General features: G+C 56.0%; 220 protein-coding genes, 3 tRNA genes, 1 other RNA gene, 2 pseudogenes and 1 riboswitch (2 of these 227 cut by a window edge). Of the genes and pseudogenes, 108 read left to right on the plus strand and 118 right to left on the minus strand.

What is annotated here, in order from left to right; all coding sequences use genetic code 11:
- The 3 genes in view from ACTJJA_RS15590 to ACTJJA_RS15600 are tightly spaced (at most 11 nt apart) and all read right to left on the minus strand, a layout consistent with a single transcriptional unit that may run on beyond the window.
- A protein-coding gene (locus ACTJJA_RS15590; RefSeq protein ID WP_126815930.1) for a 2-oxo-tetronate isomerase crosses the window boundary here: on the minus strand, positions 1-474 show its 5' portion. Its footprint begins 39 nt before the window's first position; only the first 474 of its 513 coding nucleotides appear in the window; its start codon is at positions 472-474; its stop codon lies off the left edge, out of view.
- Positions 475-485: 11 nt separating this feature from the next.
- The gene (locus ACTJJA_RS15595) at positions 486-932 is read right to left on the minus strand and encodes a DUF421 domain-containing protein (RefSeq protein WP_010435249.1); all 447 of its coding nucleotides are present in this window, start codon (positions 930-932) and stop codon (positions 486-488) included.
- 9 nt (positions 933-941) lie between these two features.
- Positions 942-1,445 (minus strand): hypothetical protein, encoded by a 504-nt coding sequence (locus tag ACTJJA_RS15600; RefSeq protein WP_440668780.1) that lies wholly within the window; start codon positions 1,443-1,445, stop codon positions 942-944.
- 139 nt (positions 1,446-1,584) lie between these two features.
- Between ACTJJA_RS15600 and ACTJJA_RS15605 the strand changes: the two genes are divergently transcribed.
- Together ACTJJA_RS15605 and ACTJJA_RS15610 are read left to right on the plus strand one after the other, a co-directional pair.
- On the plus strand, positions 1,585-1,974 hold the full coding sequence (locus ACTJJA_RS15605; protein ID WP_089600334.1) for a YdeI family stress tolerance OB fold protein: 390 nt from the start codon (positions 1,585-1,587) through the stop codon (positions 1,972-1,974).
- 67 nt (positions 1,975-2,041) lie between these two features.
- On the plus strand, positions 2,042-2,926 hold the full coding sequence (locus tag ACTJJA_RS15610) for an SDR family oxidoreductase (protein WP_237844787.1): 885 nt from the start codon (positions 2,042-2,044) through the stop codon (positions 2,924-2,926).
- 35 nt (positions 2,927-2,961) lie between these two features.
- Here the strand turns inward: ACTJJA_RS15610 and ACTJJA_RS15615 are convergent, their stop codons facing one another.
- Positions 2,962-4,944: an alkyl/aryl-sulfatase gene (locus ACTJJA_RS15615; protein ID WP_440668606.1), complete on the minus strand. Its 1,983-nt coding sequence runs from the start codon at positions 4,942-4,944 to the stop codon at positions 2,962-2,964.
- 171 nt (positions 4,945-5,115) lie between these two features.
- On the opposite strand from ACTJJA_RS15615, the gene ACTJJA_RS15620 reads away from it, so the two are divergent.
- Positions 5,116-5,514 (plus strand): hypothetical protein, encoded by a 399-nt coding sequence (locus ACTJJA_RS15620; protein ID WP_440668607.1) that lies wholly within the window; start codon positions 5,116-5,118, stop codon positions 5,512-5,514.
- A 61-nt stretch (positions 5,515-5,575) separates the two neighbouring features.
- On the opposite strand, the gene ACTJJA_RS15625 is transcribed toward ACTJJA_RS15620, so the two are convergent.
- Together ACTJJA_RS15625 and ACTJJA_RS15630 are read right to left on the minus strand one after the other, a co-directional pair.
- Positions 5,576-6,190 (minus strand): outer membrane beta-barrel protein, encoded by a 615-nt coding sequence (locus tag ACTJJA_RS15625; RefSeq protein WP_440668608.1) that lies wholly within the window; start codon positions 6,188-6,190, stop codon positions 5,576-5,578.
- 100 nt (positions 6,191-6,290) lie between these two features.
- Entirely contained in the window at positions 6,291-6,920 is a 630-nt protein-coding gene (locus ACTJJA_RS15630; protein WP_431139051.1) for a helix-turn-helix domain-containing protein, read from the minus strand.
- 496 nt (positions 6,921-7,416) lie between these two features.
- On the opposite strand from ACTJJA_RS15630, the gene ACTJJA_RS15635 reads away from it, so the two are divergent.
- From ACTJJA_RS15635 to ACTJJA_RS15670, 8 genes are all read left to right on the plus strand, one after another.
- Complete coding sequence (locus ACTJJA_RS15635) at positions 7,417-7,977, plus strand: fimbrial protein (protein WP_029485186.1); 561 nt, start codon at positions 7,417-7,419, stop codon at positions 7,975-7,977.
- A 38-nt stretch (positions 7,978-8,015) separates the two neighbouring features.
- Entirely contained in the window at positions 8,016-8,723 is a 708-nt protein-coding gene (locus tag ACTJJA_RS15640; protein WP_440668609.1) for a fimbrial biogenesis chaperone, read from the plus strand.
- A 32-nt stretch (positions 8,724-8,755) separates the two neighbouring features.
- Positions 8,756-11,260, plus strand: coding sequence for a fimbria/pilus outer membrane usher protein (locus tag ACTJJA_RS15645; RefSeq protein WP_440668610.1), 2,505 nt, complete (start codon positions 8,756-8,758; stop codon positions 11,258-11,260).
- A gap of 24 nt (positions 11,261-11,284) precedes the next feature.
- Entirely contained in the window at positions 11,285-12,457 is a 1,173-nt protein-coding gene (locus ACTJJA_RS15650) for a fimbrial protein (protein ID WP_440668611.1), read from the plus strand.
- A 53-nt stretch (positions 12,458-12,510) separates the two neighbouring features.
- The gene (locus tag ACTJJA_RS15655) at positions 12,511-13,698 is read left to right on the plus strand and encodes an HD domain-containing phosphohydrolase (protein WP_440668612.1); all 1,188 of its coding nucleotides are present in this window, start codon (positions 12,511-12,513) and stop codon (positions 13,696-13,698) included.
- 17 nt (positions 13,699-13,715) lie between these two features.
- On the plus strand, positions 13,716-14,495 hold the full coding sequence (locus tag ACTJJA_RS15660; RefSeq protein ID WP_440668613.1) for a winged helix-turn-helix domain-containing protein: 780 nt from the start codon (positions 13,716-13,718) through the stop codon (positions 14,493-14,495).
- The gene (locus ACTJJA_RS15665; RefSeq protein WP_108416308.1) at positions 14,492-14,971 is read left to right on the plus strand and encodes a hypothetical protein; all 480 of its coding nucleotides are present in this window, start codon (positions 14,492-14,494) and stop codon (positions 14,969-14,971) included. Before ACTJJA_RS15660 ends, ACTJJA_RS15665 begins: the two co-directional genes overlap by 4 nt.
- Positions 14,972-15,078: 107 nt before the next feature.
- Positions 15,079-15,708, plus strand: a complete 630-nt coding sequence (locus ACTJJA_RS15670; RefSeq protein ID WP_440668614.1) for a Crp/Fnr family transcriptional regulator — start codon at positions 15,079-15,081, stop codon at positions 15,706-15,708.
- On the opposite strand, the gene ACTJJA_RS15675 is transcribed toward ACTJJA_RS15670, so the two are convergent.
- A tRNA-Gly gene (locus tag ACTJJA_RS15675) sits at positions 15,675-15,748 on the minus strand. The genes ACTJJA_RS15670 and ACTJJA_RS15675 overlap by 34 nt on opposite strands.
- 80 nt (positions 15,749-15,828) lie before the next feature.
- A complete protein-coding gene (actS, locus tag ACTJJA_RS15680) occupies positions 15,829-16,572 on the minus strand; it encodes an amidase activator ActS (RefSeq protein ID WP_440668615.1) in 744 nt (247 codons plus the stop codon).
- A gap of 163 nt (positions 16,573-16,735) precedes the next feature.
- Between actS and idi the strand changes: the two genes are divergently transcribed.
- Complete coding sequence (gene idi, locus ACTJJA_RS15685) at positions 16,736-17,278, plus strand: isopentenyl-diphosphate Delta-isomerase (protein ID WP_348553392.1); 543 nt, start codon at positions 16,736-16,738, stop codon at positions 17,276-17,278.
- Between the two features lie 38 nt (positions 17,279-17,316).
- Here idi and lysS read toward each other — a convergent pair whose 3' ends face one another.
- The 5 genes from lysS to xerD form a co-directional block, all read right to left on the minus strand.
- Positions 17,317-18,834, minus strand: coding sequence for a lysine--tRNA ligase (gene lysS / locus ACTJJA_RS15690; protein WP_010435299.1), 1,518 nt, complete (start codon positions 18,832-18,834; stop codon positions 17,317-17,319).
- A gap of 9 nt (positions 18,835-18,843) precedes the next feature.
- A protein-coding gene (gene prfB, locus ACTJJA_RS15695) for a peptide chain release factor 2 (RefSeq protein ID WP_108416304.1) occupies positions 18,844-19,942 on the minus strand; the annotation gives its coding sequence in 2 pieces (ribosomal slippage) (positions 18,844-19,866 and positions 19,868-19,942; 1,098 coding nt in all).
- Between the two features lie 89 nt (positions 19,943-20,031).
- Positions 20,032-21,765 (minus strand): single-stranded-DNA-specific exonuclease RecJ, encoded by a 1,734-nt coding sequence (gene recJ / locus ACTJJA_RS15700; RefSeq protein WP_238458910.1) that lies wholly within the window; start codon positions 21,763-21,765, stop codon positions 20,032-20,034.
- A 5-nt stretch (positions 21,766-21,770) separates the two neighbouring features.
- The gene (dsbC, locus tag ACTJJA_RS15705) at positions 21,771-22,484 is read right to left on the minus strand and encodes a bifunctional protein-disulfide isomerase/oxidoreductase DsbC (protein WP_440668616.1); all 714 of its coding nucleotides are present in this window, start codon (positions 22,482-22,484) and stop codon (positions 21,771-21,773) included.
- Positions 22,485-22,512: 28 nt separating this feature from the next.
- On the minus strand, positions 22,513-23,409 hold the full coding sequence (gene xerD, locus ACTJJA_RS15710) for a site-specific tyrosine recombinase XerD (RefSeq protein WP_440668617.1): 897 nt from the start codon (positions 23,407-23,409) through the stop codon (positions 22,513-22,515).
- A gap of 101 nt (positions 23,410-23,510) precedes the next feature.
- Here xerD and fldB point away from each other — a divergent pair, with 101 nt between their 5' ends.
- On the plus strand, positions 23,511-24,032 hold the full coding sequence (gene fldB, locus ACTJJA_RS15715) for a flavodoxin FldB (protein WP_010435318.1): 522 nt from the start codon (positions 23,511-23,513) through the stop codon (positions 24,030-24,032).
- 7 nt (positions 24,033-24,039) lie between these two features.
- On the opposite strand, the gene ACTJJA_RS15720 is transcribed toward fldB, so the two are convergent.
- Both ACTJJA_RS15720 and sdhE read right to left on the minus strand, forming a co-directional pair.
- On the minus strand, positions 24,040-24,450 hold the full coding sequence (locus ACTJJA_RS15720; RefSeq protein ID WP_010435320.1) for a protein YgfX: 411 nt from the start codon (positions 24,448-24,450) through the stop codon (positions 24,040-24,042).
- The gene (gene sdhE, locus ACTJJA_RS15725) at positions 24,431-24,697 is read right to left on the minus strand and encodes an FAD assembly factor SdhE (RefSeq protein WP_010435322.1); all 267 of its coding nucleotides are present in this window, start codon (positions 24,695-24,697) and stop codon (positions 24,431-24,433) included. The genes ACTJJA_RS15720 and sdhE overlap by 20 nt, the downstream gene beginning before the upstream one ends.
- 294 nt (positions 24,698-24,991) lie before the next feature.
- Between sdhE and ygfZ the strand changes: the two genes are divergently transcribed.
- Positions 24,992-25,972: a tRNA-modifying protein YgfZ gene (ygfZ, locus tag ACTJJA_RS15730; protein ID WP_440668618.1), complete on the plus strand. Its 981-nt coding sequence runs from the start codon at positions 24,992-24,994 to the stop codon at positions 25,970-25,972.
- Positions 25,973-26,056: 84 nt separating this feature from the next.
- Here ygfZ and trhA read toward each other — a convergent pair whose 3' ends face one another.
- Positions 26,057-26,716, minus strand: a complete 660-nt coding sequence (gene trhA / locus ACTJJA_RS15735; RefSeq protein WP_440668619.1) for a PAQR family membrane homeostasis protein TrhA — start codon at positions 26,714-26,716, stop codon at positions 26,057-26,059.
- Positions 26,717-26,882: 166 nt separating this feature from the next.
- Positions 26,883-27,194 (minus strand): N(4)-acetylcytidine aminohydrolase, encoded by a 312-nt coding sequence (gene yqfB, locus ACTJJA_RS15740; protein WP_440668620.1) that lies wholly within the window; start codon positions 27,192-27,194, stop codon positions 26,883-26,885.
- Positions 27,195-27,244: 50 nt separating this feature from the next.
- Here yqfB and ACTJJA_RS15745 point away from each other — a divergent pair, with 50 nt between their 5' ends.
- From ACTJJA_RS15745 to ACTJJA_RS15770, 6 genes are all read left to right on the plus strand, one after another.
- Entirely contained in the window at positions 27,245-27,976 is a 732-nt protein-coding gene (locus tag ACTJJA_RS15745) for a MurR/RpiR family transcriptional regulator (protein ID WP_042719286.1), read from the plus strand.
- 117 nt (positions 27,977-28,093) lie between these two features.
- Positions 28,094-29,527, plus strand: a complete 1,434-nt coding sequence (gene bglA / locus ACTJJA_RS15750; protein ID WP_440668621.1) for a 6-phospho-beta-glucosidase BglA — start codon at positions 28,094-28,096, stop codon at positions 29,525-29,527.
- A 125-nt stretch (positions 29,528-29,652) separates the two neighbouring features.
- Positions 29,653-30,012: a hypothetical protein gene (locus ACTJJA_RS15755; RefSeq protein ID WP_010435334.1), complete on the plus strand. Its 360-nt coding sequence runs from the start codon at positions 29,653-29,655 to the stop codon at positions 30,010-30,012.
- A gap of 48 nt (positions 30,013-30,060) precedes the next feature.
- Positions 30,061-32,094 (plus strand): protein-disulfide reductase DsbD family protein, encoded by a 2,034-nt coding sequence (locus ACTJJA_RS15760; protein ID WP_440668622.1) that lies wholly within the window; start codon positions 30,061-30,063, stop codon positions 32,092-32,094.
- A gap of 1 nt (position 32,095) precedes the next feature.
- Positions 32,096-32,698 carry a DsbA family protein gene (locus ACTJJA_RS15765; protein WP_440668623.1) on the plus strand — a complete coding sequence of 201 codons (603 nt, stop codon included), beginning with the start codon at positions 32,096-32,098 and terminating at the stop codon, positions 32,696-32,698.
- Entirely contained in the window at positions 32,688-33,188 is a 501-nt protein-coding gene (locus ACTJJA_RS15770; RefSeq protein WP_440668624.1) for a protein disulfide oxidoreductase, read from the plus strand. Before ACTJJA_RS15765 ends, ACTJJA_RS15770 begins: the two co-directional genes overlap by 11 nt.
- Positions 33,189-33,191: 3 nt before the next feature.
- Here ACTJJA_RS15770 and ACTJJA_RS15775 read toward each other — a convergent pair whose 3' ends face one another.
- From ACTJJA_RS15775 to ACTJJA_RS15810, 8 genes are all read right to left on the minus strand, one after another.
- On the minus strand, positions 33,192-33,935 hold the full coding sequence (locus tag ACTJJA_RS15775; RefSeq protein WP_440668625.1) for an SDR family oxidoreductase: 744 nt from the start codon (positions 33,933-33,935) through the stop codon (positions 33,192-33,194).
- A 70-nt stretch (positions 33,936-34,005) separates the two neighbouring features.
- Positions 34,006-36,879, minus strand: a complete 2,874-nt coding sequence (gcvP, locus tag ACTJJA_RS15780) for an aminomethyl-transferring glycine dehydrogenase (protein WP_440668626.1) — start codon at positions 36,877-36,879, stop codon at positions 34,006-34,008.
- 126 nt (positions 36,880-37,005) lie between these two features.
- On the minus strand, positions 37,006-37,395 hold the full coding sequence (gene gcvH / locus ACTJJA_RS15785) for a glycine cleavage system protein GcvH (RefSeq protein WP_008499718.1): 390 nt from the start codon (positions 37,393-37,395) through the stop codon (positions 37,006-37,008).
- A gap of 23 nt (positions 37,396-37,418) precedes the next feature.
- On the minus strand, positions 37,419-38,513 hold the full coding sequence (gene gcvT / locus ACTJJA_RS15790) for a glycine cleavage system aminomethyltransferase GcvT (protein WP_440668627.1): 1,095 nt from the start codon (positions 38,511-38,513) through the stop codon (positions 37,419-37,421).
- 397 nt (positions 38,514-38,910) lie between these two features.
- Positions 38,911-40,113 carry an FAD-dependent 2-octaprenylphenol hydroxylase gene (ubiI, locus tag ACTJJA_RS15795; protein WP_440668628.1) on the minus strand — a complete coding sequence of 401 codons (1,203 nt, stop codon included), beginning with the start codon at positions 40,111-40,113 and terminating at the stop codon, positions 38,911-38,913.
- A gap of 12 nt (positions 40,114-40,125) precedes the next feature.
- A complete protein-coding gene (gene ubiH, locus ACTJJA_RS15800) occupies positions 40,126-41,304 on the minus strand; it encodes a 2-octaprenyl-6-methoxyphenyl hydroxylase (protein ID WP_440668629.1) in 1,179 nt (392 codons plus the stop codon).
- Positions 41,301-42,614 carry a Xaa-Pro aminopeptidase gene (gene pepP / locus ACTJJA_RS15805; RefSeq protein ID WP_029485191.1) on the minus strand — a complete coding sequence of 438 codons (1,314 nt, stop codon included), beginning with the start codon at positions 42,612-42,614 and terminating at the stop codon, positions 41,301-41,303. The genes ubiH and pepP overlap by 4 nt, the downstream gene beginning before the upstream one ends.
- A gap of 31 nt (positions 42,615-42,645) precedes the next feature.
- Positions 42,646-43,224, minus strand: coding sequence for a YecA/YgfB family protein (locus ACTJJA_RS15810; protein ID WP_125914856.1), 579 nt, complete (start codon positions 43,222-43,224; stop codon positions 42,646-42,648).
- Between the two features lie 166 nt (positions 43,225-43,390).
- On the opposite strand from ACTJJA_RS15810, the gene zapA reads away from it, so the two are divergent.
- The 3 genes from zapA (at position 43,391) to ACTJJA_RS15825 (ending at position 44,566) form a co-directional block, all read left to right on the plus strand.
- Positions 43,391-43,720: a cell division protein ZapA gene (zapA, locus tag ACTJJA_RS15815; protein WP_014071673.1), complete on the plus strand. Its 330-nt coding sequence runs from the start codon at positions 43,391-43,393 to the stop codon at positions 43,718-43,720.
- A 41-nt stretch (positions 43,721-43,761) separates the two neighbouring features.
- A non-coding RNA gene (ssrS, locus tag ACTJJA_RS15820) (6S RNA) lies at positions 43,762-43,945 on the plus strand.
- Between the two features lie 24 nt (positions 43,946-43,969).
- The gene (locus ACTJJA_RS15825; protein WP_440668630.1) at positions 43,970-44,566 is read left to right on the plus strand and encodes a 5-formyltetrahydrofolate cyclo-ligase; all 597 of its coding nucleotides are present in this window, start codon (positions 43,970-43,972) and stop codon (positions 44,564-44,566) included.
- Between the two features lie 95 nt (positions 44,567-44,661).
- On the opposite strand, the gene serA is transcribed toward ACTJJA_RS15825, so the two are convergent.
- Complete coding sequence (gene serA / locus ACTJJA_RS15830) at positions 44,662-45,894, minus strand: phosphoglycerate dehydrogenase (protein ID WP_089600009.1); 1,233 nt, start codon at positions 45,892-45,894, stop codon at positions 44,662-44,664.
- Between the two features lie 266 nt (positions 45,895-46,160).
- The gene (gene rpiA / locus ACTJJA_RS15835; protein ID WP_010435366.1) at positions 46,161-46,820 is read right to left on the minus strand and encodes a ribose-5-phosphate isomerase RpiA; all 660 of its coding nucleotides are present in this window, start codon (positions 46,818-46,820) and stop codon (positions 46,161-46,163) included.
- A 126-nt stretch (positions 46,821-46,946) separates the two neighbouring features.
- Between rpiA and argP the strand changes: the two genes are divergently transcribed.
- Positions 46,947-47,840: a DNA-binding transcriptional regulator ArgP gene (gene argP / locus ACTJJA_RS15840; protein ID WP_006178395.1), complete on the plus strand. Its 894-nt coding sequence runs from the start codon at positions 46,947-46,949 to the stop codon at positions 47,838-47,840.
- 48 nt (positions 47,841-47,888) lie between these two features.
- On the opposite strand, the gene ACTJJA_RS15845 is transcribed toward argP, so the two are convergent.
- The 7 genes from ACTJJA_RS15845 to tkt all read right to left on the minus strand — a co-directional run bounded on the left by ACTJJA_RS15845 (position 47,889) and on the right by tkt (position 56,266).
- A complete protein-coding gene (locus ACTJJA_RS15845; RefSeq protein ID WP_440668631.1) occupies positions 47,889-48,629 on the minus strand; it encodes an oxidative stress defense protein in 741 nt (246 codons plus the stop codon).
- A gap of 93 nt (positions 48,630-48,722) precedes the next feature.
- Complete coding sequence (argO, locus tag ACTJJA_RS15850; RefSeq protein WP_003860085.1) at positions 48,723-49,358, minus strand: arginine exporter ArgO; 636 nt, start codon at positions 49,356-49,358, stop codon at positions 48,723-48,725.
- A gap of 145 nt (positions 49,359-49,503) precedes the next feature.
- Complete coding sequence (locus ACTJJA_RS15855) at positions 49,504-50,358, minus strand: small-conductance mechanosensitive channel MscS (RefSeq protein WP_010435377.1); 855 nt, start codon at positions 50,356-50,358, stop codon at positions 49,504-49,506.
- Between the two features lie 186 nt (positions 50,359-50,544).
- On the minus strand, positions 50,545-51,624 hold the full coding sequence (gene fbaA, locus ACTJJA_RS15860; protein WP_010435379.1) for a class II fructose-bisphosphate aldolase: 1,080 nt from the start codon (positions 51,622-51,624) through the stop codon (positions 50,545-50,547).
- Between the two features lie 92 nt (positions 51,625-51,716).
- The gene (gene pgk / locus ACTJJA_RS15865) at positions 51,717-52,880 is read right to left on the minus strand and encodes a phosphoglycerate kinase (protein WP_010435381.1); all 1,164 of its coding nucleotides are present in this window, start codon (positions 52,878-52,880) and stop codon (positions 51,717-51,719) included.
- 49 nt (positions 52,881-52,929) lie between these two features.
- Positions 52,930-53,949 carry an erythrose-4-phosphate dehydrogenase gene (gene epd / locus ACTJJA_RS15870; RefSeq protein ID WP_420984318.1) on the minus strand — a complete coding sequence of 340 codons (1,020 nt, stop codon included), beginning with the start codon at positions 53,947-53,949 and terminating at the stop codon, positions 52,930-52,932.
- Between the two features lie 325 nt (positions 53,950-54,274).
- Positions 54,275-56,266: a transketolase gene (gene tkt, locus ACTJJA_RS15875; RefSeq protein ID WP_440668632.1), complete on the minus strand. Its 1,992-nt coding sequence runs from the start codon at positions 56,264-56,266 to the stop codon at positions 54,275-54,277.
- A 272-nt stretch (positions 56,267-56,538) separates the two neighbouring features.
- Here tkt and ACTJJA_RS15880 point away from each other — a divergent pair, with 272 nt between their 5' ends.
- The gene (locus tag ACTJJA_RS15880) at positions 56,539-57,297 is read left to right on the plus strand and encodes a M48 family metallopeptidase (RefSeq protein ID WP_010435388.1); all 759 of its coding nucleotides are present in this window, start codon (positions 56,539-56,541) and stop codon (positions 57,295-57,297) included.
- Between the two features lie 210 nt (positions 57,298-57,507).
- Positions 57,508-58,776, plus strand: a complete 1,269-nt coding sequence (locus ACTJJA_RS15885) for an OprD family outer membrane porin (protein WP_440668633.1) — start codon at positions 57,508-57,510, stop codon at positions 58,774-58,776.
- An 88-nt stretch (positions 58,777-58,864) separates the two neighbouring features.
- On the opposite strand, the gene ACTJJA_RS15890 is transcribed toward ACTJJA_RS15885, so the two are convergent.
- From ACTJJA_RS15890 to ACTJJA_RS15955, 14 genes are all read right to left on the minus strand, one after another.
- The gene (locus ACTJJA_RS15890; RefSeq protein WP_440668634.1) at positions 58,865-60,505 is read right to left on the minus strand and encodes a thiamine pyrophosphate-binding protein; all 1,641 of its coding nucleotides are present in this window, start codon (positions 60,503-60,505) and stop codon (positions 58,865-58,867) included.
- A gap of 14 nt (positions 60,506-60,519) precedes the next feature.
- Positions 60,520-61,989: an aldehyde dehydrogenase gene (locus ACTJJA_RS15895; RefSeq protein WP_440668635.1), complete on the minus strand. Its 1,470-nt coding sequence runs from the start codon at positions 61,987-61,989 to the stop codon at positions 60,520-60,522.
- Between the two features lie 9 nt (positions 61,990-61,998).
- Positions 61,999-62,769, minus strand: coding sequence for an aspartate dehydrogenase (locus ACTJJA_RS15900; protein ID WP_440668636.1), 771 nt, complete (start codon positions 62,767-62,769; stop codon positions 61,999-62,001).
- A 9-nt stretch (positions 62,770-62,778) separates the two neighbouring features.
- The gene (locus tag ACTJJA_RS15905) at positions 62,779-63,573 is read right to left on the minus strand and encodes an SDR family oxidoreductase (RefSeq protein ID WP_440668637.1); all 795 of its coding nucleotides are present in this window, start codon (positions 63,571-63,573) and stop codon (positions 62,779-62,781) included.
- Positions 63,557-64,327 carry an alpha/beta fold hydrolase gene (locus ACTJJA_RS15910; protein WP_440668638.1) on the minus strand — a complete coding sequence of 257 codons (771 nt, stop codon included), beginning with the start codon at positions 64,325-64,327 and terminating at the stop codon, positions 63,557-63,559. The genes ACTJJA_RS15905 and ACTJJA_RS15910 overlap by 17 nt, the downstream gene beginning before the upstream one ends.
- Positions 64,328-64,336: 9 nt before the next feature.
- Positions 64,337-64,867 (minus strand): cupin domain-containing protein, encoded by a 531-nt coding sequence (locus tag ACTJJA_RS15915; protein ID WP_010435408.1) that lies wholly within the window; start codon positions 64,865-64,867, stop codon positions 64,337-64,339.
- Positions 64,868-64,877: 10 nt separating this feature from the next.
- A complete protein-coding gene (locus ACTJJA_RS15920) occupies positions 64,878-66,134 on the minus strand; it encodes an MFS transporter (protein WP_440668639.1) in 1,257 nt (418 codons plus the stop codon).
- Positions 66,135-66,159: 25 nt separating this feature from the next.
- A complete protein-coding gene (locus ACTJJA_RS15925; protein WP_440668640.1) occupies positions 66,160-67,347 on the minus strand; it encodes an NAD(P)/FAD-dependent oxidoreductase in 1,188 nt (395 codons plus the stop codon).
- Positions 67,344-68,270 (minus strand): VOC family protein, encoded by a 927-nt coding sequence (locus ACTJJA_RS15930; protein ID WP_100166378.1) that lies wholly within the window; start codon positions 68,268-68,270, stop codon positions 67,344-67,346. The genes ACTJJA_RS15925 and ACTJJA_RS15930 overlap by 4 nt, the downstream gene beginning before the upstream one ends.
- 78 nt (positions 68,271-68,348) lie before the next feature.
- A complete protein-coding gene (locus ACTJJA_RS15935; protein ID WP_440668781.1) occupies positions 68,349-69,137 on the minus strand; it encodes an IclR family transcriptional regulator in 789 nt (262 codons plus the stop codon).
- A gap of 12 nt (positions 69,138-69,149) precedes the next feature.
- Positions 69,150-69,899 (minus strand): SDR family oxidoreductase, encoded by a 750-nt coding sequence (locus ACTJJA_RS15940; protein ID WP_440668641.1) that lies wholly within the window; start codon positions 69,897-69,899, stop codon positions 69,150-69,152.
- The gene (locus ACTJJA_RS15945) at positions 69,899-70,921 is read right to left on the minus strand and encodes an aromatic ring-hydroxylating oxygenase subunit alpha (protein WP_032640649.1); all 1,023 of its coding nucleotides are present in this window, start codon (positions 70,919-70,921) and stop codon (positions 69,899-69,901) included. Before ACTJJA_RS15945 ends, ACTJJA_RS15940 begins: the two co-directional genes overlap by 1 nt.
- 10 nt (positions 70,922-70,931) lie before the next feature.
- Entirely contained in the window at positions 70,932-71,240 is a 309-nt protein-coding gene (locus ACTJJA_RS15950; protein WP_010435424.1) for a recombinase-like helix-turn-helix domain-containing protein, read from the minus strand.
- Positions 71,237-71,560, minus strand: a complete 324-nt coding sequence (locus ACTJJA_RS15955) for a Rieske (2Fe-2S) protein (protein ID WP_003860044.1) — start codon at positions 71,558-71,560, stop codon at positions 71,237-71,239. The genes ACTJJA_RS15950 and ACTJJA_RS15955 overlap by 4 nt, the downstream gene beginning before the upstream one ends.
- A gap of 414 nt (positions 71,561-71,974) precedes the next feature.
- Here ACTJJA_RS15955 and ACTJJA_RS15960 point away from each other — a divergent pair, with 414 nt between their 5' ends.
- Entirely contained in the window at positions 71,975-73,186 is a 1,212-nt protein-coding gene (locus ACTJJA_RS15960; protein WP_440668782.1) for an MFS transporter, read from the plus strand.
- Between the two features lie 3 nt (positions 73,187-73,189).
- On the opposite strand, the gene speB is transcribed toward ACTJJA_RS15960, so the two are convergent.
- From speB to ACTJJA_RS15980, 4 genes are all read right to left on the minus strand, one after another.
- Entirely contained in the window at positions 73,190-74,110 is a 921-nt protein-coding gene (gene speB, locus ACTJJA_RS15965; RefSeq protein WP_008499737.1) for an agmatinase, read from the minus strand.
- A gap of 286 nt (positions 74,111-74,396) precedes the next feature.
- Entirely contained in the window at positions 74,397-76,373 is a 1,977-nt protein-coding gene (gene speA / locus ACTJJA_RS15970; RefSeq protein ID WP_042717829.1) for a biosynthetic arginine decarboxylase, read from the minus strand.
- Positions 76,374-76,381: 8 nt separating this feature from the next.
- The gene (gene yqgB, locus ACTJJA_RS15975) at positions 76,382-76,513 is read right to left on the minus strand and encodes an acid stress response protein YqgB (protein WP_127312443.1); all 132 of its coding nucleotides are present in this window, start codon (positions 76,511-76,513) and stop codon (positions 76,382-76,384) included.
- A 94-nt stretch (positions 76,514-76,607) separates the two neighbouring features.
- On the minus strand, positions 76,608-76,751 hold the full coding sequence (locus ACTJJA_RS15980; protein WP_419716700.1) for a hypothetical protein: 144 nt from the start codon (positions 76,749-76,751) through the stop codon (positions 76,608-76,610).
- Positions 76,752-77,175: 424 nt separating this feature from the next.
- On the opposite strand from ACTJJA_RS15980, the gene metK reads away from it, so the two are divergent.
- From metK to ruvX, 8 genes are all read left to right on the plus strand, one after another.
- Positions 77,176-78,330, plus strand: coding sequence for a methionine adenosyltransferase (metK, locus tag ACTJJA_RS15985; RefSeq protein ID WP_010435443.1), 1,155 nt, complete (start codon positions 77,176-77,178; stop codon positions 78,328-78,330).
- Between the two features lie 444 nt (positions 78,331-78,774).
- Positions 78,775-80,172 (plus strand): galactose/proton symporter, encoded by a 1,398-nt coding sequence (gene galP / locus ACTJJA_RS15990; RefSeq protein WP_089599979.1) that lies wholly within the window; start codon positions 78,775-78,777, stop codon positions 80,170-80,172.
- A 58-nt stretch (positions 80,173-80,230) separates the two neighbouring features.
- Positions 80,231-80,728 (plus strand): SprT family zinc-dependent metalloprotease, encoded by a 498-nt coding sequence (locus ACTJJA_RS15995; RefSeq protein WP_061097110.1) that lies wholly within the window; start codon positions 80,231-80,233, stop codon positions 80,726-80,728.
- 94 nt (positions 80,729-80,822) lie between these two features.
- Positions 80,823-81,530, plus strand: coding sequence for a deoxyribonuclease I (gene endA / locus ACTJJA_RS16000; RefSeq protein WP_238458881.1), 708 nt, complete (start codon positions 80,823-80,825; stop codon positions 81,528-81,530).
- A gap of 51 nt (positions 81,531-81,581) precedes the next feature.
- Positions 81,582-82,313 carry a 16S rRNA (uracil(1498)-N(3))-methyltransferase gene (gene rsmE, locus ACTJJA_RS16005; protein WP_010435451.1) on the plus strand — a complete coding sequence of 244 codons (732 nt, stop codon included), beginning with the start codon at positions 81,582-81,584 and terminating at the stop codon, positions 82,311-82,313.
- A gap of 19 nt (positions 82,314-82,332) precedes the next feature.
- On the plus strand, positions 82,333-83,280 hold the full coding sequence (gene gshB / locus ACTJJA_RS16010; RefSeq protein WP_440668642.1) for a glutathione synthase: 948 nt from the start codon (positions 82,333-82,335) through the stop codon (positions 83,278-83,280).
- A gap of 74 nt (positions 83,281-83,354) precedes the next feature.
- Entirely contained in the window at positions 83,355-83,915 is a 561-nt protein-coding gene (locus tag ACTJJA_RS16015; protein WP_010435456.1) for a YqgE/AlgH family protein, read from the plus strand.
- Positions 83,915-84,331, plus strand: a complete 417-nt coding sequence (gene ruvX, locus ACTJJA_RS16020; RefSeq protein WP_006811925.1) for a Holliday junction resolvase RuvX — start codon at positions 83,915-83,917, stop codon at positions 84,329-84,331. Before ACTJJA_RS16015 ends, ruvX begins: the two co-directional genes overlap by 1 nt.
- 10 nt (positions 84,332-84,341) lie before the next feature.
- Here ruvX and ACTJJA_RS16025 read toward each other — a convergent pair whose 3' ends face one another.
- Entirely contained in the window at positions 84,342-85,322 is a 981-nt protein-coding gene (locus tag ACTJJA_RS16025) for a type IV pilus twitching motility protein PilT (RefSeq protein WP_440668643.1), read from the minus strand.
- Positions 85,323-85,339: 17 nt separating this feature from the next.
- On the opposite strand from ACTJJA_RS16025, the gene ACTJJA_RS16030 reads away from it, so the two are divergent.
- From ACTJJA_RS16030 to ACTJJA_RS16055, 6 genes are all read left to right on the plus strand, one after another.
- Positions 85,340-86,041 carry a YggS family pyridoxal phosphate-dependent enzyme gene (locus ACTJJA_RS16030; RefSeq protein WP_182401476.1) on the plus strand — a complete coding sequence of 234 codons (702 nt, stop codon included), beginning with the start codon at positions 85,340-85,342 and terminating at the stop codon, positions 86,039-86,041.
- Positions 86,042-86,062: 21 nt separating this feature from the next.
- Entirely contained in the window at positions 86,063-86,629 is a 567-nt protein-coding gene (locus ACTJJA_RS16035) for a YggT family protein (protein WP_010435467.1), read from the plus strand.
- The gene (gene yggU / locus ACTJJA_RS16040) at positions 86,626-86,922 is read left to right on the plus strand and encodes a DUF167 family protein YggU (RefSeq protein ID WP_120158660.1); all 297 of its coding nucleotides are present in this window, start codon (positions 86,626-86,628) and stop codon (positions 86,920-86,922) included. The genes ACTJJA_RS16035 and yggU overlap by 4 nt, the downstream gene beginning before the upstream one ends.
- A gap of 3 nt (positions 86,923-86,925) precedes the next feature.
- Positions 86,926-87,519 carry an XTP/dITP diphosphatase gene (locus ACTJJA_RS16045; protein WP_233002830.1) on the plus strand — a complete coding sequence of 198 codons (594 nt, stop codon included), beginning with the start codon at positions 86,926-86,928 and terminating at the stop codon, positions 87,517-87,519.
- Positions 87,512-88,654 carry a radical SAM family heme chaperone HemW gene (gene hemW / locus ACTJJA_RS16050; protein WP_440668644.1) on the plus strand — a complete coding sequence of 381 codons (1,143 nt, stop codon included), beginning with the start codon at positions 87,512-87,514 and terminating at the stop codon, positions 88,652-88,654. The genes ACTJJA_RS16045 and hemW overlap by 8 nt, the downstream gene beginning before the upstream one ends.
- Positions 88,655-88,717: 63 nt before the next feature.
- Positions 88,718-89,080: an endonuclease domain-containing protein gene (locus tag ACTJJA_RS16055; protein ID WP_089599967.1), complete on the plus strand. Its 363-nt coding sequence runs from the start codon at positions 88,718-88,720 to the stop codon at positions 89,078-89,080.
- Between the two features lie 61 nt (positions 89,081-89,141).
- On the opposite strand, the gene ACTJJA_RS16060 is transcribed toward ACTJJA_RS16055, so the two are convergent.
- Genes ACTJJA_RS16060 through trmB form a run of 3 tightly spaced genes read right to left on the minus strand, consistent with a single transcriptional unit; the run spans position 89,142 to position 90,961 of the window.
- Positions 89,142-89,858, minus strand: coding sequence for a DUF2884 domain-containing protein (locus tag ACTJJA_RS16060; protein ID WP_440668645.1), 717 nt, complete (start codon positions 89,856-89,858; stop codon positions 89,142-89,144).
- A gap of 57 nt (positions 89,859-89,915) precedes the next feature.
- Positions 89,916-90,242, minus strand: a complete 327-nt coding sequence (locus tag ACTJJA_RS16065; protein WP_010435485.1) for a YggL family protein — start codon at positions 90,240-90,242, stop codon at positions 89,916-89,918.
- On the minus strand, positions 90,242-90,961 hold the full coding sequence (trmB, locus tag ACTJJA_RS16070) for a tRNA (guanosine(46)-N7)-methyltransferase TrmB (protein ID WP_089599965.1): 720 nt from the start codon (positions 90,959-90,961) through the stop codon (positions 90,242-90,244). Before trmB ends, ACTJJA_RS16065 begins: the two co-directional genes overlap by 1 nt.
- Before the next feature lie 144 nt (positions 90,962-91,105).
- On the opposite strand from trmB, the gene mutY reads away from it, so the two are divergent.
- The 4 genes from mutY to ACTJJA_RS16090 all read left to right on the plus strand — a co-directional run bounded on the left by mutY (position 91,106) and on the right by ACTJJA_RS16090 (position 95,195).
- Positions 91,106-92,158, plus strand: coding sequence for an A/G-specific adenine glycosylase (mutY, locus tag ACTJJA_RS16075; RefSeq protein WP_440668646.1), 1,053 nt, complete (start codon positions 91,106-91,108; stop codon positions 92,156-92,158).
- 26 nt (positions 92,159-92,184) lie between these two features.
- Positions 92,185-92,457: an oxidative damage protection protein gene (locus tag ACTJJA_RS16080; protein WP_023309138.1), complete on the plus strand. Its 273-nt coding sequence runs from the start codon at positions 92,185-92,187 to the stop codon at positions 92,455-92,457.
- A 124-nt stretch (positions 92,458-92,581) separates the two neighbouring features.
- Positions 92,582-93,658 carry a membrane-bound lytic murein transglycosylase MltC gene (gene mltC / locus ACTJJA_RS16085; RefSeq protein ID WP_348579436.1) on the plus strand — a complete coding sequence of 359 codons (1,077 nt, stop codon included), beginning with the start codon at positions 92,582-92,584 and terminating at the stop codon, positions 93,656-93,658.
- Positions 93,659-93,938: 280 nt separating this feature from the next.
- Complete coding sequence (locus ACTJJA_RS16090) at positions 93,939-95,195, plus strand: nucleoside permease (RefSeq protein WP_089599962.1); 1,257 nt, start codon at positions 93,939-93,941, stop codon at positions 95,193-95,195.
- 90 nt (positions 95,196-95,285) lie between these two features.
- Here the strand turns inward: ACTJJA_RS16090 and citG are convergent, their stop codons facing one another.
- The 8 genes from citG to ACTJJA_RS16130 are packed head-to-tail and all read right to left on the minus strand — an operon-like array spanning position 95,286 to position 102,594.
- A complete protein-coding gene (gene citG / locus ACTJJA_RS16095) occupies positions 95,286-96,089 on the minus strand; it encodes a triphosphoribosyl-dephospho-CoA synthase CitG (protein WP_440668647.1) in 804 nt (267 codons plus the stop codon).
- Complete coding sequence (citX, locus tag ACTJJA_RS16100) at positions 96,067-96,606, minus strand: citrate lyase holo-[acyl-carrier protein] synthase (protein ID WP_440668648.1); 540 nt, start codon at positions 96,604-96,606, stop codon at positions 96,067-96,069. The genes citG and citX overlap by 23 nt, the downstream gene beginning before the upstream one ends.
- A complete protein-coding gene (citF, locus tag ACTJJA_RS16105) occupies positions 96,603-98,126 on the minus strand; it encodes a citrate lyase subunit alpha (protein WP_440668649.1) in 1,524 nt (507 codons plus the stop codon). Before citF ends, citX begins: the two co-directional genes overlap by 4 nt.
- A 10-nt stretch (positions 98,127-98,136) precedes the next feature.
- On the minus strand, positions 98,137-99,012 hold the full coding sequence (gene citE, locus ACTJJA_RS16110) for a citrate (pro-3S)-lyase subunit beta (protein ID WP_032660024.1): 876 nt from the start codon (positions 99,010-99,012) through the stop codon (positions 98,137-98,139).
- Positions 99,009-99,302, minus strand: coding sequence for a citrate lyase acyl carrier protein (gene citD / locus ACTJJA_RS16115; protein ID WP_440668650.1), 294 nt, complete (start codon positions 99,300-99,302; stop codon positions 99,009-99,011). The genes citE and citD overlap by 4 nt, the downstream gene beginning before the upstream one ends.
- Positions 99,303-99,318: 16 nt before the next feature.
- Positions 99,319-100,341: a [citrate (pro-3S)-lyase] ligase gene (citC, locus tag ACTJJA_RS16120; protein WP_440668651.1), complete on the minus strand. Its 1,023-nt coding sequence runs from the start codon at positions 100,339-100,341 to the stop codon at positions 99,319-99,321.
- 10 nt (positions 100,342-100,351) lie between these two features.
- On the minus strand, positions 100,352-101,215 hold the full coding sequence (locus ACTJJA_RS16125; RefSeq protein WP_059312234.1) for a fumarylacetoacetate hydrolase family protein: 864 nt from the start codon (positions 101,213-101,215) through the stop codon (positions 100,352-100,354).
- A gap of 17 nt (positions 101,216-101,232) precedes the next feature.
- A complete protein-coding gene (locus ACTJJA_RS16130) occupies positions 101,233-102,594 on the minus strand; it encodes a 2-hydroxycarboxylate transporter family protein (protein ID WP_023333366.1) in 1,362 nt (453 codons plus the stop codon).
- Positions 102,595-102,939: 345 nt separating this feature from the next.
- On the opposite strand from ACTJJA_RS16130, the gene ACTJJA_RS16135 reads away from it, so the two are divergent.
- Positions 102,940-104,577: an ATP-binding protein gene (locus tag ACTJJA_RS16135; protein ID WP_440668652.1), complete on the plus strand. Its 1,638-nt coding sequence runs from the start codon at positions 102,940-102,942 to the stop codon at positions 104,575-104,577.
- On the plus strand, positions 104,567-105,259 hold the full coding sequence (locus ACTJJA_RS16140; protein ID WP_218308481.1) for a response regulator: 693 nt from the start codon (positions 104,567-104,569) through the stop codon (positions 105,257-105,259). The genes ACTJJA_RS16135 and ACTJJA_RS16140 overlap by 11 nt, the downstream gene beginning before the upstream one ends.
- Before the next feature lie 115 nt (positions 105,260-105,374).
- Here the strand turns inward: ACTJJA_RS16140 and ACTJJA_RS16145 are convergent, their stop codons facing one another.
- Positions 105,375-107,510, minus strand: coding sequence for an ornithine decarboxylase (locus tag ACTJJA_RS16145; protein WP_440668653.1), 2,136 nt, complete (start codon positions 107,508-107,510; stop codon positions 105,375-105,377).
- A 181-nt stretch (positions 107,511-107,691) separates the two neighbouring features.
- Here ACTJJA_RS16145 and ACTJJA_RS16150 point away from each other — a divergent pair, with 181 nt between their 5' ends.
- Entirely contained in the window at positions 107,692-108,405 is a 714-nt protein-coding gene (locus ACTJJA_RS16150; RefSeq protein ID WP_440668654.1) for a DUF554 domain-containing protein, read from the plus strand.
- A 95-nt stretch (positions 108,406-108,500) separates the two neighbouring features.
- Positions 108,501-108,576, plus strand: a tRNA-Phe gene (locus ACTJJA_RS16155).
- A gap of 78 nt (positions 108,577-108,654) precedes the next feature.
- On the opposite strand, the gene ACTJJA_RS16160 is transcribed toward ACTJJA_RS16155, so the two are convergent.
- Positions 108,655-110,442: an ATP-binding protein gene (locus tag ACTJJA_RS16160; protein ID WP_440668655.1), complete on the minus strand. Its 1,788-nt coding sequence runs from the start codon at positions 110,440-110,442 to the stop codon at positions 108,655-108,657.
- Complete coding sequence (locus ACTJJA_RS16165) at positions 110,439-111,071, minus strand: LuxR C-terminal-related transcriptional regulator (protein WP_440668656.1); 633 nt, start codon at positions 111,069-111,071, stop codon at positions 110,439-110,441. The genes ACTJJA_RS16160 and ACTJJA_RS16165 overlap by 4 nt, the downstream gene beginning before the upstream one ends.
- Positions 111,072-111,246: 175 nt before the next feature.
- Between ACTJJA_RS16165 and ACTJJA_RS16170 the strand changes: the two genes are divergently transcribed.
- Together ACTJJA_RS16170 and ACTJJA_RS16175 are read left to right on the plus strand one after the other, a co-directional pair.
- Positions 111,247-111,561 carry a lipoprotein gene (locus ACTJJA_RS16170; protein ID WP_010435531.1) on the plus strand — a complete coding sequence of 105 codons (315 nt, stop codon included), beginning with the start codon at positions 111,247-111,249 and terminating at the stop codon, positions 111,559-111,561.
- Between the two features lie 114 nt (positions 111,562-111,675).
- Complete coding sequence (locus ACTJJA_RS16175; RefSeq protein ID WP_440668657.1) at positions 111,676-114,708, plus strand: autotransporter outer membrane beta-barrel domain-containing protein; 3,033 nt, start codon at positions 111,676-111,678, stop codon at positions 114,706-114,708.
- Between the two features lie 61 nt (positions 114,709-114,769).
- Here ACTJJA_RS16175 and ACTJJA_RS16180 read toward each other — a convergent pair whose 3' ends face one another.
- Positions 114,770-115,297, minus strand: coding sequence for a helix-turn-helix domain-containing protein (locus tag ACTJJA_RS16180; RefSeq protein WP_010435537.1), 528 nt, complete (start codon positions 115,295-115,297; stop codon positions 114,770-114,772).
- Between the two features lie 672 nt (positions 115,298-115,969).
- Here ACTJJA_RS16180 and pgaA point away from each other — a divergent pair.
- From pgaA to pgaD, 4 genes are read left to right on the plus strand one after another with little or no spacing between them, the layout of a single operon-like run.
- On the plus strand, positions 115,970-118,408 hold the full coding sequence (pgaA, locus tag ACTJJA_RS16185; RefSeq protein ID WP_440668658.1) for a poly-beta-1,6 N-acetyl-D-glucosamine export porin PgaA: 2,439 nt from the start codon (positions 115,970-115,972) through the stop codon (positions 118,406-118,408).
- 8 nt (positions 118,409-118,416) lie between these two features.
- Complete coding sequence (gene pgaB, locus ACTJJA_RS16190; protein WP_440668659.1) at positions 118,417-120,354, plus strand: poly-beta-1,6-N-acetyl-D-glucosamine N-deacetylase PgaB; 1,938 nt, start codon at positions 118,417-118,419, stop codon at positions 120,352-120,354.
- Entirely contained in the window at positions 120,347-121,678 is a 1,332-nt protein-coding gene (gene pgaC / locus ACTJJA_RS16195; protein ID WP_440668660.1) for a poly-beta-1,6-N-acetyl-D-glucosamine synthase, read from the plus strand. The genes pgaB and pgaC overlap by 8 nt, the downstream gene beginning before the upstream one ends.
- Positions 121,675-122,109 carry a poly-beta-1,6-N-acetyl-D-glucosamine biosynthesis protein PgaD gene (pgaD, locus tag ACTJJA_RS16200; protein ID WP_440668661.1) on the plus strand — a complete coding sequence of 145 codons (435 nt, stop codon included), beginning with the start codon at positions 121,675-121,677 and terminating at the stop codon, positions 122,107-122,109. The genes pgaC and pgaD overlap by 4 nt, the downstream gene beginning before the upstream one ends.
- Before the next feature lie 52 nt (positions 122,110-122,161).
- On the opposite strand, the gene gss is transcribed toward pgaD, so the two are convergent.
- From gss to ACTJJA_RS16230, 6 genes are all read right to left on the minus strand, one after another.
- The gene (gss, locus tag ACTJJA_RS16205) at positions 122,162-124,024 is read right to left on the minus strand and encodes a bifunctional glutathionylspermidine amidase/synthase (RefSeq protein ID WP_440668662.1); all 1,863 of its coding nucleotides are present in this window, start codon (positions 124,022-124,024) and stop codon (positions 122,162-122,164) included.
- A 185-nt stretch (positions 124,025-124,209) separates the two neighbouring features.
- A complete protein-coding gene (locus ACTJJA_RS16210; protein ID WP_440668663.1) occupies positions 124,210-125,187 on the minus strand; it encodes an ABC transporter ATP-binding protein in 978 nt (325 codons plus the stop codon).
- Positions 125,184-126,161: an ABC transporter ATP-binding protein gene (locus tag ACTJJA_RS16215; protein WP_440668664.1), complete on the minus strand. Its 978-nt coding sequence runs from the start codon at positions 126,159-126,161 to the stop codon at positions 125,184-125,186. The genes ACTJJA_RS16210 and ACTJJA_RS16215 overlap by 4 nt, the downstream gene beginning before the upstream one ends.
- Positions 126,154-126,999 carry an ABC transporter permease gene (locus ACTJJA_RS16220; protein ID WP_028014404.1) on the minus strand — a complete coding sequence of 282 codons (846 nt, stop codon included), beginning with the start codon at positions 126,997-126,999 and terminating at the stop codon, positions 126,154-126,156. The genes ACTJJA_RS16215 and ACTJJA_RS16220 overlap by 8 nt, the downstream gene beginning before the upstream one ends.
- A 4-nt stretch (positions 127,000-127,003) precedes the next feature.
- Complete coding sequence (locus ACTJJA_RS16225; protein ID WP_039262994.1) at positions 127,004-127,957, minus strand: ABC transporter permease; 954 nt, start codon at positions 127,955-127,957, stop codon at positions 127,004-127,006.
- Positions 127,958-128,001: 44 nt separating this feature from the next.
- Positions 128,002-129,591 (minus strand): ABC transporter substrate-binding protein, encoded by a 1,590-nt coding sequence (locus ACTJJA_RS16230; RefSeq protein ID WP_440668665.1) that lies wholly within the window; start codon positions 129,589-129,591, stop codon positions 128,002-128,004.
- A gap of 245 nt (positions 129,592-129,836) precedes the next feature.
- Here ACTJJA_RS16230 and yghU point away from each other — a divergent pair, with 245 nt between their 5' ends.
- Together yghU and ACTJJA_RS16240 are read left to right on the plus strand one after the other, a co-directional pair.
- Positions 129,837-130,703 carry a glutathione-dependent disulfide-bond oxidoreductase gene (gene yghU / locus ACTJJA_RS16235; protein WP_010435563.1) on the plus strand — a complete coding sequence of 289 codons (867 nt, stop codon included), beginning with the start codon at positions 129,837-129,839 and terminating at the stop codon, positions 130,701-130,703.
- Between the two features lie 160 nt (positions 130,704-130,863).
- The gene (locus ACTJJA_RS16240; RefSeq protein ID WP_238458853.1) at positions 130,864-131,196 is read left to right on the plus strand and encodes a glycine zipper domain-containing protein; all 333 of its coding nucleotides are present in this window, start codon (positions 130,864-130,866) and stop codon (positions 131,194-131,196) included.
- Between the two features lie 72 nt (positions 131,197-131,268).
- Here the strand turns inward: ACTJJA_RS16240 and ACTJJA_RS16245 are convergent, their stop codons facing one another.
- From ACTJJA_RS16245 to ACTJJA_RS16255, 3 genes are read right to left on the minus strand one after another with little or no spacing between them, the layout of a single operon-like run.
- Complete coding sequence (locus ACTJJA_RS16245) at positions 131,269-132,171, minus strand: alpha/beta hydrolase (protein WP_440668666.1); 903 nt, start codon at positions 132,169-132,171, stop codon at positions 131,269-131,271.
- Positions 132,161-133,057 carry an alpha/beta fold hydrolase gene (locus ACTJJA_RS16250; RefSeq protein WP_440668667.1) on the minus strand — a complete coding sequence of 299 codons (897 nt, stop codon included), beginning with the start codon at positions 133,055-133,057 and terminating at the stop codon, positions 132,161-132,163. The genes ACTJJA_RS16245 and ACTJJA_RS16250 overlap by 11 nt, the downstream gene beginning before the upstream one ends.
- A gap of 24 nt (positions 133,058-133,081) precedes the next feature.
- Entirely contained in the window at positions 133,082-134,137 is a 1,056-nt protein-coding gene (locus tag ACTJJA_RS16255; protein ID WP_440668668.1) for a sugar phosphate isomerase/epimerase family protein, read from the minus strand.
- A 141-nt stretch (positions 134,138-134,278) separates the two neighbouring features.
- Here ACTJJA_RS16255 and ACTJJA_RS16260 point away from each other — a divergent pair, with 141 nt between their 5' ends.
- Together ACTJJA_RS16260 and fucR are read left to right on the plus strand one after the other, a co-directional pair.
- Positions 134,279-134,872 carry a TetR/AcrR family transcriptional regulator gene (locus tag ACTJJA_RS16260; RefSeq protein WP_440668669.1) on the plus strand — a complete coding sequence of 198 codons (594 nt, stop codon included), beginning with the start codon at positions 134,279-134,281 and terminating at the stop codon, positions 134,870-134,872.
- Positions 134,862-135,578 (plus strand): L-fucose operon activator, encoded by a 717-nt coding sequence (fucR, locus tag ACTJJA_RS16265; RefSeq protein ID WP_440668670.1) that lies wholly within the window; start codon positions 134,862-134,864, stop codon positions 135,576-135,578. Before ACTJJA_RS16260 ends, fucR begins: the two co-directional genes overlap by 11 nt.
- A 37-nt stretch (positions 135,579-135,615) precedes the next feature.
- Here the strand turns inward: fucR and ACTJJA_RS16270 are convergent, their stop codons facing one another.
- Positions 135,616-137,160 (minus strand): methyl-accepting chemotaxis protein, encoded by a 1,545-nt coding sequence (locus tag ACTJJA_RS16270; RefSeq protein WP_440668671.1) that lies wholly within the window; start codon positions 137,158-137,160, stop codon positions 135,616-135,618.
- Positions 137,161-137,390: 230 nt separating this feature from the next.
- Here ACTJJA_RS16270 and ACTJJA_RS16275 point away from each other — a divergent pair, with 230 nt between their 5' ends.
- Positions 137,391-138,431 (plus strand): aldo/keto reductase, encoded by a 1,041-nt coding sequence (locus tag ACTJJA_RS16275; protein WP_440668672.1) that lies wholly within the window; start codon positions 137,391-137,393, stop codon positions 138,429-138,431.
- Between the two features lie 94 nt (positions 138,432-138,525).
- On the opposite strand, the gene ACTJJA_RS16280 is transcribed toward ACTJJA_RS16275, so the two are convergent.
- Complete coding sequence (locus ACTJJA_RS16280) at positions 138,526-139,014, minus strand: TIGR00645 family protein (protein ID WP_010435582.1); 489 nt, start codon at positions 139,012-139,014, stop codon at positions 138,526-138,528.
- 81 nt (positions 139,015-139,095) lie between these two features.
- A complete protein-coding gene (locus tag ACTJJA_RS16285; protein ID WP_042717810.1) occupies positions 139,096-139,599 on the minus strand; it encodes an ESA_00282 family adhesion-associated protein in 504 nt (167 codons plus the stop codon).
- A gap of 104 nt (positions 139,600-139,703) precedes the next feature.
- Here ACTJJA_RS16285 and ACTJJA_RS16290 point away from each other — a divergent pair, with 104 nt between their 5' ends.
- The 4 genes from ACTJJA_RS16290 (at position 139,704) to ACTJJA_RS16305 (ending at position 141,499) form a co-directional block, all read left to right on the plus strand.
- Positions 139,704-140,108, plus strand: a complete 405-nt coding sequence (locus tag ACTJJA_RS16290; RefSeq protein WP_348553269.1) for a hypothetical protein — start codon at positions 139,704-139,706, stop codon at positions 140,106-140,108.
- Positions 140,089-140,547, plus strand: a complete 459-nt coding sequence (locus ACTJJA_RS16295; RefSeq protein WP_440668673.1) for a cytoplasmic protein — start codon at positions 140,089-140,091, stop codon at positions 140,545-140,547. The genes ACTJJA_RS16290 and ACTJJA_RS16295 overlap by 20 nt, the downstream gene beginning before the upstream one ends.
- 120 nt (positions 140,548-140,667) lie before the next feature.
- Positions 140,668-141,102, plus strand: a complete 435-nt coding sequence (locus ACTJJA_RS16300; protein WP_440668674.1) for a polymorphic toxin type 44 domain-containing protein — start codon at positions 140,668-140,670, stop codon at positions 141,100-141,102.
- Positions 141,080-141,499, plus strand: coding sequence for a hypothetical protein (locus ACTJJA_RS16305; RefSeq protein ID WP_028014415.1), 420 nt, complete (start codon positions 141,080-141,082; stop codon positions 141,497-141,499). Before ACTJJA_RS16300 ends, ACTJJA_RS16305 begins: the two co-directional genes overlap by 23 nt.
- Positions 141,500-141,585: 86 nt before the next feature.
- Here the strand turns inward: ACTJJA_RS16305 and exbD are convergent, their stop codons facing one another.
- Together exbD and exbB are read right to left on the minus strand one after the other, a co-directional pair.
- Positions 141,586-142,011: a TonB system transport protein ExbD gene (gene exbD, locus ACTJJA_RS16310; protein ID WP_010435590.1), complete on the minus strand. Its 426-nt coding sequence runs from the start codon at positions 142,009-142,011 to the stop codon at positions 141,586-141,588.
- A 4-nt stretch (positions 142,012-142,015) separates the two neighbouring features.
- A complete protein-coding gene (exbB, locus tag ACTJJA_RS16315; RefSeq protein ID WP_100166417.1) occupies positions 142,016-142,747 on the minus strand; it encodes a tol-pal system-associated acyl-CoA thioesterase in 732 nt (243 codons plus the stop codon).
- A gap of 253 nt (positions 142,748-143,000) precedes the next feature.
- On the opposite strand from exbB, the gene metC reads away from it, so the two are divergent.
- Together metC and yghB are read left to right on the plus strand one after the other, a co-directional pair.
- Positions 143,001-144,188 (plus strand): cystathionine beta-lyase, encoded by a 1,188-nt coding sequence (gene metC, locus ACTJJA_RS16320; protein ID WP_440668675.1) that lies wholly within the window; start codon positions 143,001-143,003, stop codon positions 144,186-144,188.
- A gap of 142 nt (positions 144,189-144,330) precedes the next feature.
- Positions 144,331-144,990 carry a DedA family general envelope maintenance protein YghB gene (yghB, locus tag ACTJJA_RS16325; RefSeq protein ID WP_089599576.1) on the plus strand — a complete coding sequence of 220 codons (660 nt, stop codon included), beginning with the start codon at positions 144,331-144,333 and terminating at the stop codon, positions 144,988-144,990.
- Positions 144,991-145,035: 45 nt separating this feature from the next.
- On the opposite strand, the gene ACTJJA_RS16330 is transcribed toward yghB, so the two are convergent.
- Entirely contained in the window at positions 145,036-145,935 is a 900-nt protein-coding gene (locus ACTJJA_RS16330) for an AraC family transcriptional regulator (RefSeq protein WP_010435596.1), read from the minus strand.
- Positions 145,936-146,130: 195 nt separating this feature from the next.
- Between ACTJJA_RS16330 and yqhD the strand changes: the two genes are divergently transcribed.
- Positions 146,131-147,294 (plus strand): alcohol dehydrogenase, encoded by a 1,164-nt coding sequence (yqhD, locus tag ACTJJA_RS16335; protein ID WP_440668676.1) that lies wholly within the window; start codon positions 146,131-146,133, stop codon positions 147,292-147,294.
- Between the two features lie 105 nt (positions 147,295-147,399).
- On the plus strand, positions 147,400-148,227 hold the full coding sequence (gene dkgA, locus ACTJJA_RS16340) for a 2,5-didehydrogluconate reductase DkgA (protein WP_440668677.1): 828 nt from the start codon (positions 147,400-147,402) through the stop codon (positions 148,225-148,227).
- Between the two features lie 97 nt (positions 148,228-148,324).
- On the opposite strand, the gene ACTJJA_RS16345 is transcribed toward dkgA, so the two are convergent.
- The 5 genes from ACTJJA_RS16345 to ACTJJA_RS16365 all read right to left on the minus strand — a co-directional run bounded on the left by ACTJJA_RS16345 (position 148,325) and on the right by ACTJJA_RS16365 (position 155,804).
- Positions 148,325-150,499 (minus strand): YgiQ family radical SAM protein, encoded by a 2,175-nt coding sequence (locus ACTJJA_RS16345; protein ID WP_440668678.1) that lies wholly within the window; start codon positions 150,497-150,499, stop codon positions 148,325-148,327.
- A gap of 151 nt (positions 150,500-150,650) precedes the next feature.
- Positions 150,651-152,063 (minus strand): cell division protein FtsP, encoded by a 1,413-nt coding sequence (ftsP, locus tag ACTJJA_RS16350; protein ID WP_440668679.1) that lies wholly within the window; start codon positions 152,061-152,063, stop codon positions 150,651-150,653.
- 59 nt (positions 152,064-152,122) lie between these two features.
- Positions 152,123-152,860 carry a 1-acylglycerol-3-phosphate O-acyltransferase gene (plsC, locus tag ACTJJA_RS16355; RefSeq protein ID WP_440668680.1) on the minus strand — a complete coding sequence of 246 codons (738 nt, stop codon included), beginning with the start codon at positions 152,858-152,860 and terminating at the stop codon, positions 152,123-152,125.
- A gap of 165 nt (positions 152,861-153,025) precedes the next feature.
- Positions 153,026-155,284 (minus strand): DNA topoisomerase IV subunit A, encoded by a 2,259-nt coding sequence (parC, locus tag ACTJJA_RS16360; protein WP_440668681.1) that lies wholly within the window; start codon positions 155,282-155,284, stop codon positions 153,026-153,028.
- Between the two features lie 118 nt (positions 155,285-155,402).
- A complete protein-coding gene (locus ACTJJA_RS16365) occupies positions 155,403-155,804 on the minus strand; it encodes a YgiW/YdeI family stress tolerance OB fold protein (RefSeq protein ID WP_029485199.1) in 402 nt (133 codons plus the stop codon).
- 139 nt (positions 155,805-155,943) lie between these two features.
- Here ACTJJA_RS16365 and qseB point away from each other — a divergent pair, with 139 nt between their 5' ends.
- From qseB to lysM, 5 genes are all read left to right on the plus strand, one after another.
- Positions 155,944-156,603 carry a quorum sensing response regulator transcription factor QseB gene (qseB, locus tag ACTJJA_RS16370; protein ID WP_440668682.1) on the plus strand — a complete coding sequence of 220 codons (660 nt, stop codon included), beginning with the start codon at positions 155,944-155,946 and terminating at the stop codon, positions 156,601-156,603.
- Complete coding sequence (gene qseC, locus ACTJJA_RS16375; RefSeq protein WP_440668683.1) at positions 156,600-157,937, plus strand: quorum sensing histidine kinase QseC; 1,338 nt, start codon at positions 156,600-156,602, stop codon at positions 157,935-157,937. The genes qseB and qseC overlap by 4 nt, the downstream gene beginning before the upstream one ends.
- Positions 157,938-158,041: 104 nt before the next feature.
- Complete coding sequence (locus ACTJJA_RS16380) at positions 158,042-158,623, plus strand: NAD(P)H-dependent oxidoreductase (protein WP_047347835.1); 582 nt, start codon at positions 158,042-158,044, stop codon at positions 158,621-158,623.
- A gap of 30 nt (positions 158,624-158,653) precedes the next feature.
- Entirely contained in the window at positions 158,654-158,968 is a 315-nt protein-coding gene (locus ACTJJA_RS16385; protein WP_010435613.1) for a putative quinol monooxygenase, read from the plus strand.
- Between the two features lie 153 nt (positions 158,969-159,121).
- The gene (lysM, locus tag ACTJJA_RS16390) at positions 159,122-159,562 is read left to right on the plus strand and encodes a peptidoglycan-binding protein LysM (RefSeq protein WP_010435614.1); all 441 of its coding nucleotides are present in this window, start codon (positions 159,122-159,124) and stop codon (positions 159,560-159,562) included.
- Positions 159,563-159,594: 32 nt separating this feature from the next.
- On the opposite strand, the gene ACTJJA_RS16395 is transcribed toward lysM, so the two are convergent.
- Genes ACTJJA_RS16395 through ACTJJA_RS16405 form a run of 3 tightly spaced genes read right to left on the minus strand, consistent with a single transcriptional unit; the run spans position 159,595 to position 163,922 of the window.
- Entirely contained in the window at positions 159,595-160,782 is a 1,188-nt protein-coding gene (locus ACTJJA_RS16395; RefSeq protein WP_440668684.1) for a glycoside hydrolase family 88 protein, read from the minus strand.
- Positions 160,783-160,809: 27 nt separating this feature from the next.
- Positions 160,810-162,075, minus strand: coding sequence for an oligosaccharide MFS transporter (locus tag ACTJJA_RS16400; protein WP_440668685.1), 1,266 nt, complete (start codon positions 162,073-162,075; stop codon positions 160,810-160,812).
- Positions 162,076-162,107: 32 nt separating this feature from the next.
- Entirely contained in the window at positions 162,108-163,922 is a 1,815-nt protein-coding gene (locus ACTJJA_RS16405; RefSeq protein ID WP_440668686.1) for a DUF2264 domain-containing protein, read from the minus strand.
- Between the two features lie 166 nt (positions 163,923-164,088).
- Here ACTJJA_RS16405 and ACTJJA_RS16410 point away from each other — a divergent pair, with 166 nt between their 5' ends.
- Positions 164,089-164,928, plus strand: a complete 840-nt coding sequence (locus ACTJJA_RS16410) for an AraC family transcriptional regulator (RefSeq protein WP_440668687.1) — start codon at positions 164,089-164,091, stop codon at positions 164,926-164,928.
- A gap of 29 nt (positions 164,929-164,957) precedes the next feature.
- On the opposite strand, the gene ACTJJA_RS16415 is transcribed toward ACTJJA_RS16410, so the two are convergent.
- The 5 genes from ACTJJA_RS16415 to ACTJJA_RS16435 are packed head-to-tail and all read right to left on the minus strand — an operon-like array spanning position 164,958 to position 169,620.
- Complete coding sequence (locus ACTJJA_RS16415) at positions 164,958-165,833, minus strand: MurR/RpiR family transcriptional regulator (RefSeq protein ID WP_410975369.1); 876 nt, start codon at positions 165,831-165,833, stop codon at positions 164,958-164,960.
- Entirely contained in the window at positions 165,830-166,780 is a 951-nt protein-coding gene (locus ACTJJA_RS16420) for an iron-siderophore ABC transporter substrate-binding protein (protein WP_440668688.1), read from the minus strand. The genes ACTJJA_RS16415 and ACTJJA_RS16420 overlap by 4 nt, the downstream gene beginning before the upstream one ends.
- A gap of 10 nt (positions 166,781-166,790) precedes the next feature.
- Entirely contained in the window at positions 166,791-167,831 is a 1,041-nt protein-coding gene (locus ACTJJA_RS16425; protein ID WP_440668689.1) for a FecCD family ABC transporter permease, read from the minus strand.
- On the minus strand, positions 167,828-168,811 hold the full coding sequence (locus tag ACTJJA_RS16430) for a FecCD family ABC transporter permease (protein ID WP_440668690.1): 984 nt from the start codon (positions 168,809-168,811) through the stop codon (positions 167,828-167,830). Before ACTJJA_RS16430 ends, ACTJJA_RS16425 begins: the two co-directional genes overlap by 4 nt.
- The gene (locus ACTJJA_RS16435) at positions 168,808-169,620 is read right to left on the minus strand and encodes an ABC transporter ATP-binding protein (RefSeq protein ID WP_440668691.1); all 813 of its coding nucleotides are present in this window, start codon (positions 169,618-169,620) and stop codon (positions 168,808-168,810) included. The genes ACTJJA_RS16430 and ACTJJA_RS16435 overlap by 4 nt, the downstream gene beginning before the upstream one ends.
- A 384-nt stretch (positions 169,621-170,004) precedes the next feature.
- Between ACTJJA_RS16435 and ACTJJA_RS16440 the strand changes: the two genes are divergently transcribed.
- Positions 170,005-172,134, plus strand: coding sequence for a TonB-dependent siderophore receptor (locus ACTJJA_RS16440; protein ID WP_440668692.1), 2,130 nt, complete (start codon positions 170,005-170,007; stop codon positions 172,132-172,134).
- 126 nt (positions 172,135-172,260) lie between these two features.
- Here the strand turns inward: ACTJJA_RS16440 and parE are convergent, their stop codons facing one another.
- From parE to nudF, 5 genes are read right to left on the minus strand one after another with little or no spacing between them, the layout of a single operon-like run.
- On the minus strand, positions 172,261-174,153 hold the full coding sequence (gene parE / locus ACTJJA_RS16445; protein ID WP_029740698.1) for a DNA topoisomerase IV subunit B: 1,893 nt from the start codon (positions 174,151-174,153) through the stop codon (positions 172,261-172,263).
- A 28-nt stretch (positions 174,154-174,181) separates the two neighbouring features.
- The gene (yqiA, locus tag ACTJJA_RS16450) at positions 174,182-174,763 is read right to left on the minus strand and encodes an esterase YqiA (RefSeq protein WP_042714984.1); all 582 of its coding nucleotides are present in this window, start codon (positions 174,761-174,763) and stop codon (positions 174,182-174,184) included.
- Entirely contained in the window at positions 174,763-175,590 is an 828-nt protein-coding gene (cpdA, locus tag ACTJJA_RS16455; RefSeq protein ID WP_089599602.1) for a 3',5'-cyclic-AMP phosphodiesterase, read from the minus strand. The genes yqiA and cpdA overlap by 1 nt, the downstream gene beginning before the upstream one ends.
- A gap of 27 nt (positions 175,591-175,617) precedes the next feature.
- Positions 175,618-176,040, minus strand: coding sequence for a DUF1249 family protein (locus ACTJJA_RS16460; protein WP_003862516.1), 423 nt, complete (start codon positions 176,038-176,040; stop codon positions 175,618-175,620).
- Positions 176,037-176,669, minus strand: coding sequence for an ADP-ribose diphosphatase (gene nudF, locus ACTJJA_RS16465; protein ID WP_089599604.1), 633 nt, complete (start codon positions 176,667-176,669; stop codon positions 176,037-176,039). The genes ACTJJA_RS16460 and nudF overlap by 4 nt, the downstream gene beginning before the upstream one ends.
- A gap of 203 nt (positions 176,670-176,872) precedes the next feature.
- Between nudF and tolC the strand changes: the two genes are divergently transcribed.
- From tolC to ACTJJA_RS16480, 3 genes are all read left to right on the plus strand, one after another.
- The gene (gene tolC / locus ACTJJA_RS16470) at positions 176,873-178,339 is read left to right on the plus strand and encodes an outer membrane channel protein TolC (protein WP_192872891.1); all 1,467 of its coding nucleotides are present in this window, start codon (positions 176,873-176,875) and stop codon (positions 178,337-178,339) included.
- Between the two features lie 190 nt (positions 178,340-178,529).
- Positions 178,530-179,195, plus strand: a complete 666-nt coding sequence (locus ACTJJA_RS16475) for a DUF1190 family protein (protein ID WP_010435649.1) — start codon at positions 178,530-178,532, stop codon at positions 179,193-179,195.
- A 2-nt stretch (positions 179,196-179,197) separates the two neighbouring features.
- A complete protein-coding gene (locus tag ACTJJA_RS16480) occupies positions 179,198-180,358 on the plus strand; it encodes a glutathionylspermidine synthase family protein (protein WP_325827771.1) in 1,161 nt (386 codons plus the stop codon).
- A gap of 82 nt (positions 180,359-180,440) precedes the next feature.
- Here the strand turns inward: ACTJJA_RS16480 and ygiD are convergent, their stop codons facing one another.
- On the minus strand, positions 180,441-181,229 hold the full coding sequence (gene ygiD / locus ACTJJA_RS16485; protein WP_440668693.1) for a 4,5-DOPA dioxygenase extradiol: 789 nt from the start codon (positions 181,227-181,229) through the stop codon (positions 180,441-180,443).
- A 131-nt stretch (positions 181,230-181,360) separates the two neighbouring features.
- Here ygiD and zupT point away from each other — a divergent pair, with 131 nt between their 5' ends.
- The 9 genes from zupT to ACTJJA_RS16530 all read left to right on the plus strand — a co-directional run bounded on the left by zupT (position 181,361) and on the right by ACTJJA_RS16530 (position 192,644).
- Positions 181,361-182,134 (plus strand): zinc transporter ZupT, encoded by a 774-nt coding sequence (gene zupT, locus ACTJJA_RS16490; protein WP_010435656.1) that lies wholly within the window; start codon positions 181,361-181,363, stop codon positions 182,132-182,134.
- 425 nt (positions 182,135-182,559) lie between these two features.
- Positions 182,560-183,135: a fimbrial-like protein gene (locus tag ACTJJA_RS16495; protein WP_440668694.1), complete on the plus strand. Its 576-nt coding sequence runs from the start codon at positions 182,560-182,562 to the stop codon at positions 183,133-183,135.
- 81 nt (positions 183,136-183,216) lie between these two features.
- Positions 183,217-185,739, plus strand: coding sequence for a fimbria/pilus outer membrane usher protein (locus ACTJJA_RS16500; protein ID WP_440668695.1), 2,523 nt, complete (start codon positions 183,217-183,219; stop codon positions 185,737-185,739).
- 15 nt (positions 185,740-185,754) lie between these two features.
- Entirely contained in the window at positions 185,755-186,489 is a 735-nt protein-coding gene (locus tag ACTJJA_RS16505) for a fimbrial biogenesis chaperone (protein ID WP_440668696.1), read from the plus strand.
- A gap of 2 nt (positions 186,490-186,491) precedes the next feature.
- A complete protein-coding gene (locus tag ACTJJA_RS16510) occupies positions 186,492-187,556 on the plus strand; it encodes a pilus assembly protein (RefSeq protein WP_440668697.1) in 1,065 nt (354 codons plus the stop codon).
- Between the two features lie 211 nt (positions 187,557-187,767).
- Complete coding sequence (locus ACTJJA_RS16515) at positions 187,768-188,325, plus strand: fimbrial protein (protein WP_440668698.1); 558 nt, start codon at positions 187,768-187,770, stop codon at positions 188,323-188,325.
- Between the two features lie 73 nt (positions 188,326-188,398).
- Positions 188,399-190,837: a fimbria/pilus outer membrane usher protein gene (locus ACTJJA_RS16520; RefSeq protein ID WP_440668699.1), complete on the plus strand. Its 2,439-nt coding sequence runs from the start codon at positions 188,399-188,401 to the stop codon at positions 190,835-190,837.
- 6 nt (positions 190,838-190,843) lie between these two features.
- Positions 190,844-191,584 (plus strand): fimbrial biogenesis chaperone, encoded by a 741-nt coding sequence (locus ACTJJA_RS16525; protein ID WP_440668700.1) that lies wholly within the window; start codon positions 190,844-190,846, stop codon positions 191,582-191,584.
- 1 nt (position 191,585) lies between these two features.
- Positions 191,586-192,644: a type 1 fimbrial protein gene (locus ACTJJA_RS16530; RefSeq protein WP_440668701.1), complete on the plus strand. Its 1,059-nt coding sequence runs from the start codon at positions 191,586-191,588 to the stop codon at positions 192,642-192,644.
- A 44-nt stretch (positions 192,645-192,688) separates the two neighbouring features.
- On the opposite strand, the gene ribB is transcribed toward ACTJJA_RS16530, so the two are convergent.
- The gene (gene ribB, locus ACTJJA_RS16535; RefSeq protein WP_023309208.1) at positions 192,689-193,342 is read right to left on the minus strand and encodes a 3,4-dihydroxy-2-butanone-4-phosphate synthase; all 654 of its coding nucleotides are present in this window, start codon (positions 193,340-193,342) and stop codon (positions 192,689-192,691) included.
- A gap of 106 nt (positions 193,343-193,448) precedes the next feature.
- Positions 193,449-193,599, minus strand: a riboswitch (FMN riboswitch).
- Between the two features lie 119 nt (positions 193,600-193,718).
- Between ribB and ubiK the strand changes: the two genes are divergently transcribed.
- A complete protein-coding gene (ubiK, locus tag ACTJJA_RS16540; protein WP_020689465.1) occupies positions 193,719-194,015 on the plus strand; it encodes a ubiquinone biosynthesis accessory factor UbiK in 297 nt (98 codons plus the stop codon).
- Between the two features lie 115 nt (positions 194,016-194,130).
- Here the strand turns inward: ubiK and hldE are convergent, their stop codons facing one another.
- From hldE to ACTJJA_RS16555, 3 genes are read right to left on the minus strand one after another with little or no spacing between them, the layout of a single operon-like run.
- Positions 194,131-195,561 carry a bifunctional D-glycero-beta-D-manno-heptose-7-phosphate kinase/D-glycero-beta-D-manno-heptose 1-phosphate adenylyltransferase HldE gene (hldE, locus tag ACTJJA_RS16545; protein WP_010435676.1) on the minus strand — a complete coding sequence of 477 codons (1,431 nt, stop codon included), beginning with the start codon at positions 195,559-195,561 and terminating at the stop codon, positions 194,131-194,133.
- Positions 195,562-195,601: 40 nt separating this feature from the next.
- Positions 195,602-198,460, minus strand: a complete 2,859-nt coding sequence (glnE, locus tag ACTJJA_RS16550; RefSeq protein ID WP_440668783.1) for a bifunctional [glutamate--ammonia ligase]-adenylyl-L-tyrosine phosphorylase/[glutamate--ammonia-ligase] adenylyltransferase — start codon at positions 198,458-198,460, stop codon at positions 195,602-195,604.
- Positions 198,461-198,478: 18 nt separating this feature from the next.
- A complete protein-coding gene (locus ACTJJA_RS16555; RefSeq protein ID WP_440668702.1) occupies positions 198,479-199,780 on the minus strand; it encodes a CYTH domain-containing protein in 1,302 nt (433 codons plus the stop codon).
- Between the two features lie 237 nt (positions 199,781-200,017).
- On the opposite strand from ACTJJA_RS16555, the gene ACTJJA_RS16560 reads away from it, so the two are divergent.
- Positions 200,018-200,638: a TIGR04211 family SH3 domain-containing protein gene (locus ACTJJA_RS16560; RefSeq protein WP_010435686.1), complete on the plus strand. Its 621-nt coding sequence runs from the start codon at positions 200,018-200,020 to the stop codon at positions 200,636-200,638.
- Positions 200,639-200,698: 60 nt separating this feature from the next.
- Positions 200,699-201,940, plus strand: a complete 1,242-nt coding sequence (locus tag ACTJJA_RS16565; protein ID WP_440668703.1) for a multifunctional CCA addition/repair protein — start codon at positions 200,699-200,701, stop codon at positions 201,938-201,940.
- Positions 201,941-201,953: 13 nt separating this feature from the next.
- Here the strand turns inward: ACTJJA_RS16565 and bacA are convergent, their stop codons facing one another.
- Together bacA and folB are read right to left on the minus strand one after the other, a co-directional pair.
- Positions 201,954-202,775 carry an undecaprenyl-diphosphate phosphatase gene (gene bacA, locus ACTJJA_RS16570; protein ID WP_010435693.1) on the minus strand — a complete coding sequence of 274 codons (822 nt, stop codon included), beginning with the start codon at positions 202,773-202,775 and terminating at the stop codon, positions 201,954-201,956.
- 106 nt (positions 202,776-202,881) lie between these two features.
- Positions 202,882-203,250, minus strand: coding sequence for a bifunctional dihydroneopterin aldolase/7,8-dihydroneopterin epimerase (gene folB, locus ACTJJA_RS16575; RefSeq protein ID WP_211446419.1), 369 nt, complete (start codon positions 203,248-203,250; stop codon positions 202,882-202,884).
- Positions 203,251-203,357: 107 nt separating this feature from the next.
- Between folB and plsY the strand changes: the two genes are divergently transcribed.
- Positions 203,358-203,972: a glycerol-3-phosphate 1-O-acyltransferase PlsY gene (gene plsY / locus ACTJJA_RS16580; protein ID WP_010435699.1), complete on the plus strand. Its 615-nt coding sequence runs from the start codon at positions 203,358-203,360 to the stop codon at positions 203,970-203,972.
- Positions 203,973-204,065: 93 nt separating this feature from the next.
- A complete protein-coding gene (locus ACTJJA_RS16585) occupies positions 204,066-205,532 on the plus strand; it encodes an MFS transporter (RefSeq protein WP_440668704.1) in 1,467 nt (488 codons plus the stop codon).
- A gap of 40 nt (positions 205,533-205,572) precedes the next feature.
- Here ACTJJA_RS16585 and ACTJJA_RS16590 read toward each other — a convergent pair whose 3' ends face one another.
- Entirely contained in the window at positions 205,573-205,995 is a 423-nt protein-coding gene (locus tag ACTJJA_RS16590; protein ID WP_440668705.1) for a MarR family winged helix-turn-helix transcriptional regulator, read from the minus strand.
- A 148-nt stretch (positions 205,996-206,143) separates the two neighbouring features.
- Between ACTJJA_RS16590 and ACTJJA_RS16595 the strand changes: the two genes are divergently transcribed.
- From ACTJJA_RS16595 to ureG, 9 genes are all read left to right on the plus strand, one after another.
- Positions 206,144-207,157, plus strand: coding sequence for an alpha/beta hydrolase (locus ACTJJA_RS16595; protein ID WP_420984244.1), 1,014 nt, complete (start codon positions 206,144-206,146; stop codon positions 207,155-207,157).
- Between the two features lie 148 nt (positions 207,158-207,305).
- Entirely contained in the window at positions 207,306-208,133 is an 828-nt protein-coding gene (locus ACTJJA_RS16600; RefSeq protein ID WP_440668706.1) for an urease accessory protein UreD, read from the plus strand.
- 10 nt (positions 208,134-208,143) lie between these two features.
- Positions 208,144-208,446, plus strand: a complete 303-nt coding sequence (locus ACTJJA_RS16605) for an urease subunit gamma (protein ID WP_006811999.1) — start codon at positions 208,144-208,146, stop codon at positions 208,444-208,446.
- Between the two features lie 10 nt (positions 208,447-208,456).
- Positions 208,457-208,771, plus strand: coding sequence for an urease subunit beta (locus tag ACTJJA_RS16610; protein ID WP_440668707.1), 315 nt, complete (start codon positions 208,457-208,459; stop codon positions 208,769-208,771).
- Complete coding sequence (gene ureC, locus ACTJJA_RS16615) at positions 208,764-210,467, plus strand: urease subunit alpha (protein WP_440668708.1); 1,704 nt, start codon at positions 208,764-208,766, stop codon at positions 210,465-210,467. Before ACTJJA_RS16610 ends, ureC begins: the two co-directional genes overlap by 8 nt.
- Before the next feature lie 9 nt (positions 210,468-210,476).
- On the plus strand, positions 210,477-210,935 hold the full coding sequence (gene ureE, locus ACTJJA_RS16620; protein WP_440668709.1) for an urease accessory protein UreE: 459 nt from the start codon (positions 210,477-210,479) through the stop codon (positions 210,933-210,935).
- Between the two features lie 9 nt (positions 210,936-210,944).
- The gene (locus ACTJJA_RS16625) at positions 210,945-211,484 is read left to right on the plus strand and encodes a HupE/UreJ family protein (RefSeq protein WP_029741751.1); all 540 of its coding nucleotides are present in this window, start codon (positions 210,945-210,947) and stop codon (positions 211,482-211,484) included.
- A complete protein-coding gene (locus ACTJJA_RS16630; protein WP_440668710.1) occupies positions 211,484-212,158 on the plus strand; it encodes an urease accessory protein UreF in 675 nt (224 codons plus the stop codon). Before ACTJJA_RS16625 ends, ACTJJA_RS16630 begins: the two co-directional genes overlap by 1 nt.
- Positions 212,159-212,167: 9 nt before the next feature.
- Positions 212,168-212,785, plus strand: coding sequence for an urease accessory protein UreG (gene ureG / locus ACTJJA_RS16635; RefSeq protein WP_014071813.1), 618 nt, complete (start codon positions 212,168-212,170; stop codon positions 212,783-212,785).
- A 62-nt stretch (positions 212,786-212,847) separates the two neighbouring features.
- Here the strand turns inward: ureG and tsaD are convergent, their stop codons facing one another.
- Entirely contained in the window at positions 212,848-213,861 is a 1,014-nt protein-coding gene (gene tsaD, locus ACTJJA_RS16640; protein WP_010435734.1) for a tRNA (adenosine(37)-N6)-threonylcarbamoyltransferase complex transferase subunit TsaD, read from the minus strand.
- Positions 213,862-214,097: 236 nt separating this feature from the next.
- Between tsaD and rpsU the strand changes: the two genes are divergently transcribed.
- From rpsU to ACTJJA_RS16665, 5 genes are all read left to right on the plus strand, one after another.
- Positions 214,098-214,313, plus strand: a complete 216-nt coding sequence (gene rpsU / locus ACTJJA_RS16645; protein ID WP_001144069.1) for a 30S ribosomal protein S21 — start codon at positions 214,098-214,100, stop codon at positions 214,311-214,313.
- A 115-nt stretch (positions 214,314-214,428) separates the two neighbouring features.
- Positions 214,429-216,174, plus strand: coding sequence for a DNA primase (dnaG, locus tag ACTJJA_RS16650; protein ID WP_440668711.1), 1,746 nt, complete (start codon positions 214,429-214,431; stop codon positions 216,172-216,174).
- A 244-nt stretch (positions 216,175-216,418) separates the two neighbouring features.
- Positions 216,419-218,290 (plus strand): RNA polymerase sigma factor RpoD, encoded by a 1,872-nt coding sequence (rpoD, locus tag ACTJJA_RS16655; RefSeq protein ID WP_260662717.1) that lies wholly within the window; start codon positions 216,419-216,421, stop codon positions 218,288-218,290.
- A gap of 161 nt (positions 218,291-218,451) precedes the next feature.
- On the plus strand, positions 218,452-219,501 hold the full coding sequence (gene yncE / locus ACTJJA_RS16660) for a 7-bladed beta-propeller protein YncE (protein WP_440668712.1): 1,050 nt from the start codon (positions 218,452-218,454) through the stop codon (positions 219,499-219,501).
- 10 nt (positions 219,502-219,511) lie between these two features.
- The gene (locus ACTJJA_RS16665) at positions 219,512-221,509 is read left to right on the plus strand and encodes a TonB-dependent receptor domain-containing protein (RefSeq protein WP_440668713.1); all 1,998 of its coding nucleotides are present in this window, start codon (positions 219,512-219,514) and stop codon (positions 221,507-221,509) included.
- Between the two features lie 30 nt (positions 221,510-221,539).
- Here ACTJJA_RS16665 and mug read toward each other — a convergent pair whose 3' ends face one another.
- Positions 221,540-222,046: a G/U mismatch-specific DNA glycosylase gene (gene mug / locus ACTJJA_RS16670; RefSeq protein ID WP_100166453.1), complete on the minus strand. Its 507-nt coding sequence runs from the start codon at positions 222,044-222,046 to the stop codon at positions 221,540-221,542.
- 124 nt (positions 222,047-222,170) lie between these two features.
- Here mug and ACTJJA_RS16675 point away from each other — a divergent pair.
- A tRNA-Ile gene (locus ACTJJA_RS16675) sits at positions 222,171-222,246 on the plus strand.
- Positions 222,247-222,417: 171 nt separating this feature from the next.
- On the opposite strand, the gene ACTJJA_RS16680 is transcribed toward ACTJJA_RS16675, so the two are convergent.
- Entirely contained in the window at positions 222,418-223,101 is a 684-nt protein-coding gene (locus ACTJJA_RS16680) for an outer membrane protein (protein WP_440668714.1), read from the minus strand.
- A gap of 340 nt (positions 223,102-223,441) precedes the next feature.
- Here ACTJJA_RS16680 and ACTJJA_RS16685 point away from each other — a divergent pair.
- A pseudogene (locus ACTJJA_RS16685) lies at positions 223,442-223,816 on the plus strand (SymE family type I addiction module toxin); the annotation flags it as partial.
- 166 nt (positions 223,817-223,982) lie between these two features.
- On the opposite strand, the gene ACTJJA_RS16690 reads toward ACTJJA_RS16685, so the two are convergent.
- The 6 genes and pseudogenes from ACTJJA_RS16690 to ACTJJA_RS16715 form a co-directional block, all read right to left on the minus strand.
- Entirely contained in the window at positions 223,983-224,555 is a 573-nt protein-coding gene (locus ACTJJA_RS16690) for a hypothetical protein (protein ID WP_440668715.1), read from the minus strand.
- Between the two features lie 218 nt (positions 224,556-224,773).
- Positions 224,774-225,040 carry a hypothetical protein gene (locus ACTJJA_RS16695; protein WP_440668716.1) on the minus strand — a complete coding sequence of 89 codons (267 nt, stop codon included), beginning with the start codon at positions 225,038-225,040 and terminating at the stop codon, positions 224,774-224,776.
- 384 nt (positions 225,041-225,424) lie between these two features.
- On the minus strand, positions 225,425-225,625 hold the full coding sequence (locus ACTJJA_RS16700; protein ID WP_072207571.1) for a hypothetical protein: 201 nt from the start codon (positions 225,623-225,625) through the stop codon (positions 225,425-225,427).
- Positions 225,626-225,628: 3 nt separating this feature from the next.
- Positions 225,629-226,318, minus strand: a pseudogene (locus ACTJJA_RS16705) (hypothetical protein); the annotation flags it as partial.
- 36 nt (positions 226,319-226,354) lie between these two features.
- Positions 226,355-226,738 carry a DUF6911 family protein gene (locus ACTJJA_RS16710; protein WP_440668717.1) on the minus strand — a complete coding sequence of 128 codons (384 nt, stop codon included), beginning with the start codon at positions 226,736-226,738 and terminating at the stop codon, positions 226,355-226,357.
- Position 226,739: 1 nt separating this feature from the next.
- Positions 226,740-229,209 carry the 3' portion of a hemagglutinin repeat-containing protein gene (locus tag ACTJJA_RS16715; protein ID WP_440668718.1) on the minus strand. It continues 7,817 nt past the right edge of the window, so 2,470 of the gene's 10,287 nt are visible here — the last part of the coding sequence; its start codon lies off the right edge, out of view — the gene reads right to left on this strand; it ends in the stop codon at positions 226,740-226,742.

Below are 229,209 nucleotides of genomic sequence, written 5' to 3' on the forward strand. Positions count from 1 at the left end.
GGCATAACGGACCGCTTTTTCCACCACATCCTGGCATTCACCGGAAAAGTGCACGGTGCTCGTTTCCGTACGCTCGCCTAAATTCCAGGCGAAGCAGACGGTTCCGGCTGCCGTACCGTCATCCCCACCTTCCGGGCCCGCATATCCGCTGATAGCGATACTGATATCGGCCTGCGCAATGTCGCGAATTTTCGCTGCCATTTCGGTGACCGTTTGTTCACTGACGGCGGTGAAGCGCGCGAGGGTTTCATGACGAACGCCCAGGATCCTCTCTTTCGCCTCATCGCTGAATACCACCATCCCGACATCATAGAATTCCGCCGTGTTCTCCTCGGCACAAAGCGCAACCGCCAGATTGCCGCCCGTGCAGGATTCCGCCGTGGTCAAACGCAGCCCTAAATCCGTGAGTTTTGTCGCCAGCTTTTTCGTTAACTCCCCGACGGTTTCATTTTTATCATGCTCCAGATTATGCATACCGGTGCCTCTTAATTTTCAAAAGGAATGATGGAAATATGACCATTCCTTTCCAGAATAGCGTATTTTATTTCTTTCAACTCCGTCACGCCGTTATTTTGACGCGCTGAAACCAAAATATCATCGCAAGAAACATCCACTTTTTTAAGCTTATCCATGAGTGGAATACCGTTTTCCACTAATATAACCGGCGTGCCATCCAGAATATTCTCAACGGGAGAGAAATACTTTTTCATTAAGCCAAATATAATGTCTACCACCACCAGCGTGGTGATCGTAATCATCGCACCGGTGACCGAAAAATCTTGTCCCAACAGCGCCTGTTGCGTTGCTTCACTGATTATGAGCAGCAGGATCAGATCGAAACTGGTCATTTGCAGCAGCGCGCGCCGTCCAGCCACTTTGAATACCACGACCAGAAAAAGATAAATGGCCAGGGCTCGAAAGACCATATCCATATTCGCCTCCTAAGGGTAAATGAACTGCCAGAAGCGAATTTCTGGCTCGTTGTTTACACGAATTGCATTTGCCCACTTCCCCGCCTTTGACGGCGTCAGAAATAGTCTGACGGTGAATTTTTCATTATGTTTTAGGTTGTTATAGACGAAAAACAGCGTATCTCCCCGGCTGTACATGCTGTCAGGCTGCGGCCAGATGCTGCCCGGCTCATAGACATCACCGCTCTCGCTCGCCATGCTGATGACGTATTCCCCCTGGGTTTTTACCGGGAAGGCGATCTGCAGCGGAAACTCTGTTTCCCGGCGTCCAAAACGCTCATAGTTGAGAGTGAGCGTTTTTGCCGAATTCATTTTTTCCGTATCACTGACCGCCCCGCTCGAAAACAGACCGGCAATCGCCGCGATAATAATAGCCAGCAACAGGATAAAACCGACCTGCCGAAATGCATACTCGAACGTCAGCAAACGATAACTTTCATTTATCCCGGGCAGCTTTTCATTTTTACGATTCATCGTCGCCATCACCGCTTCGCTTATTTTTCGAAATTTATGATTTCTATAAGCAAATGCTTTTAGGACTTATCACATTTGCCACATAAAGGAATAGCAACAATACTTAATAAGTCAAGACAGCCAAAATGAAGGATATCGGATGAAATTATCAGTCATTTCAGCCTTATTAATATTACTGGTTCCCGCCGCCTGGGCAGATAATAACGGCGGGTTACAAAAAGGCGAAGCGCCACCTCCGCCTCATGCGCTGGACGACGGTTATCGAGGCACTGATGACGCGCGGATTATGACCATTACTCAGGCAAAAGGAATGCATGATGGCGCAACCATCTCACTGCGCGGAAACCTGATCGAAGGAAGCGGCGACAAATATGTTTTCCAGGATAAAACGGGAAAAATAGACGTCATCATCCCTAAAGCGGTGTTTGACGACAGAACCGTCAAACCCGATCAGATGATCAGTATTAACGGCTCACTGGATAAGAAATCCTCACCTCCTGTCGTACGCGTCGATCATCTGCAGAAATAAATTCAGCGAAGCGTTAACGCTGTCACTATCCATCAAATCTCACCCCTTGGCCTGTAAGGAGTCAGCAATGAGTGATACCACACAACGTACCAACGCTTTCCCAAAACCGCCGTTCCCTGAGCAGCCGCAAACGCCGCCGGGTCTGGCCTCGAAGATGCAGCCCGTGCCCGATCACGGGGAAAAGAGCTATAAAGGGCATGGCCGACTGGCCGGTAAGAAGGCGCTGATCACCGGCGGCGATTCGGGTATTGGCCGCGCCGTGGCGATTGCCTATGCCCGCGAAGGCGCCGATGTCGCCATCAACTATCTGCCCGAAGAGGAGCAGGACGCCGCTGAGGTGATTGCGCTGATCGAAGCCGAGGGACGGAAAGCCGTCGCGCTTCCCGGCGACGTGCGTGACGAGACCTTTTGCCAGAATCTGGTGGAAGAGGCGGTAGCAAAACTTGGCGGGCTGGATATCCTGGTCAATAACGCCGGTCGCCAGCAGTATCGCGAAACGCTGGAAGAACTCACTACCGAAGATTTTGACGCCACCTTCAAAACCAACGTCTACGCGCCCTTCTGGATCACCAAAGCGGCGCTGCGTCACCTGAAAGCGCCTGCGTCGATCATCAATACCTCCTCCGTGCAGGCGGTACAGCCGAGCGCCGTGCTGCTCGATTACGCGCAGACGAAAGCCTGTCTGGCGGTATTTACCAAGGCCTTAGCGAAACAGCTGGGACCTAAAGGGATACGCGTCAACGCCGTTGCGCCGGGGCCTTACTGGACGGTTCTTCAGTCGAGCGGCGGGCAGCCGATGGAGAAAGTGAAACACTTTGGCGAGAGTTCCCCGCTGGGACGTCCGGGTCAGCCCGTTGAAATCGCGCCGCTGTACGTGACGTTAGCCTCTGACGAATGTTCGTTTACCTCCGGGCAAGTGTGGTGCTCGGACGGGGGCGACGGGACTATTTAAAAATAAAAAGGCTGCGTGAGCAGCCTTTTTTTCGTCTACGGAGTGACAATGTTGAACCAGAAATCAAAGCTATCCATATAGCTCAGCAGCTCATCAAGCTTCGCCTGATTGCCCGTCACCGTTACATCCCCCTGCTCCTGCGCCTGTTTCAGCGTGGTCTCCTTGAGGATGATTTTGTTCAGCGTATCGCGGCTGAGTGTGATTGAGGCATCCGCCTCTTTTGCGACCGTATTCGCGCTGTGATTCAGCACGCCGTTCTCAAGCTCCAGCTTGTACTGACCGCCATCTTTACCCAGGTCAACGTTGAACACCGCTTTTGCATTCGCCGCTCTCATGCCATTGATGTGCACCCCGAGGAAATCAAAGAACATCTCCGGCGACATGGCGCGAACCGTATCCGGGCTGGCGGTATTCGGCGTCGGCAATTTCTGTACGCCGTTACGAAGTTCCTGCGCGCCGGTCAGATAGAAGTTACGCCACGGGCCCGACTCCGCCTGATACCCCATCTGTTCGAGCGCGTCCGCTTCCAGATTACGCGCCGCTTTGTTTGATGGATCGGCAAACACAACCTTGCTTACCACCTGCGCGACCCAGCGGTAGTTACCCTGCGCATAATCGGCTTTGGCTTTTTCAAGGATGGCGCTGGCACCGCCCATATAGTGAACATATTTTTTCGCGGCATCGACGGGCGGGAGTTCGTCGAGCGTTGCCGGATTACCGTTAAACCAGCCAAGGTAAAACACATAGGTCGCTTTCACGTCATGGCTTACCGAGCCGTAATAGCCGCGGCCCGACCAGGATTTGGCTAACCCGTCCGGCAGCGCAAAATTGGCCGCGATTTCATCACGCGTCAGCCCTTTGTTCGCCAGTCTCAGCGTCTGGTCATTGATATACCGGTACATATCGCGCTGGCTTTTCATCAGCTTCACCACGTTGTCGTTGCCCCACGTCGGCCAGTGGTGCTGCGCCATGATGATTTCAGCCTTATCACCCCAACGCTCAATGGCGCTGTTGATGTATTTCGACCAGGCCAGCGGGTCGCGGATCTTCGCCCCGCGTAATGAGTAGGTGTTATGCAGCGTGTGGGTCACATCTTCCGCCGCCTCAATCATCTTCTTCTCTTCAACGTACCACAGCATTTCAGACGGCGCTTCTGACCCCGGCGCCATCATAAAGTCATACGTCAGACCGTCGATAACCTCTTTCTGACCATCTTCGGTGATGTAATGAGTCGGCTCGATCAGCGTCACCGTCCCGGCAGACGTGGTCGTCCCGAGACCCGCGCCAACCTGGCCTTTTGCGTCCGGCTTCAGCAGGTTGCCGTACATGTAGCTGGCCCGGCGGCTCATCGCATTCCCGGCCATGATGTTTTCGGAGACCGCTTCTTTCATAAAGCCTGCCGGGGCATAAACTTTCACTTTGCCCGATTTCACATCGGCTTCGTCAACCACGCCGCGCACGCCGCCATAGTGGTCAACGTGACTATGGGTATAAATCACCGCCACCACCGGACGTTTACCGCGGTTTTTATAATAGAGATCCATCCCCACTTTGGCGGTTTCGGCAGAGACCAGCGGATCGATAACCGTGATCCCCTCTTTGCCTTCCATGATGGTCATGTTTGACAGGTCGAGGTTACGGATCTGGTAAACGCCGTCCGTCACTTCGAACAGGCCGCTGATGTTAATCAGCTGCGCCTGACGCCACAGGCTTGGGTTTACCGTATCCGGCGCTTTTTGCCCTTCTTTGATAAAAGCGTATTGCTGCGGGTTCCAGATAACATTGCCCTTTTCACCCTTAATAACATCCTGTGGCAGCGGAGCAATAAAGCCTTTATGAGCGTTGCTGAAATCGGTTTTATCAAAAAATGGCAGCTGGCCATACAGCGCATCATTATTTGCTTTGGTATGGGTGGTAGCTTCTTTTGCCGTTGACTGCGCCATGGCAGGAGCAGCCACCAGCGAGGTGGATAACAGACCGGCAACGGTCATTGCGTTAACAAGAATTTTCAGTTTCATAAATCCCCTACACGTCATAATTACGTTCGGATATGTGTTTAGGAAATAAGGTTACCAGCCAATTATTTCTTTCCCCATTCAAATAACGTTTAAAAATAAACAAACTTAACCTGTTGTCGTCATTGCAAGGCAGGATAATGTTCACTCCATTTATTCAATCCAGGATAACCAATGAAGATAACGCCATTTTTTATCGTTATATTTAGCCTGAGCACCGTAACCGCCTGTCGCTCTGCTCCACCCGATAAAGTCGAACAGATTAACCATTTGCAGGTTCCTTTAATTTTACCCGGCGAGAAACCACCTGCTGTAGCGACGTCACACATTGCGTCGCTCTATCAGGAGAATAAACACCAAATTGATTCATTAACACGCAGACTCAAATCACAGTATCTTCAGGATGTCTCGGCAAAAGATATTTTTAAAGAAGACAGTCCCGTCCAATCCGTCTACGCCTCCCTCACCAGGCTGGAACAGTTAGATATGATAAACCAGCAATACCTGAAAGATAAAAATGAAGCTGGCCTGAGAAATATCAATCTCATCCTTAAACCCTTAATAACGGGTTAAACGATAAAAAGCCCGACTACAGGGTAGCCGGGCTTTTTTATCATCGATAAGAACACAGGGACTAATCGTGTTGCCCAAAGCGGTAGGTCAACCCAGCCGTAACGGAGCTAATATCGCTGCTGACGCCAATCTGGTTGGCATTACCCACGTTGCTGACCCACTGGTACTCCATGCGGCCAGCCCAGTTTTTATTGAATGCGTATTCCGTACCGACTGCCGCAAGCGGGCGTACACCGGTCTCAAAACGATTGTGACCACTCACATCAGATTCAGCACGGTAGCCCATCGCACCCGCACGGCCATAGATATCCCAATTGTTCGTCACGGCATAACTGGCTTTTAAAGACATCTGCAGGCCCTGGGCTTTCATTTGTCCACCCGCGCTATGCTGGCCTTTTATCTGCATATTGCCCAGATAATCATAACCGCCTTCAACCGCAAGCCATGGCGTAATTTGGTAACCCGTATAGACACCGCCGCCGACATTATCGTGGTCGATATCAAAATGGTTAGCGCTGTTATTACTCTCGAGTGTTTTAGAGCCTGTATTGGTGTCAAAATAATGTGACCAGCCAAATTTCGCCCCACTATACCAGGTGCCTGCGTCTGCGGCGGCAAAAGCGGTCGTGGCGGTACATGTATTTACCAGAATTAAAGCTACCAATGTCTTTTTCATACGTATCCTGTTTACTTCGTCAAAATTTATTTCGGTGAGCAAACAGTAAACAAAAACGAGAATGTCGTTAATTCGTTTTTAGTTTAATTTTAAACTTACATTAAAACGACTCCGGTAAATTTCTGATTTCAAGGAGATATCCACCTCTTTTGAACGAGATATATTCACCTTGCTTAAGGGCCGATAATACGTTGAGAATACTGCTACGCGATAACAGCGTGCGGTCCTGGATATATTCGAGGATCGTCGTGCGCATTCGTGCTTCCTCAGGTAATAAGATCATCTCCTGAAGATGGTTGCGAATAACGGAATAAGTCCGTTGCTGCAGGACCTGGGCATCCCGATAAATTAAATAGGCTGTATGATAGGAGAGAAGTGCGGCCACCTCTTCCCATACCCCCTGCTGGCGGAACAGTTCCGCCGCACGTTCGGCATCCACCCGTAAAAGCGTCGACTCGGTTTCCACTCGCAAAATATGCCCCTGCGTCGGCTGGATCATTTCTGCAATACCGAAGAGATGGGGTTCGTAAACCGTGACCAGCAGCAGGCCGTCGGACGCGCGCAGCAGGGACAATCCGCCCTCTAAAAAGAGATACATTTGCTGCCGACCTTTGTGTTTCCACGTCACGCGCTTGCGCGGCACCACTTTCATTTTCTCCGCTATCGGCTCAAGGATCGCGGTCAGTCGTTCAATCGATTGTTCAGGACGAACAGGCGGTAAAATATGCATGGCACAACCTTATAACATCGGGTAACTGCCAGTATAGACCCTATAATTTAAGCGGCTACCGTACACAATACCTGAAGATATAACAGCGGAAACCGCCTCAGTAAAAAGAAAGCGTGTTTATTTTTAAATATTCCGGCACGGCATAAATGCCTTTTATGTTAATGATATTTATATAGATGGTTAACATGATGTTTTATTTGCATGCAATCCCGCATGCAAACTCTGTCAAATGACGATTTTGACGATAATTTTAAATAGCCATTCCTCTCTCCCTGCCACTGCGCCCACACAATAAAACAGCATATAAATCTATACACAAACTTAAAACTGGATATTTGAGTTTAAAAAATTCATTTAAACGACATTTACGTTTACCAAAACAACCAGTAATGGTCTTATATTCCAACCAAAGGCAAGGGGTGTGGTACGTTGTTCTGCAACACAGCGCTCAACCGCCTGGGAGACAAAAATGATGATGAAAACGGGAAATAAAAGCATGTTCAATAAAACAGTTATCGCAGTCGCTATGATGTTTTCGGGCGCGGCAATGGCAGCGGAAAGCACCGGCGTTGCGGGTGGCACAATCACCTTCAATGGATCTGTATCCGATACAACCTGTGACGTGACCACCAACAATGGTTCCGATTTTACGGTGAACCTGGCGCCTATTTCACTGACCGATATGGGTACCAGTACCGGCGTTGTCAGCGCCAATAATAAAGACTTCACCATGAGTCTGAAAAATTGCACTGCCGCCGACACCGCAACCAAAACGCTGAAAATCACCTTCTCAAGCAGCAACCTGTCTGATGACGGTAAATACCTGAAGAACTACAGCGAAAGCGGCGCTGAAGGGGTCGGTATTACCCTGACCAAGGATGGCACCACCGCCGTTCCGTTCGACACCGCGTTCAACACCGGTCTGACTTCTGATGATGTTTCCGGTACCGACGGCGTTACGCTGACCATGCACGCGAATTACTACAACTTCGGCGGTTCTGCCGTGACGACCGGTAAAGTCGTTACCGACGCAACTTACTCCTTTAGCTACGATTAATAGCCCAACCGGGGAGCAATCCCCGGTTTTTAATGACCATGAAAAAACATATTTTCTTTCTCTTCGTTGCGTTCGCTTCACACGCGGCTCAGGCCAGTGTGGTAATAAACCAGACGCGTGTAATTTATTCCAGCGAAGCAAAATTCGTTACCGTGCAATTAGTGAATGAGAGCGATAAAACTCACCTGGTACAGTCCTGGCTTGATCAAGGTGACGCTTCAGCTGCCCCGGAAAAGATTAAAGTTCCCTTTTCCGTCATGCCGCCGGTTGTCAAAATGGATGGCCACAGTGGTCAAACGCTGAAAATCGCCGCGACAAATATCTCTTCTCTGCCCTCAGACAGAGAAAGCGTATTTTGGTTAAACGTGCTGGATGTTCCGCCAACGCCGGAAGGCAGTAACGATAATTATCTCCAGGTGGCGATTCGCAATCGCATTAAGCTGTTTTATCGCCCCGCCTCGTTGCAGGAACTGGACAGTAAAATTGTCGAAAAGGTCACTATTTCCACCTCAGGAAGTCAAACCTGTCTCAAAAACAGTTCCCCTTATTATTTAACCATTCCACAGGTTGTGACCTGGCAGGGCGGAAAATTGAAGCAGAATCGAGACGATAATTTACTGAGCGATACCGCTTTTATTCCGCCTTACGGTTGCGCGCTGGTTTCCAACAAAATCCAGGCCGGTTCTCAGTATCGTATTACATGGCTTGATGATTACGGCGCCAAAAGATTCAGCACCCTTCACTGATTATTTTTATGGCTATGCCTGGTTCAATTCTGATGAAGAACAGATCCCTGTTTCGTAAAAGCCTGTTGGTTCACTCCGTCAGCCTCGCCTTATGTTCCTTTGGGGCGAGCGGTGAGACATTTAATAGTAGCCTGCTGGTCGGTAATTCAGCCAATATGGACTGGAGCAATTCAAAACTGGTCATGACACCGGGCGCGTACGATCTCGACGTATATGTGAATAACGCATGGCGCGGGAAATTCGACATGACGATTGCCAATGACGGTAAAGGGAGCCTGCTGGTTCAGAAAGACGACGTCCCGCTGCTCGGTATTCTGGAACTCGACGAGTACATTACGGATAAATCAAACGGGCAAATCGACATCAGTACCCTGCTACACGGCGGAAAAAGCACGCTGGCGCCAGGAGAATTGCGTCTGGATTTAGAAGTACCCCAGGCCTTTGTGGTGACCGAAAAACAGAACTGGGTGGCCCCACAAAAATGGGACCAGGGGATTAATGGGGTATTTACCAACTACAACCTCAACTATTACAACTTTTATGGCCTGCGTGAAGGGTATACCAACAGCGATAATATCTATTTATCGCTAAACAGCGGCTTGAATATGTATGGCTGGCATCTCCTCGATAACTCGACGTGGATGCGCTACAGCAATATGGGTAAAGGATATTGGATTAACACCACACGCTATCTTGAAAAACCGATTGTCGGTATTGAGGCATTAATGCGCGTGGGGCGTACCTACACCACGTCCGATTATTTTGACACGATTCGTTTTCGCGGCCTGACGCTGAATAAAAGCCGTCAAATGCTGCCGGACAGCGAACGCGTGTATATGCCGGTCATCAGCGGAATTGCCACCAGTTCGGCCGTGGTCAGCGTTTACCAGGATGGACATATCATCCATCAGATTACCGTCCCTGCCGGGCCCTTTGCGATCCGCGATTTAATGCCCACCGGCTCGCGTGGGGATCTCTCTGTTGAGGTAAAGAACAGCGGCGGAACGATAGAGCGCTTTGCGGTTCCCTTTTCGTCTATCCCGGACATGCTGCGTCCCGGTTCCAGCGACTACCAGTTTAACGTCGGTGAGGTGGACATGCGCGGCATCAATGACCACAGCCAGTTTGCGCAGTTCAGCTACTCTCGCGGTATTAATAACTATGTGACGGCAACCGCCGGGAGCATCTGGAGCGCGGACTATTTCTCCTTTCTGCTCGGCGGTGCTCTTTCTGTTCCCTATGCGGGATCGCTATCCGCGTCGCTTGAACAAGCGCAGTATCGCTTGCCGGGCGATAATCGACGCCGGGGAGAAAAATACGCGCTCTCATGGAGTAAATCCTTCCCGACGCAAACTAACCTGACGCTGGCGTCGTATTACTATCGCACTCAGGATTACGCATCGTTTAACGATTATGTGTTGGCGAAGTCCAATATTCAGGATTATGGCGGCACCGGCACGTCAACCATCAACAGCAAGCAGGCTTTTAGCGCCAACCTCAACCAGCCGCTGGGGGATGGGTTTGGTCGACTTTCCCTGACGGCGTACTGGCGCGATTACTGGCGCGGCCAAAAGACTAGCCGCCAGTATAATCTGACCTGGAGCAACGCGTATAACAGCGTGAATTATGGGGTTTCACTGCGCCGCTCTGAAGTCACTCAGTCGTACTATAACTATGAAACAGATTACGAAGGTGATGTTGTTACGTCGCTGCGCACCCGTGGGAAGACGGAAAATAATCTTTATTTCTCCGTCAATGTTCCGATGTCACTCTTCGGCAGTCCGGGAAGCGTTGCTTCGCATGCGACGGTTCAGCAGGGGAAATACGCTTCATCAGATATAAGCATGAGCGGCAGCGCCCAAGATGTCGATTACAGCCTTATGCTGGCGCATGACAGTGAGGGTAATTCCCGCTCCGCCGATCTCTATACCAACTGGAAAAACAGTGTCACCAGCCTGAATAGCGGGCTGACGCTTTCGCGCGAGTATCGCCAGGCCAGCCTCGGCGTAAGCGGCAATATTCTCGCGTGGCGCGGCGGGGTCATCACCTCACCAAACAATGGCCGAAACTTTGTCATTCTCGAGGCCCCTGGCGTCGAAAACGCCGTGGTCAATGGGGATACCTCTACGCGCACGAATCGCAACGGTATTGCCCTTATCGCCAGCGCAACGCCTTACCGGCTGAATAACTTCCATCTGGAACAGGATGGTTCAAAAAGCAGCGACGTCGATTTACAGGGGAATTTACTCAACATTGCCCCTTACGAAGGCAGCATAACGTATCTGAAGTACAAGACCGATACGCGCAAGGTTTATACCTTCGACGTGCTGGACAGTGAGGGCAATAAACTCCCCTTCGGCGCATTGGTTTCAGATAGCCATCATCAGGAACTGGGTTATGTCGCCCAGGGGAGCCAAATTTTTGTGAAGTCTGACGCACAGCCAGAGGCAATTCGCATTAATACCAGTAAAGGCAAAGTCAAAAAATCCTGTGTTATTACGCAGCCGACAGAGCATGCCGTCAATATCTGCCGGTAACCGACCACGAGTATGAAATCGATCATGAGCAAATCTTTATTTTTCATCTTTGCCGTATTCAGCCTGATAACGATCCCTGGCTTTTCGGCCCAGGCGGCACCACAGGCCCGAGGCGTGACGGGGGATACCTGCCGTAATAGCGGCATTATATTTAAAAGCGTGGCGGAAGCGGATAAATCGCTTAATTTATCGTCTGCATTTATCACCTCGACAGTGGTTGAAAAGACATATACCACCAGCTGGTCGGGGAGTATGACCTGTACCTATGGCAACGTGGGTATTGGGGGAGTATTTCAGGATCACCTCTACTATTTCACTGGGTTTAATAACAACCCGGTGTATTTGAATTTTAACAGTGCTGACGGTGAAAACAGTTACTGGATTAAGGTGACCTCTGAAATAACCGGCAGCAGTAAAGTCACGGTGAGCGGTATTGTGGGGATACACTCGCTCTCCTACCAAACGCAATATACCTTACGAGCAGAGTTACTTTCCTCGGCGCCTGTTGGGGTGTCGACCTATACCAAAACCACCACCAGCGGTGCGCTGAGCGTCATTCCTGCCGTGATGAGTGGTACCGGCTCGGGATCCGACTCGCCCCTGCTCTCCTCTAAAACGTATGCGACCCGGGCATGGAATAACATGATGTCAGATACCGCGCGCAAAAGCTGGGATACCGATTATTTCCTCGCGTACGAGAAAATGACCATTCAATTCGAGCCGAAAGAAACCACCTGCAATATGACGCGTGACATGACGGTAAAACTTCCGCCTGCGCCGCTGAAAGAACTTAAAACGTACGGCAGAACGAATGGGGCGGATTTCACCATTCCCATCAAATGCGGAAACCTTGCCGGCGTAAAAACATCTACGCGGAATATTAAGGCCTGGCTTTCCAGCAATGATGTGATCACTACGGATAACAGTTCGCAAACGATGGTCAATGATGAAACAACCGCAGGCGGGGTCGGTATTGCTATTCGTAGTCGATCTTTTATGGGGGATTTCGAAGAGGTCAAACTCTCCAGCAGCACAAGCATGGGAAATGCCACTCAGATCCTTGATATTGTTAAGGACGATGACATTCAGGATACGCAATATATTCTTCTGCATGCTTACTACAGAGTGTATGACGCCTCGGCCTTATCGACCGGCACGGTGGTCGCAACCGCACAAATCATGTTCGGCTATGACTAATTCACTTACGTAGATAATGACTTTCTTTTTTTTACCTCTGCCAATTAAACGCCATGAAAATATCTGTTCAAACCGTGCTTAACTTATTACATAACATTATTCATCCGGTCTCTGCCGATCTGGTTAATCATTTACAACGCACGGCCATCATCACCTGGTATTTAAGCCAGCGCATTGGGCTGGATAAAACCGGGATCGGCAACGCCTTTCTGGCTGGCATGCTGCACGACATTGGTACGCTGAGTAAAGACCGAGAACACCTTTCTCCCGGCAGCGAGGGGTTTCTTGATGGGCATGAACAGCTGGCGGGTTCAATGACGGCGGGGATCCGTTTCCTGCAACCCGTCACGCCGATCCTTGAAAACCATCATACCGCATGGTCTTCCTCGGGCTCGGACGATCTTCCTGTGGTACATCATTTGGTTAATATGGCGGATACCTTTGAGCTCTATTTACGCGGGATTGACGGGGATTTTATTACCCAACGCGAAAGGGTCATTTCGGATTTCTTTACCCAACCCATTCAGTGGCCTGCACCTCTGGAGCAGGCGCTGCGCGAATCCGCCCGTCAGGATGGCTTTTGGTTTCGCCTCGGCAATCCTTCGCTCCCTCAGGTCCTCAATGCCATAAGCCCATTACACGACCACATGCTCGATCATCATGATTTTCTCGAGGTGTGTCAGCTCATCTCAAAAATCGTCGATAAGTACAGCAGCTTTACGCGCACCCACAGTGCCAGCGTAGCGCATGTTGCGGCCCGCCTGGCTGAACTCTACGGTTATGATGTCGATATGCAAGAAAAGATCTGTATTGCAGGCTATCTGCATGATATCGGCAAGCTTTTTACGCCGCTCCATATCCTGGAAAAGCATGGCAAGCTCGAATCCTTTGAATACGCCACGATGAAGCAGCACAGCTACAAAACGCTGGTGATGCTGCATCCTATCTCTGAACTGGGGGATATTATCCGTTGGGCCGCCAACCATCACGAGCGGCTGGACGGCAGTGGATATCCTTTCAGATTAGGTGCCGCCTCACTTGATATTCCGTCTCGCATCCTTGCGGTAGCGGATGTGTTTACTGCCATGACGGAAAACCGTCCCTACAGACAAGGGATGGAGAGCGCTAAGGCGATGGCTATACTCCACGAAGAAGTAAGAAATTACAGACTGGACAGGGACATCGTAACATTGCTGGACCATAATATTGGCAGTGTAAAAGCGCTTGTCGCGATGTGTTAACGCCCAAAGAACAGCTAATGAAATATTTGATTGCCAGCAAAGTTATTTACGATACAGAGAGCGGGGAATTCACTCTTCCCGGGGCAGAGCGCCTTGAGGCTCAAAAACTGACGAATACGGCCAACCGTATTCTGTCGCTGCTTATTGCTTCCCCGGGCACAGTGCTTGAGCGTCAATATCTGCTGGAACACGTTTGGGAATCCGCAGGGCATACCGGGTCTAGCTCTTCGCTCAACCAATATATTAGTATTTTACGCAAGACGTTAACCTCACTGACCGATATTGAAGAGTCGATCATCGTTGTCCCAAAAGTCGGGTTTTACTTTTCCGCCGATATTGACGTACAGCTTCTGGATGAGCCCTGTGCGCCAGCGCCCGGGAATGATAACGTTGCGGCAAAGAAGAAAATACCGTCGTTGCCGCTTAAATACAGCATCCCGGCGCTTCTTATTTTGTCGCTGATTGCGGCCAATTTATGGGTCTGGAGTCAGCCAAAAGCCAATGAACGCTATTCCAGAGTCAATGAGATAGGCAAGCTCGAAAAATGTACCCTCACCACCTATGAACATCTTTCTGCCGATGAACGGCAGCGGTTACATGAGGTATTGCTGTCGGCACAGCCGCAGCTTGCAGAAAAATGTGCAAACCATTTAGCACTGTTAACGGTAAACGTTCAGCCCAGCGTGTTTTATGGCAGCAGCGGACGCATTTTTTACTCTTTTTGTCCTTTAGATTCTGAAAACGAAACGCTAGCGTACTGTGAAAATCACTACGCCTTTAACTGGAAAATGAAATGAAGATTGCGCTAACGCTTTCTGCGACTGTGCTGATCCTGACAGGTGCGCTTATCTGGGGAATGGTTAACCGCACCTCGGCGTATATCGACGATAGGTGCTTTGCCAATTTTACCTATACCGATAACACAAATGAAAAGGCTTTCAATTTCAAAGGAAACATATTCTTTGAATTTTCAAAGAACAAAACCGGACAATTTAATTTATCCGGTGACGTTTCCTATCAGGGACAAAACTACACGTTTTCGCGCTATGTAAAGTTTAACTATGTCAATATTAAAAATAATGCCTACAGAATAAAAATCATTTCGCACGAAACCATGGCGCATGACAATGTCCCGGCAGCCATCTCGCCTCTTGCTATTAAGATATTATTTCTTACCGGCGAATATTCTATGTACCTGCACAAGCATGATAATAACTTTATTACGATCGGAAATTCACTTTCACCGTTGATGAATTGCGTTATACAGTCCTGACGTTTTGGTAAGAACCCGATTTTATGAAGAAGAATAATTGTGTCAGCTGTGCAAAATGTGGGTTTGCTGAGGTATGCCAGTCGTATCTTTTCGACCATCAGGAACCCATGTTTATTAAAGATTTCGCGCGTAAAAAACGTATTGCTAAAAATGAATTTATCTACCGGCACGGAACGACAGTAAAAGCATTGTATGCGCTCAGGCGTGGGGTGGCGAAGATTTATGATGCTCAGCAAACACTTCAGGGAATTGTCTTCCCCGGTCAGGTTATCGGGGCAGAGGAGCTCTTTAGCGAGCATTATCAGTACAGCGTGCAGGCGGCCACCGAGGCAGAAATTTGTGAGTTACAAAATACCCATTTCTATCACCTGAGCCAAATAACCAGCAGCTTCACCCATTTTATCATTGCTATCCTCTCCCGCTCCGCGAGGGAAAAACAGCAGTTTATCAGCGTGCTGGTGAATCATGACGGCGTGCAAAAAGTGCGTGGATTTATTCAACTTATGGTGGATATCAACAGGGAGTATGGCTTCGAGCATAACATTCTTGAACTGCCGCTCAGCAAAAAAGAGCTGGCGCAGCTGCTCGGCATTTCTCAATCAACCCTGTCTCGCGCATTCGATACGCTGGCGGCGCAGCGTAAACTGTCGATCAATAAAAAAGAGATTGTCGTGCTTGATGGACCGGATGATGAAGAAGGGACTGGAGCGGGCGAAGGGAATCGAACCCTCGTATAGAGCTTGGGAAGCTCTCGTTCTACCATTGAACTACGCCCGCTTTGAGGTGCGTAAGGCATTATAGACCTTACGCTTTTTCATACAAGTGTCAGCATCACCAAGTGGCGATTAAATAACCACTTAGCACTTCGGTTTGCTGCCCTGCGCCGGGAGATAGCGCTGCGGATCGATGGCCGTCGCCTTGTAGCGAATTTGGAAATGCAGCTTCACCGAGTCCGTCCCGGTATTGCCCATGGTGGCTATCTTCTGCCCTGCCTTCACGTTTTGTCCGTTGTTGACCAGCATCGTGTCGTTATGCGCATAAGCGGTGATGTAATCTTCGCCGTGCTTAATCATGATCAGATTCCCGTATCCACGCAGCTGGTTGCCGACGTAGACCACCTTCCCGGCGCCGGAGGCATAGACCGGCGTGCCGCGCGCAGCAGCAATATCAATGCCTTTGTTACCGCCTTCAGAAAGTGAATAAGGCACCACAACTTTACCGCTGGCGGGCCAAATCCAGCAGCGCTGCCCGACCGGTGGCCAGGACGACTTCGGCACCTGATAAGACGGCGTCACTTTGGCCGTTTTGCCTTTTGAAGAGGTTTTTTTGGCTGAAGAGGAACCGCCATTGACCTTCAGTTTCTGCCCCACCTCAATGGTATAAGGGGGAGAGATGTTATTCAGACGCGCGAGATCCTTTACGCTGGTTCCCGTTGCACGTGAAATGCGATACAGGGTATCCCCGCGCTTAACGGTATAGACCGCACCGGAATAGCTGCCCATATCCGACGATTTGCTTCCCGAGCATCCCGCCAGAAGTAGCGTCAGCGTCAGGCAAACAACAACAGTGATGGGGTTTCTCGTCAGGCTTCCTGCAAACAAAACAGATCCTCGGTCAGCGTAAATGGCGCACTATGATAGCAGCCAAAACGAATAAGGGTCATGCCCTTTTCCGCTCCAGGTGCCAAACCGTTCGTATAAGAATGCCGTATAATGATCCGGCTGATGGTGCTGAACCACTCGGCATTCTGGCACTGGAGCATCAATGAGTATTCAAGAACACGTTATTTTGGTAAATGACCAGGGAAAGGTGATTGGCACTCAGGAAAAATATGCCGCGCACACCTCGCATACCCCGCTGCATCTGGCCTTCTCTTCCTGGCTTTTTAATGCCCGCGGCGAATGTCTGATTACCCGACGCGCCTTAAGCAAAAAAGCCTGGCCCGGCGTCTGGACTAACTCTGTCTGCGGCCACCCTCAGTCAGGTGAAGAGATGGTACAGGCAATAATACGCCGCTGCCGCTTTGAAGTGGGCGCAGAACTGGCCGATATCACCGCCGTGGCCCCTGAGTTTCGCTATCGGGAAGCCGACCCGTCCGGGATCGTGGAAAATGAAATTTGCCCGGTATTCGCTGCCCGCATCACCAATGACGTGACGATAAACGAAAATGAAGTGATGGACTATCAGTGGGTTGAGCTGGATACCTTATTCCGCGCGCTGGACGCGACGCCCTGGGCCTTTAGCCCGTGGATGATCATGGAAGCGACAACCGCCCGCGATAAACTCAAAGCCTTCGCGGCGCAATAAAAAAGCCCCTTTCGGGGCTTTTTTTACATCTTAACGCCTTATTTCACCGGACGCATCGCCGGGAAGAGGATCACGTCACGGATGGTATGGCTGTTGGTGAACAGCATCACCATACGGTCGATACCAATCCCCAGACCCGCCGTTGGTGGCAGGCCGTGCTCCAGCGCGGTTACGTAGTCTTCGTCGAAGAACATCGCTTCGTCGTCGCCTGCCGCTTTCGCATCTACCTGGTCCTGGAAACGCTGCGCCTGATCTTCTGCATCGTTCAGCTCGCTGAAGCCGTTGCCGATTTCGCGGCCACCGATGAAGAATTCGAAGCGATCGGTGATTTCCGGGTTCACGTCATTACGACGCGCCAGCGGAGAGACTTCTGCCGGGTATTCGGTGATGAAGGTCGGCTGAATAAGGTGCGCTTCGGCCACTTCTTCGAAGATCTCGGTCACGATACGGCCCAGACCCCAGCTCTTCTCAACCTTGATACCGATGCTTTCCGCGATGGCTTTCGCTGAGTCGAAGTTATCCAGATCGGCCATCTCGGTTTCCGGACGGTATTTCTTGATCGCTTCGCGCATGGTCAGCTTGACGAACGGTTTGCCGAAGTCAAAGACTTCTTCACCGTAAGGCACTTCGGTGGTGCCCAGAATGTCCTGCGCCAGGGTACGGAACAGGGATTCGGTCAGCTCGATCAGATCTTTGTAATCCGCATACGCCATATAGAGTTCCATCATGGTGAACTCTGGGTTATGGCGCACGGAGATGCCTTCGTTACGGAAGTTACGGTTGATTTCGAACACGCGGTCGAAGCCACCGACCACCAGACGCTTCAGGTACAGTTCCGGCGCGATACGCAGGTACATGTCCAGGTCCAGGGCGTTGTGATGGGTGATGAACGGACGCGCAGACGCACCGCCAGGGATCACCTGCATCATTGGGGTTTCTACTTCCATAAAATCGCGGTTGACCATGAACTGGCGGATACCGGCCATGATCTGAGAGCGAATTTTGAAGGTCTTACGGGATTCATCGTTAGAGATGAGGTCCAGATAACGCTGACGGTAGCGTGCTTCCTGATCCTGCAGGCCGTGGAATTTGTCCGGCAGCGGGCGCAGGGCTTTGGTCAGCAGACGCAGCTCGGTGCAGTGGATAGAGAGTTCACCGGTTTTGGTTTTAAACAGCTTACCTTTCGCGCCCAGGATATCGCCCAGGTCCCACTTCTTGAACTGCTCGTTGTAGATGCCTTCCGGCAGGTCGTCACGGGAAACGTACAGCTGAATACGGCCGCCAACGTCCTGAAGCGTCACGAAGGACGCTTTCCCCATAATACGACGGGTCATCATACGGCCAGCCACAGACACTTCAATGTTCAGCGCTTCCAGCTCTTCGTTCTCTTTACCGTCGAAGTCTGCGTGCAGTTGGTCTGAGGTGTGGTCACGACGAAAATCGTTCGGGAACGGCACGCCCTGCTCGCGCAGCGCTGCCAGCTTCTCGCGGCGGGTTTTCAGTTCGTTGTTAAGATCGACTACCGCGTCAGCGCCCTGTGCTTGTTGTTCAGACATGTTGGTTCCTCATAACCCTGCTTTCAAACTTGCTTCGATAAATTGATCCAGGCTGCCGTCCAGCACCGCCTGCGTGTTACGGGTTTCAACCCCGGTACGCAGGTCTTTGATGCGGGAGTCATCAAGGACGTAAGAACGGATCTGGCTGCCCCAGCCGATGTCGGACTTGTTGTCTTCCATCGCCTGTTTCTCAGCATTTTTCTTCTGCATTTCCAGTTCATAAAGCTTCGCTTTCATCTGCTTCATGGCCTGGTCTTTGTTCTTATGCTGGGAACGGTCATTCTGGCACTGCGTTACCGTGTTGGTTGGAATGTGAGTAATACGCACCGCCGATTCCGTACGGTTAACGTGCTGACCACCCGCACCGGATGCGCGGTAAACGTCAATACGCAGATCGGCCGGGTTGATTTCGATATCGATATCGTCTTTCACTTCCGGGTAAACAAACGCGGAGCTGAAGGAGGTATGACGGCGTCCGCCAGAATCGAACGGGCTCTTACGTACCAGGCGATGAACGCCGGTTTCAGTACGCAGCCAGCCGTAAGCGTAATCACCAATAATCTTAATGGTGATGGATTTCAGACCCGCGACTTCACCTTCAGATTCTTCGATAATTTCGGTTTTGAAACCGCGCGCTTCTGCCCAACGCAAATACATACGCGCCAGCATGCTCGCCCAGTCCTGCGCTTCTGTACCGCCAGAACCGGCCTGAATATCGAGATAGCAGTCGGCGCTGTCGTATTCGCCGGAGAACATACGACGGAATTCGAGCTGTGCCAGCTTCTCTTCCAGAACGTCGAGTTCTGCCACGGCTTCGTTAAAGGTTTCTTCGTCGTCGGCTTCAACAGCCAGTTCCAACAGACCAGAGACATCTTCCAGCCCCTGAGACATTTGGTCCAGGGTATCGACAATCGCTTCGAGAGAGGAACGCTCTTTACCCAGCGCCTGCGCGCGTTCAGGTTCGTTCCAGACGTCCGGCTGTTCCAGCTCGGCGTTTACTTCTTCAAGACGCTCTTTCTTGGCATCGTAGTCAAAGATACCCCCTAAGAACGTCGGAGCGCTCCGTGAGGTCCTGAATGCGGTTTTTTACCGGATTAATTTCAAACATGGTCTGTTTTCTTTTATGGGCTTGTCAAAATGCGGTGATAAGAGCGGGATTGTACCGAATCCACGCCCTTTTTTGTAGCTTTACTGACGCTAAATTGGCCAGATATTGTCGATGATGATCTGAAGGGAGCGGTTGCCACGAAACTCGTTGATATCAAGCTTATAGGCCAGCTCAACCTCCCGCACGCCGTTGTCCGGCCAAATGGAGGTGTCAACGTTGAAGGCGATGCCGTCCAGCAGCGGGCCGCCACCGGCTGGCTCGACCATCACTTTGAGGTGACGTTCGCCAACAATTCGCTGTTGCAGCAGGCGGAAACGGCCATCGAACAGCGGTTCCGGGAACATCTGCCCCCACGGCCCCGCGTCACGCAGCATCTGGGCCACCTCCATGGTCATTTCAGCCGGTGAAAGTTCGCCGTCGGAGACCACTTCGCCCTGTAACAGCGCAGGGTCAATCCAGTCTGTCACCAGCTCGCCAAATAGCCGCTGAAACTCGTCGAACTTGGCCTCTTCCAGCGACAGGCCTGCCGCCATCGCGTGACCGCCAAACTTGATCATCAGACCCGGGTAAAGCGTATCCAGGCGCTCCAGCGCATCGCGCATGTGCAGCCCCTGAATCGAACGACCGGAGCCTTTCAGCGTGCCGTCGCCCGCGGGGGCAAACGCAATCACCGGACGGTGGAAGCGCTCTTTGATGCGCGACGCCAGGATACCGACCACGCCCTGATGCCACTCGGGATGGTACATCGCCAGGCCGCCCGGCAGCGTATCGCCGCTGCGCTCCAGCTTTTCACACAGGGTCAGCGCTTCGGCCTGCATCCCCTGCTCGATCTCTTTACGGGTCTGGTTCAGGGCGTCCAGCTCGTTCGCCAGCACGCGCGCCTCGCCGATGTTGTCGCACAGCAGCAGCGCGACGCCGACGGACATATCGTCCAGCCTTCCGGCGGCATTAAGACGCGGCCCGAGGGCAAAGCCGAGATCGCTTGCCGCCAGCTTGAGCGGATCGCGGTTTGAAATTTCCAGCAGCGCCTTAATCCCCGGACGGCACTTCCCCGCCCGGATGCGGCTTAAGCCCTGCCAGGTCAAAATACGGTTGTTGGTATCGAGAGGCACTACGTCCGCCACTGTACCCAGCGCCACCAGGTCGAGATATTCGGCCAGGTTCGGCACGGCAATCCCGCGCGACTCAAACCAGCCCTTATCGCGCAGCAGCGTTCGCAGCGCCAGCATCAGATAAAACGCCACGCCGACACCGGCCAGGGATTTTGACGGGAAATCGCAGTCGCGCAGGTTGGGGTTAATGATGGCTTCGGCGGCAGGCAGGGTTTCCCCCGGCAGGTGGTGATCGGTAACCAGCACAGGGATCCCCAGCGCATGCGCATGATCGACACCCGCATGGGAGGAGATCCCGTTATCCACGGTCAGGATCATCTGCGCACCGCGCGCGTGAGCCTGATCGACCACTTCCGGGCTAAGACCGTAACCGTCTTCAAAGCGGTTTGGCACCAGATAGGTGACGTTATCGCAGCCCAGCGCGCGCAGGCTGAGCACGCTCAGTGCGGTACTGGTTGCGCCGTCGGCATCGAAATCGCCCACCACCACAATCCGCGTCCCTTCCCGGAACGCGTTGTAGAGCATTTCAGTGGCCTTTTCGACGCCGCTTAGCTGCTGCCAGGGCAGCATACCTTTGACGCTACGCTCAAGATCGTCCGCCGTTCGCACACCGCGGCTGGCATAGAGCCGCTTCAGCAGCGGCGAAAGATCGTCAGGTAAATCAGCCGTGTCAGCCGCTTCGCGGCGGCGCAGTTTTATCGGAGCTTTCACGCGGATTATTTACCCGCAGTCTGTTTCTGGTGCGCGTCGAGGAACTCTTTCATCTCTTTTGGTCCCTGATAGCCCGGCACCACGTAGCCGTTGCTCAGCACGATGGCTGGCGTACCGGTCACGCCAAACTGCACGCCCAGCGCATAGTGATTTGCGATATCAATGTCGCAGGAAGCAGGCTTAACGCCTTTGCCGTTCATGGCATCATCAAAGGCCTTGTTGCGGTCTTTCGCACACCAGATAGCCTTCATGTCCTGCTCTGACTGGCTCTGCACGCCTGCGCGCGGGAAAGCCAAGTAACGCACGGTAATACCCAGCGCGTTGTAATCTTTCATCTCTTCATGCAGCTTGTGGCAGTAGCCGCAGGTGATGTCGGTGAAGACGGTAATGACGTGTTTTTCCTGCGCCGCTTTATAAACGATCATCTCTTTTTCAAGCGCATTCAGGTTTTTCATCAGCAGCTGGTTGGTCACGTTGACCGGCTGCGCGCCGCTCACGTCATACATCGGCCCCTGAATGATGTGCTTTCCGTCTTCGGTCACGTAAAGCACACCGCTGTTGGTCAAGACGGTTTTCATGCCCGCAACGGGCGCGGGCTGAATGTCGCTGCTGGTGACGCCCAGTTTCGTCAGAGACTGTTTGATGGCGGCGTCGTCAGCATGAGCAAAACCGGTAAATGAGGCTGCCAGCAGGGTGAACAGCGCAAAAGACTTTTTCATATTTAATCCTGTAACAATTCGTCGGCACTCACGCGCGTGGGTGGTGCTGTTGATGTAGCTGCCGCAGGCGTTCCGTCGCGACATGGGTATAAATCTGCGTTGTTGAGAGATCGCTGTGTCCCAACAGCATCTGCACCACGCGCAAATCAGCGCCGTGGTTTAGCAGATGCGTCGCAAAGGCATGACGCAAAACGTGCGGCGACAGCTTTTCACTGTCAATGCCTGCCAGTGTGGCGTAATGCTTGATGCGATGCCAGAAGGTTTGTCGCGTCATCTGCTGCGCGCGCTGGCTGGGGAACAGCACATCGATAGAAACGCCATTCAGAAGCCACGGTCTGCCGTGCTCCAGATACGTCTCCAGCCAGTACACCGCCTCTTCACCCAGCGGGACGAGCCGTTCTTTGTTCCCTTTACCTATCACGCGAACCACGCCCTGACGCAGGCTGATATCGCTCATCGTCAGGCCAACCAGTTCCGAAACGCGCAAACCGGTAGCATACAATAGTTCAAGCATCGCTTTATCGCGTAACTCCAGCGGCAGGTCAACAGCGGGTGATTGTAATAATCTCTCAACTTGCGCTTCGCTGAGATCTTTTGGCAGCCGCTGCGGAAGTTTAGGCGATGCCAGCAGCGCACTGGGATCGTCCGTCCGGATCTTCTCACGGTAGAGGTGCTGGAACAGACGACGCATTGCGCTAAGCAGGCGTGCGGAGCTGGTGGCCTTGTAGCCGCCATCCATCCGCTCACCCAGCAGCGCCTGCAGCTCATCGCGTTGGACACTCTCAAGCGTCAGTTCCCGGTGTGCCAGCCATTCCACCAGCATGGTGAGATCGCGCCGATAGGCGCTGAGCGTGTTTTCGGCCAGGTTTTTCTCCAGCCACAGCGCGTCGAGAAACTGTTCGATGAGTGCGAGATCCTTTTCCACATCAACCTCTCTGATTCTGCAATCCGGGCATTATGCCTGATTGCCATCGGTTTCTGGTACACTACGCGCAAAGTCAGAGTAAGAATTGAGAACGTTACGCGATGAATATTGGTCTTTTCTATGGTTCCAGCACCTGCTATACCGAAATGGCAGCGGAAAAAATTCGCGACATCATCGGTCCTGAACTGGTGACGTTGCATAACCTGAAAGATGACGCCGTCGCGCTGATGGAACAGTACGACGTGCTGATCCTCGGCATCCCGACCTGGGACTTTGGCGAGATACAGGAAGACTGGGAAGCCATCTGGGATCAGCTCGATTCGCTCAACCTCGACGGCAAAATCATTGCGATGTACGGCATGGGCGACCAGCTTGGCTATGGCGAGTGGTTCCTGGATGCGCTCGGCATGCTGCACGATAAACTGGCACCGAAAGGCGCGACGTTTATCGGCTACTGGCCAACAGAAGGCTATGAGTTCACCAGCAAAAAACCGATTATCGCGGAGGGTCAGCTGTTTGTCGGGCTTGCCCTGGATGAAACCAATCAGTACGACCTCAGCGACGAACGTCTGGAAAACTGGTGCGAACAGATACTGGGTGAAATGGCCGAGAAGTTCAGCTAACGCGAACTTAGTCCTGCGTCGGTTGTTGTAACATCATCCGGCGCAGATCTCGCCACTCCGCAGCATCCATACTGTCGGCAGCCAGCCACAGGTGCTGGCGACGACCACCTTCAGGCTGGCGCAGTCTCAGCATCATGCCAACGCTAAGCATCCACGGTGTACCGACGATCTCCCACTCTTTCCCCTGCCAGCGCAGACGGGAATCCATCAGCAGTTTGATTTCACCCTGACGGGCGTTGATCCGGCGCTGGCTGCGCACGCTATCAAAAACCACAAACGACAGCAGCAATAACCACAGAGGCGTATAGCTTAGCGGCCACGGCATCAGTAAAACAAAGGCCGCAACCAGGCCGTGGAGCAGTAATGACATCCACTGCGAGCGCCATGAGACGCGAAGATCAGATTGCCACAGGACCACGTTCCCGATTCCGTGTTTGAATTAATTGCACCATCCGTTGCAACTCGGTGTCGGCGGGTTTGCCGTGATTCATCAGCCAGTTGAATAAATCCGGATCGTCAGACTCAAGAAGGCGAACAAACAGACGCTTATCGTCATCGCTTAAGCTGTCATACTCATATTCAAAGAACGGCATGATGGAGATATCAAGTTCGCGCATGCCGCGACGGCACGCCCAGTGAATACGGGCCTTGTTGTTAATATCCATGTTCTGTTTCCTGCATTACGTTTGGCACAGCCGGTATCCCGTTAGGTATTCATTATTTCTTTCCGGGAACAGTTGCTAGTGTAACGTGTTTTTGACCGTTTCTTTACTGGAATATTGCAATCACCGAGCCGGATTCCAGAATAACCACCCTAAAGACAGTGGATTACATTATTTTGCGTGACGCTACGCATAACCTCACGATGGCACGAATGGCGTGCTGAAAGCGCTTGCAATGGCTGTAGTCTCTTTTACCATTAGGCATTATCAAAGCGTTAAGCAATTCAGGATATCACTATGGCATTTACTCCATTTACTCCTCGCCAGCCCGCCGCCTCTGCGCGTCTGCCGCTGACGCTGATGACTCTTGATGACTGGGCGCTGGCGACGCTTAGCGGTGCCGATGCCGAAAAATACCTGCAAGGGCAGGTAACCGCAGACGTTGCACACTTGACTGAACACCAGCACCTGTTGGCGGCCCACTGCGACCCGAAAGGGAAAATGTGGAGCAACCTGCGTCTGTTCCGCCGTCAGGATGGGTTTGCTTTTATTGAGCGTCGCAGCCTTCGGGATGCTCAGCTTACCGAACTGAAAAAATATGCGGTGTTTTCCAAAGTCACCATCGCGCCGGACGACGAGCATGTTTTGCTGGGTGTGGCGGGTTTCCAGGCGCGTGCAGCGCTCAAAAATCTCTTCAGCGAACTGCCGGATGCGGAAAAACAGGTGGTCAGCGAAGGTGAGACCTCTATTTTGTGGTTTGAGCATCCTGCCGAGCGTTTCCTGCTGGTGACGGATGCTGCTACCGCTGAACGCGTGACCGACGCCCTGCGCGGTGAAGCGCAGTTGAATAACAGCCAACAGTGGCTGGCGCTGAACATTGAAGCGGGTCTGCCCGTCATTGACGCGGTGAACAGCGCACAGTTTATTCCGCAGGCGACAAACATCCAGGCGTTGGGTGGCATCAGCTTTAAGAAAGGCTGTTACACCGGTCAGGAGATGGTGGCTCGTGCAAAATTCCGCGGTGCCAACAAACGCGCCCTGTGGACACTGGCGGGCCGCGCCAGCCGCGTTCCGGAAGCAGGTGAAGATCTCGAGTTGAAAATGGGTGAAAACTGGCGCCGTACCGGCACGGTACTCGCCGCCGTTCAGCTGGATGATGGTCGTCTGCTGGTGCAGGTCGTCATGAATAACGATATGGAAGCCGACAGCGTATTCCGCGTGCGCGATGATGCCAATACATTGAGCATTGAACCGCTGCCGTATTCACTGGATGAGTGATGCTGTATCGCCCGGTGGCGCTGCGCTTACCGGGCCTACTGATCCCGTAGGTCGGGTAAGGCGAAGCCGCCACCCGACAACAAACTACACCTGCCCCACATACAAATAAATCGCCAGGAAATGGCATACGCTGCCGCCCAGCACGAAGCCGTGCCAGATCGCGTGGTTGTACGGTATGCGCTTACAAACGTAGAAAATAACCCCCAGCGAATAAACGACCCCGCCCACCGCCAGAAGCGTTACGCCGCCGACCGCCAGCTTAATCGCCAGCTGATATACCACAATCAGCGACAGCCAGCCCATCGTCAGATAGGTCACCAGTGACAATATCTTAAACCGATGCGCAATGGTCAGCTTAAACAGGATCCCCAGCAGCGCCAGGCTCCAGATGACAATCATCAGGCCACGCGACAGCGGCGAATTCAATCCCACCAGCAAGAACGGCGTGTAGGTGCCCGCGATAAGAAGATAGATCGCGCAGTGGTCAAATTTTTTGAGCCAGATCTTAGCCCGTTGGTGGGGAATAGCGTGATACAGCGTCGAGGCCAGGAAGAGCAGGATCATACTCCCGCCATACAAGCTGTAGCTGGTAATGGCCATCGCGCTGGCGTTGGTGTCCACCGCCTGCACCAGCAGCAGCACTAAGCCGACAATCCCAAAAACCAGGCCAATGCCGTGGCTTATACTGTTGGCTACTTCCTCAGCCAGCGAATATCCCTGTGCGATTAATGGTCTGCTCACCATACGTAAACTCCGGGAAAACGAAAAATGATTATTCATCACCTGACTATGCTAACTGAGAATGATTCCAGTGAACACATGTTAGCTAAAATAAAGTTAAACATAACATTTCTAAATTACAATCAGACAGTTACATTTTAATTTCAGCGAACGCGTGTTTCGAATTAAATTATAGGCGTTTAAAATCAATCACATAAAACTGGTTCTGGTTGGGGTAGATCTCTGCGATCACGCTTTTTAACGTTTCCAGGGACATGTTCTCCTGTTCAGCATGTTTTTGCGTCAATGTCGCGAGCGTAACGGTTGATGTTCCTGTTACTTCGATGGTGCAAAAATAGCCATCATCCTCATAGCGCCCCACGCGTAGGACGTCGCCTTTTTTGAAATGGGATTCGCTTTCGTCACGAATGGTGATCGTTTTACGCCCGGCCAGAATGTCGTCCTGAAAGCGCTGAAAAAAAGTGATGTCGTTTGGCTGCATGTTATGATTCCCTGAAGAAAGTCTGATGAGTGAGTTTAGCTATAGTGAGCATGTTCTCCCATTCCGCCGTTGCCAGTCTCAACAATCTTGAGATGATGGTCTACAACTACGTCATCAAGAACCGCGACAAAGTAATGTACATGACCATCCGCGAACTGGCGGACGCGGCCGGAGTCTCTACCACCACTATCCTGCGCTTCTGCCGCAAGCTCAACTGCGATGGCTATTCTGAATTCCGCGTGCGCTTTAAGCTCTATTTAGAACAAAATGAACCGCAGCAGGCCAATTTTGGGGCCAGTGAAATTATCAGCTTCTTTAAAAGCGTCAACAATGAAGAGTTTGATGCGTTATTAGATGACGCTGTAGATATTATTTTATCCTCAGAGCGCATTATATTTGTCGGCGCGGGCACGTCGGGCTCACTGGCAAAATATGGCGCACGTTTCTTTTCAAATATCGGAAAATTCAGCAACCATATCGACGACCCTTATTTTCCCGTGACCAATGATATGGCAAAAAATGCGCTGGCTATCGTGCTCTCCGTCTCGGGTGAAACCGAGGAGATCCTGCGCTTTGCCAGCCAGTTCAGCCTGCACCATTGCAAGGTGCTGTCCATCACCAGTCACGAACACTCACGCCTGGCAAAGCTGGCAGACTTTAACCTCTCCTGGCATGTGCCTCAAACGCGTATTGCAGGCGTGTACGATATTACCACCCAAATTCCCGTCATCTATATTCTGGAATCGCTTGGGCGTAAGCTGGCGAAGAAATTAGCAGAATAAAACACCCTGTTTTTTTGATGTAACAAATCACATTGCGCACAAATTGTTATATCGTGACATTTAATTTCGCTTTGCTAGACTCGATTTCAATAAGTCCTGAATTGAGAAATAGCAAAGATGAAAAAACTGACCTTACCGAAAGATTTTTTATGGGGCGGCGCGGTGGCGGCTCACCAGGTTGAAGGCGGCTGGAATAAAGGCGGCAAAGGGCCAAGCATTTGCGACGTCCTGACCGGCGGCGCCCACGGCGTACCGCGTGAAATCACTCAGAAGGTGGTGCCGGGTAAATACTACCCAAACCACGAAGCGGTAGATTTCCACGGCCACTACAAAGAAGATATCAAGCTGTTTGCCGAGATGGGCTTCAAGTGCTTCCGCACCTCCATCGCCTGGACGCGCATCTTCCCGAAAGGTGATGAAACGCAGCCAAACGAAGAAGGGCTAAAGTTCTACGACGACATGTTCGACGAGCTGCTGAAGTACAACATCGAGCCGGTCATCACCCTCTCCCACTTCGAAATGCCGCTGCACCTTGTGCAGGAGTACGGCGGCTGGACCAACCGCAAAGTGGTCGATTTCTTTGTGCGCTTCTCTGAAGTCGTGTTTGAGCGCTACAAAAATAAGGTCAAATACTGGATGACCTTCAACGAAATCAACAACCAGCGTAACTGGCGTGCGCCGCTGTTCGGCTACTGCTGCTCCGGCGTGGTCTATACCGAACACGACAATCCGGAAGAGACCATGTACCAGGTGCTGCACCACCAGTTTGTGGCCAGCGCGCTGGCGGTGAAAGCTGCCCGTCGTATTAACCCGGAGATGAAAGTCGGCTGCATGCTGGCGATGGTGGCCCTCTATCCGTTCTCCTGCAAACCAGAAGACGTGATGTTCGCCCAGGAATCCATGCGCGAGCGCTATGTCTTTACGGACGTTCAGCTGCGCGGCTATTACCCGTCCTACGTACTGAACGAGTGGGAGCGCCGCGGGTTCTCCATCAACATGGAAGCGGGGGACGAACAGATCCTGCGTGAAGGAACGTGCGACTACCTGGGCTTCAGCTATTACATGACCAACGCGGTCAAAGCGGAAGGCGGCACCGGCGATGCGATTTCCGGCTTCGAAGGCAGCGTGCCGAATCCGCACGTCAAAGCCTCCGACTGGGGCTGGCAGATTGACCCGGTGGGCCTGCGCTATGCGCTGTGCGAACTGTACGAGCGCTATCAGAAGCCGCTGTTTATCGTGGAGAATGGTTTCGGCGCCTACGACAAAGTGGAAGAAGACGGCAGCATCAACGATGACTACCGCATCGACTACCTGCGCGCCCACGTGAAAGAGATGATGAAGGCCGTGACGTACGACGGCGTGGATCTGATGGGCTACACCCCGTGGGGCTGTATCGACTGCGTCTCCTTCACCACCGGTCAGTACAGCAAGCGCTATGGCTTTATCTACGTGAACAAGCACGACGACGGCACCGGCGACATGTCCCGTTCCCGTAAGAAGAGCTTTGACTGGTACAAAACTGTTATCGCCAGCAACGGCGAAACGCTGTAATACATCGCCCTCTCCTCGCAGAGGAGAGGGCAAACCTCTTATCTCCCAGACACTTCTTTACAGCTTAAGCGTTGCCAAAAAACCTGCGCCCTATAAGATAAGCCTCGTGAATATTTGAGGCAAAGATGATCAAACGACAACGCAACGCTATCCTGCTTGTTGCCCTGGCCTGTCTGGTGGTGCTGATATGCACCGCCCAGCGGATGGCCGGGATGCACGCGCTTGTCATGAACGTCACCGCCGTAAGCCAGCCTGTCCAGCAGGGGCAGGAGAGCATCGACGCACCGGTCACGCCCTGTGAACTTAGCGCGAAATCGCTGATGGCCGTTCCGCCAATACTGTTTGAAGGTGCTCTCTTTGCCGTCACCCTGCTTCTTGCGCTGCTGGCCGCTAATCCACCGCGCCGCGAGCGGCTGTGGCCTCCCCGCGTTATCTCCCCGCCCCGATTACGGGTACATCTAAGACTCTGCGTCTTCCGTGAATGAGCATTCGCCTGACACATCAGGTTAATTCATCATTTACGGAGAAAATTTATGTTTACTGTATTCAGGCGACTGCTGGTCTGCCTGCTTTGGCTATGGCTGCCCCTCAGCCAGGCCGCCGACAGCGGCTGGCTGCGTGCCGCCGACAGCGGCTGGCTGCGTGCCGCCGATAATCAGCACGCCAGCGTCAGGCTGCGTGCGCAGCCTGACAATAATGGCGATACCCGCCTGCTGCTGGATGTCGCCCTTGAAAAAGGGTGGAAAACCTACTGGCGCTCGCCGGGAGAAGGGGGCGTTGCCCCTGCCATTCTCTGGCATCAACCGGTTGATGCCACCTGGCGCTGGCCTACGCCCGAGCGTTTCGACGTTGCAGGCATCACCACGCAGGGTTATCACGGCGACGTGAGTTTTCCCATTACGGTGCGTGGCGAGTCGCCAAAAAACCTGAGCGGCGTGCTGACGCTGTCTACCTGCAGCAACGTCTGTATTCTAACCGACTACCCGTTCTCACTGGATCTGACGACCAGCGCGGGCGGCGACTTTGATTACGATTACAGTCGGGCGATGGGCACGCTACCGCTCAGTAGCGGATTGACGTCAGCGATTAGCGCCAGCTACACCTCCGGCAAGCTAACCGTAACGGCACAACGTGACGCAGGCTGGCAGCAGCCCTCGCTGTTTATCGACAGCATGGACGATGTTGATTTCGGCAAGCCAACCTTTTCCGTGCGCAGCGGGTCGCTTGTCGCCACCCTCCCGGTGACGGACAGCTGGGGCGACGCTGCACCTGACATCAGCGGCAAAACGCTGTCGGTCGTTCTCGCGGATAGCGGCCAGGCGCAGGCGTCCAGTCTGAATATCGGGAAAGGCACCCTCACGCCAGCGTTCTCGTTAGGCTGGGTCCTGCTGATGGCGCTGGCTGGCGGCCTGATCCTCAACGTCATGCCCTGCGTGCTGCCCGTTCTGGCCATGAAGCTCGGCACGCTGATGCAAACCGAACGTCAGGCGCGCGGCCAGATACGCAGGCAGTTTCTTGCCTCGGTAGGCGGGATCGTCATTTCGTTCCTTGCGCTGGCGCTAATGATGACGGTGCTGCGTTTAGGTAATCAGGCGCTCGGCTGGGGGATCCAGTTCCAGAACCCGTGGTTTATCGCTGCGATGGCGCTGGTGATGGTGCTGTTCAGCGCCAGCCTGCTGGGATTGTTTGAGATCCGCCTCCCCTCCTCTGCCAGCACCTTCCTCGCCACGCGCGGCGGCAACGGGCTCGCAGGCCATTTCTGGCAAGGCGCGTTTGCCACCCTGCTGGCAACGCCCTGCACCGCGCCGTTCCTGGGTACTGCCGTGTCGGTTGCGCTGGCGGCACCGCTCCCGCTGCTGTGGGGCATCTTCTTTGCGATGGGTGTCGGCATGAGCCTTCCCTGGCTGCTGGTGGCGGCCTGGCCGGGGCTGGCACAGAGGCTGCCGCGTCCGGGGCGCTGGATGAACGTGGTGCGAGTGGTATTGGGATTGATGATGCTCGGCTCGTCCCTGTGGCTGCTGAGCCTGCTGGTGGTGCATATTGGCACGCTGCCCGTCATCACACTCGGTGTGACGCTGATCCTTATCCTGCTGCTGGTTACCGCCTGGCGCTACCGCTGGCAAACCGCGCTGCGTGCCGGTGCCTTTGCCCTGGTCGTTGCCGCCGCAGCGGCGTTTATTACCGCCCCCGGCGGGGAGAACGGCCGTCGCGATCGGGTGAACTGGCAGCCACTGAGTGAAGAGGCGATTGCCCGCGCGCTGGCTGACAACAAGCGGGTGTTTGTTGACGTGACCGCCGACTGGTGCGTGACCTGTAAAGCCAATAAATACAACGTCCTGCTGCGCGACGACGTGCAGGATGCGCTTTCCGCACCGGATATTGTCGCCCTGCGCGGAGACTGGAGCCGCCCTTCCGCCAGCATTAGTCAGTTCTTAACCACGCGCGGCAGCGCCGCCGTGCCGTTTAACCAGATTTACGGACCGGGATTACCGCAGGGCCACGTGCTGCCTGCGTTATTAAGCCGCGACGCGGTGCTTACCACCCTGTCCGATGCGAAAGGAAAATAACATGAGAGCCTTTATTGCCTTGCTTCTGCTGTCTTTATCCACGTTCAGCGTCGCCGCGCCGTCGGATGACGCGTCCAGTGACCAACTGGCTAAACTGCTGTTCAACGACCCCAATAGCCCGCGTACCGGCGCGAAAGCGCCAAAGCTGATTATTGTCTCTTTCACTGACTACAACTGCCCTTACTGCAAGCAGTTCGACCCTATGCTGGAGAAAATCGTGCATGACAACCCGGACGTGCAGCTCATCGTTAAACTGTTACCGTTCAAGGGCCAAAGCTCGGTGAATGCGGCAAAAGCGGCGCTTTCGGTTTGGCAGCAACAGCCTGATAAATTCTGGGCGCTGCACCAGCGGTTGATGATGAAAAAAGGGTATCACGACGATGCCAGCATCGCGGCGGCTCAGACAAAGACCGGGACGGACAGCATTAAGACAGAGGATAAAACCATGGACTCTCTGAAAATGAACCTGATCCTGTCGCAGGTGCTGAATATTCAGGGCACCCCGGCGACCATCATTGGCGACCAGATGGTCGCGGGAGCCATTCCTTATGAGGATCTGGAGGCGCTGGTGAAACAACAGCTGACGCAAGCCCGTGGCCAGTAAGCTCCCGCGCCTGGTGCGCGAACTCGCAATGTGGCTGCTGATCGGCGTTGCCGTGAGCCTGGCGGTAGATTATTTCCGCCAGCCCGCGCTGCCGCAGAATTTCGCCTCAGCCGCGCTGCAAACGCTCGACGGTAAGCCCGTCGACCTTATTGCCATGAGTGAGGAACGTCCGCTGCTGGTGTACGTCTGGGCTACCTGGTGTGGCGTATGCCGCTACACCACGCCATCCGTATCGACACTTGCCGCAGAGGGCGGCAACGTGATGTCGGTTGCGCTGCGCTCCGGTGATAACGCCACGCTGGAAAGATGGCTGGCGAAGAAGAAAATGACGCTGCCGACGGTCAACGACGCCAGCGGAAGCCTGTCTCGCCAGTGGGACGTGCAGGTCACGCCCACGCTGGTGGTGATCTCTCACGGAGAGGTGAAGTCGATCACCACCGGCTGGACCAGCAGCTGGGGCATGCGGCTGCGGCTGTGGCTGGCGTCGTAGTTGTTACTTTCCGCCCGCCAGCTCCAGGAAGCTGCCGGTCACGTAGGAGGCTTTGTCGCTCAGCAGCCAGGTAATGGCCTGAGCGACTTCCTCCGGCTGGCCGCCGCGCTGCATGGGCAGCATGGATTTCACCCGATCCACGCGCTCCGGCTCACCGCCGGAGGCGTGGATATCGGTATAAATCAGCCCGGGGCGTACGCAGTTGACGCGAATGCCCTGCGCTGCCACCTCCAGCGATAATCCCGTCGTCAGCGAGTCCACCGCCCCTTTGGATGCGGCGTAATCCACATATTCCCCCGGTGCGCCCAGACGGGAGGCGGCGGAAGAGACGTTCACTATCGCGCCTCCTTTACCACCATGTTTGTGCGACATACGCTTTACCGCCTCGCGACAGCAGAGAAAATAACCCGTGACGTTGGTGGCCAGCACGCGGTTAATGCGCTCGGCTGAGAGGCTTTCGATGGTCGACTGCTCGAACAGAATACCCGCGTTGTTCACCAGCGCCGTTAGCGGCTCGCCTTCACGATCGATACTGTCAAACATCGCCATAACCTGCGCTTCATCACTGATATCCGCGCGCACGGCAAACGCTTTACCGCCTGCCTCAACAATCTGATTGATCACGTCCGTCGCGGCCTTGATGTTATGGTGAAAATTCACCGCCACGGTGTAGCCTTCGCGTGCCAGCTGCAGCGCAGTGGCTTTACCGATGCCCCGGCTCGCGCCGGTGACGAGTGCAATTGCCATTCGCTTCTCCCAATAAAAAAGCCGGGTGGCGGCTTCGCCTTACCCGGCCTACGTTACTACATCAGCATTATTACTGGTATTCGCTCATCGGCACGCAGGAGCAGAACAGGTTACGGTCGCCGTAGACGTCATCGAGACGCTTCACGGTCGGCCAGTATTTGTTTGCCACGCCTGCCGGGAAGACCGCCAGCTCGCGGGAATAACCGTGGTTCCACTCTGCGACCATCTCGTGCTGGGTGTGCGGGGCGTTGACCAGCGGGTTATCTTCCAGCGTCCACTCACCGTCCTGCACGCGGTCGATCTCCATGCGGATCGCCAGCATCGCGTCGATAAAGCGGTCCAGCTCGGCTTTGCTCTCCGACTCCGTTGGCTCCACCATCAGCGTACCCGCCACCGGGAACGACATGGTTGGCGCATGGAAGCCGTAGTCGATCAGACGCTTGGCGATATCCAGTTCGCTAATGCCGGTCTGCTCTTTCAGCGGACGAATATCAAGGATGCACTCGTGCGCTACGCGACCGTCGCGGCCGGTGTAAAGCACCGGGAAGGCGGACTTCAGGCGAGTCGCAATATAGTTGGCGTTGAGGATCGCCACCTGGCTCGCCTGCTTCAGCCCTTCCGCGCCCATCATGCGGATGTACATCCAGCTGATTGGCAGGATAGAGGCGCTGCCGAACGGTGCCGCAGAGACCGCACCCTGACGGGTCAGCATGCCTTCAATCTGCACTACGCTGTGGCCTGGCACAAACGGTGCCAGGTGCGCTTTCACGCCGATTGGGCCCATGCCCGGGCCGCCGCCGCCGTGCGGGATGCAGAAGGTTTTGTGCAGGTTCAGGTGCGACACGTCCGCACCGATAAAGCCCGGAGAGGTGATGCCTACCTGGGCGTTCATGTTCGCGCCGTCGAGGTAAACCTGGCCGCCGAACTGGTGCACCACTTCGCACACTTCACGGATGGTCTCTTCGTACACGCCGTGGGTGGACGGGTAGGTCACCATGATGCAGGAGAGCTTGTCGCCCGCCTGCTCGGCTTTCGCACGCAGGTCAGCCAGATCGATGTTGCCATTCTTATCGCACGCCACCACCACGACTTCCATGCCCGCCATCTGGGCAGAGGCCGGATTGGTACCATGCGCGGAGCTTGGGATCAGGCAGATATCGCGGTGCCCTTCGTTGCGGCTTTCGTGATAGTGACGGATCGCCAGCAGGCCCGCGTATTCGCCCTGCGCGCCGGAGTTCGGCTGCATGCAGAGCGCGTCATAACCGGTCAGCTTCACCAGCCAGTCGGAAAGCTGGTTGATCATCATGTGATAACCTTCCGCCTGCTCTGGAGGGCAGAACGGGTGCAGCTCGGAAAACTCCGGCCAGGTGATAGGGATCATCTCTGCCGCGGCGTTCAGCTTCATGGTGCAGGATCCCAGCGGGATCATCGCCTGGTTCAGCGCCAGATCCTTGCGCTCAAGAGAGTGCATATAGCGCATCATCTCGGTTTCGCTGTGGTAGCGATTAAAGACCGGATGCGTCAGGATGGCATCGTTACGCAGCATGCTTTCCTGAATGGAGCGGCTGTCGAGCGCCACGTCTTTGTCCAGCTTATCAACGTCCAGACCGTGCGCGTCACCCAGCAACACGCTAAACAGGTTCAGGATATCGTCGCGGGTGGTGCTTTCATCCAGCGTAATGCCGACGGCGTTGTGGATGTCGCTGCGCAGGTTGATCTCTGCTGCATCCGCGCGTGCCAGCACGGCCGCTTTGTCCGCCACTTCCACACACAGGGTATCGAAGTAGTGGGCGTGGCGCAGCTTAAGGCCTTTCTGCTGCAGACCGCAGGCCAGAATATCGGCCAGGCGGTGAATGCGGCTGGCAATACGCTTCAGGCCAGCCGGGCCGTGGAACACGGCGTACAGGCTGGCGATGTTGGCCAGCAGCACCTGAGAGGTACAGATGTTGGAGTTCGCTTTCTCGCGGCGGATGTGCTGCTCGCGGGTCTGCATCGCCATGCGCAGCGCGGTGTTACCGGCAGCATCTTTTGAGACGCCGATAATACGGCCAGGCATGGAGCGTTTGAATTCATCTTTCGCGCCGAAGAACGCCGCGTGCGGGCCGCCGTAGCCCATCGGCACGCCGAAGCGTTGCGCAGAACCGAAGACAATATCCGCGCCCTGTTTGCCCGGCGCCGTCAGCAGCACCAGCGCCATAAAATCGGCGGCAACGCTGACAACCACTTTGCGGGACTTCAGCTCGGCAATCAGCGCGCCGTAATCGTGTACTTCACCGGTGGTGCCCACCTGCTGCAGCAGCACGCCGAAGACGTCCTGGTGATCCAGCACTTTGTCGGCGTCGTCGACGATCACGTCAAAGCCGAAGGTTTCCGCACGGGTGCGCACCACATCCAGCGTCTGAGGATGCACGTCCGCCGCCACGAAGAAGCGGTTGGCATTTTTCAGCTTGCTGACACGCTTAGCCATCGCCATGGCTTCGGCGGCGGCGGTCGCTTCATCCAGCAGCGAAGCGGAGGCGATATCCATACCGGTCAGATCCAGCGTTACCTGCTGGAAGTTCAGCAGCGCTTCCAGGCGGCCCTGAGAGACTTCTGGCTGATAAGGGGTGTAAGCGGTGTACCAGCCCGGGTTTTCCAGCATGTTGCGCAGGATAACCGGCGGCAACTGCACGTTGGTGTAGCCCATGCCAATGTAAGACTTATAGCGCTTGTTCAGGCCTGCGATAGCCTTCAGCTCCGCCAGCGCGGCGAATTCCGTGGTGGCTTCCCCCACCTGAGGCGGCGTGGCAAGCTGGATGTCTTTTGGCACAATCTGGCCGATCAGTGCGTTTAATGAATCCGCGCCAACTGTCTTCAGCATCTCCTGCTGTTGCTGAGCATCCGGCCCAATGTGACGTTCAATGAAGGCGCCACGGTTTTCAAGCTGGCTTAAAGTCTGTGTCATGAGCGATGGTTCCTGAAACGTGCAGTGAATGTGTTTTCTCCCTCTCCCTGAGGGAGAGGGCTGGGGTGAGGGTGTCGTCTGTTCCCCTCACCCTACCCTCTCCCCAAAGGGGAGAGGGATAATGGCTTACTCGTCTTCTAACAGTGCTTCGTACGCGGTCGCATCCAGCAGCGCGGCAACCTGAGATTCGTCGCTGGCTTTGATCTTGAAGATCCAGCCGCCTTCATATGGCTCGCTGTTCACCAGCTCTGGCGAATCGCTCAGCGCGTCGTTGACGGCAACGATTTCACCGCTCACAGGGGCGTAGATGTCAGAAGCCGCTTTTACGGACTCTGCTACCGCGCAGTCGTCGCCCGCGCTAACGGTCGTGCCCACGTCAGGCAGGTCAACAAACACCATGTCGCCCAGCAGCTCTTGCGCGTGCTCGGTGATCCCTACGGTGTAAGTGCCGTCCGCCTCTTTGCGCAGCCACTCGTGTTCTTTGCTGTATTTCAGTTCTGCTGGCACATTGCTCATTGAAGTTCTCCTGATAAAAATGATTAGGCGACCGGCTTACCGGCGCGAACAAAAATCGGTTTGGTCACGTTGACCGGCATTTCGCGGTTGCGGATTTGCACTACCGCCGTTTCGCCAATGCCCGCCGGCACGCGTGCCAGTGCAATACTGTAGCCCAGCGTCGGGGAGAAGGTACCGCTGGTGATCACGCCTTCGCGATGATTGCCGTCGGCATCGGTGAAGCGCACCGGCAGTTCGCCGCGCAGCACGCCTTTTTCCGTCATCACCAGGCCCACCAGCTGTTCAGTGCCCTTCTCGCGCTGCATTTCCAGCGCTTCACGGCCAATAAAGTCTCGGTCAGCCGGTTCCCACGCGATGGACCAGCCCATGTTGGCGGCCAGCGGAGAGACGCTTTCGTCCATCTCCTGACCGTAGAGGTTCATCCCCGCTTCCAGACGCAGCGTATCGCGCGCACCCAGACCCGCAGGCTTCACGCCCGCTTCCACCAGCGCGCGCCAGAAATCAGCGGCCTTCTCGTTTGGCATCGCAATTTCGTAGCCCGCTTCACCGGTGTAGCCGGTGGTGGCGATAAACAGATCGCCCGCCTGCACGCCGAAGAACGGCTTCATGCCTTCGGTTGCTTTGCGCTGCTCGTCGGTAAACAGAGACCCGGCTTTCGCCTGCGCGTTCGGCCCCTGCACGGCGATCAGCGACAGATCGTCACGGACGGTGATTTCGATGGCATAAGGTTCGGCGTGTTGGGTGATCCAGGAGAGGTCTTTTTCGCGGGTGGCGGAGTTTACAACGAGGCGGAAGAAATCTTCGGTGAAGTAATAGACGATAAGGTCATCAATCACGCCGCCTGAGGCATTCAGCATGCCGGTGTAGAGCGCTTTGCCCGGCGTCTTCAGTTTAGCGACGTCATTTGCCAGCAGATAACGCAAGAACTCCCGGGTGCGGCTACCGCGCAGATCGACAATCGTCATGTGTGACACGTCGAACATACCGGCATCGGTGCGCACCGCGTGGTGCTCATCAATCTGCGAGCCGTAGTGCAGCGGCATCATCCAGCCGTGGAAGTCCACCATGCGGGCGCCGCATAACACGTGTTGTTCGTACAAAGGAGTCTGTTGAGCCATCTTGTCCTCGTTGAAAAATTCACCGTGAAACCCGGTATCGGCCTCGTTCCCGAATGCCGACGCAAACGTTCTCTTTTACCTGAACTTACCACCGAAACCGGCGGTTAACCATAAGGTAAAACGGGTCATCACATTAGCTTATGACCAAAAAACGCTGAAAAGCCTACAGAGTTATTCACTGGAAAAATGCGATTAACCCCGCACAAAATTAACAATGATCTAACAGGATTTAGCACATGGTGATATTTCGTGCGGAAAAACGGGCCGAATTTCCGCACCGGAAAAAACACGACATTAGTTAATCTAATGCGAAAAATGACGTGGAATTAGATTATTTCAAACGAGGGAATTTCCCCGGCGCAGAGGCCGGGAAAATAAAGTGTGACGGGGATCTAAGTTAGCGCAGCCAGTCAGGCAGATCGTTAAGACCCATCGCCTGACGGAGAAGTTGAGGTTTGACGCCAGGAAGCGTATCGGCCAGTTTAAGACCGATATCGCGCAGCAGTTTTTTCGCCGGATTTGCCCCGGCAAACAGCTCGCGGAAACCCTGCATGCCCGCCAACATCATCGCCGCACTGTGCTTGCGGCTGCGCTCATAGCGACGCAGGTAGAGATGCTGACCGATATCTTTCCCTTCGCGATGCAGGCGACGCAGTTCTTCTACCAGCTCCGCCGCGTCCATAAAGCCAAGATTAACGCCCTGCCCGGCCAGCGGATGAATGGTATGGGCCGCATCGCCCACCAGCGCCAGACGGTGCGCCGCAAACTGACGCGCGTAGCGGCCGGTTAACGGGAACACCTGACGCTCGCTTTCAAGCGTGCACAAGCCAAGGCGGTTATCAAACGCCATGCACAGCGCCTGGTTAAAGGCATCCGGTGTCGCCTCCTGCATCAGCTGCGCTTTTTCCGGCACCAGTGACCAGACGATAGAGCACAGGTGCGGATCGCTCAGCGGCAGGAATGCCAGAATGCCGTCGTTGTGGAAAATCTGCCGCGCCACGCCGCCGTGCGGCTCTTCGGTGCGGATCGTTGCCACCATCGCATGATGGCGGTAATCCCAGAAGGTCAGCGGGATATCGGCTTTGTTGCGCAGCCAGGAGTTCGCACCATCGGCACCGACCACCAGACGCGCGGTCAGCATGTCGCCGCTTTGTAAGGTGATAAACGCCTCGTTTTCACCCCATGCCACCTGCTGGATCTGCGCGGGCGCAACCAGCGTTACGTCGCTGCACTGCTGCGCTTTCTGCCACAGCGCGTGGTGGATCACCGCGTTTTCGATGATGTGCCCCAGATGGCTATAGCCCATGCTCTCATCATCAAAGGCTATATGACCAAAGCTGTCTTTATCCCACACTTCCATGCCGTGATAGCAACTGGCGCGCTGCGACACAATATCTGCCCAGACACCAAGGTGCGTCAGCAATTTCTCACTGGCGGCATTGATCGCCGAGACGCGGAGTTCCGGCGGGGCATCCTGCGCGACGGGCTGAGGCGCTTTTTGCTCCAGCACGGCCACGCGAAGGCCGCTGCCCTGTAAACCGCAGGCCAGCGCCAGCCCGACCATACCGCCGCCAACAATGGCGACATCAACATTTTGCACGGTGATAACTCCTTAACGCGCGACCCAACCCAGGGTCCGCTGCGCCAGCACGTCACGTGCCGGAATGAACAGTTCCATCGCCATCAGCCCGAGGTTGCGACCCGCAACCAACGGCGCCCAGCGATTGGCAAACAGATGTACTAAACCATCGGTAACGCCGATTGTCGCCTCTTTATCGGCCTGGCGTCGCTTCTGGTAATGGCTAAGCACCGAATAAGCGCCACAATCTTTTTGCTCACCCCATGCCAGCGCCAGCGATTCCGCCAGGCTCATGACATCACGCAGCCCAAGGTTAAATCCTTGTCCGGCAATCGGATGTAATGTCTGCGCGGCGTTGCCGACCAGCACCACGCGGTGAGAAACAGACTGCGATGCGGTGGTTAACGACAGCGGATAGACCGCACGTTTCCCCGCATGGGTAATACGCCCGAGTCGCCAGCCAAAGGCTTTCTGCAGCTCGGTACAAAAACGTTCGTCGGACCAGGCCCGAACCTCTTCAGTTTTATCCTGCGGATGACACCAGACAAGCGAACAGCGCCCGTCCGACATCGGCAGCATCGCCAGCGGGCCGTGCTGCGTGAAGCGCTCAAACGCCCGGCCGTTGTGTTCTGCTGCGGTCGCGACGTTCGCAATAACCGCGACCTGCCCGTAAGGCTGCTGCCGCCACTCTACGCCGCACTGCGTGCCGAGCGCCGAACGCGAGCCGTCCGCCGCCACCAGAAGCTGACCGTCGATAACGGTGCCATTATCGAGCGCTACGCTCACCGCGTCTTCGCTGCGGCTAAAACTGGCGACGCGCGCCGGACAATGTAGCGTGACGCCAGGCGCATCCTGTAACAGACGGAACAGACGCAGGCCAACGTCGTGGAGTTCAATAACCTGACCCAGCGCGTCGATACGGTAATCATGGGCATCCAGCGTCACAAATCCGGCATGACCGCGATCGCTCACGTGCACGGTGTTAATTGCCGTGGCGCAATCGGCGATCGCCTGCCAGATGCCAATGCGGGATAGCTGCTGGCAGGTACCCTGCGCCAGGGCAATGGCGCGAGAATCAAAACCCGGATGATTCTTTGCCTGCGGCGCGACGGCTTCAACCAGATGTACCGGGAGCTGGCCCTTCGTCAAATGCGAAATGGCTAACGCCAGCGTGGCGCCGGTCATCCCGCCGCCCACGATGATCACGCTCATGCGCGTGCCGCTGCCATCAGCGCCTCAATATCATCGGCGTTCTTCACGACGGTTGCGGTCAGGTTTTCATTGCCGTTTTCGGTGATCACGATGTCATCTTCGATGCGAATGCCGATCCCGCGGTATTGTTCCGGCACGTCAGCATCCGGCGCGATGTACAGCCCGGGCTCAACGGTTAACACCATGCCCGGCTCCAACACGCGTGAACGTTCAGGACCGTATGCGCCCACGTCATGAACATCCAGACCCAGCCAGTGGCTCAGACCGTGCATAAAGTACGGACGGTGGGCATTCTCGGTAATCAGCGTGTCGACGTCGCCCTTCAGAATGCCGAGTTTCACCAGACCCGTAATCATGATCCGCACCACTTCACCGGTGACATCCTGAATGGAGGTTCCCGGACGATATAACCTGAGCGCCGTTTCCAGGGATTCGAGCACGATGTCGTAAATTTCGCGCTGAGCAGGCGAGAATTTACCGTTCACCGGGAAGGTTCGGGTGATGTCGCCTGCGTAGCCCAGATACTCACACCCGGCGTCAATCAGCACCAGATCGCCGTCGCGCAGCGCGCTTTCGTTCTCGGTGTAGTGCAGAATGCAGCCGTTTTCCCCGCCGCCAACGATGGTGTTGTAGGACGGGAAGCGCGCGCCGTGGCGGTTAAATTCGTGGTGAATTTCGCCCTCAAGCTGGTATTCGAACATGCCGGGACGGCACTTTTCCATGGCGCGAGTGTGGGCCAGGGCGCTGATTTCGCCCGCGCGGCGCAGTACGTTGAGCTCTTCCTCAGACTTAAACAGACGCATCTCATGCACGACCGGGCGCCAGTCTGTGAGCGTGGCGGGGGCAGACAGGTTCTGGCGCGAACCTTTACGCAGTTTATCCAGCGCGGTGAAGACAATCTCATCCGCATACGCATATTCGCCCTGGGCGTGATACAGCACGTCCAGGCCGTTGAGCAACTGGTAAAGCTGCTGGTTGATTTCGCTAAAGGCCAGCGCGCGGTCAACGCCCAGCTTCGCCGGGGCGGCCTCTTGCCCTAAGCGGCGGCCAAACCATATTTCGGCCGTCAGATCGCGCACGCGGTTGAAAATCACGCTGTGGTTGTGGGTGTCATTGCTCTTGATCAGCACCAGTACCGCTTCCGGCTCGTTAAACCCGGTGAAGTACCAAAAATCGCTGTTCTGGCGATAGGGGTATTCGCTGTCGGCACTGCGCGTCACTTCGGGCGCGGCAAAAATCAGGGCAGCGCTTCCCGGCTGCATGCTGGCTAACAGCGCCTGACGACGGCGCAAATACTCTTGATTCGAGATAACCATGACACCCTCCTGTGCGTTATTTTTCTTAATGTAAGGTTGGCTTGCGGACTTCCGGCGCGGTCGGCTGTGAACGCGTAAAGGTGTCGTGGCACAGCAGCGCCGCCACGCGCACGTATTCGATGATCTCTTCGAGGGACATTTCCAGCTCTTCCTGGTCTTCGTCCTCATCGTAGCCGAGCTGTGCAATATTACGCAGATCGTCGATCGCTTCACCCGCTTCGCCGGTCACTTTATCGAGCTTCGGCTGAGACACGCCCAGGCCCAGCAGATAATGGTTTACCCAACCCGCGAGCGCATCCGCGCGATCGAAGACGCTGACGTCGTCCCCATCAGGCAGATAAAGCTGAAAAAGGAAGCCATCGTCTTCCAGCGAATCGCTGGTCGTTGCGTGCATTTTACGCAGCGCTTCTGCCAGTTCGTGACCAAACGCCAGCCCTTCGTTCGTGAGGTCGTGGATCAGCGGCTGCCAGGAGCTGTCGCTGTTTCCGCCGCACAGCATGCCACTGATCAGACCGTGCATTTCGGCAGGGGTTAAACCCACTCCCTGCTGGTTCAGTAACTGGTTTAAATCCTTGTAACCAGGCATTTCGTTCTGTATAGACATGCGCATTCGTCATCATTGGGGGATATTCATGATATGCTACCACTTTGGACCCTGGTGATACCAGAAAAGGGCTTGTATCTTCACATCAGGGTAGCTATAGTGTCGCCCCTTCGCAGCCCCCGGGGCAGTAAGCGAAGGCAGCGCAGTCAATCAGCAGGAAGGTGGCATGTCTGCACAACCCGTCGATCTCCAGATTTTTGGCCGTTCACTGCGAGTGAATTGTCCACCTGAACAAAGGGATGCTTTGAATCAGGCTGCGGACGATTTGAATCAGCGGTTGCAAGATCTAAAAGAACGCACTAGAGTCACAAATACTGAGCAGCTGGTTTTCATCGCCGCGTTGAACATCAGCTATGAACTGACTCAGGAAAAAGCGAAGACCCGCGATTACGCGGCAAGCATGGAGCAACGCATTAAAATGCTCCAGCAGACCATAGAACAGGCATTGCTTGATCAAGGTCGCACTCCCGAAAGACCGGGACCAAAGTTTGAATAACACTTCTCAGTTGACTATGGTAGAGTAACTGTGAAGACAAAATTTCTCTGAGATGTTCGCAAGCGGGCCAGTCCCCTGAGCCGATATTTCATACCACAAGAATGTGGCGCTCCATGGTTGGTGAGCATGCTCGGTCCGTCCGAGAAGCCTTAAAACTATGACGACACATTCACCTTGAACCAAGGGTTCAAGGGTTACAGCCTGCGGCGGCATCTCGGAGATTCCCTCTCTTTTCTTCTACCGACTACCATGACTCAATTCCCTGAAGTTTCTGCTTCACGCCAGGACATCCGTCAGTTAATTCGTCAGCGCCGCCGTGCGTTAACCTCCGATCAGCAAGCGCATTTTGCCCAGCAGGCCGCCGCCCGTATGATGGCGTATCCCCCTGTCGTGATGGCGCACACCGTTGCGCTGTTTCTGTCATTTGACGGAGAGCTGGATACCCAGCCGCTGATAGAACAGCTCTGGCGCGCCGGGAAAAAGGTGTATCTGCCGGTGCTGCATCCGTTCAGCGAAGGCAATCTGCTGTTCCTGCACTACCACCCGCACAGCGAGCTGGTGGTGAACCGTCTGAAAATCACCGAGCCGAAACTCGACGTCCGCGACGTGCTGCCGCTCTCTGAGCTGGACGTACTGATCGCGCCGCTGGTGGCGTTTGATGAACAGGGCCAGCGTTTAGGGATGGGCGGCGGTTTTTATGACAGGACGCTGCAAAACTGGCAGCAGTACGGGCTACAGCCGGTGGGCTATGCGCATGATTGTCAGGGCGTGGAGGCGTTGCCGGTGGAGAAATGGGATGTGCCGTTGCCGGCGGTGGTGACGCCCAGTAAAACCTGGACCTGGTAGAATAAAGCCGGGTGGCGCTTACGCTTACCCGGCCTACAAAACCTCAACGTAGGTCGGGTAAGGCGCAGCCGCCACCCGACACCACAGACCGCACATTAGTAAAGCAGACGCGCGCGAATCGTCCCCGGAATCGCCTTCATGCTCTGCAGCGCTTTCTCGGCCACATCGTCATCCGCTTCGATATCAATAACCACATAGCCCATCTGCGAGTTGGTCTGCAGATACTGCGCGGCAATGTTAACGCCCTGCTCGGCAAAGATCTGGTTGATGGCGGTCAGCACGCCTGGACGGTTTTCGTGGATGTGCAGCAGACGACGACCGCCGTGCAGCGGCAGAGACACTTCCGGGAAATTCACGGCAGAGAGCGTAGAACCGTTGTCGGAGTATTTGCTCAGCTTACCTGCTACTTCCAGACCGATATTCTCCTGCGCTTCCTGAGTCGAACCGCCGATGTGTGGCGTCAGGATAACGTTGTCGAACTCGCACAGCGGAGAGGTGAACGGATCGCTGTTGGTGGCGGGCTCCGTCGGGAACACGTCGATGGCCGCGCCCGCCAGATGCTTACGCTTCAGCGCATCCGCCAGTGCCGGGATATCAACAACCGTGCCGCGCGCGGCGTTGATCAGCAGTGAGCCAGGCTTCATCAGCGCCAGCTCTTCCGCGCCCATCATGTTCTTGGTTGACGCGTTTTCCGGTACGTGCAGACTCACCACGTCGCTCATGTTCAACAGGTCAGACAGGTGTTGAACCTGGGTCGCATTGCCCAGCGGCAGCTTGCTTTCGATATCGTAGAAGAACACGTGCATACCCAGGGATTCCGCCAGAATACCGAGCTGCGTACCAATGTGGCCGTAGCCGATAATCCCCAGCTTTTTACCACGCGCTTCGAAAGAGCCAGACGCCAGTTTGTTCCACACGCCGCGGTGCGCCTTGGCGTTCGCTTCAGGAATGCCGCGCAGCAGCAGCAGCAGTTCGCCAATCACCAGCTCCGCCACGGAACGGGTGTTGGAGAACGGGGCGTTAAACACGGGAATACCGCGTTTGGCGGCAGCATTCAGGTCAACCTGGTTGGTACCGATGCAGAAGCAGCCGATAGCCACCAGCTTTTCCGCCGCAGCAATAACGTCTTCAGTCAGGTGAGTACGGGATCGCAGGCCAATGAAGTGGGCATCACGGATGGACGCTTTCAGCTCTTCGGTATCGAGCGCGCCTTTGTGAAATTCGATGTTGGTGTAACCTGCCGCACGAAGGCTATCGATTGCTTTTTGATGCACGCCCTCGACCAGCAGGAATTTAATCTTGTCTTTCTCCAGTGATACCTTTGCCATTTACCCGACCCTGTTTTTGTCTGAACTGATGTTGTGCTGGATATGAATCCGCTGTAGCCAACATATCAAAAAAAACTATTGCAGCAATATGAACGTTTGCGTCGGCACTCTGAAGAAAAGTCATCCAGGGCAAAATGTCAGAGGAAAATGCTATGGAAATTTACAAACGTGGCAGGATCGGCAAAAGAGGTTCAAAAACGTGATACAAGTCACCGAATTTAGCTTTTCAAAAATTTTTTAGCGGGGGGAGGACTCCCCCCGTCAGATCATTTTACGATAGTTTTCACGCCGTCAGCGGTGCCGATCAGCGCCACATCCGCGCCACGGTTGGCAAATAACCCTACGGTCACTACGCCTGGGATAGCGTTGATGGCATTTTCCAGTGCGACTGCGTCGAGGATTTCCAGGCCGTGAACGTCGAGGATCACGTTACCGTTATCGGTGACTACGCCCTGACGATATTCCGGACGACCGCCCAGTTTCACCAGTTGACGGGCAACCGCGCTACGCGCCATCGGGATCACTTCGACCGGCAGCGGGAAGTTTCCCAGGATGTCGACCTGCTTGGAGGCGTCCGCGATACAGATGAACTTGTCCGCTACAGAAGCGATGATCTTTTCACGCGTCAGCGCCGCGCCGCCGCCCTTGATCATCTGCATATGGCCGTTGATCTCATCCGCGCCATCAACGTAAATGCCCAGACGATCCACTTCGTTGAGATCGAAAACGGTAATGCCGAGGCTTTTTAGCTTTTCCGTGGAAGCATCGGAGCTGGAAACCGCGCCCTCGATCTGCCCCTTCATCGTGCCCAGGGCATCGATAAAGTGTGCCGCCGTTGACCCCGTACCAACACCGACAATGGTACCCGGCTGTACGTACTGGAGAGCGGCCCATCCTACTGCTTTTTTCAGTTCATCCTGCGTCATGATCGTTTGCCTGTGGTGTGAAAACTCAGGGCGCATTATAGAACACGTCGGATGGATTTCGTCTGCCACGAAGGGAAAATTGTGTCATAGTGCAGATTAAGCAAAATTAAGGAGTAAGCCAGAGCAATGAAACGTCCGGACTACAGAACACTACAGGCACTTGATGCGGTTATTCGTGAACGCGGTTTTGAGCGCGCGGCGCAGAAGTTGTGCATCACCCAGTCCGCCGTATCACAGCGTATCAAACAGCTTGAAAACATGTTCGGGCAACCCCTGCTGGTGCGTACCGTTCCGCCGCGTCCAACGGAGCAAGGGCAAAAGCTCCTCGCCCTGCTGCGTCAGGTTGAACTGCTGGAAGATGAGTGGCTGGGTGATGAACAAACGGGTTCCACGCCGCTGCTGCTGTCGCTGGCGGTGAACGCCGACAGTTTGGCAACCTGGCTGCTGCCTGCCCTTGCGCCAGTCCTGGCCGACTCCCCTATTCGACTGAATTTACAGGTAGAAGATGAAACCCGTACACAGGAGCGCCTGCGTCGTGGTGAAGTGGTTGGCGCGGTCAGTATCCAGCCTCAGGCATTGCCAAGCTGTCTTGTCGATCAGCTAGGTGCGCTGGATTACCTGTTTGTTGGCTCAAAAGCCTTTGCCGAGCGCTACTTCCCGAATGGCGTCACCCGCGCCGCGCTGTTGAAAGCCCCTGCCGTGGCGTTTGACCATCTGGATGATATGCACCAGGCGTTCCTGCAGCAAAACTTCGACCTCCCGCCGGGCAGCGTGCCGTGCCATATCGTGAACTCGTCTGAAGCCTTTGTGCAGCTTGCACGTCAGGGCACCACCTGCTGCATGATCCCGCACCTGCAGATTGAGAGAGAGTTGAAAAGCGGTGAGCTGATTGACCTGACGCCGGGGCTGTATCAGCGCCGGATGCTTTACTGGCACCGCTTTGCGCCGGAAAGCCGTATGATGCGCAACGTCACCGACGCGCTGCTGGCGTTCGGGCATAAGGTGTTGAGGCAGGACTAATCGCTTGAATTCCCTCTCCCTGTGGGAGAGGGTTAGGATGAGGGCAAATTACTGCGCCTTAGCCGGCTCAGTTTGCTGAGTTTGAGTTGGCTCCAGCTGGAACACGACATCCACCTGATCGTCGAACTGAATGGTTGGCTGCTCATAGGTTTCCTGAGCAGAAACCGGGGCTGCATCAGCCTTCATCATGCGTACCATCGGGCTTGGCTGGTAGTTAGAGACGTGGTAACGCACGCTGTAAACTGGGCCGAGCTTGCTCTTAAAGCCAGAAGCCAGCTGCTCCGCCTGATGGATTGCATCATCAATCGCGGCTTTACGCGCTTCGTCTTTGTATTTCTCCGGTTGCGCAACGCCCAGCGAGACGGAACGAATTTCATTCAGCCCCGCTTTTAACGCGCCATCAAGCAGCGAGTTCAGCTTATCAAGCTGACGCACGGTCACTTCAACGGTACGTACGGCACGGTAGCCTTTGAGAATGCTTTTCCCGTTCTGGTAGTCGTAATCCGGTTGGGTACGCAGGTTAGCGGAACTAATATCTTTTTTACCTACACCATTCTGCTCGAGGAAAGAGAGATATTGCGCAACACGATCGTCAGCCTGCTTTTTAGCGGAGGCGGCATCTTTCGCGGCCACGTTCACTTCAATTGCCAGGGTTGCAACATCCGGTACCGCGTCCACGCTTGCGGTGCCTGAAGTGACGATGTGCGGGCCATTTGGCAATTCATTTGCCTGCACCGACACCGCACCTAAACTCACTAATGCCGCCAGGGCCATCACTTTAAACTTCACTGTCATTCCTCCATGTTGCGAAGAGTGCCCCAACATCAGGGCGCATGCCAGCAAGCTTAGCGGGTCTTGTTCAGATGTCCATAAGACAAACGCTTAGTTGAACAATCCCTGAACATGATGAATGCCCTCTTTTGCCAGCTGGAAAGCAATAAACCACATCACCAGACCGACCAGCGTATTGATGATGCGCTGAGCTTTAGCGGTACGCAAACGCGGGGCCAACCATGCCGCCAGAATGGCGAGGCCGAAGAACCAGAGGAAGGAGGCGCTGACCGTACCGAGCGCAAACCAGCGCTTCGGCTCAACGTCCAGTTGTCCACCCAGGCTACCCAACACCACGAAAGTATCCAGATAAACATGTGGATTGAGCCAGGTCACCGCCAGCATGGTGACGATAATTTTCCAGCGGCCCTGCTTCATCACTTCGGCGCTCGCCAGCTCAAGGTTGCTGCTCATCGCCGTTTTCAGCGCACCGAATCCGTACCACAGCAGGAACGCCACGCCGCCCCAGGTCACCAGCGCCAGCAGCCATGGAGACTGCATCAATAGCGCGCTGCCACCAAAAATCCCGGCGCAGATCAGCAGCAAGTCACTGACAGCACACAGCAACGCGATCATCAGATGATACTGGCGGCGGATGCCCTGGTTCATCACGAACGCATTTTGGGGACCGAGAGGAAGGATCATGGCCGCACCTAGTGCAAGGCCTTGAAAGTAATAGGATAACATGACGTAAATCTCGCAGAATTGTCTTTGGAGCAGACTATACTGTGAGAATAACATTAGAGGAAATTGATAATATTAATTGGGTATTAGCATGGCTAATAAAATAAAAGCCCGGTGGCGCTAGCGCTTACCGGGCCTACGGGAGACGTTATTCGGCTTCTTTTACTTTTTTGACGTTTACGTCCATCTGCGGGTACGGGAAGCTGATGCCGTTGGCGTCAAACTCGCGCTTAATGCGCTCCAGCACGTCCCAGTAGACGTTTTGCAGATCGCTGCTTTTGCTCCAGATACGCACCACGAAGTTAATGGATGACGCGCCCAGTTCGTTGAGGCGAACCGTCTGCTCTTTGTCTTTCAGAATGCGATCGTCTGAAGCAATGATATTGCTAATCAGCGATTTGACCTGATCGATGTCGGAGTCATAGGCCACGCTGATAATCAGCTCATTACGGCGTACCGGTTCACGGGAGAAGTTAATGATGTTGCCCGCGATGATTTTCCCGTTCGGTACCACCACGATGCGGCCATCGACGGTACGCAGGGTGGTTGAGAAAATCTGCACCTGCAGTACGGTTCCGGCAATGCCGCCAAGGTCAACGTATTCACCCGAGCGGAACGGACGGAAGGTGACCAGCAGAACGCCTGCCGCCAGGTTTGAAAGTGAGCCCTGCAGTGCCAGACCAATAGCCAGACCAGCCGCACCGAGCACGGCGATGACGGATGCCGTCTGCACGCCTACGCGACCCAGCGCCGCAATAAGCGTAAAGGCGATGATGCCATAACGCACCAGTGCGGAGAGGAAATCAGCCACCGTGGCGTCAATGTGACGGGCCAGCATCACGCGGTTGACCGCGTTCGATACGATACGCGCCACGATCATCCCGACGATGATGATGGCAATCGCCGCGACGATGTTCACGGCATAGCTCAGCAGCAGTGCCTGGTTGCGCACCAGCCAGTTACCGGCGTGATTGATGCTGTCTACAACATCGAGTTGTTCCATTTATTCTTCCTTTTGTTAAACCAAAACACAAAATCCATCCCCCATGGAGACAGGCAGGTCAGTAAAGGGTAAACAAAAAGCGCAAATATTGCCAAACAGATCACAAAAGCAGATGTTGCAGCATGTTGAAAATGCGAAAAAAAAGGCCCGCATGTGCGGGCCTTCTGATGCTGTTAGCAGCTCAAATTACAGAACGTCGATTGCGTTCAGTTCTTTGAATGCCTGCTCCAGACGGGTCACCATGGACGTCTGTGCAGCGCGCAGCCATACGCGTGGATCGTAGTATTTCTTGTTCGGCTGGTCTTCGCCTTTCGGGTTGCCCAGCTGACCCTGCAGGTAAGCTTCGTTGGTTTTGTAGTACTGCAGGATACCGTCCCATGTTGCCCACTGGGTGTCGGTATCGATGTTCATTTTCACTACGCCGTAGCTTACGGAGTCTTTGATTTCCTGAGCAGAAGAACCGGAACCGCCGTGGAAGACGAAGTTCAGGCTGTTGTGCGGCAGGTTGTGTTTCTTGGAAACGTATTCCTGAGAATCACGCAGGATGGTTGGGGTCAGAACCACGTTACCTGGTTTGTAAACGCCGTGCACGTTACCGAAGGACGCTGCAATGGTGAAGCGTGGGCTGATTTTGCTCAGCTCGGTGTAAGCGTAATCAACGTCTTCTGGCTGGGTGTAAAGTGCAGAAGCGTCCATGTGGCTGTTGTCCACGCCGTCTTCTTCACCACCGGTGCAACCCAGTTCGATTTCCAGGGTCATGTCCATTTTGGACATACGCGCCAGGTATTTGGAGCAGATTTCGATGTTTTCGTGCAGTGACTCTTCAGACAGGTCGATCATGTGAGAAGAGAACAGTGGCTTACCGGTTGCCGCGAAGTGTTTTTCACCCGCGTCCAGCAGACCGTCGATCCACGGCAGCAGTTTCTTCGCGCAGTGGTCAGTGTGCAGGATAACCGGAACACCGTAGTGTTCAGCCATCTGGTGTACGTGGTGCGCACCAGAGATAGCACCCAGGATTGCAGCGCCCTGAGGAACGTCAGTTTTCACGCCTTTACCTGCGATGAACGCAGCGCCACCGTTAGAGAACTGAACGATAACTGGAGCTTTAACTTTGGCTGCAGTTTCCAGTACGGCGTTGATGGAGTCGGTACCCACGCAGTTAACTGCTGGCAGAGCGAAGTTGTTTTCTTTAGCTACCTGGAACACTTTCTGTACGTCATCACCAGTGATAACGCCAGGTTTTACGAAATCAAAAATTTTAGACATGTTGCTTAGTCCTGTATCTTCGGCCGTTAGAAAAGGTGCGTGCTCTTATAAGCGCGCTGAAAATTGGGCAGGTTTCCCTGCCCTTGAATGGCTTACTTCTTAGCGCGCTCTTCGAGCATTGCTACTGCTGGCAGTACTTTGCCTTCCACGAATTCGAGGAATGCGCCGCCACCAGTGGAGATGTAGGAGATCTTGTCAGCGATACCGAACAGGTCGATTGCTGCCAGGGTGTCACCACCGCCTGCGATAGAGAACGCTTCGCTGTCTGCGATTGCGTTAGCAACGATCTCAGTACCTTTGCGGAAGTTCGGGAATTCGAACACGCCAACAGGACCGTTCCACAGGATAGTTTTTGCGTTTTTCAGGATTTCAGCCAGTTTCTGTGCAGAAACGTCGCCCAGATCCAGAATCTGCTCTTCATCTTTGATGTCATTTACAGATTTCAGGGTCGCGGTTGCGGTTTCGGAGAACTCGGTCGCTACGCGAACGTCAGTTGGAACCGGGATGTCACAGGTGGTCAGCAGGCGTTTGGCTTCGTCAACCAGGTCTGCTTCGTACAGGGATTTACCCACGTTGTGGCCCTGAGCGGCAACGAAGGTGTTCGCGATACCACCGCCAACGATCAGCTGGTCAGCGATTTTAGACAGGGAATCCAGAACGGTCAGTTTGGTAGAAACTTTAGAACCACCAACGATAGCCACCATTGGACGAGCCGGTTCTTTCAGTGCTTTACCCAGCGCTTCCAGTTCGTCAGCCAGCAGAGGACCGGCACAGGCTACGTCTGCGAATTTACCGATACCGTGGGTTGACGCCTGCGCGCGGTGAGCCGTACCGAAGGCATCCATTACAAATACGTCGCACAGTGCAGCGTATTTTTTAGACAGTGCTTCGTCGTCTTTCTTTTCGCCTTTGTTGAAGCGAACGTTTTCCAGAACAACCAGTTCACCGGCAGCCACTTCAACGCCGTCCAGGTAATCTTTCACCAGGCGAACCGGGCTGGACAGTTTGTCTTTCAGGTAATTAACAACTGGCAGCAGAGAGAACTCTTCGTTGTACTCGCCTTCAGTTGGACGACCCAGGTGGGAAGTGACCATCACTTTAGCGCCCTGCTTCAGAGCCAGTTCGATGGTTGGCAGAGATGCACGGATACGCGCGTCGCTGGTCACTTTGCCATCTTTAACCGGTACGTTCAGATCGGCACGGATGAAAACGCGTTTACCAGCCAGATCCAGATCGGTCATCTTAATTACAGACATGGTGAATCCTCTCGTTGATTCTTAAAGTTTTGCAGACGCACGATGCGTCTTACCTGAAACCTTGAGCGGCCATTGCTAACGTGGTGTCGAGCATTCGGTTAGCAAAGCCCCATTCGTTATCACACCAGACCAGCGTCTTGATAAGGTGTGCCCCACTGACGCGCGTTTGTGTGCCATCGACGATAGCGCTGTGCGGGTCGTGGTTAAAATCTACTGAGACCAACGGTAATTCCGTATAGTCAACTATACCATGAAATGCACCCTGTGCCGCTTTTTGCAGCAACAGGTTGACTTCACAGGCTTTTACCGGTTTTTTCACCGTCACACTGAGGTCGATTGCGGTCACGTTAATCGTCGGAACGCGCACGGCAATCGCTTCGAAACGGTCGTTAAACTGCGGGAAAATTCGGGTGATCCCTGCCGCCAGTTTCGTATCCACCGGGATGATTGACTGACTCGCTGCGCGAGTGCGTCGTAAATCCGGATGGTAGGCGTCGATAACCTGCTGATCGTGCATGGCGGAGTGAATCGTGGTCACGGTGCCGGATTCAATGCCATACGCATCGTCTAACAGTTTGATGACCGGAATAATGCAGTTGGTGGTACAGGAGGCGTTGGAAACAATGCGGTGTTCGGCCTGCAGCTCATGCTGGTTAACGCCAAACACGACGGTCGCGTCGAGGTCGTTACTGCCGGGGTGAGAAAACAGGACTTTTTTTGCGCCTGCGGCCAGATGTGCTTCGCCATGTTCGCGGCTGCCGTAAACGCCGGTACAGTCAAGCACGATATCCACACCCAGTTCACGCCACGGTAGCCCGGCGATGCTGCTCTCATGCAGTACGCGGATGGCATCGTCGCCGACAAACAGCTGCTCTCTTTCCTGGCGAACATCCCAGGCAAAGCGTCCGTGGCTGGTGTCATATTTCAACAAATGCGCCATGCCCGCAGCATCCGCCAGTTCGTTGATTGCTACCACGGTTATTTCCGCACGACGCCCGGATTCATATAAAGCACGAACCACGTTGCGCCCGATGCGACCGAAGCCATTAATCGCTACGCGTACGGTCATAGATCTCCTGCAAAGCTATCCCTGGGTTTGAGGTGGCTGAAAGAGTAATCCAGCGACGCCCGAAGGGGAATCCTTGCTGTCACAAACTGCGATTGATTGGTCAATTGTCGAACATTTAATCGACTGAAACGCTTCAGCAAGAATAAGCGAATTGGGGAATAAAAGGAATCTCTGTCCAGATGAATAAGCGGGCTATATGACTTGCATCACATTTTTGATGGAATAGTGCCGACAAAAAAGCCGGGTGACGCGCTAGCGCTTACCCGGCCTATTTTCGTGCCATTTGTCGGCCCGGTAAGCGTAGCGCCACCGGGCAAAACAGCAATTACAGCAGTTCTTTCGCCTTAGCGACAACGTTCTCAACGGTGAAGCCGAACTCTTCGAACAGCAGCTCTGCCGGAGCAGATTCACCGAAGGTGGTCATACCGACGATAGCGCCGTTCAGGCCAACGTATTTGAACCAGTAGTCAGCGATACCCGCTTCCACTGCCACGCGAGCGGAAACCGCTTTAGGCAGCACGGATTCACGGTATGCAGCATCCTGTTTGTCGAACGCATCGGTAGACGGCATGGAAACCACGCGCGCTTTCACGCCTTCGGCAGTCAGTTTTTCCCAGGCTGCAACAGCCAGTTCAACTTCAGAACCGGTGGCGATGAAGATCAGCTCTGGCTGGCCCGCGCAATCTTTCAGCACGTAACCACCGCGAGCAATGTTCGCCAGCTGCTCAGACGTACGCTCCTGCTGTGCCAGGTTCTGACGGGAGAGGATCAGCGCGGTTGGACCGTCCTGACGCTCAACGCCGTATTTCCACGCCACCGCGGATTCAACCTGGTCACATGGACGCCATGTGCTCATGTTCGGCGTCACGCGCAGGGAAGCCACCTGCTCTACCGGCTGGTGAGTTGGACCATCTTCGCCCAGACCGATGGAGTCGTGGGTGTAGACCATCACCTGACGCTGTTTCATCAGCGCAGCCATACGCACGGCGTTACGTGCATATTCAACGAACATCAGGAAGGTAGAGGTGTACGGCAGGAAACCGCCGTGCAGGGAGATACCGTTGGCGATCGCGGTCATACCGAATTCACGTACACCGTAATGGATGTAGTTACCGGCAGTGTCTTCGTTGATCGCTTTAGAACCGGACCAGATAGTCAGGTTAGAAGGCGCGAGGTCAGCGGAGCCACCGAGGAATTCTGGCAGCAGAGGTCCGAACGCTTCAATCGCATTCTGAGACGCTTTACGGCTCGCGATTTTAGACGGGTTCGCCTGCAGCTTAGCAATGAACTCGTTCGCTTTCGCGTCGAAGTCAGACGGCATGTCGCCTTTCATACGACGGGTGAATTCAGCCGCTTCCTGAGGGAAGGCCTTCGCATAGGCAGCGAACTTCTCGTTCCAGGCCGCTTCTTTCGCCTGGCCCACTTCTTTTGCATCCCACTGAGCGTAGATTTCAGATGGGATTTCGAATGCAGGATGTTTCCAGCCCAGCGCTTCACGGGTCAGTGCGATTTCCGCGTCGCCCAGCGGTGCACCGTGGGAGTCATGAGTACCCGCTTTGTTCGGCGAACCGAAGCCAATGATGGTTTTGCACATCAGCAGGGACGGTTTGTCCGTCACAGCGCGCGCTTCTTCTACTGCACGTTTAATCGAGTCAGCATCGTGGCCATCAACGCCACGCACAACGTGCCAGCCGTAGGCTTCGAAGCGTGCTGCGGTGTCGTCAGTGAACCAGCCTTCAACGTGACCGTCGATGGAGATACCGTTGTCGTCATAGAACGCAACCAGTTTGCCCAGCTTCAGGGTACCTGCCAGGGAGCACACTTCGTGAGAAATGCCTTCCATCATGCAGCCGTCGCCCATGAACGCGTAGGTGAAGTGGTCAACGATGTCGTGACCTGGGCGGTTGAACTGCGCCGCCAGCGTCTTCTCAGCAATCGCCATACCGACTGCGTTAGCAATACCCTGACCCAGCGGGCCGGTGGTGGTTTCGACGCCCGCGGTGTAACCCACTTCCGGGTGACCTGGCGTTTTGGAGTGCAGCTGACGGAAGTTTTTCAGCTCTTCGATTGGCAGATCGTAGCCGGTGAGGTGCAGCAGGCTATAGATCAGCATAGAGCCGTGGCCGTTGGACAGCACGAAGCGGTCGCGGTCAGCCCATGACGGGTTCTGCGGGTTGTGGTTCAGGAAGTCACGCCACAGGACTTCGGCGATATCAGCCATACCCATAGGAGCCCCTGGGTGGCCAGATTTGGCTTTCTGTACTGCATCCATGCTCAGCGCACGAATAGCATTAGCAAGCTCTTTACGTGAGGACATTTTAACTCCAGATCGGACTGTTAAAGGCCATGCCCTTGACGACAGCGCGTTTTGGGCTACGCCGGAAAAAAGTGCCAACAATGTAACCCAAGCCGCAAGTCATGTACATGGAGCATTCTTTTGCTCGTTAAGAAATCTCTGGATCATGCTCGCATGTTGCGCAATCTCCTCGCCCGCCCCTGTCGATATTCCTTATACTTAGCCCGACACCGGCTTCGCTGACGGTGCACTTTTCGGATTTTATTCAGATTAACGAGTACGGAAGCAATCTCATGAAAATGCGTGCAATAGTGCTGGCCCTGGGTACGACGCTCCTGCTGAGCGGCTGTCAGAATATGGATTCTAACGGTCTGATGACCTCAGGCGCAGAAGCCTTTCAGGCCTATTCCCTGAGCGACGCGCAGGTGAAAGCGCTGAGCGATCAGGCGTGTAAAGATATGGACGGCAAAGCCACGCTTGCCCCGGCTAACAGTACCTACACGCAGCGTCTGAATAAGATTGCATCCGCGCTGGGCGACAACATCAACGGCCAGCCGGTGAACTACAAGGTTTACATGGCGAAAGACGTGAACGCCTTCGCCATGGCGAACGGCTGTATCCGCGTCTATAGCGGGCTGATGGACATGATGACCGACAACGAAGTGGAAGCGGTTATCGGCCACGAAATGGGCCACGTTGCGCTCGGCCACGTGAAGAAAGGGATGCAGGTTGCCCTGGGTACCAATGCCGTTCGCGCGGCAGCGGCCTCTGCGGGCGGTATCGTGGGCAGCCTGTCGCAGTCACAGCTTGGCGACGTCGGTGAAAAGCTGGTTAACTCCCAGTTCTCCCAGCGTCAGGAGTCTGAAGCGGATGATTACTCCTACGATCTGTTGCGCAAACGCGGGATTAATCCATCAGGTTTAGCCACCAGCTTCGAAAAACTGGCCAAGCTGGAAGCGGGTCGCCAAAGCTCCATGTTTGACGATCACCCGGCCTCGGAAGAACGTGCACAACATATTCGCGACCGTATGGCCGCAGACGGAATTAAATAATTTTACCGGGAGGCATATTTGCCTCCCTTTTATTTCGCATGAATTGCCAATTTAAAAGCACGTATCGGTAACTCGCCAGAAAGCCCCGCCACATCTGTATTCAGCCCCTGAAATGTCTGGTCACATATTTATTGCAATCGTTAATATTTCCGGTAATTATCAACCACGCAGTCATTCAAATTAATATATTCAGACAGAGACGTTCCCTCCGTGAAAAAAGAATTATCATTAATTGCGTTAAGTTTATTCGCCGCATTACCTGCCGCAGCAAGCCAGCAATCCGACAGCCAGGGTTTTATTGACGACAGCCATCTGGATCTGTTTTTACGTAATGCCTATATCAGCCGCGATTACCATCAGGGCCAGCAGGATAAAGCCGAATGGGGCCAGGGCATCATTGCCACCTTTGCATCCGGCTATACCGAAGGGCTGGTGGGCTTCGGCGTGGACGGTATCGCCCAGTATGGCGTGCGTCTGGACGGTGGCCGCGGCAAGAGCGGCGCGGGCGGCATCGACTTCTTTAAGCAGGAAGACGACGGCCGGGCAAAATCCGATCTGGCAAAGTTTGGCGCGACGGCCAAAATGCGCATCTCCAATACCGTACTGAGCTACGGGAACCAGCGTCCTGAGCTGCCAATCATTACATCCGACAGCTCCCGCCTGCTGTTTGAAAGCTACACCGGCACCCTGCTGACCTCGAAAGAGATCGACGGTCTGGAAGTGAACGCCGGTTACTTCACCGACGAGCAGCGTAAAAGCGATGACCGCCACGACAGCGGGCTGAAGAGCCTGACCTTCGGCGGCGCAAGCTACCAGTTCAACGACCAGTTCAGCGGCGCGCTGTACGCCTCTCATAATGAAGAGGTGATGAATAAGCAGTATCTGGGCATGAACTTCAAACAGCCGTTCAGCACCGGACAGCAGCTGGTGCTTGATTTCAACGGCTACAATTCGCGACTGGATCAGCGCTACGCGGACAGCCTCGACACGGGCCGCAGCAACACCATCTGGAGCCTGGCGGCGAGCTACATCTGGGATATTCATACCTTCAAGGTGGCGTACCAGCAGAGCAGCGGCAGCACCGGCTACAACTACGGCGGCTATCGCGACCAGGGCGGCGTGGGGGACGGCGGCAACACCATCTGGCTGGCGAACTCCTACTGGTCTGATTTCAACGGTGAAGACGAGCGCTCATGGCAGGCCTCTTACGGTCTGGACTTCGGCGGCCTCGGCCTGCCGGGCCTGAGCTGGACCACCGCTTACGTGCGTGGCGACAACATTAAAACGTCTGAAACCAGCAACGGCAAAGAGCACGAGTGGTTTAACCAGATCCAGTACAAGGTACAGGATGGCACGGCAAAAGACCTGACGCTGCGCCTGCGCTACTCCGTACTGCGCGTCTCCAGCAACGCCAGCGACTATAACGTGGGCGGGGATGAGATCCGCGCTTACGTGGAATACCCGTTTAACGTGTTCTGATGAAAAAAGCCGGGTGGCGGCTTCGCCTTACCCGGCCTACAGTTTTCTCCCTCTCCCTGTGGGAGAGGGTTGGGGTGAGGGGAAACAGCTAGTAAAGCGTCTTCTGCGGCGGCCCGGCAAACTTCAGCGCGCCAATCTGCCCCATCCGAACTTCCACTACCGACGGCCCCGGCATCGCCAGCGCCTCCGTCATCACCGCATCAAAATCCTCTGCCCGCTCAACGCTCCACGCCTGAAGGCCAATCGCCTGCGCCAGCAGGGTGAAGTCCGGCGTATGCAGTTCGTTATAGTACTGACGCCCGCCGAAATACTTATCCTGAATGCCGCGCATCACGCCGTAACCGCCGTCGTTCATGATCAGCATCGTCACGTTGGCTTTTTCCTGCGCCAGCGTCGCCAGTTCGCCTAAATTCAGGCTCAGGCCGCCGTCGCCCACCAGCCCCACCACCTTGCGCTGCGGGTTGGCGATCGCAGTGCCGATCGCCATCGGCAGCCCCATGCCAATTGCCCCGGCCAGAGAGTGAATGTTCATCAGAGGTCCGTTGGCGCGAAACAGACGGCTGCCCCACAGGCTGCCAGACACGGTGATATCGCGCACCAGCAGGCCATCTTTCGGCAGCGCTTTCTCGATGGCGTCGTTGAGCTTCGCGTAGGCGCCGCACTGCTCGCGCAGCCCCTGTTCGGCTTGCTCAACCGCCTGCTGCACCTGCGTATCCCACGGTGCGTTGCCCCACTCGCGGCCCTGAATTTTGTCTGCAAGCGCGCCAAGCAACGCGGAACAGTCGGCTACCAGCGTGTTGTCCATCAGATAGTTACGACTTGCCGCTGCCGGGTCGATATCAATCTGCACGCGCGGATGCGGCAGCTCAAGCGTCCAGGAACGGGTTTCGTTGCTGCGCAGGCGTGAACCGGCGACCAGTGTAAAATCGCACTGTGCGATAAGCGCTTCCACCGACGGCGAGTTGTGGAACGCCCGCAGGCTGGCGCGATGGCTATCCGGCAACACGCCGCGCGCGTGGGTGCTGGAGATCACCGTCACGCCCGCATCCGCCAGTTTTTTCACCGCGTCAGCGCTTCCCAGCGCCCCGCCGCCCAGCCACAGCAGCGGCTGTTTTGCCAGCTTAAGCTGCGTCCACAGTGCGTCAACCGTCGTGGGATAGACGGCTGGAACCGAAGCCGGTTTCACCGGTTTCGTCACCAGCGACAGCGGAATTTTCGCACCCTGAATATCAATCGGGATTTCCACAGAGACCGGCCCGCACGGCGGCGTCTGCGCCTCCTGAATGGCTTTATGCAGAATGGCCATCGCCTGGTTAGCATTGCTGATGCGGTACGCCCGCTTTGAGCTGGCCTTCAGGAAGGTCAGCTGGTCGCGGGTTTCGTGGATAAACCCGGTGTCGGCATCCAGCCAGGCTTTCTCTACCTGCCCGGTTAAATGCAGCAGCGGCGTGCAGGCGTTCATGGCTTCCACCAGCGCGCCTACCGCGTTACCCGCGCCCGCGCCGGTGCTGGTCAGCGCCACGCCGAGGCCGGAAAAGCGCCCGTGGGCGTCGGCCATGGTGACGGATCCCGCCTCGCCGCGCGCGGGCACGAAGCGGATGTTGCCCCGTTGCCCCACTGCGTCAGCGATCGGCAGGTTGTGAATGGAGATGACGCCGTAAATGGCCTCAACCTGATACTGCTCCAGCGTTCTGGCGATGGCGTCGCCGACGGTTATCATTTCGCTCATTGCTCACCCTTTTCTCAGTCGCACCAGTGGTTGACGCTGTTACCCGTCGCCAGATAAATGCTCTTTTGCTGCATCCAGGCTTTTAGCCCCTGAATACCCTTTTCGCGGCCCAGACCGCTCTCTTTAAAGCCCCCGAACGGGGTCGAAATGGCAAAAACCTTGTAGGTATTGATCCATACGGTGCCCGCTTCAAGCTGGTCGCTTAACCGCAGGGCACGCCCGGTATCGCGGGTCCAAATTCCCGCCGCCAGGCCGTAAACCGAGTCGTTCGCCTCGCGAATAAGCGTGGCTTCATCGCGAAACGGCATTGCCACCAGCACCGGGCCGAAGATCTCCTCCTGACACGCGCGGGCGCTGTTGCTCAGCCCCTCGATAATCGTGGGCTGGAAAAAGCTGCCGTTAGCAAGATTGGGATCGGCAGGGATCTCCCCGCCGCACAGCACGCGGCCCCCCTCGCGCTTCGCCAGCTCAACGTACGCCTGCACGCTCTGACGATGCCCGTCGTTGATCAGCGGCCCCACGTGGACGCCGTCGGTAAACGGGTGCCCGACGCGCAGCCCGCGAGTTAACTCCAGCAGCCGCGCCATCAGCGGCGCGTAAATGCTCTCGTGAATGAACAGCCGCGATCCGGCAATGCACGCCTGCCCCGCCGAGCTGAAAATGCCGTAGCAGATCCCGCGCGCGGCCTGCTCGAGGTCTGCATCTTCCAGCACGATGGTCGGGGATTTTCCGCCCAGCTCCAGCGAGGCCGGGATCAGCTTTTCCGCCGCCACGTGCGCCAGATGACGGCCCGTGGTGGTGCCGCCGGTAAAGGAAATTTTCCGCACGCGAGGATGGCGCGCCAGCGCATCGCCAATCACCGAGCCTTTGCCCGGCAGGACGCTCAGCAGCCCGGTGGGCAGCCCGGCCTGTTCGAAAATCCGCGCCAGCTCCAGCGCCATCAGCGGCGTGGCTTCGGCGGGCTTGAGGATCACCGCGTTACCGGCAGCAATGGCCGGCGCGACCTTCTGCATCTCGCTGGCAATCGGCGAGTTCCACGGCGTGATGGCGGCCACCACGCCGAGCGGCTCGTAGCGGCTCAGCGTCAGCAAATCGGGCTGGCGCGGCGTTGGGAGCTCACCCTCCAGCAGCTCGCCGGCGGCGGCAAAGTAGCGCGCCGTTCCCGCCGCGCTCATCACCAGCCCGCGCGCTTCCGCCAGCGGTTTGCCGTTATCGCGGCTCTGCATCTGCGCCAGTTCATCCACCCGGGACTCAATCAGATCGGCAACCTTATGCAGGATCTTCGCCCGGACGTGCGGCAGGCAGCCGCGCCACGCGGGATCGCGCCAGGCGCGCTCTCCGGCCTCAATCGCGTCCTGCAGATCGTCGAGACTTGCCGCATTCAGCGTAGCGTTAATTGACCCGTCAGCCGGAAAGTGGCTCTGCATCGGGTTGCCGCTGCCGTGTCGCCACTGGCCGCCGATAAAAATCTTCAGATCGTCCATTGTCACTCCTCAGCTCAGGGCCAGTTCACGGCAGGCGCGCACCGCGCTCAGTGCCGCCAGGGTGGAGGTTTTAGGATTAGAAGCCAGCGGCAGCCCACTCAGCTCAAGATGGAACTCGCCGAACAATCCTTCCACGTGCAGCGTGTGGGTATTGCGTTTCGTTAACGGGTCGACCATCAGCTGCACGCGGGTCTCATCCATCCCCACACCGCCGAGCGCCACGGTTGCCGCCACGTTAGCGTTGGCAGGAAACAAACGCGCCGCCTCGCGGGCGCTGCCCTCGAAGAAGACCTTTGCTTCAGAAACAGAATTGAGATCGATAAGCTGCTCGGCGTAGCTGCCGCGCCAGCTGGCCGGGCTTTTGCGCGACTGATAGGTCACGCGTTCAAGCCCGCCCTCTCTCGCCGCCGCCAGCCCGTCGATACCGGCAACCGCACCGGAGAGCAGCGTCAGTTTGCCTCCCGCCGCAAGCAGCCGCTGCTCCAGCGCGCTGTCCGCCAGCGCACCGGTGGAGATCACCGCCAGATGCCAGCCGCGTCCTAAAATCGCTTCGCCATACTGCGCCACCGCCTGCTGGCTGGCGCACTCCAGCACCAGATCGGGCGTATGCGCGCACTCCATCGGGGAGGCCAGCGCCACCACATCCTCGCCAAGCTGCGCGCGGATCGCCGCGTGATGAGACTCTCGCGCCACGATCCAGCCGATAGCGACGCCCGCTGGCAGACGCTCAATCACCGCCTGCGCCATGGCACCGAATCCAATTAACATGACCTTTTTCATGATGCGTCCTTACAGGTGGCGGCAGAAGCCGCCGGAAACGTCCAGCGCGGCGCCGGTGGTAAACGAGGCCAGCGGCGAGGCGAGAAACAGCAGCGCCTGCGCGGGCTCCTGCGGCTTGCCGAGGCGCGCCATCGGAATGCCGCGCTTGCGCGCGATATCCGCCGTCCACTCCAGCCAGCTCTGGCTTTTGTCCGCCCGGTTCTCAAAGCGGCGCTGCCACTGCCCGGACTCCACCATGCCGAGCAGAATGGAATTGACGCGGATGCCTTTGCCCACCAGCTCTTTTGAGAGCGTGAGCGTCATATTCAGCAGCGCGGCGCGGGCGGCGGAGGTGGCGATCATGTGCTCCTCCGGCTGCAGCGCCAGCAGGGAGTTCACGCAGGTGATGGAGGCGATGTCGGAGTGCTCCAGCAGAGGCTGAAACGCCTGCACCGGGCTGATCACCCCGAACAGCTTCAGCTCGGCCTCGTGCAGCCACGCCTCGCGCGGGGTGTCGTGGAAGTGCGCCACGTAGCCCTGCCCGGCGTTGTTGATCAGCATATCCGCCCCGCCAAAGCGAGCCTGCACCGCGTCCGCGAAGGCCTGTATCTCGTCGGCGTTCAGCACGTCGCAGCGATAAGAGAAAATCTCCCCGTTGGGGTATTCGTTTTGCAGCGCCGCGTGGGCGCTGGCGAGCCGGTCCGGATCGCGGCCACAGAAGGCGACCCTTGCCCCCTCACCCAGCAGCAGGCGCAGCGTTTCAAAGCCAATGCCGGACGAACCGCCGGTAACGACCGCCACGCGGCCGTCAATGTGTGCATTCATCGCGCACCTCTTCGTTAATGCGTAAAAGCTGTTGGTTAAAAAACGCGTCGTTGTCGAGATAGCTGGCGTGTCCGGCCTGCGGGATCGCGATAAACGGCATGCCGTAGCGCAGCGCCAGCCCCTGCACCAGTTCCGGCTGGGTGATGGCATCCTGCTCGCCGCACCAGACTTCAAAATTGCCCGGGTAGCGCTTAAGCCAACCGTGAATGTCGTCGTGCACCAGCATCCACGCGGCGGCGAGGTAGCCTTCCGGGCGCAGCGTGCGCATGCCCGCCGCCACGGTCGCGATATCTTCCGCTCGCGCGCCGGGGCGCAGCAGCTTCGCGGCGCGGGTCTGGGCGAGGATCTCACCGCCCAATGCCATCTGCTGTTCGCGGCTGCGCCAGACCTGCTCGCGCTGCGCCGGTGCGGCATTGCCGTAGCCCTGCGCGGCGTCCGCCAGCACCAGATGGATGACGCGATCCGGAAACTTCGCCGCAAAGGCGCTGGCGACCAATGCGCCGAGCGAATGGCCGACCAGCACCGCCTGCCAGACGCCCGCGCGGTCAAGCATCGCCGCCAGCGCGTCGGCGTAATCCCCCGCGTTTGCCCGTTCAACCGCCAGCATCGGGCTTTCGCCATAGCCGGGCATGTCCCACGCCAGCACGCGAAAGCCGTCCAGCGCCATCTGCTTGTGCCAGGAGGCCGCGCCGGAGCTGATACCGTGCAGCAGCATCAGCGGGATGCCGCTTCCCTGTTCACGAAAACCCGTCATCATGCCCCCTTAGTTCCGCTTCACTTTGGAAAGCGGATGATCGGCGGGGTAGGTCGGGATTTCCGGCTTGTTGGTCCCCAGCATGACGCACATCAGCGCCTCTTCTTCGCCGTGGTTAAACAGCCCGCGATAGATGCCCGGCGGAACGGAGATCAGGTCACGCTCGCGCAGCACGGTTTCGGTGTAGTTGTCGCCGTCCTGGATCATCAGCGTGATCTGCCCTTTAAGCATGAAGAACACCTCTTCCACGTCGTCGTGCAGGTGCAGCGGCCCTTCGCACTTCGACGGCAGCACCATGGTGGAGAAGGTAAAATGGTCCGCCTGCACGGTGTTGGTGTCGTTCGCGACGCCCGTTGCGCCGGTGCCGATATAGCGCATCTGCGCACGGCGGTACTTCGGGTCAAAATCGGCCTGGAACTTCAGCGCGTTCCAGTCGTACTTGCGGCCTTCGAAGCGCGCAATGCGCGACTCGACCCACTCTTCCATCGTCAGGTGGTCAGGTTTGATGCCTGTTGTGTTGGTTACGGTTGAATCAGTCATGACACTCTCCTCAGTAACGTCTCAGCAGCGGCAGTAACAGGACGCAGCCCACCGCCGCCATCACCGCCAGAAAAATCAGCCCGGAATCCATGCTGTGGGTGAAGGCAATAAGCGCGCCCATCACCGCTGGCGACAGCGCGCCCGCAAAGTTTCCCAGCCCGTTGAAAATGCCGCCCGCCGTGGCGCTCACCCGCGGATGGGTGGCCTTCGCCAGCAGGGCGAAAATGTTGGGTGCGCCGGTGCCCCACATAAAGGTACTGAAGCTCATCGCCGCGATGATGGTCAGCGGGGTGTCGAGGTGCATCACCGCCGCCAGGCCCACTGCCGCCCCCGCCATCGAGATAAAGCAGGCCGCCGAGCGCTTATCGACCCGGTCCGACAGCCACGCGCCAATGACCTCGCCCGCCAGCATGGCGATGAACGGCATCGACGACAGCCAGCCCGCGTGCTCCAGGTGAATGCCTTTGCCCTTAATCAGGTAGCCCGGCAGCCAGCCGTTGATGCCCCACAGGTAGGTCAGGAAGGCGATGTTAAAGATGCAGATGATCCAGAAGTGCGGGCTGACAAACAGTTCGCGGCGCGCGGCGCGGCGTTCGTCCTGAGACGCCTGCGAGGTACCGGGCTTCGTATCCAGACGGATCCCGCGCAGGCCGATGCGCACAAAGATCAGCACCGGCACGGTGAGCATCGCCATCACGAAGAAGGTGCTTTGCCAGCCGAAGGTGTTCAGCAGCCAGAGGGAAAGCGGGAAGCCAATCGCCGCGCCCACCGGCGTGCCCAGCAGCCAGAGCATGGTGGCGCGCGCCTGCAGATGCTGCGGGAAGTTGTGGCGCACGATGGCGAAGGCCAGCGGGAACAGCGGCCCTTCCGCCACGCCCAGCAAAATGCGCAGGACGATCATCAGCGTGTAGTTATGGGTGAAGCCCATCGCCACCATCAGCGCGCACCACACCACCATCATCCCGGTGAGCAGGCGCAGCGGCGCAATTTTGTCGCCCAGCCCGCTTAAAAACACCGACGAAAAGCCGTAGCTGAGCAGAAAGGCGCTCATCAAAATGCCGAGGCGCGTGGTGTCGAAATCGATGCCCATCGCCTGCTGGAAATGGCCGTCGGAAAACAGCGCCGCGATGCTGATTTTGTCGAAGAACGCCAGCAGCACGCAGGCCAGCAGCGACAGCGGGATGGCCCAGCGCACCGCTTTTTCGGGCGTGCGGGTTCCCTCACCGCTCGCCTCAGCGGGCGCGGTGTTGGTCTCTAATGTGGTCATGTCTCCCCCTACGGGTGCGGGTTAGCTATCGCAATGACATCAGTGAAAAAGCCGGGTCGGCGAGCGGTACATCCGATAAATCCCGCTCCGCTGCCATCCAGCGCTTCGCCAGCTTGACGGTGCGCGCGTCGTTGAACGCCACCAGCTGCGTCAGCCGCCCGTTGTCGTCCAGCGAGAAGTACAGCGCCTCTTCACGCACGACCGTTCTGCTGCCCGGCTGCGGAATGCCGAGGATCTGGATATTGTGCTGATATTGATCCGACCACAGCCACGGCGCGTCGTCGTAGCCCGGCGCATCGGGGTTGAGCATCGCTTTCGCCGTCGCCACCGCCTGGTTCTGGGCGAAGGCCCAGGACTGAATGCACAGGCCGTAGTGATGATGCTGCGCCACATCGCCGGCGGCGAAGATGAACGGATCCGACGTTCGCCCCTGGGCATCGACGACGATCCCGCGCCCGGTTTTCAGCCCGGCGTCGCGGGCCAGCTCCAGATTGAGATCGACGCCGATCCCGACCACCACCGCATCAAAGGTTTCACGCTGGCCGTCGCAGTGAATAACCGGCAGGCCGTTATCGTCCTCCAGCTCCAGCGCGCCGCAGCCGGTGCGGATATCCACGCCCTGCTCGCGATGGATAGCCTCTAAGCGCTGCGACACCTCGCCGCTCACCGAGCGCATGCACAGGGCGGGCTGCTGCTCGAACAGCGTGACCGCTACGCCGCTTTTCCGCGCAGAGGCGGCAATCTCAAGGCCAATCCAGCCGCCGCCGATAATCGCCAGTTTGTGACTTTCCGCCAGGCGACGCTTCAGGCGCTGCGCGTCCTGCCAGTGGCGCAGGGTGTAGACCTGCGGATGCCCTGACCACGCCTCGCCCGGCAGGCGCGCCCGCCCTCCGGTGGCAATTAAAAGAATGTTGTAACTAAGGCATTCACCGTTGCTCAAACGCACGGTTTTCGCCTCGCGGTCGATCTGCTCCGCACGCAGCGGACGGTGCCAGGTCAGGTTCAGCGCCCGCTGCGCTTCGTCGGAAAACAGGCGCGGAAGCGCCGCGTCCGGCTCCAGCAGAGAGGCTTTCGACAGCGGCGGACGCTCGTAGAAATCCCACTCTTCTTCCGCCACCACGCAAATCTCGCCGTCGAAGCCCTCGTCGCGCAGGGTTTTCGCCGCCCAGCCGCCCGCCTGGCCGCCGCCGATAATGACAATGCGCGACGTCATACCGCCTCCGGCTTTTTCTGCTGGCGGCGCGTGTCGTGGTCGATCCCACCTTCCACCGCCCATTCGGTAAAGGAGACCAGCGAGTGCTCGAGCTCACGCGGCTGCCAGTTTTCGGTCAGATAATCGTCGTTGGTGTAATACTCAAACGCACCGCCGGTCGGGCTGTTGACGTACCAGAAGTACGCCGACGACACCGGATGGCGGCCCGGCCCGATAAAGGTGCTCCAGTCATTTTTATTCATCGCGATACCGCCGCCGATCACCTCGTGGATGTCGCGCACGGTGAAGGCCACGTGGTTCAGCCCGCGCCTGCGGTTCGGCAGCTGCAGCAGGAACAGGTTGTGATGACCGCCGCGCGCGCCGCAGCGCAGGAACACGGCACGGTTGATGTAGCGGTCAGAGACCTGGAAGCCGAGCACCTCGCGGTAGAATTTTTCTACCGCCGCCAGCTCCTCCACGAAGAACACCACGTGCCCGACGTTGATGGGTTGGGCGCGATCGTAAACCGGGCTGGGCGTGTCGATCCGGCGGGCGTCGCCCCACTGGTTAATCGGCTCGACGTTCAGCTCCACGTCGGTCTGCTGGCTGACCTGCACCCGCAGCGTCATGCCGTTCGGGTCGATACACTCCAGCGCGTCGCCCACCTCGCGAAAGCCAGGCTGCTGCGCAAGCTTTGGGCGCAGCGCGTTAAGATCTGACTGACTCGCAACCGCCCAGGTCATGCGGCGCAGGGTGTTGCCCGCTTCAAACGCGGGTGGCAGGTCGGGGCTGTCGATGGGATTAAGCTCCACGCGCGCGCCGCTCAGGGTGGTAAAACGCTGGCCGCTGGCATCGCCCGTCAGGCCAAAATCACGCATAAATTTGGCGCAGTGCGTCAGGTCTTCCACGCCAAATTCCAGCTTTTCAATTCCGGTTACACTCATCGTTCGTTGCCTCATCTGGCCCAAATTGGGCGTAAAACATGCCCGACGCGGTCAAGCGCCTGACGTTAACTCACTGATTTAACTGGCCTGTGACAGATACCCTAAGAAGCCAGAAATTTTATCCGCCGCGAGGCGAACCTCGTTTTGCAGGCGCTCGCGGTCGGTCTGCGGGATCTCCTCCGACGGCACCAGAATGCTGACTACCGCCGCCACGCGTCCGCTTCGGTCATACACCGGGTAGACGATGGAGGAGATGCCGTGGCGGAAGAAGGATTCGCCGATCACGTACCCGCGGGCTTTGTCCTGCTGCACCATCTGCCACAGGGCTTCGCGGTCGTGAAGCTGCCCCGGCGCGTTGCCCGGCAGGCGCTCGTGCGGGAACAGCCGTTCAAACTCGGCGCGGGAGATATCGGTCAGCAACATGCGGCCGAGCGAGGTGCAGTGCACCGGAAGACGGGTGCCAATGCTGACCTGATTGATGCGCGACCCGGCGGCGCTGACGCGGGCGATGTAGATAATGTCGCGCCCGTCGCGGATCGCCAGATGGCTGCTGCACTGGCTTACGTCGCGCAGCTGCTCGATGACCGGCTGGCCAACCTGCGCCACGTCAAGCGAGGCGATGTACTCAAAGCCGAGACGCAGCACGTTCATGCCCAGCGAGAAGGTGTTGGTGCGCGCGTTGCGCTCCAGAAAGCCCATAAACTCCAGCGTCTGTACCACGCGGTAGGCGGTGGCCTTCGGCATATCCACCAGCCGGTGCAGCTCGGCAAAGGTCAGTTCGCGATGCTGCTCGCCAAAGGCCAACAGCAGCTGTAAACCGCGCTCCAGCCCCGGCACCAGATACTTCACTTCCCGATCGTTTGCCATCATCGCCCTACCTCAATTAAAGACAAAACCGCCGTTGACCGGGATCAGCTGTCCGGTGATGAACCGCGACAGATCGCTTAACAGCCAGACCACGCTGCCGGTGACATCCTCCGGCTGCTGCGCCCCCGTTAATGCGCGACCATTTTCGTAAAGCTGATGCCGCTCGGCCGGAATATATTCGGTTGCCTCGACGCGGGTTAATCCCGGCGCGATGGCGTTGATTCGAATGCGTTTTTCGCCCAGTTCGCGCGCCATTGAGCGGGTCATGGCAATCACCGCGCCCTTGCTGGCCACGTAGGCCATCAGGCGCGGCGCGCCCCACAGCGCGGTGTCGGACGCCACGTTCACAATGCCCGCCCCTTCGCACAGCAGCGGCACGGCGGCGCGCGTCACCAGCCAGGTGCCTTTGACGTTCACGCTCATCACGCGGTCCCACAGGTCAGGATCGTAATCGAGCATGTTTTTGCCGCCCACGCCCGTCGCCATGGCCGCGTTGTTCACCAGGCCGTCGATCTGCCCCTGCTCGCCAATGGCGCTAAAGACCTGCTCGATGGAATGCGGATCGGCCAGATCGACAACGTGCGATTCGATCGCGTAGCCCTGCTCGCTCAGCCCGTGGGCACGTTCAGCCAGCTCGCCTTCGAGGATGTCGCACATCACTACTGCGGCGCCCTGCTCCGCGCAGGCTTTGGCAAAGTGGTAGCCCAGCCCGCGCGCGGCGCCGGTCACCACGATGCGCTTTCCGCTCAGCAGCCCGTTCATCAGGCGGCTCCCTGCTGTTCTTCGCGCAGCGCCAGCTGCTCTTTCGCGGCCTTTTGCATCATGCGGCGCAGGCGGGAGAGGCCGACGTCGTGCTGGTAGAGGTATTCATGGTCGCGGGCGTTGGGGGCCAGGCTTTCCAGCACCACGCGGTCCTGCTCCAGCACTTCCCAGTGCAGTTTTTCCAGACGGTTGCGGTACATGAAGCGCCACATGTCGCGCTGCCAGCCCTGCACGCGGCGGATGCGCCAGAAGAAGACGCGGCAGTTGTCGTTATCTTCCGGCACCACCATGCCGACGATAAAGAAGTGGCCGCCCGGTCCGAAGCGCTTCTTGTAAGGAATAGAGAGGCGCATCCAGCAGGTGCCGCTGTTGCCGAGCTCAACCCAGTCGAAGTTGACGCCGCTCTGCCCTTTTTTCTCGAAAATAAAGCCGGTTTTGGTCGGCTGGAGCACCATGTCGGCCTTGCGATCCCCTTCCGCCATTGAGTGCGAGGACGAATGCAGATAGGTGCCGTGCATCGGGTCCATCACGTTTTCCAGCGCGTACTGGTAGTTGCACTTCCACGCGGCGGTGCAGAGGAAGTTGCTGAAGTTCTCCGTATCGGCTAGTTCATCCGGGAAGGTCAGCGCGTCCGGCTGCTGGTCAGCGGTGACGCCAAACCACAGGAAGATGGCGCCGTGCGCCTCCTGCACGTTATAGCTGCGCACGCATTGCTGGCCGACCAGCGGGCATTTGTCCACGGCGGGCACATCCTTCACTTCGCCGTTGCCCGCCACTTCCACGCCGTGATACCAGCAGGCAATGCGGTCGCCGAGGTTCCAGCCCATCGACAGGCGCGCGCCGCGGTGCGGGCAGCGGTCTTCCAGCGCCTGCACCTGGCCGTCTTTATTACGCCAGACCACAATCTGCTCGCCCAGGCGGGTGATGCCCACAGGAGCAGACTGCACTTCCCAGCTTGCCAGTACCGGATACCAGAGGCCGCGCAGGCCTTTATCGAGATAGTTTTGTACGGTCGTCGTCATCGCATTGTCCTCAGTAGCCGTTAACCTGTAAGAATGCCTGGAAGCTGGCTTCGCGCCACGGCTCACCCTGCTGGTCGTGCATGCGCACCGCGTTCAGCCCGTTCACCAGTTCCGGTAGCGTTTCAACGCCCTGTTCGAAGAGATCTTCCAGCGTGGCAATCAGGTTCACCTCCCAGCTTTCCGGCTCGCGGCTGCGGGTTTGCCAGATCAGGTTGGTGTAATCACCCGGCTTATGAATGGCACCGTTGCCGCCCTCTGCAGGCGGGGTAAACTGGCGGCTTTCCGGCAGCGCCGGGTTGTAGTTCAGGATGTCGCTCATGCCACGGTCTCCTCGACGAAGGTAATCTGAATTTGGTTTTCAAAGACCCGAACCGGGTAGCGGTTCAGGTTGCGACCACCGGGTCCGTGCAGGCACTGGCCAGTTTTGACGTCAAACACCGCCTCATGCAGAGGGCATTCCACTTTGCCGTCCTCCACAAATCCCTGGCTCAGCAGGGCATAAGCGTGCGGGCATACGTCTTCCAGCGCGTAATATTCACCGTCAATCAGGTAAACGCCGATCTCTTTACCGTCGACGTTGCCGCTAAAAGGGAAATCTTCCTGTACTTGTTCTGCGTCACATACGCCTATCCAGCTCATCACGATCCTCCAGGCTTTTGTTTCATATATGAAACTCTGTTTCTTATTTAATACGGTCAATATAAAAGCGATGAATGTTTCGTCAAGCGGCAATGTGACGAATTTGTTAATCAAACGAGTATTAATTAACTAAGTGTGCAAAGGATCACGAAAAAATGCAGCGATATGAAATTTTCATTATTGCGGCGTGATAAATACGATTTATTAATGCCCTCAACATTTCAATAAAAGATATTGACTTCTTTTCTTTTTCTTCCTTAAAAATAAAGTAGCGTCACATCCTTGGTGTTTCACCTGTGAAACAAGAATTTTATTTACCTTTAATAAACAATGAGTTTCACCAGTGAACCATTTTAGATCCGTGACAATCACTTTGATAAAAATATAAATAGATGAAAACGTAAGGCGGGCATGATGACGGCAAGATGGCAAGGTACAATTGCACTGTTATTACTGATTATTATTTCCTACGTCGACCGGGTTAATATCTCGGTAATGATTTTAAACCCGGAATTTGCCGAACATTTTCAGCTAAATGAAAACAGAATGTTACAAGGCATGCTCATGACCTGCTTTCTGCTGGGTTATGGTTTTTCGGCTTTATTATTAACTCCGGTTATCGAAAGCAAACTCCATTACCGTCAGGGATTATTAAGCAGCATTGCGATTTGGGCCGCGGTCTGCGCAATTTCTCCGCTGCTGGGTTCGCTAATTGGCATGCTTATCGCCCGCGTGATTTTGGGTATTGCCGAAGGACCGCTCTTTTCGTTGAAGACGCGCTTTATCAGCGATAACTTTAGCGCGGAAGAGATCGGCAAACCCAACGCCGTCACCGCGCTGGGCGTCTCGCTCGGGCTGGCCGTGGGCTTTCCGCTGGTCACCTGGCTGATGGCGCATCTGGGCTGGGCCGGGTCGTTTTACGCGCTGGCGGTAATGAATCTGGTGCTGGGCGGCGGGCTCATCTGGCGTTTTCTGCCCGCGCCACACAGCCCGGTGAAGATGAAGAAACCGGGGTTTGTTCGCACCTTCACGCTGGCCTGGCAGACGCCGCTGCTGGGCTGGATCCTGCTGGTTGAAATCGCCACGCTGAGCTATCTATGGGGCAGCAGCGCGTGGCTGCCCGCATGGCTGCGTGACGAGCACCACTTCTCGCTGCACGCCACGGGTATGCTTGCGGCGGTCCCCTTCCTGCTGAGCCTGGGGTCAAAGTTTCTGGGCGGCGTGCTGCTCGACAAAATGCGGCCGGAACAGGCGCCGGTACTGTTTGTGGTGGGCGGTACGTTGACGGCACTCTCCGTGGTCGCGCTGATGCTCAGCCATCAGCCCGCATGGCTGGCGCTGTTTATGCTGTCTGCCAACGTGTTCTGGGGACTTCAGGGAGCGGCTATTCCTGCGGTAATCCAGCATCACGCCGCCCGGGACGCCGTGGGCAGCGCGTACGGCATTATTAATGGGATAGGCAATATCTGCGCGGCGTTTATTCCGCTACTGATGGGGATGGTGATGAAATCGGTGGGGTCGGTCAGCTCTGGCTTTTCGGTGCTGGTCGTCTCGCAGGTGATTACCCTGCTCGCCGGAGGAATGCTGCTGCTGCGCATGCGTCGCGCAGCAGCAGTGAGCGCGTAAGGCTTATTCGCCTTTTTTCGCCGCCTGGATGTAGAGCATTTCCAGCGCCAGGGTCGCCGCGGCCAGCGCGGTGATCTCGGACTGGTCATAGGCCGGTGCCACTTCCACCACGTCCATCCCGACGATGTTCAGATCCTTCAGGCCGCGCACCAGCTTGATCGCGCGGTCAGAGGTCAGGCCGCCGATAACAGGCGTACCGGTGCCCGGCGCAAACGCCGGATCCAGACAGTCGATATCGAAAGTCAGGTACACAGGCATATCGCCGACGATCTGCTTAACCTGCGCCAGAATATCGTCCACGCCGCGATCGTTGACCTGGCCCGCATCCAGCACGGTGAAGCCGTTGTCTTTGTCGAACTCGGTGCGGATGCCGATCTGCACCGAGTGGTTCGGGTCGATCAGGCCTTCGTTCGGCGCGGTGAAGAACATGGTGCCGTGGTCGAACTCGCAGCCGTTCGCGTAGGTGTCGGTATGCGCATCAAAGTGCACCAGCGCCATTTTACCGAAGTGCTTGGCGTGGGCGCGCAGCAGCGGCAGGGTCACGAAGTGATCACCGCCGAAGGAGAGCATGCGCTTACCGGCCGCCAGCAGCTTTTCGGCGTGGGCCTGCAGCTTTTCGCTCATCTCACGCGCGTCACCGAAGGCGTACACCAGGTCACCGCAGTCCACCACGTTCAGGCGCTCGCGCATATCGAAGTTCCACGGGAAGCGGTTGTGCTCCCAGGCCAGGTTGGTAGAAACCTGACGGATCGCTGCCGGGCCATGACGACCGCCCGCGCGACCGGACGTTGCCATGTCGAACGGTACGCCGGTGATCACCCAGTCAGCGTCACTGTCGTACGGCTGGAAGTTCATCGGAAGGCGTAAAAAACCAAACGCGTTAGATACCAGAGAGTTATCGTACTGATGACCTAAAGTGCTCATGTCCTGACCTCTTTTAAAGTCGATACATTAAAAACAGATGAAAAAAAATCCCTTCCGCGTCGTTAAACCCGACGAGGAAGGGATTGATTCGTAAATCGCTAATTGGGGCGAATTATCGCCGGTAATGCAGACGGGTTCAAGAGAGTATAGCATTCTGCCGGATGACGGCTCCGCCTTATCCGGCCTACATACGTAGGCCCGGTAAGCGCAGCGCCACCGGGCATCAGCGGCACAGCAACCTGCTGCCCTCACCCCGCCCCTCTCCCTGAGGGAGAGGGAGGTTAACCTACTCGTCTTCCAGGTAGGTGTACCCGTACAGACCCGCTTCAAACTCTTCCAGGAACTGCTGCTGTAACGCGTCGTCCAGACCGGTGTTTTTCACCTGGTCGCGGAACTGGGTGAGCAGTTTTTTCGGATCCAGCTGAACGTATTCGAGCATGTCCGCTACGGTGTCCCCTTCGTCAGACAGCTCGACTTCCACGTTGCCGTCAGGGAAAACGAACACGTCAACCGCTTCGGTATCACCGAACAGGTTGTGCATGTTGCCGAGGATCTCCTGATACGCGCCGACCATAAAGAAGCCCAGCATCGGCGGGTTCTCCGGGTCGTACTCCGGCATTGGCATCGTCGTTGCGATACCGTCGCCGTCAACGTAGTGGTCGATAGCGCCGTCAGAATCACAGGTGATGTCCAGCAGTACCGCACGACGTTCCGGGGCGTGGTTCAGCCCTTCCAGCGGCAGAACCGGGAACAGCTGGTCGATACCCCAGGCATCCGGCATCGACTGGAACAGCGAGAAGTTGACGTACATTTTGTCCGCCATACGTTCCTGCAGCTCGTCGATAATCGGACGGTGCGCGCGGTTGCTCGGGTCGAGTTGCTTCTGCACTTCATGGCACATGTTCAGATAGAGCTGCTCCGCCCACGCGCGCTCCTGCAGGCTAAAGGTGCCGGAGGAATAGCCCACGTGAATATCGTGCAGGTCCATCTGGCTGTCGTGCAGCCATTCGCGCAGGGAACGGCGCGTGCCCGGCTCGTGCATCTCCTGCCAGGTTTCCCACATGCTTTGCAGCGAACGCGGGGCATCTTCTGCCGGAGGCGTCGCTTCGGTGATTTCGCTACGCTCAACGCCGATGATGTTAGAGACCAGCACCGTATGGTGCGCGGTAACCGCGCGGCCAGATTCGGTGATCACCGTCGGGTGCGGCAGGCCATTCTCTTCACAGGCATCGCCAATCGCCCAGATAATATTGTTGGCGTATTCGTTCAGGCCGTAGTTCACGGAGCAGTCGGACTGCGAGCGGGTACCTTCGTAATCCACGCCCAGACCACCGCCCACGTCGAAGCACTGAATATTCACGCCGAGCTTGTGCAGCTCAACGTAGAAGCGCGCCGATTCACGCACGCCGGTGGCGATGTCGCGAATGTTGGCCATCTGCGAGCCGAGGTGGAAGTGCAGCAGCTGAATGCTGTCCAGACGACCGCGCTCGCGCAGAATTTCCACCAGCTGCAGCACCTGGTTCGCCGCGAGGCCGAACTTGGATTTTTCACCGCCGGAGGACTGCCATTTACCGGAACCCTGCGACGCCAGACGCGCACGCACGCCGAGGCGTGGGATGACGTTCAGACGCTCAGCCTCTTCCAGCACGATAGCGATTTCAGTCATCTTCTCGATAACCAGATAGACCTTGTGGCCCATCTTCTCGCCAATCAGCGCCAGACGAATGTATTCACGGTCTTTATAGCCGTTACAGACGATCACCGAACGGGTCATGCCCGCGTGCGCCAGAACGGCCATCAGTTCCGCTTTGGAACCGGCTTCCAGACCCAGCGGTTCACCGGAGTGGATCAGGGATTCAATCACGCGGCGGTGCTGGTTTACCTTGATCGGGTAAACCAGGAAGTAGTCGCCTTTATAGCCGTAGGATTCACGCGCGCGTTTGAACGCAGCGTTAATAGAACGCAGGCGATGTTGCAGGATCTGCGGGAAGCAGAACAGTGCAGGCAAACGCTGGCCCTGTGCTTCGCGGGCTTTCACCAGTTTGGCGAGATCGACGCGCGCTTCAGGGACGTCCGGATCAGGGCAGACGCTGATGTGGCCCAGTTCGTTGACGTCGTAGTAGTTATTGCCCCACCAGGCAATATTGTAAGTGCGCAGCATCTTGCTGGCTTCCTGGGAGCTCATCGCAACCTCCTGCATAGAACGTAGTACACCCTGTTCGCCCGCTGACGAAGGCGAAAAAGAAGACATGTCGTCAGACATAGCGAACCTCAACTCTTTGTATTAAGTGTAAAACAGTTGACTACTATCGCAGCGTTATACGGCGATAACAACCCATAAACGGCTCCGTTTCCCAGCAGAGTATGCTGAAATCCAGACCGTGCGACCGGTTTCTTATTCATATCATTGTAAAACACGTATCCGAACTCTGTATGACAAGGTTCGGCGAAACCACGAGAAAACTCTTGTATTAACAAGAGCGCCCTTGTTCAGTTGTCACAGAGCGTAACCGGCCCTGGGATCCTGAGAAGCGCCGAGATGGGTATAACATCGGCAGGTTTGCAGACTAGAAATGCGGGTTGCGGGAATCAACTGCGCGCCAGAACGGCTGCGCTGAATTAGCGGAAAACGATGGTTCATTATCTCGTATCACCTCCACGGCCGCCTCTGCTGAAACGGACCACAAGCCAAAGCTAAATGTTCACTGCTTAACCCGGCTGGAAGTGGCGACACGATGAGGTCATCGAGCGCTTTTTTGTATGAGCCGCGTGCCGCGTTTTATACCGAGAAGGTGGGGAAAATGCAAAACAAAAATGCTTGGGTTGCCAGTGCCGTCAGGAAATATTTCCAGCTTTGTTTTCAACGCAGTGAGAGGTAAGTCAAAAAAAACTGGAAATCGGGTGAAGAAGTGACCTAAAATGGACGTCCAGATGTTAATCCATCTATACTGATTAACACTCAGACTGCCAGTGTCAAAAACCTGCAGGCCTTGGTAGAATACTCTCCTTTGGCTATTCCACACAGCAGTTCGAGCTAACCAAATTCCTCTTAGGTGAAATAAAACATGGCAAAACACCTGTTTACGTCCGAGTCCGTATCAGAAGGACATCCTGATAAAATTGCTGACCAAATCTCCGATGCGGTGCTGGATGCGATCCTTGCCCAGGATCCTAAAGCGCGCGTAGCGTGTGAAACCTATGTCAAAACCGGCATGGTTCTGGTCGGCGGTGAGATCACCACCAGCGCATGGGTTGATATCGAAGAGATCACCCGTAACACGGTGCGTGAGATCGGCTATGTACATTCTGATATGGGCTTTGATGCCAACTCTTGCGCGGTACTGAGCGCCATCGGCAAACAGTCCCCGGACATCAACCAGGGCGTTGACCGCGCCGATCCACTGGAGCAGGGCGCGGGCGACCAGGGCCTGATGTTCGGCTACGCAACTAACGAAACCGACGTGCTGATGCCAGCACCGGTTACCTACGCACACCGTCTGGTGCAGCGTCAGGCTGAAGTGCGTAAAAACGGCACCCTGCCATGGCTGCGTCCGGATGCGAAAAGCCAGGTCACCTTCCAGTATGACGACGGTAAAATCGTTGGCATTGATGCGGTAGTTCTGTCCACTCAGCATTCTGAAGATATCGATCAGAAATCGCTGCAGGAAGCCGTGATGGAAGAGATCATCAAGCCGGTTCTGCCAACCGAATGGCTGAGCTCTGCAACCAAATTCTTCATCAACCCAACCGGACGCTTTGTTATCGGCGGCCCAATGGGCGACTGCGGCCTGACCGGCCGTAAAATCATCGTGGATACCTACGGCGGCATGGCGCGTCACGGCGGCGGTGCATTCTCCGGTAAAGACCCGTCTAAAGTTGACCGTTCTGCCGCGTACGCTGCACGTTATGTTGCGAAAAACATCGTTGCTGCTGGCCTGGCTGACCGCTGTGAGATTCAGGTTTCCTACGCAATCGGCGTGGCTGAACCGACCTCCATCATGGTGGAAACTTTCGGTACTGAGAAAGTGCCTTCAGAACAGCTGACCCTGCTGGTGCGCGAGTTCTTCGACCTGCGTCCATACGGCCTGATTCAGATGCTGGATCTGCTGCACCCAATCTACAAAGAAACCGCTGCATACGGTCACTTTGGTCGCGAACATTTCCCATGGGAAAAAACCGACAAAGCCGCCCTGCTGCGTGAGGCTGCCGGTCTGAAGTAATCGACTGACAGCTGCTTCATAAAAGGCCAGCCTTCGGGCTGGCCTTTTGCATTTGTGCGGTCATCTTTGCCCGGCGGTGCTTCGCTTGCGCGGGCCTACGGTTTTTGAGGTGTTTGTAGGCCGGGTCAGGCGCAGCCGCCACCCGGCTCAAAGCCACACCATTTGAAACCGCTTACACCATGCCCAATATATCCCGCTTTCAGAATAATCTCTTTGCTTGATCGCCTTTCTTCTGCTGTTACATTTCATTTCAGTTAAGTCTGAAATTCAAACAAACGCGATGCGCGTCACCTCATTTACCTCTATATTTTCAAAGCGTTAATTATCTTTACGGTTGCACGTTAGTGTAACCGATTACACCAATGTGATTTGTCTCACATATTTTTACGGGTCACTCACCTACCCTTAACATCGACAAAACTGATAAATCAAATGGAGGGCATAATGCCTGACAATAATAAACAAGGGCGTACGTCCAACAAGGCGATGACATTCTTCGTCTGCTTCCTCGCCGCCCTGGCAGGATTACTTTTTGGCCTGGATATCGGCGTGATTGCCGGCGCACTTCCCTTCATCGCAGACGAGTTCCAGATTACCGCGCATACCCAGGAATGGGTGGTCAGCTCCATGATGTTTGGTGCGGCAGTCGGTGCCGTTGGCAGCGGCTGGCTCTCCTTCAAGCTCGGGCGCAAAAAGAGCCTGATGATCGGCGCGATCCTGTTCGTTGCCGGTTCACTCTTCTCTGCCGCTGCCCCTAACGTTGAAGTGCTCATTCTTTCCCGCGTTTTGCTGGGTTTGGCTGTCGGCGTCGCTTCCTATACCGCGCCGCTGTATCTTTCCGAAATCGCGCCGGAGAAAATCCGCGGCAGCATGATTTCCATGTACCAACTGATGATCACCATCGGTATTCTGGGTGCTTACCTTTCCGATACCGCGTTTAGCTACAGCGGCGCATGGCGCTGGATGCTCGGCGTGATCATCATCCCGGCCATTCTGCTGCTGATTGGCGTCTTCTTCCTGCCGGACAGCCCGCGCTGGTTTGCCGCAAAACGCCGCTTCGTTGATGCTGAACGCGTGCTGCTCCGCCTGCGCGATACCAGCGCCGAGGCGAAAAACGAGCTGGAAGAGATCCGCGAAAGCCTGAAGGTGAAACAGTCCGGCTGGGCGCTGTTTAAAGAGAACAGCAACTTCCGCCGCGCGGTGTTCCTCGGCGTGCTTCTGCAGGTGATGCAGCAGTTCACCGGGATGAACGTCATCATGTACTACGCGCCAAAAATCTTCGAACTGGCGGGTTATACCAACACGACCGAGCAGATGTGGGGCACCGTTATTGTCGGCCTGACCAACGTGCTGGCGACCTTTATCGCCATCGGACTGGTGGACCGTTGGGGGCGTAAGCCTACCCTGACGCTGGGCTTCCTGGTGATGGCCGTCGGCATGGGCGTGCTGGGCACCATGATGCATGTGGGCATTCACTCTCCAACCGCCCAGTACTTCGCGGTGGCGATGCTGCTGATGTTTATCGTCGGGTTTGCAATGAGCGCCGGTCCGCTGATTTGGGTGCTGTGCTCCGAGATCCAGCCGCTGAAAGGGCGTGATTTTGGTATCACCTGCTCCACCGCGACTAACTGGATTGCCAATATGATCGTCGGCGCAACGTTCCTGACCATGCTCAATACCCTGGGCAATGCCAACACCTTCTGGGTCTACGCCGGTCTGAACCTGTTCTTTATTGTTCTGACTATCTGGCTGGTTCCAGAAACCAAACACGTTTCACTTGAACACATTGAACGTAACCTGATGAAAGGTCGTCCGCTGCGCGAAATCGGCGCACACGACTAATTCTCTGGCGGGAGGTGCCCCTTGCACCTCCCCGCTTCGCGCTTTATGCTCTGCCCCTATGAAAGCTCCCCGTCTCCCCATCGCCATTCAGCAAGCCGTTATGCGCAGCCTGCGGGAAAAACTCGCCCAGGCCAACCTGAAGCTCGGCCGCAACTATCCTGAACCGAAGCTGGTTTATCAGCAGCGTGGAACCGCAGCAGGCACCGCCTGGCTGGAATCGTATGAGATCCGCCTGAACCCGGTGCTGATGATGGAAAACCAGCAGGCGTTTATTGAGGAAGTGGTGCCGCACGAGCTGGCGCATCTTCTGGTGTGGAAGCACTTTGGCCGCGTAGCGCCGCACGGGAAAGAGTGGAAGTGGATGATGGAAGCCGTGCTCGGCGTTCCGGCTCGCCGCACGCATCAGTTCGAACTGGAATCAGTACGTCGCAATACATTTCCCTACCGCTGCCGGTGCCAGCAGCACCAGCTCACCGTCCGCCGCCATAACCGCGTGGTGCGCGGCGAGGCAACCTACCGCTGCGTAAAATGCGGCGAACCGCTGGTCGCCGAATAATTATCCGAACTTTCAGGAACTTTCCTGATCTGACTGATTGCATACGGGAACAACATTCGTTACGTTTCGGGCTTGTTTTGACACGGAGTGTAAGATGTCCCGTAATGTTTCTCTCGCGGTTGCCCTTCTGGCGACGGCGCTCTCCGGCCATGCTCTGGCCGACGGTATCAACAGTTTCTCTCAGGCCAAAGCCGCTGGCGTGAAGGTGAACGCTGATGTTCCGGGTGATTTCTACTGCGGCTGTAAAATTAACTGGCAGGGTAAAAAAGGGGTCGTTGACCTCGAATCCTGCGGCTATAAGGTGCGTAAAAATGAAAACCGCGCCAGCCGCATTGAATGGGAACATGTCGTCCCGGCGTGGCAGTTTGGCCACCAGCGCCAGTGCTGGCAGGATGGCGGGCGTAAAAACTGTTCCAAAGATCCGGTTTATCGCCAGATGGAAAGCGATATGCACAACCTGCAGCCTGCGGTTGGCGAAGTGAACGGTGACCGCGGCAACTTTATGTACAGCCAGTGGAACGGTGGCGAAGGCCAGTACGGTCAGTGCGGCATGAAGGTGGATTTCAAAGAGAAAGTCGCCGAGCCCCCTGCCCGCGCGCGCGGCAGCATCGCCCGTACCTACTTCTATATGCGTGACCGTTATGACCTCAACCTTTCACGCCAGCAGACGCAGCTGTTCAATGCCTGGAACAAGCAGTACCCGGTAACCGAGTGGGAATGCCAGCGCGACGAGCGCATCGCCAAAGTCCAGGGGAATCACAACCCTTACGTCCAGCGGGCTTGCCAGGCGCAAAAGAGCTAACCTACACTACGGCAATTCGCTTATATCGCATGACATATGGAATTTCTGACTATGCGCATTCCCCGCATTTACCATCCTGAACTGATTACCGCAGGCCGCGAAATCGCCCTGTCTGATGACGCCGCCAACCACGTTGGCCGCGTGCTGCGCATGGGTGCAGGTCAGGCCATCCAGCTGTTCGACGGATCGAACCAGGTTTTCGACGCGGAAATCACGCGGTCTGATAAAAAAAGCGTGCACGTTAACGTGCTGCGTGGCGAAGTGGATGACCGGGAATCGCCGCTGCACATTCATCTGGGCCAGGTGATGTCGCGCGGTGAGAAAATGGAATTCACCATTCAGAAATCCATTGAACTGGGTGTAAGCCTCATTACGCCACTTTTTTCTGAACGCTGTGGCGTTAAACTGGATGCGGAACGTCTGAACAAAAAGATCCAGCAGTGGCAGAAAATTGCCATTGCGGCGTGCGAACAGAGTGGCCGCAACCGTATCCCGGAGATCCGCCCGGCGATGGACCTGGAAGACTGGTGTGCAGAAGAGGACAGCGGGCTGAAGCTCAATCTTCATCCGCGCGCCAGCGCCAGCATCAATACGCTGCCATTGCCCGTCGAGCGCGTACGCCTGCTGATTGGCCCCGAAGGCGGCCTGTCAGCGGACGAAATTGCGATGACGGCACGTTACCAGTTTACTGATATTCTGTTGGGACCTCGCGTTCTGCGCACTGAGACAACGGCACTCACGGCCATTACCGCGCTACAGGTACGGTTTGGCGATCTGGGTTGAAGTAATAACGGAGAAGAACATGATCAAGCTCGGCATCGTGATGGACCCCATCGCAAACATTAACATCAAGAAAGATTCCAGCTTCGCCATGCTGCTGGAAGCGCAGCGTCGCGGCTATGAACTCCACTATATGGAGATGAACGATCTTTACCTGATTAACGGTGAAGCGCGCGCACGTACCCGCATCGTTAACGTCGAGCAGAACTACGACAAATGGTACGAATTCGGCACCGAGCAGGACATTCCCCTGGCCGACCTCAACGTTATCCTGATGCGTAAAGATCCGCCGTTTGATACCGAATACATCTACAGCACCTACATCCTTGAGCGTGCTGAAGAGAAAGGCACGCTGATCGTCAACAAGCCGCAGAGCCTGCGCGACTGTAACGAGAAGCTCTACACCGCCTGGTTCTCTGACCTGACGCCGGAAACGCTGGTGACCCGCAGCAAGGCGCAGCTGAAAGCGTTCTGGCAGAAGCACGGCGATATCATCATGAAACCACTGGACGGCATGGGCGGCGCGTCGATTTTCCGCGTGAAAGAAGGCGACCCGAACATTGGCGTAATTGCCGAAACCCTCACCGAGCTGGGCACGCGTTACTGCATGGCGCAGAACTACATTCCGGCGATCAAAGACGGCGATAAGCGCGTGCTGGTCGTAGATGGCGAACCGGTACCTTACTGCCTGGCGCGTATTCCTCAGGGTGGCGAAACCCGCGGTAATCTGGCCGCCGGTGGCCGTGGTGAACCCCGTCCGCTGACCGAAAGCGACTGGGAAATTGCCCGCCGCGTCGGCCCGACGCTGAAAGCCAAAGGCCTGATCTTCGTTGGGCTGGATATCATCGGCGATCGCCTGACCGAAGTGAACGTCACCAGCCCGACCTGCATCCGTGAAATCGAAGCGGAGTTCCCGATCTCGATCACCGGAATGCTGATGGACGCTATCGAAAAACGTTTACAGAAATAATCTGTGACAGCGCCCAGGTTTATCCCCATACTGGGCGCTGTCGCTTTTTAAACCAGGAAACAGTACCTCTGACAATGAATTTACAGCATCACTTTCTTATTGCCATGCCTGCTCTCCAGGATCCGATTTTCCGCCGCGCCGTGGTTTATATTTGCGAATACAACGAAGACGGTGCCATGGGGATTATCATCAACAAGCCGCTGGAAAACCTGCAGGTTGAAGGAATTCTGGACAAGCTGAAAATCACCGCTGAAGCGCGTCTCCCGGAGATCCGTCTCGATAAACCGGTGATGCTGGGTGGCCCGCTCGCGGAAGATCGTGGTTTTATCCTGCATACGCCGCCGGTCTTCTCTTCCAGTATTCGTATCTCCGACAACACCGTAGTCACGACCTCTCGCGACGTGCTTGAAACGTTGGGCACTGCCGAGCAGCCTTCCGAAGTACTTGTCGCGCTGGGCTACTCCTCGTGGGAGAAAGGCCAGCTTGAACAAGAGATACTGGATAACGCGTGGCTGACCGCACCTGCCGATATGAACATCCTGTTTAAAACGCCTATCGCCGATCGCTGGCGTGACGCGGCGAAACTGATTGGCATCGATATTCTGACCATGCCAGGCGTAGCGGGGCACGCGTAATGAGCGGAACGCTTCTGGCCTTCGATTTTGGTACCAAAAGCATCGGCGTCGCCGTTGGTCAGCGCATCACAGGCACGGCGCGCCCGTTGACGGCACTCAAGGCCAATGACGGCACGCCGGACTGGAACCTTATCGAGCGCCTGCTTAAAGAGTGGCAGCCGGACGACGTGATTGTGGGCTTGCCGCTGAACATGGACGGCACCGAACAGCCGCTCACCGCCCGCGCGCGTAAGTTCGCTAACAAAATTCATGGCCGCTTTGGCGTGTCGGTAAAGCTCCACGATGAACGCCTGAGTACCGTCGAAGCGCGCGCAGGCCTGTTTGAGCACGGTGGTTTCCGGGCGCTGAACAAAGGCAGCGTCGACTCCGCCTCAGCCGTCATCATTCTCGAAAGCTATTTCGAACAAGGTTACTGAGCACCGGGGCCTACAGCCGCCCCTGCGCCCGCCTTTCCGCCAGACTCTGCTCAAAGTTCTGCATTCCCGCCTGCTGACCGGTTTGTATGATGCCGGGTAATTGCCACGTCTTCCCTTCACGAATGAGATTCGCCGCCGCCGGGGTGTTCACCAGCAGTTCATATAGCGCCACGCGTCCGCCCTGCACGTCCTGAAGCAGTTTTTGCGCCAGTACAGCGCGAAGGCTGCCTGCCAGCTGGTTACGCACCGGATCTTTCTCCTGCGCCGGGAAGGTATCCACCAGCCGTTCAATCGCCTGCGAAGCGCCGCGCGTATGCAGCGTTGCCAGCACCAGGTGCCCGGTTTCGGCCGCCGTCAGCGCAAGGCGGATGGTTTCGCTGTCGCGCAGCTCTCCCAACAGAATAACGTCCGGATCTTCACGCAGCGCACTGCGCAGCGCCTCGGCAAAGGAGAGGCTGTGCTGACCCATCTCCCGCTGTTGTATCAGGCAGCGTTCACTCTGGTACATAAACTCCACCGGATCTTCGAGCGTCAGTATGTGGCCGTCAGTGTGATGGTTGAGAAAATCCACCATCGCCGCGAGCGTCGTGGATTTTCCGCTACCGGTCGCACCCGTCACCAGAATCAACCCGCTGTCGCTGGAGAGCAGTTCCGGGATAGCCCTGGGCACACCCAGTGCAGAAAGCTGCGGGCACGCGAGCGGCAACAGCCGCAAGGCGATCGACACCCCTTTCATATGCGTAAACGCACTGCCGCGAAGACGCTGATTGCCTGTGAGCGTGACGGCAAAGTCTACCTGTCCGTTTGCCCACCACGCGCCCTGCTGTTCATCGTTGAGCCAGGTTTTTAACAGCGCCTCAACGTCGGGGGCCGGAAACGGGGCCGGTTCAAGGCGGCCTAATCTGCGCCAGCGCGGCGGTGAATCACTGCACAGGTGTAGATCGGAGACGTTATGCTTTACACTAAGGGCCACAATTTCTTCCACATCCATAGACTACTCCTCGGAAAATGAACGACATTGCGCATAACCTGGCACAGGTCCGGGACAAAATCTCAGCCGCTGCAACGCGTTGCGGCCGTGCTTCAGAAGAAATTACCCTGCTTGCAGTCAGCAAAACGAAGCCTGCGAGCGCCATCGCAGAAGCGATAGCGGCAGGCCACCGGGCGTTTGGCGAAAACTACGTGCAGGAAGGCGTGGATAAAATTCGCTCCTTCCAGGAGCAGGGGAATTCGGATCTGCAGTGGCACTTTATCGGCCCGCTGCAGTCGAACAAAAGCCGTCTGGTGGCAGAGCATTTCGACTGGTGCCATACCGTTGACCGACTGCGCATTGCTACCCGTCTGAACGACCAGCGGCCCGCAGAGATGCCCGCGCTTAACGTGCTGATTCAAATCAACATCAGTGATGAAAACAGCAAGTCCGGCATTGCGCTGAGCGAGCTGGATGCACTGGCAGAAGAAGTCGCCGCCCTGCCGCGTTTAACCCTGCGTGGGCTGATGGCAATTCCGGCGCCTGAGTCAAGTTATGAAAGGCAGTTTGCCGTGGCACAGCAAATGGCTGTAGCATTTGAGGCGCTTAAAGCGCGCTATGAAACGGTAGACACGCTTTCACTGGGCATGTCGGATGATATGGAAGCCGCCATCGCGGCAGGCAGCACTATGGTGCGCATCGGCACGGCAATTTTCGGTGCGCGCGACTACTCAAAATAATAAGGAAACCTGAGGAACGCCATGAAGACGTTGACTTTCCTGCTCTCAACGGTGCTTGAGCTGTATACGATGGCGCTTTTACTGCGCGTCTGGATGCAGTGGGCCCGCTGTGATTTTTACAATCCGTTTTCCCAGTTTGTCGTGAAAATCACGCAACCTGTTGTCGGGCCGCTGCGCCGTATTATTCCGGCGATGGGTCCCATCGACAGTTCGTCTCTGCTGGTGGCGTTTATTCTGAGCGTTATCAAAGCGATCGTGCTGTTTATGGTCATCACCTTCCAGCCGATTATCTGGATTGCTGCGGTCCTGATTCTGGTCAAAACCGTCGGGTTGCTGATCTTCTGGGTGCTGCTGGTGATGGCGATAATGAGCTGGGTAAGCCAGGGCCGTAGTCCGGTTGAATATGCGCTGATCCAACTGGCCGAACCGCTGCTGCGCCCTATTCGCAACCTGCTGCCTTCGATGGGCGGTATTGATTTCTCGCCGATGATCCTGGTACTGCTGCTGTATGTGGTTAACATGGGTATCGCCGAGCTGTTACAGTCCACGGGCAACATGCTGCTGCCGGGGCTGTGGATGGCGCTATGAGTGCCGTAAGCACCTGCGCTGACGGGCTGGTTTTGCGGTTGTATATTCAGCCGAAAGCCAGCCGTGACAGTATTGTTGGGCTGCATGGCGACGAGTTGAAAGTCGCCATCACCGCCCCGCCGGTTGACGGCCAGGCGAACGCGCATCTGACCAAATATCTGGCAAAACAGTTTCGCGTCGCCAAAAGCCAGGTCATCATTGAAAAAGGTGAACTTGGGCGGCATAAACAGGTAAAAATCCTCAATCCGCAAGCAATCCCGACGGAAGTCGCGGCTCTGACAGAACAGGACTAAACCATGCAGAAAGTTGTTCTCGCGACCGGTAACGCCGGTAAAGTGCGCGAGCTGGCCTCGCTATTAAATGATTTTGGGCTGGACGTGGTCGCCCAGACCGAGCTTGGCGTCGAGTCCGCCGAAGAGACGGGCCTGACGTTTATCGAAAACGCGATCCTGAAAGCGCGCCACGCCGCACAGGTCACCGGCCTGCCCGCGATTGCCGATGACTCCGGCCTGGCCGTGGATTTTCTCGGCGGAGCGCCGGGGATTTACTCTGCACGCTATTCCGGCGTGGACGCCACCGACCAGCAGAATCTGGAAAAGCTGCTTGTCGCACTGAAAAACGTACCGGACGAACAGCGCACCGCGCAGTTCCACTGCGTACTGGTTTATATGCGTCATGCGGAAGACCCGACGCCTATCGTCTGCCATGGCAGCTGGCCAGGCGTGATTACCCGTGAAGCAGCGGGCAACGGTGGCTTTGGCTACGACCCGATCTTCTTTGTCCCGACCGAGGGCAAAACCGCCGCGGAACTGACCCGCGAAGAGAAAAGCGCGATTTCCCACCGTGGACGCGCACTGAAACTGTTACTGGAAGCGTTACGTAATGGCTAATTTGCCACCACTGAGTCTTTATATTCACATCCCGTGGTGCGTGCAGAAATGCCCGTACTGCGATTTCAACTCGCACGCGCTGAAGGGTGAAGTGCCGCATGATGACTACGTTGCGCATCTGCTGGCCGACCTGGACGCCGATGTCGCTTACGCACAGGGACGTGAAGTTAAGACCATTTTCATTGGTGGCGGTACGCCGAGCCTGCTTTCAGGCCCGGCAATGCAAACGCTGCTGGACGGCGTGCGTGCGCGTCTGAACCTGGCAGCGGATGCTGAAATTACGATGGAAGCCAACCCCGGCACCGTTGAGGCCGACCGTTTTGTCGACTATCAGCGTGCGGGCGTGAACCGCATCTCCATCGGCGTGCAGAGCTTTAGCGAGCCGAAACTGAAACGTCTGGGCCGCATTCACGGCCCGGAAGAGGCGAAGCGCGCGGCGAACCTGGCGACCGGGCTTAATCTTCGCAGCTTTAACCTGGATTTAATGCACGGCCTGCCGGATCAGTCGCTGGAAGAGGCGCTGGATGACCTGCGTCAGGCGATCGAACTGAACCCGCCGCACCTGTCATGGTATCAGCTCACCATCGAGCCAAACACGCTGTTTGGCTCGCGCCCGCCGGCGCTACCGGATGACGACGCGCTGTGGGATATCTTCGAGCAGGGCCACAGGCTTCTGACCGCTGCGGGCTATCAGCAGTATGAAACCTCCGCCTACGCGAAGCCGGGCTATCAGTGTCAGCATAACCTGAACTACTGGCGGTTTGGCGACTATCTGGGGATTGGCTGCGGCGCGCACGGCAAGGTGACCTTCCCGGACGGGCGCATACTGCGCACCGCTAAGACCCGACACCCGCGTGGATATATGGAAGGCCGCTATCTGGAGCGTCAGCACGACGTCGAGGCGGCGGATAAGCCGTTTGAGTTCTTCATGAACCGCTTACGTCTGCTGGAAGCCGCGCCGCGCGCGGAGTTTGCGTTGTACACCGGGCTGCCGGAATCGGTGATTCGCCCGCAGATCGACGAGGCGCTGGCGCAGGGGTATCTGACCGAGTGTGATGCGTTCTGGCAGATCACCGAGCACGGCAAATTGTTCTTAAACTCCCTTCTTGAGCTGTTCCTCACCGAAGATTCCTGAAGGCTGATTCAGGATTTTGCATCCCGTTCTGCCGGCTGAGGGAAAGGCTGGCAGAGTGTGGGGATGGAAATTATTCGTTCATACGCAAAGCAGCTCAGACGCGAGCTCACACAGGAAGAAAGACGGCTATGGTATTTATTACGCAGCCGCCGCTTCGAAAATTATAAATTTCGTCGTCAACATCCGGTAGGTCACTACATTCTCGATTTCGCCTGCTGCGCAGCTCGTCTGGCCGTTGAGCTGGATGGCGGGCAACATGATGAAAAGCAGGAATACGATCGTCAAAGAACGTGCTGGCTTAATGAGAAAGATTGGCATGTCATTCGTTTCTGGAACAACGAACTCTGGGATAACGAAGAGGCGGTATTAGAAAAGATCCTTGAGACACTGCAAATGCTACAACCCTCACCCCGGCCCTCTCCCTGAAAGAGAGAGGGAGCAAACCATTCCCTCGCCCCTTTGGGGAGAGGGTTAGGGTGAGGGGAAATTACTTCAGCGTCCCCACCAGCGCCTTCCGGCTATCCTCCAGCGACACCACGCGTTTACACACGTCTTTGCCGAACTGCTGGAAATCATCTTCCTGGTTTTTCCACTCGTTCTGAATCGACGTCTGCAAGCCGCCAAGGCTACCCAGCACGCCCTGCAGCGGGTTACCGCCGCCTTTCAGCACGGCTTTCGCCCCCATCTCGTTGATGCTGTCCTGCAGGATGCCGCCCATCGCCTGATTCACCAGTTGCTGCCCGTCAGCACGGACCTGATCAATCGCCTTGTAGTGGAACGTCAGACCATCGGTACGATTTTCGATAATCCGGTTCATCTGTTCTTTAAGCTGCTTGTCCAGCTTGGTCAGACGGGTGCGCATATTGCTGCTCTCACCCACCTCTTTGGTAATGATCTTATCCAGCGCCACGCGGCTTTTCTCAACGCGCGTCAGCGCGCCGTCGTTAATCCACGGCAGGGCAGTACGCAGCTCGGCCTGGTAATCCTTCGCCTGCTCGCGCTGCGCGGCAGTCAGGTTTTGCGGCTTGCCGTTAAACGTTACGCTGCCATCCGGCGTAATCACCAGATTGCCGTTCTCGCCTTTGACCTGCACGGTTTGCGGGCTTAATACCACGTCGTCACGCGGGGTGACGCTACATTTATACTCCGCATGGGCGGTGGATCCGATTGCCATTAAAGCAACAGCCAGCAACGTTTTGCGCATCTTTAACACTCCCTCAGACAAAATGGGCCAGCTAATGCTGGCCCTGTACTTGCTTTATTAGTCCCACCAAACGTCGAAAAGTTCGCTGATGCGGACATCTTCCAGTTTGTGGTCTTCAAGCCATTTGCGTACCAGCGCCTGATGTTCTTCGGTGCATTTACCGACTTCCTGGGTGCAGATCAGACCTTCCCACGCCAGATAGCCGCTACCGTCGAAGGCCAGCTTGTTTGGCTCGATCACATCATTGATGAACGCGTCAACGTCCTGATCGATCTGCTCAACGCTGGTGCCTTCCGGGAAACGCCAGGCAACAGAGAAGCCCACTTCCTGGAATTCTTCGATGTGCATCTTTTTACGCAGACGACGGCTACGATTCTTTGCCATTATTTCACCCTCTCGAACATTAAGTCCCATACACCGTGACCAAGACGATGGCCACGCTGTTCAAATTTTGTCACCGGACGTGAATCCGGACGCGGTACATAGTCGTTGCTTTCAGACTGGTTTTTATAGCCGTCCAGCGAGGACATCACTTCCAGCATATGTTCCGCATAAGGTTCCCAGTCGGTCGCCATGTGGAAGACGCCGCCCAGTTTTAACTTACTTTTCAGCAGCTCGGCAAACGGTGCCTGAACGATACGGCGTTTATTATGACGTGCTTTGTGCCACGGGTCAGGGAAAAAGAGCTGAACCATGTTCAAAGAATTGTCAGGAATCATTTTGTGCAGCACTTCCACCGCGTCGTGACACATGACGCGCAGGTTCTCAACGCCCTCTTCGTGGGCCGTTGCCAGGCATGCACCGACGCCCGGCGAGTGTACTTCGATACCGAGGAAGTTCTGCTCCGGTCGCGCTTTCGCCATGGTCACCAGCGAGGTGCCCATACCAAAACCGATCTCCAGCGTCACAGGCGCTTCTCGGCCAAACAGGTCGGCGAAGTCGACAGGCTGTTCAGTGAACTCAACGCCCATCACCGGCCAGTAGTTGTCCAGCGCATGTTGCTGCCCTTTTGTCAGGCGGCCCTGACGGCGGACAAAGCTGCGAATACGGCGCAGCGGGCGACCGTTTTCATCAAATTCCGGTGAAATGACGTCGTTTTTCATAAAAGAGTTGTCTGCTTGTGAGAGTGTTCGGGAAACGGGCATTATCCAAAGTTAAGGCTTCTATGCAAGCATGGGAAAGATCCGGTTTACAGCAGATTGACGCTGTGCTGCAATCTGCGTCCCTGATTATGTGAATCGATGACCATGCAAGCCTCTCAATTTTCAGCCCAGGTGCTGGACTGGTACGACAAATACGGGCGTAAAACCCTGCCCTGGCAAATTGAAAAAACGCCTTACAAAGTATGGCTCTCCGAGGTGATGTTGCAACAAACGCAGGTCGCCACGGTCATTCCTTACTTCGAGCGTTTTATGGCGCGCTTCCCGACGGTCATCGATCTGGCAAACGCGCCATTAGACGAAGTGCTGCACCTGTGGACAGGCCTGGGCTATTACGCCCGCGCGCGTAATCTTCACAAGGCCGCGCAGCAGGTCGCGACGCGCCATAACGGTAAATTCCCGGAAACCTTTGACGAGGTGGCCGATCTCCCCGGAGTCGGGCGCTCCACCGCAGGCGCGATTCTTTCCCTTTCATTAGGCAAGCATTTCCCGATCCTCGACGGCAACGTGAAGCGCGTGCTGGCACGCTGCTATGCCGTCGACGGCTGGCCGGGTAAGAAAGACGTAGAAAAACGCCTTTGGGAGATCAGCGAAGCGGTCACCCCGGCGAACGGGGTGGAGCGTTTTAACCAGGCGATGATGGATCTCGGCGCGATGGTCTGCACGCGCTCAAAACCAAAATGCGAACTCTGCCCGGTGAATAATCTCTGCGTGGCGTATGCCAACCATTCGTGGGCGCAGTATCCCGGTAAGAGACCCAAACAGACGCTGCCGGAGCGCACCGGCTATATGCTGCTGATGCAACACGGCGATGAGGTGTTCCTTGCCCAGCGTCCGCCGAGCGGTCTGTGGGGCGGTCTATACTGCTTCCCACAGTTTGAAAATGAAGATTTGTTGCGTGAATGGCTTAAACAGCGCGGAATAGCCGCCGATAACCTGACGCAGCAGACGGCGTTTCGCCACACCTTCAGCCATTTCCATCTGGATATTGTGCCCATGTGGCTTCCCGTGTCCTCATTCACCTCGTGCATGGATGAAGGCACCGCTCTCTGGTATAACTTAGCGCAACCGCCTTCAGTCGGGCTGGCGGCTCCCGTGGAGCGCCTGTTACAACAATTACGTGCCGGTGCAATGGTTTAGCATCGGCAAGAAAAAGAGGAATGAGTATGGCCAGAACGATTTTTTGTACTTTCCTGCAGCGTGACGCTGAAGGCCAGGACTTCCAGCTTTATCCGGGCGACCTGGGTAAACGCATCTACAATGAAATCTCCAAAGAAGCCTGGGGACAGTGGCAGAAAAAGCAGACCATGCTGATCAACGAGAAAAAACTCAGCATGATGAACCCGGAGCACCGCAAGCTGCTGGAGCAGGAGATGGTGAGCTTCCTGTTCGAAGGTAAAGACGTGCACATCGAAGGCTATACGCCGCCGGAAAAATAATTTCGTGCCGCTGTTGCCCGGCGGCGCTTCGCTTGCACGGGCCTACGGTTTTGTAGGCCGGATAAGCGCAGCGCCACCCGGCGAAAGCCACGACTAAGCAAACACAACACGCACTCCCGGAATGATGAAAAAACTTTTAGCGCTAGCTCTTGTTGCGCCGTTGCTGGTCTCTTGTTCTTCCAAAAAAGGCGATGATTACAACGAAGCCTGGGTTAAGGACACCAACGGTTTTGACATTTTGATGGGGCAGTTTGCCCACAACATCGAAAACATATGGGGATTTAACGAAGTTCTTATCGCCGGACCTAAGGACTACGTTAAGTACACCGACGCCTATCAGACCCGAAGCCACATCAACTTTGATGAGGGTACGATCACGGTTGAAACCATCGCAGGCACTGACCCTGCTGCGCGCCTGCGTCAGGCGATTATCAAAACCCTGCTGATGGGTGACGATCCGGGCTCTATCGATCTCTACTCCGACGCTGACGACATTACTATTTCCAAAGAGCCGTTCCTGTACGGCCAGGTTGTCGATCAGACCGGTCAGCCGATCCGCTGGGAAGGCCGCGCCACGAACTTCGCGGATTATCTGCTGCAAACGCGCCTGAAAAGCCGCTCGAACGGCCTGAAGATCATCTACAGCATCACCATCAACCTGGTGCCGAACCACCTCGACAAGCGTGCGCATAAGTACATTGGGATGGTGCGTCAGGCGTCCCGTAAGTACGGCGTGGATGAGTCGCTGATCCTGGCGATTATGCAGACCGAATCTTCATTCAACCCGTACGCGGTAAGCCGCTCCGACGCGCTGGGGCTGATGCAGGTTGTGCAGCACAGCGCCGGTAAAGACGTCTTCCGCTCGCAGGGTAAATCCGGCACGCCGAGCCGCAGCTATCTGTTCGACCCGCAGAGCAACATCGATACCGGCACCGCCTATCTGGCGATGCTGAATAATGTATACCTGGGCGGAATTGATAACCCAACGTCGCGCCGCTATGCGGTGATCACCGCCTATAACGGCGGTGCGGGCAGCGTGCTGCGCGTCTTCTCCAGCGATAAGGTGCAGGCCGCGAACATCATCAACAGCATGGCGCCGGGGGATGTCTACTCAACCCTCACCACCCGCCACCCGTCTGCGGAATCCCGCCGCTATCTGTATAAGGTGAATACGGCGCAGAAGAACTATCGTCGTCGCTAGAACTATCCCTCACCCTGCCCTCTCCCAGAGGGAGAGGGTATTCAAGTTCCCTCTCCCTCTGGGAGAGGGTTAGGGTGAGGGGGCATCATGCCGCACTCACTCACCCCATCCATACGAAAATGTTATTTGCATCACAATCCAAACTGCAAATTAATGTGGATTGCATTTTTTTGCGGGAGGTAACAAAACATATCGTTGCCAACTGATAGAATTGCATCAAATAACAACCCTGAATGTTCCCAAAACAACATATCTCCCGCTCACTTGTGAGGAAAGTAACATGAACCTTAAGCTGCAGCTTAAAATTTTGTCGTTTCTGCAGTTCTGCCTGTGGGGTAGCTGGCTGACCACACTCGGCTCCTATATGTTTGTGACGCTCAAGTTCGATGGTGCGTCTATCGGTGCCGTATACAGTTCGCTGGGTATCGCGGCTGTCTTCATGCCAACGCTGCTCGGTATCGTGGCGGATAAATGGTTAAGTGCGAAATGGCTGTACATGCTTTGCCATCTGGTGGGTGCGGGGACGCTGTTTATGGCGGCCGAAGTGACCACGCCGGGGGCGATGTTCATGGTGATCCTGCTTAACTCGCTGGCCTATATGCCAACGCTTGGCCTGATCAACACCATCTCCTACCACCGCATCAAGTCTGCGGGCATGGATATCGTGACCGACTTCCCGCCAATCCGTATCTGGGGCACCATCGGCTTTATCATGGCGATGTGGGGCGTGAGCTTCGCGGGCTTTGAGCTGAGCCACATGCAGCTCTATATCGGCGCGGTGCTCTCCGTGGTGCTGGCCGTGTTTACCCTGACGCTGCCGCACATTCCGGTATCAAACCAGCAGAAAAACCAGAGCTGGAGCGCCATGCTCGGCCTGGACGCGTTCGCGCTGTTTAAAAACAGACGCATGGCGATCTTCTTTATCTTCTCCATGCTGCTGGGCGCAGAGCTGCAGATCACCAACATGTTCGGCAACACCTTCCTGCACAGCTTCGATAACAACCCGCTGTTTGCCGGAAGCTTTATCGTCGAGCACGCGTCGGTGATGATGTCCATCTCTCAGATCTCTGAGACGCTGTTCATCCTGACCATCCCGTTCTTCCTGAGCCGCTACGGCATCAAAAACGTCATGCTGATCAGTATCGCTGCATGGATGCTGCGCTTCGGCCTGTTCGCCTACGGTGACCCAAGCGCGTTCGGTACCGTGCTGCTGGTACTGTCGATGATCGTTTACGGCTGCGCCTTCGACTTCTTCAACATCTCCGGTTCGGTGTTTGTGGAAAAAGAGGTGAAGCCTGAAATCCGCGCCAGCGCGCAGGGCATGTTCCTGATGATGACCAACGGCTTCGGCTGTATTCTGGGCGGCGTGGTGAGCGGTAAAGTGGTTGAGATGTACACCACCAACGGCATCACCGACTGGCAGCCCGTGTGGCTGATCTTCGCCGCGTACTCGCTGGTGCTGTTCTTCGCGTTTATCGCGCTGTTCAAGTACAAGCACGTGCGTGAACCACACGGTGCGCAGCCGATCGCGCATTAATCCTTGATGACTTTTGCCCGGTGGCGGCTTCGCCTTACCGGGCCTACAAAAGCACGCAGAGTAGGCCGGGTAAGCGTTAGCGCCACCCGGCTATTTTATTGCAGACAGCACCCACCCCACCGACAGCAAATCTGCACTGCCGCCCGGGCTCAGATTGCGTTCAATCAATGCTTTATCCATCTTAAGCAACGCCCCGCGATCCCAGCCGTTAGCCAGTAATTCCCGCGCGTAGCCCTGAACATAGCGCAGCCCTTCCATGCCGCCGCGCGACACGAGATTACTGTCCTGATTAATCGCCATCAGGCGCAACAGCAGGCCGTGAAGCGACTGTCCGTTCCACGAATCCAGAGCCTTACGCACCGTCCCGAAGCCGCTCTCCGCCTCGCCGCGCGCGCCGGTTAAGCCGTACTGCTGAAACTGCCGCTCGCCCGCCGTCGCCTGTCCGCTGCGTGCGGCCAGCTCACGCGATACCAGCCCGCTGCAGATGTTACTCACCTCACAGCAGAGGCTGTCTGCAGAGATATTTTTCACACGCCCGGCGGCGAAGCACAGTAAACCCAGGGCAAAAATCCCACCCTTGTGGGTGTTCACTCCGTTCGTCGCGGCGTACATCGCCTGCTCGCAGGCCATCCCCATCGGGCGGATAATCCTTAACTGTTCGGCAGCAGGCTTATCTGCATGCGTGCTACCCAGCTCGGCAAAGCGCGAAAACCACGGCGTAATCGCCGCAATGCTTCGGACGAACAGCCCGTGGTCCATATCGCGATGGGAGCCGTTATTAAGCTTGTCTACCAGCCCCGGCTTGGGCGTTAGCTCCAGCTCCTGCCACAGCGCCGCTTCGGCAAGCGCTGGCACGTCAGCCGGGCAGGGTTTAGTCGCGAGCAAACCAGTCATCGATCATCTTCTCCACGCGGGAAACCACCAGCTCAACGGGATGGTTCCGCGAACGGGAGCAGGCATGCGCGGGCTCGTCGCAGATCAGGCAGCGTCTGAGATTCGCCCCCAGCGACTGACGCCCGACGTGGCCGTGCTGAGGGCAGATCACGTCCAGATCCCACAGCCTGCCGAGCGGGTGCGTCTGCTCCAGATCCGCACAGTGCGCTTTGATTTCCGCCGCCGGATGGGCCACGCACCACAGGGCTTCTGGCCCGGTCGGGAGCCACAGCACCTGGCGGTCCAACACCTGCCAGCGGTTCTCCCACAGCAGCTGGTCACACATCTGCAGCGCCACGCCCATGCAGTTGCGATAGCGCAGGCTGTCTTTGATTTCTCCCGGCGTGACCAGCGTGAGGGAAATTATCGGCTGTTGATAGTGCGTGAGCATGTCGGCCTGGCGCGCCGCACGGCGATCTTTCGCCGCCAGCAGTTCGTCCAGGCTGACACCCGCCCGCACGGGTGTCGCTGAAATCATACTGACTCCTTCACCTGTCGTACGGTGTCGATCACGCTGCCGTCGCGGTAGCGGATCACCCCGACGATTTTGTCGGTAAATTCAATCGGTTTCGGTACGCCCGTCAGGGAAATCGCCCGCTCGTAAAGCGCGCTGATATCCACAACGTTGAGCCCGGCTTCCAGCAGCCGCTCGCGGATCTCCGGGCGCGCCGGATTGACCGCAATGCCGTGGTCGGTGACCAGCACGTCAATGCTTTCGCCCGGCGTGAGGCGCGTGGTGACGCGCTTCACGACCGTCGGAATACGGCTGCGCAGCAGCGGCGCGACCACAATGGTCAGGTTCGCCGCGGCGGCCACATCGCAGTGTCCGCCGGACGCGCCGCGCATCACCCCATCGGAACCGGTGATCACGTTGACGTTGAAATCGACGTCGATTTCCAGCGCGCTGAGGATCACCACGTCGAGCTGATCGCAGCTTGCCGCTTTGCTGCCAGGGTTGGCGTAGACGTTGGTGGAGATCTCCACGTGGTTCGGGTTGCTCGCCAGCGAAGCCGCCGCCTGGCCGTCAAAGCACTGGGTGTCGAGCAGCTTTTCGATCAGCCCCTTCTCGTGCAAATCCACCAGGCTGCCGGTGATGCCGCCGAGCGCAAAGCGTGCCTTAACGCCGCTGCGCTCCATCTTCTCTTCCATAAAGCGCGTGCAGGCGGTCGCCGCCGCGCCGGAGCCGGTCTGCATTGAGAAGCCCGGTTTGAAGTAGCCGGAGTGCTCAATCACGTCCGCTGCATAGCGGGCAATCATCAGCTCGCGCGGGTTGCTGGTGACGCGCGCCGCGCCGACGCTGATTTTCGCCGGGTCGCCCACGCTCTCAACCTGCACGATGTAGTCCACCTGGTCCTGCACCAGGCTGGCGGGCATATTGGGGAACGGCACCAGTTCTTCCGTCAGCAGCACCACCTTGCGGGCAAAGTGCGCGTCCACCATGGCGTAGCCCAGCGAGCCGCAGCAGGATTTGCCGTGCGTGCCGTTGGCGTTGCCAAACTCATCGCTGCACGGCACGCCGAGAAACGCCACGTCGATTTTCAGCTCACCGTCCTGGAGCAGCTTCACGCGCCCGCCGTGGGAGTGAATTTGCACCGGCTCGTCCATCAGCCCGTGGGAGATGGCATCCGCCAGCCTGCCGCGCATCCCCGAGGTGTAAATCCGGGTGATAACGCCGCTTTCGATATGTTCGATCAGCGCATCGTTGCAGGTCATCAGCGAGCTGGAGGCCAGCGTCAGGTTTTTGAAGCCCATCCGCGCCAGCAGCGCCACGACGGTGTTGATCACCCGGTCGCCTTCGCGGAATGCGTGGTGGAAGGAGATGGTCATTCCGTCCTGCAGGCCGCTTCGCATCACCGCCTCTTCAACAGAGGCGCAGAGCTTGCGGCTGTGCTTCGCGTCGCTGTCTGCCAGCCACGGCGTCGCGCTGTGCGCAGTATCAAAGGGTTTTAAGTCCCGCAAATGGGGAAAATTCACATGGAGAAGTTCTGTCTGATTCATTGTGTAATCCTTAACGACGCACGCCGGAGGCCGCTGCGCGCTCGAGCACTACCTGCGCGTGGTTAATAATCGGTGCATCCACCATTTTGCCGTTGAGCGACACCACGCCCAGGCCGTTACGCTCGCCCTCTTCTGCCGCCTCAATCACGCGCTTCGCGTGATCCACCTCTTCCTGCGTCGGGGCGTAGGCGTTGTGCAGCAGGTCAATCTGGCGCGGGTTGATCAGCGATTTACCGTTAAAGCCCATCTTGCGGATCAAATCGACCTCGCGAAGGAACCCGGCCTCGTCGTTAACGTCTGACCACACCACGTCGAAGGCATCGATGCCCGCCGCGCGGGCGGCATGCAGTACGGCGCAGCGGGCATAGAACAGCTCGGTGCCGTCGCCGCGTTCGGTCTGCATGTCCATCACGTAGTCAAAGGCGGCCAGCGCAATCCCGATAAGGCGCGGAGAGCTGCGGGCAATCGCCACGGCGTTGATGACGCCAATGGCTGATTCAATCGCCGCCATCACGCGGGTGGAGCCGACCTCGCGACCGCATTCACGTTCAATGCGCTCCAGGTGGCCTTCCAGCTCGTAGATATCGTCCGGCGTGTCGGTTTTTGGCAGGCGGATCACGTCCACGCCCGCCCGCACGGCGGCTTCCAGATCCAGCAGGCCAAACGGCGTGCTGAGCGGGTTAATGCGCACCACGGTTTCGATATCCTGATACATCGGGTGCTGCAGCGCATGGAACACCAGCATGCGCGCGGTATCCTTCTCGCGCAGGGCGACGGCGTCCTCAAGGTCGAACATGATGGAGTCAGGACGGTAGATAAAGGCGGTGGAGAGCATGGCGGCGTTGGCGCCCGGCAGGAACAGCATGCTGCGGCGGAGTTTGCTCATTTCAGCGCCCCCCAGTTGATGGCCTGTTCATCGGCGGCACGCATCAGCGCGCTCTGCAGGCGGGCGCGGATCACACAGTCCAGCGCCCCTTTGTCTTCAATAATGATTAATCCCTGGTGCACGTTCAAGGCGCGCAATGTGTCGTTGACCACCTGGCGAATCTGCTCGCCAAACTGCTTAATCACTTCACTGTGGATGACTATCTCCAGCTCGCCGTGAGCGGGAGCGATTTTCACCATCAGGTCGCTGGACTCCTGCGTTCCGGCCAGCGCCTCCCTTACAATTTTCATGATAAATTCCTGGTAGTTAAGCGACTTCCGCACTCGCACGGTAATGCGTTTCGAGAAGCGCGAAGGTGGAGTCCGGGACAATCTCCCGGATCCGGGAAAACTGCTGTGTCTTCAGTAAACGGCGCACTTCGGACGCTGAAATGGCGTTGCCGGTGGCCTTGATGCGCGGCATTTCCACCACGTCGATATGCGAGGCCAGCAGGTCGTGCAGCGTCTGGTTGTACTGGCGGGTGATATCGCAAAACGGCTCCGAGCCGATAAAGCGGTGCGTGATGCCCAGCGCCGGGGCAATAAAGTCCCGGAAGATCAGCACGTCGATCTCGCTCCACGCCTGCTGCACTCTGCCGGTCTCCTTCAGGAAGTAGGCCGGAAAGGTGGCGCGGGAGATGATGTACTGCGAGCCTTCATGCACCACCACGTTCGGCAGATGCGCCACGCCCGCGCGCACCATCTCGAGGCGCGCGCTGAACGGGAAGAACGAGGCATCTTCACGCACCACGAACAGATGCAGGGCATCGCACCGCGTTGCCGCCTGCTCCACCAGATGGCGGTGGCCGAGGGTGAACGGATTGGCGTTCATCACTATCGCGCCAATGTTCTCCCCGCACTTGCGCTTCGCGCGCAGGGAACGGCAGTAGCGTTCGATCCCCTGCGGGGTGTTCTCCATTAGCACCGCGTTGTTCCCACTTTGGGCAATCGGCCAGAAGCCGCTGCGGGAAAAGCGCTCCCGGTTGCACGGACGGGTGCAGAGGAAGAGGTGAAAATGGCCGCGCTCCAGCGCCGCATTTTCCACCTCTGCCAGCAGCCGCGCGCTGAGGTTCTCGCCGCGAAGCTGCTCGTTGACCGCCACGCATTTGATGACGTTGGCAGCAAGCCCTGCGCAACCCACCAGCTGCGAGCCGGACCAGGCTTCGACAAACAGCGTGATGTCGTTGTCCAGGCCAAGGCCGCTGTCTGCCAGCAGGTAACGGATCTGGCTTAAGCGTTCCGGATGCTTCGCCACGAGGGTGTGGCGAAAATCGATGGGTTGACTGTTCATGCCGCCTTTCTCAGTGTGCCGCCGCAAGCCCGACGGCTGGCGCTTCCACAATCACGTTGCTCAGATGACCGATATGCTCGATCTCCACCTCAATGCGATCGCCCTCTTTCATAAACAGCGGCGGGTTACGCTTTTTACCCACCCCGCCAGGGGAGCCGGTGATGATCACGTCGCCCGGACTTAAGCGGGTAAAGGTGCTGATGTACTCGATCAGCTCTGCCACCTTGTGGATCATGCTGCTGGTGTTGTCTTCCTGCACCATGCGGCCGTTCAGCCAGGTGCGGATTGCCAGCTGATGTGGATCCGGGATCTCATCGGCCGTCGCCATCCACGGGCCAAACGCGCCGGTCTGACGCCAGTTTTTACCGGCGGTAAACCAGGTGTGCTGCCAGTCGCGGGCGGAACCGTCCATGTAGCAGCTGTACCCGGCCACGTGGCGCAGGGCGTCGTCGCGGCTGATGTTCTCCCCGCCTTTGCCGATGATCACCGCCAGCTCGCCTTCGTAGTCGAATTCGCTGGAGTGGCGCGGCTTCAGCACCGGCTCGTTGTGCCCGGTCTGTGAATCCGGGAAGCGGACAAACAGCGTTGGGGCCGGGTTATGCTGGTCAAACTCTTTGCGCTTGTCGGCGTAGTTCATGCCCACGCAGAGAATTTTTTCCGGCTGCACAATCACCGGTAAGAAGGTGATGGCACTCAGCGGCACGTCCACGGCATCGTTCAGATAGCGGGTGGCCTGCGCCAGCCCGTTGCCCTGCAGCAGCGCCTTGAGGTCGCTGTAGCGGTCGCCGAGACGGCGGCCTAAGTCAATCACGCCGTCGGCCTGGACGATGCCGTAGCTGCGTTTTCCCTGGTATAAAAAGCTTGCGAGTTTCATTGTTCTTTCCTGAAAACTTAAACGAGGAAGTTGCCCAGAATCAGCAGTGAGATAGAGACGTTAATCGCGCCGCCGATACGGGTAGCAATCTGGGCGAACGGCATCAGGCTCATGCGGTTGCCTGCGGTCAGGATCGCCACGTCGCCGGTACCGCCCTGGCCGCTCTGGCAGCAGGAGACGATGGCGACATCAATCGGGTGCATACCAATCTTTTTGCCGACGAAGAAGCCGGTTGCGACCAGTGCAGAAACGGTGCTGACAATCACCAGCAGGTTGCTGACGGTGAACGCCGCCACCAGTTCGTGCCACGGGGTGATGGCCACGCCAACGGCGAAGAGAATCGGGTAGGTCACGGAGGTCTGGAAGAATTTGTACACCACCTGCGAGCCTTCCAGCAGGCGTGGAGAGGCGCCGTTGCAGAGCTTCACCAGCACCGCCATAAACAGCATGCCGACTGGGGCAGGCAGACCAATCAGCTTGTGTCCCAGCATGCCCAGCATGTAGAGCAGCACCGCCAGCAGCGCGCCGGAGGCGATGGTGGTCACGTCCGCCTTGCCGGAGAACGCAGGCTGAGAGACGGTAGCATCTGCATTCGCGCGGTTAGGCATCAGCTGGCCTTCACCGGTCAGGTGCGGGTAGCGTTTACCAAGCTGGTTCAGGCAGCCGGAGATGATGATCGCCGTCAGACCGCCGAGCATCACCATTGGCAGCACGCGACCGAGCGCCACGCCCTGGTCCATATGCAGCAGGGTGGCATAGCCGATGGAAAGTGGGATCGCCCCTTCCCCTACCCCACCCGCCATAATCGGCAGAATGATAAAGAAGAAGATCTGGAACGGCTCAAGACCCAGCGCCAGGCCGACGCCCATCCCCACCAGCATGCCGACGATTTCACCGCACAGCATCGGGAAGAAGATGCGCAGGAAGCCCTGAATCAGCACCGTGCGGTTCATGCTCATGATGCTGCCGACAATAATGCAGCAGATGTAGAGATAGAGAATGTTGGTAGATTTATAGAACTTGGTGGTGGACTCGACCACCACATCCGGCAGCAGGCCGTAATAGACCAGCGCGGAAGGGATAAAGGTGGCGCAGATCGCCGCCGCGCCGAGCTTGCCGACAATCGGCAGGCGTTTACCAAACTCACCGCAGGCGAAGCCGAAGAAGGCCAGCGTGGCCACCATCACCACGATATCGCTCGGCAGTTTTCCGCCCAGGCAATCAATGGCAATCAGCGCGCCCGCCAGAACGAACAGCGGCAGAGGAATAATCCCGATTTTCCAGGTATCCATAATATGCCACCAGCGCTCTTTGAGCGAAGGTCGCTGAATTTCAATCGGGTCGTGGGTAACAGAGAAAGAATCGTCAGTTGTGCTCATAATAAGCCCCTTGGTTATTTTGTGCGTTCAGCTTAGAGTCACAAAGGCTTACTTTATGTGAGGAATGGCATATTAAAAGCGAAGTTTTAATGGCAGCTATGGTTTTAATGGTTTCTTTTATTTAATGTGATTTACACCTTATTTATTTCCATGGTTTTTATGGTTTCTTTTCTTAAATGAACAAATAAATAACATTTATTAATTTAGCCTTAAGACGTCTGGCGTTTCGGATAAATCTTTTACAGGCGCTGCTGTGCAAGGGATCACAAGTTTTCTGCAAAGCAGGCGTCACCACGAGAAAAGATGATATATTAGCCTGCCTTGTTGATACCCGGCGTGATAGTTATGAAAGTGTCATTTCAGATCAAGCTGTTTATTTCGCTGGTCGTTTTTTTCTCAGTACTGTTTGCGCTACTGGGTGGATATTATTACGTCGACGTTGGAAGACAGCTTTATCAGGAAATGAGCGCGCGCGCAAAAATACAGGCCGAAGAAATTGCGCTTATTCCTACTTTGCGAAAAGAAGTCGAACAGAAAGATATCAACGGCATCAGCGACTTTATGCAGAAAATAGCGGCCCACAGCGACGCCAGTTTTATTGTGATTGGCGATAATAAAGGGCTGCACCTGTTTCACTCGGTGTTTGCTGACCGGGTGGGTAAAACGCTGGTCGGCGGCGATAACGACGAGGTTCTGCAGGGTAAAAGCACGACCACGATCCGCAAGGGCGGCTTAGGTATTTCACTTCGCAGTAAAGCGCCGATTTTTAACGATGCGGGGCACGTCGTGGGGATTGTCTCGGTGGGCTATCTCACCAGCTATCTGGATACCATCACCGTCAATAAAGTGGTTAACATTCTGATTGCCGCCGTGCTGCTGCTGATCGCCCTGTTTATCTTCTCCTGGTTTTTCACCCGCAGTATCAAGAAGCAGATCTTCTCGCTGGAGCCACGCGAAATTGGCCTGCTGGTACGCCAGCAGAAGGCGATAATGGAATCCATCTATGAAGGGGTCATTGCTATCGATGACGATCTGCGCATCGAAGTGATCAACCAGGCGGCACGCAAGTTATTAGGCTTAAGCCAGCCCGCCCGCGAGCTGCGCGGACAACTGATTAGCCAGGTGATCGATCCTGTTCCGTTCTTCAATACACATACCATGCTGGCGAAAGACACCCATGACGAAATCTGCCGCTTTAACGATCTTACGGTCATTGCCAGCCGGGTAAGGATCATGCTGGAAAACTCGCTGCAGGGCTGGGTGATCACCTTCCGCGATCGCAATGAGATCGACTCGCTCAGCGCCCAGCTCAGCCAGGTTAAACGCTACGTTGATAACCTGCGCATCATGCGCCACGAGCAGCTCAACCGGATGACCACCCTTTCCGGCCTGCTGCACATGGGCCGCTATGATGAGGCGATTGGCTATATTCAGGCGCAGTCAGAGCACGCGCAGGAGCTGCTGGACTTTATCTCGTCGCGCTTTAGCTCCCCGACGCTCTGCGGCCTGCTGTTAGGCAAAGCCGCGCGTGCGCGGGAGAAAGGCGTGGAGCTGAGCTTCGACCCCGCCTGCCGGATGGATAAACCCTTTCTGCCGCTGCTTGAATCGGAACTCATCTCGATTATCGGGAACTTGCTGGATAACGCGATTGAAGCGACGCAGCGCGCACCGCTTCCGCATGCGCCGGTTGAAGTGCTGATAAAACTGAGCGAGCAGGAACTCATCATCGAAGTCGCCGACCAGGGTATTGGCATCAAACCGGAGATCCGTGAACACATATTTGAACGCGGCATTACCACCAAAACGCGCGGCGATCACGGTATTGGCCTGTATCTGATTGAAAGCTACGTCACGCAGGCGGGCGGCGCCATCGAAGTTGCGGATAACACGCCGCGCGGTGCCATTTTCTCACTGTTTATTCCCGCCACGGGAGCTGCCCGGCGTCCCGCACAAGAACTGGAAGATAATGATTATGCAACATGAACTTATCGACGTACTGATTGTTGAAGACGAGAACGAACTGGCGCAATTGCATGCGGAGCTGATCGGTAAACATCCGCGTTTGAGGCTGGTCGGGATTGCCTCTTCACTGGCTGACGCGCAGACGCAGCTTGAGAGCAAGCAGCCTCAGCTGATGTTGCTGGATAACTACCTGCCGGACGGCAAGGGCATCACGCTTATCAGCAATCCAATGCTGGCCCGCGCCAACTGCTCAGTGATTTTCATCACTGCCGCCAGTGACATGGACACCTGCAGCCAGGCCATCCGCAACGGCGCGTTTGACTACATCCTCAAACCGGTGTCGTGGAAGCGGCTCAGCCAGTCGCTGGAGCGCTTTGTGCAGTTTGCCGAGCAGCAGCGGGTCTGGAAGATTGTCGACCAGCAGAACGTGGATTCCCTCTATCAGTTGCAGGCAAAAAATTACCGTCAGGACAACGGCAGCAAAGGCATTGAAGAGAATACGCTGGCGCTGGTACAAACACTTTTTAACGCCAAAGCAACGCACTGCTTTTCCGTGGATGAAGTGGTGAGCGAAACGGGTTTGAGTAAAACCACCACCCGGCGTTATCTGGAACACTGCGTGGAGGCGGGGTTTCTCAGCGTAGAGATGCTGTACGGGAAGATTGGGCATCCGAGGAGGATGTATAAGCGTAGTGCGGCTTAACTCCCCTCACCCCGGCCCTCTCCCCAAAGGGGCGAGGGGGAAAAGACGGCTCCGTGCAATCCCCTCTCCCCTTTGGGGAGAGGGTTAGGGTGAGGGGTGAGGGCAACAGCCCGCACTATCTCAATACGTACCCATACAGCCGCTTAATCCCGTCGGCATCCTTCTCGCTGTACACACCCTGCAGCTCCGGCGAGAAGCCCGGCAGCATATTGATGCCCTCCTCCAGCGCCAGAAAATAGCGCTGTACCGCCCCACCCCAGACTTCACCCGGCACCACGCACAGCACCCCTGGCGGATACGGCAGCGCGCCCTCAGCAGCAATGCGTCCTCCGGCATCACGAATACGCACCAGCTCCACGTTCCCGCGAATGTACTCCTGGTTGGCATCCTGAGGGTTCACCACGACGTCGGGGAAGCTTTCCCGGCGGAACATCGCCTTTTGCAGATCTTTCACGTTAAAGCTGACGTAGAGATCGTGCATCTCCTGGCACAGCTGGCGGATCGTGTAATCACGGTAGCGAACGGGATATTTCTGGTAGATGGTCGGCAGAACGTCGGCCAGCGGCGTATCGTCTTCAATGTGCTGTTCAAACTGTCCCAGCATCGCCACCAGCTGCGCCAGCTTCTCGCTGCTTTCGGCAGGGGTCAGCAGGAACAGGATCGAGTTGAGATCGCACTTCTCCGGCACGATGCCGTTCTCACGCAGGTAGTGCGCCAGAATCGTCGCCGGGATACCAAACGCGGTGTAGTTACCGGTTTCAGCATCAATACCCGGCGTGGTCAGCAGCAGCTTGCACGGGTCAACAAAATACTGGTCACGGGCGTAGCCTTCAAAACCGTGCCAGTTCGCGCCTGGCTCGAAGCTGAAGAAGCGACGCTCGCTGGCGATGGTGTGTGTCGCATGATCCTGCCACGGACGCCCCGCCACCACCGGTGGGATAAAGGGTTTGATCATATGACAGTTGGCAACGATCGCCTTGCGCGCTTCAATGCCCAGCTCGACGCACTCCGCCCACAGCCTGCGTCCGCTTTCACCTTCGTGGATCTTGGCGTTCACGTCCAGCGCCGCGAACAGCGGATAAAACGGGCTGGTAGAGGCGTGCAGCATAAAGGCATTGTTCAGCCGCTTGTGCGGGCAGAAACGTGCCTGACCGCGAATGTGGTTATCCTTTTTATGGATCTGCGACGTTTGTGAGAACCCGGCCTGCTGCTTATGCACCGACTGGGTCACGAAAATCCCCGGATCGTTCTCGTTCAGTTCCAGCAACAGCGGGGACGTTTCCGCCATCATCGGGATAAATTGTTCGTAACCTACCCAGGCAGAGTCAAAGAGGATGTAGTCGCAAAGGTGGCCGATCTTGTCGATCACCTGACGGGCGTTGTAGATCGTCCCGTCGTAGGTGCCCAGTTGAATGATGGCCAGACGGAACGGGCGAGGCGCATCGGCCTTGTCCGGGGCAACGTCACGGATCTGATTTCGCAGATACGCATCGTCGAAGCAGTGCTCGTCAATCCCGCCGATAAAACCAAATGGGTTACGTGCCGCTTCAAGGTAGACCGGCGTGGCGCCTGCCTGAATCAGCGCGCCGTGATGATTCGATTTATGGTTGTTACGGTCGAACAGCACCAGATCGCCGCGGGTCAGCAGCGCGTTGGTGACAACCTTATTCGCTGCTGACGTGCCGTTCAGCACGAAGTAGGTTTTATCGGCATTAAAGACTTTTGCCGCGAACTTTTGCGCATGCTTAGCGGACCCTTCGTGGATCAGCAAATCACCCAGCTTTACGTCGGCGTTGCACATATCGGCGCGAAACACGTTCTCACCGAAGAAGTCATAAAACTGCCGCCCGGCGGGATGCTTTTTGAAAAACGCGCCGTGCTGATGCCCGGGGCAAGCAAAAGTGCTGTTGCCCATCGCAACATACTGGCTCAGGGTGTCGAAAAAAGGCGGCAGCAGATCCTCTTCGTAACGGCAGGCGGCAGCCTCCAGTTCCAGAAACTCCTGCGCTTTTCCTGCTATTACAGCAGTGACACCTTCAGGAACATTCGTCGGCTCCTGCGAGAACATAAATACCGGAAGCTGAAAGCCCGTACGTTTCAGCAGCGCAAGGATGCCGCTGCAGCTTTCAGCGACCGTAATGACCACTGCCGCCACATCGGTAAAATCAGTGTTATCCAGCGTCACCATTTCCCGGTGAGTAGACACAGTAGAGACCAGCTCGCGGCTGACGGCAATTTTCATGGTTTTCATAGGCGCAGTTACCCTCACCGGGCGGTGAGACAGGGAGGAGAAAATTCGCGCAATAATGTCACCTTTTATTTTTAGGTGCAAGAAGGAATCAGTATGCACTTAGCCTTGCAAAGCTAAGCGTCATGCAGCGTTGTCGTGTCATAATCATGCAATACCAATGATTAAGTAACAGGAGTTAACGGTGGTAATTGGACCCTTTATCAACGCCGGTGCCGTATTGTTAGGCGGCGTACTCGGCGCAGTGTTAAGTCAGCGGTTGCCGGAACGTATTCGCACCTCGATGCCCTCCATATTTGGCCTGGCCTCGTTAGGCATCGGCATCCTTTTGGTGATCAAATGCGCCAACCTGCCCGTCATGGTGCTCGCGACCCTGCTCGGCGCGCTCATTGGTGAATTTTGCTACCTGGAAAAAGGCATCAATAATGCCGTAGGCAAAGCCAAAAACCTGATTGCCCGCCCGGGCAAGGCGAAACACGGTACCCATGAGTCGTTTATTCAAAACTATGTCGCCATCATCATTCTGTTTTGCGCCAGCGGCACCGGGATTTTCGGTTCCATGCAGGAAGGGATGACGGGTGACCCAAGCATATTGATTGCGAAGGCGTTTCTTGATTTCTTTACGGCCACTATTTTTGCCACCACGCTCGGCATTGCCGTTGCCGCGATTTGCGTGCCGATGTTGCTGATCCAGCTGGCGCTGGCCACCTGCGCCACGCTGATCCTGCCCCTGACTACGCCTGCGATGATGGCGGACTTCACCGCGGTTGGCGGCCTGCTGCTGCTGGCGACAGGGTTGCGTATTTGCGGAATCAAGATGTTTGCCGTGGTGAACATGCTGCCCGCGTTGCTGCTCGCCATGCCGCTCTCCGCGCTCTGGACGCACTTGTTCGCTTAAGAGTGCGGCGAAATGGTGAGAGATTGCGCAGTCTGTAACGAAAACAACATTTTTCGTTGACGGCAGGGGGCAGATCGGGTTTAATGCGCCCCGTTGCCCGGATAGCTCAGTCGGTAGAGCAGGGGATTGAAAATCCCCGTGTCCTTGGTTCGATTCCGAGTCCGGGCACCAAATTCATATTAACGGACCTCCACGGAGGTCCGTTTTTGCATTCTAAGCCAGCCAAAAACAAGACTTCTTCACGTCCTTTTATCCACGACATCCCGACCACTGCGTCAGCAGCGCATACAATTTAGCTGGCTCCAGAGGCTTACGCAGCACCAGATACCCCTCCTGCTCTGCCTCCAGCAGAACCGGTGAATTAAATTCGCCGCTGACTATCGCGCCGCTCATATCCGGCAGACGTTCAAAAAGCGCTTTAAGAACGTCGAAGCCGCTTTCACCGGATCGCAGGCGCTGGTCGCACAGCACGGCGAACGGCCTGAAGCCGTCGTCAATAATATCGAACGCTTCTTCAGCGGAGGCCGCGCAGCGCACGTTGATTCCCCATACGCTCATCAGGCTCTCCCAGGCAGACGTCACCAGCGGGTCGTCATCGACGACCAGGCAGGAACCGTGCAACGGTGCATAGCGTACCGGCGTGGCGGTGATATCACAGGCGGGTGGGGTGTCCAGCGCGATGTCTTCGCCAGCATATTGAGTGAAGCGCATCCAGAAGCGTGAGCCTTTACCTTCAATGGATTGCATCCCGTACTTCACCTTCATCAGCTTGGCACAACGGGCCACTACGGCCAGTCCCAGCCCGTGTCCGGCGCTGTCTATCTTCCATGCCAGCTCAGGGCGGTAGTAAGGTGAGAAGATTTTACCTTTCTCGTCATCGGCGATACCGACGCCCGTATCCCACACCTCTACCATACACTCCTCACCGCGTGGTCGGATGGCGACCAGTACGCCCCCCTGTAGCGTGTAGCGAAGGGCGTTTTGAATCAGGTTAATCAGGGATTGTCGCACCAGCAGCGAATCGCCTGTCACGTAGATGCGGCGTTTGGGTCGACGGGTAGACAGCCGCAGGGCACGGCTGTTGGCCTCTTCGCGAAACAGCGTGATCACCGAGTCAAGCAGAGCGCCGATATCCACTTTGGTCGGGGCAGAAAGGACATTCCCGGATTCAATTTTGCTGAGATCGAGCAGAGAGTTGAGCATTAAATGTACCGAACGAACGCTCTGCTGCAGGTCAAGGAGTTGCGGCGTCAGGCTATCGTCCCGGTTTCGGTGGAGAATAGCTTCGATCAGAAAACCCATGGCGTGCACGGGCTGGCGCAGATCGTGGCTGGCGGTTGTCAGAAACTGATTTTTATCCAGCAGAGCCTGCTCCGCGTCCTCTTTGGCCTGACGAAACTGTTCCGCCAGGCGCGAGCTTTTTTCCTCAAGAAGCGCTTGCTGTATAAAGAAAGCGTGCGAAGTTAATGCATGGCGGTAAATCGCGAAGCCGTAAAGCAGATTCAGCATGAGCACGATGAACATTAACTCATCCAGCCGCCAGATAATGCCGAGGTTCAGCACCCCCCAGGAGGCGAAGAAAAAGCGCGTAAAGGTGCTGATGACCGGCGTCAGATGCGTCGCATTGGCGGCGACGATAGCGGCGATACTGATATTAAGGAGCAGGAAAAAGTCAAAGTTCTGCGTCTGCGGGGTAATTAAATAGAGTGATGAAATGCCCAGCCCGTGAACAAAGGCGATATTATTAATACGCGGAAGCCAGCGTCGCAGCACGTCCTTTTCAATATTGTCTTTCGCTTCGCGCTGATAGCGTCGATGCAATATTCGTATCGCCACTGCACATAGCAGATAAATGATTATCCAGGTAATCGTTGGGCCGAGATCATCCCCAAGCATATAAATCCAGATGGCGAAAGGGATCCCGACAAAGGGCACCGCGCTAAAGCTAAACACCAGCCGCAGAAAGGTGTTGTTTAGCAAACGGATCTGCGCCGGAGGAGAGATACCCTCGTTCTGTAAGCTCTGGAAAAACCTCATTCCGACGGTTCCTGCTTGCCATGCAGAAGCGTGATGGCCTCTACCCTGCTGTTAACACCTATCTTTTTCAATATATTGCTGATGTGTTCTTTGACCGTGGGCTCAGAAATTGAAAGCTGCGCGGCGATTCTTTTATTTGGCAGGCCACGCATAATCATATTTAATACATCTATTTGCCGCGGCGTTAAGTTAAATTTACTTAACTTCTCATTATTCGACTTAACGGAAAGTTCGCTTCCATCAGGGAACCAGGTCAAATTATTAGTGAGTGCGAAAACGGCCTGTGAGAACATTTCAGGCGGTTCGCTTTTCAATACAAAACCGTGCCCCCCGGCGGCATGAACTTTCCGCCAGAGATCATTATTGTCATCCCCGCTGACCACCAGGAGTCGTATCTGTGGGTAAAGTTGTTTCACTTCTTTGAGTAATTTCAACGCCGTTCCGGACGAGAGCCAAAAATCGATTACCAGCAAACGTGGCGGGCCATTATCCCTAATTTGACGGTAGCAATCGTCTTCATTCGTCACCACATACGCCTGCTTAAATTGGCAATGTGTAATCAGATAATTGGCGATGCCGCTAGCTACCAATGGATGGTCATCAACGACCAACGCATAATTCTGTCCCAAAGGGTCCTCCTTTAACCTTCGCATATCTGAGAGTACAGATGAATTATTATCTACCCACCCTACTTTAGGAGGGTTTTTTCGATTAGGAAAGGGAAATATATTATTCGCTGATTTGAGTAAATGAAAACATAAATACAATCAGTGAAATTAACTGATTGGATATCAAGGATAATTTATGAAAAAACCTCTCGTCTTTTTAACCGTTACGTTGATGCTAACCGGTTGTTCCACGCTGAAAACCGATCAGGCTATTCCGCTCCTGCAGGCGGAGACCGCTAAAATGCTGGGGCTGGGCTCATCGGATGAAATAACCGTGACCAATGTTAATGGTGCCCAGCCGGACGCACTGGGTGGACAAAAGCTGTCTTATCGCGCTACGACGGAAAAAGGGCGTATTTTCGATTGCTCATCAATGATGATGCCGGGGATTTTAGGATCCGCACCGACACTCAGCGCGCCAACCTGTACCCCTGTCGTCACTCATAAATAATTAACTTCAAATCAAAAGGCGTACATAAATAACGCCTTTTATATTTTCTGTCGTATCTGAGTTTTCATAAAAACGATTTTCCAGACATCACGCTAATGAGTACGGAGATAGCCCGTGAATAACTCTACATCGCATGCTTTAGCGGTTAAGACGCCGCTTTCCAGACTTTACCTCGCTCTATTTTCCGCGCCGCTGTTACTGCTTTCACCTGCCGATTTCGCACGTGCAGCCGATGCAATTTTTGATGGCGACGCGCGTATTACCGAAACGCTGGGTTACACCGGAGATGTTTATGTTGGACGTAATCAACGCGGAAACCTGCTGATCGATAATGGCAAAATCACCGCCTATAACATCAATATCGGTCGACTGTTCGACGGCCAAATTTATGAAAGCGTGGTCACGGTTCGTGGGCCAAACGCTGAGCTTAACGCGGTGAACGATCAATACGTCCTGCGCGGTGACCTTAATCTTGGCCTCGGCACCCTGCGTGTCGAAGAGGGCGCGCTGGCGAGCGCGAAGGAGATCGTTGTCGGCACCACCCGCGGCTACGACAGCCACCTTATCGCCACGGGTGCGGGTTCTCGCGTGACCAGTAATTTTCTCAGCGTAGGCACCGATCTGGGGGCACGTTCCACGCTGGCGATTGAAGACGGCGCGGCGCTCAGCACCGCCTACGATGCGCGCATCGGCAACGGTACCGGGCCGGGTGAAACCGACACGCTGAGCCCGAAAGCCACCGTCACGGGAAGCGGCTCACAGTGGAATGTTGGCCGTACATTGACGCTTTATGGCGACCTGGACGTGCTGAACGGCGGAACGGTTAACGTTGGCGGCGTGCAGGTGGCGGGCGTCTCCGGGGCGGGTAAAACCGCCGAGCTGGTTATTGCGGGCAAAGACTCGCGCTTTACCAGCGGCAGCAGCGTGAGCGTGGGCGATTATGGCAATGGCGTGCTGTCTGTGATTGACGGCGGTTCATTTTCCGCTGGCAGCAATACGCTGATCGTGGGGACTTCGGGTTCCGGTTCGAACCGGGGTGCACTCATCATCGGCAGCCGCGGCAATATGGACACCGGCACGGGTTTAACTGAGCCAACGCTTGGCACAGCGGGCGGCGCGGGTACTCTCGATGCGAATACGGCAATCAGCCTGCGTGGCGGGCTGTTCGGCAGCTATGTCTACTTCAACCATACCGACGGAAATTACGTCTTCAGCAACACGATGAGCGGTGAAGGTGAGGTGATCAATACCTCCGGGCAGACAACGCTTAACGGCGATCTTTCAGCCCTGCAGGCGAACGTGACCGCGCGCGGTGGCAAAGTCATTATTGCCAGCAATATCAACACCCAGCCAGAAGACGATATTTTTGATATTCAGACCCTTAGCGCCGAGAACGGCGGGACGCTGATCCTCAACGCGACGGCGGGATCCGACGTCAGCAACGGGCTGGGCTACAGCAGCGCCGCGTCAATCAAAGCCGGCGGCACGCTGGGGGGGAACGGCACGCTGGGCCAGACCGAGATCCTGTCCGGCGGGCATATCTCGCCCGGTGACGGCAATATCGGTACGATGACGCTGAAACGCTATCTGAACTTTATCGGCGAATCCTTCTATGATGTTGATATCGCCGGAGATGGTCGTAGCGACCAGCTGCTGGTATCGGGCAAAACGACTATCAGCGATCAGGCTCAGGTACAGGTCACCGCGCTGGATCCGCAAACCAGCTACAAAACGGGTCAAAGCTATCGCATTTTAACCTCCGACGGGGGAATTGACGGTCAGTTCGCGGGGGCGATGTCCAAATCCGCCTTCCTGGACGTGGCGCTCAAGCAGAGCACCAACGCCGTCGATCTGACCATCGCGCAGAAAGAGACCGGCGGCGAGAATCCCGGGGGTGAAAACCCGGGCGGTGAAAACCCCGGAGGTGAAAACCCCGGAGGCGAAAACCCGGGCGGTGAGAATCCTGGCGGTGAAAACCCGGGCGGTGAGAATCCTGGCGGTGAAAACCCGGGCAGCGGCAAGCCGGGCATTTTCCAGACCGTGGCCAAGAGCAGCAACCAGTGGAATACCGCCGGTGCGCTCTCCACGCTGACGCAAAGCGGCCCGTCGCTGGCGCTGTACAACTCGCTGCTGGTGCTGAGCGCGCCGGAAGCGCGCGAGGCGTTCAACCAGCTGTCCGGCGAAGTTTATCCGTCAATGCAGTCCAACCTGATCGCGGGCAGTACGCAGGTGTTTAACGTGTTAAACCAGCGTATGCTGCGCGCGTTTGATAACGACAGCCTGCCGATACCACCGTTAGCGATGTCGCTGGTGCAGCAGCCGGAGCCGCAACATAACGGCGTCTGGGGTCAGACCTTCAGTTCATGGAGCCGAAACAACGGCGACGGTAACGTGGGCAAGCTGGACGGCAATACCACCGGCTTCCTGCTGGGGGCAGATCGCAAGCTGGCAGATCATAACGTGCGTATCGGTGGCTACTTCGGCTACAGCCGCGGTGATTACGACGTCGATAGCCGTCGTTCCTCAACGGATACCGACAACTATCACCTTGGCCTGTATGCAGCGGGTCAACAGGATGCGTTTTCCCTGCGCGGCGCGCTGGGTTATACCTGGCACAAGATCGAAGGCGAGCGCAATGTTGATTTCAGCGGCTTCTCGGATCGTCTGAAGTCGGATTACGACGCCAACTCGCTGCTGGCGTTCACCGAAGCGGGCTACCGTTTCGGTCAGCCTGATATGAATATTGAGCCGTTCGTCAATTTATCGTACGTCCGACTGCATACCGACAGCTTCAGGGAAGACGGCGGTGCCGCCGCGCTGAGCGTACGTAACGAAACGATGAACACTTTCTATTCCACCCTCGGGGTGCGCGGTGTGACCGAGCTACCGAAGAACGTTAACCTCTACGGTTCGTTGGGCTGGCAGCACGCCTATGGCGATAAGAACACCTCTTCGCGCATGGCGTTTGCGGGCAGCGACGCGTTCATTACTCAGGGCCAGGCCGTGGATGAGGACGTGATGGTGGGTGATATCGGCGTGAGCGTACAGCTGTCTCGAGCGGCGACGCTGGATGTGGGTTATCAGGGGCAATATGGTGCGGATACCCGCGTCAACTCGGTTAACGCGAATCTGCGCTGGTCGTTCTGAATTATTACTATTAAAAGAACCCGCCCTTGTGGCGGGTTCTTGCTTTTGGACACTCAGGAATTCAGGGATCGTTCCCACCTGCGTCCAGCAGTTTGTTTTTAAAGATAAACAAACACGCCTCGTTGAAGTTCTCCACTCCCAGGCGTTCCGAGAGCGTCGTTCGTTTGCGATAGAGGCTTTTCACCGACGTATTCAGCTCCTCGGCAATGGCTTCCATCGACATCCCTGCCCTCAGCAACCGCAACATGATCGCTTCGTGCGTGCCAGGCCGTAAATTAAGTAGCCACCTCGTGGTCAGGCGTCTGCCCTTCATATTAAGAATCAGATTAAACAGCGAGGCCATATCCGGCGCGGTGAGCGACGTGTTCATAAATAACTTCATACTGAGCAGATTCTCCTCGCGGTGTCGCATATCAAGCATAACGCAGCAGATTGTTTTTTTCGTTCTGGCCGGATGGCGTATCAGGTAATCATATAAACGGAGCGGAGCACGACTATCAATCAACACAGAATATTCATCTGCACCGTTATCAAATATGTTTCTGTCAATCTTGTCGAGCAGGATTATATCCGGAAAAAAAATCCGCATCCCCCTCACAAGGTAGCGATCCTGAGTCACTAACACTATTGAAGTTGCCACTAACCATCCCTTTTAGATTAAAGCAAGAACGATCCTTCAGAAAGAAGGCCGCCTTCGTTTTATAGCGCTGTTATTTTAACGATAAATGTATTCTGGCTATGGATATCCCTCAATACAGACATTGATGAGAAAGACTTCCTGTAGACTATCATTCAATGGCTGTCATTAATTATAAATAAAAAACAATCGCAGAAAAGTCACTTCTCTAAACATTAAGAATTTTTGTCATGAAACTTCCCAAATATGTACCAGAAAGTACTTTAATTGACACAGCAAAACCGCATAAAAAATATATGACAGGCTGTCACAATAAAAATAAAGTAAATAATTTTCAATGAGTTACAAATAAACCATCAATTCAATAAAAACGTTAAAAACCGCTCGATACAGAATTATCTCAAAACGATAAACCCGCTTTTCAACATATTTATCAGGCAACATATCAGGTGTACATTAGCTTTCACCCAATCCCCTGAGATAAGGATCCATAATTACCTTTAGGTAAGTATCCCACAACATCACTGCATTTAGATTTAATGTTCTCATTTATGGCCTTTAACGCTGAGTTTAAAGGCGGCCGTGTTATGCAATGGATTCACGATAAACAAATGGCAAATAGATATGGAAAGTTCGCTTCGCTTCAATACGTTATTCTTTTATCGCACCCCAACATTATTGTTCCTGTTATTCCTCTTTCCTGTTCTGGCTCAGGCGACTGAATCCGTTTATGAGCAACAGATTCAACAGGCGCGTAACGGTAATTACACGCCGTTTCTCGATTATCTTCAGCGTTATCAGCAGCAGCATGCCCTGACACCTGAACACGTTGCGGACTGGTTACAGGTGGCAGCCTGGGCGGGTCATGATGACGAGGTTATACAGGTCTGGCAGCGTTACGGCATTTATATGCCGTTGCCTGCACGCGGCGTTGCGGCCGTCGCGCAATCCAGGCGAAATCAAAAAGCGTGGCAGCCAGCCCTGGCGCTCTGGAAAGAGGCGCGTAGCCTTGCGCCGGATAACGACGATTATCGTATCGGCTATATAAAAACCCTGGCCGATGCCCGCATGGATACGCTTGCCCTGCAGGAAGCCCGACGGCTGGTGGCGGAAAATCCCTCTCAGGCGCATCTTCAGACGCTCTCCTATGTCTGGTTACGCCAGGGGAAAAGCTGGGATCGGCTGCTGGCAGACACGCGCGCGCTGAATATCGCACCTGAGAATAAAGCGCTCCTCAGCGAGCTGATCGACGCGCTTACGGATAACCGGGTGAATACCCCCGCGCTCCAGCTTTCACAAAGCGTGACGCTGTCTCCGGCGGAGCGTCGACGTCTTGAGCGTAATGCCGCCGCCGAACGGGTTCGCCTTGCCGATGTGCCTGGCAGAACAGAAAAGGAGCGCCTGCAGCTTGCGCAATCCGCGCTGAATCGTTACGACGCCCTGCTTGCTCGCTGGCAAAACGAGCCGCAGGCGGCGGAAGACATCGTCCTTGCGCGTATCGACAGGCTTGGCGCGCTGTACGCCCATGCTGATTACCCACAGGTGATAAGCGAATATCAGGATCTTACGGCAGCCCAGCATTCGGTGCCGGGCTGGGCAATCGGCTGGGTCATCTCCGCGTATCTGCAGGAGAAAAACGCGGCCGCCGCCTTCGCGCTTCTGCAACGCTATCCGCAATATGCTTCCGACCCGCAGGATGAGGAGCACGCGCTTTTTTACGCCTGGCTGGATACGGGAGAGTACCAGGCCGCCCGCCAGTACGTTGAGCGCCAGACCCGCGACGTCCCCTGGACCCGTTACGATTTCGGCTCCCCTACCCCTCAGCCGAACGATCGGTGGCTTACCGGCCAGTCGCTCCGCTTTAACTATTTGCTGGCGACGAATGCCCTGCCGGAAGCCGAAACGCTGGCGCACCGTCTGGCGACAACGGCGCCGGGCAATCAGGGGCTACAGATTGACTACGCCACCCTGCTTCAGGCGCGGGGCCTGCCGCGCGCGGCCGAGCAAAAGCTGAAAACGGCGGAGGCGCTGGAGCCGTCCAATACAGAGCTAGAGCAACAGCAGGCCTACGTCGCGATGGACCTGCAGGAGTGGCGACAGATGGATTTACTGGCCGACGACGTGCTGGCTCGCGCGCCCGCCGACCGCAGCGCCAGGCGTCTCGACAGGCTCCGAACGGTCCACCACATGTCCGAACTGCGCCTCAACGCGGGCAAGGGCTTGCACTCCGATAACCCCGTGAGCGGGACACACGACCTGAACTGGGACGCCACGCTCTATGGCCCCCCCGTAGCGGATAGCTGGCGGCTGTTTGCGGGTGCCCGCTACGCGCAGAGTAACTTCGATGAGGGCAAAGGTGCCAGCCGTCACCTCTTGGGCGGCGTCGAATGGCGGCCACGCGACTTGCAGCTCGAGGCCGAACTCTCCAGCAACCGCTATCTCGGTGAAAACAAGCCGGGCGCTCGCCTCTCAACGACGTACTTTACGACCGATAGCTGGCAGGTCAGCGGCAGCCTTGAGCGTCTGTCGCGCACCACGCCCCTTCGGGCGTTACGCAACGGAATTAGCGCCAACCGGGGTGAAGGCGGGGTGCGCTGGTACCAAAACGAGCGGCGTGAGTACCAGTTCAGCGCCGCCCTCAGCCGCTTCTCCGATCATAACCGTCGCCAGGAATACACCCTTACGGGTAAGGAGCGTCTCTGGCAGACCCCGTCCCTGACGCTGGATCTCGAACCGGGGATCGCCGCCAGTAAAAACAGCCTGCGGGACACGCTCTATTACAACCCGGCGCGGGATCTGTCCGTGACGGCTGCCCTGGCCGTTGACCATGAGATGTATCGCCATTACGACACCCTCTGGAGCCAGCAGTTCGTGGCGGGAGGCGGCAGCTACTGGCAGAAAAATCAGTCCGCTGGCGCCATCGCCCTGCTGGGTTACGGGCAACGCGTTCAGTGGAACAACGTTATCGATACCGGCGTGATGCTGAACTGGGATAAACGCCCTTACGACGGCAAACGCGAGAGCAATCTCTCCGTCACGTTTGATGCGACTTTACGCTTTTAAGGATGAATATGCTGAACACACGTCTTTCCGTGAGCCTGATCGTCATCGGCTGGCTCTGCCTCAGCGCGAGCGCCTGCGCGCAGGCGATCTCGTTCATTGCGCCCAAAGCGCGGCCGCAGCTGGAGGCGACCAAACCCTGGCCAACAAACCAGTTTTTGGTCCTGGCCTACCACGACGTAGAAGATGATGCCGCCGATCAACGCTACCTCTCCGTTCGCACCAGCGCGTTAAACGAGCAGATTAGCTGGCTTGTGCACAACGGCTATCACGCGGTCAGCGTACAGGACATTCTGGATGCCCATGACGGAAAAAAAACGCTGCCGCCAAAGGCCGTTCTGCTCAGCTTTGACGACGGCTACAGCAGCTTTTATACCCGCGTCTGGCCGCTGCTTCAGGCATGGAACGTTCCTGCCCTGTGGGCGCCGGTGGGCAGCTGGGTGGATACGCCGGCAAATCAAAAGGTTAACTTCGGCGGCCTGATGACGCCCCGCAATCGCTTCGCGACGTGGGACATGGTGCGCGAGCTCAGCCGGTCCCCGCTGATTGAGATCGGCTCGCATACCTGGGCCTCGCATTACGGCATTCAGGCTAACCCGCAGGGCAGCCGCGAACCGGCGATCGCCAATCGCTTTTATGATAAAGAAACGGGACGCTATGAAACCGACCAGCAGTTCAACCAGCGGATCGGCGATGACGTTCGCAAAGTGACCGAAAAAATCACGCAGGTGACCGGAAAGGCACCGCGCGCCTGGGTCTGGCCGTATGGCGCCGCCAACGGGACATCGCTCGCGATAGCCAAAAACCAGGGCTATCAGCTGGCCTTTACCCTTGAGGACGGGCTGGGTGACGTGCGCAATCTCGGCAGCATTCCCCGTCTGCTGATCGCCGGTAATCCCTCACTCAAAACCTTTGCCAGCACGGTCAGCCAGGTTCAGGAGACTGAGCCGGTGCGCGTGATGCACGTCGATCTCGACTACGTTTACGATCCCGATCCGGCCCAGCAGACCCAAAACATCAACAGGCTGATCCAGCGGGTCTATGACATGAAAATCAGCCATGTTTTCCTGCAGGCGTTTGCCGACCCGCAGGGCGACGGCAGGATCACGGCGCTCTATTTCCCCAACCGTCGTTTGCCGGTTCGGGCCGATCTCTTTAATTTTGTCGCCTGGCAGCTACAAACCCGCGCGGGGGTAAAAGTCTTCGCGTGGATGCCGGTGCTCTCGTTCGATCTCGATCCTTCCCTGCCTCGCGTGCAGCGCCGGGATCGTCAAACCGGCCAGCTGCGCGACGCCACCGAGCCCTATATCCGGCTCTCCCCGTGGGACCCGCAGGTGCGCCAGCAGGTGACGGACATCTATGAAGATCTGGCCCGCTATGCCAGCTTCAATGGGATTTTGTTCCATGACGATGCGGTGCTGACGGACGTGGACGATGCCGGACAGGACACGACTCGCCAGAAGAGCCAGCGGCTTATCAGCTTTACCCGCACTCTGAGCCAGGCGGTGAAGCATATCCGTGGCCCGCAGATAAAAACCGCCCGCAACATGTTCGCCCTACCCATTCTGCAGCCCGAAAGCGAAGCGTGGTTCGCGCAGAATCTTGATGATTTTCTGGCGGAGTATGACTGGACGGTGCCAATGGCCATGCCGCTGATGGAGTCCGTCCCGGCAGACGAGAGCGATGCCTGGCTGACGCGTCTGGTTAACGCGGTCGCCGCGCGCCCCGGCGCGCTCGATAAAACGATTTTTGAGCTGCAGGCCAGGGACTGGGACCAGAAACCGCAGCGCGCCGTTGCCGATAGTCAGCTTGCGCAGTGGATGCGCGTGCTCCAGCTGAACGGCGTCAAAAATTACGGTTACTACCCCGACGACTTCCTCAACAACCAACCTGATATCTCACGCATCAGGCCTGAATTTTCTTCGTACTGGTACCCTGACAATGACTGATCGCATTATCGCATTCTCTATTTTATGTCTGGTATTCGGGTTGCCGTTGGGCGTGGCCGCCCTCTTTACCGGCGAACTGATTCTGGATTTTGTGTTCTTCTGGCCGCTGTTCATGTCGGTGCTCTGGATAACCGGCGGCCTCTATTTCTGGTATCAGCTTGAACGCCACTGGTCGTGGGATAAAGACACGCCTGCCCCGTCGCTCGCCGGTGAGCCGCTCATCTCCATTCTTATCCCCTGCTTCAACGAGGGACGAAATGCGCGGGAGACCATCAGCGCCGCGCTGGAGCAGCGGTATGAAAATATAGAAGTCATCGCCATCAACGACGGTTCGTCTGACAACACCGCTGAGGTATTGCAGGCGCTGGCGCAGGAACAGCCGCGCCTGCGGGTGATTAACCTCGCGGAGAACCAGGGGAAAGCGCTGGCGCTCAAAGCCGGGGCGGCGGCGGCCCGGGGCGATCTGCTGGTCTGCATTGACGGCGACGCCCTGCTCGATCGCGATACCGCCGCTTATCTGGTTGCCCCGCTGATTCAGTACCCCCACGTCGGCGCGGTGACCGGGAACCCGCGCATTCGCACGCGCTCCACGCTGATTGGCCGCATTCAGGTGGGCGAGTTCTCCTCCATCATTGGGCTCATTAAGCGGACGCAGCGGATCTATGGCCGGGTCTTTACCGTCTCCGGCGTCATCGCCGCCTTTCGTCGACAGGCGCTGGCGGACGTCGGGTACTGGAGCCCGGACATGATCACCGAAGACATCGACATCAGCTGGAAGCTCCAACTGCGCCACTGGGATATCTTTTTCGAGCCGCGGGCGCTGTGCTGGATTTTGATGCCGGAGACGCTGAAGGGCCTGTGGAAGCAGCGCCTGCGCTGGGCCCAGGGCGGCGCGGAGGTGTTTCTGGTCAACCTTCGCAGGATTGTGCGCTGGGAGCATCACCGCATGTGGCCCCTGTTTATGGAGTACGCGCTATCAACGCTGTGGGCCTTCGCGTACGCGATGACGGTGCTGTTGTTCCTCCTCAGTCATGTCGCGCCTGTTCCCGCCAGGCTGACCGTGGAGAGCCTTTTTCCACCGGAGTTTACCGGGCTGCTGCTGGGGGTGATGTGCCTGTTGCAGTTCCTGGTCAGCTTGTTCATCGAGCGGCGCTATGAACGAAGAGTGGCCAGCTCGCTTTTCTGGGTGATCTGGTTCCCGATGGTGTACTGGATGATTGGCCTGTTCACTACCCTCGTCGCATTTCCAAAAGTCATGCTTAAACGTCAGCGTGCCCGCGCGCGCTGGATCAGTCCTGACCGGGGAAAAGGAAGCCTTCAATGAACGAAAATACCTTAATTTTGACCGAGCATCGTCTCTTGCCACGTCTTTTCGATGCCGCGTTAACGCTGGTGGCGTGGGGAGGCTTTCTGTTTTTCCTGTATGCCAGGCTCTGGATGCAGCTAACCGATGAGAGCGACTATCGGTGGGGCGTGATTATTGCGTCCTTTAATACGGTGTTGCTCTACCTGCTGTTCGCCGCGCTCAACGGCTGGCTGCTGATTTTGTGGTATCAGTACAACCGCCGACGCGCCCACGTGAGACGGCGTCAGCCGGGCTATTTTCACCAGGAGGAGCTGGCCCGCAGCTTTAATGTCTCACCGCAGATCATCTCCGAGATGAGCCAGTACAACCTGCTGACGGTGTATCACGATCAGATTGGCCGCATCATCGATCTGAAGGTAAGCGAGCAGCAGGAAGAGGAAGAACCGTAATAAAAAGCCCCCGCAGGATACCCTGCGGGGGCTTTGTTAGAGCGGGTGTGCGTTACTTATCCTTCACCACAATCAGCGGCTCAATATCGCTCTCTTTTTTCACCACCAGCGAGTCATCGCCGCGCAGGCAGGTACCGCCATAGTTCCCGCCCACGGTAAAGGTACAGACCTGTATGTATTTGCCGTCGACCTTCGGCAGGCACCACAGCTGCTGGTAGATGTTTTTACGGTCGACAAACTTGCCGCTGGATTTATCCAGCAGTTCGTCCTGGGCGCTGATGAGATCGATATTGCTGCCGCAGCGTCCGGCAATCGGCTTGACGGCATAGCCGGTCTGCTTCAGCAGGTCGTTAACCTCAAAATCGGTGTCGAGCAGGTAGCGGTGATTCGGGAACAGCTGCCACAGGACCGGCAGAATCGCCTTGTTGCCGGGGATCACGGTCCACAGCGGTTCGAAGACCAGCACCTCCGGGCGCAGCAGAACGTCAATCAGGCGTACCTCGCCCTCGGGATGTCCGGTGCGGATCGGCACTGCCGCGTATTCGGTTTCGCTGACCTCACGGATCTGCTCAATCGCCGTCTCCCACGCCCAGGTTTTCCACACGCAGTTGACGTGGCGACCTTCGTCGTCAATCAGCTGCCCGGCGGCATCCCAGCTCAGGGCGCCAAGCCCGTGCAGAATTTTGGTTTCAAATCCGGCCTGCAGCAGAGAACGCTGGATAAAGAGCGCGTGATAGTCCTCTTCGACATCGTTGTCCTGCATGATGTGCACAAACGGACGCGCGTGGCTGTGTTTCCATGCGCCGGTCAGCTCTTCCAGCAGCCCTTCCGCCGGGTTATGCCCGTTACCGCGATAGCCGTTTTTGACCCACTCTTCGAGGATCAACCCGCCTTCTGTGTGACAGGAGGCGGAATCGGCGTTGTACTCGTAGACCTTAATCCCGCGCTCATCCATGCAGAAATCCATACGACCGGTGATCATATGGTGGCGACGCCACTGCCAGGAGAGGCGCAGGCGCGGCCAAAGGATTTTCGGGATGTCGAAAAGCGCCAGCAGGCTGTCGTCTTTCAGCACCTTGTCCGTCGCGTGCAGGTACATCAGGTGCAGTTCGTTGGTGGCCTTGATCAGCTCCTGCTCGGCGCTTTCGGTAATAGTGAAGTACTGGCAGGGATCTTTGTTGATCACATGGCCGTTGGCGCGGATATACGCCTGCTGCAGCGCGTCATTTTCGTTTAGCCATTTTCCGTCGAACTGACGTTTGTTTTTCAGCCGCGCGCCGCTGATTTTCAGCAGTTCGCCGTCGATTTCCGGCTGGGGAATGCTGTGTTCCGTGTCGTCGGTCTGGATCATCCAGCCGAGGATCTCCGTGTCGTTGAAGGTGTCATGGATGGTATAACACCCGTTCTCCACGCACAGACGCAGCTCGCGCGTCCACTGCTGCCCGAGCGGCAGAGGGGAGTGAATCACGTTCTGCTCCGCAATACGCACCTTGTCGTCGAGAAGCTGGGTGATCACCGCCACGTGGCCGGTCTCGTGAAACTCGCCGCCTTTTTGCCAGATCAGCAGCGCCCCGGCGCGCGGCGCGCGTTTTGAACCGTTGGCAAAGGCCTGAAGGGGCAGAATGTTATCGTTCACTACCTGGCGTAAAAAGCGCAGGGAGAAGATTTCCCACGCCATGCCGACGTCGGTAAACACGAAGCCATAGTTGAGGAACAGGAAACGGCGGGCAAACTCAACGCACTGCCACTTGTGGCCCATGTATTCGTTGCCGATATAGCTGCGAAAATCTGCGTCTTCCGGGTATTTTCGCGGGTCCAGACTGCCGTAATTTGAAGAGTAAATCGCCACGCCACCGGGCGCATAGCCTAACAATGTCCCGAATGGCGCATCACTGCTTAACTTTCCTTTACGCATGTATCCAACCTAAAAGAGGCAGGCGGCAATTTTTTGAGGGGTTGTCGTCGTCTGCACGTTGTAATTAACCTGACAGAGGTGGATTTATCATACACCTGCGTGGCAAATAATTCGCCTTACCCGGCCTACGAAACACAAAACCCTGTAGGTCGGGTAAGCGAAGCGCCACCCGACACGTTTAATGCTCAAATCTTAAACAACCAGCATGCCGCGAAATGTCCTGGCGCAATCTCCTGCATGACAGGCTCCTGCGTCTGGCAAACCGGCATGGCGTGCGGGCAGCGGCTGCAGAACTTACAGCCCGGCAGCGCGGACGTGGGGCCTGGAATGTCGCCGCGCAGGGTGGCGTCTTCGAGATTGCGGATACGCGGATCGGGCTGGGGAACCGCCGCCAGCAGCGCGCGGGTGTAAGGGTGTGCCGGACGCCGATACAGTTCATTCGCCGGGGCCACCTCTACCAGTTTGCCGAGATACATCACCCCAATGCGGCTGGAGATATGGCGCACCATGGAGAGATCGTGGGCGATAAACAGATAGGTTAGCCCCAGCTCCTGCTGCAGATCCTGCAAAATATTCACCACCTGCGCCTGCACCGATACGTCCAGCGCCGAGAGCGGCTCATCGCACAGCACAAATTCAGGATGCACGGACAACGCGCGGGCAATACTGATGCGCTGACGCTGCCCGCCGCTGAACTCATGCGGGAACCGTTCAAGGTGTTCGTGCTTCAGCCCCACTTTGTTGAGCAGCGTTTCCGTACGCTCTCGCTGTTCTTCGCGGCTGTAGCCGTGGATCTGCATCGGTTCGGCCACCAGCTGTCGCACCGTCATACCGGGGTTGAGCGAGGAGTAAGGATCCTGAAAAATCGCCTGCATCCGCTTGCGCAGCGGCTTGAGCTCTCTTTCGCGGGCGTGGGCGATTGCCTGTCCGGCAAAGTGGATCTCACCAGAGGTAATATCGAAAAGGCGCAGTATGGCGCGCCCGAGGGTGGATTTTCCGCAGCCGGACTCCCCCACCAGGCCAAACGTCTCGCCGGGCTGGATATCAAAGCTCACGCCATCAACCGCCTTCACGGCCACGCCTTTACGCAGCAAACCGCCGTTGAGCGGATAGTGCTTGCGCAGATCGCGCACGCTCACTAATGGCGCCTGTTGTTCACTCATGCCTGAATCTCCTTATCGGCCCATAGCCAGCAGGCAGCGCGATGGCCCTCTGCGGCGGTGTAAAATGCGGGTTGCCGTTCACACTGGGGCATGCGCTTCGGGCAGCGTTCCGCGAACGGGCAGCCCGGCGGCGGGTTAAGCAGGCCAGGCGGTGAACCTTCAATCGGCGATAGACGTTGGTTAACCTCATCCGGGCGCGGCAGCGAGGCCAGCAGCCCCTGGGTGTAGGGATGCGCGGGGCGATAAAAAATGTCCTCCACGCTCCCCTCCTCCATCACCAGCCCGCCGTACATCACCACCACACGGCTGCAGACCTGCGCCACGACGCCGAGATCGTGGGTGATCAGTAAAATCGCGGTCCGGGTCTGCTGCTGCAGGCTTTTCAGCAGGCGCAGGATCTGCGCCTGAATGGTCACGTCCAGCGCGGTGGTCGGCTCGTCGGCAATAAGAAGCTTCGGATTGCAGGAGAGCGCAATAGCGATCATCACGCGCTGGCGCATTCCGCCGCTGAACTCGTGCGGATACTGATTGTATCGGCGTTCCGCTTCGGCAATGCCCACCTGATCCAGCATGGCTATTGCTGCCGCTTTGGCCGCTTTTTTCGACAGCTTTTTGTTTCGCACCAGGATCTCAGACATCTGCTTGCCGATAGTGAGCACCGGGTTCAGGGCGGTCATCGGATCCTGAAAAATCATCGCGATCTCGTTGCCACGAATGGCACGCATCTGCGCGGGGGTTTTCTGCGCCAGGTCCTCATTCTGGAAGCGAATGCTGCCGCCGGTTATCCGTCCGTTGCTCCCCAGAAGCTGGATAATCGACTTACAGGTGACGCTTTTCCCGCAGCCCGACTCGCCGACGATACCGACGAGTTCCCCCGGCTGAACCTGAAAGCTCACGCCACGCACCGCGTGAACCTCGCCCTCGCGGGTGCGGAACGTGGTTTGCAGGTTCTCAAGCGCTAATAAGTTACTCATCGCGATTCGCTCCTGGCTCAAAGGCGGTACGGAACACATCGCCCAGCACGTTAAAGCTGAACACCGTCAGCAGGATCAAAATGCCGGGGAACATCGCCAGCCAGGACGCTTCGCCAATATAAGACTGGGCGTTGTTAAGCATGCTTCCCCATGATGCCGCCGGTGCCTGCACGCCCAGCCCTAAGAAGCTGAGCGTTGACTCCATCAGAATGGCCGAGGCGATATTCAGCGTGGCCGCCACGATAATGGTCGGCAGCACGCCGGGAATGATGTGGCGCACGATAATACGCAGCGGATGCGCTCCCGACGCGCGGGCATAAAGCACGTACTCGCGCTCTTTCACCGATAGGGTTTCAGCACGCACCAGACGCGACATGTTCATCCACGTCAGCAGGCTGATAATCAGAATGATGTTATCCACGCCCGGCTTGAGGTAAGCATTCACCACCAGCAGCAGGAAGAAGGCCGGAATGGCCATCAGGATATCCACGGCGCGCATCATCAGGTTATCCAGCCAGCCGCCAAAATAGCCGCTCACCGTTCCTACCACCGTGCCGATAAGCGTGGAAAAGAGCATGGCAAGAAAACCGACCATCAGGGAGATCTGGCCGCCGTACAGCGCGCGGGTAAAGTAGTCGCGCCCGTATTCGTCGGTGCCAAACCAGTGCGCGGCATCCGGCGGCAACGTGCGCGCGCCGAGCGCCATCCGATCCGGATCGTACGGACTTAACCCCGCACAGAGCGCGGCGACAACGAAAATAAAAAGCACAAACAGGGAGAACTGCGCCGGACGGTTGCGGCGCAGCTGGTGACGAACCTGCTGCCAGCGTCTGCTCATCCGGTTACCTCAGAGTACGAATGCGGGGATCGGCGAAGCGATAAAGCACGTCGGCGATCAGGTTACCGACGATCAGCATCATCGACGAGAGCATGATGATCGCCATGATCAGCGGGTAGTCCAGCGAGGCGATCGACTGGATCCCGAGCAGCCCCATCCCCGGCCAGGAGAAGACGCTCTCGGTCACATAAGCACCCACAATCAACTCACCGAACGACAGACCGAACAGGGTAATCACCGGCAGCAAGACGTTTTTCAGCACGTGGCGGAATAGAATACTGGAACGCGTGGCGCCGTAGGCAAGCTGGGTCTGCACGTAATCGGCGGAGAGCTGCGAGATGGTGTTGGAGCGGATGTAGCGCACGTAGCTGGAGAGGTTGTAGAACGTGAGGGCAATACACGGCAGCACGCCGTGGCGCAGCAGATCCAGCCCGTTGTCCTCCATGCCGATGGTGCGCATCCCCATGCTGGGGAACCAGTTAAGCTGCACGGCAAAAACGGTGATGAGCAAAATGCCGAACCAGAAAATCGGTACCGAGATGCCGATATAGGCAAACAGGTTCAGCAGGTGATCCAGCCAGCGGTGCTTAAATGCCCCCGCCAGCAGCCCCAGCGGGATCGCCAGCACGATAGCCATCAGCAGCGACGCCCCCATCAGCCCCAGCGTGGCCGGAATGCGTTCGCCGATCATCTCCAGCACCGGGCGGTGGTAAATCAACGAATAGCCGAGATCGCCCTGCAGGACGTTTTTCAGCCACAGGATGTACTGCGTGACCAGCGGCTTATCCAGCCCCAGGCTCTGGCGAATACGCTCAATATCTTCCGGCGCCATGCGCGGCGTGATGTACGCGGCCACGGGGTCGCCGGGCGCGAGCTTGACCAGCAAAAACGCCACCAGCGAAATAAAGAAAAGCATCGGCAGCAGCTGCAGCAGCCGACGCGTGAGGAGTGTGTTCACGACGTGCCCTTAAAAGGCCCCGATCTTACGACCGGGGCAACAGCCTATTTTTGATAAATTTTTGACAGATCCTGGAACAGATAAACCGGCTTCGGCTCCGCTTCCTTCGTACCGCCGAAGCGTTTATCCACGGCGACGGTCGCATTGGTGTAGGCGATCGGGTAGTAGGTCATCTCGTTCGCCACGGTCTGCTGAATTTGCTTGTAGATATCGGCACGTTTCGCGGCGTCGGTTTCCACGGCACCTTTATCCCACAGGACATCAAACTGCGGATTTTTGTAGTGCGCGTAGTTATAGGCTTCATTGCTCATGAACAGCGATTTGTAACCGTCCGGCTCTGATCCCATGATGTAGCCGCCCAGGTTCAGCTCCCACGCGGTGTTGTTCATATCAAGACTGCGCTGAGACATGGCGTTGGAGTCCAGCGGCATCAGCTCCACGTTCACCCCAATTCCCTTCAGTGCCTGCTGAATGTAGAGCGCCATGCTCTCCTGGGTTTTGTTGGTGTTCACATACGCCAGGCGCAGCTTGAGGTTGTCCGGCGCGCCGGACGTCTTCAGCAGGTCTTTGGCTTTTTGCAGATCGAATTTGTACTGTTCAACGTCATCCGTCTTGTAAAGCGTATCTGGCGTCAGGAACGAGGTTGCCGGTTTAGCGTAGTCCAGCGAGGTAAACGCGGTCTGAGTTAGCTCGTCTTTGTTGATGGCGTACGCGATGGCCTGACGCAGCGCTTTGCTCTTCATCACCGCCACGTTCTGGTTGAACGTCATATAGGCCAGGCGGCCCTCCGGATAGACCACGAAGTCGAACTTACCGGTATTTTTCAGGCGGTTCACGTCCTGCGGGTCAACCATCTTGAGGTTGATTTCACCGTTTTGCAGCGCCAGGTTGGCGGCGTTGCTGTCTTTGGCGAAACGGTAGGTGACGGAATCGAGCTTCGGTTTGCCGTTCCAGTAATCGTCGAAGCGCGTCAGGGCGTAATACTGCCCGGCGCGATACTCTTTAAATTTGAACGGCCCGGAACCGACCGGCGCATCGTTTTTGGTGCTCTTTTCCAGATCGCCTTCACCGGCGAACACGTGCTGCGGGATCGGGTAGATCTGCACCAGGGTGCCGGTAAAGGCCGCGCTGACCTGCGGTAAGGTGAACTTAACGGTGCGCTCATCAACCTTGCTCACTTCAACAGGCTTGCCGCCGTAGGTAAACATGCTGCGGAAGAAGCTGTGCTGTTTGGCATCCAGCAGCTTATTGAAGGTGAAGACCACGTCGTCCGCCGTCAGCGGCTGTCCGTCCTGCCATTTGAGGTTGGGTTTTAGCGTCAGGGTGTAGCTCAGGTTGTCGGCAGAAGGCGTCAGGCTTTCCGCCAGGCCCCACTCAATGTTGCCGTTATTAAAGCTGTACAGCGGGGCATAAAGCGCCTGCATGATCGTTAACGTTGTGCGGTCGCTGGCATAGAGCGGATTAACGGCTAACGGGTCGCCGGAGGTAATACCGATAATGAGCGAACCGCCCGCTTTTGGCGCGTCGCTTTTTGCCGCCGGGGACGTATTTGTCTCTTTATTTTTCGCATCATCACAGCCCGCCAGGCCTAACGCGAGCGAAACGACCACTGCCGATAACAGAAGCTTGCGCATCTCACTAACTCCTTGCCTTATAAAGTGTTTATTACTGCATCTTTTATTTATGTTGAAGCATCATATTCAGCTTTAGCGGTTTACGCATTAATTATGAAAATGCGATTTTCGATTAAGCTTATGCCGGATTTGATATATATAAGCAGCAGAAGGAATAGCGGTTAATTGATTGCGCTCAGTTCGTTAAACGCTTCACAAATCTCCTGCTACACTGCCTCAACACATCACTCAAAAGGCAGGCCAACATGTCAGACAACACGTATCAGCCACCAAAAGTATGGGAATGGAATAAGAACGGCGGCGGCGCGTTCGCCAACATCAACCGTCCAATTTCCGGCGCAACGCATGAGAAGGATTTGCCCGTAGGCTCTCACCCGCTGCAGCTCTACTCGCTGGGAACACCGAACGGCCAGAAAGTGACGATCATGCTCGAAGAGCTGCTGGCGCTGGGCGTGACGGGTGCGGAGTACGACGCGTGGTTGATCCGCATCGGCGAGGGCGATCAGTTCTCCAGCGGGTTTGTCGACGTGAACCCGAACTCGAAAATCCCGGCGCTGCGTGACCACTCTACAAACCCGCCAACGCGCGTCTTTGAATCCGGCAATATCCTGCTTTACCTGGCAGAGAAATTCGGTCACTTCCTGCCGAAAGATCCGGCGGGACGCACCGAGACGCTGAACTGGCTGTTCTGGCTCCAGGGCGCGGCGCCGTTCCTCGGCGGCGGCTTCGGTCACTTCTATAACTACGCACCGGTGAAGATTGAGTACGCGATTGACCGCTTCACCATGGAAGCCAAGCGCCTGTTCGACGTGCTGGATAAACAGCTGGCGCGCGGTCGCTACGTGGCGGGTGAGGAGTACACCATCGCGGATATCGCCATCTGGCCATGGTTCGGCTGCGTGGCGCTGGGTAGCGTTTATAACGCCGCCGAATTCCTGGATGCAGAGAAGTACACTCACGTGCAGCGCTGGGCGAAAGACGTGGCGAATCGCCATGCCGTTAAGCGCGGACGTATCGTTAACCGCACCAGCGGCGAGCTGAACGAGCAGCTCCACGAACGCCACGCGGCGAGCGACTTCGAGACGAATACGGAAGATAAGCGTCAGGCCTGACGCTCTGCCGGGCGGGCCACCGCCCGGTAACAACGATCCTTGCCGAGGGCATGATTAGCTTAAAGGTTGAGCCGGTATTACTGGCACTATTCGCCCTCTTTTCTCACGCCTGGCTGTGAGAAGCGAAGTATCAACCAACGGCTATTACAAAGGATCTGTTATGAAATTCATCAAAACAGCGCTGGTTATCAGCACCCTCATTATTTCTACCTCGGGTATGGCGATGGACAAAACTGCCGCTGGGGCCGTTGCCGGCGCCGCAATTGGCGCAGCCACGGGCAAAGACCTGAAATCCACAGTAGGCGGCGCGGTCGTTGGTGCGGGTACGGGTGCCATGTTTAAAAACGGTGAAAAAGGCAAAGCGGCACGCAAGGGCGGTGTTGTAGGCGCTGCCGTTGGCGCGGGTGCTGCCGCCGTGACCGGAAATAGCGTACTGAAAGGCGCAGCGGTTGGCGCCGGTTCAGGCGCGTTGATTGGTGAAGCCACGCACTGATAAACGGTGTGGTGTGGCAAACGATTTCCCATAAAAACCCAGTTGATACTGGGTTTTTCGTTATGAGTCCTCTTAACCGCGAGCCAGTTCGAAAAGCTGCTGTATGGCTGGCGTTAGCCCTGACATATGAAGACAGGCGTGGATCATGCCCTGTAATCGCACGCAGCGCACCGTTACGCCAGCCTCCTGAAGCCGCTGCGCATACTGTTCGGCCTCATCACGCAGCGGGTCATATTCGCAGCTGAGAATAGTTGCCGGTGGTAAACCGCGCAGGGAATCGGCGTGCAAAGGTTCGGCGTAGTCATTGCGTCGTTCCCCCAGATAATTTTCCCAGCAAAACGCCATCGCATCACGTGTCAGATAATATCCTTCAGCAAATTCCCGATAGCTCTCCGTTGCCATATCGCGACTTAATGCCGGATAAAACAGCAGTTGATGCTCAATTTCAGGACCGCCACGATCGCGTGCCAGTAGCGCTGTTGCTGCGGCAAGATTTCCTCCAGCGCTATCGCCAGCCACCGCCAGACGGTGGGTATCAATGCCTAGATACGCTGCCTGTTCGTAGACCCAACATAGCGCCTGATAAACATCGTCTAATGGCCGCGGGAACGGGTGCTCGGGTGCCAGTCGATAATCTACTGACAATATTATCCTGTCGGTGGCATTCGCGAGTGTCTGACAGGGACGATCGTATAGCGAAAGCGATCCCAGACACCACCCTCCGCCATGGGCAAATAGCATCGCGGGCCGTGCGGTTTCAGTCTTTAAGCCGACGGGCGTATAGACCCGGAGGGCGATGCCATGACCATCATCAGCATTGACGACATAATTTTTGATGTCGTCGTTTAATGCCACCTCTCCCTGTAGCCCAGGCAATTCCACCTCTATCGCCGCTCGCATTTCAGCCAGTGAGCTCGGTAGTGGCGCTCCCGATAAATTTTTCAGAAAGTTGGCAATCCCCGGATCAAGCGGCATAGTTTGTATCCTCTGACAGGAACGGCACAATTATTCCGCTAAAAGCCTCATGGCACTCTTCGGTAATAAAATGCCCGCAGTCGGCCACCGTCTCTCCACGCAAATCAAGGGCATTGCCCTGTAGGGTTATCAGCGGCGCATCGCGCGTCGCATGTTCGGCCCCCACCGTTAGCACCGGCATGGTTAAAGGCGTTTGCGCACGTCGCTGGTTCTGCCGGATGGTTTCCGGAATAGCGCGATAATAGTCGAAGCCTGCACGCAGTCGGCCAGGCGTTGAATAGGCGGCGATATACACGTCTGATGCCACCCGTCCACGGCGATGAGACCAGCGGTCGAAAATATAGCTGAGATAGTGCGCTTCACGGCCACTGGTGAGGGTTTCGGGTAAATCAGCCAGTTGATTGAACATGAAGTGCCAAAGGAAAATATTCTCTTCCGGTGCGACAAAAATCGCCGGAGGGGGTGCCAGACCGGGGATAACCGCCTCTGTCAGCACAACCCGTTCAACCGCTTGCGGAAAATCACTCGCCATGGCGTATCCAACCCACATGCCGATATCGTGGCCGACAAGGCTGTAACGTGCATGCCCGAGCTGCGCCATTGTCGCGTGCAGGATGGCACCGATGCTGCCGGTGTCATAGCCAGCGAGCGGCTTATCTGAATCGCCAATGCCCGGCGGATCAATCGCTATCGCCTGGAAACCTGCCTTTGCCAGTGCGCGCATAACATAGCGCCAGGTAAACCAGGTCTGAGGCCAGCCGGGTATCAGCAGCACTGGCTTGCCTTTTCCCGCCACAACGCAGTGGATGCGCTGCCCGCTCACTTTCATATAGATGTGTTTGGCGTCGAGATCCTTGTGCAGGATCTCGTTATTTTCTTGTTTCATTTTGACGTCCTGTAAGATGGCGGCTTATCGAATACCAAGTAACGCGTTGATTTGTTGAGAATTGACAGGCGCACCCGCGAAATCATCGAAGACTTTATCGGTGATATGGATGATATGGTCGCGGATAAACGTAGCGCCTTCACGTGCGCCGTCGAGCGGGTTTTTCAGGCAGCACTCCCATTCCAGGGTTGCCCAGCCGGCATAATCATATTGTGCAAATTTCGAGAAGATCGCGTTGAAATCAACCTGACCGTCACCTAATGAACGAAAGCGCCCCGCGCGATCGATCCATGACTGATAGCCGCCATAAATTCCCTGACGCCCGGTGGGATTAAATTCTGCGTCCTTAACATGGAACATGTTGATGACATCCTTATAAATATCAATAAATTCCAGGTAATTCAGCTGCTGTAGCACCATATGGCTGGGATCAAAGAGTATCCGGCAACGAGGATGCTCCCCCACGCGCTGATGAAACATTTCAAACGTCACCCCGTCGTGCAGATCTTCGCTCGGGTGAATTTCGAAACAGAGATTTATGCCCTGCTCATCACAGGCGTTAAGCACCGGAAGCCAGCGTTTGGCCAACTCGTCAAATGCGGTTTCGATTAACCCCTCCGGACGCTGCGGGAACGGGAAAAGATAAGGCCACGCCAGTGAGCCGGAAAACGTGCCTAATTCGCTGAGGCCAAGCCGGGCAGAGGCTTTGACCGCCATCAGCAGCTGTTGCCGTGCCCATTCACCGCGCGCTTGCGGATTGCCGTGTATCTCCGGCGGCGCGAAACTGTCGCATAAGCTGTCGTAAGCCGGATGCACCGCCATCAGTTGGCCAAAGATATGGCTGGTCAGCTCGCTTACAACCAGCCCCTGTTCGGCCAGCATACCGACAATGTCATCGCAGTAAGTCTGGCTTTCCGCCGCAGTGGCTACATCGAAAAGACGACGATCCCATGCCGGTATTTGTAGTGCCTTGAATCCGGTTTCCGCTGCCCACTGGGCTATGGCGGGTAAGCTGTTGAACGGGGCCTCGCTATCACTGAATTGAGCGAGATGGAGGCTTGGACCTTTCAGGGTTTTCATCGTAAACCCCTATTGTTTGTCGATTGACAAACAATAGGAGCAAAACGCATTCACCGCAAGCGAAAAGATAAAGTCGTTGGCGATCGCAACGATTTAGGCGATCCTGTTTTCAGTGAAGATAAGACAAACCGGAGCAACAAAATGGCAGGCAGACCGCGTCAGTTCGATCGTGACCAGGCGCTCATAAAAGCGCGCAATTTGTTCTGGCGACAAGGTTACGAAGGGACCTCAATGTCAGATTTGGTGGCGGAACTGGGCATCGCTTCGGCACGTATTTACAAAGCGTTCGGCTCAAAAGAGCAACTCTTTCGGGAAGCGATTGCTGATTACGAAAGTCAGGAAGGCGGTTTCGCGGATCGCGCCTTAGCGACCAGAGGTAGCGTGCGGGAGACGCTGCAAAAGCTCCTTATGGATGCCGTGCACCTGTATTGCCAACAGGATCTGCCGCAAGGGTGTATGGTCGTCTCTTCAGCAGCGAGCGTCAGTGCCGGAAATGACGATATCAAAACCTGGCTGGCGCAGCATCGCCAGCAGCGTACGCAGCAGATCATTGACCGACTTCGGCAGGCCGTGCAGCAAGGTGAACTTTCAGCATCGGTAAATGCTGACAGCCTGGGAGACTATTTCGCTGTCTTTTTGCACGGTCTTTCAATTCAGGCGCGGGACGGTGTCCCGGAAGCACGCCTGCTTGAGGCCGTTAAACAGGCGCTCACCGTACTGCCACATGAAACTTAACCGACAGCAGCACATTATCGACCTCCTGAGCGGCTGCGACTGGCTAACTACTGACGCGCTGGCAGAAACGCTCGCCGTCAGCAAGGAGACGATCCGTCGCGATCTGAATGCCCTTCAGCAGCAGGGTAAGATCCTGCGCCAGCACGGCCGCGCGCGGCTTATCCATCCGAACAGCCGCGACAGCGGAGAGCCGTTTGGCGCGCGCTTAAAAAGCCACTACGCCGATAAAGTCGATATCGCCCGTCACGCGCTGGACTGGATCAGCGAAGGGATGACCATCGCCCTCGATGCCAGTTCAACCTGTTTTCACCTGGCGCGCCAGCTCCCGGATATCGAACTCACCGTCTTTACCAATAGTCTGCCGATCTGTCATGAGATGGCAAAACGCGAGCGGATCACGCTTATCTGCTCCGGCGGCACGCTTGATCGCAAGTACCGCTGCTACGTCAATCCGGCGTTGCTTACGCAGCTTAAAGGGCTGGAGATTGACCTGTTTATCTTCTCCTGCGAAGGCGTTGATGAGCAGGGCACGCTGTGGGATCCGGTGGAGCATAACGCGGTCTTTAAATCACTGCTGTTAAGCCGCGCAGGCCAGTCGCTGCTGCTGATTGATAAAAGCAAATTCCAGCGGTCGAGTGAAGTGAGGATAGGCCAGCTGTCACAGGTGACGCAGATGATTCAGCGGGATCGTCTTTCAGGGCGATAAGGGGCCAGGCCGCGACAGGCGACCTGACCCGATAAGGTTATGCGGTGAGACGGAATTTTTGCACCGAGCGCTGAAGCTCTTCAGTCTGGCGTTCCAGCGCGGCGGCCGCCGCGGAAACCTCTTCAACCAGCGAGGCGTTCTGTTGGGTGACGCCATCCATCTGGGTGATAGCGATGCCCACCTGAGAAATGCCCTTACTTTGCTCTTCTGACGCAGACGCAATTTGCTTCATGATGGTCGTCACCTCCGTCACGTCGCGCAGAATGGCCTCCATGGTCGTGCCGGTGTCGTTCACCAGCCGTGCGCCCTGCTCGACGCGGGAAACGGAATCGGCAATCAGCCCTTCAATCTCTTTTGCCGCATTGGCGCTGCGGCTGGCCAGATTACGCACTTCACCCGCAACCACGGCGAAGCCACGCCCCTGTTCCCCTGCGCGCGCTGCCTCAACGGCTGCGTTGAGCGCCAGGATATTGGTCTGGAACGCAATGCTGTTAATCACGGTGGTAATTTCCGCGATCTTCTTCGAACTGTCAGAAATACCGCTCATGGTGGTGACCACGTCTTCTACCAGCGAACCGCCACGGCTGGCGGTCGTCGAAGCCACGTCCGCCAGCTCGCTGGCCTGACGTGCGCTTTCGGCGTTCAGTTTTACCGTCGCCGTAAGCTGCTCCATACTCGCGGCGGTCTCTTCCAGCGCGGCGGCCTGCTCTTCCGTACGGGACGAGAGATCGTTGTTCCCGCTGGAGATCTCCGTCGCGCCGCGCCAGATATTTTCGCTGCCGGAGCGGATGGTGCTGACCGCTTCACGCAGGCTGTCCTGCATGGCGCTCAGTAAGGGAACCAGCTGTCCCACGCAGTTGCGGCCAAACGGCTCGATCGGCTGGCTGAGATCGCCCTGGGCAATCTGGCGGAACTGCTGGCGAATACGAGCCAGCGGTTTCACCAGCATCGCCACCAGGTAACGGTCGGTGAAAAGCAGGATCAGCAGGCCAATAATCGTGGCGACAATAATCACCGTGCGGGTCATGCTGGTCAGGCCGTCCACCACCACGCGGGTGCTGTCGAGCGACTTCGCGGCGGCGTTGTTAAAGTTCTCCGCCGCGGCACCGAACGCGCGGCTCAGCGGTGGCGTGACGTTGTTGGCCTGCTGGCGATAGCCGTCCAGCGACTGCTTAGCCTGCTGCATCTGCGGGGTTACGCCCTTATCGAGCAGGGCCTGCCAGCTGCTAATGACCTGTGCAGAAACCTGTTCGTCCATCGGGCCGGGGGAGATGGCCTTCATTTCGCCCAGCTTCTTACTCATGTTATCCAGCGCCTGTTGGGCAGAGGCCAGGTCCGGAGTGCCGCCTGCGGCTTTGACCTCCATTGCGCGGCTCAAACGAGTGACGAATCGGAAATACTGATCGTTGCCCTGACTGAGCACCGTCATCTGTTTGACCAGCTGCCGATCCACTTCGTTACCATCGGAAACGCGAGACAGTGACCAGGTGCTGTATAGCCCAACCCCCGCCCACATTAAACAAAAGATCCCCAGAATCGTCAGCATGACGAAGCGGATCGTGAAATTACGGAGCATATTCATAAATCTTCCTTGCCGAGAGGGTGAGTTCGCCCAGAGGCGAGTACTACTCTCGTTATCGGCAGGGAGCGCGGAAATTATAACCTTTTGTGATTATTTTTAATTAGTGTGGCTTCACAGGTCACACAGCTGCCGTTAACCATTATGCCCACGCTTAGTGATGTAATGGGTGATGTGATAAGTTCAGAATGAAAACGCTGTTTCGAAAATTCATCGATAAGAAAGGAGACATCATGTCCTGGCACCCTTACACCGGCCGCTATGAGAATATGCAGTACCGCTACTGCGGGAAAAGCGGCCTGCGTCTGCCCGCGCTGTCACTGGGACTGTGGCATAGCTTCGGTCACGTCCAGCCGCTGGATGCCCAGCGGGCGCTGTTGCGTAAAGCTTTCGACCTCGGCATCACCCATTTTGATCTCGCCAATAACTACGGGCCACCGGCGGGCAGCGCCGAGGAGAATTTTGGCCGCCTCCTGCGCGAAGATTTTGCCGCGTATCGCGACGAGCTGATTATCTCCACCAAAGCGGGCTACGACATGTGGCCGGGGCCGTATGGTTCCGGCGGTTCACGTAAATATCTGCTCGCCAGTCTCGACCAAAGCCTGAAGCGTATGGGCGTGGAGTATGTGGATATTTTCTATTCCCACCGCGTGGATGAAAACACGCCAATGGAAGAGACGGCCTCAGCGCTGGCGCACGCCGTACAGAGCGGCAAAGCGCTGTATGTGGGCATATCCTCCTACTCAACCGAGCGCACGCAGAAAATGGCCGAGCTGCTGCGCGAGTGGAAAATCCCGCTGCTGATCCACCAGCCGTCTTACAACTTGCTCAACCGCTGGGTCGACAAGACCGGTTTGCTGGATGCACTTGAAGCAAACGGGACGGGCTGTATCGCCTTCACCCCGCTGGCGCAGGGTCTGCTGACCGGGAAATACCTGAACGGAATTCCTGAAGGTTCACGCATGCAGCGCGAAGGCAAAAAGGTGCGCGGCCTGACGGAAAAAATGCTGACCGAAGCCAACCTGAACAGCCTGCGCCTGCTGAATGAAATGGCGCATGCGCGTGGGCAAACCATGGCGCAGATGGCGTTGAGCTGGCTGCTGAAAGATGAACGCGTGACGTCGGTGCTGATTGGTGCGAGCCGTCCGGAACAGCTGGAGGAGAACGTTCAGGCGCTGGATAACCTGCGCTTTACGGAAGACGAACTCCAGCGGATTGACCAGCATGTGGCGGATGGGGAGTTGAATCTGTGGCAGGCGTCGTCGGATAAATAGTGCGGTATGATGCCCTCACCCCGGCCCTCTCCCACAGGGAGAGGGAGCTGACTATCCCCTCTCCCTGTGGGAGAGGGTTAGGGTGAGGGGGAAATTATTTCTTACTGATCTTATCCAGATACCCCATCACAAACGCAGACAGCACAAACGTCAGGTGGATGATCACATACCACATCAGTTTGTTATCCGGGACGTTCTTCGCGTCCATAAACACGCGTAACAGATGAATAGAGGAGATCGCCACAATCGACGCGGCCACTTTGTTCTTCAGCGACGAGGCATCCATTTTGCCCAGCCAGTTGAGCTTCTCTTTATGCTCAGCGATATCAAGCTGGGAAACGAAGTTCTCATAGCCAGAGAACATCACCATCACCAGCAGTCCGCCCACCAGCGTCATATCTACCAGCGACAGCAGCACCAGAATCAGGTCCGCTTCGGCGATGGAAAAGATGTCTGGCAAGACGTGAAAAATTTCCTGGAAGAACTTTATGCTCAGCGCGACCAGTGCCAGGGAAAGGCCAAAATAGACGGGTGCCAGTAGCCAGCGAGAGGCGTACATTGCGTTTTCAAAAAAGCGTTCCATAGAGTCCTGTCTGCAATCGAAACCAGCGGGCAGTATATCTCAACGACGCTCACTGTTTGCAACAACTAACCAACACCACGCCTACACCTCTTCCGGGTTAACCTCCGGACGCGCGTACTCCGGCCAGACCAATACCACCAGCTCCGGGTAGGCTTCCAGACTGAACTCGCGAAAACACTGACGAAGGTTTAATACGTCCAGGTCGGAATACGAGACTTTCTCGCCATTAAGACAGCGCTTTTTGATATTGTCATAATATTTATAGACCGCGGAATTCAGGTCGCTGCAGCGACGCTGCGCTTCAAACAACCCCGGCGTGTCATTAATTTCTGACATTTTCATCCGCTTAATTGTCGCGTGTAAAAAGTCGATATATTCATGGTTTACCCGCCAGTACCAAACCGGTGTCACCGAGTTCATCAATACAGAGAAATGATCTTCTCCTTCCTCTTTTGTCATCAACTCAGGTTGCGGCGGTTCACTGGCGTCTTTCGACACTTTCGTTTTATTGAACTCTTGCATCAATAAAAGCACACCAGCGGTCAGTAATAGTAATGTGATGACCGTAAAGAAAATGCTGTTCATGGGTAGGCTCCATTTTTTTTGATTTTAAAATTGCCTCATGTTATTGTCAACGAATCTCACGCCTTTACCAACCCCACCCTGTTGAAATTAAAGGAAATTAAAAAATGCTGCCCGACAGTCTTGTCCCGGCTAAGTACCACATTACGCCTGTGGAACAGCAACCGACGAAAGAAGAAAAAGAGGCTAATTTTACTCAGGGAAAAAGAAAGCTCTCCGATTTCGAGTCTGACATATTAATTGGTGTTTCCCGAACGGGCAAATCCCGTAATATGGTGCTGGAAGAGCACGACCGCCATATTAAAGACCGTTTATTTCGCGCTGTGAAAATTGAAGCCTTGGCGCACCTGCTGAATGACCTGCAAGCCGAAGGTGAAATAGATGCCCAGCAGCTCAGTCAAATAATGGCTGAAAAGACCAAAGAAATAAACGAAATGGGTAATGAAATTTGGCTTAATTTAATTACTCGAGAAAAAAACGCCCCGATTTTTTATGACTTCGGGGAAGATTAACGTGAAACCAGTTAATGATAATAATGTCTATTTGACTTTAGATGATAAAAAAAGCGATGAATTTATCTTAAAGCAAAATCTCGAAGCATTAAAAAAGAGTAAAAATGAAGAGATGACGCGTATTACCCAGGATCTGGTATCGATCCCGGCCACGCTCGTGCGCCTGAAATGGCAGAACCGCCGCGAAATATACCCGTTACAGGTGAAAGAAGAGATCTACGGTGCAGTGATGAATGCCATCATCGAGCAGCGCCCGGAGCTGAAAGAGAAGCTTCTGGGACGTCTGGAGGCTAATTATCAGTATCTGCTGGCGAGAGAGACCGCGACGCTGCGCCTGACCCGTAAACTGTCTGAGGGGGATTATCGCACCTCAAACGTCACCCACGTCGCGCTTGATGAAGACGCGCTGGCAACCCGCCCCCCCGAAACTAAAAGCTAAATACTCTTTTCCTCTTCCTGTTCGCAGAAAATCACAACTCCTGCGCGCTTGTTGTAATACGATTGCGCGCAGAAAAAATCACCGACTTAAATGATGTGTATCAATGTTCAAGGATTGATCATGGGTAAATATCCCCAAAAATCAAACTGCAAGGATGCAATTATGGCTGTACTGCCTCTCATGCCGACCAGAGGAACGAGCATTGTTTTAGACAACATGCGCGAAGCCAGCACGCATAGCGTGGGACGTAATATGGCGCTACCGCAAACCTATTACTGGTTTTATCAACAGGTCAGAAATCATGGTCCGTGGGATTACAAACAACAGCGCCGTGACCTGGCTAATTTTGGTAATTTTAATTATGGTGCTACCGGGTTTGCAGCGGGTATACCAGAAAAAATGCTTTATATGGGCGCAGGTTTCGCGCAAAGCAGGGCTGGAACATCAAACCCACAGTGGGGAGCATGGTACGGTGAACTACCTTATGTGGATGACCCGCACGACCAGTTTTGGATTAAACAAGGAATTGATTATGCCAGGCAGCACGGTTATTAAATGGTTGCATCGCGCGCTGACTGTCGCACTACTCGTTTTTGTGGTATTTCAGTATTACGCCAGCCAGCCGCCAGATGATGAACTTTATTCAGAACAACAAATTACATCTGATATGTATTTATACATCACTAAGTACAAGGGCGGAGGAGCGACGGTTTCAGACGTGTACCGCTATTATCTTGACGCTAAGCATCAGGTAAACCCGCTTAACCATCTGAAAAAGAGGACACCGTTTATGGTTGCTGATACCGGCAGCGCCAGAATCACTGGGTACGGTTCGCACGTCAACGCAACCATTACCGGACGTATTTATTCGTTTACTAATTCAGATCTCTTTTACGCCGGTAATGTGGCTATCATGCCCGTTATCAACCTCAACGCGACCGGAACACGTTGAGAGGAAACCATATACGCTATTACTCGTTAGATTGACCGTGCTCCCTCACACACAATGACAAAAGCTGGCTTTCGCCAGCTTCCTTATCACTTCGCGGCCGCTTTCTCTTCGCCGACCAGACCAATCTTCAGGTACCCCGCCTGATGCAGCGTGTCCATCACCCTCATCATGGTTTCATAGTCGACGGTCTTATCTGCACGGAAGAAGACGGTGGTGTCTTTCTTGCCGCCGGTAAGCTGATCCAACGCCGGAATGACTGACGCATCCGTGACCGGGTCGTTACCCAGGAACATGGATTTATCTGCTTTCACCGACAGATAGATAGGCTTTTCCGGGCGCGGCTGCGGCTGGCTGGATGAGGCCGGGAGATTCACCTTCACGTCGACCGTCGCCAGGGGTGCAGCCACCATAAAGATAATCAGCAGAACCAGCATGACGTCGATAAACGGCGTCACGTTGATCTCATGCATTTCACCGTTATCGTCCAGATTTTCGTTTAGACGCATTGCCATACGATCAACCTACGCGCAGTTTAGAGGCCGCATGCACCGGTTTAACGGAGCTGGCGTTGAGGTCCAGGTCACGGCTTTGCAGCAGCAGAACCTGTGCAGCAACGTCACCGAGCGTGGCTTTGTAGCTGCCAATCATACGCGCGAAGATGTTATAGATTACGACCGCAGGGATCGCGGCAACCAGACCAATGGCCGTTGCCAGCAGTGCTTCTGCGATGCCTGGTGCAACCACCGCCAGGTTAGTCGTTTGAGTCTGGGCGATGCCGATAAAGCTGTTCATGATGCCCCAGACGGTACCGAACAGGCCGACGAACGGAGAAATCGCCCCGATGGTCGCCAGGTAACCATTACCGCGGCCCATATGACGACCGACGGCAGCTACGCGGCGTTCCAGACGGAAGCCAGTACGTTCTTTAATGCCTTCGTTATCTTCACTGCCTGCGGAGAGTTCCAGCTCGTTCTGTGCTTCATTAACTAACATGCTGGTCAGGCTTTTCGCATGGAAGGATGAGGTCATATCAGAAGCCTGATCCAGAGAGCGGGCTTCGGCCAGCTGCTGCTGTTCGCGCTTAAGGCGGCGCTTCTGAGAAAGCAGCTCGGCGCTCTTGCTGAAGAAAATAGCCCAGGTGACAACGGACGCCAGAATCAGGCCGATCATCACAATCTTAACCACGATGTCAGCATGTTGATACATGCCCCAAACGGAGAGATCCGTCTGCATCAAATTATTACCCACTCTGTATCTCCAGGACGCAAATCACAAAATCTGAGCGTAATAATATCAAAACGTCGTCGAATTGATAGTAGTTCTCATTAGTATTTACATAGTGCCGTAATTTTCGCTCACATTCCTTGCGCTTACGCAGTAAAAATTTCTAATGCGTATTTTTCATAATATTTTCTGCTTATTCGATAAGCATCCGGGTGCACATTTTTACAATCGTGGTAGTCTGGACGTCCAGACGTATAAAAAAACAGGGTTAGCGAACATGACAAAGAAGCATCTTGATACCACGCTGGTGCAGGCAGGACGCAGCAAAAAATACACCCAGGGATCGGTAAACAGCGTGATTCAACGCGCTTCCTCGCTGGTGTTTAATACGGTTGAGGAGAAAAAAATCGCCACGCGCAACCGCGCGAAAGGCGGGCTGTTTTATGGTCGTCGCGGCACGCTAACCCATTTTTCTCTGCAGGAAGCCATGTGCGAGCTGGAAGGCGGCGTGGGCTGTGCACTGTTCCCCTGCGGCGCGGCGGCGGTTGCCAACACCATTCTGGCGTTTGTGGAACAGGGCGATCATATCCTGATGACCAACACCGCCTACGAGCCAAGCCAGGATTTCTGCACCAAAATCCTCAGCAAGCTCGGGGTGACCACCGGCTGGTTTGATCCGCTGATCGGGGAAGGCATTGCCGAACTTATTCAGCCAAACACGCGCATTGTGTTCCTGGAATCTCCCGGCTCAATCACCATGGAAGTGCACGACGTGCCTGCCATCGTGAAGGCCGTGCGCAGCAAAGCGCCGGATGCGATTATCATGATCGACAACACCTGGGCGGCAGGCGTGCTGTTTAAGGCGCTGGAATTCGATATTGATATCTCGATTCAGGCGGCGACCAAATACCTGATTGGACACTCGGACGGCATGATTGGCACGGCGGTGTCCAACGCGCGCTGCTGGGATCAGCTGCGTGAAAACGCCTATCTGATGGGGCAAATGGTGGACGCAGACACGGCCTACATGACCAGCCGGGGCATCCGCACGCTGGGGGTTCGTCTGCGTCAGCACCATGAAAGCAGCCTGAGAGTTGCCGAGTGGCTGGCGCAGCATCCGCAGGTGGAGCGCGTGAATCACCCTGCGCTGCCGGGCAGTAAAGGTCACGAATTCTGGCAACGTGACTTTACGGGCAGCAGCGGCCTGTTCTCCTTCGTGCTGAAAAAGCGGCTGAACAACGACGAGCTGGCAAGCTATCTGGATAATTTTACCCTCTTCAGCATGGCCTACTCCTGGGGCGGCTTTGAATCTCTGATCCTGCCTAACCAGCCGGAACAAATTGCGGCCCTGCGCCCCGGCGGCGAAGTGGACTTCAGCGGCACGCTGATTCGATTGCATATTGGTTTAGAAAATGTGGACGATTTAATTGCGGATTTGTCAGCAGGGTTTGAACGTATCGTGTAGAGTGCAGGCTGAAAATGTACTCCTGGACGTTTTTGTGAACACTGCAAGCAGAAAAGTCTGCATGAGTTGCGTCCGCGATCAACCCCAGCGGGCCAATTCGGGAGTACAATAGCGTTATATCTGCTGTTCCACAGGAAAGTCCATGGCTGTTATTCAAGATATTATTGCGGCGCTCTGGCAACACGATTTTGCCGCGCTGGCGGATCCGCACGTCGTGGGGATTGTTTACTTCGTGATGTTCGCGACGCTGTTTCTGGAAAATGGATTACTGCCCGCCTCGTTTCTCCCCGGTGACAGCCTGCTTCTGCTCGCAGGCGCGTTAATCGGCAAGGGAGTGATGGACTTCACGCCGACGATGGTGATCCTCACGTCAGCCGCCAGCCTGGGCTGCTGGCTGAGCTATTTACAGGGCCGCTGGCTTGGGAATACGCGCGTCGTAAAAGGCTGGCTGGCGCAGTTGCCGCATAAATATCATCAGCGCGCGACCTGCATGTTTGACCGGCACGGCCTGCTGGCGCTGCTGGCCGGGCGTTTCCTGGCATTTGTTCGCACGCTTCTGCCCACCATGGCGGGCATTTCCGGCCTGTCGAACCGCCGTTTCCAGTTCTTCAACTGGCTGAGCGCCCTGCTGTGGGTTGGTGTAGTCACCACACTCGGCTACGCGCTGAATATGATCCCGTTTGTGAAACAGCATGAAGACCAGGTGATGACCTTCCTGATGGTGCTGCCGATGTTCCTGCTGGTGGCAGGGCTGGTAGGGACGATTGCGGTGGTGATTAAGAAAAAGTACTGCAGTGCATAAACAAAAGCCGGGTGGCGCTATCGCTTACCCGGCCTACGTTTCCCGTCAGGCTCCCTGCATCGTTCGGATGCGCGACGCATCTTCTCCCGGCGTGACGCCGAAATAGCGCTTAAACTCCCGACTGAACTGCGACGCGCTTTCATAGCCGACGCGCATTGCCGCCGCGCTGGCCTTCATGCCGTCGTGGATCATCAGCATCCGCGCCTTGTGCAAACGGTAGGTTTTGAGGTACTGCAGCGGCGAGGTGCTGGTCACCGATTTGAAGTTATGGTGAAACGCCGAGACGCTCATGTTCGCTTCCGCCGCCAGCTGGTCGACGCTGAGGTTTTCCGTGTACTGACTTTCGATACGCTTGAGCACGCGGCTGATCAGGCTGAAGTGGGTCTGTCGGCTCACCAGCGCCAGTAACGCACCGCCTCCCGGTCCCAGCAGCACATGGTAAATAATTTCACGGATAATCTGCTTGCCGAGAATACGCGCGTCCAGCGGCCTTTCCATCACGTCCAGCAGACGTTCAATGGCGCAGAGGATCTCCTCCGACAGCGTCGCTGAGTTAATCCCGCTTGCCGCCATCGAAGGCTGGAAAAACTCGTCTTCACCAATCTCCATCAGCAGCTCCTGCAGCTGAAGAATATCGACGTTGACGCGAATACCGGCCAGCGGAACCGCCTCTGTCGCGAAGGTTTCACATTCGAAGGGTAAAGGTACTGTCAGAAGCAGGTATTCATTGGTGTCGTAGCGGAACACGCGCTCGTTGATATAGCCAATTTTATGGCCCGAGAAGAGAAAAACGATGCCCGGCTGGTACATCACCGGCGTGCGCGTCCCGGGCTGCGTGCCGTAGAGCAGGCGAATGTCAGGAAGCAGGTTACTGACACCCTTTTCGTTATCTATCAGTCTTTTAATCTGCGTAGTGAGCTGATGGCAGATCGCTTCACGGTTCATATTACGTTACTCCGGGTACGGTTTCCGACGCTGACAGTGTGCGTCGTTTTCCGCGCTTTCTCCAGCGCTCTGTAGAAATGGGCAAGACATCGGCAGGAATGTGCATTGAGAGGATAGCCCCGGGCGGCCACAATGTGCAGCATCAGGTAGCCCTCTGCGCCACCACGGTTTTTCACCCACTAAAGGGAACGAGCAATGAACAACTTTAATCTTCACACCCCAACCCGCATTCTGTTTGGTAAAGACGCCATCGCCGACCTGCGCGCGCAAATCCCCGCTGACGCCCGCGTGCTGATCACCTACGGTGGCGGCAGCGTGAAAAAAACCGGCGTGCTGGATCAGGTTTACAGCGCCCTGGACGGACTGGACGTGCGTGAGTTCGGCGGCATTGAGCCAAACCCCTCTTACGAAACGCTGATGAACGCGGTGAAAATCGCCCGCGAAGACAACATCACCTTCCTGCTGGCGGTCGGCGGCGGCTCCGTGCTGGACGGCACCAAATTCATCGCGGCGGCAGCGCACTACGCTGACGGCATCGATCCGTGGCACATTCTGGAAACCCGCGGCAGCGACATTAAAAGCGCCATCCCGATGGGCTCCGTGCTGACCCTGCCAGCGACCGGCTCTGAATCCAACAAGGGCGCGGTGATCTCCCGTAAAACGACCGGTGACAAACAGGCCTTTATGAACGAACACGTTCAGCCTGTGTTTGCCATTCTGGACCCGGTGTATACCTACACCCTGCCTGCGCGTCAGGTGGCTAACGGCGTGGTCGATGCCTTTGTACATACCGTTGAGCAGTACGTCACGTATCCGGTCGATGCCAAAATCCAGGATCGCTTCGCGGAAGGCATTCTGCTGACGCTCGTCGAAGACGGCCCGAAAGCGCTGAAAGAACCGGAAAACTACGACGTGCGCGCCAACGTGATGTGGGCGGCAACCCAGGCGCTGAACGGCCTGATCGGTGCTGGCGTGCCGCAGGACTGGGCGACCCACATGCTGGGCCACGAGCTGACGGCTATGCACGGTCTGGATCATGCCCAGACGCTGGCCGTCGTTCTGCCTGCCCTGTGGAACGAAAAACGCGGTACCAAGCGTGCCAAACTGCTGCAGTACGCCGAGCGCGTGTGGAACATCACCGAAGGTTCTGACGATGCGCGTATTGATGCCGCCATCGAAGCGACCCGCAGCTTCTTTGAAGGTCTGGGCGTGCCAACGCGTCTGTCCGGCTACGGCCTGGACGGCAGCTCCATCCCTGCTCTGCTGGCAAAACTTGAAGAACACGGCATGACCCAACTGGGCGAGCACGGCGACATTACGCTGGACGTCAGCCGTCGCATTTACGAAGCGGCGCGCTAAGCGTTTTTGCCCTCCCGACTTTCGTTTTTTGACATTTCGTCCAGACTTAATGCACACCCCATCGTCGGAGTCCCCCTCCGACGATGCGCACCTGAAGGAGGAAAAATGGCAAACCAAACCGTAATCAAGCTGCAGGACGGCAACGTGATGCCCCAGTTGGGGCTAGGTGTATGGAAAGCCGGTAACGACGAGGTCGTCTCCGCCATTCATAAAGCCCTGGAAGTCGGCTATCGGTCGATTGATACCGCCGCCGCGTACAAAAACGAGGACGGCGTGGGGACCGCACTGGCCAGCGCCGGCGTCCCCCGCGATGAGTTATTCATCACCACCAAACTGTGGAACGACGATCAAAAACGCCCCCGCGAAGCCCTGGAGGAGAGCCTGGAAAAGCTCCAGCTCGATTTCGTCGATCTCTGGCTGATGCACTGGCCGGTTCCGGCTATCGATCACTATGTTGATGCCTGGAAAGGGATGATTGACCTGCAAAAAGAGGGGCTGGTGAAAAGCATCGGCGTCTGTAACTTCCAGGTGCATCACCTGCAGCGTCTGATTGATGAAACCGGCGTTGCGCCTGTCATCAACCAGATTGAGCTGCACCCGCTGCTGCAACAGCGCCAGCTTCATGCCTGGAACGCCACGCATAAGATCCAGACCGAATCCTGGAGCCCGCTGGCGCAGGGCGGCGAAGGGGTGTTCGATCAGAAAATTATCCGTGAGCTGGCGGATAAATACGGCAAGACGCCGGCGCAGATTGTCATTCGCTGGCATCTGGATAATGGACTGGTGGTGATCCCGAAATCGGTCACGCCGTCGCGCATCGCCGAGAACTTCGACGTCTGGGATTTCCGGCTGGATAAAGATGAGCTGGGTGAGATTGCGAAGCTGGATAAAGGTAAACGTTTAGGCCCGGATCCGGATCAGTTTGGCGGTTAAGTGCGTAAAAAAGCCGGGTGGCGGCTTCGCCTTACCCGGCCTACGCGCTGACCTGTAGGCCCGGTAAGCGCCAGCGCCACCGGGCATTGTTACAGGTTTAACCGGTCTTACGTTTTACGTTCTTCTTCGTTCCCGCAACACCGTTCGAACGCTGATGCACAATCGGCGTGTGCTTGGTCAGCGCCGGGCGCGTATTGCGGTTCTGGCGACGTGCTTCGCGCATTTCATCCAGCGTCGGGGCCGGTACCAGGCAGTCGCGGCGCGAGCCGATCAGGTGTTTTTTACCCATATCTTCCAGCGCCTGACGGATCAGCGGCCAGTTTTTCGGATCGTGGTAACGCAGCAGCGCTTTATGCAGACGACGCTGTTTATCCCCTTTCGGCACCACCACCTCTTCACTCTTATAGCCAATCTTACTCAGCGGGTTCTTGCCGGTGTAATACATTGTCGTCGAGTTCGCGAGCGGCGACGGGTAGAAGTTCTGCACCTGATCCAGACGGAAGCGACGCTGCTTCAGCCACAGCGCCAGGTTCACCATGTCTTCATCGCGCGTGCCCGGGTGGGCAGAGATGAAGTACGGGATCAGATACTGCTCTTTACCCGCCTGCTTCGAATAGGTGTCGAACAGCTCTTTAAAGCGATCGTAGCTGCCCATGCCCGGCTTCATCATTTTCGACAGCGGGCCTTCTTCGGTGTGCTCCGGGGCAATCTTCAGATAGCCGCCGACGTGGTGCGTCGCCAGCTCTTTGATGTAGCGCGGATCTTCCACGGCGATGTCGTAACGTACGCCGGAGGCGATCAGGATCTTCTTGATGCCCTTCAGGTCACGCGCGCGGCGGTAGAGGTTGATCGTCGGCTCGTGGTTGGTGTCCATGTGCTCGCAAATGCTCGGATAGACGCAGGAGAGGCGACGGCAGGTTTGCTCCGCACGCGGCGACTTGCAGCGCAGCATATACATGTTTGCGGTTGGGCCACCGAGATCGGAGATCACGCCGGTAAAGCCCGGCACCGAGTCGCGAATGGCTTCGATCTCATTGATGATCGAATCTTCAGAGCGGCTCTGGATAATACGGCCTTCGTGTTCGGTAATGGAGCAGAAGGAACAGCCGCCGAAGCAGCCGCGCATGATGTTGATCGAGAAGCGGATCATCTCATACGCCGGGATACGGGCGTTGCCGTACGCCGGGTGCGGCACGCGCTTGTACGGCAGCGCAAAGACGCTGTCCATCTCTTCGGTGGAAAGCGGGATCGCCGGTGGGTTGATCCAGATAAAGCGCTCGCCGTGCTTCTGCATCAACGCGCGGGCACAGCCCGGGTTGGTTTCATGGTGCAGAATACGGGACGCGTGCGCGTAGAGCACCTTGTCGGCTTTCACCTTCTCGTAGGACGGCAGCAGCACGTAGGTCTTTTCCCACGGTTTCGGGCGCGGCGGCTGCACAACGATTGCCTTCGCTTCCGCTTTTTTCGGCTCAACCGGTTTGTTATCGGCACACGGCAGATCTTCGCCGTACGGGTGCGGGATCGGGTCGATTTTGCCCGGCATATCAATGATACGGGAATCCATCCCGCTCCAGCCCGGCAGCGCCTCTTTCACCATGATCGCGGTATTGCGCACGTCGCGGATGCTGCTCACCGGCTCACCCTGGGACAGACGGTGCGCCACTTCCACCAGCGGACGCTCGCCGTTACCATAAATCAGCATGTCGGCTTTGGAATCCACCAGCACCGAGCGGCGAACGGTATCTGACCAGTAGTCGTAATGCGCGGTACGGCGCAGGCTCGCCTCGATGCCGCCCAGGATCACCGGGACGTCTTTCCAGGCTTCTTTACAGCGCTGGGTATAGACCAGGGTAGCGCGGTCCGGGCGTTTGCCCGCCACGTTATCCGGCGTGTAGGCATCGTCATGGCGCAGCTTACGGTCGGCGGTGTAGCGGTTGATCATCGAGTCCATGTTGCCTGCGGTCACGCCGAAGAACAGGTTCGGTTTCCCCAGACGCATAAAGTCGTCTTTGCTGTTCCAGTCAGGCTGGGAGATGATCCCCACGCGGAAGCCCTGCGCTTCGAGCATACGGCCACAAATCGCCATACCAAAGCTCGGGTGGTCAACGTAGGCATCGCCCGTGACCAGAATGATGTCGCAGCTATCCCAGCCCAGTTGGTCCATCTCTTCCCGGGACATCGGCAGGAACGGCGCCGGTCCAAAGCAGGCCGCCCAGTACTGGGGCCAGGAGAAGAGGTCACGATCCGGCTGGATCAGGGAAATTGCGCTCATAATGCTTCCGAAGAAAAAATAGACAAAAGGGCGGGGATTATACGCTGGATCAATGTGGGAAATGAAGGGGTATTTATTGCCCGGTGGCGCTACGCTTACCGGGCCTACGGGCCTGTAGGTCGGGTAAGGCGAAGCCGCCACCCGACTCGTTTCACGGTGCCGGATTGATCAGCATCTGCCCCACAGACCCCCTGTCCATCATCTCCAGCGTCTGGCTATGGAACAGGAACGGGAAGTGCGGCCAGGAAGGCTGACCATAGTAGACGAGCAGTTCAACCTGACCATCCACCCAGACGGTGTCTTTCCAGCCGCGATCTTCCGGGAACGGCATTGCGCCATTGACGTTGCGGATCAGGAATGACACCCCTTCAATATGGAACGACTGCGGCATATCCGAACGAACCGTCCAGCGCTCCCAGGTGCCCTGCTGCGCGGTAATGTCGATACGGTTCACATCCCACAGCGCGCCGTTGATGCCCGGATCGTCGCCCAGGCTGATATCACGGCTGCGCACCGGCGAGCCGCTCATGATCTCCTGCGGCAGCAGGCGCATTGGCAGGCTATCGGTCACCAGCGGCAGCAGACCGGTTGGGCGCAGGGTTAATACCAGCGTAGAGACCAGAATGCTCGACGGCTCAAAGAACCCGCGAATGCGGTCAACAATGCTCGCCGCTTCACCACAGGTGACGGAGACTTCATCCCCGTTAGTCATATCCACCAGGATTTCACGACGTTCACCCGGCGAGAGCGCCAGCTGTTTAACGGAAACCGGTGCGGGTAAAAAACCCTGATCGCCTGAGATCACGTGCAGCGCGCGGCCGTCGCTCATCTGCAGCTGATAGCGGCGCGAGTTGGAGGCGTTCAGCAGACGCAGGCGCACCCAGCCACGCGAGACTTCAACAAAGGGGCTTTGCGCGCCGTTAACCAGCAGCGTATCGCCAACAAAACCACCGCTGCCCGGCTCGCTGTATTCCGGCGTGCCGAAGTTATCAAGGCGCTTATCCTGAATAATGACCGGGAAATCATCCACGCCGTAGTGATTTGGGATCGGCAGCGATTTACTCACCTCATCCTCAATCAGCCACATACCGGCCAGGCCGTTGTAGACCTGCTGGGCGGTGCGGTTCGGCGTATTGGCGTGGTACCACAGCGTGGTCGCGCTCTGGCGGATAGGGAGGACGGGCGCCCAGTCGGCGTTTGGCGACATCATGCGCGCCGCGCCGCCGATCAGCGGCCCCGGCACCTGCAGTCCGCTGACGGTCATCGCGACATTTTCAGTCGTCCGGTTACTGTATATCAGCTTAACGTCATCGCCGTTCCACACGCGAATGGTTGGGCCAAGGTAACGCCCATTGATTCCCCATATCTGCGCGCGCGTTCCCTGAGTAAAGGACCAGTGGCTACGCTGTAGCGTGAGGAAAAGCGGCTGCCCGCGACGGGATTCAATCAACGGTGGAATAGGCAGCGGCTGTTGCTGCCCGGCGGCGTTGGCTGTCCGCGGTATCGCACCTGCACAAAGGGCGATCCCCGAAGCCTGAATAAACTGACGCCGACTGAATGACATATAAGCTCCATCTGAAACGACTAACAACGCGGGAATTCGTTTTCCCTTATAACGCCGGATTAAATCTTACCGGCGGCTTCTCTCTCTGCGACTTCTTTGTCGAGCAACGCAATATGCTGAGCCATCAGCTCACGGCAATGATCGGCCAGTTCGCGCACCTGATCTTTGCCATATTTACTGGTATCCACCGGCGGCAGCATTTCGACAATGACCAACCCGTTATTCAGGCGGTTAAGATTAATCTTATTAGAAGTATTGGAAACACACACAGGAATAATTGGAACACCTGCCGCAATTGCGGCATGAAACGCACCGGTTTTAAACGGCAGCAGGCCACGACCGCGGCTACGCGTCCCTTCCGGGAACATCCAGATTGAGATTTTGCGTTTCTTAAAGTGATTCACCACTTCCGCAATAGTGCCATGCGCTTTGGCTCGATTATTACGGTCAATCAACAAGTTACCCGTGAGCCAATAGAGCTGACCGAAAAACGGGATCCACAACAGACTCTTTTTCCCCACCGTCACGGTTGGCGGCAGTACGATGTTTGCGGCGGTCACCATATCGTAGTTGTTCTGATGGTTAGCGATATAGATGGCGTTGCCGAACTGCTCCGCGCCTTCCGGCAGGCGTTTTTCCACCTTCAGACCAAACAGCGGCGCAAGGCGGCCAAACATATGGCCAAAGGTGGCGACATGCTTAGGATTACGCGGACTGAACAGGCAGTAGATGCAGCCGAAAACACAGACCAGAATGCAGTAGATAACGGTAAGAATGAGACGAACAATGTATAGCATAGCGACCTCTGAAGCCCTGACAGCTGACAATTATACTTCACCTGTGGCCAGGTAAGGACTTTATTACGAGCGCGTATTGTTAATCGCAACGCACGAATTAACAACGATTTTACGGGAAATTTTCGTGAAATGCCCCCCTCCGGAACGGAGGGGGGAGGCGTTACGTTACTCTTCGCTGTCGCCCGCGGTGCTGCGCGCAGGAGAGTCAATCTCCACGCGGTCGATACGCTGCAGGCCACGCATCAGCGAGCCGCGACGACCGCGCTCGCCAACAACCTTCTGCAGCTCTTCCGGACGCAGTTTGATTTTACGCTTGCCGACATGAATAGTCAGCGTGCTCTGCGGCGGCAGAAGGAAGAGATGCGCCAGGCCATCTTCGCCTTTCGCCGCTTCCGCCGACGGGATGTTGATGATCTTGTTGCCCTTGCCTTTTGACAGCTCCGGCAAATCGCTGACCGGGAACATCAGCATACGGCCGGCAGAGGTGATCGCCAGCAGCATGTCGCTCTCGTTCTCAATCACCAGCGGCGTCATCACGTGGGCGTTGTCCGGCAGGCTAATCAGCGCTTTACCGGCGCGGTTACGCGACACGAGATCGTTAAAGGTACAGATAAAGCCGTAGCCCGCATCGGAGGCCATCAGCAGTTTTTGGTCATCCGCTTCCATCAGCATATGGTCAACCGTCGCGCCCGGCGGCAGCGTTAGCTTGCCGGTGAGCGGTTCACCCTGCCCGCGCGCGGAAGGCAGCGTGATCGGATCGATAGCGTAGCTGCGACCAGTGGAATCGATAAACGCCACCGGCTGGTTGCTCTTGCCTTTCACCGCCGCTTTGAAGCTGTCGCCCGCTTTATAGCTCAGGCCCGGCGCGTCGATATCGTGGCCTTTGGCGCTACGCACCCAGCCGCTCTGCGACAGCACAATGGTCACCGGCTCGGACGGCTGCATGTCGTGTTCGTTCATCGCCTTCGCTTCTTCGCGCTCGTGCAGCGGAGAACGACGGTCGTCGCCAAAGGCTTCAGCATCCGCCTGCAGCTCTTTCTTCAGCAGGGTATTCATCTTGCGCTCGGACGCCAGAATCGCCTGCAGCTGATCGCGCTCTTTTTCCAGCTCGTTCTGCTCGCCGCGGATCTTCATCTCTTCCAGTTTGGCGAGATGACGCAGCTTCAGTTCGAGGATGGCTTCGGCCTGGGTTTCGCTGATGCCAAAGCGCGACATCAGCGCGGGCTTCGGCTCGTCCTCGGTACGGATGATCTCAATCACTTCGTCAATATTGAGGAACGCCACCAGCAAACCTTCGAGGATATGCAGGCGCTTAAGCACTTTTTCCAGACGGTGGTTCAGACGACGGCGCACCGTATCGCGGCGGAACGTCAGCCATTCGGTGAGGATCTCCAGCAGGTTTTTCACCGCCGGGCGACCGTCAAGGCCAATCATGTTCAGGTTGATGCGGTAGCTTTTTTCCAGATCGGTGGTGGCGAACAGGTGGTTCATCACCTGTTCCATGTCCACGCGGTTCGAGCGCGGGACGATCACCAGACGGGTCGGGTTTTCGTGATCCGATTCGTCGCGCAGGTCGTCCACCATCGGCAGCTTTTTATTGCGCATCTGGGAGGCGATCTGCTCCAGCACTTTGGCCCCGGAGACCTGATGCGGCAGCGCGGTGATCACCACAGCGCCATCTTCTTTATTCCACACCGCGCGCATGCGTACGGAGCCGCGACCGTTCTGGTAGATTTTGCGGATTTCCGCGCGCGAAGTGATGATCTCGGCTTCGGTCGGGTAATCCGGCCCCTGCACGATATCCAGCAGCTCGTCCAGCGAGGTTTTCGGCTGCTCAATCAGGGTGATGGCGGCTTTCGCCACTTCGCGCAGGTTGTGCGGCGGAATGTCCGTCGCCATACCGACCGCGATACCGGTGGTGCCGTTCAGCAGGATGTTCGGCAGACGCGCAGGCAGCATTTTCGGCTCCTGCATCGTACCGTCGAAGTTTGGCACCCAGTCAACGGTTCCCTGACCCAGCTCGCCCAGCAGTACTTCGGCGTATTTAGACAGGCGGGATTCGGTATAACGCATCGCCGCGAAGGATTTAGGATCGTCCGGCGCACCCCAGTTCCCCTGCCCGTCCACCAGCGGGTAGCGGTAAGAGAACGGCTGCGCCATCAGCACCATCGCTTCATAACAGGCGCTGTCACCGTGCGGATGGTATTTACCCAGTACGTCACCGACGGTACGGGCGGATTTCTTGAACTTGGCGGTGGCGTTCAGCCCCAGCTCGGACATCGCATAGACGATGCGGCGCTGAACGGGCTTCAGGCCATCCCCGATAAACGGCAACGCCCTGTCCATGATGACGTACATGGAGTAGTTCAGGTAGGCGTTTTCCGTGAATTCATGTAGCGCGAGGCGCTCTGCCATATCGCTCATTACGTGTGATTCCTCAACTCAGAAACCGAAGGGTTTCAGGCAATATTGCCGCAGATACTACCTCATCTGACGAATTGAGTCACAAAGAAAAAGGGCCGCACAGGCGGCCCTTTTCGGGTTATTTGTTCAGCTTGATGACCTGCTTCACGTCGATTTCAAACTCGTTCCAGTCTTTATCGACTTTACCCTGGAGTTCGACCTTATCCTGCGGGCTGACGGTCACGCCGTTCCAGCGCTTGTGGTCAATCTCAACCACCACCGTGCCGGTTTCATCGCGGAAGGTGTAGCGGTCATCGGACAGGCGCTCGGTGATGTTCCCGCGCAGCTTCACCCAGGCATCGTCCTTCAGATCCTTCACTTTTGCCGCCGTCGTCAGGTTGGCGTTGTTATCCACAAAACCGCCCTGCTGGGTTTGCGTCTGGGTCGCGGTTGCGGACGGGCCGTTAAATCCGCCCTGCGCGGCAAAAACAGGGGCAGTGGTCATCATCATGATGGCAGCAAGTGCAGCGAATTTTTTCATCTTAATCTCTCCCTTTAATGTGGTTTCGCAGTCCATTAAACAGGGTAATCCTTAACAACTTCTTAAGGGGAAAATTTATTTATTTTTACTGTACAGCATGTTGATTCAGAGGGTTTACTGACGGCATCAAGGAGGGAACATGCGCATTTTACTGGTAGAAGACGACAGGCTCATCGGCGACGGCATCAAAGCGGGCCTGAGCAAAATGGGGTTTACCGTGGACTGGTTTACCGACGGGAAAACCGGTCAGGCCGCGCTGTATAGCGCACCCTATGATGCCGTAGTGCTGGATCTGACGCTGCCGGAGATCGACGGGCTGGCGATCCTGCGCGCCTGGCGCGAAAGCGGGCGCAGCGAGCCGGTACTGATTCTGACGGCGCGGGATGCGCTGAACCAGCGCGTCGAGGGGTTGCGCCTGGGCGCGGACGATTACCTTTGTAAGCCGTTTGCCCTGATCGAAGTGGCCGCGCGCCTTGAAGCGCTGGTGCGGCGCAGCCACGGTCAGACCCGCAGCGAGCTGCGTCACGGTAAGGTCACGCTCGACCCGACGAGCCTTGTCGCCACGCTGGAGGGCGAAACGCTGCCCCTCAAACCGAAAGAGTTTGCCCTGCTGGAGCTGCTGATGCGCAATGCGGGCCGCGTGCTTCCCCGCAAAGCAATTGAAGAAAAGCTCTATAGCTGGGATGACGACGTCTCCAGTAACGCCGTAGAGGTCCACGTCCATCATCTTCGCCGCAAGCTCGGCAGCGCGTTTATCCGCACCGTGCACGGCATCGGCTACACCCTGGGTGACGCATGAAACTGAGCCTGAAACTCCGCCTGACGCTGCTCTTCCTGCTGCTCTCCCTGACGGCCTGGTTTGCCGCCAGTCTTGTCGCGTGGCAGCAAACGACGCATAAGCTCGACAAGCTCTTTGATACCCAGCAGATGCTGTTTGCCAAACGTCTGCTGACGATGGACCTGGACGAGATCCGCGCGCCGGAGCGCATGCGCGAGGTGCCCAAAAAAGCCAAACACGGGCATCTGGACGATGACGCGCTGGCCTTTGCCATTTTCAGCGCCGACGGCAGCATGATCCTCAACGACGGTGAAAACGGGCGCGATATTCCGTATCACTATCGTCGCGACGGGTTTGCTGACGGGCGGCTTCAGGACGACAACGACGAATGGCGCTTCTTATGGCTGACGTCGCCAGACGGTAAATACCGCGTGGTGGTCGGGCAGGAGTGGGAGTACCGCCAGGACATGGCGCTGGACGTGGTGAGTTCTCAGCTTACGCCGTGGCTGGTGGCGCTGCCCGTCATGCTGCTGTTGCTGATCCTGCTGTTGAGCCGCGAGCTGAAGCCGCTGAAAAAGCTGGCGCAGACCCTGCGCTCCCGCACGCCGGATGCCACCGATAAACTCTCAACGGAGGGTGTCCCCACTGAGGTGCGTCCGCTGCTCGACGCGCTGAATCACCTGTTTATACGCACGCAAGAGATGATGAGCCGCGAGCGCCGCTTTACCTCCGATGCCGCCCACGAGCTGCGCAGCCCGTTAGCCGCCCTGAAGGTGCAAACCGACGTGGCGCAGCTGTATCAGGACGATCCCGAGGCGCAGTCCAAAGCCCTTTCGCAGCTTCATGCGGGTATCGACCGCGCCTCCCGGCTGGTGGATCAACTCCTTACGCTGTCGCGCCTGGATTCGCTGGATAACCTGGACGGCGTCGAGCCGATTGTCATGGCCGATTTACTGCAGTCCGCGGTGATGGATATTTATCATCCGGCGCAGCAGGCGGGCATTGATGTGCGCCTGAATATCCGTGCGCCAGAGGTGAAACTCGCGGGTCAACAGCTGCTCCTGAGCCTGCTGGTACGTAACCTGCTGGATAATGCAGTACGTTACAGCCCGCGCGGTAGCGTGGTGGACGTGACGCTGGACGGTCACCGCTTCACCGTGCGTGACAACGGCCCCGGGATTTCCCCCGACGCGCTGGCACGTATTGGCGAGCGCTTTTATCGTCCACCGGGGCAAGATGCCACCGGAAGCGGGCTGGGGTTATCGATTGTTAAACGCATCGCCACCCTCCACGGTATGCGCGTCTCGCTGGCTAATGCGGCTGAAGGGGGCGTTGAGGTCAACGTCAGCTGGTAGGCATTATTGCGCTATGCGCAAAAGACTTTGCACATTTTGCTTATTTTTCCGCTCCGTCCTCGCGCGTAGAATCCCCGACATACTCTCAACACCGAGGACAAATAATGAGCAATATTTTGATTATCAACGGCGCGAAAGAGTTCGCGCACTCTAAAGGCCAGCTGAATGACACCCTGACCGAGGTCGCGGACGGTTTCCTGCGCGACGCCGGGCATGATGTTAAGGTCGTGCGCGCGGACAGCAATTATGACGTGAAAGCCGAAGTGCAGAACTTCCTGTGGGCCGACGTGGTTATCTGGCAGATGCCGGGCTGGTGGATGGGCGCGCCGTGGACCGTGAAAAAATACATGGATGACGTGTTCACTGAAGGCCACGGTTCGCTGTATGCCAGCGACGGTCGTACCCGTTCAGACGCTTCCAAAAAATACGGTTCCGGCGGCCTGATTCAGGGCAAAAAATATATGCTCTCCCTGACCTGGAACGCCCCGATGGAAGCCTTCACCGAGAAAGATCAGTTCTTCGAAGGCGTGGGCGTAGACGGTGCGTATCTGCCGTTCCACAAGGCGAACCAGTTCTTGGGCATGGATCCGCTGCCGACGTTTATCGTTAACGACGTGATTAAAATGCCTGATGTCCCGAGCTATATCGCAGAATATCGCAAGCATCTCGCGGAAATTTTTGCTTAACTGGTAACCTGGAATTAGAAGGAGTTAACCATGCTTACCGTAATTGCTGAAATTCGTACTCGTCCAGGTCAACATCACCGCCAGGCGGTGCTGGATCAGTTCGCGAAGATTATCCCGACCGTACTTGAAGAAGAAGGCTGCCACGGCTATGCGCCGCTGGTGGATGCAGCCACTGATGCCAGCTTCCAGGCGACCGCGCCGGATTCAATCATGATGGTTGAACTGTGGGAAACCGTGGCGCACCTTGAAGCGCACCTGCAGACTCCGCACATGAAAGCGTGGAGTGAGGCGGTAAAAGGTGACGTGCTGGATACCCATATCCGAATTCTGGAGCAAGGGGTTTAAGGTTCGTGGAATTTGCCGGGTGGCACTGCGTTTACCCGGCCTACAAAACCTGACCCGCAGGCCCGGTAAGCGCTAGCGCCACCGGGCTTTTTGTATCACCTTAAAACCCAACTGCTATGCTTATTCTGACTTCATTGTTAACAGGAGGATGGAATGGGTCTTTTTAACTTCGTGAAAGAAGCAGGCGAAAAGTTGTGGGATAACCTGACCGATCATAAAGGTCAGAGCGATAAAGTCAGCGAGCACCTCAAAAAGCTGAATATTCCTGGCGCGGATAAAGTCCAGGTCACCGTTACTGACGGCAAAGCCAGCGTGACGGGCGACGGGCTGACGCAAGAGCAGAAAGAGAAAATTCAGGTTGCCGTGGGGAACATCGCAGGGGTGAGCGAGGTGGAGAACAACATCACCGCCACCGATGCCGAAGATGAAGCGACCTACTACACGGTTAAATCAGGTGACACCCTGAGCGCCATCTCCAAAACGGTGTATGGCAATGCCAACCAGTACAACAAGATTTTCGAGGCGAACCGCCCGATGCTCTCCAGCCCGGATAAAATTTATCCAGGCCAGACGCTGCGCATCCCGAAAGCGTAACCGCAGAGTCGGGGGGACCTCCCCCGACTGTTTTACCAGTACGATTTCCAGCTTTGCGTAAAGCGCACCAGCGCCTCAACGTAGAAGTAATCCCCCCAGCTTGCGCACTCATCCACCCCTTTATTGCTCGCCAGGTGATACACCGAGTGCTTCAGCAGCCCGTTGCCCTTCTCGTCTTTGCCCATCAGATAGTGCTTCGTCAGCGACGACATGATCCCTTTCGCCCACTCCAGATAGCGCTCGCGATCCGGATCCGTGACCGGCAGATGCTTCACCAGTTCCAGCAGCCCGCATACCGCGATGGCCGCCGATGACGAATCGCGCAGCGCGTCGGTGCCCACCAGCGCCAGATCCCAGTGGCAAACAGAATCCTCCGGCAGTCGGTTGAGGAAATAGTTCGCCAGCCGCTTCGACAGGGCGATCATCGTCTCGTCACCGGTATAGATATAGCTCAGCAGGAAGCCGTAAATGCCCCATGCCTGCCCGCGCGACCAGCACGAATCGTCGGCGTAGCCCTGCTGGGTATTGCCGTAGCGCGGCGCGCCGGTGTTCACATCCATATAGTAGGTGTGGAACGTCGAGGCATCCTCACGGATGAGATACGTCGCCGCCTGCATCACGTGCGCTTTTGCAGCCTCGGCAAAGCGCGGATCGCCGGTTTGTTCCGTCGCCCAATAGAGCAGCGGCAGATTCATGTTGCAGTCGATGATCATCCGTCCGGCCTGTTCCGGATCGGCCAGATCGCCCCACGCCTGAATGATCTTCGCCTTCTCATGGAAGCGCTCCAGCAGGGCTTCCGCCGCCAGCAGGGAGAACCCGCGCGCCTCGCGGTTCCCGGTCAGCCGCCAGGCCGCCACGCAGGAGAGCGTGTACAGGAAGCCCAGGTCGTGGGTGTTGGTGTCATTGCGTCCGGCGATGCGCAGGCCGAACGAGCGTACGTGCTTTTCCGCCATCTCGCGGAACTTCGCCTCGCCGCTCATCTCCCACGCCAGCCAGAGCTGGCCGGTCCAGAAGCTGGTGGTCCACTCCACGTTATCGGTCAGCGGGTAAAAACCGTCCTTACAGGTTTCCGCCGGGAACTGCTCGCCGAATTCGGTTAAATGACGGCTAATCAGGTCGAGGACATGGCCGCGTGCCGAGCTGAGTTCATCGCTAAATGCGCGTGGGTCAACGGGCGCGGCAATCGCAGGCAGGCGCTCCTCTTTGATACGACTTAACATATTTCGGTTCCTTCTTTGACGGCGTAATTATCGGGTAGAGGTTTCTGCTACGTTCAGCGTGCGGGGTCCGCGCCATTTGCTCTGACAGGCGGATAACGTGAAGGCAGAAATAAGAGTAAAGGTCAGCGCCGTGGCGCCCATGATGATATAGGTCTGTTCAAAGCCGATGCGATCATACATATATCCCGCAGGCGAAGAGATGACCACGTTACCGACGTACAGCATTGCCTGATAGCCCAGTAAATACATGGTGGCGTTAACGCGCTTATCGAAATGTTCGGCGATGTATTTAAAGACGGAGACCAGCAGCAGGCAGATTTCCAGGCCGTACAGGGGCTTCAGCACGGAAATTAACAGGTGTGAATCGCACATGCCGGAAATAATCAGACGCGCCCCCACCACCAGACCGACAATTAACAGCCCGCGCTTGGCGCCAATAAAGTTAACGAACAGCGGGATCACCATATACATAACGAACTCCATGCCGGACTGCACGGTGCCCAAATAGCCAAACACCGCGTTGCCCTGGTGAATATCGTCAAAGAAGGTGACGAAATAGCGCGAGAACTGCTGTTCGGCGATAAACATCATCCACGCCACGCCGGCCACGTACAGGCAGAAAGCCCAGAATTTACGGCTGCGCAGCAGAGCGAACACGTCCGAAGGAGCGATTTTTTCTTTGGTCAGCACCTCACCGGCGTGAACAGAGTTAGTGTTCACTTTCAGGCTGAGCAGGACAATCAGCATCACCACAGAGGTCACGCTGCCCATAATAAAGTTATACGCAGGCGAGAGGTTAAACAGCAGGCCGGAGAAGGACGACGCCACCGCCCAGCCGAGCGAGCCCCACATGCGGATCTGCCCGAACTCCATGCCGTTCAGGCGGCTGAAGCGGTCAGAATAGGATTCACACGCCGCCACGCCCGCATACCAGGCAAAGCTTAAATAGAGCGCGCCGATAATGATCCCCAACATGGTGTTGGAGATTAACAGCGGCTGATAGACGTAAATAAAGAACGGCGCCATCAGGACCGACATGGCGACCACAAAATAGAGCAGGTATTTGCTCATGCTGATTTTATCGAGAATATAGCCGTAGATGGGTTTGAGAATAACGGAGAAAATACCGTTCACCGCGAATACGGTTCCGATCACCGCCCCGCTGAGATTCGCTTTTTGACCGAGCCAGATAGCCAGCAAACCAATACTGGCGGACCAGGTAAAGAAATAGAGAAAAATAAAGCTGCTGATTTTGTAATATTCGGTTCTGTTGGTTATCGATGTATTTTTCATACCATCCTCGCCGAGGTGTAGGGTCAGAATTTTTATAATGTGAACGACAGTTGACGTTCGCCTCCAGGTTCGCGGATCTCGACCTGGTTTTGAGTGATATTCAGGTGCGGCCTGGCCGCACTATTTTGCTTTTCGCTGGCAAAGACGGCGCAGCAGAGCCAGCTTTCGCCTTGAGGGATATCGGTTTTTAACAGCGGAATGGCGGCGCACTCCGGGAACATGATGCTGCTGTTCGGCGGCGTAACGATGCTGTCCGGCACGCGCGTGATGGCGGGCGAGAGATCGACAATCGCGCTGCTGCCGTTCTTGGCTGCCAGATAACAGCCGCGCTCGCGGATCTGGTGTTCGGTTTTCATCACCGCAAACCCGCCTTCGGCCGTTTGCAGCGCGCGTGCGCTGTTAATGCGGTGCAGGCGCAGATGCCATTCCCCGAACGGCACTTGCCAGGTGTCGATATGCACGTCGTGCCACGGCGACCAGCGCGAGTAGATATAGTTTTCATCCACCCGCACCGCTTCGCATTCGCGGCGACCGCGGTAGTAATCGTCTCCGTCCGCCAGCAGCAGCATGGAATCACAGGCCGCATGCTTCAGGCCAAAGCGCCCGCGCTCAATGGTGAAACCAAAGCGGCTGGAGTAGGCAAATTTAGTGTATTTGGCGTCGGTATTGACGTAGTTATTCAGCTCAAGCTGTCCGGCGGTGAGCATGGTGACGTGCTGCGACTTTTCCGCATGGATAAGGATCTGCTGAGCATGCGGAATCACGTGCTTTTCCGCCAGCGCGGGCAGCGGCTGTTCCTCAGCCAGCCAGAACGGGTGCGTCTCCGGCAGCGCCAGAATGAGGTAAGTTTTCAGTGCCCAGTACGGCGAACCGGGCGAGTTGTAGTCCTCGCACATCGCGAGGTTCGGATAGGCAAAGCCGAGGGTCAAAATGCCGTCGCGATCGGTAATCGGCTGCTGCTGCCACCAGCGCAGATGGCGCAGAATAATGCCCTTCACGATGCCCGGCGTGAACACCTCCAGCCCGGAAAAAGCCACCGCGCTCCAGAACGCGACCATCGCAAAACGGTAAGTCAGGCTGCGGCCAAACGGCACCGAGGCACCGTCGGCAGCGGACCAGTAGATAAAGTCCTCCGCGAACAGACGCGAGCGCTCGCGCAGCACGTCCGCCCTCGCCTCGTCGCCGCTCAGGGCGGCGTAGATCAGCCCGTAGAAGTGGAAGGCCATGGAAATGTAATAATCTTTCGGACGCCCCGGACCGTCGGAATACCAGCCGTCGCCCAGATAGTAAGCGTCCATCAGCGCAAAGCGATGGTCGATGGCGCGCTGATCATACGGCAGCCCGGCGCGCTTGAATCCAAGCTGGACCATGATGGCGAAGTAGTTCCAGTTGCTGTCCGGCATCTGTGCGTCGGTGATCTGGCTGAGCCAGGCGTGGAGGTTCATCACTTCGCGCTCGGTGAAGCGCTCGAGGAGTTTGTCACCCAGCAGGGACAGCCCCAGACCGTAGGCCGCCATCTCCACCAGACGCTGATCGTAGGGGCCGGTTTCACCCCAGTAGCCCGCGCTTTGCGGATCGGTGCCCAGTTTGATGGCGTCCAGATATTTCTCACTCCACGACTCGCCCTCGCCGCCCGCCATCAGCGGAAACAGCCCCCACAGCGCGCGGGAAAGCCCTTCCATCTGCGCGATATCCGTCGCGTAGTGCGCGCAGGTCTCGCCCAGTGAAAAACGTGAACTGCCCGGCGGAAACTGCTTATCCAGCGCGCCCAGCATCCCGTTTAAATACGCCACCACGTCCCGGCGTGAAGACAACGGATTTGATTTTTCTTTGTTTGCCGCCCACATAGGTTTGCCCTCGTAATCAACTGCGGCAAAGCATAGTGAATCCGCAAGGGGCAGAAATGTTAGCCGCGTCACAGGTGAGAACGATGAATAAACCTACAGTTAAGAAAATTTAAAAAGGTGGTTTATAAATAGCATCTGACGGGAAAAAGTTGAGTTCTATTGCACTATGCGCGACACGCCAACGTCCGATCATCTGGAGCTGATTACCCTAAACGACACCGTGGTGTCGTTCAGCCGCCTGTTCGCCAATACCGTGCGTTACCACCACTGGCATCAGTGTCTGGAAATTCTCTATGTGGAAGAAGGGTTTGGCGTCGCGATTGTCGGCAACCGGCATTACACCATGCGCCCCGGCCGGCTGTTTTTCTTCCCCCCCTTTACCCTGCACAAGGTGATGGTGGACGCGCAGGCGGAGGCCATTTACCGGCGCACCATCATTCATCTCGATCATCACGCCGTGCTGAAAAACCTGCGTGATTTCCCGCAAACCCGGCAGCGGCTGGAGCGGCTTTCACGCCGCGGCGGTGAGGCGTGGGTCGCTGACCTGGCGCATTGCCATCAGCATGTCGATCATCTGTTGGCCTGTTATCAGTCGCCCATGAACAGCGAGGCCATTGCCGGGCTGCTGATCGGCCTGTTTGCCATGCTGCCCGACGATAGCGACGGCACGCCGGGCAGCAGCCAGGGGATCGCCAGCCAGGTGATGTTCTGGCTGGACGAGCATTATCGGGAGAAATTCCGCCTCGACGCGCTGGCCGAAGAGCTGGGGAAATCGCGCAGCTACGTGTCGCGAAAATTCCATGCGGAGACGGGCGAGAAGATCCACGACTATCTCAACACATTACGGCTGCGTAAGGCCTGCGAGTGTTTACTTCACACGGATTCGAGCGTGCGAGACATCGCGGAGCAGACGGGGTTCTCCGACGTGACGTGGTTCATCAGCGCGTTTAAAAAAGGGATTGGCGAGACGCCGCTGCAGTACAGGAAGAACCATCGTGCGGTTTGACGCACTCACCCACAGGGAGAGGGGGAAAATCAACCGCTTTTCTTCCCCGGCTTTAATCCACGATGTAACTCGTTGATGCGCTTCATCGACTTAATGGTGCGCTGCGGCTCGGTGGAGGCGACGGATAAAATAATCATCTCCAGACACAGCAGCACCGTACCGTGCAGCGGGATTTTGCCCTTCTCGCCGCCGCGCGGAACGTGGATCACCACGCTGGCCTCTTTACTGAAGCGCGAGTCGGTGGCGTTGGTCAGCAAAATGGTGGGAATGCCGAGACGTTTCGCCTCGCGCAGCGTGGTCTGTCCTTCCCGGTGCGCGGATTTCTGCGCCATCATCATCAGCACGTCGCCGCGCTGAAGCGCAATAAGCTGTTCGGCAAGCCCTATCCCGGTGCGGTTGAGCGGGATCGCAGGAAGTCCCATACGGCTGAACAACCTGGCGGTGTAATCGGCCAGAATACCGGATGCGCCAATGCCAAAAATAGCGACCTGCCTCGCCTGCGCCAGCAGCGACACGGCCTGCGCCATCGCATAGCGGTTGTGTGGTTCAGACAGCACCTCGCAGGTGTGCCGATGCCCTTCCAGCACGAAATCAATGCTTGTATTCACATCGCTGGTCAGCGTATTCACCGTGGTAGACATTTTCTCGCTGGAGGTCACCACGGGGCCGAACCACTGCTCGAGCGTCTGCTTCAGATCGCGCAATCCGGCAAAACCGAGCGCCTGGATAGCGCGAACGACGGTGGCATCCGAGGTGTTAAGCAGCGTCGCGATCTCCATCGCCGTCTGCTCCATGACCGCTTCACGATTTTCATTGATATAGCGCGCCACCAGCAGCAGCCGTGGCGTGAGCTGGTTCGCCCGCGAACGGAAGCGGTCACCGTACACATCGACTTTGCGGATCACCGTGATGCCTCCGGCAGCGGACGTCCCGCAATCTGCGACTGCACCTGCGCGACCATCAGGCCTAACGAGGCGAACGAGTTCGAGATGGCCTCCTCGCGAGAGATGAGCACGTAATGCCCGGTGCGGCAGGCGTTGAGGAACTGGCACCAGCCCGGCATCACCGCGTCCATCGCCGCCATCTCGTCCTGCGGCTTGCCGCCGGTATCGCCGCGCCAGGTGGCGAAGACGAAATCGGCATCCAGCTCCGGCAAGCGCTCGGCGCTGACGTCGATACGCCCGCCGTCCGGGATGCTCTCAATCAACGGTGGAAACGTGAATCCTGCGTCGCGCAGCACGCGTCCAAGCGAGTGATAGCTGTGCATGGCGTTGATTTTGCCCTGATTGGCCTGAATCACCGACACGGTTAACGTGCGGGTGTCGATAGTGGCTTTCAGGGCCTTGATTTGCTCCTGATAGCGACGCTCCAGAATCTTCAGCCGCGCCTGCGTACCGGTGAGCTGAGCCAGCTTGCGGTAGATTTCGGGCGCACCACCGTCGAGGTGATCGATGCTCACCGTCGGGGCAATTTTTTCCAGCTGTTCTACCGGCGTGTTACGGGTCGGCTCGGTGATGATCAGGTCCGGCTTCGCGGCGGCGATGGCTTCAATGTCGATATCCGCAGTGCCGATGAATTTGATGTCGGAATTATCAAAATCGACGCCGGTTAACATGCCGCTGGAACGCAGAAAATGGCTGCCGTCCGGTCGGGTGCGGCCATGGCTGGCAACCGGGGGTACCCCAAGCTCAATCAGCGGGATGGTGATATCCAAATCGTGCAACGAGACGATCCGCTTCGGATGGACCGGCACCACCACGTTGCGGTTCAGATCGTCTGTAAACCTCTGCGTCGGTTCCGCCGCACTCGCCACAAACCCTACCAGCAACAGCATTGTCAAAAGTACGCGCATCACACTTCCTCTAAAATCGGTCCCGACGCTGCCAGAGCAGCAGCAGGAAAAACGGCCCGCCAATCAGTGAAATCACAATCCCCGCCGGCAGCTGAAGCGGCAAAAATGCCAGACGCCCGACGTTATCCGCCAGCAGCACCAGCAGCGCGCCCAGCACGGCGCTTCCCGTCAGCAATGCTGTTTGCCCACCGCGCAGCAGCAGGCGCGCCATATGCGGTGCAATCAGCCCCACGAAACCCATACTCCCCACGCAGGAGACGCAGGCCGCGGTGAGCACGACCGGTGCAAGCACGCGCAGCAAGGCAAGTCGTGAAGTGCGCACGCCAAGCCCGGTCGCTGTGTGGTTACCCAGCAACGCCACGTCGGCGGCGCGTGCGGTAAAGAGCAGCAGCGCGAACGCGGGAAGCGCCCAGGCTGCCGCAATGCTGACCAGCATCCAGTTTGCCGCATGCAGACTCCCCGCCAGCCACAGCATCGCGGTCTGCACGTCGCGCACGTCCGCGGTAGTCATAAAAACGCCCATTGCGGCGGCAAACGCCCATGACACGCCGATCCCCGTCAGGATGAATCGCGGACGGGAAATATCGCGTGCCAGCGCCACCACCAGCAGCGCGGTCAGCAGCCCACCGGCCATGCCGACCAGCGGTCGCCAGTACAGGCTAAGCGTCGGGAACTGAAACATCAGCAACAGCACCGCCGCGCTACAGCCCTCTTTCACGCCGATAAGCCCGGGGTCAGCAAGGCCATTGCGGGTGATGGACTGCATCGCCGCCCCCGCCATACCGAGCATCGCGCCGCACAGCACCGCCATCAGCAGGCGCGGCAGACGGATATCCATCACGATGTAATGCGTCTCTGCTTCCAGCGTCTGCGGATAAAACAGCGCGCGCCCGATGGCGGAGGCAGGAATGGGCAGCGAGCCGTGGGTCAGACCAAAACTGAGCAGCAAGAAGGCAGCCAGCGATAAAAATGCCAGGCATGCCAGCGCTTTTGGACGAACCAGCGCCGAAAGGGGGCCGACGCGTAGCGCACGCAGTCCCGCCCGGCTCATTTGAACATCCTCGACGCCAGGAAGATAAAGACGGGCGCGCCGACCAGCGCGGTCATAACACCGGTTGCCAGCTCATACGGCGTAAACAGCGTGCGGGCGGCAACATCCGCCAGCAGGAGAACCAGCGCCCCACACAGGGCCGAAAGCGGCACCATTGCGCGGATGTCCACCGTCACCAGGCGGCGGATCAGCTGGGGTACCACAAGGCCGATAAAACCAATCGGTCCGGCGATGGAGACCGCCGCGCCGCAGAGCAGTGCAATCGCCAGCAGCGCGAACAGGCGCGTCTTCAGCAATGAGACGCCAAGCCCCTGCGCCATTCTGTCGCCCAGCGCCAGCATGTTGAGCGAGGGCGAGAGCCACAGCGCCAGCGCAAAGCCAGCGGCAGCAACCCCTGCAGCGCTCCCTGTCGTCCCGGCGCTGAGCCCCGCTAAATCTCCCGCCAGCCAGGTGCGCATGGCGAGCAGCGTCTGTTCATCAAGGATTAATATCGCGGCAGTCACCGATGAGGCAAATGCCGACATCGCCACGCCGCACAGCGTGACTTTCATCGGCGTCAGCCCGGTGCGACCGGACGAAGAGAACGTCAGCACCAGCAGAAACAGCGCCGCGGCACCGACGGCGGCAACGAGCGGGCGACCAAACGGCAGCGGCAGCCCAAGCGCGCTGGTGATAACTACCGCCAGCGCCGCCCCTGCATTCAGCCCCAGAATATGCGGCTCGCCGAGCGGGTTACGGATCACCGACTGCAGCAGCACGCCCGCCACGCCGAGCGCGGCGCCAGTCACCATTGCGGCGCAGAGACGCAGCAGCCGGAGCCTGATAATCACGTTATGGTCGAAATTGCGCGGATCGAAATGGAAGAATGCATCCACTACCGTCCGGGGAGCGATAAAGCGCGCGCCGATGCCCAGATGTGCAATCGCACCCATCGCCAGCAGCAATGTGAATACAAGGAATGCCAGAGAGGTGCGCATCATGGTTGTTCTGCGCCCTTTCGAAACGGCATAAAGAACGGCTTTCCGGTCATTGGGTTAACGGACATATGTACGTCGACGTCAAACACCGTTTTGATCAGCGACGGCGTGCAGGTGTCGCCTTCATGTAATACACCCTCGACTTTGCCCTGGCGTAAAAAGACCAGAGAATCGCCGTAGTTCACGGCAAAGTTGAGATCGTGCAGCACCACCACCACGGTGCGCCCGTGCTGGCGGGTCAGGGTGTGCAGCAGCTCCAGGATCTCCACCTGATAGCGAAGGTCGAGATACGTCGTGGGCTCATCCAGCAGGATATACGGCGTTTGCTGCGCCAGCGCCATGGCGATCCAGCAGCGTTGACGCTGACCGCCGGACAGGCTTTCAACCGGCAGATGAGCAAACTCTGCCGTTCCGGTCAGGCGTAATGCCTCCTCCACCGCCAGCTCGTCTTCATCACTCCACTGACGCATAAAGTTCTGCCAGGGAAAGCGCCCGCGCGAAACCAGTTCAAAAACGGTTAACCCCTCCGGCAACAGCGGTGACTGCGGCAAAATGCCAAGCTGACGGGCGACCGCTTTGGTCGGCTGTTCATGAATGGCTTTGCCATCCAGCACGACGCTGCCGCCAAGCGGCTGTAGCAGACGTGCGAGGGTGCTCAACAGCGTGGATTTGCCACAGCCGTTCGCCCCCACCAGAACGGTCATCTTCCGTTGCGGGATCGCGAGGGTGATATCATCAACGATGATTTTTTTGTGATAACCCGCAGAGAGATTCTCCAGAACCAGTCCCGGTTTTGTCGTGTTATGCGCCACGTGAATGCCAACGTAATGAAAAACCAATAAATAAAAATAAAACTCATTCTCTTTTGAGAAGTTTGCCGCTGCGCCATGTAGTAGTCAAGTGAATAAAAGCCCTGGATAAACCAGGGATGATCACAATAGATCACGCAAAGCTAAATGAATAAATATCGCTTTATTTCAGTAGTTTAAAAGCAAAACACTTTGATTTTAACGGTACGAAAATCACTGTAGTCATTTTTTTACTTTTTCCATTTACTACTACAATCTCGCATGATTGAATGATTCTCAATTACAAGTTCGATGCCATTCAGGCTAACGAACAGACCGTAAGGGCAATGACTCACACATTTTTTCCGCGAAGATTGTTTCGCCGGATATTCTGGGAAAACAGATGTAATGGCTAAGTTCACACCTTCATTCTCTGGGGTAAAAGGGCGCGCGCTCTTTTCTCTGTTGTTTATGGCACCTTTGGTACACGCAGCGGCAAACGACGGCGAGACCCTGACCGTTACCGCCGATCCGAATGCGACCCTCGACGCCACCAGCGGCTATCAGCCCCTGAACACCTCCACCGCCACGCTGACCAACATGCCGATGCTGGACATCCCGCAGGTGGTCAATACCGTCAGCGATAAAGTGCTGGAAGATCAAAATGCGACCACGCTCGACGAGGCGCTGTATAACGTCAGCAACGTAGTGCAGACCAACACCCTGGGCGGCACGCAGGATGCCTTTGTGCGCCGTGGTTTTGGTGCGAACCGTGACGGCTCGATCATGACCAACGGCCTGCGCACCGTGCTGCCGCGCAGCTTTAACGCCTCAACCGAACGCGTGGAGGTGCTGAAAGGCCCGGCCTCGACCCTGTACGGTATTCTCGACCCCGGCGGCCTGATTAACGTCGTCACCAAACGCCCGGAGAAAACCTTCGGCGGCTCGATTTCTGCCACCTCGACCAGCTTTGGCGGCGGCACCGGACAGTTTGACGTCACCGGCCCGATTGACGGCACGCGTCTGGCGTATCGCCTGACGGGGGAATATCAGGACGAAGACTACTGGCGCAATTTCGGCACCGAACGCAGCACCTTTATCGCCCCGTCGCTCACCTGGTTTGGCGATGACGCCACCGTGACCGTGCTCTATTCGCATCGCGACTATAAAACGCCGTTCGATCGCGGAACGATCTTCGATCTCAACACCAAAAAAGCCGTCGACGTCGATCGCAAAACCCGCTTTGACGAATCGTTTAACGTCACCGACGGGCAGTCCGATCTCGCGCAGCTCAACGCGGAGTATCGTCTTAACAGCCAGTGGACTGCGAAGTTCGACTACAGCTACAGCCAGGATAAGTACAGCGATAACCAGGCGCGCGTGATGGCCTACGATTCAAAAACCGGCAACCTGACCCGCCGCGTGGATGCCACCCAGGGCTCCACCCAGCGGATGCATACGACGCGGGCGGATCTGCAGGGGAACGTGGACATCGCGGGCTTTTACAATGAGATCCTGACCGGCGTGTCGTATGAGAATTACGATCTGCTGCGCACGGATATGATGCGCTGTAAGAACGTCAAAGGTTTCAATATCTACAATCCGACGTATGGGAATCTCGACAAGTGCACCACCGTCTCGGCGTCCGACAGCGACCAGACCATTAAGCAGGAGAGCTACTCCGCCTACGCGCAGGACGCGCTGTACCTGACCGATAAATGGATCGCCGTCGCCGGACTGCGCTACCAGTATTACACCCAGTACGCGGGGAAAGGCCGTCCGTTTAACGTGAATACCGACAGCCGCGACGACCAGTGGACGCCTAAGCTGGGGCTGGTGTACAAGCTCACCCCGGCAGTCTCGCTATTTGCCAACTATTCCCAGACGTTTATGCCGCAGTCGTCCATTGCGAGCTACATTGGCGACCTGCCACCTGAAACGTCTAATGCGTATGAAATCGGTGCTAAGTTTGACCTTTTCGACGGAATTACTGCCAACATTGCGCTGTTTGATATCCACAAGCGCAACGTGCTGTACACCGAAAGCGTGGGTGATGAAACCATCGCCAAAACCGCAGGTCGCGTGCGCTCTCAGGGTGTAGAAGTGGATCTTGCGGGGTCGCTGACTGAGAACACCAACATTATTGCCAGCTACGGCTATACCGACGCGAAGGTGCTGGAAGACCCGGACTATGCGGGCAAACCGCTGCCGAACGTGCCGCGCCATACCGGCTCCCTGTTCCTGACCTACGATATTCACAATGTGTTTGCCGGGAATACGCTGACGCTGGGCGGCGGCGGGCACGGCGTAAGCCGTCGTTCCGCAACCAACGGGGCGGAATACTATCTGCCGGGCTATTTCGTGGCGGATGCGTTTGCGGCGTATAAGATGAAGCTGCAGTATCCGGTGACGCTGCAGGTGAACGTGAAAAACCTGTTTGATAAGACCTACTACACGTCGTCCATTGCAACCAACAACCTGGGCAACCAGATTGGCGATCCGCGCGAAGTGCAGTTTACGGTGAAGATGGAGTTTTGACGTCAGTGCGAGGCGTTCCCCTCACCCTAACCCTCTCCCCAGAGGGGCGAGGGGATCGATCGTAGGCCCGGTAAGCGCAGCGCCACCGGGCAAAAAAAAGCCCTGCATCGCAGGGCTTTTTCAGCATCAGGCCTCAATATCCGCCATATCGCCTTTCTCCTGCAGCCAGTTACGTCGGTCTTCCGAACGTTTCTTGGCAAGGAGCATATCCATCATGGCGTTGGTTTGCTGTTCGTCTTCGTCGCTGATCGTCAGCTGCACCAGACGGCGCGTGTTCGGATCCAACGTCGTTTCGCGAAGCTGCATCGGGTTCATCTCGCCCAGCCCTTTAAAGCGCTGCACGTTCGGTTTGCCCTTCTTGCGCTTCAGCTGTTCCAGCACGCCCGCTTTTTCTTCTTCCGTCAGCGCGTAGTAAACCTCTTTACCGAGATCGATACGGTAGAGCGGCGGTAGCGCCACGTGAACGTGGCCGTTTTTCACCAGCGTTTTGAAGTGCTTCACGAACAGCGCGCACAGCAGCGTGGCGATGTGCAGACCATCGGAGTCCGCATCCGCGAGGATACAGATCTTGCCGTAGCGCAGCTGGCTCAGATCGTCGCTGTCCGGATCGATGCCGATCGCCACCGAGATATCGTGAACCTCCTGCGAGGCCAGCACTTCATCAGAAGAGACCTCCCAGGTATTCAGGATCTTACCCTTGAGCGGCATGATCGCCTGATATTCACGATCGCGCGCCTGCTTGGCCGATCCGCCCGCCGAGTCCCCTTCCACGAGGAACAGCTCGGTACGGTTGAGATCCTGCGCGGTACAGTCCGCCAGCTTGCCCGGCAGCGCGGGGCCACTGGTCAGCTTTTTACGCACCACTTTCTTCGCGGCACGCAGACGACGCTGGGCGCTGGAGATCGCCATTTCAGCCAGCATTTCTGCTGCCTGAACGTTCTGGTTCAGCCACAGGGTAAATGCATCTTTCACCACGCCGGAAACGAACGCCGCGCACTGACGTGACGACAGACGCTCTTTGGTCTGACCGGCAAACTGCGGATCCTGCATCTTCACGGAGAGGACGTAGGCGCAGCGATCCCAGATATCTTCCGCAGACAGCTTCACGCCGCGCGGCAGGATGTTGCGGTATTCGCAGAATTCGCGCATCGCGTCCAGCAGCCCCTGACGCAGGCCGTTGACGTGCGTACCGCCCAGCATGGTCGGGATCAGGTTAACGTAGCTTTCGGTCAGCAGCTCGCCGCCTTCCGGCAGCCACAGCAGCGCCCAGTCCACGGCTTCTGTATCGCCGCTAAAGTTACCGACAAACGGTTTTTCCGGCAGCGTTGGCAGGCCGTTTACCGCTTCGCACAGGTAGTCGTTCAGACCATCGGCGTAGCACCAGGTTTGCGCGGTATTGTTAACGTGGTCTGTAAAGGTGATTTCCACGCCCGGACACAGTACCGCTTTGGCTTTCAGCAGGTGCGTCAGGCGAGAAACAGAAAAACGCGGGCTGTCGAAGAAGCTTTCGTCAGGCCAGAAGTGCACGCTGGTGCCGGTATTGCGTTTGCCGCACGTGCCGACAACCTGCAGATCCTGCACCTTATCGCCGTTTTCAAAGGCGATGTTATAGACCTGGCCGTCGCGACGGACATTCACTTCCACGCGTTTGGACAGGGCGTTCACGACGGAAATGCCCACGCCGTGCAGGCCACCGGAGAACTGGTAGTTTTTGTTGGAGAACTTACCACCCGCATGCAGACGGCAGAGGATCAGCTCAACGGCAGGCACGCCCTCTTCCGGATGGATATCCACCGGCATGCCGCGCCCGTCGTCTATAACTTCCAGCGACTGATCGGCGTGCAGGATTACGTCAACGCGTTTGGCATGGCCTGCCAGCGCTTCGTCCACACTGTTATCAATAACTTCCTGGCCCAGGTGGTTTGGGCGCGTCGTATCGGTGTACATCCCCGGGCGGCGGCGAACCGGCTCAAGCCCGGTGAGGACCTCAATGGCATCAGCGTTATAGGTTTGCGTCATGATTTAAGCTAGCAATTCGCATTGATTGTCAGTGGCTGTGCAGTCCAAGAAAATCGACAATCTGGGTGAAATGATCCTCAAAGCCCGTGAAAGCATGGTTTCCGCCCTCTTCTATAGTCTGGCGGCAGGATGCGTAATACGCCACTGCCTGGCGGTAATCCAGCACTTCATCACCCGTCTGCTGCAGCAGCCAGATGAGATCCGGCGCTTCAAGCGGGTCGACCTGCATAACTTTGAGATCGTAAATATGGCGTGACTCTAGCACATATTGTTGGCCGGTGTAGGGGTTCTCGTTTTCGCCAAGAAAGTCCCTCAGTAGCTCAAATGGCCGTACCGCCGGGTTAACCACCACTGCGGGCAGCATAAAGCATTGCGACAGCCAGGTGGCGTAATATCCTCCCAGCGATGAACCGACCACGCCAAAGGATTCGCCACCGTGTTCGAGGACGATCGATTCCAGCATCTCCGCCGCTTCCGCCGGGTATGGCGGCAGTTGCGGGACAATCATCTCAACGTGCGGATGATGCTCGCTCAGCCAGTGGCGAAACTGCGTCGCTTTCGCGGATCGCGGCGAACTGTTGAACCCGTGAAGATAAAGAAGCGTAGACATCAATAGCCTTCTGAAGCGGTATCGGGGCGGAATTTTGCGCCTGACAAACGGCACACTTCTGTCGTCAGGTTGCCATCGGCATGCAGTTCCAGCCAGCGCCAGCCTGGTGCGATGGTGTCCAGGGTGAAGTTGGCGCAATGCGGCTTAAACTGCACGCAAGTGGACGGCGTGGCGAGCATTCTGCGGCCATTCCAGTCGAGATCCTGTTCCTGATGAATGTGTCCGCACAGCAGATTTTTCACGCGAGGGAAGTTCACCAGCACGCTGTCCAGTGCCGCTGAGTTACGCAGGCTGTGTTGATCGAGCCAGCTGCAGCCCGCTGGCAGCGGATGATGATGAAGCAACAGCAGCGTATTGCGTGCCGGTTCGGCAGCCAGTTTGGTTTCGAGCCAGTCAAGCTGAAACTCGCTTAACTCACCGTGCGGGACGCCAAAGACCTGGCTGTCGAGCAGTAAAATTTGCCAGTGGTCCCCTGCAAAAACACACTTCGCCGGGGAGATACCCGACTCCAGGAGCGAACTGTACATGGCAGGCTGGAAATCATGGTTGCCGGGCAGCCATACGCAAGGCACGCTGAAGCTCGCGATGCCTTCAGCAAAATGCTGGTAGGCCGCGGAGGACTGATCCTGCGCCAGATCGCCCGTTGCGACAATCAGATCGCAGGCGCGATCTTCGGCGTGAATCGCGTTGAGTACAGCCTGATAGCTCTCCCAGGTATTCACGCCCAGCAGAGTTTCATGCTTTTCGGCAAACAGGTGGGTATCGGTGATTTGTAATATCCTGACTGGCGCCCCACCAGCAACAGTCAGGTTCAACAGGCTTTCCAAATGGTGTCCTTAGGTAGGTTTATGACGCTAACAAACCGGAATCGCCATTGCTCCATGTGCTAAACAATATCTTAGCCAGTCGGCTAAAAACTGGTTAATTTGATGCTTTTCGTCGCGTTGATGCAACTTTTTATTCGGATAATCATACCGCGCTTTGAAGCGAAAGATCTGCTGGCTCGAACACACTTCAGCGACCATCGCGTCGTGATAGAGGCGCACCGTCATCGACGGCAAGCTCCAGTAGCTAATGCTGGGGGCCGTTTGCTCAATCTCTACCAGCGTAGTGTAGCGCGTTGATTCTGTTATCGTTAACCGATACTGCGCGTTGCTCACCTGATAGCTTACCGTTTCGCCGGGTGCGTCGTTTCGCGGCAGCAGGCGGCGCAGCTGTGCGAAATTGGTTTCGCACAGGCGCATCATTTCTGGGAAGTCAGGTGTATAGCGCTTCATTTTTTCCACTCGTTTCGTAATGTCTGATAATGCAGTTGCAGCCATTGCAGGGCGATGACAGACGCTGCGTTGTCGATTTTCCCCTCTTCTACCCACTGGTAAGCCTGTTCCCGGCTCACCACATGAACCCGAATATCTTCGTTTTCATCTGCCAGACCGTGGATCCCTTCCGCGGTCGTGGCGTCCACTTCGCCCACCATAATGGATAAGCGTTCACTTGTGCCACCCGGGCTTGCCAGATAGCTGAGCACGGGTTTTGTTCTCCCGACAACCAGACCTGCCTCTTCCAGCGCTTCGCGCCGGGCAACGTCTTCGACCGATTCGCCCTCTTCAATCATCCCGGCCACCATCTCCAGCAGCCACGGGCTTTCGCTGACGTCATAAGCGGCAATGCGGATCTGCTCAACCAGCACCACTTCATCGCGCACTGGGTCAAAGGGTAGCAAGACTGCAGCATGCCCGCGCTCAAAAATTTCGCGTTTGATTTCGCCGCTCATCTCGCCGTTAAACAGGCGATGCCTGAAACGGTAAAGATCCATTGAAAAAAAACCGCTATAAAGCGTTTCTCGTGCAATAATTTCTACATCGTTTTTGGCGAATGTGACGGGCAACTTCTCTGTTTTTTGCATAAATCATGTCCTGGTAGCAATGGTGATGAAATGATGAATTTCAAGGCTGTTTGGCTGCCGTTTGTAAGGCTATATGATAGATTGGTGCAAATTACCGCCAGATGGCACGTAACGCCAACCTTTTGGTGTGGATGATTCTGTTAGAATCGGCAATTATTTTTAATTAGATCAGCGCTAATACTGCTTCACAACAAGGAATGCAAATGAAGAAATTGCTCCCCATCCTTATCGGCCTGAGCCTGACGGGCTTCAGTGCAATGAGCCAGGCGGAAAACCTGTTACAGGTCTACCAGCAGGCACGTCTGGGCAACCCTGATTTACGTAAATCAGCGGCCGATCGTGATGCTGCGTTTGAAAAGATTAACGAAGCGCGTAGCCCGCTGCTGCCGCAGTTAGGTTTAGGTGCAGATTATACCTACAGCAACGGTTTCCGCGACGCTAACGGCGTTAACTCCAATGCCACCAGCGCATCACTGCAGTTAACCCAGACGCTGTTTGACATGTCCAAATGGCGCGCCCTGACCCTGCAGGAAAAGAGCGCGGGCATTCAGGATGTGACGTATCAGACCGATCAGCAGACGCTGATCCTCAATACCGCCACCGCGTACTTCAACGTGCTGAGCGCGATTGACTCGCTCTCCTACACCGAAGCGCAGAAACAGGCGATTTACCGTCAGTTGGATCAAACCACCCAGCGCTTCAACGTGGGTCTGGTGGCGATCACCGACGTGCAGAACGCCCGTTCACAGTACGACAGCGTACTGGCCAACGAAGTCACCGCGCGTAACAACCTTGATAACGCGCTGGAATCACTTCGTCAGGTGACGGGTAACTACTACCCTGAGCTGGCCTCCCTGAACGTGGACAGCTTCAAAACCGATAAGCCGCAGGCCGTTAACGCCCTGCTGAAAGAAGCGGAAAACCGCAACCTGGCGTTATTGCAGGCGCGTCTGAGCCAGGATCTGGCCCGCGAGCAAATCCGCCAGGCGCAGGATGGCCATCTGCCAACCCTGAGCCTGAGCGCCTCTACCGGTGTCTCTGATACGACCTATAGCGGTTCTAAAACCAACTCAGCCCAGTATGACGACAGCAACCAGGGTCAGAACAAAGTGGGTCTGAGCTTCTCCCTGCCGCTGTACCAGGGCGGCATGGTGAACTCCCAGGTGAAACAGGCGCAGTACAACTTTGTTGGCGCAAGCGAGCAGCTGGAAAGCGCGCACCGTAACGTGGTGCAGACCGTGCGTTCTTCCTTCAACAACGTGAACGCCTCTATCAGCAGCATCAACGCCTATAAACAGGCCGTTGTGTCTGCACAAAGCTCCCTGGATGCAATGGAAGCGGGCTACTCGGTCGGTACGCGTACCATCGTTGACGTACTCGACGCGACCACCACGCTGTACAACGCGAAACAGCAGCTCTCCAGCGCACGTTACCAGTACCTGATTAACCAGCTGAACATCAAGCAGGCGCTGGGTACGCTGAACGAACAGGATCTGCAGATGCTGAACAGCACGCTGGGCAAACCGGTTTCGACTTCACCGGAAAGCGTTGCACCGGAGAACCCGCAGCAGGTTGCCGCGGTGGATAACTTCAACGCTGAAGGCAGCGCGCCTGCTGCACAGCCAGCGGCAGCACGTACCAACACCGGCAGCAATCCGTTCCGTAACTAAGAGTGTCATCAGGCCCACTGCGGCCTGATGCCCTCACCCCGGCCCTCTCCCACAGGGAGAGGGAGCATCTAAATCACACCCGAACGTAAGCCAACGTAAAGATCCCCCTCATTCCGCCCCTCTTCGCTTCATTTTCAACCACTCATCCTCTATCCTGAGCGTTATTACCACTGGGTCCTGGAAGACAAACATGAAACGGACAAAAACGATGAATCACGCGTCGTTCCGCAAAAGCTGGAACGCACGTCACCTCACCCCTGTTGCGCTGGCGGTCACCGCCGTCTTTATGCTGGCAGGCTGTGAGCAAAGCGACGAAACGGTCTCGATGTATCAAAACGCAGACGACTGCTCGGCCGCAACCGGCAAAGCCGCGGAATGTACGACGGCTTATAACAGCGCGCTGAAAGAAGCGGAACGTACTGCACCGAAATATGCTTCGCGCGAAGACTGCGTGGCGGAATTCGGCGAAGGTCAGTGCCAGCAGGCTCCTGCTCAGGCAGGCATGGCGCCGGAAAACCAGGCGCAGGCGCAGTCCAGCGGCAGCTTCTGGATGCCGCTGATGGCGGGCTACATGATGGGCCGCATGATGAGCGGCGGCGCGGGCTACCAGCAGCAGCCGCTGTTTAGCTCCAAAAACCCAAACAGCCCGGCATACGGTAAATACACCGATGCCACCGGTAAAAACTACGGTGCAGCAACGCCTGGCCGTACCACAACCGTGCCGAAAACGGCGATGGCACCTAAGCCAGCGACCACCAGCACCATCACCCGCGGTGGCTTCGGTGAGTCTGTGGCGAAACAGACCACCATGCAGCGTAGCGCGACCGGGTCTTCTACTCGCTCAATGGGCGGCTGATTATGGAACGAGTCAGTATTGTCGAGCGCCCGGACTGGCGCGAAAAGGCCACTGAATACGGTTTTAACTTCCACACCATGTACGGCGAGCCGTACTGGTGTGAAGATGCTTACTACAAGCTCACGCTGGCCCAGGTTGAAAAGCTGGAAGAGGTCACCGCTGAACTTCACCAGATGTGCCTGAAGGTCGTGGAAAAGGTTATCGACAGCGATGAGCTGATGACCAAATTCCGCATTCCGAAGCACACCTGGAGCTTTGTACGCCAGTCGTGGAAAACGAACCAACCTTCACTTTACTCTCGCCTCGATCTCGCCTGGGATGGCGTGGGTGAACCTAAGCTCCTGGAAAATAACGCCGATACCCCAACCTCCCTGTATGAAGCGGCATTCTTCCAGTGGATTTGGCTGGAAGATCAAATCAATGCTGGAAACCTGCCGGAAGGGAGCGACCAGTTCAACAGCCTGCAGGAAAAGCTGATTGAGCGTTTCGCCGAACTGCGCGAACAGCACGGCTTCAATCTGCTGCATCTCGCCTGCTGCCGTGACACGGAAGAAGACCGCGGTACGGTTCAATACCTACAAGACTGCGCCGCCGAAGCGGACGTCGCCACGGAGTTCCTCTATATCGAGGATATTGGTCTGGGTGAAAAAGGTCAGTTTACGGATATGCAGGATCAGGTGATCAGTAACCTGTTCAAGCTCTACCCGTGGGAATACATGCTGCGCGAGATGTTCTCCACCAAGCTGGAAGACGCTGGCGTGCGCTGGCTGGAGCCAGCGTGGAAGAGCATTATTTCGAATAAAGCCCTGCTACCGATGCTGTGGGAGATGTTCCCGAACCACCCTAACCTGCTGGCGGCGTACTTTGCGGAAGACGATCACCCGCAAATGGAAAAATACGTCGTGAAGCCGATCTTCTCCCGCGAGGGGGCAAACGTCTCCATCATCGAAAACGGCAAAACGCTGGAAGCGGTTGAAGGTCCATACGGTGAGGAAGGGATGATCGTCCAGGAGTTCTATCAACTGCCGAAGTTTGGCGACAGCTATACGCTGATTGGTAGCTGGCTCATTAACGATCAGCCTGCCGGGATTGGCATCCGCGAAGACCGTGCGCTGATCACTCAGGATCTGTCGCGCTTCTATCCGCATATTTTTATTGAGTAAGACTTGCCCGGTGGCCCTACGCTTACCGGGCCTACGCGCGACATGTAGGCCGGTTAAGGCGAAGCCGCCACCCGGCATGTTTTTACCCAATCTGCACCGACAGCATACTCAAACTCCCCATCTCAATACCATCAATCGGGATCGTAATCGGTTCCTGACCATCCCACGCGCCAAGCACATACAGCAGCGGCAGGAAATGCTCCGGGGTCGGGTTAGAGAGCGAACCGCCTTCGTGATCCAGATAGTTCACCAGCGGATGCGCCTCACTCGGGCCTTGCCAGGTCAGGTTTGCTTTGACGTAGTCGTTAAACGAGGTTGCCCACGGGTACGGCGTGTTCTCTCCGTGCCAGCGCGCCGTACGCAGGTTATGCACCACGTTACCACTCGCCACCAGCATGATGCCTTCATCACGCAGGGTTGCCAGCTTGCGGCCCATTTCCAGATGCCAGGCGGCGGGTTTGGTGCTGTCGATGCTCAACTGCACCAATGGGATATCGGCATCCGGGTACATTTTAATCAGCACGCCCCAGGAGCCATGGTCAAAACCCCAGGCTTCTTTATCCAGTGTAACCGGGACAGGCGCCAGCAGCTCCACCAGCTGCTGAGCCAGCGCTGGTGAGCCAGGGGCGGGGTAATGCGTATCATACAGTGCCTGCGGGAAACCGCCGAAATCATGAATGGTTTTCGGTGCTTCCATCGCCGTAACGCCGGTACCTCGCGTAAACCAGTGCGCAGATACCACCACAATGGCTTTCGGACGCGGCAACGTCTCACCCAACTGGCGCCAGGCTCGGGTATAGACGTTATCCTCCAGGACGTTCATTGGGCTACCGTGGCCTAAAAACAGTGCTGGCATACGAGAAGAAGACATGATGATATCCTTACAGACGGTGTCAATTTGATTGGGCTACATTACGCGCAATCCGGTAAAGATGAACGCTGATAAGCATGAAGAACATCTTCAGGAAATTTGAATATAAGGGACAGATAAAGGAGAGATGAATGTCAGTACCTCTGATGTTGACCGTCCTGGCGGGTGCAGCCACCTTCATTGGCGCGATCCTGGGCGTACTCGGCCAGAAACCCTCTAACCGTGTGCTGGCTTTTTCACTCGGTTTTGCTGCTGGCATTATGCTGCTTATCTCCTTGATGGAGATGCTGCCCGCCGCCCTTGGCACAGAGGGCATGTCCCCACTTCTGGGCTACGGCATGTTTGTCTTTGGTCTGCTCGGGTATTTCGCTCTCGATCGCATGCTTCCGCACGCGCATCCGCAAGATTTAATGCAGGAAAATGTCACCCCTTCGCCGCGTAATATCAAGCGCACGGCGATACTGTTGACGCTGGGCATCAGCCTGCATAACTTCCCGGAGGGCGTCGCCACCTACGTGACGGCCAGCAGCAATCTGGAAATGGGCTTTGGCATCGCGCTGGCGGTCGCCTTACACAATATTCCTGAAGGACTTGCCGTTGCGGGACCGGTGTATGCAGCCACCGGCTCAAAACGTACTGCCGTTTTCTGGGCCGGTATTTCAGGTATCGCCGAGATTCTGGGTGGCGTACTGGCATGGCTGATTCTTGGCAGTCTGGTATCACCTGTGGTGATGGCAGCCATTATGGCCGCGGTGGCCGGGATTATGGTCGCACTTTCAGTAGATGAACTAATGCCGCTGGCAAAAGAGATCGACCCCAATAACAACCCCAGCTATGGCGTGCTGTGCGGTATGTCGGTGATGGGGTTTAGCCTGGTCTTGTTACAGTCGGCAGGTATAGGCTGAGCGGTTGCGCTCCCTTTTTTGCGGGAGCGCAATTTTTTGAAATGTCAGTGAGTGCCAACCATCATTATCAATGATATTAAGTCCGGCACCATACTTTCCGAATGCCATAGAATTCACTAAAGAAATATTATTTATAACTATTTCCCGTAAAATAATTACCGCTTTGTGTATTAAAAACACCTTCAAAAGGTTGATGTTAATCACTATTTAAACCAAGCACCTTGGATTTTGAGTTACAGCACATCTCCCTCTCATAATTTCAAACAATTTATTAATTATCTCTAAATCCATCGTTAAGAAATGCTCACGAGATCATCCATATTGTGACTGATATATTTCGACCGCTTTTATGAAATGAAAGTGTTGCAATATTAATTTATTAAACGTATTGCGATTTCAAATCTTAGATAAAGGATTATATCTTCATGTTTAACAAAACTATTCTGGCAGTTGCGACAACGGCACTGCTTTCTGGACTGTCATTCACTGCTGTTGCAGTAGATAATCAGGGTTCAGGTAAGATCACATTCACTGGCGAAGTGATCAGCGCACCATGCTCTATCACCCCAGGAGATGAAAATCAGACCGTTGAATTAGGTGAAGTCGCGGATAGCGTGCTGAACAGCGGTAAAAATTCGCTGCCGGTTGACGTGAATATCCACCTGCAGGATTGCATACTTTCGACCACGACCGGACAAACCACTACCACTATCGACAAAGTAAAGGTCACCTTCACCTCTGCAAGTACCGATACCACCGACACGAGCCTGATGAAAAACACCCTTGATGGCAACATCGGCGGAGCGACAGGTGTGGGTGTTCGTTTACTGGATAGCGGTAGCAATAAAGTGAAGCTGGGCGAGGCAATAGAAGTCTCATTCCCAACCACTAACGCCTATCAGGAACTGAACTTTAAAGCCCGCATGGAACCTTTATCAGGCAGCACTGCTACCCCAGGTAACGTTCAGGCCCAGGCGAACTACGTTCTCGATTACAAATAATTCTTTGTTATTGCCTGAAGTATCAGCCGATGAAGGACTCATCGGCTTTTAAGTATTCCTTTATTAACGCGAAACGGATTTATGCTAAAACACTCAGCGCATCAACTTTCTCGCCTCACTGCTTTCATAAAGCATTCGCTGAGCGCCACGTTTTACTCAGCATTATTCGTATTGCCGGTATCCGCCGTTGAATTCAACACGGATATGATTGACGTTGAAGATCGCAGCAATATTGATATTTCCCAGTTTGAGAAAAAAGGCCACATCGTGCCGGGAAGCTATCTCGTTCGCATTCAGGTCAATAAAAACGCGTTACCGCAACCCGCGACAATGGAATGGATCGCAACGGATAACGACAGCGGCTCGCAAATTTGTGTCAACGCAGAACAATTGTCCGCTTTCGGATTGAGCACCGACTTTATTTCAACACGCCATTTTTATCAGGGCGGACGATGCCTGGATCTTTCGGGTGTTCCAGAACTGGTTTTTTCACTCAATAAAGGCACTATGGTGCTGTCCGTCACCGTCCCTCAGGCATGGATGACGTATCAGGCACAAAACTGGACACCGCCTGAATTCTGGGATGAAGGCATTGCGGGTGTGTTACTCGATTATAATCTCTATGCCAGCCAGTACGATCCGCACGGGGGCGACGACAGCCAGAATGTTAGCGCTTACGGCACGCTTGGGTTTAACCTCGGCGCATGGCGGCTGCGTTCAGATTATCAATACAATCAAAACTTCCGTAAGGGTGAGTCGACCGGCAGCGACAGCAGTCTGGCACGGACTTATCTGTACCGCCCTGTTCCTTCGCTGTCATCAAAAATGACGCTCGGGCAATATGATTTAAGCTCGGATATTTTTGATACCTTCCACTTTACCGGTGCATCGTTGGAAAGTGACGAAAGCATGCTGCCACCCGATTTACAAGGCTATGCACCGCAAATTACCGGTATTGCGCAGACCAATGCCAAAGTGACCGTCACCCAGTCTGGCCGCGTCCTTTATCAAACAACCGTCGCGCCGGGTCCTTTCACGATTTCCGACCTGGGTGAAACCTACCAGGGTCAGTTGGACGTGACAGTTGAAGAGGAAGATGGGCGCAAAACCACCTTCCAGGTCGGATCTTCCTCCATCCCCTTCCTGACCCGAAAAGGCCAGGTGCGTTATAAAACCTCTGTCGGAAAACCCACCGCAACGGGACATAACGACATCAATAACCCCCTTTTCTGGACAGGTGAACTCTCCTGGGGTTGGCTGAGTAATGTGTCATTGTATGGTGGCACCATGCTGACGGCATATGACTATCAGGCGATGACTACCGGTATCGGCTTCAACCTGGATGAGCTCGGTTCGCTATCCTTTGATGTGACAGGCGCCGAGGCTACGTTGCATCAGGAAAACAATGATAAACAGCGTGGTTACAGCTATCGCGTAAACTACGCTAAGCGCTTCGAGGCAACCGGTAGCCAGATTACCTTTGCCGGTTATCGATTCTCGGATAAAGAATATGTCTCAATGAGCGAGTATCTCGCCTCCCGTGATGGTGATACCTCAACGACAAACGAAAAAGAGAGTTATGTCATCTCCTTCAACCAGTACCTTGACTCTCTGGCATTAAATACTTATCTCAACGTTACTCGTAATACTTACTGGGATAACAGCAGTAATACGAACTACTCCTTTTCGCTGAGCCGCAATTTTGATATTGGCGATTTCAGAGGGCTATCCGCTTCGCTGGCGCTGAGCCGCGTGCGCTGGGATGACAGTGACGAAAATCAGATCTATTTTTCCTTCACCCTCCCGCTGGAGCAGAGCCGTAGCATTATGTACAGCTATCAGCGCTCAGGTGGCGACAGTGCGTCTCATATGGCTTCCTATTACGATTCATCCGATCGCAACAATACGTGGAATCTCTCTGCTTCTACGACAGAAGAGGATTTACGCGAAGGCGAACCGTCATTGCGTGGCGGATATCAGCACTATTCTCCTTACGGACGTCTCAACCTGTCAGGGAGCGTTCAACCTAATCACTATCGTTCAATCAGCGCTGGCTGGAGTGGTTCGATCACGGCTACGCGACATGGTGTCGCCCTGCATGATTACAGCCCGGCTGATAATGCCCGCATGATGATTGATGCTGATGGTGTTTCAGGAGTTGAGGTCAACAGTACGCGCACGCGCACTAACGCATTTGGTATTGCCGTTGTGCCCTCTCTCACCAACTACACCACTTCAACGGTGCGTGTAAACAGCAATACATTGCCTGATGGTGTGGATATAGAAAACTCCGTCATTCGAACCACGCTGACAGAAGGTGCCATAGGCTATAGCAAGCTCAACGCCACCAGCGGCTACCAAATTGTCGGCATCATTCGTCAGGAAAACGGGCAGTATCCGCCTTTGGGCGTCAGCGTCATCGACAGCGCCTCGGGCAAAGAAGTCGGGCTGGTCGCCGAAGAAGGGTTCGTTTATCTCAGTGGGATTCAGGAAAACAGTACGTTACGTCTCACCTGGTCTGGCAACGCGTGCGAAATCACGCCACCGAACCAAAGTAACCTCAGCGGTGACGCTATATTTTTACCTTGTAAAACAGTGCATTAATTCAGGACGAATAAAATGAACATCACGATGATTTCAAAAGGACTTATCTGTCTCCTGGGAGTGTGCAGCTTTGCACATGCCACCGTATCGCCGGACAGAACACGCATCATTTTCAACGCGTCAGCAAAAAGCGTGGCGGTCAGACTGACGAACCAAAGTAAAACCGATCCTTATCTTGCTCAGTCGTGGATAGAGGATAAAGAGGGTAAGAAAACGCGCGAGTTTATCTCCCCTATTCCGCCATTACTGCGAATAGAGCCAGACGAACAGGCGCAGGTTCGCCTGATGGCGCAGCAAAATCTCAGCCGCCTTCCAGCCGATCGAGAATCACTGTTTTATTACAATATGCGCGAGATCCCCCCCAAAGCAGAGCAGAAGAACGTGATGCAAATAGCCATGCAAAGCCGCCTTAAACTGTTCTGGCGGCCAAAAGCCATTGAGCTAAAAGAGGGTCAATTTGTGCCACTGGACAAGGTGGTGATATCCCGTTCCTCTGACGGTCTGCAACTTAAAAATCCCAGCCCTTACTATATCACCGTGGGTTATATCGGACTGAATGGCAAAACACTCTTGCCGGGTGCAGAGAGCGTGATGGTTGAACCTTTCGGCCAGGCCACTCAAAAGCTGAAAAATTTACCGGCAGAATTTCAGATTGGTTATATCGGCGACTATGGCGGACTAGAAATGTTCAAAGTGAACTGCAATGCAGTGCAAACTGCCTGCCAAAGCCAATCGGTGAAAAAGGGATAATAATGAAAAAAATCTACCTCGCCATGATCGTGATTTGTTGTATCTTTTCATCCTCTGCATGGGCATTAAATTGTTATAAAAACAATGCAGGCGGTGAGAGCCTGGTCACGACAACACTCCCGGCGTTCACCGTACCGGCCAATGCGCCGCAAGGGCAGAAGATTTGGGAAAGTGGAGATCTGCTGGTCACCGTTTACTGCGACAGCGCGACGCGAGACCATAATAAGTCCGTTGAGGACGACCCGTGGAGTGAGAATATTTACGCGTATATTCTGGACAGTTTCCATAATACGGATAGTCTGGTGACTAATAACCCTTACCTGGCGTTTGGGGTGACCTATAGCGGCATCGACTACGATACACCTGATATCAAAATCGATACCGGGGTATGTTTAGATAAGATGGATGACCATTCCCGAGCGTATTCCGTTGCTGCCTGTAACGGAACAACGATTAAGAAAAATGTCTCTTTTACGGTACGATTTCGTCTCTATGTTAAGTTAAAGGCCGTGCCTACAGAGCAGTTTAATTTCAGTTTTCCGGCTGTCACCGTGCTCACTTTTGATGGAGTCGGCGGAATCAACGTCATGCCTAACGCAAAAAACCTCCATTATGATATTAATGGTCTGTCAAATATTCATTTTCTTGATTGCGGGGTGAATATCAGAATTTACCCCGATAATCAGATCGTGAATTTTGGGCAATTTACTGAAAGAGAGGTAAATGGCAAGGCTCTCACAGCCCCGTTTAGCGTCTCGACGATTAAAGATGCCACTGCGGGATGTACGGAACAGTTTGACGTCACAACCAGTTTTTACACCACCGATACGCTTTATGATGAAACTCATCTGGACATGGGAAATGGCTTACTTATGCGAATCATCGATAAAGTGAATGGTGACATCACCTATAACCAGTATCAGCCCTTTGCGACCTATTCACCGGACGATACAATAACCACAACAATCACGCACGATTACACTGCTGAACTGACTGCTAAGGCCGGTGAGTCCATCACAATGGGCCCTTTTAGCAAAGATCTGATCGTGAAAATCAATTATCAATAGCACCATTCCATTCGCAGTGTCGCTTTTTCGACACTGCTATTTTTTTCCTACCCTATTAACACCCCGCCTGTAATATTTAGCGAAATGATATTTAAACAATAAGTTAAACCAACTTTAAATATTTCTTAATAACACACAGTTACAATTTTATTTAATATAATCCTTCGTGTAATGGACTCATGTTTACTTAAAACTCACCTCAGGATTATCTATGCATATTAAATCAAAAACACTTTTAGCCTTGACCATAGCCTCTTTTATTACCGCTAACGCATTTGCTGCGGATCAAGGCTCCGGAAAAATTACCTTTAAAGGCGTTGTGATTGATGCGCCATGCAATATCGCGCCTGACAGTGTAGATAAAGAGGTCGATCTCGGTCAGATTACGACTGCAGTCATCAATGCCAACAAAAAATCAACGGCGGTTCCGGTTGATATCAATCTGGAAAACTGCCAGCTTGATCCTGCAGATGAAACTGCAACCCCTGTCACCAAAGTGGACGTGACCTTCAGCAGCACCGCTACCGACACAACCGACACCAGCCTGATGAGCAACACCTATGCGGGCGGCGCACAGAACGTTGGCGTCCGTCTGCTGAATAACGCAGAGTCCCCAATCACCCTTGGCTCCGCTGAAACGGTTGATCTGTCAGCAGGCTCCGCCACGCAGACGCTGCATTTCAAAGCGCAGATGGAAGTGGCCAATGGTAAAACAGCAACGGCCGGCCAGGTTGAATCTACCGCGAATTACGTCCTGCTGTATAAATAAGCACACACCGTTAGATCTATTTCGGCTGGCAATATATTTGCCAGCCATTGCCGTAATTTTATTTGAGAGCTGAATGATGAAATACAGTTCACTATGGATCATCATCGCAGGCTTTCTTACGCCCCTTCCTCTGCTTGCCGTTGAATTTAACATTAATGCCATCGATAAAGATCAACGCAGCAATATTGATTTATCACAATTCAAAGATAAAAGCCGTGTTGCTCCGGGAAACTATTTCGTTACCGTTTCAATAAATAAGACCCCGCTTGCTAACGGCTGGCAGTTGGCCTGGCAAAAAAAAGATGACACTACGGAAGTCTGCATTCCGGCAGATCTGGCGGATGCGTTCGGTCTGGACGATAAGTTCCGCAGCATGCTTACGGAAAACGCGGGCTGCGTCGATTTTTCCGCGCTGCCTCAGATTCATTTCGAGTTTTTCCAGGCGACCCAAACGCTTGAGGTCACCCTCCCTCAGGCCTGGCTGCAGTATCGCGCCACGAACTGGATGCCGCCCGCCACCTGGGACAACGGTATCGCTGGCCTACTGCTGGACTACAATCTTTTCGCCAGCCGCTATCAGCCTGATGACGGTTCAGACAGTGAAAACCTCAATACCTACGGCACCGCCGGGGCTAACCTGGGAGCCTGGCGCCTGCGCGGGGATTATCAGTACGCGTTCACGCGGACGGAAGAGGGCTCTCAGAGCGAGGGGCGTTTGTCCCGGGCTTACCTGTTTCGTCCTCTGCCCGCACTGAGGTCAAAGCTGACGCTGGGTGAATCTGATTTCCAGTCTGATATTTTCGACGGTTTTTCCTATACGGGGGCTTCGCTCATCAGCGACGAACGCATGCTGCCGTGGTCGCTGCGCGGTTATGCCCCTCAAGTCTCCGGCATCGCGCAAACCAACGCGACCGTGACGGTCAGTCAGGCTGGCAGGATCATTTATCAGACCAAGGTTCCGCCCGGTCCGTTCGTTATTCAGGATATTAATCAATCGGTACAGGGCACGCTGGACGTCAACGTCACGGAAGAAGACGGCCGCATAAGCACCTTCCAGGTTTCTGCTGCTTCAGTCCCCTTCCTGACCCGAAAAGGTCAGATTCGCTATAAGATAGCGGGCGGTAAAGCCCGTCAGGACAGCTCGCACCATGTTGAAAACGAGGCCTTTTTAAGCAGCGAATTCTCTTGGGGGATGTTGTCCCAAACCTCCCTTTACGGCGGCGTGCTGAACAGCGGTAGTGACTACCGTGCGCTGGCGGCAGGGGTTGGACAAAACCTGACATGGCTTGGCGCGCTGTCGTTTGATGTCACTCAGGCCACCAGCCAGTGGGTCGGTGAAGTTAAACAGACCGGATACAGCTACCGAATCAACTACGGCAAGCGTTTCGATACCACCGGAAGCCAGCTCACGCTTGCCAGCTACCGCTACTCCGACAGCCGCTTTCTGAGCTATACCCGTTTTCTTGAAAAAGACCGGGATAGCGCAGAAACGGAAAAACAAACGCTCAGCATTACGGCGAGTCAGTACATACCCGCGCTGTCGCTGAATCTGTACCTCGGCATGCTGCGCCAGACGTGGTGGGAAAGAGCCCCTTCCACCACCGGAACACTCACGGCAGGATACAACTTCGACCTTGGCCGCTGGAAAAACCTCGGCGTGACGGCCTCGTGGAGCAAAACACATTATCAGGATCAGCGCGATGACACGCAGGTTTACCTCTCTCTGAGCGTCCCCCTCGATCCCGATCACCGACTCAATTATGACCTGAGAAACAGTGACACTACGCGTCAAACGCTCTCCTGGTATGACGCCTCAGACAGCGACAATACCTGGGGGATCTCCGCAGGTACCGAGAGCGAGAAAACTGATGCTGGCGCGCAGGTCAGCGCGAACTATCAGCATTATGCCGCGACGGGAGACCTGAACCTGTCGGGAAGTTACAAGGCCAATGAATACCGTTCAGTCAGCGCGAGCTGGAATGGCTCGTTCACCGCAACCGCCCACGGCGCGTCGCTTCATCGCCGGAGCTACGGCAACGAACCGCGCGTTATGGTCAGCACGGAGGGCGTCGGCAATATACCGCTGAACATGTCCCGCGATGCCACCAACACGTTTGGCATTGGCGTATTGCCTTCTTTTTCGAGCTATTTACCCGCCAGCGTGCAGGTCAATTTGAACTCGCTGCCAGAGGGGGTCGATGTCGATAACCGCGTCATTCGCTCCACCTGGACCGAGGGCGCAATCGGTTATCGGCTGATTGCCTCCCGTCAGGGTCAGGATATTGCCGGGATCGTGCGTACCGCCAGCGGCACGCCGCCGCTCGGCGCACAGGTGCGCGAGCAGGATTCCGGCAAAGAGGTGGGCATCGTCGCTCAGGACGGGCATCTCTGGCTGGGCGCGGTAAAAGCGGAACAACACTTTACGGTCACGTGGGGAGGCGATCGGCAGTGTCATTTCTCTCTGCCAGCCTCTCTGGAAAACACCACGCAGCTGATGCTGCCCTGCCAGTAAATGATCATGATGAAACCACACGCGTATTTAACAGCACTTCTTTTTTGCTACGCCAGCGCCTCACAGGCGGCGATTAACCTGGACAGGACGCGCATCGTCTTTCCCGAAAGCGATAAAGCCAGCAGCCTGACCGTCGAAAACCAGAGCAAGTCCCTCCCCTACCTTGCCCTCGCCTGGGTGGAAAATCAGGAAGGCCGCAAAGAGGAACACCATTTTATGGTCCTGCCGCCCATTCAACGCATTGAACCCGGCACCTCGTCACAGGTGCGGATCGTGAAGCAGGCCGCGACGCAACAGTTGCCCAAGGACCGCGAAACCTTGTTCTTCTTTAATTTGCGCGAAGTTCCCCCCAAAAGTGCCAATCTGAAAGAGGCGCGCAGCGTTATGCAGGTCGCCATGCAGAGCCGCATCAAACTGTTCTGGCGTCCGGAAGCCATCCGCAAAGCGCCGGGTGTGGAGACGGAAATGCAGCTGGCGGTGACGCTCTCAGGCCAAACCCTGCACCTTAAAAACCCTACGCCCTATTACATTACGCTGGCGTGGCTGAGCAATAACGGAAAAACGATGATGCCCGGCTTCGACAGCCTGATGATCGGCCCGTTTGCGACCAGTACCCTGACGCTGAGTGAATCAGAAGGATCGGGCTATAGCCTGGGTTATATTGATGATTATGGTGCGCTACGCAAGGTCAATCTACGCTGTTCCGGCTCATCTCCATGTACGCTGACGCCGCGTAAGGCAGGATAAGATGCGAGCTCTCGTTAAGCTATTCTGGCTGATACTGCTGATGTTGCCGCTTAAGCAGGCCCTGGCCCTGAACTGTTACCTTGCCTCGCAAAACGGTCCGGTCGAGCAAACCCAAACGGTGTCTGAATTTTCGATCCCCAGCAATGCAACGGTTGGGCAAAAGATCTGGGAATCCAGCGACATCAAGATCCCGGTTTACTGCGACAGGAATACCGCCTCAAATCATGAGAATGAAGATGTGTTCGCCTGGGTGAACCCTTATCCGTCAGCGTCGGATCCTTACTACGAACTGGGTGTAACTTACGAAGGCGCAGATTACGATGCCATCGGACAAACCTACGGCGTTGATACCCGTCAGTGTCTGGATAACAACAGCCTGAGCAATTATACGGCTGAACAGATAAGAGCGATGGGCTGGGAGAACTACGTCTGTTCAGGCAATCCATCGGATGTCCATACCTCCCGAACGTTTGCGGCGCGCTTCAGACTCTACGTTAAGCTCAAAGCGATACCGCCTCAGGGTTACGTCAGTACGCTGGGGGATTACATCGTCGTACAGTTTGACGGCAAAGGCGGCGTAAATGCCCTTTGGGATGCGAAAAACCTCAAATATCATATCAACGGACTGGAGAACATCAAGGTGCTGGACTGCGGGGCAACGTTCAGTATTTATCCTGAAAATCAGGAGATTGATTTTGGTACCTTCAGCGCGCGGGATATTGTGAATCAGGGAACGCGCACGCGAACCTTCACGGTGAAAACGAGCAAAGTGCAGGACGCGCAGTGTTCAGACGGGTTTAAGATCGACTCGTCGTTCTATACCGATAACGAACTCACGGCCAATGACACGGCACTTCTGATCGGTAATGGTTTAAAGCTGCGTATTTTGAACGGGACACAGCCCTATACCTTCAATCAGTATGACGAGTATGCTGATTTTACCGGTTCGGTGCTGCAGCTCGAGACCGCTTACACCGCCGAGCTTTCACACGCCGAAGGGTTGGGTATTGACTCAGGTCCTTTTGAAACCGTCGTGCTGTTCAAAATCAACTATCACTAGAAACAAAAAAGCCGGGTTTCCCCGGCTTTTTCACATCAGCAATCTCAGCTGGCTTTGCGCTCGTGCGCCTGACGATACTCGACCAGATCTTCAATCGTCACCACCGGCATGTTGTGCAGACGCGCAAAGGTGATGCACTCCGGCGCGCGCGCCATGGTGCCATCATCGTTGGTCAGTTCACACAGTACACCAGCAGGTTTGAAGCCTGCCAGCGTCACCAGGTCGATAGTCGCTTCGGTGTGGCCGCCACGGGTCAAAACGCCGCCCGCCTGCGCACGCAGTGGGAAGACGTGGCCTGGACGATGCAGATCGGATGGCTTCGCACCGTCTGCAATCGCTGCACGTACGGTGGTCAGACGGTCAGCCGCAGACACACCGGTGGTCACGCCATGCGCCGCTTCAATGGTCACGGTAAAACCGGTACCAAAGGCGCTGGTGTTGTTTTCGACCATCATCGGCAGGTCAAGCTGCTTACGACGGTCTTCGTTAATACACAGGCATACGATGCCGCTACCGTGACGGATGGTCAGCGCCATCTGTTCAACGGTCATGTTTTCGGCGGCGAAAATCATATCGCCTTCGTTTTCACGGTTTTCATCGTCAAGCACCATCACACCGCGGCCTTCGCGCAGTGCATCCAGTGCATGTTCAACACGTTGAGTTGAAGTGCCAAAAGAGGAAAGTAGCGTCTGATTCATGGTAAAAAAACCTCATTAACATTATGGTTACCAGAATCAGGGCAGTCTTAGGAGCGCCGTACAAGCGGCAAAAAGATAACGTGAGCGGGCCCATGCCCGACTGGATCGTTACTCTCTCCCATCCGGACTCTAACCGTCGGCCCCGGAATTACACCGGATCTGCTGACCTTTGAGTATTCACCCAAAGCGCTCGCGGGCTTTCAGCGTTAAGCTGATTTACCGCCGGTGGGGAATTTCGCCCCGCCCTGAGAATAAGCGAGATAACTATAACGCTATTGATTATCCTGGGCAATGCATAAGCATCAAACAATTTTGTTTACCCCGGGGATGACGCGCTACAATGGACACTAACATCTTTCCATCAAGGGAAACGACAATGATTGACCCAAAGAAAATTGAGCAAATTGCGCGTCAGGTTCACGAGTCCATGCCAAAAGGCATTCGTGAATTTGGTGATGACGTTGAGAAGAAAATCCGCCAGACGCTGCAGGCACAGTTAGTTCGCCTTGATTTAGTGAGCCGCGAAGAGTTTGACGTGCAGACGCAAGTTCTGCTGCGCACCCGCGAAAAGCTGGCGCTGCTGGAACAGCGTTTGACCGAGCTGGAAAACCGCAATACCCCGGAAGAAGTGAAGCCGGCACCGGCGATTCCACCGGTGGATGACCAGGAGTAAGTGCGGCCTGTTGTGCCCGGTGGCGGCTACGCCTTACCGGGCCTACATGAATGCGCAGGTCGGGTAAGGCGCAGCCGCCACCCGACATAAAAAAACGGGCCAAATGGCCCGTTTTTTACTGACTGTCTTTTTGGATCTTCTTAATGATGTTGGTGGTTGAACACCCGTCCTCAAAGTTGAGCACCATCACTTCACCGCCGTTGGCCCAGACCTCTTCGCTCCCCGCGATTTGCTCCGGTTTGTAATCCCCGCCTTTCACCAGCAGGTCCGGCAGAATACCGGCAATCAGGCGCTGCGGCGTGTCTTCTTCAAACGACACCACCCAGTCCACGGCTTCCAGCGCGCCGAGCACGATCATACGCTGCTCCAGCGGGTTCACCGGACGCGTTTCACCCTTCAGGCGTTTCGTCGACGCATCGCTGTTGACCGCCACAATCAGGCGATCGCCCAGCTTGCGTGCATTTGCCAGATACGAAACGTGGCCCGCGTGCAGGATGTCGAACACGCCGTTGGTCATCACCACTTTTTCACCACGCTTACGCGCCGCGGCAACGGCCACCTTCAGCTCGTCTTCGCTCATGACGCCAAAACCGGTATCGGCACGACCGCGCACGGCGTTTTCCAGCTCGATAGGCGAAACGGTAGACGTCCCGAGCTTACCGACCACCACGCCCGCCGCCGCGTTCGCAAAGTAGCACGCTTCTTCGAGGGAATTACCCGCCGCCAGCGTCGCCGCCAGCACGCCAATCACCGTATCACCGGCACCGGTTACGTCGTACACTTCTTGCGCCTGGGTTGGCATATGCAGCGGCGCTTTGCCCGGCTGCAGCAGCGTCATCCCCTGCTCGGAGCGGGTCACCAGCAGCGCGGACAGTTCAAAGTCAGCAATGATCTTCATGCCGCGCTCAACCAGTTCCTCCTCGGTTTTGCACTTGCCCGCCACCGCTTCAAACTCGGAGAGGTTTGGCGTCAGCAGCGTCGCGCCGCGATAGCGCTCAAAATCGGTTCCTTTCGGGTCGATCAGCACCGGCACGTTGGCTTTACGCGCCAGCTTAATCATCGTCTGTACGCTTGCCAGCGCACCTTTCGCATAGTCGGACAGCACCAGCGCGCCAATATTGTCCAGCGCCTGGTTGATACGCTCGTGCAGCGGCTCAGGATCGACGCCCTCAAAACCTTCTTCAAAGTCGAGGCGGATCAGCTGCTGGTTGCGCGACAGCACGCGCAGCTTGGTGATGGTCGGGTGGGTCGGAACAGAAACGAAATCGCACTTCACGTTCACGTCCGCCAGCGACTTGCTCAACGCGCGCGCCGCATCGTCGATGCCGGTCAGGCCCACCAGACGCGAATGCGCGCCCAGAGAGGCTATGTTCATCGCCACGTTTGCCGCGCCGCCGGGACGCTCTTCAATGGTGTCGACCTTAACCACCGGTACCGGTGCTTCCGGAGAGATGCGGCTGGTCGGGCCGTACCAGTAGCGATCCAGCATCACATCCCCAACAACCATTACCCCAGCACGTTCAAACTCTGGCAGTGTTACTTTCATTCCTGACTCCAGAAAGATTCACAATTTGCGCGCGATAATATCACACTTGATTTTTTACGCACGGTTCCACCAGCCACTTCTGCCAGCTGGCCGTTACCTGAGCGCGTTCAGCGATGAAACAGTCCAGCGCCACGTGCCCCGGCTGCTCCTGCAAGGCCAGGTGATGCAGCTCGTCGCGCAGCGTGGTGTAGGCGCGGGTTAAGGCCTGCGCCTCCTGCTCGTCCATAATGTCGTTTTGCGCCAACAGTTCCAGAATGCGCACGTTATCCGACCAGCGCGTCAGCTTCGGCTTGTCGTGCGCGTGCAGCAGCACCAGATACTGGGTAATAAACTCAATATCGGTAATCCCGCCCTCGTCGGCTTTAATATCAAAGCGATCGCGATGCTTATTGCCTAAGTGCGCACGCATTTTCTCGCGCATTTCGCGCACTTCGGTCTGCAACGTACTGCCTTCACGCGGGGTGGTCATGACCTCTTTGCGGATGACGTCAAACTGCGTTTTGAGCTGCGGATCGCCATACACCACGCGGGCGCGCACCAGCGCCTGATGCTCCCACGTCCAGGCCTCATTCTTCTGGTAATCGGCGAAGGATTCCGTTGAGGTCACCAGCATGCCCGCCGCGCCTGACGGACGCAGACGCGCATCCACTTCATACAAAATACCCGACGAGGTGCGGGTACTGAACAGGTGCATGATGCGCTGCGCCAGACGCAGGTAGAACTGGCGCCCGTCAATTTCACGCTCGCCGTCGGTCATCACGTCAACCGGGCAATCGTGCAGGAAAATAAGATCGAGATCAGAACTGTATCCCAGCTCCCAGCCGCCAAGCTTACCGTAGCCCACCACCGCGAAGCCACGCCCCTCGCGGTCGGCCAGGTGTTTCGGCTGGCCGTAGCGCGCCACCATCTGCACCCACGCCTGATGCACTACCGCGTCGATAATCGCTTCCGCAAGCCAGGTTAAGTGATCGCTCACTTTCATCACCGGCAGCGTTCCGGCGATATCCGCCGCCGCCACGCGCAGCATCTGCGCCTGCTTAAACTGGCGAAGCGCCTCAAGCTGTTGCTCTTCATCTTCTTCCGGCACGCGCAGCAGATACTGACGCAGCTCGTCGCGGTAGGCATCCGTCGCCGTGGGCTGATACAGCGTGTTCGGGTCGAGCAGCTCATCCAGCAGCAGCGGGTAACGTGCCAGCTTGTTCGCCACCATCGGCGACGCGGCACAGAGGGAAATCAGATGCTTGAGCGCCCCCGGAAACTCGCTCAGGAGCTCCAGATAGGTGGTACGCGTGATAATCCCGCTCAGCAGCGGCATCATGCGCGACAGCGGCACCGGCGCGTCCGCCCGCGAGCAGACCTCGCTCAGCAGGTGCGGCATCAGGTGATCCAGCACCTGACGACCGCGCGGGCCAATGGCGCGTTTGTTCAGTTCGAGACGGAAATCCGCGATCAGCGCCACCACGCGATGGCGCGCGTCGTCGGTTAAGTGCGTCAGCACCGGCGTGGTGTCATCTTCCTGAAGCGCGTCCTGCCACAGCTCGCGCCAGTGTTCGGAGAGCGCATCGTCCTGCGACTCACTTTCGTCATCACCGATCAGGTCGTTAAAGATGCGGCGCACGCCTGCCATATGGGCATCGAGCCGTTCGGTCAGCATTGACCAGTCTTGCACGCGCATTCCCCAGGCCAGACGCGCCCGGTTCAGGTCGTCGCCCGGCAGGGTCTGGGTCTGTTCGTCATTGATACTTTGCAGCAGATTTTCCAGACGGCGCAGGAACAGATAGGCCTCGCGCAGGGTTTGCGCGTCGCCTTCCGGCAGCAGGTGCAGCTGCTCGATGGCGCTCAGCGTCGGCAACAGCGAGCGGGACTGCAGCGATGGCTCGCGCCCGCCGCGAATAAGCTGGAAGACTTGCACGATAAATTCAATTTCGCGAATGCCGCCCGCGCCGAGCTTGATGTTGTCCTTCAGACCGCGACGGCGCACCTCGCGGGCGATCATCCCTTTCATATTACGCAGGGACTGGATCACGCTGAAGTCGATATAGCGACGGAACACGAACGGGCGCAGCATGGCGCGCAGCTCGTTGGCGTAAGCGTCGTCGCTGTCGCCCATGATCCGCGCTTTGACCATCGCGTAGCGCTCCCAGTCGCGCCCCTGCTCCTGGTAGTAATCTTCCAGCGCGGCAAAGCTCAGCACCAGCGGGCCGCTGTCGCCAAACGGACGCAGGCGCATGTCCACGCGGTAGACAAAACCGTCCTGCGTGGGCTGGTCCAGCGCCTTAATCAGACGCTGGCCGAGGCGGGTAAAGAACTGGGCGTTGTCCAGCTCGCGTCGGCCGCCGCGCGTGGAGCCGTTCTCGGGCCAGGCAAAAATCAGGTCGATGTCGGAGGAGAAGTTCAGCTCACAGCCGCCGAGCTTGCCCATTCCCAGAATCAACAGCGGCTGAGGAACCCCTTCCTCGCTGCACGGCGTACCCCACTCTTTACAGCAGGCGGCGTAGAGCCAGTCGCGCGCGGCGACAATCAGCGTTTGCGCCAGCTCGCTTAGCTGCTGCAAGGTGCTCTCTTCGCTTACCAGCGCCAGGGACTGCGCCCAGGCGATACGCACCATGACCCGACGTCGGAACTGGCGCAGCACGCGCATCAGCGTCACCTCATCCGCTACATCTTCGAGTGCGGTTTGCAGCCAGCCGGCATAATGTCGCCACTCGTCCGCCTGTGGCGGTGCGTTCTCAAGCTCTGCCAGCCAGTCCGGGTTGGCGGCGATACTTTCCTGCACAAAATCACTGAAGGCGAGCACGCGCTTTGCCTGCTCGCTTAACGATGAGGCCGGTAATGACTCGGGCAGACGTTCGCAAACGGTCTGCCACTGCTGCTGTAATTGCGAAGAAAGCGGCATTATTGGGGTTCCTTGCCAGAGTTAACGTTTTCCGCTGTGCAGCCAGAACGGCTCCTGCGAAATGGCCTCGTTACGGAAATGCTCAATCTCAATATGCTGGCGGGTTTCAATGGCGTGTTTCAGCCCCTGCCAGTTCTCCAGCCAGGCCTGCGCCTTCACGCCGTCATAGGCACCGGACAGCAGCACCATGCTGTCGATATTACGCGAAAGACGGGGAAGCTGATCGCCATACTGATCGCCCAGCGGGTAGGCAAACGTGGTCTTCAGTTCGGCGGCATGGCGGGAAAGATGAATATCCGCGAAACGTTTGAAGTTTTCCGCGATTTTGGTTTGCGCTTTTGCATCCAGGAAAGAACGCCAGCCGCGCGTCACCAGAAACTCGGTCAGCGCCAGTTTTGCCGTGGCGGTTTGCGGGCTGTAGATCGCCGTTTGCGCGGATACGTCCGAGAGCATCAGCGCTTCGGTTTGCGTCAGCAGATCGCGTAAGTGAGCACTCGCTTTGCGAGGAACGATACCGCCGAACAACGCAAGGGTATGACGCACTAGGGCAACAGCCGCCAGCACGTGGGATTTCGCGTTTTTCACATTACGCACCCACAGCTCTTCGTGGTACTGCCACTGGGAAAGCGCCAGCTCCAGCGCGGCTTCCAGACCCTGTTCAACGCTGGCTTTCGGCGCAACGTGCAAAATGGTCGTCTCTTTCAGCACGCGCGGCGCATTCCCCGCCGCCAGGTGGTAGCCGCGCGCGGCTTTGCTCAGGCTTCCCTGCCGCAGTCCAGACTGGTTCACCAGCTTGCGAGCCAGTTTCAGCACGTCGTTGGCGTCACCTTCCAGCAGTTCAAGCTCCAGTTCGCAAATCGGTTCCTGGAACTCCCCCGCCTTCACCTCGCCCAGATCGAGGGCGATTTCAATGCGGCTTTTGCCTTCCGTCACCAGCCATTTCTCGCGCCAGAAATCGGTGCTGAACAGCGGCTGTACTTCTGCGGATAAGGTTGCCGGGAGTTTGCCTTCCGGCCAGACCTCAGCCGGAAAACGTTCAAGCTCAAGTTCTGGCTTATTGATGTCGATATTGTATTCCGGACGCTGGTGCAAACCGCCCACCACGCGACCGGCAATTTTCATCGTCATCTCGTAGCGCCCGCTCGCGCCACGGATGCGCAGGCCCATATCGTGACGACGCAGCCAGTTATCCGGCGTTTCGTAATAGATATTAAGCAGTTGTACCGGTTCATGGTGTTCGCCGGAAAGCGTGTGCAGATGCTGACGGAGCGCGTCAACGCTGTCTTTTTCGACGATAAACTTTAATTCGATTTCTTGTGCCATAGCCTTGTACTTTTGCCTGCGTCACAGACGCGTCGATGAAGGCGAACTTCCTCGCCATTTGTTTGTCAGTACATAGTATTTTGCGCCAAATTGCCACGCAATGAGCAATTTGACGGGCGTAAAAGTTTGAAGAGGTGGAAATCACGACACAGATGATTCCGATTGATGACGAATCCTTTGCGTAGAGACACTGATACCACTACTATCGTTCCACTATTTATGAAAATAACGACTGATATGCTTAAATTACGCCTGATTGGACTTACTTTACTCGCTTTTAGCGCCGCAACCGCGGTCCACGCTGAAGAGAAGCGTTACGTTTCTGATGAACTGAACACCTGGGTACGCAGTGGCCCTGGGGACAATTATCGCCTCGTGGGCACGGTAAATGCCGGCGAGGAAGTGGTTCTGTTACAAACCAATGCAGACACCAACTACGGTCAGGTACGCGACAGTTCCGGTCGCACCTCCTGGATCCCGCTGAAAGAGCTGAGCAACGTGCCAAGCCTGCGCACCCGCGTACCGGACCTGGAAAACCAGGTGAAAACCCTGACCGATAAGCTGACCAACATCGATAACACCTGGAACCAGCGCACGGCAGAAATGCAGCAGAAAGTGGCCCAGAGCGATGGTGTGATAAACGGTTTGAAGGAAGAGAACCAGAAGCTGAAAAACGAGCTGATTGTCGCGCAGAAGAAAGTGAATGCCGCCAACCTGCAGCTTGATGACAAACAGCGCACCATCATCATGCAGTGGTTCATGTATGGCGGCGGCGTGCTGGGCGTCGGTCTGGTGCTGGGTCTGGTGCTGCCAATGCTGATCCCAAGCCGTAAGCGCAAAGACCGCTGGATGAACTAACTCGTCTTCTCTGCCACACTTACGTATTATCTTGCGAAAAGAGAAAACGGGAGCGTTGGTGTGAAGAGTTATCTGGTCGGTGGTGCGGTACGTGATGCGTTGTTAGGTCTGCCGGTCAAAGATAAAGACTGGGTGGTGGTGGGTGCCACCCCCGAAGAGATGCTCGACGCGGGCTACCAGCAGGTAGGCCGCGATTTTCCCGTTTTTCTTCATCCTAAAAGCCGCGAAGAGTACGCCCTGGCGCGTACCGAACGAAAATCCGGCTCTGGCTATACCGGCTTTACCTGCTACGCCGCCCCGGATGTGACGCTGGAGCAGGATCTGCTGCGCCGCGATCTCACCATCAACGCCCTTGCGCAGGACGAGCACGGCCAGATCATTGATGCCTACGGCGGTCAGGACGATCTGCGCGACCGTCTTTTACGTCACGTTTCCCCGGCTTTTTCTGAAGATCCGCTCCGCGTGCTGCGCGTGGCACGTTTCGCCGCGCGTTATGCGCATCTCAGTTTCCGTATCGCTGATGAAACCATGGCGCTGATGACCGCGATGACCGAAGCGGGCGAACTGGAACACCTCACGCCAGAACGCGTCTGGAAAGAGACGGAAAACGCCCTCACGACCCGCAACCCGCAGGTCTTTTTCCAGGTGCTGCGCGACTGTGGCGCGCTGAAAGTACTGTTCCCGGAAATCGACGTGCTGTTTGGCGTCCCCGCCCCGGCGAAATGGCACCCGGAAATTGATACCGGTATTCATACCCTGATGACGCTCAGCATGGCCGCCATGCTCAGCCCGGACGTGGACGTGCGTTTTTCCACTCTGTGCCACGATCTCGGCAAAGGGTTAACGCCGAAGGAGTTCTGGCCGCGCCACCACGGGCACGGCCCGGCTGGAGTTAAGCTGGTCGAGGGGCTGTGTCAGCGCCTGCGCGTGCCAAATGAGATCCGCGACCTGGCAAAACTGGTGGCAGAGTTCCACGATCTCATCCATACCTTCCCGATCCTGAAACCGGCCACCATCGTTAAGCTGTTCGATAATATCGACGCCTGGCGTAAACCCCAGCGCGTGGAGCAGATCGCCCTGACCAGCGAAGCCGACGTGCGCGGTCGCACCGGGTTTGAGGCGTGCGATTACCCACAAGGCCGTTTGCTGCGCGAAGCCTGGGACGTGGCGAAAGCCGTACCCACGAAAGATGTTGTTGAAGCAGGATTCAAAGGACCGGAAATTCGGGAAGAGTTGACGAAACGCAGGATAGAAGCCGTTGCGGCATGGAAGGAAAAGCGTTGCCCTCAGCCAAAAGACTGAGGGCCGTTGGTCATCAGAAGAAGACCACGTACACCGCAGCCGCGACGATAAAGCGGTAGATCGCGAACGGAATGAACGAGATACGCTTGATCAGCTGCAGGAAAGTTTTGATGGCGATCAGCGCCACGATAAAGGCGGTGATGAAGCCCACGGCGAACATCGGAATGTCGCCAGCCGTCAGGAAGTGATAGCTCTTATAGACGTCGAGTACGGTAGCGCCCATCATCATCGGCACCGCCAGCAGGAATGAAAATTCCGACGCGGCATAACGGCTCACACCCATCAGCATACCACCAGAAATGGTCGCCCCTGAACGCGAGAAGCCCGGCCACAGCGCCAGACACTGGAAGCAACCAATGATAAACGCCTGACGGTAGGTCATATCATCCAGACCTTCCGCACGCGGGGTTTTAGGTTTCAGCACTTCTGCTGCAATCAGCAGGAAACCGCCGACCACCAGCGCATACATCACGTTAATCGGGTTAAACAGCGATTTGATGGTGTCGTGGAATACCAGCCCCAGCACGACCGCCGGGACCATGCCGAGCAGAATGTGAATCAGCGTCAGACGGCCCTTGCCTTCCCCTTCACGCTGCGGCAAACGTCCAAAGTGGATGCCGATCAGGCCAAACAGACGACGCCAGAACATCACCACAACCGCCAGAATAGAACCCAGCTGAATCACCACTTCGAACGTCTTTGCGGTATCGCCCTCAAAGCCCAGCAGATGGCCGACGATAATCATATGGCCCGTACTGGAAACCGGCAAAAACTCCGTCAATCCTTCGACCACACCCAGTATTGCCGCCACCAGCAGCGAGTGCATATCGCTCATCTATAAACCCCTAAAAAGATATAAAAAAACGGTGTCCCACGTGGACAACCGTGAAAGATACAGCTTTATGACCGGTATAACCTAAAATGGTTTAGCGATTATGACGTTAAATCTTTGCTTTCAGATTATTGCCACGCTCGATAATCACGCCTACGTTGGCGGCGCGGGCTACCGCACCCGGTTTGCTTAACTTGATGCGTACCCATGGTGAGTTAAATTTGGTCAGCAGCAGCTCCGCCACCTCTTCCGCCACGCGTTCCACCAGCGCGAAACGCTGCCCTTCCACGTGCCCCACGACCGCATCACTGATGTCGGCATAGCTCAGACAGTCATTCACATCGTCGCTTTTTGCCGACGCGCGGTTATCCCAGCCCATTTCGATATCGAACACCAGCTTCTGCTCGATGGTCTGTTCCCAGTCGTAAACACCAATAGTGGTGATTACCGAAAGTTGCTCTATAAATACAATATCCATCACGACCTGCCTGCTTTTTGGCTAAACCGGATACCACTTCCGGCGAATTATGCGTATTATCCACAGATGCTGAGAATACAGATACATTTTCAAAACGGAACAGCGTTATGAGTGCAATCGCGCCTGGAATGATTATCCTCGCCTACCTTTGCGGCTCAATCTCCAGCGCCATTCTGGTCTGCCGCATCGCCGGGTTACCTGACCCGCGCGAAAGTGGTTCCGGGAATCCGGGGGCGACCAATGTACTACGAATTGGCGGCAAGGGAGCAGCCGTAGCGGTTTTGATTTTTGATGTTCTGAAAGGGATGCTACCCGTCTGGGGCGCGTATGCGCTGGGCGTCACGCCGTTCTGGCTCGGTCTTATCGCCATCGCCGCCTGCGTCGGCCATATCTGGCCCGTTTTCTTTGGTTTTAAAGGCGGAAAAGGCGTTGCGACGGCCTTCGGTGCGATTGCACCTATCGGCTGGGATCTCACCGGCGTAATGGCCGGGACCTGGCTGCTCACCATTCTTCTGAGCGGCTACTCGTCGCTGGGCGCGATCGTCAGCGCGCTGATTGCCCCGTTCTACGTCTGGTGGTTTAAACCCCAGTTCACCTTCCCGGTGTCGATGCTCTCCTGCCTGATCCTGCTGCGCCATCACGACAACATTCAGCGCCTGTGGCGTCGTCAGGAAACCAAGATTTGGACGAAGCTCAAGCGTAAGAAGAAAGACGCTAAATAAAGCGTTCGTTATGCCTTATAACCAAATGTGATTTTGGTCACCTTCTGCCTGTGGTAACTGTTAGAGACACAACACAACCACACAAAAAGAAAAATGGCAGAAATCACAGATACAACTCCCCTTTCAACGGCAGGAAGCACCCCGGATGGCGACATCAAGTGGGTGCGCAGCGCATCGGACGTTTCACGTCTGGTTAACGACGGCTCTCAGGGCCGGGCCAACGCCCGTATCGTGGTCGGTATCGCGCTGGGCGGTATTTTCCTCGACGCGTACGATCTCGGCGCACTGGCGTTTGGCATCAAGGACATTACCCGCGAATTCAATTTAACCCCTGCAGGCACAGGGATGGTGGCGTCGGCCATTACCTTTGGTGCCATCGTCGGGGCGCTGCTCGGCGGCTATCTCACGGATAAAATCGGGCGCTACCGCGTGTTTATGGCCGATATGGTCTTCTTTGTCGTCGCCGCTATCGCCTGTGCGCTGGCTCCGAACGAATATGTGCTGGCGGGCGCGCGCTTTGTGATGGGGCTCGGCGTGGGGATCGACCTTCCCGTGGCGATGGCGTTTCTCAGCGAGTTCGCCAGACTGAAAGGGCCGGGAAACAAAGCTTCCAGCGTCGCGATGTGGTGCCCTACCTGGTATGCGGCCATCAGCGTCTCCTACCTGCTGGTGCTATTCTTCTACGCCGTGCTGCCGGAAAACCACAGCGACTGGCTCTGGCGCCTGATCCTCGGCTTTGGCGCGGTGCCCGCGCTGGTGATAATCGGCATTCGCAGCCGCTACATGAGCGAGTCTCCGGTCTGGGCGGCGAATCAGGGCAACCTGAAAGAGGCGGCATCCATTTTGCGGCAGTCGTACAACATCAACGCCCACGTGCCGCAGGATGCCCTTGACCAGCCCGCGCCGGTGGTTAACAAGGCAAAATGGTCGAACTACCTCAACCTGTTCCGGGGCATTTATCTGCGGCGTACCACCCTCGCCACGCTGCTGTCGGTGGTCTCCTCGTTTGCCTACAACGCCGTGGCCTTTGGCCTGCCGGTGATTATTTCAAGCTTCTTCGTGCAGTCGATGCTCACCACCATTTTGATCTCGCTGGTGCTTAACCTGCTGTTTGCGTTTGTTGGCGGATTACTGGCGGTGCGCTATGTTCCACGCTTCGGCGCGTGGCGGATGTCGCTCGCGGGCTATGCCTGCCAACTTGTGGCGCTGCTCGGGCTGGCGCTGATAGGCCGACCGGAAGGTGCCTCTGAAGGCGTGCTTGCTGTTTCGATGCTGGCGCTATTCCTGTTCGGTCAGGGCTTTGGCCCGGGTGCGCATACCATGACGTTTGCGTCATTGAGCTACCCGACCTCGCTGCGCGGCGTGGGCGTGGGTCTCAACCAGACGCTAATGCGCAGCAGCTCGACGCTGTCGCTATTCCTGTTCCCGCTGCTGGTTGCTTCGCTGGATACCGCCGTGTTCTGGGTGATTGCACTGGCACCGTTTATCGGCCTGGCGTCGCTGCTGGCGATCCGCTGGGAGCCGTCCGGGTATGATGTGGATGCGGAGGATTATCGGTAACGACAGGTCACTTCGGTGGGTTCCTCCCACCGAAGGGCACTTATAAATCGTCCAGCAGAGTTCGGGAGAGTTTTTTTAGCATCTCAAGCTCATCATCATTCATCCGCATACTGCAACGAATCTGGTCCGGCAGCGCCATCACCTGTTGTTTCAGTGCGTTAGCTTTTTCTGTCAGAACGACATTTTTCATCCTTTCATCCCCCACAACCGCGATACGGTTGAGAAATCCTTTTGCCTCAAGCTTTTGTACAAGCGGGGTCAATGTGCCCGAATCAAAAAACGTCTTATCGCTGAGATCGCGAAGTGGGATGTTGTCTTTCTCATAAAGCGCCATCAAAACAACGAATTGCGGATAGGTCAGATCCATCTCCTGCAGTAAGGGGCGATACTGGCGAACGAACGCATTGGTAACCGAGTAGAGCGAGAAGCAAAGTAAATCATCTAGCGTTTTGTTTTCTTTCATTTTTCTATCAACCCCGACTCTGTTGTCTAAAAATAATTATAAATAACGTTTGACTAAAAGTATCTTGCGCGCAAGTATTATATCGACAATTAAGTAGCGCGCTACTTAGTTATCTTATCCGTTCAAACACGTTTAAAGAGGTATCGTCATGAAAACATTAACCGCCATCCTGGTTTCTTCCGTCTTCGCGTCAGCCGCGGCATCCGCTCAAACCACCAATACCCCTACCCCGACCGCAGGCGTACAGGCATTTCTCAATGTTTTGAATTCTGGCAAGGGTAAACCAATGGAACAGATGACCCCTCAGGAAGCCCGCCAGGTACTGATCGGCGCGCAGCAAGGCGCAAAACTGCCGCCCGCTCAGGTTTCTGAAAAAACGATCCAGGTTAATGGCCAGGCGATCAAACTGAAAATAGTGAAACCTGAAAATGCCAGCGGCACGCTCCCGGCATTTATGTTCTTCCACGGCGGCGGCTGGGTGCTGGGTGATTTCCCAACCCATGAGCGTTTAATCCGCGACCTCGTTCGTGCGTCGGGTGCCGCAGCGGTTTACGTTGATTACACACCATCACCTGAGGCCCATTTCCCGGTGGCCATTCATCAGGCCTTTGAAGCGACAAAATGGGTAGCCGAGCACGGTCAGGAAATTGGCGTGGACGGTAGCCGTCTGGGTCTGGTCGGTAACAGCGTGGGCGGCAATATGGTGGCTTCCGTAGCGCTACAGGCAAAACAATTTAATGGGCCAAAAATTCGCTACAACGTCATGCTCTGGCCTGTGACCGATGCGAATTTTGATACTGCCTCGTATAACCAGTTCGAGAACGGCTATTTCCTGTCGAAAAACATGATGAAATGGTTCTGGGACAACTACACCACCAACGCAGCCGATCGCAACAATATCCTTGCCTCTCCGCTTCGCGCCAGCGCCGCGCAGTTGAAAGGCTTCCCGGAGACGCTGATTCAGACAGCAGAGCTGGACGTACTGCGGGATGAAGGTGAGGCATTCGGGCGTAAACTGGATGCGGCTGGCGTCCCGGTGACCGTCACGCGCTATAACGGCATGATCCACGATTACGGCCTGCTCAATCCACTGAGCGAAGAGCCTACGGTCAAGGTTGCCCTGGAACAGGCTGGCGCAGCGCTGCATGAGCACCTGAAATAACGGCATCGCGATGTTTGTCAGACAGCACGCCTCCCGGGCGTGCTTTTTTGTTTCGTCTTAACCGCCATCCATAAGCGACTCATATGACAGCCTTCATTTCCGCCAGGGCATACTGAAACGACCCCGATGATGAGCAGATGGATGCAGCATGTTAGCAGCTCAGGTCACTGATAATTCATACAAAGGCTGGCAGGCATCGCTTGCTCTGCAGTTTTGTCACACCCCTGAGAAAACCCTCCTGTACTCCGCTCATCACGTCGGGCCGCTCAGCGTTCAGCGTCCGTTTTACCCCGAAGGGGAAACCTGCCACCTTTATCTGCTTCACCCGCCCGGCGGGATTGTGGGCGGCGATACGCTGGACATTTCCGTTCGGCTGAACGCCAACAGCCACGCGCTTATTACCATGCCCGGCGCCAGCAAGTTCTATCGCAGCAGCGGCCCGCAGGCCCGTCTGAGCCAGCACTTTTATCTCGATGATGGATCCACGCTCGAGTGGCTGCCGCAGGACACCATTGTCTTTCCCGGCGCGAATGCCGCGCTGCGTTCCGTCTTCCACCTGAAGGCCTCCAGCACGCTGCTGGCGTGGGAGCTGTACTGCCTGGGGCGCCCGGTGATCGGTGAGACCTTCAGCCACGGTACGCTGGAGAGCCGCCTTGAGGTGTGGGTAGATGACGAGCCGCGCCTGATTGAGCGCCAGCATCTTAGCGACGGCGATCTCACGCCCGTCGCCGGGCATCCGTGGCTCGGCACGCTGCTGTTCTATCCGGCTGCCGATGATCACCTCGACGCGGTGCGCGAGCGGCTCGCGCCACTGGAAAATTATGCCGGGGCAACGCTCACCGATGGCCTGCTGTCGGTGCGTTTTCTCTCCCACGACAACCTGATTTGCCAGCGGGTGATGCGCGATATCTGGCAGTCGCTTCGCCCGCTCCTCACTACCAAAACCGCCTGTTCGCCGCGTATCTGGCAGACATAAGAGAAACGTTATGGAACTGACCCCCAGAGAAAAAGACAAGCTGTTGCTGTTTACCGCCGCGCTGGTTGCCGAACGCCGCCTTGCCCGCGGGGTAAAGCTCAACTACCCGGAATCGGTCGCGCTGATCAGCGCCTTCATTATGGAAGGCGCGCGCGATGGCGAAACCGTCGCCTCGCTGATGGAGGCGGGCCGCCACGTCCTGAGGCGCGACCAGGTAATGGAGGGCGTCCCGGAGATGATCCCGGATATTCAGGTGGAAGCCACCTTCCCGGACGGCTCCAAGCTCGTCACCGTCCACAATCCAATCGTCTAAGGAGCGCGTGATGATCCCAGGCGAATATCAGATCAAACCGGGCAATATCAGCTTTAACGTCGGACGGGAAACCCAAAGCGTGGTTGTCGAAAACCACGGCGACAGGCCCATTCAGGTCGGATCGCACTACCACTTTTACGAGGTCAATCCGGCGCTGAAGTTCGATCGGGAAGCCACAAAGGGCTACCGACTGAACATCCCGGCGGGCACCGCCGTGCGCTTCGAGCCCGGCCAGAAGCGGGAAGTGACGCTGGTGCAGGCCGCGGGTGCGCAGCGGATTTTCGGTTTTCGCGGTGACGTGATGGGAGAGGTGAAACATGGCTGAGATTTCACGCCGGGCGTATGCCGATATGTTCGGCCCCACCACGGGGGATAAAGTCCGGCTGGCCGATAGCGAGCTGTGGATCGAAGTGGAGGACGATCTCACGATCTACGGCGAAGAAGTCAAATTCGGCGGCGGGAAGGTGATCCGCGACGGCATGGGCCAGGGGCAGATGACCGCTGACGCCTGCGTGGATCTGGTTCTCACCAACGCGCTGATCGTCGATCACTGGGGGATCGTGAAGGCCGATATCGGCGTCAAGAACGGGCGGATCTTCGCCGTGGGCAAAGCCGGGAACCCGGACATTCAGCCCGGCGTGACGATCCCGATTGGTGCGGCAACGGAAGTGATTGCCGCCGAGGGGAAGATCGTCACCGCTGGCGGGATCGACACCCACATCCACTGGATCTGCCCGCAGCAGGCGGAAGAGGCGCTGGTCTCCGGCGTCACCACCATGATCGGTGGCGGCACCGGACCGGCGGCGGGCACCAACGCCACCACCTGTACGCCAGGACCGTGGTATATCGCCCGCATGCTGCAGGCTGCCGATACGCTGCCGGTGAATATCGGCCTGCTCGGCAAAGGTAACGGCTCCAACCCGAACGCCCTGCGCGAGCAGATTGCCGCCGGTGCTATCGGGCTGAAAATTCACGAAGACTGGGGCGCGACGCCTGCGGCGATCAACTGCTCGCTGGAGGTCGCTGACGAGATGGATATTCAGGTGGCGTTGCACAGCGACACGCTGAACGAATCCGGTTTTGTCGAAGACACGCTGGCGGCTATAGGCGGGCGAACCATCCACACTTTCCACACCGAAGGGGCGGGCGGCGGCCACGCGCCGGATATTATCACCGCCTGTGCACACCCGAATATTCTGCCCTCCTCCACCAATCCGACGCTGCCCTACACGGTCAATACCATCGACGAGCATCTCGACATGCTGATGGTCTGCCACCACCTTGACCCGGATATCGCCGAGGACGTGGCGTTTGCGGAATCCCGCATTCGTCGAGAAACCATCGCCGCTGAAGACGTGCTGCACGACATCGGCGCGTTCTCGCTCACCTCGTCAGATTCGCAGGCCATGGGCCGCGTCGGGGAAGTGATTATCCGCACCTGGCAGGTGGCGCACCGCATGAAGGTCCAGCGCGGCGCGCTGCCGGAAGAGACCGGCGAGAACGACAACTTCCGCGTGAAGCGCTACGTCGCCAAATACACCATTAACCCGGCGCTCACCCACGGCATTGCCCACGAAGTCGGTTCGATTGAGGCGGGCAAGCTGGCGGATCTGGTGGTCTGGTCCCCGGCGTTCTTCGGCGTGAAGCCTGCCACCATCGTCAAGGGCGGGATGATTGCCTGCGCGCCGATGGGCGATATCAACGCCTCGATCCCCACGCCGCAGCCGGTGCATTACCGGCCGATGTTTGGATCGCTGGGTGCCGCGCGCCACGCCACCCGGCTGACGTTTATCTCGCAGGCCGCCAGTGCGAACGGCATCCCGCAGCAGCTCAACCTGCAGAGCGCTACCGCGGTAGTGAAAGGCTGCCGGACGGTGAAAAAGGCGGACATGATCCACAACGGCCTGCAGCCGAATATCACCGTCGACTCACAAACCTACGAGGTGCGCGTCGACGGTGAACTGATAACCAGCGAACCGGCTGACGTTCTGCCGATGGCGCAACGCTATTTCCTGTTTTGAGGAGTGATGATGATCTATTTAACCCAACGTCTGGACCATGCCCACCCCGTCACCGCCAGCGTCACGCTGCCGATTGACGTTCGGGTGAAAAGCCGCGCCCGCGTATCGCTGAACGACGGCCGCGAAGCCGGACTGATGCTGCCGCGCGGCCTGTTGCTGCGCGGGGGCGACCTGCTGACTACTGACGACGGTAGCGAGATTGTCGAGGTGATCGCCGCCCCGGAGTCGGTTTCCGTGGTGCGCTGCGCCGATCCGTTCCTGCTCGCCCGCGCCTGCTACCACCTGGGCAACCGCCACGTACCGCTGCAGATCATGCCCGGCGAGCTGCGCTATCACCACGACCACGTTCTCGACGACATGCTGCGCCAGTTCGGGCTGGAAGTGGCCTACGCCAGCCTGCCGTTTGAACCGGAAGCGGGCGCTTACACCAGCGATGCCCACAGCCACTCTCACGCTCATTCACATTAAGGATTCATCATGCGTAAGTATTTACCTCTGCTGCTTCTGGCCTTTTCCGTTCCCGCACTCGCCCACCCCGGCCACGGCACCGACAGTTTTCAGGCCGGTTTTCTCCATCCGCTAACCGGGCTCGATCACCTGCTGATGCTGACCGGTGCGGGCGTGCTCTCGGCGCTGAGCGGACGCAAACTCCTGCTGCCGTTTGCCACCCTCGGGATGATGCTTGTCGGTGCGATTGCGGGTAGCCTGCTCGGCGGCTTCAGCGGCATGGAGATGCTGATTATCGCCTCGCTGGCGGTATCCGGCGTGATGATGTTTAAAACTGAAAACCGCCTGCTGCTGGCGGTGCCTGCCCTGGCGATGTTCCACGGCTGGGCGCACGGCGTGGAGATGTCCGGCCACAGCTTCTGGCTCTTCACCAGCGGCTTTATGCTGGCCAGCGCCACGGTGCTGTGCGCCAGCTTTGCCGCGGGGCTGCTTCTGCGTCGTCACGACGGCCTGCGTAAAACCTTCGGCGGCGGGCTGATCGTCTCCGCCCTGCTGGCGCTGATGAGCTGATGGAGCTCGCCCGTCAGCGGCTACGCCTGATGCAGCTCTCCAGCAGCAGCCTGCCGGTCGGGTCGTTTACCTGGTCGCAAGGGCTGGAGTGGGCCGTTGAGGCTGGCTGGGTCATGGATGCCGACGCCTTTAAACGTTGGCAAATCCAGCAGATGGAGCAGAGCTTTTTCTGCGTCGATCTGCCGCTGTTTGTCCGGCTGTACCGGGCCTGTGAACAAGACGATCTGGCGGCGGCAAAACGCTGGACGGCATACCTTCTCGCCTGCCGGGAAACGCGCGAGCTGCGAGAAGAAGAGCGAAATCGCGGGGCGGCCTTTACGCGACTGATTAAGAGCTGGGAGCCGGATTGTCCCCCCGAATGGCTGCCGCTGTTTATACAAAGCCAACTCTGCGGCATGGCCTGGCTCGGCGTGCGCTGGGGCATTAGCGTGCGCGAGCTGGCGCTGAGCCTTGGCTACAGCTGGATAGAGAGCGCGGTGATGGCGGGCGTCAAGCTGGTGCCGTTTGGGCAACAGGCCGCACAGCAGCTGATTATCGAACTGAGCGACGACTACGCCGCTGGTTTTGAACAGGCATTTTTACGTCGCGACGACGCGCTGGGGGCAGCAACGCCGCTGTCCGCCATTGCCTCCGCGCGCCACGAAACCCAATATTCACGACTATTTCGTTCCTGAGGAGTCAATATGGCTGATTACAAACATCCCCTGCGCGTGGGCGTGGGCGGCCCGGTAGGGTCGGGCAAAACCGCGCTGCTGGAAGCGCTCTGCAAGGCGATGCGCGATACCTATCACCTGGCGGTGGTGACCAACGATATCTACACCAAAGAGGATCAGCGCATCCTGACCGAGGCGGGCGCGCTGGAGCCGGAGCGCATCGTGGGCGTGGAGACGGGCGGCTGTCCGCATACCGCCATCCGCGAAGACGCCTCAATGAACCTGGCGGCGGTGGAAGCGTTAAGCGAGAAGTTCGGCAATCTGGATCTGATCTTCGTTGAAAGCGGCGGCGACAACCTGAGCGCGACCTTCAGCCCGGAGCTGGCGGATCTGACCATTTACGTGATCGACGTGGCCGAAGGGGAAAAAATCCCGCGCAAGGGTGGACCGGGGATCACCAAATCCGATTTTCTGGTGATCAACAAAACCGATCTCGCACCGTACGTGGGGGCGTCGCTGGAGGTGATGGAGCGCGACACCAACCGCATGCGCGGCGAGCGTCCGTGGACGTTTACCAACCTGAAAGCGGGTGATGGTCTGGCAACGATTATTGCGTTTCTGGAAGAGAAAGGGATGTTGCGGGTGTAGTGCGGGTTATTGCACGTGGATGTTGTAGGCCCGGTAAGCGCAGCGCCACCGGGCAAAAAAACTCACGCCTCTGGCAGTTCCGCCAGCGGCCAGCGCGGACGCACGGACACGCTCAGGTCGGACGTTGCGCCCGCATTCAGGCGCACCATACCCGCGTAAGCGATCATCGCGCCGTTATCGGTACAGAACTCCGGACGCGCATAGAACACTTCTCCACGACGCTTTTGCATCATCTCGGCGAGCTTCGCGCGCAGCGTACGGTTAGCGCTCACGCCACCCGCCATCACCAGACGCTTAAAGCCGGTCTGATCCAGGGCGCGCTTGCACTTGATCATCAGCGTATCCACCACCGCATCTTCAAACGCACGGGCGATGTCGGCACGCGTCTGCTCGTCGTTATCATTATTGCGGATAGTATTGGCCGCGAAGGTTTTCAGCCCGGAGAAGCTGAAGTCCAGCCCCGGACGGTCGGTCATCGGGCGCGGGAAGACAAAGCGCCCTTCCGTTCCCTGCGACGCCATTTTTGACAGCATCGGGCCACCCGGGTAATCCAGCCCCAGCAGCTTGGCGGTTTTATCGAAGGCTTCACCGGCGGCATCGTCGATCGACTCGCCCAGCAGCTCGTACTTGCCAATGCCCGTTACGCTAATCAGCTGCGTATGGCCGCCGGAGACCAGCAGCGCCACAAACGGGAATTCAGGCGGATTCTCTTCCAGCATCGGCGCCAGAAGGTGCCCTTCCATATGGTGAACCGGGATCGCCGGCACATCCCACGCGAACGCCAGCGAACGGCCAACCGTTGCGCCAACCAGCAGCGCGCCAACCAGGCCCGGGCCTGCGGTATACGCCACTGCATCAATCTCTTTTGCCGTTAATCCCGCTTCTTTCAGCGCCGCCTGAATCAGGGGAACCGTTTTACGCACGTGGTCACGAGAGGCCAGTTCAGGTACGACGCCGCCGTAGTCAGCGTGTAATTTCACCTGACTATACAGCTGGTTGGCCAGAAGCCCTTTTTCGTCGTCGTAAATGGCGATGCCGGTTTCATCGCAGGATGTTTCAATACCCAGTACACGCATGACTTGTTTTACCTCGTTTCAATACCGCGCAGTGTAGAGCCTGGGCGGGTTGATGTAAAACTTTGTTCGCCCCAGGAAGAAGGCTCGTGTATACTCCTCACCCTTATTAAAGTCCCTTTCAAAATCGCATCGGTGCTTTACAAAGCAGCAGCATTTGCAGTAAAATTCCGCACCATTTTGAAATAAGCTGGCGTTGATGCCAGCGGCAAACCGAATTTATTAAAGGTGAGAGTTACATGCCGGTAATTAAAGTACGTGAAAACGAGCCGTTCGACGTAGCACTGCGTCGCTTCAAACGTTCATGCGAGAAAGCAGGTGTTCTGGCTGAAGTTCGTCGTCGTGAGTTTTATGAAAAACCAACGACCGAACGTAAGCGCGCTAAAGCTTCCGCTGTGAAACGTCACGCGAAGAAACTGGCTCGCGAAAACGCACGCCGTACTCGTCTGTACTAATTGGTTGAGGGCCTCAGCCCTCAATTGACAGACAGAGTAATAGTCGTAAGGCCGTGCTTCCGGAAGGAATGCGCGGCTTGTTTTCGTTTATAAGTCGCTTAAAATTTTGGGGCATATGGCCGGAAGAATCCCACGCGTTTTCATCAATGACCTGCTTGCCAGAACCGACATCGTCGATCTCATCGACGCGCGGGTAAAGCTAAAAAAGCAGGGCAAGAACTACCATGCGTGCTGTCCGTTCCATAACGAAAAAACCCCCTCCTTCACCGTAAACGGTGAAAAGCAGTTCTACCATTGCTTCGGCTGTGGCGCACACGGTAATGCCGTCGATTTTTTGATGAACTACGACAAGCTCGAGTTCGTTGAAACCGTCGAAGAGCTGGCGGCGATGCATAACCTTGAAGTGCCGTATGAAGCAGGCAGTGGACCAAGTCAGATCGAGCGCCATCAACGGCAAACGCTGTATCAACTGATGGATGGCCTGAATTCGTTTTATCAACAGTCTCTTAAGCACTCTGCGGCTGAGCCTGCGCGTCAGTATCTGAACAAGCGCGGACTGAGCGACGATGTCATTACGCGTTTCGCTATTGGTTACGCCCCGCCCGGCTGGGACAACGTGTTAAAGCGTTTTGGCGGCAATAGCGAAGATCGTAAGTCTCTCATCGATGCAGGCATGCTGGTCACCAACGACCAGGGACGAAGCTACGACCGCTTCCGTGAACGGGTGATGTTCCCGATCCGCGACAAGCGAGGCCGGGTAATTGGTTTTGGTGGTCGCGTGCTGGGTGATGCCCTGCCGAAGTACCTCAACTCCCCGGAAACCGATATTTTCCATAAGGGCCGCCAGCTGTACGGTCTTTATGAGGCGCAGCAGGATAATGCGGAACCTCCGCGTCTGCTGGTCGTCGAAGGCTATATGGACGTCGTGGCGCTGGCGCAGTACGACATCAACTACGCGGTTGCGTCGTTAGGTACGTCCACGACTGCCGATCATATTCAGCTGCTGTTCAGGGTGACCAACAACGTCATCTGCTGTTACGACGGTGACCGCGCAGGACGTGACGCCGCCTGGCGAGCGCTGGAAACCGCGCTACCTTATATGACCGATGGGCGTCAGCTACGCTTTATGTTTCTGCCCGACGGTGAAGACCCGGATACGCTGGTGCGTAAAGAGGGCAAAGCGGCGTTTGAAGCGCGGATGGAGCAGGCTCAGCCACTCTCCACGTTTTTGTTTAACAGCCTGATGCCGCAGGTCGATTTGAGTACCCCTGACGGGCGCGCGCAGCTCAGTACGCTGGCGCTGCCGTTAATCAGCCAGGTGCCCGGCGAAACGCTGCGCATCTATCTGCGTCAGGAGCTAGGCAACAAGCTCGGCATTCTGGACGATAGCCAGCTTGAACGTTTAATGCCTAAACAGGCTGAAAACGGTGCGGTTCGCGCCGCGCCTCAGCTAAAACGCACAACCATGCGTATACTGATAGGGTTACTGGTGCAAAACCCCGAGCTTGCTCCGCAAGTGCCGTCGCTGGCGGGTTTGAACCACGAAAAATTGCCCGGACTTGGCTTATTTTCAGAACTGGTCAACACTTGTTTGTCTCAGCCAGGTCTGACCACCGGACAACTTTTAGAACATTATCGCGGCACAAAAGAGGCCGCTACCCTTGAAAAATTGTCGATGTGGGACGATATAGCAGATAAGGACATTGCAGAAAAAACGTTCACCGACTCACTCAACCATATGTTTGATTCGATGCTTGAGTTGCGCCAGGAAGAGTTGATAGCTCGCGAGCGCACACACGGTTTGAGCAGCGAAGAACGCCGGGAGCTCTGGATGATTAACCAGGAACTGGCAAGAAAATAAGTGAAAGACAAAATCATTCGCGTTGTATCAAGGCAGCAAGCGAACGAATTCCTGGGAGTGTACATAAGTACATGACCAGGATGAGAGAACGCAGCTAACGCAGAGACAACGTGAAGGATGAAGTATTTAACGGCTTAAGTGCCGAATATCGATCGGGAAGCCCCCGGCAGCCGCACTGAGAGGCAGCGGCAAAAATATAAGTACGCCCTCGCTTTAAAGGTTGGCAGCCCCATCGCCGACACCAATCAAACGAAATAAGTGTGGATACCGTCTTATGGAGCAAAACCCGCAGTCACAGCTGAAACTTCTTGTCCAACGCGGTAAGGAGCAAGGCTATCTGACCTATGCCGAGGTCAATGACCATCTGCCGGAAGATATCGTCGATTCAGATCAAATCGAAGACATCATCCAAATGATCAATGACATGGGTATTCAGGTGATGGAAGAAGCACCGGATGCCGATGATCTGTTGCTGGCTGAAACCTCCAACAACACTGACGAAGATGCGGAAGAAGCTGCTGCACAGGTACTGTCCAGCGTGGAATCTGAAATCGGGCGTACCACTGACCCGGTCCGCATGTACATGCGCGAAATGGGTACCGTTGAACTGTTGACCCGCGAAGGCGAAATTGACATCGCTAAACGCATCGAAGACGGGATCAACCAGGTTCAGTGTTCTGTTGCTGAATACCCGGAAGCCATCACCTATCTGCTGGAACAGTACGATCGCGTTGAAGCTGAAGAAGCTCGCCTGTCCGATCTGATCACCGGCTTTGTCGATCCGAACGCTGAAGAAGATATGGCGCCTACCGCCACTCACGTCGGTTCAGAACTGTCTCAGGAAGAGATGGATGACGACGAAGACGAAGATGAGGAAGAAGAAGACGACAGCGACGACGACAACAGCATCGACCCTGAGCTGGCACGTGAGAAGTTCGGTGAGCTGCGTACCCAGTACGAAGTCACGCGTGACACCATCAAAGCGAAAGGCCGCAGCCATGCTGCCGCTCAGGAAGAGATCCTGAAGCTGTCTGAAGTGTTCAAACAGTTCCGCCTGGTGCCAAAACAGTTCGATTACCTGGTGAACAGCATGCGCGTCATGATGGATCGCGTGCGTACCCAGGAACGTATCATCATGAAGCTGTGCGTTGAACAGTGCAAAATGCCGAAGAAGAACTTCATTACCCTCTTCACCGGCAACGAAACCAGCGAGACCTGGTTCAACGCGGCTATCGCGATGAACAAACCGTGGTCAGAAAAACTGCATGATGTGAAAGACGATGTGCAGCGCGGCCTGATGAAACTTCAGCAGATCGAAGAAGAAACTGGCCTGACCATTGAGCAGGTAAAAGACATTAACCGTCGTATGTCCATCGGCGAAGCGAAAGCTCGCCGTGCGAAGAAAGAGATGGTTGAAGCGAACTTGCGTCTGGTTATCTCTATCGCCAAGAAATACACCAACCGTGGTCTGCAGTTCCTGGATCTGATTCAGGAAGGCAACATCGGTCTGATGAAAGCGGTAGATAAGTTTGAATACCGTCGTGGTTACAAGTTCTCTACCTATGCGACATGGTGGATCCGTCAGGCGATCACCCGCTCTATCGCAGACCAGGCGCGCACCATCCGTATTCCGGTGCATATGATTGAGACCATCAACAAGCTCAACCGTATCTCCCGCCAGATGCTGCAAGAGATGGGCCGCGAGCCGACGCCGGAAGAGCTGGCTGAACGCATGCTGATGCCGGAAGACAAGATCCGTAAAGTGCTGAAGATCGCCAAAGAGCCAATCTCCATGGAAACACCAATCGGTGATGATGAAGATTCGCATCTGGGTGATTTCATCGAGGATACCACCCTCGAGCTGCCGCTGGACTCTGCCACCACCGAGAGCCTGCGTGCTGCCACGCACGACGTCCTGGCTGGCCTGACCGCCCGTGAAGCAAAAGTACTGCGTATGCGTTTCGGTATCGATATGAATACCGACCACACGCTGGAAGAAGTGGGTAAACAGTTCGACGTTACCCGCGAACGTATCCGTCAGATCGAGGCGAAGGCGCTGCGTAAGCTGCGTCATCCAAGCCGCTCTGAAGTGCTGCGTAGCTTCCTGGACGACTAATCTGTCCTGACAGCAAAAACTCCCTGCGGGGAGTTTTTTTTTGGGATTTTCTACCGAGAGTACAAAAATTAGTAGGGGTGACCGCTTACATATGCAATTGTAAATGATATTTATTTTCATTATCATTTTTCTTTTCGTAAACTACTGTAAAGAAAAATTACATGAATTTCAAAACATTAAAAAATCGGTCCCTCTGTGCGCTCGCGATTTCCCTGTCACTTCACGCGGGTTCTGTTTTGGCAAAGGACTTCACGGAAGATCAGTTTACCTCTCAGCCGCTGGGTCACGGCGTTTACGAACTGGCTTATGACGCTGGACAAAAGGCAGTCTACGCGGCCTCTGCCCCCTCTTTCGAGAAAGACAAAACCGCCGGTGAAGTGTTCCAGCTTGCGGTCGATTCACTAAACGTTAATGAGCGCATTACTACCCAGCGCCGCCCGTTTGCGGTTTCACTGGATGATGCCAATCATATCCTGTGGTTAGGCAACGCGCTTGATGGCTCAGTGACACTGTTGGATACCCGCACCAACAAAGAAGTGAAAACCCTCCAGCTTACGGACGCTGAGAATAAAGCACACGTCCGCGAAGTGGTTCTTGATAAGAAACACCACCGCCTGTATGTCTCCGGCATCGGCAGCGAAGGCAAAGGCGTGCTGTGGGTCGTCGACACGCAAAAACAGACGTTGCTGCTGACCCACAAACAGATGGATCCGGTCGGTTTTGCGGTCGATGAAGCAGGCGATAAAGTTTACGCTGTGACCGGCAAAGGCGAGCTCATTACCCTGGATGGCAAAACCTCTCAGGTTCTCTCCCGCGTGAAGATTGACCCCGCTGAACCTAAACACTACTTCCTGAACATCGCGTTGAACACCGCCAAAGGCGTTGGTTTTATTGCGGATACCAACACCCGTGACGTGCTGGTTGTCCAGCTTGACTCCGGCAAAATTGTTCATCGCGTTCCAACACCGAACTCTATTGCCGCGGTCTACAACCCTGCGCGCGATGAAGTGTATGTTACCCATCGCAATGCCCGTCAGATAAGCGTTATCGATGCCAACACCTACAGCCTGAAACACACCGTCACAACCGCGGCGATGCCAAACAGCATGGTGCTTTCCCCTGACAACAAAACGCTGTTCGTCAGCGTGAAACAGGATGAAAAGGCCAACAAGGCTGACTATGTGCTCAAACTCGATTTAACCCCATTCTGAGGAGTGCGACGTGATGAACCAGACACGAACGGCGCTGGCGATGTCGCTCGCCCTCGCCACCCTTCCTGCGGCAGTTTTCGCCGAGGAAGCTACCCCGGCAGATGAAGATCAGCTTGTCGTCACCGCCACCGGTTTCGCGCAGGAACGCCGCGAAGCACCGGCCACCATCTCTGTCGTCGGTGAAAAAGAGCTTAACACCCGGTCGAACCAGAACGTCACCGAGGCGCTTCGTGAGATGCCCGGTGTATTAGTGGGCAACGGTAACGGAAGCCTGGCAACGGGTGATGTGCAGATGCGCGGCATGGACTCGACCTATACCTCTTACATGGTGAACGGCATCAAACAGGGCACCCGCGAATCCCGCCCTTACGGGCACCACATCGGCACCGAAGCGGCCTTTTTGCCTCCGCTTGCCGCTATCGAGCGCATTGAGGTGATCCGTGGGCCGATGTCCTCCCTGTATGGCTCTGACTCCATTGGCGGCGTGGTGAACGTCATCACCAAAAAAGGCTACAACCTGGATGCATGGACCGGCGTACTGGAAGATAACTACTTCCTGCAGGAGAAGAGCGAGTACGGCAACACCAACCAGACCAACGCTTTTCTGATGGGGCCGATTATTCCCGGCAAACTCGGGGTGAGCGTGGCGGCGGATTATCTGGACCGTCGCGATGACGACAGCCAGAACGATGAGCGCTTTGTAAAGCACCAGGCCGGAAATCTGGACGCGACCATCAACATGTCGCCGACCGACACCCAACTTTGGGATTTAAATGTCGTTAAAGGGCATCAGGAAAAATCACACAACGATAAAGCCTGGGAATGGGATTTTGACCGCGATGCGGCGTCGCTTTCTCAGCACGCCTGGTACGGTGACGATTTGCTGGAAGCGAAGAACTTCGTCAGCTACGAGAACGCCGAAACCGAATATCGCGTTCCGGGGATGAGCTCGCAGTTCATCAAACAGCGTAACTACGAGGCCAATAGCGCGAACACCTTTACGCTTGGCGATCACAAGCTAACGCTGGGGATTAACTTCACCCGCAACGAGCTGAACGACACCTTCGGTATTGCAGACAAAGAAGTGCCGGGCGTCACGCCAGTCAGCAAAATCACGCGTAACGGCTGGGCGGTCTTCGCCGAAGACGCCTGGATGATGGTGCCTGACTTCACCCTCACTGCCTCAGCACGTCTCGATCACGACAGCTATTTTGGCTACCACGTGACGCCAAAACTCTACGGTAACTGGACGATTGATGAAAGCTGGGCGCTGAAAGGTGGCGTCTCTGCGGGCTATAAAAAACCGGATCTGCGCCAGAACAACGAAGGCTTCACCAGCGTTTACGGTTCGTATCCTTATTCCTATATTGGCATCGGTAACAACGACCTGAAGCCGGAGCAAAGCGTCAACACCGAACTGGGCGTCTACTGGCAAGAGGACGCGCTGGCATTGGATGCCACCGTGTTCTTCACCAAATTTAAAGACAAGATCAGTGACTACACCATCTGTACCGCAACGGCTACGCAGAAGTGTGTGTACAACGGCTATGAAGCGGAAGAGGTCTCCCAGTACTTCAACGTCAGCGACGCGGAAATTTATGGTCTGGAGCTGAACGGTGACTGGCAGGTCACGCCCGCGCTGAAGGCTAACGCGAACTACACCTATACTCATAGCGAGCAAAAGAGCGGTCAGTACAAGGGTGAAGCGCTGAACGAATTCCCGAGCAGCATGGCAAACCTCTCCCTGACGTGGAACGCGCTTAACGATCTTGAGCTGTGGACCAAAGCCAGCTGGCGCAGCAACACGCCGAACACCGGGAAATCGACATCCACAGAGGCCTATGCGCTGGTTGATTTAGGCGCACGCTACCATCTCAACAAGCGCATCACGCTGATGGCGGGGGTCTACAACCTGTTCGACGTGAACCCGATCTACAAAACGTCCTATAACCAGTCTTCCCTGCTGGAAGGACGCCGCTACAACATGGGCGCACGCTTCGAGTTCTGACAGTGCTGCCGGAGCCTCTGGCTCCGGCAGCTACAGCCCGCGCACCATCAGCGCCTCATCCAGTTCGCGATAGGCTTCAACCAGCTTATCCAGCGTTGCCCTGTTTAACCCGCTTGGGTTTGGCAGCACCCACACCTGCGTTACGCCGATGCTAATGCTCTGTTTACCCCACTGCGCGCCTCGCTGGCTAAATGCCTGCTCGTAAGCCTGCTTGCCGAGGATAGCCAGCGCAGCGGGCTGATAATCCTCTATTTTCTTGACCAGTTCCCGCCCGCCGCTGCGTAGTTCATGCAGATTGACCTCGGTTGCCTGCACCGTAGGACGCTCGACCAGCATGGTGATCCCACAGCGCGTATCCAGCAGGTGTTGCTCCTCTTCTGGCTTGAGTAGCCTGTCGGTAAAACCTGCCTGATAGATCACCTTCCAGAAGCGATTTCCCGGATGAGCGAAGTGAAAACCGGTGTGCGCCGAGGATTTCCCCGGGTTGATACCGCAAAATACTACCCGCAGGCCAGGGGCCAGAATGTCGTTAATCATCTTTACTCCCACTGATACGTCGTTATGGAAGTATAAAGGATTGATTATGCATTGTTTATAAAAACAGCAGGCAGGAGTGAATGGCTGGATTGCTGCGGGGAGTTACTTTATAATTCACCGCCACGGCCCCTTAGCTCAGTGGTTAGAGCAGGCGACTCATAATCGCTTGGTCGCTGGTTCAAGTCCAGCAGGGGCCACCAAATTTTAGCTGTAGAATCATATAAAAAAGCCACTCTAGCGAGTGGCTTTTTTGTTTATCAATTTTGGCGTGGCGATAAGATAACGTCGAGACGCCAACTAAGCACAAAAAAGCCAACCCCGCATCAACGCGGCGTTGGCCCTGTTTTTAAAGCAGTGACAATATCAACAGGTTAAAAGACATAGCGCATGCCAAGGGTAAATTCATTAGAAACAATGTGCGCTTTCATTTGCTCATCTTTTAAGCCACGCGCGTTGGTAAAGTTGTTATATCCGCTTTCGATCTTACCCATATCGATATAACGGTAGCCCAAATCAACATACAGACGCTCAACCGGCATATAGCTGACGCCTGCACCTAACGCGTAGGTCAAATTGCTTTGGGTGGTAGACGCATATTCACGACCTGCATTACCCTGCCAGCCGCCCGCTTTGATCTTACTCACACCCACCCCTGCGGTACCGTACACGGAAACACCGTAACCCAGCTCATAATCGCGATACACGTTAAGCATCAGACGCTCGGTTTCAGTCTGCAGGTAGTTATAGCTGTTGGCGAACGTGCTGGAACCGCTGGTGTATTCCGTTTTCTGCTTAAAGGTGTACTCACCTTCGGTGCGCCAACCGTTACCAAACTGATAGCCCGCAGCAATCGCCGCGCCGCCAAAATGCTCTTTTTCTTTACCGCCGACGAACTGCCCGACACCCGGGCGCGCGCTGGTATCCATCTCTTTCGCACGCTGTTCAATCTGCAGGTATTTTGCAGAAGCGTAATAGCCTTCTTCAGTATTTGCCGCCATAACGGTCATCGAGATTATCGCGATCGGCAGGGCTACAAAAATCGCTTTCATATTCATCTACACTCCGTTGAAAAATTATTCCGCTCGTCGAACCCTCGTTCGCCGATGCCAGGAAAACACAGTCAGTGAGGCGAATCATATGCAGTCCCGAAAGGGCAAACTATTAGGATGAATACGCGTTTAACCTGGTAATTTTACGTAGGGATTTGTCTCGATTTTTACTCTATTTTTTGCTATTTCAATCAGTTACCGGTGATTAGGGAGCGCCGTAAGGATAGACAGTACGAAATAGCCGTCATTGGTATCGAGTAAGGCAACGGTAGACGAATAAATTTCCTGAAGCTGCCTCGAATTCTCCATAATTAACTTTTTATCATCTACTGAATTTTATTTAGTCCGCGATCTAATATGCAAAAATGATATTCGCCGTTTGCACGGGAACCGGACTGATGCTGCCCCCATTCATCCCCGTGCGGAAACGCAGGAAGACAGTTCAGCCTGTTGTGAGCTTTATTCACGGGTGGACTGTCGATACCTTCCCCTTAGCGGCAAATGGCTCGCTAATGCAGGTTTTATCAACGGCATGCCAGTCAAAACCCGGGTGATGAAGGATTGTATTGTTATTACGCCGCAACATACGCGTGAGTTATGGGGATGTCTTGAAGGTATGAGTGTGGTGAATATTAATAAAAAGAAAGTGGCTCAGTGGTTAAAGACGTTTCCGGGAGCGTTGAATTATCTGGGGGATGTGCCGGTGATAAATCGAGGGTAAATAACGTTTAAAAAATAAAATCCCGGTGTTAAAACCGGGATTGGATAACTTAATATAGATGCTACTTTTTAAGCAAGCGCGGGAGTTGATTATTTAACTCAAGGATACAGGCATCCATATACTTCTGGGTTTCAACAGTCACCTTCTTATAATTCTCACGTTCCCATTATGACAGATTCGCTTCCACAGGAGTTGGGGAACATTCAGCTACAGTATAAGCAGAAAACATATTCCCACCCTCAGGTTTTTTATAGAAAAGCACCTTATATTTCAGCTGATAAACGGGAGTGGTTGCCGTAGCATCTTTAAAGATCAATGCCCAGGTAGCATGGCCAATATAGAGTTGCTCTTTATAAACATACCCGTTGGATTGGGAGTCCATCCATTTACTGATAGTTTTCTTTGCAGCTTCAGCGAGATAGGTATCAGTAGGGTTTTTGATCGACTCGATGATTTCCCCTTTATAATTTTCTTTATCAAAACTGCTGGAATTTATATTTCCGGTTAACACAGACAAAACGGCCAGCCCTTTTCCTACAGCGTTATGAGTCGGGGTAACTACGCGTAGTGAATTATCTGCGATACGATTATTATTAAGGTCTGCCTGTGCTGACACAGCCATAATATCAATCGAACTACCATTTGAAGAGGTTACTTTTTCAGGTTTTATTTTGCTGGCACACCCCGTTAGCGCTACAACGAATAGTAAAGTAGTTGCTGTGAATTTTGTAACTTTCATTTTCTTTCCTTGAGATAAAATAATGAAGGAGAATATCCTTCTACTTGCTTACGCTTTCCGCTCTTTCGTACTTAGTTCAGGCCTAATTCGTTCCCCCCTGCTTCCTGCAATATCTACTACCGTTAAACGCCGAAAATTTGCAGTGTTCAAGCGCAGAAACGGGGATTCTGAGTAAAGCCTGATAGAACGTTCCCGACTCGACGGCCGGAATCATTCACTCAACGATACCGTTCAGAAATATTTTGTAACTGCATATCTAAGGACCAATTTTCTGGTTTATTTTTCTTTCTGAACCAGTTAGCACCACTGTCGAGCCATTTTTGTCTGTAGCGTTTGATCGACTCCAAATTCATATCTTCATACCCAAACTCAACACCACAACAGTCACATATGTCATAACTTGGTATTTGACCATCTTCCCCCCAAGGAGGATCTAACTGTTCAGTGCCACATACTCGACATACATAAAATTCATTATTGTGCATTAAACTAGTCCAGGTTCGATTTGTATCCATAATCAGCAGGGTCCGGCTTAAACATTGTCTTAGGAACTCCATCTGTCGTTTTAACAGCAAAAGTATTTGTTGTTCGGTTGTAATACAACGTCTCCCCGTTAGAACGTGTTTTAGTAAACCCATCCGCCCCGCCGATATGCGCCTGTTTGCCCGCAGCAAGACTGAAGTTATCGCCCGTCGAGAACAAAGCACTGAAACTTTCGCTCTGGCCCTGCGCCTGAACGGCAACTTTCTGGCAGAGGCGTGATTCAGCACCGACACGCCGGCCACGGTCAGCATGGAACAAGGAAGACTAGTGATCGAGCCGGTTGGCTGACGGATAAAAGGATCCCGGCCCGGTAGCCGGGATCCTTTTTAAGCGATCATATTGTCTAAAATACGGCCTATTTCATTAAGTAATGTACAGACTTCTTCTTTAGAAGCCCCTATTCTGGTTCCAAACTCAGGAACAGAGATACCATTACAAATCTCATTCAAAGCTGAATTCAGGATTAATAGCTCATTCTCACCAATAGTTAATTGAGCTTGTTTACCTGCAACAGATATTACGTCCATTCATCACCTCAAATTATCAAAGTATGCCCTACCGTTTACCGGTCTAAAAGCCGTTCCGCCATCAGATGCTTTCGGATTACGAATTACAACAGTACCTGTAGATTGATCCCAATAAGCCGAACGACCATTACTCAACTCTTTGATAGACGTAGGATTCTTAACAACATTTTCAATGTGTTGTGCAAACTGAGCCCTTGTTCTTATACCCAAGCCAGTAAACTCTCCTTGCTGAAGGACGTGTTTCTCAAAAGCATGCCCTCCCGCAATTTCTTTGCCGACTAATTCAGAATTTAAATTTTCCCCATTCGTTGAACTATGGGCTTCATTGTTCCGAGCATTCTCCTCATCCTGCGGCTCCCAGCCGCTCGGCATGCCTGAACCCGCACCGCCCAGTTCAGCTTTCTCACCATCCGTCAGATCCTTGCCGATATTCGGATTCGAAGCACTCCCGGAACCATACTTATCCTGAAGCGAGCTGAGATACTTACTGGTGATCTCATCATTACCCATCATTTCCAGGGTAACAAGGTGATCCAGTTCATCAGCAGTCAGTTTGTCGGCAAGCGTTTTCGCCACGGAGCCGGTAATACCGCCCTTGACCCCGATTTCCAGCAACTTCTCTGCAATCTTCGTCCGGCACGGCGCTGCAACCGCGCAGCCTCTGGCAACCAGTGCCAGCGAGTTATTCTCAACCTCAAATCCCGCCGACTCAGAGCGGGATTTCCTCAATCAATTCAAAAGATCAGTTGATACGTTGCCAGTCTCGAAGAACTCTTTAAAGATCCTAGCAACAAGATCAAAGTCTTTTATAAGCTGACGTTCAGGCCAACTATCACCAAGTATCATAATACTGGCATCAGATTTAGAAGGATTCCAGTGAGTTCTTATCTGATAATCATCTTCAAATATCTCACCCAATGTTATTAGATAATAGCCACTTTCAGTTCTGACCTGTAGCATTTCTGCATCTGTATCCACACTGGTTAGAATATCAAGCGTAAGGGTACCTTCTCTTCCATGAAGTTGCTCCAACTGGGTTAATATTTCGCTCCAGCTTGAGATCCGTTTATTCCCGCCGTTTCCATCCTGCGTCCAACTCATTTTGAAATTCATATTACTCCCTGACCTTCAGAGATTTCATTCCAGGCTGCCAGTAGAGGACAGACCCTGTAGCCTCTTCAAAGATAGTTAATGATTTCAATCCCGCTTTATCGGCCATAGCTGCTATGTCCCCACGACAATAACCACACACAGGCTCTTTAGATACGCTCATCGTCATATCACGACCTTGAGACATACCCTTTTCAAAAGCTTGCTGGATAACACCCACCTCAGCATGAGCTGTAGCCATATTCCCATTAGGAAGGGGCTTATTTTGCTTGTCTATTTTAGCCTGAATTCGCCCGTCAATCAGCGTTGGTTTATTTACATCAGCTAGATTGGAAGGTCTTGCTCCCTGGTTAGTATCAGAGAATTTAGCCCCATCAACATTACCCTTCGCAACCACCTTGAGATTAGCATCAACGACTTTACTGAGTTGTTTTGCTGCTGCTGAACCCAACACCGGAGTCACCGAAGCAACGATGATATCCATTCCTTGCTTTGTTTCGACATAACCTTGGGCGGTCTGACGATCAACTCCCAGCACATCCATTGCATACTGCGTAAGAGCGTCTTTCACCTGCTGCTGATTTTGTGCATCAACACTGGTGATATTCAGCAGGTTCACTATCTGACTGTAAGCATCTCCGTACTGCTGGCTGGCTTTCGAGTTGTAGTTGCCGGTGTTTTCGTATTCACCTTTAGCTGCGATAACCTCAAGTCTTGCTCCGGCACAGGCCGCACTGCCAGCATTACCATTACCACAGGCATCAATGACTTTCTGGTCACTGGCGATATCTTTTTCACGCAGCTCATTAATTGTTCGCTGAGCTTTCTCACGTTCTGCCGGGTCTTTGCTGTTGAGTTTAAGCTTCGCCAGCTCAAGCTCTGTCTTTTCCGACACACTCAGATAGTTATTCTCCGCAGCATTCTTCCCGCCCTGCGCCCCCGTCATCGCCGACGCCGTACTGTCTCCCGCCAGCCCTCCGGCCATCCCGGCCGATATCGTCGCCAGTACACTAACCGTCTGCTTCTGCTCCTCACTCAGGTCGCTGACCGCTTTACCCGGATACAGCATACCCGCTATCGCCTTCGCCGCAAGCTCACCGGTCGCCGCTCCGGCCGCACCCGCTGCCGCGCTGTTCCCCTGCAGTGCCGCAACCGCGCCACCCAGTATCGCATGCGCAATGGTTTTCGCTGCCGTATTGTCATCGATCCCCATACCGTGACCAATACGATACGCCAGCTCCGGCGCCGATGCCCCCGCCAGTGCTGCAGTCAGGTCACTTCCCGCCAGCCCCTGAAGCGCGGCCGTCGCCGCCTGGATACCCCGCTGCAGGTCACTGCCCGTGCCGTATTTCGCCGTCGTGGTTTTGTACGCATCGGTCCCGCGCAGGGCATCCTGATAGGCCTTTTTCAGTGCGTCGCTGGCATCCGCTCCCGGCTCAGTCACGCCCTCTTTCGCCAGCGCATCCCGCGCCGCCTTCAGCCCTTCTGTCTCGCCATACGTGTTCGCAATATCTACCGCCTGCGAGCCAATCTCACCAATCAGCTGCACTTCCTGCAGGCGCTGCTGCTCCTTCTCCTTGTCAAATATCGGGCTGATGCTGCCGTTCGCGTGCTCCGCATCGCGGCTCAGGTCCGCCACATCCTGCTTCTGGTTCTCCTTATCGCGGATGATGAGCGTCCCCTCGCTCACCGCCGCCTGCGTCGTCCCTTCCGCGTGACCGCTGTTACCGCCTCCGGCCAGCAGAGCGTTCGCCATATTCCCGGCAAACTGCCCGCCGATGCTGCCGCCGGAACTGATGCCAGCGCCCTGGTGCTCCGTCTTAAAGTCCGCCTGGTTATGGATATCGCTGAAGCCCAGTGTTTCGGTATCGAGGCGGTTCTTATCTGCCGTCGCCGTGGAGGCAATCACCCCGCCGTCGAGCTGCGTATGGTTGCCCACCGTCACGTCAAAACCGCCTTTACCGGCAAATATCCCGCTCTGCTCCTGAACCGAGTCGTAGTCGCTGGTCATTTTATCGCGACTGACGTTGATGCTGCCCGAAGCCGTGCCTGCACCAAAGGTGTACCCCACGCCGCCGCTGACACTGTTCTGCTTGCTGTTGTAGTGATCGCTGTCCTGGGTGCTGGCAATCGTCAGGTCGCGTCCGATATCTGCCACCATGGTTTCGCCGCTCACCTGCGCACCGGCGATTGTCGCGTCGCGCCCGGTGTTGATGGTCACGCGGTTACCCGCATCCACCGTGGTCTCGTTCTGCCAGGTGCCGTTGCCCTTCTCATGCCCTTTGCTGCTGTTCGCATTCGCCGAGATGCTGATGCCCGCACCGCCGGAGCCGACACCCACCCCGACGCCAAGGCTGCCGCCGCTGCTGCTGTTTTTACCCGTTGTCTGCTGCGTGTCCTGCGAGGCTATCAGGTTGACGTCCCGCGCTGCGTCAAGCGTAACGTCTTTCCCGGCCTTAATCTGGCTCCCCGCC

Origin of the sequence: Enterobacter sp. 22452, from assembly GCF_052045065.1 — a bacterium.
Classification (GTDB): domain Bacteria; phylum Pseudomonadota; class Gammaproteobacteria; order Enterobacterales; family Enterobacteriaceae; genus Enterobacter; species Enterobacter mori.

Coding starts and splice junctions, on each gene's coding strand:
- ACTJJA_RS15595 (WP_010435249.1), bottom strand. CDS start 932: ATGGATATGGTCTTTCGAGCCCTGGCCATTTATCTTTTTCTGGTCGTG.
- ACTJJA_RS15600 (WP_440668780.1), bottom strand. CDS start 1,445: ATGAATCGTAAAAATGAAAAGCTGCCCGGGATAAATGAAAGTTATCGT.
- ACTJJA_RS15605 (WP_089600334.1), top strand. CDS start 1,585: ATGAAATTATCAGTCATTTCAGCCTTATTAATATTACTGGTTCCCGCC.
- ACTJJA_RS15610 (WP_237844787.1), top strand. CDS start 2,042: ATGAGTGATACCACACAACGTACCAACGCTTTCCCAAAACCGCCGTTC.
- ACTJJA_RS15615 (WP_440668606.1), bottom strand. CDS start 4,944: ATGAAACTGAAAATTCTTGTTAACGCAATGACCGTTGCCGGTCTGTTA.
- ACTJJA_RS15620 (WP_440668607.1), top strand. CDS start 5,116: ATGAAGATAACGCCATTTTTTATCGTTATATTTAGCCTGAGCACCGTA.
- ACTJJA_RS15625 (WP_440668608.1), bottom strand. CDS start 6,190: ATGAAAAAGACATTGGTAGCTTTAATTCTGGTAAATACATGTACCGCC.
- ACTJJA_RS15630 (WP_431139051.1), bottom strand. CDS start 6,920: ATGCATATTTTACCGCCTGTTCGTCCTGAACAATCGATTGAACGACTG.
- ACTJJA_RS15635 (WP_029485186.1), top strand. CDS start 7,417: ATGTTCAATAAAACAGTTATCGCAGTCGCTATGATGTTTTCGGGCGCG.
- ACTJJA_RS15640 (WP_440668609.1), top strand. CDS start 8,016: ATGAAAAAACATATTTTCTTTCTCTTCGTTGCGTTCGCTTCACACGCG.
- ACTJJA_RS15645 (WP_440668610.1), top strand. CDS start 8,756: ATGAAGAACAGATCCCTGTTTCGTAAAAGCCTGTTGGTTCACTCCGTC.
- ACTJJA_RS15650 (WP_440668611.1), top strand. CDS start 11,285: ATGAGCAAATCTTTATTTTTCATCTTTGCCGTATTCAGCCTGATAACG.
- ACTJJA_RS15655 (WP_440668612.1), top strand. CDS start 12,511: ATGAAAATATCTGTTCAAACCGTGCTTAACTTATTACATAACATTATT.
- ACTJJA_RS15660 (WP_440668613.1), top strand. CDS start 13,716: ATGAAATATTTGATTGCCAGCAAAGTTATTTACGATACAGAGAGCGGG.
- ACTJJA_RS15665 (WP_108416308.1), top strand. CDS start 14,492: ATGAAGATTGCGCTAACGCTTTCTGCGACTGTGCTGATCCTGACAGGT.
- ACTJJA_RS15670 (WP_440668614.1), top strand. CDS start 15,079: ATGTTTATTAAAGATTTCGCGCGTAAAAAACGTATTGCTAAAAATGAA.
- idi (WP_348553392.1), top strand. CDS start 16,736: ATGAGTATTCAAGAACACGTTATTTTGGTAAATGACCAGGGAAAGGTG.
- lysS (WP_010435299.1), bottom strand. CDS start 18,834: ATGTCTGAACAACAAGCACAGGGCGCTGACGCGGTAGTCGATCTTAAC.
- dsbC (WP_440668616.1), bottom strand. CDS start 22,484: ATGAAAAAGTCTTTTGCGCTGTTCACCCTGCTGGCAGCCTCATTTACC.
- fldB (WP_010435318.1), top strand. CDS start 23,511: ATGAATATTGGTCTTTTCTATGGTTCCAGCACCTGCTATACCGAAATG.
- sdhE (WP_010435322.1), bottom strand. CDS start 24,697: ATGGATATTAACAACAAGGCCCGTATTCACTGGGCGTGCCGTCGCGGC.
- ygfZ (WP_440668618.1), top strand. CDS start 24,992: ATGGCATTTACTCCATTTACTCCTCGCCAGCCCGCCGCCTCTGCGCGT.
- trhA (WP_440668619.1), bottom strand. CDS start 26,716: ATGGTGAGCAGACCATTAATCGCACAGGGATATTCGCTGGCTGAGGAA.
- yqfB (WP_440668620.1), bottom strand. CDS start 27,194: ATGCAGCCAAACGACATCACTTTTTTTCAGCGCTTTCAGGACGACATT.
- ACTJJA_RS15745 (WP_042719286.1), top strand. CDS start 27,245: ATGTTCTCCCATTCCGCCGTTGCCAGTCTCAACAATCTTGAGATGATG.
- bglA (WP_440668621.1), top strand. CDS start 28,094: ATGAAAAAACTGACCTTACCGAAAGATTTTTTATGGGGCGGCGCGGTG.
- ACTJJA_RS15755 (WP_010435334.1), top strand. CDS start 29,653: ATGATCAAACGACAACGCAACGCTATCCTGCTTGTTGCCCTGGCCTGT.
- ACTJJA_RS15760 (WP_440668622.1), top strand. CDS start 30,061: ATGTTTACTGTATTCAGGCGACTGCTGGTCTGCCTGCTTTGGCTATGG.
- ACTJJA_RS15765 (WP_440668623.1), top strand. CDS start 32,096: ATGAGAGCCTTTATTGCCTTGCTTCTGCTGTCTTTATCCACGTTCAGC.
- ACTJJA_RS15775 (WP_440668625.1), bottom strand. CDS start 33,935: ATGGCAATTGCACTCGTCACCGGCGCGAGCCGGGGCATCGGTAAAGCC.
- gcvP (WP_440668626.1), bottom strand. CDS start 36,879: ATGACACAGACTTTAAGCCAGCTTGAAAACCGTGGCGCCTTCATTGAA.
- gcvH (WP_008499718.1), bottom strand. CDS start 37,395: ATGAGCAATGTGCCAGCAGAACTGAAATACAGCAAAGAACACGAGTGG.
- gcvT (WP_440668627.1), bottom strand. CDS start 38,513: ATGGCTCAACAGACTCCTTTGTACGAACAACACGTGTTATGCGGCGCC.
- ubiH (WP_440668629.1), bottom strand. CDS start 41,304: ATGAGCGTGATCATCGTGGGCGGCGGGATGACCGGCGCCACGCTGGCG.
- ACTJJA_RS15810 (WP_125914856.1), bottom strand. CDS start 43,224: ATGTCTATACAGAACGAAATGCCTGGTTACAAGGATTTAAACCAGTTA.
- zapA (WP_014071673.1), top strand. CDS start 43,391: ATGTCTGCACAACCCGTCGATCTCCAGATTTTTGGCCGTTCACTGCGA.
- ACTJJA_RS15825 (WP_440668630.1), top strand. CDS start 43,970: ATGACTCAATTCCCTGAAGTTTCTGCTTCACGCCAGGACATCCGTCAG.
- serA (WP_089600009.1), bottom strand. CDS start 45,894: ATGGCAAAGGTATCACTGGAGAAAGACAAGATTAAATTCCTGCTGGTC.
- rpiA (WP_010435366.1), bottom strand. CDS start 46,820: ATGACGCAGGATGAACTGAAAAAAGCAGTAGGATGGGCCGCTCTCCAG.
- argP (WP_006178395.1), top strand. CDS start 46,947: ATGAAACGTCCGGACTACAGAACACTACAGGCACTTGATGCGGTTATT.
- argO (WP_003860085.1), bottom strand. CDS start 49,358: ATGTTATCCTATTACTTTCAAGGCCTTGCACTAGGTGCGGCCATGATC.
- ACTJJA_RS15855 (WP_010435377.1), bottom strand. CDS start 50,358: ATGGAACAACTCGATGTTGTAGACAGCATCAATCACGCCGGTAACTGG.
- fbaA (WP_010435379.1), bottom strand. CDS start 51,624: ATGTCTAAAATTTTTGATTTCGTAAAACCTGGCGTTATCACTGGTGAT.
- pgk (WP_010435381.1), bottom strand. CDS start 52,880: ATGTCTGTAATTAAGATGACCGATCTGGATCTGGCTGGTAAACGCGTT.
- epd (WP_420984318.1), bottom strand. CDS start 53,949: ATGACCGTACGCGTAGCGATTAATGGCTTCGGTCGCATCGGGCGCAAC.
- tkt (WP_440668632.1), bottom strand. CDS start 56,266: ATGTCCTCACGTAAAGAGCTTGCTAATGCTATTCGTGCGCTGAGCATG.
- ACTJJA_RS15880 (WP_010435388.1), top strand. CDS start 56,539: ATGAAAATGCGTGCAATAGTGCTGGCCCTGGGTACGACGCTCCTGCTG.
- ACTJJA_RS15890 (WP_440668634.1), bottom strand. CDS start 60,505: ATGAGCGAAATGATAACCGTCGGCGACGCCATCGCCAGAACGCTGGAG.
- ACTJJA_RS15895 (WP_440668635.1), bottom strand. CDS start 61,989: ATGGACGATCTGAAGATTTTTATCGGCGGCCAGTGGCGACACGGCAGC.
- ACTJJA_RS15900 (WP_440668636.1), bottom strand. CDS start 62,769: ATGAAAAAGGTCATGTTAATTGGATTCGGTGCCATGGCGCAGGCGGTG.
- ACTJJA_RS15905 (WP_440668637.1), bottom strand. CDS start 63,573: ATGAATGCACACATTGACGGCCGCGTGGCGGTCGTTACCGGCGGTTCG.
- ACTJJA_RS15910 (WP_440668638.1), bottom strand. CDS start 64,327: ATGACGGGTTTTCGTGAACAGGGAAGCGGCATCCCGCTGATGCTGCTG.
- ACTJJA_RS15915 (WP_010435408.1), bottom strand. CDS start 64,867: ATGACTGATTCAACCGTAACCAACACAACAGGCATCAAACCTGACCAC.
- ACTJJA_RS15920 (WP_440668639.1), bottom strand. CDS start 66,134: ATGACCACATTAGAGACCAACACCGCGCCCGCTGAGGCGAGCGGTGAG.
- ACTJJA_RS15925 (WP_440668640.1), bottom strand. CDS start 67,347: ATGACGTCGCGCATTGTCATTATCGGCGGCGGCCAGGCGGGCGGCTGG.
- ACTJJA_RS15930 (WP_100166378.1), bottom strand. CDS start 68,270: ATGAGTGTAACCGGAATTGAAAAGCTGGAATTTGGCGTGGAAGACCTG.
- ACTJJA_RS15935 (WP_440668781.1), bottom strand. CDS start 69,137: ATGGCAAACGATCGGGAAGTGAAGTATCTGGTGCCGGGGCTGGAGCGC.
- ACTJJA_RS15940 (WP_440668641.1), bottom strand. CDS start 69,899: ATGAACGGGCTGCTGAGCGGAAAGCGCATCGTGGTGACCGGCGCCGCG.
- ACTJJA_RS15945 (WP_032640649.1), bottom strand. CDS start 70,921: ATGACGACGACCGTACAAAACTATCTCGATAAAGGCCTGCGCGGCCTC.
- ACTJJA_RS15950 (WP_010435424.1), bottom strand. CDS start 71,240: ATGAGCGACATCCTGAACTACAACCCGGCGCTGCCGGAAAGCCGCCAG.
- ACTJJA_RS15955 (WP_003860044.1), bottom strand. CDS start 71,560: ATGAGCTGGATAGGCGTATGTGACGCAGAACAAGTACAGGAAGATTTC.
- ACTJJA_RS15960 (WP_440668782.1), top strand. CDS start 71,975: ATGACGGCAAGATGGCAAGGTACAATTGCACTGTTATTACTGATTATT.
- speB (WP_008499737.1), bottom strand. CDS start 74,110: ATGAGCACTTTAGGTCATCAGTACGATAACTCTCTGGTATCTAACGCG.
- speA (WP_042717829.1), bottom strand. CDS start 76,373: ATGTCTGACGACATGTCTTCTTTTTCGCCTTCGTCAGCGGGCGAACAG.
- yqgB (WP_127312443.1), bottom strand. CDS start 76,513: ATGAATAAGAAACCGGTCGCACGGTCTGGATTTCAGCATACTCTGCTG.
- ACTJJA_RS15980 (WP_419716700.1), bottom strand. CDS start 76,751: ATGAACCATCGTTTTCCGCTAATTCAGCGCAGCCGTTCTGGCGCGCAG.
- metK (WP_010435443.1), top strand. CDS start 77,176: ATGGCAAAACACCTGTTTACGTCCGAGTCCGTATCAGAAGGACATCCT.
- galP (WP_089599979.1), top strand. CDS start 78,775: ATGCCTGACAATAATAAACAAGGGCGTACGTCCAACAAGGCGATGACA.
- ACTJJA_RS15995 (WP_061097110.1), top strand. CDS start 80,231: ATGAAAGCTCCCCGTCTCCCCATCGCCATTCAGCAAGCCGTTATGCGC.
- endA (WP_238458881.1), top strand. CDS start 80,823: ATGTCCCGTAATGTTTCTCTCGCGGTTGCCCTTCTGGCGACGGCGCTC.
- rsmE (WP_010435451.1), top strand. CDS start 81,582: ATGCGCATTCCCCGCATTTACCATCCTGAACTGATTACCGCAGGCCGC.
- gshB (WP_440668642.1), top strand. CDS start 82,333: ATGATCAAGCTCGGCATCGTGATGGACCCCATCGCAAACATTAACATC.
- ACTJJA_RS16015 (WP_010435456.1), top strand. CDS start 83,355: ATGAATTTACAGCATCACTTTCTTATTGCCATGCCTGCTCTCCAGGAT.
- ruvX (WP_006811925.1), top strand. CDS start 83,915: ATGAGCGGAACGCTTCTGGCCTTCGATTTTGGTACCAAAAGCATCGGC.
- ACTJJA_RS16025 (WP_440668643.1), bottom strand. CDS start 85,322: ATGGATGTGGAAGAAATTGTGGCCCTTAGTGTAAAGCATAACGTCTCC.
- ACTJJA_RS16030 (WP_182401476.1), top strand. CDS start 85,340: ATGAACGACATTGCGCATAACCTGGCACAGGTCCGGGACAAAATCTCA.
- ACTJJA_RS16035 (WP_010435467.1), top strand. CDS start 86,063: ATGAAGACGTTGACTTTCCTGCTCTCAACGGTGCTTGAGCTGTATACG.
- yggU (WP_120158660.1), top strand. CDS start 86,626: ATGAGTGCCGTAAGCACCTGCGCTGACGGGCTGGTTTTGCGGTTGTAT.
- ACTJJA_RS16045 (WP_233002830.1), top strand. CDS start 86,926: ATGCAGAAAGTTGTTCTCGCGACCGGTAACGCCGGTAAAGTGCGCGAG.
- hemW (WP_440668644.1), top strand. CDS start 87,512: ATGGCTAATTTGCCACCACTGAGTCTTTATATTCACATCCCGTGGTGC.
- ACTJJA_RS16055 (WP_089599967.1), top strand. CDS start 88,718: ATGGAAATTATTCGTTCATACGCAAAGCAGCTCAGACGCGAGCTCACA.
- ACTJJA_RS16060 (WP_440668645.1), bottom strand. CDS start 89,858: ATGCGCAAAACGTTGCTGGCTGTTGCTTTAATGGCAATCGGATCCACC.
- ACTJJA_RS16065 (WP_010435485.1), bottom strand. CDS start 90,242: ATGGCAAAGAATCGTAGCCGTCGTCTGCGTAAAAAGATGCACATCGAA.
- trmB (WP_089599965.1), bottom strand. CDS start 90,961: ATGAAAAACGACGTCATTTCACCGGAATTTGATGAAAACGGTCGCCCG.
- mutY (WP_440668646.1), top strand. CDS start 91,106: ATGCAAGCCTCTCAATTTTCAGCCCAGGTGCTGGACTGGTACGACAAA.
- ACTJJA_RS16080 (WP_023309138.1), top strand. CDS start 92,185: ATGGCCAGAACGATTTTTTGTACTTTCCTGCAGCGTGACGCTGAAGGC.
- mltC (WP_348579436.1), top strand. CDS start 92,582: ATGAAAAAACTTTTAGCGCTAGCTCTTGTTGCGCCGTTGCTGGTCTCT.
- ACTJJA_RS16090 (WP_089599962.1), top strand. CDS start 93,939: ATGAACCTTAAGCTGCAGCTTAAAATTTTGTCGTTTCTGCAGTTCTGC.
- citG (WP_440668647.1), bottom strand. CDS start 96,089: ATGACTGGTTTGCTCGCGACTAAACCCTGCCCGGCTGACGTGCCAGCG.
- citX (WP_440668648.1), bottom strand. CDS start 96,606: ATGATTTCAGCGACACCCGTGCGGGCGGGTGTCAGCCTGGACGAACTG.
- citF (WP_440668649.1), bottom strand. CDS start 98,126: ATGAATCAGACAGAACTTCTCCATGTGAATTTTCCCCATTTGCGGGAC.
- citE (WP_032660024.1), bottom strand. CDS start 99,012: ATGAGCAAACTCCGCCGCAGCATGCTGTTCCTGCCGGGCGCCAACGCC.
- citD (WP_440668650.1), bottom strand. CDS start 99,302: ATGAAAATTGTAAGGGAGGCGCTGGCCGGAACGCAGGAGTCCAGCGAC.
- citC (WP_440668651.1), bottom strand. CDS start 100,341: ATGAACAGTCAACCCATCGATTTTCGCCACACCCTCGTGGCGAAGCAT.
- ACTJJA_RS16125 (WP_059312234.1), bottom strand. CDS start 101,215: ATGAAACTCGCAAGCTTTTTATACCAGGGAAAACGCAGCTACGGCATC.
- ACTJJA_RS16130 (WP_023333366.1), bottom strand. CDS start 102,594: ATGAGCACAACTGACGATTCTTTCTCTGTTACCCACGACCCGATTGAA.
- ACTJJA_RS16135 (WP_440668652.1), top strand. CDS start 102,940: ATGAAAGTGTCATTTCAGATCAAGCTGTTTATTTCGCTGGTCGTTTTT.
- ACTJJA_RS16140 (WP_218308481.1), top strand. CDS start 104,567: ATGCAACATGAACTTATCGACGTACTGATTGTTGAAGACGAGAACGAA.
- ACTJJA_RS16145 (WP_440668653.1), bottom strand. CDS start 107,510: ATGAAAACCATGAAAATTGCCGTCAGCCGCGAGCTGGTCTCTACTGTG.
- ACTJJA_RS16160 (WP_440668655.1), bottom strand. CDS start 110,442: ATGAGGTTTTTCCAGAGCTTACAGAACGAGGGTATCTCTCCTCCGGCG.
- ACTJJA_RS16170 (WP_010435531.1), top strand. CDS start 111,247: ATGAAAAAACCTCTCGTCTTTTTAACCGTTACGTTGATGCTAACCGGT.
- ACTJJA_RS16180 (WP_010435537.1), bottom strand. CDS start 115,297: ATGCGGATTTTTTTTCCGGATATAATCCTGCTCGACAAGATTGACAGA.
- pgaA (WP_440668658.1), top strand. CDS start 115,970: ATGGAAAGTTCGCTTCGCTTCAATACGTTATTCTTTTATCGCACCCCA.
- pgaB (WP_440668659.1), top strand. CDS start 118,417: ATGCTGAACACACGTCTTTCCGTGAGCCTGATCGTCATCGGCTGGCTC.
- pgaC (WP_440668660.1), top strand. CDS start 120,347: ATGACTGATCGCATTATCGCATTCTCTATTTTATGTCTGGTATTCGGG.
- pgaD (WP_440668661.1), top strand. CDS start 121,675: ATGAACGAAAATACCTTAATTTTGACCGAGCATCGTCTCTTGCCACGT.
- gss (WP_440668662.1), bottom strand. CDS start 124,024: ATGCGTAAAGGAAAGTTAAGCAGTGATGCGCCATTCGGGACATTGTTA.
- ACTJJA_RS16210 (WP_440668663.1), bottom strand. CDS start 125,187: ATGAGTGAACAACAGGCGCCATTAGTGAGCGTGCGCGATCTGCGCAAG.
- ACTJJA_RS16215 (WP_440668664.1), bottom strand. CDS start 126,161: ATGAGTAACTTATTAGCGCTTGAGAACCTGCAAACCACGTTCCGCACC.
- ACTJJA_RS16220 (WP_028014404.1), bottom strand. CDS start 126,999: ATGAGCAGACGCTGGCAGCAGGTTCGTCACCAGCTGCGCCGCAACCGT.
- ACTJJA_RS16230 (WP_440668665.1), bottom strand. CDS start 129,591: ATGCGCAAGCTTCTGTTATCGGCAGTGGTCGTTTCGCTCGCGTTAGGC.
- yghU (WP_010435563.1), top strand. CDS start 129,837: ATGTCAGACAACACGTATCAGCCACCAAAAGTATGGGAATGGAATAAG.
- ACTJJA_RS16240 (WP_238458853.1), top strand. CDS start 130,864: ATGAAATTCATCAAAACAGCGCTGGTTATCAGCACCCTCATTATTTCT.
- ACTJJA_RS16245 (WP_440668666.1), bottom strand. CDS start 132,171: ATGCCGCTTGATCCGGGGATTGCCAACTTTCTGAAAAATTTATCGGGA.
- ACTJJA_RS16250 (WP_440668667.1), bottom strand. CDS start 133,057: ATGAAACAAGAAAATAACGAGATCCTGCACAAGGATCTCGACGCCAAA.
- ACTJJA_RS16255 (WP_440668668.1), bottom strand. CDS start 134,137: ATGAAAACCCTGAAAGGTCCAAGCCTCCATCTCGCTCAATTCAGTGAT.
- ACTJJA_RS16260 (WP_440668669.1), top strand. CDS start 134,279: ATGGCAGGCAGACCGCGTCAGTTCGATCGTGACCAGGCGCTCATAAAA.
- fucR (WP_440668670.1), top strand. CDS start 134,862: ATGAAACTTAACCGACAGCAGCACATTATCGACCTCCTGAGCGGCTGC.
- ACTJJA_RS16270 (WP_440668671.1), bottom strand. CDS start 137,160: ATGAATATGCTCCGTAATTTCACGATCCGCTTCGTCATGCTGACGATT.
- ACTJJA_RS16275 (WP_440668672.1), top strand. CDS start 137,391: ATGTCCTGGCACCCTTACACCGGCCGCTATGAGAATATGCAGTACCGC.
- ACTJJA_RS16280 (WP_010435582.1), bottom strand. CDS start 139,014: ATGGAACGCTTTTTTGAAAACGCAATGTACGCCTCTCGCTGGCTACTG.
- ACTJJA_RS16285 (WP_042717810.1), bottom strand. CDS start 139,599: ATGAACAGCATTTTCTTTACGGTCATCACATTACTATTACTGACCGCT.
- ACTJJA_RS16290 (WP_348553269.1), top strand. CDS start 139,704: ATGCTGCCCGACAGTCTTGTCCCGGCTAAGTACCACATTACGCCTGTG.
- ACTJJA_RS16295 (WP_440668673.1), top strand. CDS start 140,089: ATGACTTCGGGGAAGATTAACGTGAAACCAGTTAATGATAATAATGTC.
- ACTJJA_RS16300 (WP_440668674.1), top strand. CDS start 140,668: ATGGGTAAATATCCCCAAAAATCAAACTGCAAGGATGCAATTATGGCT.
- ACTJJA_RS16305 (WP_028014415.1), top strand. CDS start 141,080: ATGCCAGGCAGCACGGTTATTAAATGGTTGCATCGCGCGCTGACTGTC.
- exbD (WP_010435590.1), bottom strand. CDS start 142,011: ATGGCAATGCGTCTAAACGAAAATCTGGACGATAACGGTGAAATGCAT.
- metC (WP_440668675.1), top strand. CDS start 143,001: ATGACAAAGAAGCATCTTGATACCACGCTGGTGCAGGCAGGACGCAGC.
- yghB (WP_089599576.1), top strand. CDS start 144,331: ATGGCTGTTATTCAAGATATTATTGCGGCGCTCTGGCAACACGATTTT.
- ACTJJA_RS16330 (WP_010435596.1), bottom strand. CDS start 145,935: ATGAACCGTGAAGCGATCTGCCATCAGCTCACTACGCAGATTAAAAGA.
- yqhD (WP_440668676.1), top strand. CDS start 146,131: ATGAACAACTTTAATCTTCACACCCCAACCCGCATTCTGTTTGGTAAA.
- dkgA (WP_440668677.1), top strand. CDS start 147,400: ATGGCAAACCAAACCGTAATCAAGCTGCAGGACGGCAACGTGATGCCC.
- ACTJJA_RS16345 (WP_440668678.1), bottom strand. CDS start 150,499: ATGAGCGCAATTTCCCTGATCCAGCCGGATCGTGACCTCTTCTCCTGG.
- ftsP (WP_440668679.1), bottom strand. CDS start 152,063: ATGTCATTCAGTCGGCGTCAGTTTATTCAGGCTTCGGGGATCGCCCTT.
- plsC (WP_440668680.1), bottom strand. CDS start 152,860: ATGCTATACATTGTTCGTCTCATTCTTACCGTTATCTACTGCATTCTG.
- parC (WP_440668681.1), bottom strand. CDS start 155,284: ATGAGCGATATGGCAGAGCGCCTCGCGCTACATGAATTCACGGAAAAC.
- ACTJJA_RS16365 (WP_029485199.1), bottom strand. CDS start 155,804: ATGAAAAAATTCGCTGCACTTGCTGCCATCATGATGATGACCACTGCC.
- qseB (WP_440668682.1), top strand. CDS start 155,944: ATGCGCATTTTACTGGTAGAAGACGACAGGCTCATCGGCGACGGCATC.
- qseC (WP_440668683.1), top strand. CDS start 156,600: ATGAAACTGAGCCTGAAACTCCGCCTGACGCTGCTCTTCCTGCTGCTC.
- ACTJJA_RS16380 (WP_047347835.1), top strand. CDS start 158,042: ATGAGCAATATTTTGATTATCAACGGCGCGAAAGAGTTCGCGCACTCT.
- ACTJJA_RS16385 (WP_010435613.1), top strand. CDS start 158,654: ATGCTTACCGTAATTGCTGAAATTCGTACTCGTCCAGGTCAACATCAC.
- lysM (WP_010435614.1), top strand. CDS start 159,122: ATGGGTCTTTTTAACTTCGTGAAAGAAGCAGGCGAAAAGTTGTGGGAT.
- ACTJJA_RS16395 (WP_440668684.1), bottom strand. CDS start 160,782: ATGTTAAGTCGTATCAAAGAGGAGCGCCTGCCTGCGATTGCCGCGCCC.
- ACTJJA_RS16400 (WP_440668685.1), bottom strand. CDS start 162,075: ATGAAAAATACATCGATAACCAACAGAACCGAATATTACAAAATCAGC.
- ACTJJA_RS16405 (WP_440668686.1), bottom strand. CDS start 163,922: ATGTGGGCGGCAAACAAAGAAAAATCAAATCCGTTGTCTTCACGCCGG.
- ACTJJA_RS16410 (WP_440668687.1), top strand. CDS start 164,089: ATGCGCGACACGCCAACGTCCGATCATCTGGAGCTGATTACCCTAAAC.
- ACTJJA_RS16420 (WP_440668688.1), bottom strand. CDS start 166,780: ATGCGCGTACTTTTGACAATGCTGTTGCTGGTAGGGTTTGTGGCGAGT.
- ACTJJA_RS16425 (WP_440668689.1), bottom strand. CDS start 167,831: ATGAGCCGGGCGGGACTGCGTGCGCTACGCGTCGGCCCCCTTTCGGCG.
- ACTJJA_RS16430 (WP_440668690.1), bottom strand. CDS start 168,811: ATGATGCGCACCTCTCTGGCATTCCTTGTATTCACATTGCTGCTGGCG.
- ACTJJA_RS16440 (WP_440668692.1), top strand. CDS start 170,005: ATGGCTAAGTTCACACCTTCATTCTCTGGGGTAAAAGGGCGCGCGCTC.
- parE (WP_029740698.1), bottom strand. CDS start 174,153: ATGACGCAAACCTATAACGCTGATGCCATTGAGGTCCTCACCGGGCTT.
- yqiA (WP_042714984.1), bottom strand. CDS start 174,763: ATGTCTACGCTTCTTTATCTTCACGGGTTCAACAGTTCGCCGCGATCC.
- ACTJJA_RS16460 (WP_003862516.1), bottom strand. CDS start 176,040: ATGAAGCGCTATACACCTGACTTCCCAGAAATGATGCGCCTGTGCGAA.
- nudF (WP_089599604.1), bottom strand. CDS start 176,669: ATGCAAAAAACAGAGAAGTTGCCCGTCACATTCGCCAAAAACGATGTA.
- tolC (WP_192872891.1), top strand. CDS start 176,873: ATGAAGAAATTGCTCCCCATCCTTATCGGCCTGAGCCTGACGGGCTTC.
- ACTJJA_RS16475 (WP_010435649.1), top strand. CDS start 178,530: ATGAAACGGACAAAAACGATGAATCACGCGTCGTTCCGCAAAAGCTGG.
- ACTJJA_RS16480 (WP_325827771.1), top strand. CDS start 179,198: ATGGAACGAGTCAGTATTGTCGAGCGCCCGGACTGGCGCGAAAAGGCC.
- ygiD (WP_440668693.1), bottom strand. CDS start 181,229: ATGTCTTCTTCTCGTATGCCAGCACTGTTTTTAGGCCACGGTAGCCCA.
- zupT (WP_010435656.1), top strand. CDS start 181,361: ATGTCAGTACCTCTGATGTTGACCGTCCTGGCGGGTGCAGCCACCTTC.
- ACTJJA_RS16495 (WP_440668694.1), top strand. CDS start 182,560: ATGTTTAACAAAACTATTCTGGCAGTTGCGACAACGGCACTGCTTTCT.
- ACTJJA_RS16500 (WP_440668695.1), top strand. CDS start 183,217: ATGCTAAAACACTCAGCGCATCAACTTTCTCGCCTCACTGCTTTCATA.
- ACTJJA_RS16505 (WP_440668696.1), top strand. CDS start 185,755: ATGAACATCACGATGATTTCAAAAGGACTTATCTGTCTCCTGGGAGTG.
- ACTJJA_RS16510 (WP_440668697.1), top strand. CDS start 186,492: ATGAAAAAAATCTACCTCGCCATGATCGTGATTTGTTGTATCTTTTCA.
- ACTJJA_RS16515 (WP_440668698.1), top strand. CDS start 187,768: ATGCATATTAAATCAAAAACACTTTTAGCCTTGACCATAGCCTCTTTT.
- ACTJJA_RS16520 (WP_440668699.1), top strand. CDS start 188,399: ATGATGAAATACAGTTCACTATGGATCATCATCGCAGGCTTTCTTACG.
- ACTJJA_RS16525 (WP_440668700.1), top strand. CDS start 190,844: ATGATGAAACCACACGCGTATTTAACAGCACTTCTTTTTTGCTACGCC.
- ACTJJA_RS16530 (WP_440668701.1), top strand. CDS start 191,586: ATGCGAGCTCTCGTTAAGCTATTCTGGCTGATACTGCTGATGTTGCCG.
- ribB (WP_023309208.1), bottom strand. CDS start 193,342: ATGAATCAGACGCTACTTTCCTCTTTTGGCACTTCAACTCAACGTGTT.
- ubiK (WP_020689465.1), top strand. CDS start 193,719: ATGATTGACCCAAAGAAAATTGAGCAAATTGCGCGTCAGGTTCACGAG.
- hldE (WP_010435676.1), bottom strand. CDS start 195,561: ATGAAAGTAACACTGCCAGAGTTTGAACGTGCTGGGGTAATGGTTGTT.
- ACTJJA_RS16555 (WP_440668702.1), bottom strand. CDS start 199,780: ATGGCACAAGAAATCGAATTAAAGTTTATCGTCGAAAAAGACAGCGTT.
- ACTJJA_RS16560 (WP_010435686.1), top strand. CDS start 200,018: ATGCTTAAATTACGCCTGATTGGACTTACTTTACTCGCTTTTAGCGCC.
- bacA (WP_010435693.1), bottom strand. CDS start 202,775: ATGAGCGATATGCACTCGCTGCTGGTGGCGGCAATACTGGGTGTGGTC.
- folB (WP_211446419.1), bottom strand. CDS start 203,250: ATGGATATTGTATTTATAGAGCAACTTTCGGTAATCACCACTATTGGT.
- plsY (WP_010435699.1), top strand. CDS start 203,358: ATGAGTGCAATCGCGCCTGGAATGATTATCCTCGCCTACCTTTGCGGC.
- ACTJJA_RS16585 (WP_440668704.1), top strand. CDS start 204,066: ATGGCAGAAATCACAGATACAACTCCCCTTTCAACGGCAGGAAGCACC.
- ACTJJA_RS16590 (WP_440668705.1), bottom strand. CDS start 205,995: ATGAAAGAAAACAAAACGCTAGATGATTTACTTTGCTTCTCGCTCTAC.
- ACTJJA_RS16595 (WP_420984244.1), top strand. CDS start 206,144: ATGAAAACATTAACCGCCATCCTGGTTTCTTCCGTCTTCGCGTCAGCC.
- ACTJJA_RS16600 (WP_440668706.1), top strand. CDS start 207,306: ATGTTAGCAGCTCAGGTCACTGATAATTCATACAAAGGCTGGCAGGCA.
- ACTJJA_RS16605 (WP_006811999.1), top strand. CDS start 208,144: ATGGAACTGACCCCCAGAGAAAAAGACAAGCTGTTGCTGTTTACCGCC.
- ACTJJA_RS16610 (WP_440668707.1), top strand. CDS start 208,457: ATGATCCCAGGCGAATATCAGATCAAACCGGGCAATATCAGCTTTAAC.
- ureC (WP_440668708.1), top strand. CDS start 208,764: ATGGCTGAGATTTCACGCCGGGCGTATGCCGATATGTTCGGCCCCACC.
- ureE (WP_440668709.1), top strand. CDS start 210,477: ATGATCTATTTAACCCAACGTCTGGACCATGCCCACCCCGTCACCGCC.
- ACTJJA_RS16625 (WP_029741751.1), top strand. CDS start 210,945: ATGCGTAAGTATTTACCTCTGCTGCTTCTGGCCTTTTCCGTTCCCGCA.
- ACTJJA_RS16630 (WP_440668710.1), top strand. CDS start 211,484: ATGGAGCTCGCCCGTCAGCGGCTACGCCTGATGCAGCTCTCCAGCAGC.
- ureG (WP_014071813.1), top strand. CDS start 212,168: ATGGCTGATTACAAACATCCCCTGCGCGTGGGCGTGGGCGGCCCGGTA.
- tsaD (WP_010435734.1), bottom strand. CDS start 213,861: ATGCGTGTACTGGGTATTGAAACATCCTGCGATGAAACCGGCATCGCC.
- rpsU (WP_001144069.1), top strand. CDS start 214,098: ATGCCGGTAATTAAAGTACGTGAAAACGAGCCGTTCGACGTAGCACTG.
- dnaG (WP_440668711.1), top strand. CDS start 214,429: ATGGCCGGAAGAATCCCACGCGTTTTCATCAATGACCTGCTTGCCAGA.
- yncE (WP_440668712.1), top strand. CDS start 218,452: ATGAATTTCAAAACATTAAAAAATCGGTCCCTCTGTGCGCTCGCGATT.
- mug (WP_100166453.1), bottom strand. CDS start 222,046: ATGATTAACGACATTCTGGCCCCTGGCCTGCGGGTAGTATTTTGCGGT.
- ACTJJA_RS16680 (WP_440668714.1), bottom strand. CDS start 223,101: ATGAATATGAAAGCGATTTTTGTAGCCCTGCCGATCGCGATAATCTCG.
- ACTJJA_RS16690 (WP_440668715.1), bottom strand. CDS start 224,555: ATGAAAGTTACAAAATTCACAGCAACTACTTTACTATTCGTTGTAGCG.
- ACTJJA_RS16695 (WP_440668716.1), bottom strand. CDS start 225,040: ATGCACAATAATGAATTTTATGTATGTCGAGTATGTGGCACTGAACAG.
- ACTJJA_RS16700 (WP_072207571.1), bottom strand. CDS start 225,625: ATGGACGTAATATCTGTTGCAGGTAAACAAGCTCAATTAACTATTGGT.
- ACTJJA_RS16710 (WP_440668717.1), bottom strand. CDS start 226,738: ATGAATTTCAAAATGAGTTGGACGCAGGATGGAAACGGCGGGAATAAA.